The organism is Sphingomonas arenae, assembly GCF_016924655.1.
GTDB lineage: Bacteria > Pseudomonadota > Alphaproteobacteria > Sphingomonadales > Sphingomonadaceae > Sphingomicrobium > Sphingomicrobium arenae.
Genome location: NZ_JAFFJU010000002.1, coordinates 623260 through 841420 on the forward strand (window position 1 = coordinate 623260; position 218161 = coordinate 841420).

Below are 218161 nucleotides of genomic sequence, written 5' to 3' on the forward strand. Positions count from 1 at the left end.
AGCATCAGCGCGCCTATCAGGCCGAACCAGAGGACCGCCAGCGGATGCTGCACGCTCACGTGCACGCCGGGCCATAGAGCCATCGCGAGCCACACCGCGCCCCCGACCAAGAATGCCCGCGTCACCGCCGCCGCGACCAGCGCCGCAATCAGCTCGCCCGTCGACAGCGGCGGCATCAGGTAATCTACGATGGTACCCTGGATCTTGCCGACCAGCAGGCTGAAGCTGGAATTGGCGAATGCGTTCTGCATCATCGCCATGACGATCAGGCCCGGCGCGATGAAATCGGCGAAGGGCACGCCCAGTACCGTCCGCTTCACCCCGCCCAGCGCGACGGTGAAGATCACCAGGAACAGCAGGGTTGTGACCGCCGGTGCCCAGACGGTCTGCGTCTGCACCTTGAAGAACCGGCGCACCTCCTTGATATAGAGGGTCTTCAGCCCTCCCCAGTTCACGCCCTGGAGACGCGCTTCACCGGGCGCGGTCCGGACCCAGGGCGATGATGTGGAAGGCTGGTCGTTCACGGCAAGATCGCCTATCGGCTGCGGCCAACCGCCGCAACCACCGGCAACAGCAGATACGAAAGAAGTCACATGTCCTGGACCGACGAGCGGATCGAGCGCCTCAAGAAGATGTGGACCGAAGGCGCCACCGCCAGCCAGATCGCCGAGGAACTGGGCGGAGTGAGCCGCAATGCCGTGATCGGCAAGGCGCACCGTCTCGGGCTTGAATCGCGTCCCTCGCCGGTGAAGCCGGGCGATGACAAGCCGGTCAAGGCGGAGCCCGCTCCCAAGGCGGAGGCAGTTCGCTCCGATCCGCCTGCAGAGCCGGAGACGGCGCAGCAGACCCGCGTCAAGGACCGCCCGGCCATCGCCGCCGCCCTGGAAGCTGCGGCACCGATGCCAAGCGATCCGCTGACGCCGCCGCAGCAGCCTTCCCCGCCGCAGCGGGCCGAGGCCGGCGTTCAGTATCGTTCCATCGGCCCGGGCGGGTTCATCCGCCAGGGTCCGGGCGAGCAGCAGGCCCCCATCCCGCCAGCGCCGCCGCGCCGCCTGGTCCCGGCCAAGCCGAGCCCGGAGGTCGCCGACAAGACCAGCCTGCTCGACCTCAACGACCGCATCTGCAAGTGGCCGATGGGCCACCCGGGCGAGCCCGACTTCCATTTCTGCGGCCAGCCCTCCAACCCGGGCTTCCCTTATTGCGTCCAGCATTGCGGGGTCGCCTACCAGGCCCAGCTGCCCCGCCGCGACCGCCGCCCGCCCCCGCCGCTTCCGTTCGGCGGCCCGCGGGTGCGCTAAGGCGGTCGTCTCCGTCCGGCGTTCTGCAGGGCGGGTAGGCGGATGTCAGGTCCAGTAGAGAATTCGGGCTGCCGGCAGCATCCGGGAGATCTCGGTTTCGAAGAAGCTGCGTAGCTCGGCCATCGTCTCCCGGTCATAGACATGCTTGACCGAGCCGAACTTGGTGCGCTTCTCGATCCGTCGTTCCGGGCTCATGTCCAGCGCGGAGCCAGGATACCAGCTTTGCAGAACCGCTTTCGAGCCAGCGGTGAACCGGTGGGTGATCAGTTCGATGGTCAGGTCGGGCTCGGTCACGGGGGAGAGCGCCTGGGCTGCCGCGTGGATCAATTCGCCATAGGCTTGCTGCCAGCCCGGCGCGGCAATGATCGGGGCGACCGTGAGGCCGATTGGGTAGCCTGCCAATCCCATCTTCGCGAGAGCCGCGAGGCGGGCGGCAACGGAGCTGGCGCCTCCCTCGAAGCGAGCATAAGCGGCGGGATTGACGGAGGCGCGCATTCGCGTGCGGCCTCCGTGGGCAATCCCTAGCAACGGCTCGACGGCGTCGAACTTGCTGGTGAAGCGCAGTTGCACGAGAGCGTCCCAGGCCCCGAACCACTCCACGAGAGCGGAGAGAGAGCCGGTGAGGTGCTCCAAGGCCAGGGGATCCGTGTAGCAACTCGCCTCGAACGTGGTCCCCTCGTGCGCCCGGGCCGATGATCGTGACGTGATGGTCCCCTGCCCCAGCTTGGGCGGCAACTCGGCCAGGATTTCCGGCAGGTTCGCGTAGACCCGGGTGATCGGGGGTCCGCTGAGCGAGCCGGCGAGGTAGCAGTAGTTGCAGTGCGCCGGACAGCCTTCCGCCAGGTCCACCCGCCAGTCTGCCGAGGGCGCGATCGGCTGGAGCCGGCGCTTCGAAGGCGGCGCAACGGTGACCGCCAGGGTCTGCTTGGCCAAGGCATAAGCCTGGCGCGGGTCCTCGGGCAGTCCAAGGGACAGTCGATCCGAGGTGAGCCGTTGAACCTCGATGCCGAGCGACTCCACTTGCTTCACGATGGACCTGCCATGCTCCCAATCGAGAGCCGACCGGGTCACGAGCACCCGCTTCGGGTGCCAGAGCCGCGTCCTTGTGCCAGTAGCCGGTTGAACCGAGAGCATCGACGCCCAACGCACGAGCAACCGGGTCAGCCGCCGCGCGCCACATGTTTCGAGGCTCGGTCGGAAGATGCGGCCAGGATCACTCTTTCGAGTTACCCAGTCCGACCGTGCCCGTTTCGGGCGTGTCGCGCCTATCTTCTCCGCCGATCGGCCGTGGGAGCGATGATGACGAGAATGTGGGCCATGCTGGCCGATGACGCCGGCGCTTCCGCCTCGGACTATGCGCTGCTGCTCGGCGTGATCGGCGGGGCGGTGGCGCTGGGCTCGCTGAACCTTGGCCGGGCCGTGGGCATCGGCATCAATCGCGCGCGTGACTGCATCAACAAGACGAACGGCGCACAGGACTGGGGCTTGTGCAAGCCGGGCACGCGAGGGGGATAGAGGCCCCGGGAGCAATGCTCCCGAGGCCCTTCGGGCGAGGCGGCTGCCTCAGGCGTTCTCGGACTGACGCTCCTCCGCCTTCGCCTCGAGCGTGCGCTGCTCCGGCTCCGGCTGCGGAGTGACCGCGCCGCCGATCTCGATCTTCCGGGGCTTCATAGCCTCGGGGATCTCGCGGACGAGGTCGATCGCCAGCATGCCGTCCTTGAGGTCGGCGCCCGTCACCTGGATGTGATCGGCGAGCGCGAAGCGGCGCTCGAACGAGCGGGTGGCGATGCCCCGGTGGACGTAGTCGTTGCCATTCTCCTCGGACTTCTGCCCGCGGATGATCAGCACGTTCTGGTGGCTGGTGATGTCGATCTCACCGGACTTGAAGCCCGCGACCGCGATCTCGATCCGATACTTGTTGTCATCGACCTTGATGAGATCGAACGGAGGGTAGTTCTCCCCGTTCCCAGCGGCGCTGTTCTCCAGCATGTCGAACAGGCGGTCGAAGCCGACGGTGGAACGGCGGAACGGTGAAAAGTCGAAAGCAGTGCGCATGTCTGTCCTCCTTGTTTGAGCAACAGGCGGACTGCGGGTGCCTTGGCTGGGCTCCCCTCAGCCCGTCGCCGGACCTCGTCTGAGCGTCCGGCAGCGCTGATGTGGTAAATATGTCGCAGGGTTCAAGAGGCTGTGGCGTGCGCCCGTGAGCGCGCTATAGCTGGGAACAAATGACGGACCTGTTCGGCTCATCTTCCTCCGCTTCCTCCACTCCGGAAAGCTATGACGCTTCGGCGATCGAGGTACTGGAAGGGCTGGAGCCCGTTCGCCGCCGGCCGGGCATGTACATCGGCGGCACCGACGAGCGGGCGTTGCACCACCTCGCCGCCGAGGTCATCGACAACTCGATGGATGAAGCGGTCGCCGGTCATGCCAGCCGCATCGAGGTAACGCTGGAGCCGGGCAACCGGCTGACGGTCAGCGACAATGGCCGCGGCATCCCGGTCGATCCGCATCCCAAGTATCCGGGCAAGTCGGCGCTCGAGGTGATCCTTACAACGCTCCACTCCGGCGGCAAGTTCGAGGGCAAGGCCTATTCGACCTCCGGTGGCCTGCATGGCGTCGGCGTATCGGTGGTGAATGCGCTCTCCACGGAAACGATCGTGGAGGTGGCCCGCGAGAAGAAGCTGTTCCGCCAGCGGTTTGCCAAGGGCATGGCCGTGGGTCCGCTGGAGGAAGTCGGCGCGGCTCCGAACCGGCGGGGCACGACCGTCAGTTTCTCGCCCGATCCGGAGATCTTCGGCGCGCTGACGTTCGATCCGGCGCGCCTGTACCGGCTGGCACGGTCCAAGGCGTACCTGTTCGCGGGCGTCGAGATCCGCTGGCGCTGCGATCCCTCGCTCGCCTCGGCCGAGGTGCCGGAGCAGGCGACCTTCCAGTTCCCGGGCGGGCTTGCCGATCACCTGGCCGAGCAGATCGGCGAGCGGCCGGCGGTCACCAACCAGCCGTTCGCGGGACGGCAGGACTTTCCCGACGGGCAAGGCTCTGCGGAGTGGGCGGTGGCGTGGCCGCTCTACTCGGATGGCTCCGAGAGCTATTATTGCAACACGATCCCCACTCCGGACGGCGGCACGCATGAGGCGGGGCTGCGCGCCGCTTTGACCAAGGGGATCCGCGCGTTCGGCGAGCTGGTCGGCAACAAGAAGGCGAAGGAGATCACGGCCGACGACGTGTTCAACGGCGTCGAGCTGATGCTGTCCGTCTTCATCCGCAACCCGCATTTCCAGAGCCAGACCAAGGACCGGCTGACAAGCCTGGAGGCCGCGCGCTTCGTGGAGGCTGCGGTTCGCGATCATTTCGACCATTTCCTGGCCGACAACATGGATCGCGGGCGGGCGCTGCTCGGATCGATCATCGAGCGGGCGGAAGAGCGGCTGAAGCGCCGGGCCGAGCGCGAGGTCAAGCGCAAGACGGCGACTTCGGCCCGCAAGCTGCGGCTGCCCGGCAAGCTCACCGACTGCGCCAGCGATGCTCCGGAGGGAACGGAGCTGTTCATCGTCGAGGGCGACAGCGCCGGTGGCTCGGCCAAGCAGGCGCGCGACCGCAAGACGCAGGCGATCCTGCCGATCCGCGGCAAGATCCTGAACGTCGCCAGCGCCACGGCCGACAAGATCCGGGCAAACAGCGAGATCAGCGACCTCCAGCAGGCGCTGGGCTGCGGAATCCGCGACAAGTGGGATGAGAGCGCGCTCCGGTACGAGCGGATCATCATCATGACGGACGCCGACGTGGACGGCGCCCATATTGCGACGCTGCTGATGACCTTCTTCTTCCAGGAAATGCCGGAGCTGGTCCGGCGCGGTCACCTGTTCCTGGCCCAGCCGCCGCTCTACCGGCTGACCGCGGGAGCCAAGAGCCTCTATGCGCGCGATGACGCCCACCGCGCGGAACTCGAGGCCAAGGAGTTCAAGGGCAAGAAGGTCGAGGTGAGCCGCTTCAAGGGTCTCGGCGAGATGAACCCGCAGCAGCTCAAGGAGACTACCATGAACCCGAAGAGCCGTTCGCTGCTGCGGGTCACGCTGCCCAGCCAGTATGAGGATCGGCAGCCGATCAAGGATCTGGTGGAGCGGCTGATGGGCAAGAACCCGGAGCATCGCTTCGCCTTCATCCAGTCGCGAGCGTCCGCGATCGAAGACGACGTCATCGACGCTTGAGGACGGATGGCGCAGCCGACCGGACATTGCCGGTTCAGGGGCTCGGGGCCACAGGGTCAGCGATGGATGTGATGGCGCGTGTTCGATCGGGCCTGGTGGCCGTTGTGGTCCTCGGCTCCATGGGCTGGGCTCCGGCCGCAGGCGCAGGGGCGCGCCCGGACCCCGTGGCGAGCCCGCGCGGGCTGACCGGGATGGAGCCGATCGCCTCCGAGTTCGATGTCATGACCAGGCTCCAGAAGAGCTGGGGGCATGGCAAGGCCGCCAAGGACAACGGCAAGGATGTCGTCGGCGCCTTCCGGATGCTGTGCGGGGCGGGTGTCATCAAGGATGTGGACAACATCGTAGCCTTCGGCAGGCGCTCGCCGCACACGCACCAGATCGCGGGCAACGAAGGGACCACAGCGACGTCGACCTACCGCGACCTGCGCACTTCGGGCAGCAGCTCCTGCGGGAACGAGGCGAACCGGACCAACTACTGGATGCCGGTGCTGCTGAACGGCCGGGGAGAGTATGTGCAGCCGGACTATCTGCTGCTCTATTACAAGCGCCGTCCGGCGTCCGACCCCAAGTGCCAGGGCTTCAACGATGCGGTGCAGGCGCAGGGCAAGTGCGTTCCCCTGCCGAATGGCCTGCGGATGATCGCCGGCTACGACTTTGCGACCGGAAAGGCCGAAGGGCTGCACTTCAACTGCGCCGGTGGGCCGGACACGAAGAACAAGCGGAATCTGGAGGAGCTGCAGGCGACCTGCCCGGCCAACAAGCAGTTCATTGCCACCGTGACGTTTCCGTCGTGCTGGGACGGCGAGAACCTGGATAGTGCCGACCACCGGAGCCACATGGCCTATCCGGGCTATGGCTCACGCGGGTGGCTGAAGTGCCCGTCGAGCCACCCCTATGTGATCCCGACGCTGGAGCAGAAGTACGCGTTCAGCCAGGCTCCGGGCGAGGTGTACAGCTATGCCAGTGACGCGCAGGTGCCCGGCGCCAAGCGCGGCGAGACGGGCCATGGCGATTTCTTCGAGGCTTGGGACCCTGTCGCCAAGCAGATGTGGGAAGATAATTGCCTCAACAAGCGGCTGAACTGCTCAGGGGGGGACCTTGGCAACGGCTGGCAGATCAAGGGCGCCGACAAGCCCCGCTACGGGTGGAAGAACCCGCGCCGGCTGGTCAGGATGACGGAAGCGCAACCCGAGCAGGGCCACTCGGCGCACGGGCACTAGGCACGCGCGCGCCTCGCTCAGGGCGTGCGGTCAGGCTTTGACCTCGCCGCGCCCGACGCCGCGGTAGCTCAGACCCACGCGGGCAACCTCCTGCGGTTCGTAGATGTTGCGCAGGTCGATGAGCGCATTGCCCTTCATGGCGCCGGCGATCCGCTTGAGGTCGAGAGCGCGGAATTCGTCCCATTCGGTTACGAGCACGAGCGCGTCGGCCCCTTCCGCCGCGGCATAGCTGTCGTTGGCGAAGTCTACGTTCTTGAGCAGCGGGCGGGCGGCTTCGATGCCGACGGGATCGAATGCGACCACCGAAGCGCCGCCCTGCTGAAGGCGCTCAATCAGCGCCAGGCTAGGAGCGTCGCGCATATCGTCGGTGTTGGGCTTGAAGGTCAGGCCGAGGACTGCGACCCGCTTGCCCTCGAGGGAGCCGCCCAAGGCATCGCGGACGCGATCGGCCATGCTGACCTTCCGCTCCTCGTTGACGTCCACGACGCTGTTCACGATGCGCATGGGCACGCCGTACTTCTGGCCGGTCTGGAGCAGGGCGAGCGTGTCCTTGGGGAAGCAGCTGCCGCCGTAGCCCGGGCCGGCATGGAGGAACTTGGGGCCGATGCGATTGTCGAGGCCGATGCCGCGCGCCACGTCCTGCACGTCGCCGCCGACCGTCTCGCACAGGTCCGCCATCTCGTTGATGAAGCTGATCTTGGTCGCGAGGAAGGCGTTGGCGGCGTACTTGATGATCTCGGCCGTGCGCCGACCGGTGAACAGGATTGGCGCCTTGTTGAGGAACAGCGGTCGGTAGACCTCGCGCAGCACCTCGCGGGCGCGGTCGTCCTCGGCGCCGACCACGATGCGGTCGGGAATCTTGAAGTCGCGGATGGCGGCGCCTTCGCGCAGGAACTCCGGGTTGGAGGCGACGCTGGTGCCTTCCGGCGCATTGTTCTCGGCGAGGATGCGCGCGATTTCGTCGCCGGTGCCGACGGGGACGGTCGACTTGGTGACCACCACGGCCGGGCCGGTCAGGGTCTCCGCAATCTCCTTGGCGGCGGCGTAGACGTAGGTGAGGTCGGCGTGGCCGTCTTCCTTGCGCGACGGGGTGCCGACCGCGATGAACACGGCATCGACATCCTTCAGGCCCTCGGCAAGATCGGTCGTGAAGTTCAGCCGCCCGCGCTTGACGTTATGGGCGACCAGCGCCTCCAGCCCCGGTTCCCAGATCGGCATCCGCCCGGCATGGAGCCCGTCGATCTTGGCCTGGTCCTTGTCGACGCAGGTCACCTGATGCCCGAAATCGGCGAAGCAGGCTCCGGACACCAGGCCGACGTAGCCCGTCCCGATCATCGCAATGCGCATTCAACACTCCTCAAGGCCCCCGGCCGCGGACGGCGTCTGTAGCCAGCAACAAACATGGTGGCCAGTCGTTGCATGGCCGGTTCGTTCGACGCAGAAAGTGGGGAATGACAAGGGAGTTCGTGTCACGCCGTCCCAGCCCGGGACCATGGCGACAGATCAGGGACCCCAATCACCTGCTCCTGCGGCGGCAGCCGACGCTGAGCGGCTGGGCGCAGTTCTTCATCCGCATGGCCCTGGCATTCGGGCTGCTGGCGCTGGTGATCGCCTTCCACTGGGTGGAGCGGGACAGCCTCAAGGACAACTACGACAATCACATCAGCTTCGCCGACATCATCTACTTCACGATGATCAGCGCCACGACGACGGGCTATGGCGACATCGTCCCGATCACCGAGCGAGCCCGCCTGTTCGACGCGCTGATCGTCACTCCCATTCGGATCTTCTTCCTGCTGATCCTGGCAGGAACCGCCTACACCTTCGTCATCAAACGCCTCTGGAGCAAATGGCTCATGCAACGGCTGCAGCAGACCCTGACCGGCCATACGGTGGTCGTGGGCTATGGAACGTCCGGTTCCGAGACCATCAACGAACTGATCGCCCGCGGCACGCCGCCAAAGGACATCGTCGTGGTCGAGTGCGACCCGGCCGCGGCCGAAGAAGCCGAATCGATCGGCTGCACCGTGCTCGAGGGGGACGCCACCCGAGATGCGACGTTGAGCGCCGTGAGGATCGCCAATGCTCGCGCCCTGCTCGTCTCCGCAGGGCGGGACGACACTTCGATCCTCGTGTGCCTGACCGCCCGTCACCTGGCCCCAGACCTGCCCATCACCGTGCTGGTGAAGGCCGGCGACAACGAGGTGCCCGCCCGCGCGGCCGGCGCGACGACCGTGATCAATCCGGTCAGCTTCGCCGGCCTGCTGATGGCGGGATCGGCGCAGGGACTGGGTATCGCCGACTATATGGCAGACCTTGCTTCCGCCGCAGGCCGGGTGCAGCTGCGCGAACGGGTGGTGACCCCGGAAGAGATCGGACGCCCGCTATCGGAAATTCGCTCCGGCATGGGGTTGCGCATCCTGCGCAGGGGGCGCCCGATCGGCTTCTGGGAGGAAGGCACCACCATCCTCCAGCAAGGCGACCGGCTGATCGAGATCGTGCCCAACCACCCGCCGGTCGGAGCGCCGGCCTAAGCGCCTCGATTTTGCCTGAAATTTCGGCTAAGGGCGCCGCCTCCCATGGCAACTGTACTCCCCTCCCCGCCGCGTGTCGGCATGGTCTCGCTCGGCTGTCCCAAGAATCTGGTCGACTCCGAGCGCATCCTGTCGAAGCTTCGCGCCGACGGCTATGAGATGTCCGCCGACTATGCCGGCGCGGACGTTGTGCTGGTCAACACCTGCGGCTTCCTCGACTCCGCCAAGGAGGAGAGCCTGGAAGCGATCGGCGAGGCCATTGCCGAGAACGGCCGCGTGGTCGTCACCGGCTGCATGGGCCGGGAGGCCGAGGTCATCCGCGAGCGCTTCCCGCAAGTGCTGGCGATCACCGGCGCGCACCAGTATGAGCAGGTGGTCGAGGCCGTGCACGAGGCGGCTCCGCCGGTGCCGTCGCCCTATCTCGACCTGGTGCCGCAGGCGCGGCCCGAGACGGGGCTGAAGCTGACGCCGCGGCACTATGGCTATCTCAAAATCTCCGAAGGCTGCAATCACCGCTGCGCCTTCTGCATCATCCCGCAGATCCGCGGCGACCTGGTCAGCCGGCGGCCGGACGCGATCCTGCGCGAGGCGGAAAAGCTGGTGGCGGCGGGCACGAAGGAACTGCTGGTCATCAGCCAGGACACGAGCGCCTACGGCCTCGACCTGAAGCATGCCGCCTGGCCGTGGAAGGGCGGCGAGGTTCGCGCGCACATGACCGACCTGGCGCGGGCGCTCGGTGGGCTGGGCGCCTGGGTGCGCCTCCACTACGTCTACCCCTACCCGCACGTGGACCGGGTCATTCCGCTGATGGCCGAAGGGCTGGTGCTTCCCTACCTCGACATTCCTTTCCAGCACGCCAGCCCCAAGGTGCTGAAAGCGATGCGCCGGCCGGCGAACGAGGCCAAGGTGCTGGAGCGCTTGCGCGAATGGCGGGCCCTGGTGCCGGACCTCGCCGTGCGGTCGAGCTTCGTGGTCGGCTTCCCCGGCGAGACCGAGGAAGACTTCGACTATCTTCTCCAATGGCTCCAGGAAGCTCAGCTGGACCGCGTCGGGGCATTCCGCTTCGAACCGGTCGAAGGCGCGCCTGCCAACGACCTTCCGGGCCATGTCCCCGAAGAGGTCAAGGAAGAACGCTACGCCCGGGTCATGGAGCTGACCGCGCGCATCTCTGCCGCGAAGCTGGCGGCGAAGGTCGGCAAGACCATCGACGTGATCATCGATGCCGTCGACGCGGAGACGGGCGGCGCGACCGGTCGGTCCAAGGCCGATGCGCCGGAGATTGATGGCGAAGTCCACCTGCGCGACGCCGGACATCTGGCCGCGGGCGACATCGTTCGGGTGCTGGTGGAGGAATCCGACGAGCACGACCTGTTCGGCGTTCCGGAGCGCGTAGCGGCGGCGGCCTGAGCTTCACGAGGCTTGCCCCCCTGCTCCCCCGCCGCTAGGGGCGGACTCAAATCATTCTGGGAGGATACAGGGACATGAGCGAGACTGCCGAACGCGTGAAGAAGATCGTTGTCGAGCACCTCGGCGTCGAGGCGGAGAAGGTCACCGAGGAGGCGAGCTTCATCGACGATCTGGGCGCCGACAGCCTCGACATCGTCGAGCTGGTGATGGCTTTCGAGGAGGAATTCGGGGTCGAGATCCCGGACGATGCGGCCGAGAAGATCACCACCGTCAAGGACGCGATCGACTACATCGACCAGAACCAGGGCTAAGGATTTCCGGGCTCAGCCGGTCCTTCGATACGCCGCTCACGCGGCTACTCAGGATGAGCGGACTGACCTATACCGCTCATGCTGAAACAGGCATGAAGCGGAGCGGATTGCCGTATCGAAGCACAGGCTCAGCCCCTCGGGGTTGGGCCTGTTTCGCTTGAACGAGGAATACAAGATGCGCCGTGTCGTGGTTACCGGTCTGGGTCTCGTCACTCCGCTCGGGGCGGATGTGGAGACCACGTGGAAGAACATCCTGGCGGGCAAGAGCGGCGCTGGGCCGATCACCCGCTTCGACGCTTCCGACCAGAAGTGCCGGATCGCCTGCGAGGTGAAGCCGGCCGACCATGACTATGGCTTCGACGCGAGCAAGCGGGTCGACCACAAGATCCAGCGCCAGGTCGATCCCTTCATCGTCTACGGCCTCGACGCGGCCGGGCAGGCAATCGAGGATGCCGGCCTGCTGGACATGCCGGAAGAGATGAAATTCCGAGCCGGCTGCTCGATCGGCTCGGGCATCGGCGGGCTTCCGGGAATCGAGTCCGAGAGCCTGGTCCTCCACGAGAAGGGTCCTGGCCGGGTCAGCCCGCACTTCGTGCACGGGCGGTTGATCAACCTCATCTCGGGGCAAGTCTCCATCAAATACGGCCTGATGGGTCCGAACCATGCGGTGGTGACGGCCTGCTCGACCGGTGCGCATTCGATCGGGGACGCGGCGCGGATGATCCGTGACGACGATGCCGACATCATGGTGGCCGGCGGCGCGGAAGCGACCATCTGCCCGATCGGCATCGCCGGGTTCGCCCAGGCGCGGGCGCTTTCGACGGCGTTCAACGACCAGCCGGAAAAGGCCTCGCGTCCCTACGACAAGGATCGCGACGGCTTCGTCATGGGCGAAGGCGCGGGCGTGGTTGTTCTCGAGGAATATGAGCATGCCAAGCGGCGCGGCGCGAAGATCTACGCCGAGGTCGTGGGCTATGGGCTGTCGGGTGACGCCTACCATGTGACGGCGCCGCATCCGGAGGGCTCGGGCGCCTACCGGTCGATGGAGATGGCGATGAAGAAGTCGGGGCTGGACCTCGGCGACATCGATTACATCAACGCCCACGGCACCTCGACGCCGCTCGGCGACGAGCTGGAGCTGGGCGCTGTGCGCAAGCTGTTCGGCAACCACCTGGGTGACATGTCGATGAGCTCGACCAAGTCCGCGATCGGGCACCTGCTCGGCGGCGCGGGCGCGGTGGAGAGCATCTTCTGCATCCTCGCGATCCGGGACCAAATCGTCCCGCCCACGCTCAACCTCGACAATCCCTCGGACGGCTGCGTCGGCGTCGACCTGGTCCCGCATACCGCCAAGCCGCGGCGGGTGCGGGCGGCGCTGAACAACAGCTTCGGCTTTGGCGGGACGAATGCGTCGCTGGTGATGAAGGCGGTCGACTGACAGCGACGATGAAGCGGCTGCTCCTGATTGCCGTAGCGGCTGGCCTGCTTGTTGGCACTCTCGGCGCCTGGCTCCTGTGGTGGGGAGGCGGCGCGCCAAAGGACGAGACCATCGTCGTCGAGGAAGGCGCCACGCTGACCAGCCTGTGCCCGGGCCTCGAGCGCAAGGGACTGATCCCGGGCAATTGCACGACCTATCGGGCCATGGCGCGGCTGTTCGGCTCGGCCGACGGCATCCAGGCGGGCGAGTTCGAGGTGCCGGCGGGGACGAGCGGCGCGGCACTGCTCGACCTGCTGCAGCATGGGCAGCCCGTGTCGCGGCTGGTGACCATCCCCGAGGGCACGCCGTCGATCATCGTGCAGGAGAAGGTTGCCGCCCTGCCCTTCCTGACGGGTGCGGCGCCGCTGCCGGCGGAGGGGTCGGTGCTCCCGGACAGCTATGGCTACAAGCGCGGTGAAGCGCGGGCGGCGGTGATCGGGCGAATGCAGGCGGCGATGACGCGGACGGTGGACGAGCTTTGGCCGAAGCGGACGCCGACCTGCCCGGTGAGCACGAAGCAGGAGGCGGTGACCCTGGCCTCCATCGTCGAGAAAGAGACCGGCAAGGCCTCCGAACGGCGCGCGGTGGCGGGCGTCTACTGCAACCGACTGAAGATCGGCATGAAGCTGGATGCGGACCCGACCGTCATCTATCCGGTGACCAAAGGCAAGCCGCTCGGCCGCCGCATCCTGCGGTCGGAGCTGAACGCCGACACCGGCTACAATACGTACCGCCGGGCAGGCCTGCCGCTCGGCCCGATCGCCAACCCAGGGCGGGAGAGCATCGCGGCTGTGCTCGATCCCGAGCAGCACCAGTACATCTACTTCGTCGCCGACGGCACGGGCGGCCATGTCTTCGCCCGCACGCTCGCCGAGCACAATGCAAACGTCGCCAAGTGGTACGCGATCAGGCGACAGCGCGGCGAGATGTGACGCCGAGGCGGCGGCGCTGACCCGAGGCTCTCGGGTCGTGTGTTCGCTCGAGTCTACGCCGTTCCGAAGAACATTCGTCGAAGCCGCCGGCCGTTTGCCGAAGCAAGATTTGGTTCGATTCTGGAAGTGTCAGTGGTGGGACATGGGTCCCGACATTGAAACCATTGCCGATACGCCATCAGACCGCCGCGATCCCGGCGAACAGGAGCCGAAAGCCGACCGCAGCACGGACGAGCACGCCGGTTACGTGGGCGTCCCCAACGACCTGATTCCGTACCTGGACCTGATGTTTCCGCCCGAGGGCTGACGGCTTCAGGCGTCGGCGTTCAGCCGAGCGCCCCGCTGCGCACATAGCCGACGCGCCGGTCGTCGCCCGCATAGCCCCAAGCCCAGCCACGGCTGTTGTCGAGCATGTCGAGGGTTGCGCCGGCGGGCAGCTGGGCGAGCGTCTCGGACGCCTCGTCGGGAGCCCTCTTCAGGCTGGCGGCAGCGCTGAGGGTGCGGCGGAGCGGCTCGGCGAAGTGCGACGCGATAACCTCTCCCGCCAGCGCCACGTCCGCCAGGTCCTTGCGATAGGCGTGGGTCGCCGGATCGGGCAGGCGGGATGGTCCGCTCAGGGGAAAGCCGCCCTGAGGGCTATCGATGGGCGTGCGCGAGCTGGGTGAGCGCTGGGCGGCGGTTGCCTCCGTCGCCTTCTGGCCGATCGCCGGAGCCCCGGATGTTGCGCTTGAAGCCTTCAAGAAAATCTGCCCCGGAGCTGGTGCGGACGACAAACACGTTACGGCGGTCGTCCTGATCGCGTTCGCGGCGCAGATAGCCGAGTGCACCCAGCGTATTCAAGGCGCGCGTCACGACCGGCTTGGAAACCCCGAGAACCCGAGCCAGCCCGCGAACCGTGTGAGGCCCCGGGGTGAGGTAGACAATCATCAGGAGGGCCATCTGCCGGTTGGTGAGGTCAGGCTCGCCAGAGCGCACATACGCAACCAGCGCTCGCATCCACCCGCTTAGCGAAACATCGCTCATTGGACTGGGAAACTCCCTTCCTCGCGCACTGCCACGGTTAACCGAGGAGGAAGAGAAATGTTGCGTGAACGACGCAGCTTAGCCCGAAAAAAGAGACGTTCCCGTTACGGAACCGGAAAGCGGCCCGCCAGTGCTGCATAAACCGCCCGCAAGCCGAGCGCCTCACCGCCCTTGGGCCGACCAGGCTTGGCGACCGGTCGCCAGGCGAAAGTGTCGAGGTGGGCCCAGGCGGTGCCCTCGGGCACGAACCGGCGGAGGAACAGCGCGGCCGTGACGGACCCGGCGAACGATGAGTCGGCGCTGTTGACCATGTCGGCGATGTCGGACTTCAGCATGTCGTCATATCCGTCCCACAACGGCATTCGCCAGAGCGGGTCCGATGCCTCGCGCGAGGCGGCTAGCAACTGCTCGGCGAGCGAATCGTCGTTGACGAACAGCGCCGGCAGGTCCGGCCCGAGTGCCACTCGCGCCGCTCCGGTCAGCGTTGCAAAGTCGACGATCAGCTCCGGTTGCTCCTCGCCCGCGCGGGTCAGCGCGTCCCCCAGGATCAACCGGCCTTCCGCGTCGGTGTTGTCGATCTCGACGCGGGTTCCGGCCTTGCTGCGGAGAATGTCGCCAGGCCGGAAGGCTCCGCCGGCGACGGCATTCTCGACGGCGGGGATGAGCAGATGCAGCCGCACCGGCAGCCGCGCGCCCGCGATCAGCCGCGCAAGGGCCAGCGCGTGCGCCGCCCCGCCCATGTCCTTCTTCATCAGGCGCATCCCGCTGGCGGGCTTGAGGTCGAGGCCCCCGCTGTCGAAGCAGACGCCCTTGCCGATCACGGCAATCCGCGGATGTGCCGGGTTGCCCCAGCTGGCCTCGATCATTCGCGGCGCACGCCCTGGCACAGCCGCGGCGCCGACAGCGGCGACCATCGGATAGCCTCGCTCGAGATCCTCGCCGGACGTGACGGTCACCTCCGCACCGACCTCCCTGGCCCAGGCCCGGACCGCCCCTTCGAGCTCGGCGGGTCCGAGGTCGCCGGCAGGCGTGTCGACCAAGTCACGCACCATCGCTGTCGCTTCGGCGAGCCGCACTGCCTCATCGATGCGCGCTGCCTCGCCCGTGAGCAGGACGCGGGCGCCGCGATCCGGCGAAGGCTTGCTCTTGTACTGGTCGAACCGGTGCTGGGCGAGCAGCCAGCCGAGTGTCGCCGGACCGACGCTGCCCTCCGCGGGCCGATAGGAGCCAGCCGGCAAGCGGTCCGCTGCTCCCGCAAGGCACCAGGGTGACAGTGCCGACCGGTCCTTCACGGCCAGCGCGACCTCGAACTCGCCGCCGTCGCGCGGCAGGATCAGGAGCGCGCCCTCCGACTTGCCGTCGAAGCGCTGCGCCTCGGCAAGCGCGCGGTCGCTGGCGGGACGCGTCTTCAGCCATTCTTCGGTGCTTGCCGCATCGAGGAGGTGGATTCGGCGAGCCGTCTGGGCCCGGTCCGGCTGAAGCAAGGCAGCAAAGTCGGTCAGGGCTCGTCTCCGTCAAGGAAGGATGGTGGTCATGAGATAGGCGGCGAAGATCACCAGGTGGATTGCGCCGTGGAGGTAGGTGGTTCGCCCCCGTGCCAGCGACAGCGAAGCGACGAACAGCGTCAGGGCCAAGAGCGTCATGCCGGTGTTGTTCAGGCCCAAGGCCAACGGCAGGTCCAGCGAGAAGGACACCACCGTCACGACCGGGATGGTCAGCCCGATCGTCGCCAGTGCTGAGCCGAGCGCAAGGTTGAGGCTGGTCTGCATGCGGTTGGTGCGAGCAGCGCGGACAGCGGCCACGCTTTCCGGCAGAAGAACGATGGCCGCGATCGCGATGCCGACGACGGCCCGGGGCAGGCCCGCAGACGCGACGGCACCTTCGAGCGGGCCGGACAGCGACTTGGCCATCAGCACCACGACGACCAGGCTCACCAGCAGCGCGGCGAAGGACAGCCATGCAGCCTTGTCCGTCGGCGGTTCGGCATGGACCCCGGGGACCTCCTTGAGCGGTCCATGCGGCAGGAAATAGTCGCGGTTCCGGACCGTCTGCACGAACACGAAGGTGAGATAGAGAATGAGCGAGAAGCTCGCGACGAAGGCGAGCTGGGCGGGCGAATAGACCGGTCCCGGCACAGTCGTCGTATAGTTGGGCAGGACCAGGCTGAGAATCAGCAGGGTTGCAAGGGTGCTGAGCGCGGCCGTTGCGCCGGTTCGGGTAAACCGAGCCTCCTTCTGGTGACGCGCGCCCGCGAGCAGGCAGAGCCCGAGCAACAGGTTGAGGATGATCATGGCGGCCGCAACAACGGTGTCGCGGGCGAGCGTGGACGCGGCTTCCCGATTGGCGAGCATCAGCGAGACGATCAGTCCCGCTTCGATCACCGTTACCGCTACGGCGAGGATCAACGTGCCGAAGGGCTCGCCCACCCGGTGCGCTACAACCTCTGCATGATGGACCGCGGCCAGCACGACGCCGATGAGCACCAGTCCCGTCAGCCACGGAGCCACCAGGCCGAGGGCCTGTCCGGCGAGTTCCACCAGCCCAAGGACCGGCAGGACCCATACCCAGCTGCGTACGGAAAGCCTCATCGGCTCGCACATGGCGAGTCGGCCGGACGAGGGCAACCCGGGTGTAGAGGCTGGAACCCGGCGGGCGATCGGCTATTCCTGAGCCCATGCCCCGCCGTGCCTCACGCCCACTGACGTCCGGGGAGATCGCCATCTCCCGCAGCGTGTTCGGGGACGCGATCGACTATGAGCCGGTGCGGATGATCCGGGGCAAGTGGTGGCCGTTCCAGCCGCGCGGGATCGTGATGGCTCCAACCGGGCACATCCACTTCCACCCGGACGATCCGAACTGGCGGGAGGACTTCAGTGACGCGGTGCTGAGCCTGCAGGGGCTCTTCATCCACGAGATGACGCACGTCTGGCAGGCGCAGGTCCGTGGCCGTTTCTACCTGCCGCTGATGCGGCATCCGTTCTGCCGCTATGCCTACCGCTTCGAACCGGGCAAGCCGTTCCACGCTTATGGGCTGGAGCAGCAGGCGGAGATCGTGCGCCACGCCTTCCTGCTGAAGCGGGGCGCGCAGCTTGCGAACGTCGCTGATCCCGGAATTCTGCCGTTTGCGAGCGCCTGAGCCGCTGTCACCTCGCTGCAACAGGGCTGTCGCGAAAGCGCACCCCCTCTTCCCGCCGCCGCTTTGTTAAGGTTAGTCTCTCCCCGAGTACTCAACGGGGGTATTAACTCATGCGAACGATGACGCTCACCACGCGGGCCCTGATGGCTGGCACCGCGGCCTTTGCGCTTGCCATCCCGGCGGCGGCGCAGACCACTCAGGAAGACACGGCACAGGCGGTCAATCCGACCGTCGAGGAGCCGTCCAACCAGCAGGAAGAGATCATCGTCACCGCGACCAAGCGCGCGTCGACGGTCCAGGACGTGCCTTTCTCGATCAATGCGCAAACCTCCGCCGACATCCAGCGGACCAACGCCCAAACAATCGAGGACATCAGCCGTAACGTGGCGGGCCTTACGGTCCAGAACCTCGGGCCGGGCCAGAGCCAGGTGTCGGTTCGCGGCGTGTCGGCCGGGCAGATCGTGCGCGATCAGCCGGGCGTGAAGGAACAGGTCGGCGTTTACCTCGACGAGAGCGTGGTTTCGCTGTCCCTGTTCACGCCCGACTTCGACCTGTTCGACCTCAACCGGGTCGAGACCCTTCGTGGTCCGCAGGGAACGCTCTTCGGATCGGGTAGCGTCGGCGGCACGATCCGCTACATCACCAACCAGCCGCGGCTCGACCGCACCGAAGGCCTGATCGAGGGCAACCTCAACACGGTCAAGGACGGCGGCCGTGGCGGTCACCTGAAGGCCGCGCTCAACATCCCGGTGGGCGAGACGGTCGCGGTGCGGGCGGTGGGCTATTTCACCAAGTTCCCCGGCTTCATCGATGCCATCGGACCGGCGGCCGGCAAGGACGTGAACGACGGCACCCGCAAGGGCTTCCGCCTGTCCGCGCTGTTCCAGCCGAGCCCCAGCGTGAAGATCACCCCGCGCGTGGTGTGGCAGGAGATCGAGGCCGACGGCTTCAACCGAGAGGACCGGTACAATCTCTACTCCAACCCGTTCGTCACCTCGCAGCCCGATCTCGGCCGGCGCGAGCAGTATCTTCGCCTACGGGAGAAGTTCCGTGACGAGACCTGGGTTGCCGACCTCACCGGCAGCGTGGACCTTGGCGGAGTTGAACTGACCTCGGTCACAAGCTTCATCAACCGCGACATCCTGGTCAGCCGCGATGCCTCGGCCCTGACCGGGTCGGTTTATGTCTCCTTCGCCGGCGATCCTCCCGATCCGGCGATTTCTCCCGGAGCATTCCTGAACTCGAACCTGCGCGATACCACCGACCTCAAGCAGTGGACGCAGGAGTTGCGGGTCGCCTCTACCGGTGACGGGCCTTTCCAGTGGGTCGTCGGCGGCTTCTACTCCAACGTGAACCGCAAGTATAAGCAGCGGTTGCCAACGCCAGGCGCGGACGTCTTCAGCCAGGCGTTCCTGGACGTGATCGCCCCGGGAACTCCGGTTTCCGCCACCTACAACGGCTTCCCGGCCGACAGCCCCTACAATGCCGACATTCCCTACGACATCAACCAGTCGGCGGTATTCGGCGAGGCCAGCTACGACCTTGGCCAGATCAAGATCACCGGTGGCGCGCGCTACTACAACTTCAAGGAAGAGCGCGACTTCGTTTCCGGAGGCATCTTCTCCAACAGCGATACCTTCATCGGCGACAAGACCAAGTCGAACGGCATCAGCCCACGCGCGATCATCACGTGGGAACCGAGCCGCGACCTGAGCGTGAACATTCAGGCTGCGAAGGGCTTCCGTCTTGGCGGCGTGAACGATCCGCTGAATATCCCGCTCTGCGGACCGTCCGACGCTGCAACCTTCGGCGGTCGTCCGACCTACGACGACGAGACGCTGTGGAACTATGAGGCGGGCTTCAAATACAGCCGCGGCCCGATCACGTTCAACGCGGCTGCCTTCTACAACCGGATCCGTGACCTCCAGGTGACGGCCGATGCCGGCAGCTGCTCGTCGCGCGTGGTCTTCAACGTGCCCAAGGCCCATTCCAAGGGCGTGGAGGCGGAGTTCAGCGTGCGTCCGCTGCGCGGGCTCGAGCTCTCCTTCGCGGGTAGCCTGCTGAACGCCGAGTTCGACAGCAGCGTCGTGACCGAGGACGATCCGGCTACCCCGGCCAACGAAGGCGGCGCGATCATCGCCGGCATCCGCGAAGGGAACCGCCTGCCGACCGTGCCGAAGTACCAGTTCGCGGCGACGGCCGACTTCGCGGTCCCCGTCAGTGACCGGGCCGAGTGGTTCAGCAGCGCCAGCCTCCAGCGCGTCGGCAATCGTTTCACCCAGCCGTCCGATCAGGAACCCGGAGCGGGGCTCTTCCCGACGGCCGTGTTCGCTGACCCCGTGACGGGCGTGGTGGACGTGGGATCGTTCAACTTCGGAAGCCTTCGCCTGCCGGCCTACACGCTGGTCAACCTGTCGACTGGCATCAACCTCGACAGCGGCCTGACCGTGCAGCTCTACGCCAACAACATCTTCGACAAGTCGCCGAAGCTGTCGCTGGACCGAGAGCGCGGCGGGCGGGCTCGCCTGGGCTACAACATCGGCACGCCGCGCACGATCGGCATCACCGTGCGGCAGGCGTTCCGGTCGGATCGGGTGGAGGCTGCACCGCCGCCCCCACCGCCCCCGCCGCCGCCCCCTCCGGCGCCGCCGCCCGCCACGCAGACCTGCGCGGATGGATCGGTGATCCTGGCGACGGACAGCTGCCCGCTGCCGCCGCCTCCCCCGCCTCCGCCGCCGCCGGCGCCGGAACGGGGCTGATCTCGCCGCCATGGCCGAGGGAAGCACATCGCGACCCGAAGCCGTCGGCCTGAATGTCACGCGCCGCTCGCTCCTCATCGGGGCGGGCGGCGCTGCCGTTTCCGCGCCTGCGATCGTTCGGGCCCAAGGGCTCAGCAGGCCGCACACGGCGGTGATCGGAGCCGGCGTGTTCGGTGCGTGGACGGCCGAGCAGCTTCGACGCGCGGGGCACCGGGTCACGTTGGTCGATCCGTGGGGTCCCGCGCACAGCCGGGCGAGCTCGGGCGGCGAGAGCCGGATGACTCGCGGCGCCTACGGCAAGGACGAGATCTATACCCGAATGGCGCTGGCGAGCCTGGCGGAATGGAAGCAGCTTAGCGCTGCCGCGGGATTGCCGATCTTCGCGCCGCACGGGGTGCTGTTCTTCTTCCCGCGGGAGGAGGACTACCTTCGCGACAGCCTTGCCGTGCATCGCCGCCTGGGGCTGGCGACGGAGGCGCTGAGCGCGGCCGAGATGGCGCGGCGGTTTCCGATGATCGACTTCGCGGGGATCAGCACTGGCCTGTTCGAGCCGGAGTTCGGTGCGCTGATGGCGCGCCGGGCGGTGCAGACGCTGGTGGCGGGATTCATCGCAGCAGGGGGCGAATATCGTAGCGCGATGGTGACCCGCCCGGAGGCGGCAGGGAAGAAATTGCAGGCCGCAACACTTGCATCGGGAGAACGGTTGGAGGCAGACAAGTTCGTGTTTGCCTGTGGTCCCTGGATGGGCAAGCTGTTCCCGGAGCTGCTGGCGAAGCGGATCGTGGCGACGCGGCAGGAGGTCTTCTATTTCGCGGCGCCTCCGGGCGACCCGTTGTTCCAGCCGGGGCGGATGCCGGGCTGGGCGGACTTCAACGATGGCGACATCTTCTACGGCTTCCCGGACCTGGAGGCGCGAGGGATGAAGTTCGCGCACGATGCGCATGGCGCGGTTGTCGACCCCGATACGCAGAGCCGGCGCCCGACGGAGCAGGCCATTGCGGAGGTCATCGCCTTTCGCGATCGGCGCTTCCCGAGGTTACGCGGCGCCCCGCTCATCGGCGCAGAGGTCTGCCAGTATGAGAACAGTTCCAACGGCGACTTCCTGATCGACCGCCACCCAGAGTGGGAGGATGTGGTGCTCGTCGGCGGCGGTTCAGGCCACGGCTTCAAGCATGGGCCGGAGGTCGGGCGCTATGCGGCAGGGTTGGTGACCGGCGCGATGCCGGTGGAGCCGCGGTTCAGCCTGGCGACCAAGGGCGAGACGCAAAAGCGAGAGGTGCACTGATGCCCCGCAAGCGGATAGACATCGCAGCTATTCCCGACTTCCAGGCCGGCGACCTGATCACAGCCCCGGCGCTCAACCGGCTGTTGGACGCGATCAGGGATCTGAACGCGCGACTGGCGACGCTGGAGAAGAAGTGCGGCTCTAAATCAGCCTGACTTCGCGACACCGACCAGGGCCGGGCGGAGCAGGCGGTCCTTGAGCATGTAGCCGGCCTGCATCTCCTCGACGATCGTGCCTGGCTCAGCATCCGCCGAGGGGATCTCGATCATCGCCTGGTGCTTGTTGGGGTCGAGCGGCTGGCCCTTGGCCTCCACCCGGGCGATGCCGTTGCGGGCGAAGACCGCGTCGAGTTCCCGGGAAGTAGCCTCGATGCCCTCGATGAAGTTCTTCAGCCGCTCGTCCTCGCGCGCGCCTTCCGGCACGTGGGACAGGGCTCGGTCGAGGTTGTCCTTCACGCTCAGCATGTCGCGGGCGAATCCGGCGTTGGCATAGGCCGCGGCCTGCACCTTCTCCTGCTCCAGCCGACGGCGCACATTCTGCACCTCGGCGGCGGCATAGAGCGCCTTCTGGTTGGCCTCGGCCAGTGCGTTTTCCAGCTCGGCGATGCGATCGTGCTCCTGCAGTTCGGGCGCGTCGGCGGCCGTGCCTTCGCGAATCTCTTCGGCCTCGTCGTGAAGCTTGTCCGTCATGTTCCCATCAATCTCGTGAGTGCTTGCGCTGTGTAATCCACCATGGGCACCACTCGCGCATAGTTCAACCGTGTCGGTCCGATCACCCCCACAACGCCAAGCACGCGGCCTTCGCTCCCCCGGTAAGGCGCGGCGATGACGCTGGAGCCGCTCAGCGCAAACATCCGGTTTTCGGAGCCGATGAAGATGCGGCACCCCTCCCCTTCCCTTGCGCTCTCGAGCAGCCGGACGATTTCCTGCCGGTCCTCCAGCTCGTCGAGCAAGCGGCGGACGCGGTCGAGGTCGGCGGCGGCATGTTCGTCGAGGAGGTTGGCCTGACCGCGGACGATCAGCACCGGACGGCGCTGGGCGTCCTCGCGCCATTCGGCAAGGCCGGTAGCGACGAGTTCGGCGGCGGCCGAGTCGAGCGCTTCGCGACGATCACGGATCTCGGCGCGCAGGCGTGCTTCGGACTCCTGCAGCGTCAGGCCGCTGAGCCGCGCACTGACGTAATTGCCGACTTCGACCAGCGCAGAGGCCGTCATTCCGGGAGGGAGAGCCACGACCCGATTTTCCACGTTGCCGTCCTCGCCGACCAGGATGGCGAGGGCTTGTCCCTGCCCAAGGGGAACGAACGAGAGCTGGCGAAGCCGCGGCTCGAACTTGGGCGCGATCACGACGCCCGCGCAGGCCGACAGTCCGGACAGGGCCGCGGTCGCGTTCGAGAGCGCCTCTTCCAACGGGCGATCGCGGACCTGCCGCTCAATGGCGGCGCGCTCCTGCTTGCTTGGCAGGTGCGCCTGCATGATGCCGTCGACGAACAGGCGGAGGCCGGTTTCGGTGGGGATTCGGCCGGCGGAGGTATGTGGATGCGTGAGCAGGCCGCGCTCCTCCAGTTCCTGCATGACGGACCGGATGGACGCGGAGGACAGATTGATGGTTCCGGCCAGCGCCTTGGAGCCGACCGGCTGACCGCGGTCGAGATAGGCTTCGACCACCAGGCCGAAGATGGCCCGCATGCGGTCGGTCAGTTCTCCGATCGGTGGGGTCATGGGGCAGAATTAGGCACAGCAGGGCTCCTACTCAATCCGCTCGTCCTGAGCGGAGGCTCGGAGAGCCGTAGTCGAAGGGCGCTCCCGGCGAAACGCCCTTCGACTTCGCTGCGCTCCGCTCAGGACGAGCGATTACCTAGCTGGCTCGCAATGACGTCTCCACGGCGCTAAAGCGCCCGCGAACAACCTTGAGGAGTCCCCATGCGCCCCAGCGGCCGCGCGCCTGACCAGATGCGTACCCTTTCGTTCGAACCCGGCTTCACACGCCACGCGGAGGGGAGCTGTCTCGTGAGCTTTGGCGACACGCGGGTGCTGGTCACCGCGTCACTCGAGGAAAAGGTTCCGCCGTTCCTGCGCGGCAAGGGCCAGGGCTGGGTCACGGCCGAGTACGGGATGCTACCCCGGGCGACCCACACCCGCGGCGCGCGCGAGGCGGCCAAGGGTAAGCAGTCCGGCCGCACGCAGGAAATCCAGCGACTAATCGGGCGTTCGCTGCGGGCTGTGACGGACCTCCAGAAGCTCGGCGAGCGGCAGATCGTGCTCGACTGCGACGTCATCCAGGCCGATGGGGGCACGCGGACCGCGGCGATCAGTGGGGCCTGGGTAGCGCTGCGGCTGGCGGTGGATGGGATCATGGGACAGCTGTCAGGCGACCCGATCCGCACGCAAGTAGCGGCCGTTTCCTGCGGCATCCACCAGGGTACGCCGGTGCTGGACCTCGATTACCTGGAGGATTCGACTGCGGGCAGCGACGGCAATTTCGTGCTTACCGCCGATGGCGCGATCGTCGAGGCGCAGCTGACGGCGGAGGGCGAGACGTTCGACGAGGAAGGACTCCTGCGCCTGCTGAGGCTGGCACGGATCGGCTGCAACGACATCTTCGCGGCTCAGCGGCAGGCAGTCGGACGATGAGGACGATCGGCCCCAAGCTGGTCATCGCGACCCACAACAGCGGCAAGCTGCGGGAGATCCGCGAGCTGATGGAGCCGTTCGGGATCGAGTGCGTCGGTGCCGCGGAGCTGGACCTGCCCGAGCCGGAGGAGACGGGGACGACCTTTGTGGACAATGCCGACCTGAAGGCAAGGCAGGCGGCGGACCTCTCCGGTCTTCCGGCGCTGGCCGATGACAGCGGCCTGGCGGTGGATGCGTTGGGTGGACGGCCCGGCATCTTCTCGGCGCGCTGGGCGGAAGACGAGGCGGGCAACCGGGATTGGGCGCGCGCAATGGAGCGGGTCTGGCGCGAGGTCGAGGCGCAGGGGCCGGATGCGGGCCATGACGCGCACTTCGTTTGCGCGCTGGCGCTGGCGTGGCCGGAGGACGGACAGGCCGAGAGCTTCGAAGGGAAGGTGTATGGGACGCTCGTCTGGCCGCCCCGTGGGGACAGGGGCTTCGGCTATGATCCGATGTTCGTGCCGGTTGGCGGCGAGCAGACGTTTGGCGAGATGGAGCCCGCCGCAAAGCATGCGATCAGCCATCGGGCGGATGCGTTTGCCAAGCTGGTGAAGTGGCTTGGCGGCTGACCTTGCCCTGTACGTGCACTGGCCGTTCTGCGTGTCCAAGTGCCCCTATTGCGACTTCAACAGCCATGTGCGCGACAGCATCGACCAGGACGAATGGCGCCAGGCACTGCTGGCGGACCTGGCACATGAGGCTGCACTGCTGCCGGACCGCCGGCTGACGAGCATCTTCTGCGGCGGCGGAACTCCATCGCTGATGGAGCCGGACACGGTCGCCGCCATCATCGAGGCAGCCGGGCGCCACTGGAGCCCTGCCGGTGAACTCGAGATCACGCTGGAGGCCAACCCGTCTTCGGTCGAGGCCGCGCGATTCGCCGACCTCGCGGCGGCAGGTGTGAACCGCGTAAGCCTTGGCTTGCAGTCGCTGGACGATGCGGCGCTGCGCTTCCTCGGGCGGGCGCATTCCTCGGCCGAGGGTCTCGCCGCGCTGGAGGTGGCCCAGCGCCACTTCCGCCGGGTCAGCTTCGACCTGATCTATGCACTGCCGGGACAGACGGCGGATGAGTGGCGTGCGATGCTGGAGCGCGCGCTCGCGTTCGGGACAGGGCACCTGTCGCTCTACCAGCTCACGATCGAGCCGGGGACGCGCTTCGCGGCGCTGCACGCGGCAGGCAAGTTCGAGCCGCTCGATCCGGATGCGGCAGCGGACCTGTTCGAACTGACACAGGAGTCGACGAGCGCCGCCGGATTGCCGCTGTACGAGATCAGCAATCATGCCCGGCCCGGACAGGAGAGCCGCCACAACCTGACCTATTGGCGCTATGGCGACTATGTCGGCGTGGGGCCGGGGGCCCACGGCCGACGGCTGGGGATGCGCACCGTGCGGCATCGCAAGCCGGAGAATTTCCTGTCAGGACTGCGGCGCAACGGTCACGGGATGGTGGAAGAGGCTCAACTGACACCGCAGGAGCGTGCCGACGAAGCGCTGGTGATGGGTCTGAGGCTCGCCGAGGGCATCGATCCGGCGGGCCTTGCCGACCGGACCGGGGCCGAGCGACTCATTGATGAAGCGGCGGTGAGGCGCCTGTCGGATCTGGGCCTTGTCGTGCGAAGCGAGTCACGGCTCGCCGTAACTCCGCAGGGGCGACTATTGCTCGACCGGATCTTGGCGGAGATCGCGGCCTAGTTGGCGGTCATGCGCAGCTGGTAATTGTCCTTTGCGCCGGCGAGCCGGTCTTCGATCATCATCTGCGCATCGCTGGTGGCAGTCTTCCGCGCCACGCCGTTCGATACGTCGAAACCGATCAGCGCGTTCTTGAGGGCCGTGGCCTGCGCTTCGCAGCGTCCCATCACGAAGGCTTCGTAGCCGTCCACCGCGACCTTGCTCTGCTTGGCCGCTGCCGTAGCTTCCTGGATGCAGCTGTTGAACGCCTGCCGATTGCTGTTGATGGACGCCTGACTGGGGGCTGCCGAAACTGCGGCAGCCATCACGAGAAGAGACAACATAGCTCCTGCTCCCGAACAGTTGCGGGAGCAGAATGACTCTTTTTCAGTGCCGCGTGAAGAGCTTAGTTCGGGAAGCTGCCGGGCGCCGGAGACACCACGGTCGAACCTCCGGACGTGACCTGCCGTACCTCGAATGCCCGTTGTGCGACATTGTCCCGGCCGAAGCGGAAAATGCCGTCGACACCAGCGAAACCTTCCGGTTCGTTGAGGGCGCGCACCGGGAAGCGCCGGCCCGGTTGCCAGGTGCGCGCCGCGCGTACGGTCAGAAGCATTGAGTCATAGCCCAAACTCGCAAGCCGCATCGGCGCCTTGCCGTAGCGTGCGCGGTAGCGGGTCACGAGCTGCTGGAACCGGGCATCCGGCGCAGCGGCGTACCAGGCACCGCGAAGGCGAGCGGTGGAGCCGAGCGTCCGGTCCGAAGCCCAAAGCTCGGTCCCCAGCAGGCGTGGGCCGACGCGAACGGAAGGCGCGATGCTCGCTGCTGCCCGCCCGCCGTCGGCGATCAGGACCGCATCGACGGCGCCCCGGTTGCCCAGGCGCCGCGCGGCGGCACGGGCGTCTGCAACCGTGCCGTAGGTCTCGACCGCGACGGCCTGGCCACCCGCGCGCTGGACTGCGGAGAGGAAGGCACGGCTCGACCGCTCGCCATACATGCCGGCGGGGACCAGCGCGGCGAACCGTGTGGCACCCTGCTGCCGGGCGTGGAGGACCACCCGCTCGATCGCTTGTGCCGGGCTGAAGCCGAGAATGTAGACACCGGGCGCCGCCACCTGTGCGTCATTGGAGTAAGCGATCACCGGCACGCGCGCACGCTGCGCCAAGGGGGCGACCGCGCGAACTTCGTCGGAGAGCAAGGGTCCCAGGATGAGCTGGTTGCCTTGGGCAAGGGCCCGGCTGGCGGCAGCCGCCGCGCCGCCTTCCGCCGTGTTGAAGATGCTCAGCTGGATCTGCTGGTTGTTCGTATCGAACAGCGCGAGCTTGGCCGCGTTGGAGATGGCTTCACCGACAGCGGCATCCTCCCCCGTCAGCGGGACCAGCACGGCGACTTCCAGCTTCTGCGGCGGCGGGGGCGCAACTGGACCTCGCCGGGGCCCGGTCTGGCAGGCCGTCAGTGCGACAGAGGCGATCGCCGATAGGACGAACAGGCGACGTGCTTGCAGGCGAGGTGAGGAAGATGTCATGTCCCGCAACTCCAATGAACGCATCCCTACCCCCAGGCCTCTATATCGTCGCGACGCCGATCGGCAATCTCGGCGACCTTTCGCCCCGTGCCGCCCAGACGCTGCGCGGCGCGAGCCTGATCCTGGCGGAAGACAAGAGGGTCAGCGCCAAGCTCCTCGCCCACACCGGCGCGACGGCGCCGATGTGGACCTACCACGACCATAGCAGCGAGGCGGACCGCGACGCCGTGCTCGCTCGCCTGGCGAATGAGGCGGTGGCGCTGATCAGCGATGCGGGAACGCCGCTGATCTCCGACCCGGGCTACAAGCTCGTGCGCGCTGCCAGGGTGGCGGGGCACCAGGTACACACCATTCCCGGACCATGCGCGGCCGTGGCGGCCCTGACGCTTGCGGGGCTGCCAACCGACCGCTTCCTGTTCGTCGGCTTCCTGCCGGCCAAGGCCAAGGCCCGCGGGGAGGCGATTGCGGAAATCGCCTCCATTCGCGCCAGCCTGGTGCTCTACGAAAGCGGTCCGCGCCTTGGCGAGGCCCTCCTGGCGCTGAGAGACGGGCTGGGTAGCCGCGATGCCGCCGTGGTTCGCGAGATCAGCAAGCTGCACGAGGAATGCCGCACCGGCACGCTGGCCGAACTGGCGGACCGCTATGCCGGCGCCGCACCCAAGGGCGAGATCGTGATCGTCGTGGGTCCGCCTCCGGAGCGGGAAGCCGCGAGCGATGAGGAACTGGACGCCGCGCTTCAGGCAGCCTTAACCTCGATGACTGCATCGCGCGCTGCCGCCCACGTGGCCGAGCTGCTCAACCTGCCGCGCAAGCGGGTTTATGCCCGGGCCCTGACCCTTGGACCTGATCGATGATCGCCGTTGCCGCCCTTTTGCTCGCCGCCCAGCCGCAAGCCGCCAAGCCCAGCACGGAGTGGCTGACAGGCCTGTGGGTCGAGCAGGCCGACCCCAAGCGGCGCAGTCTCGACGGCTGCGCAAGCTGGTCCGCCCTTTTCTATCGGGCGGACAGCACCTTCTCCCATGGCGACCGTGAGGGATATTGGGTGCTGCGCGACAATCGCGTCTACGAACTCGATCGCTCCCCTGACCGCGTGCCCGTCGACGAGCTTCTGTCCGCGAGCGAGGACAGTGCGCAGGTCGTGCGCCTGGCGGCGGACCGCATGCGAAAGGTGCTGCCGGGCGGCAAGTCCGTGACATTCCTGCGCTGCCCCAAGCCCGAGACGCCGGTTGCGCTCTAGCCGCCGGCAAGCCGAAGAAAGGGGACGTCGGGCGGAGACGCTGGGCGCGTGGTGGCTGCGACTTCATGGCTGGCGCATCCTGGCACGCCGGGCCCGCGTTCCCGGCGGTGAGGTGGACCTTGTCGTCCGGCGCGGACGGACCCTGGCGTTCGTGGAGGTGAAGGCGCGCGCAGATTCGGCGAGCGCCGCCATTTCTCTCGATCGCAGCCGGCTGCGCCGGGTGGCGGTGGCGGCGGAGCGCCTTGCCCCGCGCTATGGCGAAGGCTGCGACACGGTGCGGATCGATGCCTTGTACATGGTGCCGGGCAAGCTCCCGCGGCACGTGCCGGACGTCTGGGCCGGGTGACAAAGCGGCTGCGCTCGCTTACGCGCCCGGCATGAGCCTGACCGTCGCTGTCCAGATGGACCCGCTGGAGTCGATCTCCATTCCCGGAGACTCGACCTTCGCCCTGATGCTCGAGGCGCAGGCTCGGGGCCACCGGTTGCACCATTATCTTGCCGACGACCTGTCCTACGAGGAAGGCCGGCTGCGAGCCACGGCGCGGGCGGTGCGCGTCCAGCGGGTGGAGGGAAATCACTTCAGCGCGGAGCCGGCCGCTAGCCTGGACCTCGAAGCGGACGTCGATGTGGTCCTGATGCGCCAGGACCCGCCCTTCGACGTCGCCTACATCACCGCCGCGCACCTGCTCGAGCGGCTCGAAGGCAAGACCCTGGTCATCAACAATCCGCGCAGCGTGCGCGACGCCCCGGAAAAGCTGTTCGTTCTCGACTTTGCGCACTTCATGCCGCCGACGCTGATTACCCGCTCGCAGGAGCAGCTGGAGGCCTTCCACGCCAAGCATGGGGAGATCGTCCTGAAGCCGCTTCACGGCAATGCGGGGGCGGCAGTCTTCCGCGTGGGTCCAGACGGGACCAACCTGCGGGCCCTGGCCGAACTGTTCAGTGAGGTCTGGAAGGAACCCTTCATTGCGCAGGCCTTTCTTCCTGCCGTGGCAGACGGAGACAAGCGCATCATCCTGGTGGACGGCGAGCCGATCGGAGCGATCAACCGCGTCCCGGGCAAGGGCGAGATCCGCTCGAACCTGGCGGCGGGTGGTACCGCGCATCCCACCGAGCTGACCGATCGCGAGCAGGAGATTTGCGCGGCGCTTGGACCGGAACTGAAGGCACGCGGACTGCTGTTCGTCGGCATCGACGTCATCGGGGGGCGTCTGACGGAGATCAACGTAACCTCCCCAACGGGCATCGTTGCGCTGGACCGATTCAACGGCATCAACAGCGCGGGCCTCATCTGGGACGCGATCGAGCGCCGCCACGCCCAGCAGATCGCCGCCTGACGTGGCAGACTGGGTCATCCGCCTGATCGAGCAGTCCGGCTATCTGGGCGTCGCCTTCCTGATGTTCCTGGAAACGGTGTTCCCGCCGATTCCTTCGGAAGTCATCATGCCGGTCGCCGGTGTCGCCGCCTCGCAGGGCCGGATGTCGCTGGGTTGGGTGATCGCCAGCGGCACCGCGGGAGCGATGCTAGGCAACATCGTCTGGTACCTGGCCGCGCGGGCGCTCGGGATTATTCGCCTCCGGCCCTTCATCGACAAGCACGGCCGCTGGCTGACGATGAGTTGGCGCGACGTGGAGCGGGCGGAGCATTGGTTCCGGCTTCACGGCACCTTCTTCGTCTTCCTCGGCCGGATGCTCCCGACGGTGCGGAGCCTGGTCTCCGTCCCGGCGGGCCTGCTGAAGATGCGGTTCAAGAGCTTCTTCATCGCGTCCACCATCGGTACGGCGGGCTGGACGGCAATGCTGGCCACCGCCGGCTATCAGCTTCGCGAGAACTTCGGCGATGTGGACCGGTTTGTCGGGCCCGTGTCGAACGCCGTCATCATCACTTTGGTGATCGGCTACCTGTGGCGCGTGTGGCGCTACAAGCCGCATAACGAAGGCTGATCCACTCCAGAACGGAGCGAGGGCTACCGTTCCGGTAAGCTCTGCCGGTCAGAAGGGCGACGTCCCGCGCGCTTCTGCTCAACCCCACACTGCAGGAGCGCGCGGGCGAACCTCAGGCCCGCGGATGGGCGTTCCGGTAGACGTCCAGCAGGTGGGCCGCGTCGACTCCCGTATAGATCTGCGTCGAGGACAGGCTGGCGTGGCCCAGCAGCTCCTGGAGCGAGCGGAGATCCGCGCCGCGCGCCAGCAGATGCGTGGCGAAGCTGTGGCGAAGCGCGTGCGGCGTGAGGGTGTCGGGCAAACCCAGCCGGCGCCGCGCAGCCTGCACTGCACGACGCACCAGGTCGGGATTGAGCGGACCGCCTCGTGCTCCGACGAACAGCGTGCCGTCGCCCCGAACTGGCCACGGGCATTGCTTCACATAGTCGTTGATCGCGTCGCGCACCGCGGGGATGAGTGGAACGACCCGCGGCTTGTTCCGCTTGCCCACGATCCGCAGCGTGGAGCCGAGCGGCAGCACCCGGGCAGTCAGTGACAGCGCTTCGGCGATCCGAAGGCCCGAGCCATAGAGCAGCAGCAGGATGGCGAGGTCCCGGGCTCCGATCCATGGTTGGGAGGCACCCTCCCCCGCATCTTCCGCGAGGGCAACCGCGTCGGTCGGAGACGCCGGGCGCGGCAGGGTACGAGGACGGCGCGGCGCGCGGGTGCGAGGCAACTGCGGCTGCTCGCCCGCATCTTCCGCGGCGAAGGTCAGGAAGGCACGCACGGCGGACAGCTCCCGTGCCGCCGAGGAGGGGCCCAGGCCGCTTGCCCGCCGATCCGCCAGGAAAGCGCGGAGGTCCGTCGGATCGACGTTGAGGAGAGCATAGCGGCCGATCGACTCGCCGCGATGTCGCCCAAGGAACTGGATGAACCGGTGTGCCGTCGCGACATAGGCGCGCACCGTGTGAGCACTGCGGCGGCGGTCGTGGGCGAGATGGCCGCCGAACTTGGCGGCCAGGGCCGAAACGGGTTGCGGGTCTAGGCTTCGCTCATCCACCGGCGGATCATAGCCGACAGACTCCGGCCGAGGAACATCAGCAATTCGCTGTTGTGGCGCGCATCCAGGCTCTGCTGCGCACGCTGTCCGAGCGCGATCAGGCCGCCCGGAGCATCGCCGTCGAGCCGGATCAGCGCTTCCGCCCGGATGAGGTCGCACGCCGGTCCGAACAGCGGATGTCCGCGCTCCACACCGCGCAGGACGACGCCGTCCACCTGGTCCAGCGATCGTTGCAACAGCGCTGCATCGACCATCTGGACGCCGCCCGCATCCACCCGAAAGCCGCGATCTCCGACCACAAGGGCCAGAGCAACCGCGTCGAGGCCCAGGATCAGCGGCCACTCCTGAGTTACGACATGGAGCAGCGCGTCCCAGCTCTCCGCCTCCATCACCGCGACCACGGCGTGGTGAATCGAACTGACCGCACCGGAATGGCCACGCGCAAAGGCTATGAGATCCTGGTTGGCTTCCTCGGCAGCAGCCACGCGGGCGCGCAGCCGGGCCAGGGCATGCTCTTCGAAGTGGATCACGCGCGCCATGCCAAGGAGTGTACGCGACGGAAGGTTAATTTCCAGTGGCGAGGTCATGACCTCTCTGTCAGCGCTGACGCGCTAACATCTCCCCCAAAGGGGAAGTAGCTGGACTCACCCGATCTTCTGTCCCGTGGCTTCCCAGTCCTTGAGGAAGCTGGCGATGCCGTTGTCGGTCAGCGGGTGCTTATAGAGCTGGTGGATGATCTTGGGCGGCGCCGTCATCACGTCCGCGCCGAGCTTCGCCGCTTCCACGACGTGCATCGGATGGCGGACGCTGGCGACCAGGATCTGCGTGGCGAAGTCGTAATTGTCGTAGATCATACGGATGTCGGCGATTAGGTCCATTCCGTTGAACCCGACATCGTCATGCCGGCCGACGAACGGAGAGATGAAGGTCGCGCCCGCCTTGGCCGCGATCAGGGCCTGAGCGGCCGAGAAGCACAGCGTGACGTTGACCATCGTGCCACCGTCGGTCAGCGCCCGGCAGGCCTTCAGGCCGGCGGACGTGAGCGGAACCTTGATCGTGATGTTCGGAGCGATAGCGCGCAGGATATCCGCCTCACGCATCATCCCGTCATGGTCCAGCGCGACCACTTCAGCGCTGACCGGGCCCGGGCAGATGGCAGCGATCTCGCGGATGGTCTCGATGAAGTCGCGTCCGGACTTGTGCACCAGCGTCGGGTTGGTGGTCACGCCATCGAGCAGCCCGGTCTCGGCAAGCTCGCGGATCTCGGCGATCTCGGCGGTGTCGGCGAAGAACTTCATCACATCGTCCTGGGCTATGGGGCAGTTGCGCGGGCCTTAGCGGCTGGGCACAAGGGCGTCCATGACCGAGCATGTCCTAGTGGAGCGGCGAGGGCCGCACCTTGCGCTGACGATGAACCGGCCGGAGCGGCGCAACGCGATCACGGTCGCCATGTATGCAGCGCTGGCAGACGCGATGGAGCAGGCCGCCGGGGACGAGTCGATCCGCGTCATCACGCTCGAGGGCGCGGGCGTGGACTTCACCGGCGGCAACGATCTTGCCGATTTCATGAACGCGCTTCCTCAGGACGGAGGCGACATCCCGGTGTGGCGCCTGCTGCGGGCGCTCGCCGTCAATCAGGTGCCGCTGATTGCGGCCGTGCACGGCAATGCGGTGGGGATCGGGACCACCATGCTGTTCCATTGCGACCTGGTGGTCGCGGAAGAAGGCAGCCGGTTCGTGATGCCGTTCACGGACCTCGGCCTGGTGCCGGAGGCGGCGAGTTCGCTGATCCTGCCTCAGCTGGCCGGACGTCGCGTCGCGGCCAAGCACCTCCTGCTGGGCGAACCGTTCGGGGTGGAGGAAGCCGAGCGCTACGGTCTGGTCAGCCATCGCGCGGGCGCGGGTGAACTGGCAGTCACCCTGGAGCGGGTCGTGCAATCGCTGCTCGCCAAGCCGGCGCAAGCGGTCCGGCTGACCCAGCGGCTGCTGCGCGGCCATTCGCAGGACCATGTGCTGGAGCGCATGAACTGGGAGAACGGACACTTCTCCGAACGCCTGACCTCCGACGAGGTCAGGCAGGCGATCATGGCCTTCTTCGCAAAGCGCGCCAGCGCCTAGGTCGTGAGGTAAGCGGTCTTCTGCCGAGTCAGCGTGACCGGCGGCAAGCTGAAGAACAGCAAGTTCGGGGTCATCGTGTAGGTGATCTGCAGATTGACCGTGCCGCCGGTGAGCGGGCGTACCGGATCGCTGATCGTGAAGGTGCCGTAACCCATCTTGAACAGCTTGTCCGTCATGCGCTGCTTGATTTGCGCGTCGGTCGGAGACGGCCAGATCGTGGCGAAGCGCGCGCCTTCACCCAGCGCGTGCTGCATGCCGGCGTCAGAGCCGAACAGCACGCCGAACTGGAAGATGCCCCACATCATCGTGACGAGGACCGGGAACGCCAGTGCGAACTCGGTCGCCGATGCACCCTCTTCGTTGCGGCGGAGTTTACGGATCATTGGATCCTCACCGTGGCTGCGCCGGTCAGCGTGTAGGTGTTCGCTGTCCGGTTGTGGAATTTGTAATTGAAGAACGGTGTGTAGGTCTTGGTGATGCTGACCGACATGTAACGCGCGTAGTTGGTGCAGGTCGTATAGTACGTCGAGTTCCGGGTACCGTTGCACTCCAGCCAGAAGTCAGTTGTGACGTTCGTATCCGGAACGCCAGCCGCCGATGCCGCTTCCGTCTTCAGGGCACCCATGGTGGTGGTGTTCCCCGTGGTGTTCATGCTGAGGATGGCGCGGCCGTTCATCACCTTCTCGACCGCCCTTTGCGCGGCCTGCTCCAGCCGCAGCTTTTCGGAGAAGCCATTGCTGAGATCGATGATGCCGATGGTCAGCACGGCCAGGATCGGGGCCGCGAGGGCCAACTCGATCACCGAGGTGCCGCGCTCGTCCGAGCGGAGGCTAGTGATGCGGTGCGCCATCAGCCCACGAGCCTCACATGGTGGCCGGTAATATCCGGCGTTCCGCTGTTCGCGGGGCAGTTGTTCAGCAGCTTGGAGTTGCCCATGAAGGTCACGCGGCGGACGACCAGCTGCACGCAGTTGAACACCAGGCCGGCCGTTCCCGTATATTCCACTTGGGAGTTGGGGAAGTAAAAGGCCCCTTGCAGAGTCGACTGGCTATTGCCGTTGATCTTGCTGGTGGTCTGGGGTGCACCGCGGTTCTGGTAGAACAGGATGCCCTGGTACGGCTGACCCTCCGTGGGCGCACTTAGGTCGAGCTCCGCGCCGCCGTTGATGTCGACGGTTCCGGTTCCCGACGCCGGATCATCGGTCAGAACGAACGTGCAGCCGGTGCACTTGATGTGCGCGCTTGAGTTCACGTTCATGTCGCCCTTGATCACGTAGACGCCAGGGCTGAACGTCACGTCTCCCTTGAGTGTGAGGTTATTGAAGCAGGTCGGCGTGGTGCCGTCGGACTGCTTCGCATTGATCGTCGTGACGCTGTTGGGACTATCGCTGAAGTTGTTGCAGCCGGAGTTGGGGATCGGCGGCGGATCGATGTCGGCGAAGGGATCCGGCTGCGGCAGCGTGAACGGCATCAGGGTCGTGCCGCTGGCCCAGTTGTCGGTGCTGTCCAAACCACCCACAGCGGCGATCGGGGTTGCCTTCACCTGCGAACTGCCGAAAGCGATTGCCGCGTCCATCGATACCGAATTGGTGATCATGCCGCAGCCGAAGTCGACGTTCGTGTTACCGCCCGCAGTGATGCCCGTGGAGCTGGTGTTCTCCAGGCTGACAACGCAGTATTCGCCCGTCTCGATACCGCCGGCGATGGCCGTCGCCTCGATCAGCGGCGCTGTCGACATGAAGAATTTGGAGAACGGCAAAGCCTGGCGAACGGCTAGCGTGACCTGCACCGGCCGATCCCAGTTGGCTGCGTCAGCCAATGGCGTGACGATCGGATAGCCGGTGGCGAATGCGATACCGGTGCGGCTGTTCTTGGCGAGGTCGTTGGTGACCGCCGTGTTGAGATTCTGGCTTGCGAACCGTGCGTAGACGCCGGCGAGCGCCGCGCTATCCGCTTGGCGCTGTAGCTGCCGCTTCCACAAGCTCCACTGAATGGTGTCGTTCGCAAGGCCGGCGAAGCCGATCAGCAACGGCATTCCCAGCGCCGCGATAATGAGGGCATTGCCCCGCTCGTTGCGAAAAAGCTTCTTCAGAAAGCTCTTCATCCGCGTCTCGCTCCCACTGCAGGCAGGCGTCCCCGCTTGCTTCAGGTGCCGGATTACGCGGGTTACGGTGAGCAAATGCTTCAGGAACAGGGTTAACGAAAGCTTCCCCACAAGTTCGAAGGCATCCGGAGCGCTTCTTGCAGGCTGCTGTTATATACCTATAATACAGCTGCGACGCTTGCGCGGAGGATGGCTGGTGGCCATCTTGCCGCTCTGAGCGAAAGGGAGTGAGAATGGCCACGACGACCACCGCGACGGAGACCAGGCTGAAGCTCGATCCGCCCGACGTCCTTCAGCCCGTTGCCCCGGCCGAGGCAGCCGGTCTCGTCCCCTTGAAGGACAAGGAGCGGGATCAGCTCGAGGAGCGGGTGGACTCCTTCGTGAACGACCTGGTTGCGCTCGATGCGAACAGCCCGGAGTTCGGCAAGAAGGTCGACCAGCTGACCGCCATGGGCCGCAAGGAGATTGCGGAGGCGGCGGGCGCCTCCAATCGCTTCCTCGACCGGCCGGTCAAGGCGATCGACAGCGACACGGGGATTGGCGCGGATCTGACGGAGCTGCGTCGGACGGTGGAGGCGCTCGACCCCAAGCGCAACGGCGCCATGAGCCCAGGCCGCAAGCTGTTCGGGCTGATTCCGTTCGGAAACAAGATCCAGAACTACTTCCGCCAATACCAGTCCTCGCAGACCCACATCGCGCAGATCCTGGCGCGGCTGCAGTCCGGCAAGGACGAACTGCTGATGGACAATGCGGCGATCGACACCGAGCGCGCCAACCTGTGGAAGACGATGCATCGCCTCGAGCAGATGATCCACATTTCCAAGGCGCTCGACGGCAAGCTGGAGGACAAGGCGAACGAGCTGGACGCGACCGAACCGGCCAAGGCCAAGGCGATCCGCGAAACGGCGCTGTTCTACACGCGGCAGCGCACCACCGACCTGCTGACGCAGATGGCGGTCACCGTGCAGGGCTACCTGGCGCTGGATCTGGTCAAGAAGAACAACGTCGAGCTGGTGAAGGGCGTCGATCGCGCGTCGACGACCACCGTTTCGGCGCTGAGGACTGCAGTGACGGTGGCACAGGCCCTCACCAACCAGCGGCTGGTGCTGGAGCAGATCGGGGCCCTCAACACCACCACCGCGGGCATGATCGATTCCACCGGCGAGATGCTTCGCACGCAGTCGGCCGCGATCCACGAGCAGGCGGCGAGCTCGACCATCCCGCTGGAGACGCTGCAGCGGGCATTCCAGAACATCTACGATACCATGGACTCGATCGACGCGTTCAAGCTGAAGGCGCTCGAGAACATGAAGCAGACGGTCAACACGCTGGGCAATGAAGTGGAGAAGTCGCGCGGCTATATCGCCCGGGCCGAGGGTGCCCAGCAGGGCCGGCTGGAAGGCCCATCTGTGCTCAGTCCGCTCGAGGTGAAGTGAGCACGGAGCTTACCCGCAAGGTCGAGCGCACGCTCGAGATGGTCGAGCGGGTGAACCGCTCGCTGGACGAGAAGGGCGGTGCGGTCGCGGCGCAGCGCCGCCGGGAGCGGGCAAGGGTAAATCGTGCCCTTGGCCGCCGGGTTGCCGCCATTGGGGTGGCCGTGGGAGTCATCTCCATCCTGACGATCATCGTCGGGCTGATCACCCCGATCGGCATCCTGGGCTTCCTGGCCGCCGTCGGCATCGCGATCGGGATCGCCGCGCTGCTCTTCTTCTGGCCGGGCGACGACGCCACCCCGACCGTGCCGCAGGACGTACCGAATGGCGAGATGGTGCAGCGGTTCGACAGCTATCTCTACAAGACCCGCCGAGCCCTCCCCGCCCCTGCGCAGACCGTTGTCGATGGGATCAGCGCGGAGCTGGGCACCTTGAAGGCGACGCTGGAGCGGGTCGATCCGCTCGACCCCGATGCGCAGGATGCGCGGCGGTTGATGAGCGTCCACCTGCCGGGGCTGATCGAGCGCTACGTCAACGTCCCGCCGGCGTACCGCGGCGAACCGGACGCCGAAGGGCTAACCGTCGATCAGCGGCTGGTCGAAGGGCTCGGGGCTGCCCGATCGGCCTTGGGCGAAGTCGGCGAACGGCTCGCCAAGCGCGACATGGACGCATTCCAGACGCAGGGCCGCTTCATCCAGTCGCGCTACGGTGAGGGTGGCGCCCCCACGCTCTAGCTGGCGGACGCAACCCGCAGCTGCGGACCGAACATCTGCGGCATGGCCTGCGCGTCGAAACCGTACGGATCGCCCCGGAACACGACGCCATTGGGGCTAGGCGCCACCGTCAGGTAGGTCATGTAGATGGGCACGGGCCGTGGCAGCGGGATGACCTGCTCGGGCTGCGAGCTCGGCTGGACACCGCGCGGGAAGACCCAGGTGGCGAACCGGCGGTAATCCTGCAGCCGGACGCAGCCGTTGCTGATCCAGCGGTCGGTCAGGTTGAACTTCTCCTTGAGTGGCGTGTCATGGAGGTAGATGCCGAAGTCGTTCGGCATCTCGAACTTCATCTCGCCCATCGAATTCCACGGACCCGGCTTCTGGCGGACCAGGATAGTCGGCTCCTTGCGGGCCGACGCGATCGCCCGCCAGTTGATCGTCTTCGGGTCGACCCGTCGCGCGTTGGGACCCCAGTCGGACAGCACCTCGTAATGGAACTGCTGGAAGTAGGACGGCCCCATCTCCTTGACCTTCTTGGCGGTCATGCTGCGGATCAGGTCCGGCGGAACGTGCCAGTAAGGGTTCGCCTTGGCGTTGCGCATCAGCACGGCCATCATCGGCGTCTTGCTCTCCGGCGCGCCGACGATCACCTTCATGCCGTCCACAAGCCGGTCGCGCTGGAACAGGTACGTCTGGGCCGAGCCGCTATCCACCACAACATAGCGATCGAAGGTACCGGTGGTCGGCAAGCGCCAGGCCCGCTCCATGTTGATCGCGATCCGGCGCGCGTAATAGGTCGAGCCACGGTTCAGGGACGCGATGGTCGCCCGACCGGCAACTCCGTCGGGGTTCCCGAGGCCATGGACCTGCTGATAGGCGGAGACCAGCTGGGCGACCCGATCGTCGTAGCCCCCAGCCGCGGGCAGCCCGAGCCGCTGGCGCAGCGCCGCCACGCGCTTGCCGGTCGATCCGCGCTTCAGCGCCGGGCCGGCCGAGACCTTGACCTGCGGAAGCCTGCCCCAGCTTGCCTGATATTGCTGCAGCCCCCGTGCAAGGTCGAGGAACATGGGGTTCGGCTGGTTGCGGCGGGAGGCCGCGGGGTTGAAGATCCGGGCCAGCCAGTTCTGCGGCCGCTGCTTCTTGCGCGCCACGGTGCTCATCTGCGGATCGACGTAGACGAAGTCGATGCCCTGCTTGATGGTGCGCGGGACGGCAATGGGTTCATCGCCGCGCGGCTCGGCCGCCTGCGCGGGCGAAAGGGCGACGAGGCTCACCGCAGCAAGGCCGAACATCAGTCTAACGTGCACGCTCTCTGCGCCAGCTTTCGCGGCACACTCCCAGGTTGATCGCTATCGTCAACTCCCTTGCAACTGCCCGGTTGCGCGAAGCTGAACGCAGCGGCACTGGGTCCGCGCGCGAATGTTCACAATGTTCACGGTCACGCCAAGCCCCACCATGCTGCGCGGCTGGGCTGAGAAGGAACATGCGGTGAGCCGCGGTACGAATTGGAGCAGGCGAAATCCTACTGTTCAAGGGTGATGCGAACGTCCGCCGGGGGGAAGCAGAGATGCGCCATGGGCTCATTCCGGCTCAGCTCGCCTCGGGTGCTCCGCCCTACCTGCTCACCCAACTGACCGCTTCACCAGATAGGCGAAACCTATCAGAAGACCCCCGGCGAGCGCGAAAAGGAACACCTCCAGAAAGGTCACTTCAAAGCGCAGTTGTTCCTTAAACGAGAACATCAGGATCATCGAGAGAACTGCTACCCCATAGGACAGCACAGTCATCCTCCACATCCTTCGGAGCGCTGATAGATTGATCTTCATTCTCATCGATCCAGTTGTTCGCCGTTCGCGCGAACTGCCCTAGCTGACTTAGGTCGGGAGTGGGTGGAAAGCGGACGTTCGATCTCCCTCATCCGACGTATGTGGGGAGTTACTCTCCGCAGGAGAGATCCAATGTCTTCTCGTCGCTTGGAGTGAGTAGAAGCGGTCGGAACTGACTATCCTCAGGCATACGGAAGTACAGTTCGCCGGACCCATCTCGGAGGAACTCCACGCTGAACTTCTGGTGTGCCTCGGGCCCGCTCCTGTTTCCCGTCCAGCCGTCAAAGCTCATGCGGCCATCAGAAACTGTGAAGCGGCCATAGGTGTCCCCCCATCCGCTCGCTTTTATGAATGTACCGTCTGCCTGGATAATCAGCGGCCCTACGTCGCAAGGGTAGGGTCGCTCATCAATAAAGTGACCGGGTATACGAGCCAGCAACTCCTTCGCTGGCACTGGAGTCATCTGCCTAGTTGCCGACGGGAGTTCTTCCTTACCCTTCTCTGCCGCAGAACAGCTCACAAGCAGAACTGCAGCGAGACCTGCACCCAAACTGGCGCGAGTAATTCGGGCGAGCATAGGACGACCCTATCGGAGTGGTTAACGTCCGCAATAGGTCGATTTCAGACGTTCGGCCGGAATGTCGCGAATGGGTGGAAAGCGGACGCTACTGCCAACCCAAAATCCAGAGTTCCGTGGCCCGTTCGAAATTGCGTTTCAAGCGCCGACCGAGTGGTAGGTCTTCTGCCGGTTGAGCGGTAGGCGCTCGCTTGCGAACATCCCGGATGAGCAACTGCACCAGAGTTATGACAAGGGCCAAGATTGCGCTTAGCAGAACGAAGAGCATGACACCGCCAGTCCCGCCCAAAAGACCTCCGAGGACGCGATTACTGTTCGTTAGAATTGCTCCTCCGAGGGCACCAGCCGCAAAGACCAGTATCAAGGTCGTTAGGACCGGATGCCGCTCTCCGAACCATGGGCTGGCTGGCTTTTGTTCGCTCATTGAGGATGAATGGCTCGGCCACCGAATGTCGGCAATGGGTCGTAAGCGGACACCCTGGTCCTCGCTTACTCCACCTCCGCCAGCACCTCTTCGGTGTGCGCGCCGAGCCTAGGGGGTGGGCGATCCGCACCGGCGGGCTCTCCATCCAGCCGCAGGGGTGAGCCGACGAGGCGGAAGCTGTTCAGGTGCTGGACCATTTCGCGGTAGGCTGCTTGCGGGTCGGCGAGGGCCTGGCTGATTGTGTTGATTGGACCGGCGGGGATGCCGGCGGCGTCTAGCTCGGCGAACCAGTCGGCGGCGGGGCGTTCCTTGAGGCGCTGCTCGATCAGCGGGATGAGGTCGGCCCGGTTTGCGACGCGGGCGGCGTTGGTGGCGAAGCGCTCGTCCTGCGCCCATTCGGAGGCTCCCAGGATGGCGGCAAGGCGGGCGAACTGGCGATCGTTGCCGACGGCGATGATGAGGGGCTGATCGGCGCAGGCGAACGGCTGGTAGGGCACGATGTTGGGGTGAGTGTTGCCCTGTCGCGGCGGGTCCTGGCCCGACACCAGCGCGTTGCTTGCCTGGTTGGCGAGCATGGCAAGGCTGACGTCGAACAACGCGCTGTCGATGGTGGCGCCCTCCCCCGTTACGCCGCGGCGGACCAGGGCGGCAAGAATGGCGCTGGCGGTGTACATGCCGGTGAACAGGTCGACGACCGCCACGCCGACCCGCATCGGCTCGCCGCCGGGGGCGCCGTCGGGCTGGCCGGTGATGCTCATCAGCCCGCTCATGCCCTGAATGATGTAATCGTAGCCGGCGCGATCCGCGTACGGGCCATCCTGGCCGAAGCCCGTAATGCTGGCGTAGATCAGGCGGGGGTTGGCTGCTCGAAGAGTGGCGGCGTCCAGGCCGAACTTGCTGAGACCCCCGACCTTGAAGTTCTCGACGAGGACGTCGGATTTGGCGGCGAGGCGGCGCACGAGGTCAGCGCCTTCCGGCGTGCCTAGGTCGATGGCCGCGGAGCGCTTGCCGCGGTTGGCGGCGAGGAAATAGGCGGCGACGCGATCCTCGCCCTCACCGTGCCAGGGCGGGCCCCAGTGGCGGGTGTCGTCGCCGGCGCCCGGGCGCTCGATCTTGATGACGTCCGCACCGAGGTCGGCAAGGAGCTGGGTGCACCAGGGTCCGGCGAGGACACGGGAGAGGTCGAGGACGCGAATGCCTTCGAGGGGTTTGGTGCTCATCAGAACCGCTCACCCTGAGTAGTCACGGAGTGGCGTATCGAAGGGGTGTCCGCGCTCGCGAAGAGAGAAGCGGTGCTTCGATACGCCGCTGCGCGGCTACTCAGCATGAGCGGGTTGGGAGTATGCGTCACGCCCGCCGCCGCCAAGGCTTGCGGTCGGCCAGGATGGCCTGGGCCGCATTGTGTCCCGGCGCGCCCGTCACCCCGCCGCCGGGGTGCGCACCGGAGCCGCAGAGATACAGGCCCGCCAGCGGCATGCGGTAGTCGGCGGCGCCGACCATGGGCCGCGCGCTGAAGAGCTGGTCGAGACCCATCTTGCCGTGGAAGATGTCGCCGCCGATCAGGCCGAAGCGGCGCTCCAGGTCGAGGGGCGAGTGGATCTGGCGGCCAATGACCGAGGCGGCGAAACCCGGGGCATGGCTGTCGACCGTGGCGATGACGTGATCGGCGACCTTCTCGCGGACCTTGTCCCAGCTCTTGTTGCCCGGCAGCTGGTAGCGGAAGTGCTGGCAGAACAGGCTGGCGACATGCTTGCCCTTAGGCGCCAGACTGTCGTCCAGGGTGGAGGGCAGCAGCATCTCGATGATCGGCTGCTTGGACCAGCCGTCCCGCTTCGCATCGATGAAGGCGCGGTCCATGTAATCGAGGCTCGGCGCCATGATGATGCCGGCGGTGAGATGGTCGCCCTTCTCCGGCAGAACGGTGAAGCGGGGTAGCTCGGATAGCGCAACGTTCATGCGGAAGGTGGCGCTCTCGCATGACCAGTGGGTCATGTGCTGCTCTACCGCGCTCGGTACGGCTCCTTTCGGGATGAGCTTGTCGAACAGCAGCCGCGGATTGACTCCAGCGACAACACTTGCTGCGCGCCAAGCTTTGCCGCCAGCAACAACGCCAACGGCGCGGTCCCGCTCGACGATGACCTCTTCCACGGGTGAGTTGAGGACGATGTCGACGCCTGCCTCGCGCGCGGCGCGGGCCATGGCCTGGGTGATTGCGCCCATGCCGCCGATGGCGTGGCCCCAGGCGCCGGGCACTCCGGCCGCCTCGCCGAACAGATGGTGCAGGAGGACGTAGGCCGTACCCGGAGTATAGGGCGAGGCGAAGTTCCCCACCACGCCATCGAAGCCGAAGAGCGCCTTGGTGAGGTCACCCTTGAAGTGACGGTCGAGGATGTCGCCGGCCGATTTGGTGGCATATTCGTGGACGATGCGGATCTGGTCCGTCGATAGCCCGCGCATGTCGTTGGCGAGGCTGAGCATGGACGGCAGCCCGCGAACACCGGCCCCGGCCTCGGGCGGGCTCTTAAGGAGCCACTTCTGGATCAGGGGGACCACGGTCTCCAGTTCCGCCATGTAGCGGTCGTAGGCGTCCCCATCGGCAGCGTGGTGGCGCACGATCTCGCTCCGGGTCAGGCCATTGCGGCCGCCGAGGAGATAGTCGCCGTCGCCGGGAAGGAAGTTGTCGATCTTCCTGAGGACGACCTTGAGCCCATGCCGCTCCAGCTGCATGTCTCGGATGACCTTGGGCTGAAGCAGGCTCACGGTGTAGCTTGCCGCCGAGTTGCGGAAGCCCGGCAGGAACTCGTCCGTCACCGCGGCACCGCCAACGGTGCCCTGGGCTTCAAGGATGGCGACCTTGAGGCCCTTCTTCGCGAGATAATAGGCGCAGGTCAGGCCGTTGTGGCCGCCACCGATGATGATTGCGTCGTGCACTAGCTCCGCTTCCCCCCAACCCGCTCATGCTGAGTAGCCGCACGGGCGGCGTACCGAAGCACTGCCCTTCGATATGCGCCTGCGGCGCTACTCAGGGTGAGCAGAAGATCAATCCGTTTACCGCATCAGGACCAGTTCTTCGGCCATGGTCGGATGCAGCGCCACCGTGGCGTCGAAATCGGTCTTCTTCAACCGAGCTTTGACGGCAATCGCCGCGGCTTGGAGGATTTCCGGGGCGTCTGGCCCGATCATGTGCAGTCCAACCACCTCGTCGGAGGCCGCGTCGACCACGAGCTTGTACAGCGAGCGCTCGTTTCGGCCCGCCAGCACATTCTTCATCGCGCGGAAGTCGGACGTGAAGGTTCGAATGACGCCAAGCCTGTTCTTGGCCTGCGCCTCCGTTAGTCCCACCGCGCCGATCGGTGGATGGCTGAAGACCGCGCTCGGGATGCAGCCATAGTCTACGCGCTGAGGTTTGTTGCCGAAGAAGGTGTCCGCGAAGGCATGCCCCTCACGGATCGCGACAGGGGTGAGCTGGATGCGATCGGTGACGTCACCGACCGCGAAGATGGAGGGGACGCTCGATCGGTTGTCGGCATCCACCTTGATCGCGCCCCGCTCGGTCACCTCGACCCCGACCTCCTCGAGCCCAAGCTCCTCGGTGTTGGGCTGACGACCGATGGCGAACAGGACCTCGTCGGCTTCGATGTCGTCGCAGCCCTTCATGACGCAGCGAAGGGAGCCGTCCGGCTGCTTTTCGATCCGGTCGAAGCCGGAATTGAAGCGGAAGTCGATCCCCTTAGCCAAGCTGATCTTGACCAGGCGATCGACGATCTGCTCGTCATAGCCGCGCAGGATCGTATCGGAGCGGTTCACGATCGTGACGTGCGCTCCGAACTGGTGGAAGATGCCGGCGAACTCGTTGGCGATGTAACCGCCGCCGGCGATCACGACGCGCTTCGGCAAACGTTCGAGGTGGAAGACCTCGTTCGAGGTGATGATGTGCTCCACGCCCTCCAGCTTTGGAAGGGAAGGACGCGCACCGACAGCAATGAGTATCTTGCCCGCGGAAACCGTGCGGCCCGAGGCCAGACGCACCTGGTTGGGACCGACCAGGGTCGCGCGCTCCTTGAAGACGGTGACCTTGTGGTTGGCGAGTGTTTCTCCGTAAAGGCCCTCGAGCCGCGCCACCTCCCCAAGGACGTTGTCGCGCAGGACCGGCCAGTCGAACCGGCATTCCGGAACGTCCCAGCCGAACATGGCGGCATCGGCGATGTCCTCGGCGAAATGCGCGCCATAAACGAGCAGCTTCTTGGGCACGCAGCCGCGGATCACGCAGGTGCCGCCCATCTTGTGCTCTTCGGCCACCGCTACGCGAGCGCCATGCCCCGCGGCGATCCGCGATGCCCGAACACCTCCGGACCCACCACCAATCACGAACAGATCGAAGTCGAAATCGCTCATAGTCCAGCCTTCTCGACCAGTGCCCGGGTGGACGGATCGAAGCCGGCAAGCTGGTCGGGATCGTCGATGGCGTGGGCGATGCTCTTGCCGAGCTCGACGCCGAACTGGTCGAAGGGATTGATCCCCAGCAGCACCGCTTCGGCGAACGTCCGGTGCTCGTAGAAGGCGAGCAATGCTCCCAGGGTTCGAGGATCGAGTTGCTCCAACAGGAGCGTCATGGACGGGCGATCCCCGGGATAGTGGCGCGCCGGATCCTCGCTTGCACGACCGCTCATCAGGGCCGCGCCTTGCGCAAAGGCGTTGAGCAAGAGCTCGCGATGGTGGGCCGGGTCCTGATCATCGTCGCCCTCCGCGACCGCGACGAACTCGACCGGCACCAGTCGAGTGCCCTGGTGGAGAAGCTGGAAGACAGCATGCTGGGCATCGGTCCCGACACCACCCCAGACGATGGCGGAGCTGGGCCTGCCGAGCGGCTGACCGTCCACGGTCACCGACTTTCCGTTGGATTCCATAATGAGTTGCTGAAGGTAGTCGGGCAGCAGTCGCAAGCGCTCATCGTAGGCGAATACGGCCCGCGTCTCGCAACCGAGACGCTGAGAGTAGAACAGGTCGGAGAGCGCCGCCAGGAATGGGACATTGGCCGCGGGCTCGGCATGACGGAAGTGACGGTCCATCTCGGCCGCCCCTTCCAGCAGTTCCTCGAAAGCGGCGAAACCCAGCGCCAGCGCCGCCGGGAACCCGATCGCCGACCAGAGCGAGTAGCGGCCTCCCACGCTTTCGCTGAACGGAAGGATGCGCGTTTCGTCGATGCCGAACTCGAGCGCGTTCCCGGGCGAGGCCGTGACCGCGATCAACTTGCCATAGGGATCCTCGACACCTCCCTCCTGGAGCCAAGCGAGAGCCGCTTGGGCATTGCGCAGCGTCTCGGCCGTCGTGAAGGTCTTGGACGCAAGGACGACCAGGGTCGTGCCGGGATCAAGGTCCTGCACTGCGGCATCAAAGGCCTGCCCGTCGATGTTGGACAGGACGCCCACATTGTAGCGCTGTTCGCGTCGACCGAGCGCATCGACCAGCAGGGCGGGTCCGAGCGCCGATCCTCCGATCCCGATATGAAGGATGCCGGTGACGTCGCCGAAGGCTCCCGCCTCGACCGCGTCGATCAGGGACCGCATCCGGTGACGACGCTCGGCCGCGAGATGCACCGCTTCGGGCGCGCCGCTGCCACGTTCCGCGGCATGCTCGGCGGCGCGACCTTCGGTTCGGTTGATGATCTGACCCGTGAACAGCTGGTCCTGCGCCTCGGCGAGCCCTCCTTCGGCGAAAAGTCGGGCTGCCGAGTCGAGCACCGACCTACCCAGGTGGGTCTTCGAGAAGTCGAAGCGGATGCCGGCAACCTCACTCGCCAATCGACTGACACGCTCCGGATCTTGCGCGAACAGTTCGGTGATCGGAGTGGTTTCCGCCTCCGTGAGGATGGACCAGAGCGCTTCGGACAGAGGCATGGCGGCTACATAGTAGAGCGCCGTGCAAAAGCCAGCCTTCTGCCCGTGCACAGCCCGGGAGCGCTTGACCGCGGGCTGCGCAGCCGGGAGAAGCGCGCCGATGGCCACCACTACCGTTTCCGCAGCGAAGAAGCCCGGCAGCAGCATCAAGACATTGCTGCTGTTCCTGCTGTTCGCTTGGGTCCTGCGCAGCTTCATCGTGGCGCCGTTCAGCATCCCCTCGGGGTCGATGCTGCCGCGCCTGTTCATCGGCGACTATCTGATGGTCGCGAAATGGCCTTACGGATACAGCCGGGCCAGCTTTCTGTTCGGCTTCCCACCCATCAGCGGGCGGGTCTTCGGGAGCCTTCCGGAGCGGGGTGACGTGGTCGTCTTTCGCGGGCCCGAGGGGAACGACGTCATCAAGCGGGTGATTGGTCTCCCCGGTGATACCATCGCGACCGTCGATGGAATGCTGGTGCTGAATGGGAAACCGCTGCCTCGTGAGGCTCTGGGATCGTTCCCGATGCCAATCTCGCCCAACAGCCCCTGCCGGGTGGTGCCACCCGCGCGCGCCCAGATCGTCCAGAGCGGCGAGCAGCAGGTCTGCCTCTACGCCACCTATCGCGAAACATTGCCGAACGGCCACAGCTACACGGTGATCGACCAGGTCGAGCGTGCCGATGCCGACGAATTCGGACCGGTGCGGGTGCCGGATGGAACCGTGTTCGTGATGGGCGACAATCGGGACGACAGTGCCGACAGCCGATTTCCGCCGCCCTACGGCATGGGCTACGTTCCGGTGGAAAATCTAATCGGGCGGGCGCTGGTGACTTTCTGGTCGACCGACGGGAGCGCCGAATGGCTGAAGCCATGGACCTGGTTCACCGCGCTTCGACCCGACCGGATCGGCCGAGGTTTCTGACCGTGGCAGGAGGTGTTCGGGACTGGGTCAAACTGGCACTCGGCCATGACCCGAAGGACGTGAAGCTGTTCGAGCGCGCCTTGAGCCATGCGAGCGCTGGACGGGACAGCTACGAACGGCTGGAGTTCCTTGGCGATCGCGTCCTGGGGCTGGCCGTGGCCCGCTGGCTGTTCGAACGTTTCCCCGATGAGCCCGAAGGCAAGATGTCGCGGCGTTACAACGTGCTGGTCGCTCGTGAGACCTGCGCGGAGGTGGGTCGGGAACTGGGGGTTCCGGCGCAGATCATCCTGGGCAAGCAGGCCCGTGAAGATGGTGCGTCGTTCAGCGACAACGTCATTGGCGACGTCGTCGAGGCCTTGCTGGGAGCCCTGCTGATCGATGGCGGCATGGACCAGGCAGAAACGCTCGTTCGACGCGTCTGGGCGCCGTATCTAGACAGTCAGAAACGCGCTCCGCAACATCCCAAGTCCCAGCTGCAGGAAGTGGCCGCCGCCAAGGGCCTCAGGGCTCCCGAATATGAATTGTTGGGGCAATTTGGGGCGCACCATTCCCCCACGTTCCGGGTGAAGGTCGGCATTCGCGGCGCAGGGGCTGCAGAGGCGGAGGGGTCGAGCAAGCAGGAAGCGGAGACCGCCGCGGCCGCGGCATTGCTGGAGCAGATGCGATGACGCAGCGGTGCGGACTGGTAGCGGTGCTTGGCGCCCCGAACGCGGGAAAGTCCACGTTGGTGAATGCGCTGGTCGGCCAGAAGGTCGCGATCGTCAGCCCCAAGGCGCAGACCACGCGCGCGCGGCTGATGGGGATTGCAATTGAGGACCAGGCGCAGATCCTTCTGGTCGACACACCCGGCATCTTCGCCCCGCGGCGGCGCCTCGACCGCGCCATGGTTCAAGCGGCGTGGGAAGGTGCCGAAGACGCGGACCGCGTATTGCTCGTGATCGACGCCGCAGCGAAGGTCGGGGCCAGGGTCGAAGGTGTCCTCGAAGGCGTGGAGAGCCGCCCTGAACCCCGGATCCTGGTCCTGAACAAGGTCGACCTCGCCGAAAAGGAGCAACTGCTGGTCCTGGCCGCCGGGCTTGCGGAACGGCTTCAGCCCGAAGCGGTGTTCATGGTATCCGCGACGGACGGAGATGGCGTCGCGGATCTGAAGCGGCACCTGGCCAGTGTCATGCCGGAGGGACCTTGGCACTTCCCCGAGGACCAGCTCTCCGACGCCACCGATCGCATGGTGGCTGCCGAGCTGACCCGGGAGCAACTGTACCTGCAGCTTCATGCCGAGCTGCCGTATGCATCAGCCGTCGAGACGGAGAAATGGGAGGACCGGAAGGATGGCTCGACGGTCATCCACCAGCAGATCCTGATCGAACGCGACAGTCAGAAGGCGATCGTGCTGGGCAAGGGTGGCGCCAAGCTGAAGGCCATCGGCGCGGCGGCACGACAGGCGATCTCGGAGCACCTCGGCCGCAAGGTGCACTTGTTCCTGCACGTGAAGGTCAATCCGCGCTGGGACGAGGATCGCGGGCTGTACCGCGATATCGGTCTTGAGTGGACGGATTAGGTCAGCAGTTCCGCAACCCAGGCCGGCACCAGCTCCGAGGCACGCCCGAGCCGAGTCTCGTGGAAGAAGATGCTGCCTTGGCTCGGCTCCAGGTTGATCTCGAGGCAGCGGGCACCGCGGTAGCGCGCGGTCTGAACGAACCCGGCGGCGGGGTAGACCGCTCCTGACGTTCCGATCGATACGAACAGGTCGGCGGTCATGAGCGCCTCATCAATCCGTTCCATTTCGTAAGGCATCTCACCGAACCAGACGATGTCTGGGCGGACCTGTCCTGTTTGGCCGCATCCTGGGCAAACCGCAGGTTCGCCCATGGGTCCGCTCCAGGGGAAGCGCCTGTCGCAAGCAGTGCACCAGCCGCGCTTCAACTCGCCATGCATGTGGAGCAGCCGCCTTGCTCCGGCTCGTTCGTGGAGATCATCCACATTCTGGGTCACGATCAAGAGGTCGCCCGGCCACTGAGCGTCTAGCCTGGCGAGAGCATGATGTCCCGCGTTCGGCTCGACATTATCGAGCTTGGCCCGGCGCGCATCGTAGAATGCATGAACGAGAGCCGGGTCACGGCGGAACGCTTCCGGTGTCGCGACATCCTCGACACGGTGCCCTTCCCACAAACCATCAGGACCACGGAAGGTGGCTACGCCACTGTCCGCGGACATTCCGGCTCCAGTCAGGACGACAATGGAGCGATATCGTTCAAGCGACGCAACCATCCGCTAACCCGTTTGTTGACACTATTGTCAGCAGCCTGCACCCTGCCGACATGGGGCCTAACATGTACCGCCACGCCATCGGGATCATTCCAGCCGACATCGACCACATGGGTCATGTCAACAACAGCGTCTACCTGAAGTGGGTTCAGGAGGCGGTGGTCCGCTATTGGGAAAAGGTGGCGCCCGCCGATGCGGTTACCTCCCACCTCTGGGTCGCCCTGAAGCACGAGATCAGCTACCGACGACCCGCCTTTCTCGATGACACGGTGGTTGCCGACGTCATCGCCGAGCAGGTCCAGGGAGCGCGTGCATTCTTCACGACAGTGATCAAGCGGGGTGAGGATGTCATCGCCGAGGTGAAGAGCACCTGGTGCTGCCTCGATGCGGCTTCGCGTCGGCCAGCTCGTCTCGCGAGAGACGTCATCGCACGCTTCTTGCCACCTCTACCCGAGGCGTGAGCAGCGGTCGGATCCGCGTCGGCATCGGCGGGTGGACCTACCCTCCCTGGCGCGGTTCCTTCTACCCGCAGGGCCTGCCTCAGTCGCGAGAGTTGGAATATGCGTCGCGGCAGCTCGGCGCGATCGAGATCAACGCGACATTCTACGGCCGTCAGAGCCCATCCAGCTGGAAGGCGTGGGCCGCTGCTGTCCCCGACGATTTCCAGTTCGCGATCAAGGGAAGCCGCTTCTGCGTTACCCGTCCCAAGCTGGCGGACGCCGGCGAGGGGGTCGAGACGTTTCTCGCACAGGGCCTCGGTACCCTGCGGGAGAAGCTCGGACCCATTCTGTGGATGCTGGCAGCTCGACGGCAGTTTGATCGCGAGGATATCGCCGCTTTCCTGAGCGTGCTTCCAGAACGACTGGATGGCGTCCGCCTGCGGCACGTTATCGAGCCGCGGCACGAGAGCTTCCGTGACGAAGCTTTCTTCAAGCTCTGTCGCGATCATGACATCGCAGTGGTCTTCGGAGACGATGACGAGTTTCCATGCATCGACGCAGACACCGCGAGCTTCACCTATGCCCGGCTCCAGCGCATGCGTGAGGAGGTCGAAACCGGCTACGAGGAAGAGGCGCTGACCTCATTTGCGGCACGCGCCCGGCGCTCGGCAGATGCAGGGCGCGACGGGTACATCTTCATGATTAATGGCTCAAAGGTTCGAGCTCCGTCCGCGGCTCTCCGTTTGCAGGAGAAGCTCGGCATTGCACCAGCCTGAGGGCTGGGTCATCACGCGCGGATGCGCACCGACGAACAGCCAATCCGCCTGTCCCTGATCGCTCCGCACGGCAAGATGGGCCATGCGATCAGGGCGGCCGTCGATGAAGACCCCCGCTTCGCCATCGATCAGGATCATGCCGATATGCTGGTGGATTTCTCTTCCCCGGCAGCCCTGCCGTCCAGCCTCGATCGGGCTATTCGCGCAGCTGTCCCGATCCTGGTTGGGACGACGGGACTGGATGATCTTGCGTCCAGGAGGATTGAGGAGGCCGCTGAGAGTGTCGCTGTTCTGAGGGCCGCAAATACATCGGTCGGTGTCGCGCTCCTATCGGACCTGGTCGAGCGTGCCGCACGCGTGCTTGGAGCCGGATGGGACATCGAGGTGGTCGACATCCACCACCGACGCAAGGCGGACGCGCCGTCCGGAACGGCGTTGGTCCTCGGCGAAGCCGCGGCGCGCGGGCGGGATGCAATGCTCGAGGCGGAAGTGGGCCGAAGTGGAACCGGTCTGGCGAGAAAGGAAGGAGCAATCGGCTTCGCGGCCCTGCGCGGCGGAACAGCGGCGGGAGACCACGATGTGCTCTTCCTCGGGCCGGAAGAGCGGCTCGTTCTCTCCCATCGCGCGGAAAGCCGGATGATCTTCGCTCGCGGGGCGCTCGCCGCTGCCAGGTTCCTCCACGGCAAGCCTGCTGGACTCTACACCATGCGCGACGTCATCGCCGCAGCATGAAGAAGGCCGAAGTCTTCGAGTTCTACCGGCGCCTGGCCGAAGTCAATCCCGAGCCGCAGGGAGAGTTGGAGTGGACCAACCCGTACACCCTCCTCGTGGCGGTGGCACTCTCGGCCCAGGCGACGGACGTGAGCGTCAACCTCGCGACCCGCAAGCTGTTCAAGCTTGCCGAAACGCCCGACAAGATGATTGCGCTGGGTGAGGAGCGGCTGAAGGAGCAGATCAAGACCATCGGCCTGTTCAACACCAAGGCCAAGCACGTCATTGCCCTCTCGCGAAAGCTCCTGGACGAGTTTGGTGGAAACGTGCCCACGACACGCGACGAATTGCAGCAGCTGCCAGGCGTTGGTCGCAAGACAGCCAATGTCGTGCTTAATACCGCGTTCGGGCAGCCGACGATTGCTGTCGACACTCACCTGTTCCGCGTCTCGAACAGAACCGGGCTAGCGAGCGGCAAGACGCCCTTGGATGTCGAATTGAAGCTCGATCGGATCACGCCAGGGCTGTTCAAGCGACACGCGCACCACTGGCTGATCTTGCACGGCCGCTACGTCTGCAAAGCCAGACGACCCGATTGCTGGCGTTGTCCGGTCGTGGACCTGTGCCGCTACAAGCAGAAGAACCTGGTACCGCCCAAAGGATCAGTGCCAGTGGCGCTCGAACCGGTGACCGAGACCGGTCAGTAGCTCGTATTGGCTCTTGCCCGACTGCTCGGCCGCTCGCTCCAGCTCGAAGTCGAGGGAAATCCAGTCACCTTCCTTCAACCCCGGACGGGCGCCACAATCGAGCGCGACCAGGTCCATCGACACGCGGCCGAGCACGGGGAGAGCCGCGTCGTCGAACCTTGCGCTTCCGACCGACGAGAAGCCGCGCCAGTAGCCATCGGCGTAACCGATGTTCGCGATAGCTACTTGGGTCTCTTGTGCTGCAACGAAGGTGGCGCCGTATCCGCAGCTTTCCCCGGCAGGGATGGTACGTCGTTGAACAACCTGCGCCTCCAGTTGAACAACTGCCTCGATATGACCGCGTGCTTCCAGCCGGGGTATGCCGCCATAAAGCGAAAGACCGGGACGCACGAGATCGAACGCATAATCCGGCCCCAGCAGGATACCGGCGCTGTTTGCCAGGCTGTAGCGCTCAGCAGGGATGGCTGCAGCGGCGGCCCGGAATTGCCGAAGTTGTTTCCCGTTCAGCAGGTGATCCTCGTCGGCGCATGCGAGATGGCTATGAAGGGTGTGGATCCTAAGCCCGGCCAGAACACCGCCTTCCTCCGGCCGCAAGCCAAGACGGTTCATGCCAGTATCGATCATCACGTCACAGGGACGTTCCGGCGCTATCTGCTTCCAGCGAGCCACTTGGTCAGGCGTGTTCAAAACAGGCCTGCAACCGGGAACATCCCCGGAGCGCAGGTCATCCGGTCCGATACCATGCAGAACGGCCAGCGAGGCCTCAACCGGCAAGAGGCCAAGCTGCTCAGCCTCCCACCAAGTCGAGACGAAGAAGTCCCGACACCCCGCGGCCACGAGAACGGACACGACCTCTCGCGCTCCAAGCCCGTACCCGTCAGCTTTTACTGCGGCAGCGCACCTGACGCCCGCTCGAGCAGCCAGCCATTTCCAGTTCGTGGCAAGTGCGTCCTTGTTGCAAATCATTCTGAGCGGTTGATGCATCGGCGAGGCCCTAGCCCCGCTCTTGCCAACCGTCGAGAGAGTGCCTGATGCAGGGCTTCAGCACCGCGGCCTGCGTTTCCTACAGTTACGTGGCACTGATCAGTCCGTGCAGGCGCAAAGCATTGAGAATTTGCACGATCGAGCCCCTCGCCTGCTGATCAACGGTAGTGCCCGCAGTAGGGTCCGGGATCGCTGGGGCTCGCGAGCCGACAACCTTTTGTCCCCCGATAAGAACCGCGCTGGCCAAGACCTGGCCGGTGTCCCACTGCCCGCTGGCGTACCGCATCTTCAGCCCGCTTGACGTGGAAACCTCCATCCCCTCGAATGGCTCGACAAAGCGCCACCCACCATCGCTCCAAGCAGCTACAGCCCCGGGGTGATCGGCCCACGCTCCCGTGGGCGACGGACCCACGATGTAAGTCGCCCCGAGAGCCGGATCGGATGGCGGATCGTTCGCCGGACCACCCTTCACCACAGGCTGCACGATGGTATCTAGAATCTGGAGCGCTTCGTTGTGGAATAGCTCCTTCTGCGCCTGCCCCGGGAGGATGAAGGGAAGCGCTAATCGATTGGTCTCGTCCATGTTCGTATCTCCGATTAAAGCATAAAGGTCGCTGACACGGCTTCCGAGATGGCGCTGTCGCCGATCTGCTCGACGGAGCATGTCACCGATCCGGGTTCGAAGAGATCGAGGTCTGGTGGTCGCAGCGAGAGGATCGGCTCGCTGACCTCGAACAACCGTTCGCTTTGCGAACCCTGCAGTCGCACGCGATAACGTTCTGCCGATTCACCGAGCGGAGTCTCTGCATGATCCAGCCAAGACCAGCCTCGGCGACTCCGACGAACCCATCGGATTTGAACCGCCCCGTCTGGCAGTTGCTCGACCCGCAGATGCACTGGACTTGGTGGTCGAAGCGCCAGTCCAGTCGCCACATGGGCCTGCCAGGCTCCGGTATCGTCTCCTAATCCGCGCGACCCAACACGGACTTGGGTCGGGCTGCTGGCCGCCGGGACATGGATTGGCGCCAAGGCATTGGGGTCCAGCAGAACGAACCGCTCCCCAGCGACGTGTCGAGCAGAAGCATGCTCCGTGCCCTGCCTCCCCCGCAGCAAGCGACTGAGACGAAACCCGCCCTGCCCCAAGGGAAGGGCATGCCCGAACTGGATGAGCTCATCTCCGACCAGGGCCAGGTTGCGGCCAGAACCCAAGGAAGCATCATCACAGCTCTGGAGCCAGTCGGCATCCTCGACTTGAACGGTGAGTTCGTTCTTCAAGTCGAGAAGCGCGGACCCGGCTGGGGCGAGAGTGCCAAGCGCTACCCCGATCACCGCCTTCTTCGGCGCGCACGACTGTGTGCTGATTTCGCCGCCCTCGTCCACCTCAAGGGGGATCGGCCGCCATGGTGAGCTTCCTCCCGCGACAGCTGCATATACCGTGACCTGACCGTCTGCTGCACTGAAGTCATTCGGCAGTTCGAAGAGTTCAACGAGGCTGGGCTGGGCGGGGAGGTCCGCCTGGATGATTGAACGACCTCCATCGGCCGGAGCGACATCCCCGTTTTGCCGTTCGGCTCGCACCAACTCGACCGTGACCACGAAGCCTTCGAACACGGAGCGAACGACCCGCCACACCTCACTCGCACCCGAGACCTGCAGCCTGTCACCCAGAAGCAGGCTCGAGTAGGCCGGTGGAAGCCTCAAGATCATGCGCTGACGCTCACGCCAGTGCCGATCAAGCATCTGCTGGGTCAGCAGCTTGGCCGTGCCAGCCTCCATGACCGCGGGCAACTCGATGCGACGCTCGCGCCGGCCAACCCCTTCCGCCCTCAAGCGGCTCTGGCCGACCTGATAGTCTCTCGATGCATCATAGTAGGTGATTGCCAAGGCGCGGGGAGCATCCGCTTCGGCTCCGATGCTCATCTCGCTAGCGGGAGCCGGTGCAGTGTCAAAGGAGCAGCCCAGCTCCTCGGGCCGCACGACGATGGGACCGCCTTCGCCGATGCGCTGAATCTTGCCGCCAGTGACCACCAGATCGAGCCCACAGGTATCGACCAATGGCGTCACCGCTGAAGCAAGGTCATCACCATGCGACGCAAAGCCACAAACCGGCAAAGCGACATCAGCAACTGAGCTCCCCAGACCCGCTTCGTCGAGAAGGTCACCAACCGTGATCTCCTCGTCGGCGCCCTCGATCTCGAATGTCAGGGAGGGTATCCGATTGCCGTAGGTCGCAAGTTCGAGGCCCTCGAATACCGCAACGGCCAGGCCCCGGAACGCCGGCGCTCGGTCAACTCCCTCGATCGCCGCGATAAGCGGATCCACGGGTTGATCCTCCGTACCGGGATACAGGCGAAAGTCCGTCCGGACCTTGAAGTCTCCCTCGACACCCCGGAGCAGGGATCCTTCGGCCCAAATGCGTCGAACGCCCTTGATTCGCCGTGATGACAGAGCCACCGCAAAGTTCGCGGAGTAAGAGTAGCCGCCTGCATCTGCGGCTCGCTCCTGGATGTCCGTAGACCAGACGATCGTCCCCGCGGCTCTCATGGTGCCGTAGATCTTCGGGATGGCAGCACCGTAGCTCGAAGCCTGAACCGAGAGGTCTCCGAGCCGCGGCCCTCGTCTTCCGGAACCGAAGAAGCCTTGGTCAAGGGATTGACCGAGCATCGCTCCCAAGGCTCCGCCAAGGGGTCCACCGACAGCACTGCCGACAGCACCAAGCACAAGGGTGGCCATGGTTCATACTCCTGATCGACGATAGACGCCCAGCAGCGGCCAAGGAGGTTCCCCCGGAACCTCCACGATCCGTCGCAGCCCGGCGTCAGCGTGAATGAATGAGGCACCGCAGTGCACGGCCAAGTGGACTTGCTCAGCCGCCACTTGCAGCAACAGGATATCTCCCGCCTTCGCCGAGGGGGAAGTAACCTCACGAAAATGTGTCCGGAGGATGCGCTGCGCCAACTCGGAATGGCTCCCCCGCAGCCGGTAGTTGCGTGGGATCTCGTCCGCGGGCACGCCATGGACGTTCGCCACCACGCCGACGCAGTCCAGTCCCGTGCACGGATCCCGACCTTGAGGTCGGAATGGCACCCCGATCAGGCTGCGGGCTGCCGACACGGCCAGCGCCATCGTCAGCTTCCCGGGTAACGCGCTAGCAAGTCGTTGCCGGGAAGATGCGGCTCGCCCCGGAAGTTCGCCGCATTGCCGAACCGCTCTGCGCAGGTGGAAAAGCGTCGATCGCAGCCTTCTACGAGTTCGACCTGCGCCCCTGGGCGAATGTCCCCTGCCGCCACCTCACGCAACCGGACTACACTTCCATCGACGGAGATGATTGCACTCGAGAGACCGCAGTTCGTTCCGCTGAGGTAGCGCAAGCGTCCCCACCGGTAGGCGTCAGGGATCGGCTGATCCAACATGAGGCCTTCAGGATCGAGCCGCACAACCGCTGCACGCATGGATTGACCACGAAGATCGACCCGGCACGCCCGATCTCCCAGTGACGCCCTGCATTCCGGAGAGGTCACGGGGCATGCGGGAATGGAGAGCTTCGCAAGTGGCCCGGCGAGCTCCGCCCTGAACTCGCCATCCGCGAGCGAGACCTCTCCCAGTTCACCTTGGAAGAGATCGGTAAACTCGGTCTCGTCCGACCACGATACCGCAGTCAGTCGGGTCCGCGCACCGCGCCACCGACCCACGCGTAGGTCTTCCGTGCCAAGGCCGTCGTCTCCAACCGATCCATGCACTTCAGCCGGCTCATTCACGAGACCCGCGGACCGAGTAACGGCCGCCGGCGAAACCCCTTGGGAGGGTTGATGGAGGTCGCCGTTCACCACCAATGGGCGATCATGACTCGTGAGCGCAACGCCCGCACCATCGCGCCGCTCGAGCGTCCAGCAGAATGCCAGGGCGGACAATGTCTTTTCCGTGTCCATGGCTCAGCCCTCCCGCACTTCCACGAGGGGCACGCTCGCAGCTTCCCCTGCGCGAAAACTTGCTCGATTGATCTCCAGGCGGTCTTCCGCGAAGCGCACCGGCACGTCGAACAGAAACCCTGCCCGGACCTCCGCGCCCGCAGGCGGCGGCGAGTCGAACTGGATGATCCCTGCTTGATCCAGACTCCAGTCGGTGACCAACTCCTGGCGATCCACGGAGACGCGAACGCTTCCGGGCGATGGACGAGTGATCCTCCGGCTCTCTCCTCCGCCGTAGCTTTTCACCAGAGGGAACCTGACCTTCGCGCCGTCTCCTAGACCCAACAGCTGGTCCTCGGGGCCAGCCTCGTCCGTCATCCCGCTGGAACTGAAATCGTAAGGGTCTCGAAAGCGGAAGCCGATCGCGCTCCCCCGCCTTGCCCTGAAGAATGCCAGCAAGGTCTGCATCTCCGCATCCCCCCGCACACCGGGGCCCGCGTCGAACCGCAACTTGGCTTGGCTCCAGTTCACGTTTCGATACTCATGGCCGCTGGCGCTGGTCACGACCGCGGTCGAAAATTGGGGCGCAACGCTGGCCTCCGCCCCGATCTCGATCGGGAACAGCACATCGTCGAATGCTTGCACGTCATCGTCCTTGCCAAAGATGGTGAGGCCGTCGCGAACGACTTGAGGAAAGGCCCAGAGAAATACTTCCGCGACCCCGCGCCTCCGCGCATCCTCGGCCGCGATCAGCACCTCGCTCCATTGCTCCCGATCCTCCGGTCGGGCGACGAAGCCGCTGAGATAATGCTGCTCACCGGGCGAATAGCCGAGCCGAGCGGCGGCGCGTTCGACCTCGGACCGCCGCTTCGTCCGGCGCCCTGCAGTTACCCACTCGTAGTCTTCCAGCTGCAGCACATCGAAAGCGGGCCTGCCCCAGCCCAGTGGCAGGTTAGCTCGTCGAAGCTCGGGAGCATCGCGGGAGAGAGATCCTGGCAGATAGGTCAGCAGCAGCGTCGAAGCCTCGGCATCCACCTGCTTCACGCCGGCGGCAATCGTCGCGGTGGACTGCGCCAGCAGCGCGCCCGCTCGATCGAGGAACGCACACTCTGTCTCGCTCTTCGGCCCACGGACGTCAGGGATATGGACGGCGTTCGCGCCCCATGCGGCCCGTGCAGCAGGGTCGTAGCAGCAGATTTCGTGATCGGGGGTGACCCACCACCATGGCTCCCCCACCTGAACGCGGACCGGCATCCCCGCCCGCTGAGCAACACGCGCCAGCGACTGAGCTACCGTCTTGAGGTAACCGATGGCCTCCACGCTCGCAGGCGAGACCAGTGTCGACGGTGGCTGGTAGCCAGTGGCGGCCGCGCGACCCGCCCAGTCCCGCTGCTTCCAGTCGTCGGGGCAAAACATGTCCAGGATTTCGTACGAAAGTGACCAGATCACTCCGTACCCACGTCGCTGCGCTTCCCTTGCGAAGGCCTCGTGCCAAGCCAGAGCGGGTCCGTTCATCGCGCGCGCAACCGAGACGAGCCCATCACCGCCCAGCGCGAAATAGTGGCTCATGCCCACGTAATGGGTGATCAGCTTCCGGAACCCCAGCCGCTCGATGCTGTCGACGACCCGCTCGGGCGGGAGGTGGTACATGTCGTCGTACGCCGTGCAGATCCGAAGTTCGTGCTCGGGCACCATGGCATCATTGATCGCCAGAACGCTTCCCGATCCCTCGCAGCGGATGTTCCGCAGGGCGAGCCGCGCCTCGATCGGCTGCTGGAAGCGGACCTCGCTTCCGCCCTCATACCCGGGCGGCACAAGGCTGATGAACATGCGATCGATGTCGCCAGGGAACACTCGGTCGGCATCGTTGGGGAGAGAGAACCCGCCGTCCAGCTGGTCGAAGTCCAGCCGGATCGTCGCGGCGGTCCCGCCTCCCTGGGCATAGTTCCACAGACGCACATACCAGCTGCGCGCCTGGCCTTCGGCGTCGCGGCCCTCAATCGTCAGCGTCGGGCCGTTCACCGCGTCGAGCGGCGCCACGCCCGTCGACTCCCACTCGAAACTGAGAGTGCAGTGCGAGTAGTCGCGCTTCAGTTCCCTTCGGTGCGCGGGATGCGCATGCCGATCCTCACTTTCGAAGATGAGCCCGACGAGGTCCCCGCGGCGCAGGAAGCTGGCATGCGCGACGATGGAGTGCGCATCCTCGCCCGCCACGACACTGGCCATGGCTCCGCGCGGGAAGTCGACGACCCAATGTCGTGGATCGAAGCGCTTCACCCAGGTGCGGTCCAGCGGCGCATCCGCGCGGGTGAACCAGTGCTTCATCGGTCACTCGCCAGGATCGCCGAACGGACGGCCCGGGCAATCTGCCGTGACGACTGCCGCATGACCTGGGGCTCAGACGCGCCGGTGGAATGCAGCGCGATCGACACCCGCACGTCCTTGCCCCCGCCGCGCAAGGTCTCGACCCGACCGGATGAAGACGGGACGAACAGTTCCGGTCCGCGCTCGCCGACCAGATAGGGTCGGCCTTGGTTCACCGGCCCGCCCGTGGCTCTGCCCGGAAGCCCCAGCAGGCTTCCCCCGAGGCTTGCAAGCACGCCCCCGAGACCCGCGCCGCCACCTCCACCAGCGCCTGCGAAGAGCCCACGCAGCGAGGCCGCCGCAATGTCACTCATCGCCGACAGGGCTGCCTTCTTCAGGTCATCGAACCCGAACTTGCCGCTGGTGACCGCGCGCGCCAGCGAACCTTCGATCAGGCGCCCGGCCCGTCCCGCACCAGCTGCGAGCGGACCCTCCAATTCTCCCCGCATGGCGGAAACATCCCGTGCGAAAGCAGAAGTGTCCGCCCGTACGCTGATGACCAGTCTTTCAATCTCATCGTCCATTCTGGCTTGTCCCGTCGTCAGGAAATTGTTGCAGGAGCTCTGACAGCATCTCGCGCGATGCGAGCGGAACATCGGCTTCGTTCGCGGTGAGGCACGCCGCCAGCTCGGCCGGGGTGCTCATCCAGAACTCGCCGGGCCGCCATCCCAGCAGTTGAGCCGCCGCCCCGCACAGGCGGGCAGCGCCCTTGCCGAAGGTCATGTCATCGTCCCTGCAGGATCTGGCCTAGGAGCAACCGCAAGGCGGGAGTCGTCCGGCTCAGCCCCTGCTCGACGACTGCCTGACCGATGCGCTCACGGGTGATCGCAGGGGGGCGTTCAGCCGAGAGATGATCGAACAAGGCCGCAATCTCCTGCAGCGTCAGTTTCCCCTCGGCTGCGCGTTCGACCAACCCGAACAGGGAACCGAGTTCCTGCTCCGCCGCGACCAGCGCCTGGAACGACGGCCGGAGAACCAGCATCTCACCCCCGACTTGCAGGGTCGCTTCGCCCCGATGCGGGTTGCCGCCGCTCACAACGGCACCACTGGGCCGCTGCTTTCCAGGGCAAGCGTGTAGTTGCGTTCTCCGTTGAAATCCCCGGCATACTCCAGGCGGGTCACGAGGAACTTGCCCCGCATCCGCTCGCCGCTCTCGAAGCTCAGTTCATAGTCCTGGATGGTCCCCTCGAGCGCCAGCGACCGGACCTGCAGTTCCGCCGAGCTTCCGGTGAAAATCCCACTCGCCGCTACCGAGACCGATCGGACACCCGCTCCCGACAGCAGCTCGCGCCATCCTCCGCTGCCCTTGTTGGTGATTGCCACCGCGTCCCCCGAAATGGACATCTGGGTGGTCTTGAGCCCCGCCACCGTCGTGAAGCCGGGGCTCGCCCCACCACTCCCGATCTTCAGCAGGAAAGCGCTTCCGCGTTCCGCAGCCATGGTCATTCTCCTTGTTCGTTCGAAAGAAGTCGTGCGCGGTAATCGAGCGCCGCAGCCCACGGGCCGGACACGTCGCGCACCAGGCGTCGCTTGACGAAGCGGAAGCTCACCAACTGCCAGTCGGTCACGGGTCCGAGGCTGCCCAGCGCCGCATCCGCCGCGTCGGCGAGCCGTTGCAGCCGGGTGGGCTGGTCATCCCACAGCGTCAGCGCGACGAGAACTTCCCGGCCCACTCCGCTCTTGTGGCTCCAGTCCTGCTCGGTCCCGGCATCGACAACTGCGTAGGGGAACGGTGCCCGGGCCGGCGGCCCATCGTAGGTGCCGGTGAGCTCAGGCAGAGCGGACAACGCCCGGACCGCTGCACCCTGCAGCTCAGAACCCGCGCTCATCGTCTGTTCCGCCCCACAAATCGCAGAGAGGAATCTTCCAGCCAGCGCCGGAGCAGGCCCTCGCCGGTGACCTCGACTGCGTCACCTGTCACGCGGACGTCGGCCTGCGAGAGCTGCAACGCCAGCGTGTCCCGCAGCTCAACGATCCTCGCATCCCGGGCCGCAATCACGACCTCGGCCGCGCGTTTCTCCAATGCTTTCAACTGCGCACCTCCTCGCACTTGAGCGTCAGCCGGTCAGGCAGCCTCGGGTCAAACAGGAGCTGGCGAACCATCAGGAGCCGCCCCTTCCAGCGCACCCGCTGGTCGACCGCGATCTCATCCCGCATCCTGATCGACACACGAAAGCGCGGCATGGCGCTCAGGCTCATGCCCTCGGCCTCCGCTCCCACCGCGTCGAACACCACGGCGGCGAGGCAATCCGCGAACCGCTCCCAGCCGCCGTCCCGCAGTCCGGCGGCAGATCGCACCGCAACTTGCCGCTCGAACGTGATCCGTTCCCGCAGCGTGCCGGCGAACTCGCCCATCAGCGGAGCCTCAGCCGGCGATACGGTCGCCACAGCGCCGTTACCGCCGCGGGGGGCTCCCCACCGGAGCCGTCGCGGCTGGCGAACAGATGAGCGACGAGGCGCAGCACGCCCTGGCGCAGAGGCTCGGGCACCTCGTTTCCGTCCGACGCTAATCCCGCAGTACCGCGAACCACCCCGCGTTCCCCGGCAGCGATCCTGACCCACCCCTCGCCACTGCGGTCGATGTTCGTGCTGTATTCGCCCGGCACCAACGCCTGGTGGACACCGGCCGCATCTACTCGCTCGACGCCTTCGATGGACCGGACCGGCGCAACCCGAAGCTGCTGCCACCCGCCGTTCCCCACCAGCTCCTCTTCGAAGGAGCGCGCGACCACTACCTGGTTGAGAAACGCCTCACACAGTTCCGTTGCGGTGCGGATGAGCCCCGCGAGGATCGCCTCCTCCTCCCCGGTCTCCACCCGCACGTACGCCTGCGCCTCGCTCACCGAGACCGCAGGCAATGCCCGTCCAAGCCACCCCATCAGCGCTTCTCCACCCGAAGCACGACCGAGCGGCTGTCGCGCCGGCCACTTGCGGTGGTCACCAGGTTCGACACCCGATAGGTCTTGCCAGGCTCGCCGCCGGCGACTTGGACGCTGGTCGTCAGCAGGTCGAACGCGCTGCTGGCGATCGACACTCCTCCGGGTTCATCCGGGCTGACGGCCCAGCTGCTCGAGGCGAGGGCATCCCCCGCCAGATAGTCTGCGCCCCAATCGACGGCATAGTCGAGCAGGGCGTCGGGATCCTTCAACAGGAACGACATTCACGATCTCTCTTCAGGAGGGAGGAGGCCTCAGCGCGGTTCCGGAGTCAGTATCCGGTCTGCTGTTGGCGTGGTCCGGCGCTTGGGCGGTGTTTTCGACGGATTGCCCTGTCGGGGTGGTTGCGCGATCGCGGCCTCGCCCAGCGCGTAAGGAACCCCGCTCATCAGGCGGCCACCGCTTTCAACACCGCGAAGTTGAGCACGAGCGACTCGGCAAGTGCCCCCGCCGACCTGTTCCGCAGCTGCATTCGACAGGTTCCCGCGCCCACCGCAGTCACGGTCAGATCATAGGCATCGGCTGAAGCTCCGGAACCGATCGACACGACCAACACGTCGCCGACAGCGATGCGGTCGTTCGTCAGGACGAAGCTGACCGACCCACCGCTCTCCACTGGAGCGTTGTGCAGAGTGATCTGCCCGCACGTCTTGTTCAGCGTCACCGGCGCCGACTTGGCCCCCGCCTGGGCGACGACCCCGCCAGCACCCGCGGCATAGCCGATCGCCTCTCCGCCGGAGAGCGCTCCATAGAACGGTCGCCAGATGCCCGGGCTACCCCCGGTCACACATTGCCACCCCACGGGGGAGCCAGCGGCCGGCGCACCGTTGAATACGATCGCGCCCTGCATCCACGGCCCGCTCGCCGGGGCGGCATTGGCGATCGTCACTGTCCGGTCGATGATCCCCAGGCCCTCGACGAAGTTCACGCGGTGCGGACCGATCTGCCGCGTCGTGTTCGGCCCGGTGATCTCGAAAGGGCACAGACGGCTGTTCCCCGAGTTCGCGTAACGGAACCACAGATTGGAGCCGTTCCACGCCAGGTCGTATCCAAGCGGCGCCTGCGCGTTGTGGGTGAAGCTCAGGTGGCGATCGCCGCTGCTGACGACCAGCGTCTTGACGCTGCTGTCGCGGGTGGCGGAGCCGACCCCGCCCGGCACCATCAACGAACCGCTGAGGTTCCGCAGGTGCACTCCCGTCCCGGTCACGTCGGCGGCATGGGTACCGCCCTCGATCAGGGTCGGCGCGACCGTCTGTGAAGGGTTCTGGTCGCCTTCCGTGTAGCACCCGCTGAACAGGTTTCCGGCGTTGGGATCGTCCGTCAGGATCGCTCCGCCACACCGAAACACCGCGCCCGCCGACCACGCCGCGATCCCGTTGTAGCTTCCCCCCGGCTGCACATAGCCCCAGCCCTGGTTGTCGGCCGCCGATCCGCTCGGAGGATTGGCCGAGCACCAGGCTTCCTGGCCCACCCGGACGTAGTAGCGATTGCCCTGATAGGTGCAGGCCGTCGGAATGCTCCCGGCCGCGCCATCCCAGCCGTTGGCCGACAGGTGCACGCCAAAGTAGCTGTTCCCGAGAAAGCTGCTGTCCCACACGCCCCACTGCCGGTTGGAGCTGAAGTCGCAGCTCACGACCGTGCACGCGTTGGCGTCCGCGCTATCCAGGAACACACCGTTCCGGCAACCCGTCACTCGCACCTTTTCGATGCGAGTGCAGTTCACATTGCCCTCTGCACCGGCGCCGGCCCCCGCGGCTGCTAGCGCATGGATGCCGTTCCCCTGGAAGCCGCTGATCGCCACCTCTTCAATGGTTGCACTCGCCCGCAAGTGGATCCCGTGCCACTCGCCTTCGGCGCCGGCATAGCCTCCGCTGAGCGACAAGCGGCGGATCACCGAGCCATTGGCGCTCTTGCCGGCAGGCCGGATGGCGGACGCTCCGGACGTATTCTCCCGGTGCACGCGGATACCAGTGACGCCGGCGGGAAATTTCAGGATGGTCCCGAACCCGCCGGGCTGGCCGACGCCCTCACCCTCGACCACGAACGTACCATCGGTCAGTTCGATCGTTCCCGCGAACTCGAAGCGGCCCACTGAAAAGCGGATGCGCTCCAGCGCCTGATAATAGGTGCTGACATCAGTGGCGCGCGAACGCAGCGCACCACACATGGCATTCCACGCCGTGATGTTCGCCGCGCCCTTGCCCGTACCTGCCGACACCCCGAACCAGCTCGGGTTGACCGCCCCCTCGAACTGCCGGACCCATGCGCCCTGCGCGCCGCTCGGATCGCTCACCGACGCGACATACAGCCCCTGGTGCGGGTCGGCCGACACCCGCACGGAATGGTTTCCGCTGCGGTAGATGAACACGCCTTCCCGGCCCGCCTCGGTCAGCAGCCGCACGTCTCCGACCTGCCCCTGGAGCGCTGCGAGTTGGCTCCGGTCCTCCACGGACGAAGACTCGCCTTTGCTGGAGTTCTCCACCCGGCTGAACCACTCGGCCGCGGCAACCACCGCGACCGTCTTCATGCCACCGCCAAACTCCGTCAGCGTGCCGTCGATCGGGTCGCGGACGATACTGCCGTCCGGCTGCAGCGTGCCGCGTCCAATCTCCCGGTCCGCAGGCCGGTCGACGCTCTGAATGCAGTAATAGAACTGGTCGCCGGGGCTTAGCACCTCGGCAAAGCTGGAAAAGCCCTGCACCGCCGCCCCGGGCACGATCGGGCCGATGCCGGCCGTGGTCGTGAACGTCCGGACCAGGTCGCAGAAACGGGGCGTGAACGGGACAGTCATCCCTTCTCCCTTCTTGTGATCTCAATGAAAGAGCGGGGCTCCGGCACCATGCCGGAGCCCCGCCGGGCGTCAGGCGAACTTCAGCAGCTTGATGGCTTCCGAGTTCACGACCTGGCCGCCAACCCGCTTCGTCGCGTAGAAGTAGACGTACGGCTTGCGGGTATAAGGATCGCGCAGGATGCTGGTCTCGCCGCGCTCCGCGATGATGTAGCCGGCCTTGAAGTTGCCGAAGGCGATCGACAGGCTGTTCGCACCGATGTCCGGCATGTCCTCGGCCTCGACCACCGGATAGCCGAGCAAAGTCGATGGCTGTCCCGCCGCCAGCCCCGGCTGCCAGATGAAGGCCCCATCGGCCGTCTTCATCTTGCGCACCGCGGCCGCAGTCGCCGAGTTCATCACGAACACGGCGCCCTGGCGGTACGGCTGCCGCAGCGACTGTACCAGGTCCACCAGCTTGTCCTGCGGGTTGGTCGCCGGGAACGCGCCCGCCACGCCCGTGCCGATCGCCTGCAGCGTGCCCATCGGCCGAGCGCCGTCCGCCGTCGCGGCGTTCGGCGACGACAGGAAGCCTAGCGGCTGGTTGGTGCCCGTCCCCTTCACGAACGCCGCGCCTTCGGCCCGGGCGAACTCGGTCGCGATCTCGTTCGCCAGCCAGTCCTCGACGTCGAACATCCCGTCGTCCAGCATGTGCTGCGAAGCCGCGGGATTGGCGTAGAGCTCGCCGCTGGCAGGCACGATCTCCGTGAAGCTCGGCGTGCCCGTCTCCGGCCGCGTCGCCTCCAGCCCGACCCAGCCCGACGGCGCACCGCCGGTCGTGATCAGCTTGCGATAGTTGCTGCTGCCGACCCGCACCACGTTGGCGATGGCGCGAATGGGCGAGATCGCCACCAGCGCCCGGTCGATCCGCTCATCGATTTCGCGCGGAATGGCGAAGCCACCCGCTCCCACCGTCGCATTGTCGAGCGACTTGGCTTCCAGCCCGCTCTCGATCCCCCGGCGCAGGAAGCGCTCCACGAACGCGCTCGTCTCCGCCGACTTCACGCCGTCCAGCACCGGCCGCGCACCGGCGATCATGCCCTCCGCGACCCGCGATTTGAGCAGTTCCAGTTCCTCGCGCAGGGACATGCCCGGCGCCTCATTCTCCAGCGCGTCGAACGACTGCTCGAGCGCATCCGCCTTCACTTCCACCATTCACCACTCCCTTGATTGACGGCACAGCGCCGCCTCGACCCCGGCCTCAGACCGGAGCCCCAAGCTCCAACTTGTCTCCTGTTCAGCCCTCGACCGCGTGGACCCGCGCCAGCGGCTGCATTGGATTGGCCACGACACTGACCTCGATCAGGTCCAGGTCCATGAGCTCGCGCACGCCGTCCCGCCGTGCAGACCGCCGCACGCGGTATCCGAAGCTCAATCCATCCACCGCACGGCCGCGCACCATGGAAGCGATCCACTTCCCTCGCTCGCCGCCGCCCACGCGCCCGATGACCCGCAGCCCACGTCCGTCCTCGACGATCTTCTCGATCGATCCGATCACGGCGCCGGTCTTGTGCTGCCACAGCAGCGGCACCGGCCCGCTCCGCGCCAGCGATCGGGCAAACGCTCCGCGCCGCACCACGTCACCGCCATTGTCCACCCGGTCGAACACCGCCGCATAGCCGGCGAAGCGGACCGTCCGCTCACGAGCCATGGATCAGGCCCGTCAGGTCCAGCTTTACCGCCATCCCGATCAGCACCGATGCCAGCGCCACGCGCAGGATCCAGCTCAGCACCGCCTGCCACGCACTTCGCTTGGCATCTCGCCACGCGCCGAGCAGCTCGCGCAGCTCGTCCATGTCCCGCCGCGCCCGGTCGTCGTCGAGCCCCAGGCTCGCAAGCGCCCGCTGGGCGCCCGTTTCGCTGGCCTCTTCCACCAGCGCCCGCAGCGTCACAATGTCGACCACGCGTCCGTCCGCCTGCGCCATCAGCTGCGTCAGCAGCTTGTCACCCGGAACCGACGTCATCGCTCCTGCTCCTTTCGATAGCCGAGCAACTCGCGTTTCTCCGCGTCGCTCAGGAAGTTCGCCGCCCCGACCTGCTGCCAGAGCCGCTCGCGGTCCTCCGCCAGCTCGCTCAGCTGGTCGACGTCCGCGCCAAGCTTCACCTTCCCGAACCAGGTCGACAGCCCCGCTCCGATCCCGTCCAGAATGCGCTGCGTCAGCGGCAGCACCGTCTGCCGGTACAGCGCCCGCCCCGCTTCCCGCATGTTCGCATAAGCCGTATCCCCGGGCAGCCCGAGCAGCGCGGGGGGCACGCCGAAGGCCAGCGCGATGTCCCGCGCCGCAGCCTCCTTCAACGCCACGAAGTCCATGTCCGCCGGCGTCAGGCTCATCGCCTGCCACTTCAGCCCGCCTTCCAGCAGCAGCGGCCGCCCTGCATTGTCCGACCCGGAGAACTGCCGCTCCAGTTCGTCCCGCAAGCGCCCGAACTGGTCGCTGCTCAGCATGGACCCGTCCACCGGCTCGTAGACCAGCGCTCCCGACGGCCGTGCGGCATTGTCCAGCAGCGCCTTGTTCCACCGCGTCGCCCGATTGTGCACCGCCGCCGACGCGATCGCTGCATCCATGCAGCCGAGCCCCAGATGGTCGTCGGTCGGATTGAGGGACTTGAGGTGAATGACCTGCGCCCGCCCCAGCGCGTCGCGTGCCGCGATCTGCATCGCGCGGCTTTTCACCTTGTAGCTGTACGCCGCCGGCCAGCCCCGCTGGTCCAGTTCCAGGCTGACCCGCTCCGGCCGCAGCGGGAAGAGCTCGTGCACCCCGCCGTCCCGCCCCACGACGCACTGCAGGAACGCGTTGCCATGCAGCAGCAACTGCGCGGCCACCGTCTCCATCAGCCCGGCACGGCCGACGAGGTCCGCAACCTGGTCCTTGCCTTCCAGCGCATAGACCGGCAGCGCTCCCACTGCGCCCGCCACCATCCGCACCGCCCGTTGGCCAACGGGATTGTTGACGTAAACTTCGCTCAGCCGCGCGCCATAGCTCCGGGGCACCGCCTCCACCTCACCCGACAGCCACAGCGGCACCGCAGGCCGCGGAGCCTCCGCCGCCTTTCGCCCGAACCAACCCATGCTTGGATCCCCTCCGCTCCGGGCAACAAAAAAGCGGGCCGCACCGCAGTGCTCCCGCTTGCCGCCGAGGCCCTCAGCCCCGATTCGCCCAATATCCACTTATGTGCCCGAACAGCGTGACGATGTCAACGCTTTTCTCTCCTATCTGGTTATATCTCTCTTTCGGTCACCCTGAGCAGCTGCCGCAGGCAGCGTATCGAAGGGCACGGCAGCAGCTTCCAAAGCATGTCGAAGGGCTGGCCCGAACACCTTGCATTCCCCACCCACTTCCGTCATAGGCGCCCGCATCCGGGGTCAGGCGGCTCGCCTAGCCCCGGCTTTGCATTGGAAGACAGCCGGAGGGGCGTCCGCATGGGGCGGCGTCAGCGATCGGCCAACAGATGAGAAAACGCATGCCGCTGTACGAGCATGTTTTCCTCGCGCGTCAGGACTTGGCCCAGGCCCAGGTCGATGCGCTGGCGGAAAACGCGGCGACGATCATCACCGAGAACGGTGGGACGATCGCCAAGACCGAGACTTGGGGCCTTCGCAGCCTCGCTTACCGCATCGCCAAGAACCGCAAGGCGCATTACGTGCTGATGGACATCGACGCCCCCGCGGCGGCCATGGCCGAGCTCGAGCGTCAGAGCGGCATCAACGAAGACATCATCCGCTTCATGACCATCCGCGTGGAAGATCACGAAAAGGGTCCGTCGGCGATGATGCGCCGTTCCGAGCGTGACCGCGAGCGCGGCCCGCGTGGCGACCGCCCGGATCGTGGTGACCGCCCCGACCGCGCCGAGCGCGCGCCCCGCGAAGACGTGGAGGCTTAACCCATGGCCCGTGCATTCTTCCGCCGTCGCAAGTCCTGCCCCTTCTCGGGCAAGGACGCCCCCGCGATCGATTACAAGGACGTCCGTCTGCTTCAGGGCTTCGTGTCCGAGCGTGGCAAGATCGTCCCCAGCCGCATCACCGCGGTATCCACCAAGAAGCAGCGCGAGCTGGCCAAGGCGATCAAGCGCGCCCGCCACATCGGCCTGCTTCCTTATGTCGTGAAGTAAGGAGCACTTCGAAATGGAAGTTATCCTGCTGGAGCGCGTCGAGAAGCTGGGCGGCATCGGTGATGTCGTGACCGTCAAGAACGGTTTCGCCCGCAACTACCTTCTCCCGCGCAAGAAGGCGCTCCGCGCCAACGAAGCCAACCGCAAGGTCTTCGAAGCCAACCGCGCTCGCATCGAGTCCGAGAACGCTGAGCTTCGCTCGGCCGCCGAGGCCTCGTCCAAGGGCGTCGACGGCAAGACCGTGCAGCTCATCCGCCAAGCATCCAACACCGGCCAGCTCTACGGCTCGGTTTCGGCCCGCGACATCGTCGATGCGCTGGACGCCGAGGGCGCCAAAGTGACCAAGAGCCAGGTGGTTCTCGACCGCCCGATCAAGTCGATCGGCATGCACGAGATCCGCATTGCGCTTCACCCGGAAGTGGCCGTGACCGTCAAGGTCAACGTCGCCCGCTCGCCGGAAGAGGCCGACCTGCAGGCTCAGGGCATCGACGTCATGGCCCAGATGTTCGAGCGTGATAACGCCGGCTTCACCGAGGACTATGATCCGAACGCCGAGCCGGGCGCCACCGCGACGACCGGCGACGAAGCCGCTCCGGCCGAAGGCGACACCGCCGAGGCTTGAACTGCTACGGCATTTGGACCGTAAGAGGGCCGCCGGTTCACTCCGGCGGCCCTTTTCGTTTGGGCGCACGGCCTTCCGCTCATCGCATGTGCCCGGAACGGAGCGGCCCCACCCCTTGTTCTTCCCGAAGGAGCTTGAACGACCTGAGGAGGAGACACCATGAACCAGGACAACAACCAGACCGGTCAGCAGGGCTACGGCCGCGACCAGGAAACCGACCAGCAGAACCAGCAGCCGCAAGGGCAGCAGCAGCAACAGGCGCAGGGTTCGCAGCAGAATGCTCAGCCGATTGGCGGCAACGACAGCAGCACCGGCTCGGGCACGGCCATGACCTCCGGCAGCAGCACTGGCGAATTCTCGACCGGTCAGGCCAGCTACGGCAACAGCGGCGAGGGCGAGACCATGACACAGAGCCAGAACAGCTCGGACATGGGTCAGCAAGCCGACATGGGCCAGTCAAACAGTCAGCATGCGACCGGCGAAGGCATGCCGCTGGGAAGCGCTGGCGGCGGCTATGGCGGGTCGGGCAAGACACAGTCCGGGCGCCAGAGTGGCAGCGGCTTCGTCGGTTCGTCCTCGACCGACAGCGGCGAATATCTTCAGTCCAGCAGCGGCGACCAGAGCTTTGCCGAACAGGGCCAGGGCGCCATGGACGATGACGCCGATGACGGCGGCACGACCGACATCGAAACGGAGCGCAGTCAGGGCCGCGAGAACGATATCGAAGGGAGCTCGCTCTAACTTGAACCAGGCGGTCGGCGCTGCGCCTCACCGCGCTGCGCCGATCACGCCGCCTTGGCGCGCTCCAGGAAGGCGCGCTCCCGGGCGATCAATGGGGCGAAGGATGGTCGCGAGTGAATCCGCTCCGCAAACGCGGCGACCCGAGGATAACGCTCCGGATCGATCGCCACTTGCATATGTCCGAAGTTCACGAGCGGACTCGCCACGGCGATGTCCGCAAGCGTCAGGCGATCTGCGACCAGGAAGCCCGCGGCGGGAACGACCCGTTCAAGATAGTCCAGGATTGGCGGAAGCTCATGCTGCTCCGCCTTGTCCGCCAGCTGCAGGTCGCCGTCCCGCTTCAGGAACAGCGGCGCGACAACACGATTGAAGAACATCTTCGCGCCGCAACCCATGAGGATTGTATCGGCGAACTCCTCGAACCAGATCACCCTGCCGCGCGCCCGCGGGTCAGCAGGGATCATGGCCGGATCCGGGTGAAGCGCTTCCAGATAGTGGATGATCGCACTGGAGTCCGCCAGGCCGAAGTCCCCGTCGACGAGGGCCGGCATCTTCCCGAACGGGCTTGCGGCGCGGAACTCCGGATTGGTGTCGCCCACTCCGACCGGCCGCGACTCCAGCTCGATCCCCTTCTCGCTCGCAAACGCCAGGACCTTGCGCACGAACGGCGACATGGAAGAACCGTAGAGGATCATTGCTTACTGCCCCCATCTGAGCGGATTGGGATCTTCTAGCGCAAGCGGTAGTAATCGGCGACCCGATCCAGCGCGATGGTCAGGACCAGCTTTCCCGCCCGCGCCGGCCACCCGAGCGCAGTCTCCGCGTCACGCATTCCCTCGCCCGAGCAGACTACTCGCCACAGGATATCAGACAGGCCAGGGCCCGCTGCTCCGATTGCTGCATCAAAGCGCTGGCGTGCATGCAGCTGACTCTCGGCGGGTGCCACCGCAGGCGCCGCTCCGCCTCTGCCCCTCGACAGCGGAGCCGCATCCCACCGCATGGTCACGCGTGGCGCCAGCTGCGCACGCTCCCAGTCCGAGCGAAGCTGCTCACCCGCCTCATATTGCCGCGCGCTGATGTGCCCGCGCGACCGAAGCCAACCAAGCGGGGACTCGGTCGCATTAACCGTCACGGAGCGGATCGGCCTTCCAGCCTTGCCCGAGCCCGCCGACGGCTCCAACGACTGATCCGTAAGCAATCGCCCACCTTCCTGCCGCATCATCACCCTCCATTTTTGAGTCGAAGGGGGACTTGCCACAACGGCAAAGCTGTAGGACAGTAGAAAACCGATTTGGTTAGGGGGATGAATTGATCACGCGAATTCGCGAAGTGCGCAAGGCCAAGCGCATGACTTTGGACGACGTTGCCCGCGCCTGCGAGCCGCCGACCACGGCGCAGACGATCGGCCGGCTGGAGACCGGCACACGCACCGTATCCGTGGGCTGGCTCAACCGGATCGCGAAGGCGCTCGGCGTCGACGCCGCCGATCTCGTCGACCATCCGGAGCGGGACGATCTGGAAGTCGTCGCCATTCTCGGCGCTAGCGGACCCACCGCGCCCAAGCGCACGGTCCGCGTCCTCCCCCCGCGGAACCGCCCCGGGCAGATCGCCATCATGGTCTCCGCAAGCCTCGGCGACTACCGCTCCGGGGACGAGATCTGGTGCGAGCGACTTGCCCCGGAGGATTTCGCGCGGGCCCTGAACCGTGACGTCCTGGTTCCCCGCCCCGCCGGCCGGTTCCTCTTCGGCCGGCTGATCGGACGTGAAGGCGACAAGCTCCACCTCCTTCCGCCAGGGGCAGGCATGCGCCAGAGCGTCGTTACGGACCCGCCGTGGCTAGCGATGGCGGTGAAGCTCGTACGTGACCTCTAGTCTCAGCAGGGACCCGAAGAAGCACGAGGTCGTTCTCCCTGCGAACCGCAGGAAGCACCCATGTTCTTCTTCTTCTCCAACCGGACCGGCTGCCTCGGGTCGCTTGCGATCACCCTCCTCGGCTCACTGGTTTTGTTAGTGCTGTTCGGCTTCATCCGCCTCTAGCCGGCTGACAGGGAGCGAAACGGACGCCCTGCCGTTTCCACTTGGAACAGATTTCGGAGGAAGCCTTGACCCGCACGCCCATCAACGACCCAACCCCACGCGCCGCGACCAACGGCGGCGTGCGGCTGGCTGGCACCCTGGTGATCGCCGCGCTCGTGCTCGCCATCATCCTGCTCGCGCTGGACGTCATCACGTTCGAGCAGCTGGGCTTCTTCTAGAACCGGCCCGCGGCCTGGTGGGCGCTGACGGGCTCGAACCGCCGACCCTCTCGGTGTAAACGAGATGCTCTACCAACTGAGCTAAGCGCCCCAACCCAACTGTTCCAGGCCCGGGGCCGCCGCCACTGCCACGGCCGGCGGGCCAGGGCAAGCCGCTCAGACCAGGGCCAGCCCCGCTTCCGCAAAGAACTGACGGAGCGATCGGCTGGTCGCCGGTGCCATCTCGATGAAGATCCGCCGGCCGTCGTGCGGATCGGCACGTCGGTTGACCAGTCCGCGATCCGTCATGGTCTTGAGCCAGCGGAGCGCCGTCGTCGCCGGCACGGCAGCCGCGATACACAGGCTGGACACCGGCACACGGTGCTGCACGATCTCCGCCTGCAACAGGTCCAGCAGCATGTCCCATGCCGGGTCCGCGAACAGGTCCTCGGGCAGGAACTTGCTCCGCAGCCGCCGCGCCCGGATGATGGCCCGCACGGCATCGGGCGAAATCTCAGGCAGGTCGCCCGTCGGCGGAGCTGGCGTTCCGATCACGGGTGAGGGCCCGCTGCTTGCCGACAGGCGCGCTAGTGTGGCTGCGATCCGGCTCACCTCCTCGCTCAGCTGGCGGAGCCGCGCCGTGGTCGCGTCCGACGCGCTGTCCCGCACGCCCATGGAGCCGCCGCGCTCCGCCAGCGCGAGCGCCGCTGCCCGGTCCACGTCCGTCCCATTGATCACCAGTTCCACGTCGGGGCAGGTGATCGCCGCGATCACCGGATCGATCAGCTCCGGCACCGTCGAGACCACCGCGCCATAGCGCCCAGCCAAGACATCGGCATCGATCCGCTGAAGCAAGGCCTCGACCGCCTCGCTCACCGGACCGTCCAACTCGACCCACACCGTTTCCGCGCGGGCCGAATCCAGCCGCTCCACCGCCTCGGCGCTCAGCACGGTGCCGGCCGTTCGATCCGTTACGTCGAACGCCCGCTGGCCCCGCCAGATCGCGGCCTCGCTGTCCCCGATGATCAGGGCCGCAGGATACCTCGGGACAGACGAGAATGGGTGAAGGAACGGGGATGCTGCGGCCATGACTGAACCCATCGTCAAATGAAACCGAGCCCCCGGTCCTTAGCCGTGCGGGACTCACCGAGTTAGTGCTAATTTCGTCCGCTGCGGAGTGAGTTGCTAGACTGTTGCAACCCCGCATCGCCTCCTAAGCGACCAAATGCCCAAGGAGTTGTCATGCAGGATCCGTTTCCACCCTTGACCGGGCCCGCCGAGCGCGCGCGGCTGGTCCGCCGCCTCCGCTCGGCAGTCGGCGCAGCGATCCGCGACGGCCACACCGCAAGTGCGCAGAGCCCTGCCGCAGCCATCAAGGCCAAGCCGCTGCTCCATCGACTCGAACAGATCGGTCGCGAACTGGAGCAGATGGAAGCGGCTCCGGCGGGGGAAAGTTCCGGTGAACCTCATCCGTTCTGGATCGACCTCTTGACCCAGCTCGAGGCTCAAACTCCCTGCGGCAAGTCTCCGCCGCCCGAGAAGATTTCCAGGTAGGGATTGCAGGCCGGTGCCTCCCAGCCTGCCGTCGCGACGAAGGCGCGGTTGAGGAATGCCGACTTGCCGTAGCGCAGCGGACTTCCGTCCGGCCCATCGACCCGCCCGCCTGCGGCGAGCAGCACCGCATGGCCGGCCGCCGTGTCCCACTCGCTGGTCGGCGACAGGCGCGGGTAGATGTCGGCGCGCCCTTCCGCGACGATGCAGAATTTGAGCGACGAGCCGATCGACACGTGCCCGCAGCCCGGGCAGAGCGCGTCGAGATAGTCCGACGTGTTCTGCGTGAAGTGCGACTTGGACGCGACCGCGACCAGCTCGCTCCCGCGTTCCCGAGTGCGGATCGGCTGGCGTCCGCTCCCGTCCTCAAGCCAGGCACCCACGCCCACGATGCCGGCGTGCAGCCGCCCCGTCTCCGGCGCCAGCACCACGCCTAGCCGCGGCGATCCACCAGCGATCAGTCCAATGTTGACGGTATAATCGTCGCCCCCACGCACGAACTCCTTGGTGCCGTCCAACGGGTCGACCAGGAAGTAGGTGTCGTCGTGAGCCGGAATCCGACCCGCGGCGACCTCCTCCTCCGCGATCACCGGCACGCCCGGGGCGGCGCGGGCAAGCGCGTCGAGGATGATCCGCTCCGCGGCCCGGTCCGCCTCGGTCACCGGCGAGGCGTCGCCCTTGTGCTGCACGTCGAAGCCGCGGCGGCGGACCAGAAGGATCGCCTCGCCCGCCTCACGGACGGCAAGGGAAAGGGCCTCGAGCAGGTCCGCGTCAGCGCTCATCCTGAGTAGCCGCGCTGCGACGTATCGAAGGACCTGCCTGCCGCTTCGATACGGAGGCTGCCCCTCCTACTCAGCGTGAGCGGACCGGGGATACCCCTCACTTCGGCGCCATCCGGATCCCGCCGTCCAGCCGCACATGCTCCGCATTCATGTAGCCGCTCTCGATCATGAAAACCGCCAGCTGCGCATATTCCTCCGGCCGGCCGAGCCGCTTCGGGAACGGCACCTGCGCCGCCAGCGCCTCCTGCACCTGCGGCGGCATCATGGCTACCATTGGCGTCTTGAACACGCCCGGCAGGATGGTGTTCACCCGCACGCCCTCGTTCATCAGGTCGCGGGCGATCGGCAAAGTCATCGCAAGCACGCCGCCCTTGGATGCCGAATAGGCCGCCTGCCCGATCTGCCCGTCCTCGGCCGCAACGGAGGCGGTGTTGATGATCACGCCCTTCTCGCCATCCTCCAGCGGTTCGGCATCAACCATGCCCGCCGCGGAGTGCGCGATGCATCGGAAGGTGCCGATCAGGTTGATGCCGATCACCAACTCGAACTGGTGCAGCGGATACTTCTTGACCTCTTTCGTCTCGCGGTCCCGCCCGACGGTCTTCACTGCGTTGGCAACACCGGCGCAGTTGACCAGCACCCGCTCCTGGCCATGCGCGGCACGAGCCTGCTCGAACGCTGCGGCGACCTTCTCGTCGCTGGTCACGTCGCACTCGCAAAAGATGCCCCCGATCTCGCCTGCGACCTTCTCTCCGCGCTCCTGGTCCCGATCGAAGATGGCCACCTTCGCCCCCTTCGCCGCCAGCGCCCGCCCCGTCGCCTCGCCGAGACCCGAAGCGCCGCCGGTAACCACTGCCGCAATGCCGTTGATGTTCATCTGCGAGTATCTCCCAAATCCGCTCGCCCTGAGCTTGTCGAAGGGCCATCCCTATCCTGCGAGTCATTGCGAGAAGCGAAGCGACGAAGCAATCCAGAGTGCGCGCAGCTGGATTGCTTCGCTACGCTCGCAATGACGACCTACTTCTCCGCCGCCTCCACCCGAGCTAGCACCGCCTCCACCTGCACCTGCGCGCCAGCCTCCACGTTCAGCTCCGCCACCACGCCGTCGAACGGAGCCACTAGTCCATGCTCCATCTTCATCGCCTCGAGCGTGAGCAGGCGCTGGCCCTTGGTCACTTGCTCGCCGGCAGAAACGTCCACGCTGGTCACCTTGCCGGGCATGGGGGCAATGAGGGCGCCGTCGGACAGGGCGGCGCCAACCTTTCCCCGCGATGCGAGGGCGAAGTCGAAGTATGCTCCATCCTCGAAGACCGTGATCTCATCTGTGTCCTTGATCGACCCGGTGCTTGGCTCCCACTCTGTGCCGCGGTCATACAGGCCCATGTCGAACTCGATGGGAACAGCCTGCCCGTTCCATTGCACCGTAACCTTGAACGACGGCGCTCGGTTGAGCCTGAATCCGGACAGCCCCCGATCAAAACGCAAGGTTCGATGGTGGTAGCCGGATTCATCGGACCAGAGTGCGGAGATAAAGTGTTCCGCTACCTCTTGGAGGAGATCGTCGCTTGGCTTCGGATGCGCAGTCAAGTCGTCGGCGTGCTTGCCAATAAAGCCGGTCGTAACCCTGCCGTCCCGAAACTCTTCGGCATCACAGAGGCGAGCGAGAAACCACGCGTTTGTTCGCACAGGATGGCATGCCACGCCTGCGCAGGCGTCCGCGAGATCATCGAGCGCCGTCATGCGATCTCTTGAGTGCACGACCAACTTAGCGATCATCGGATCGTAGAATGGTGAAATCTCGTCACCCTCTTCCACGCCGGTTTCAATCCGGACGTCGGCGTGGTGCGGACGCTGCGGCAAATAAAGATAATCCAGCTTGCCCACACTTGGCAGAAACCCCTTCGCCGGGTCCTCCGCATAGAGCCGCGCTTCGATCGCCCAGCCGTTGATCGACAGCTCGTCCTGTCGCTTCGGCAGCGGCTCGCCACTGGCGACGCGCAGTTGCCACTCGACCAGGTCCTGCCCGGTGATCTCCTCCGTCACCGGATGTTCGACCTGGAGGCGGGTGTTCATCTCCATGAACCAGATGCGGTCGGCGCGCAGGCCCTCGCTGGCGTCGGCGATGAACTCGATCGTGCCCGCGCCTTCGTAGTTGACCGCCTGTGCCGCCCGCACCGCCGCGCCGCACACCGCCTCCCGCGTCGCCTCGTCCATGCCCGGCGCGGGCGCCTCTTCGATGACCTTCTGGTGCCGCCGCTGCAGGGAGCAGTCGCGCTCGAACAGGTGGACGACGTTGCCGTGGGCATCGCCGAACACCTGCACCTCGATGTGACGCGGCGAGAGGATGTATTTCTCCAGCAGCACAATGTCGTTGCCGAACGAGGACGCCGCCTCGCGCTTGCAGCTCTCCAGCGCGTCCATGAACGCGGCCGCCTCATCGACGCGCCGCATCCCCTTGCCCCCGCCGCCCGCGACCGCCTTGATCAGCACCGGATAGCCGATCGCATCGGCCTCGGCCTTCAGCCGCTCCGGCGACTGGTCCTCGCCGAGATAGCCTGGGGTCACCGGCACGCCCGCGTCCGCCATCAGCGTCTTGGCCGCGTCCTTCAGGCCCATCGCGCGGATCGAATCCGGCTTCGGCCCGACCCACACCAGCCCGGCATCCAGCACCGCCTGCGCGAAGTCCGCATTCTCCGACAGGAACCCATAACCCGGATGAATTGCCTCTGCGCCAGTCTCCTTCGCTGCGGCAATAATCCGCTCACCGACCAGATAGCTCTCCCGCGCCGGGCTCGGTCCGATATGCACCGCCTCATCGGCCATCCGCACATGCAGCGCCTTGGCGTCCGCATCCGAGTGGACCGCGACCGTCCGCACCCCAAGCTTCCGCGCGGTACGGATGATCCGGCACGCGATCTCGCCCCGGTTGGCGATGAGGAGGGAGGTGATCACTCGGCAGCCTCCAGTGTGCGCATCGGCTCCTCCGCGTCCATCGGCTTCAGCCCGAGCTTGGCGAACAGCGCCGCATCCCTGCTATCCCCCGCATTCGCCGTGGTCAGCAGCTTGTCGCCGGTGAAGATGCTGTTCGCCCCCGCTAGGAAGCAGAGCGCCTGAGTCGCCTCGCTCATGCTCTCCCGCCCGGCGGACAGCCGCACCATCGATCGCGGCATGGTGATCCGCGCCACCGCCACCGTCCGCACGAACTCGATATCGTCGATCAGCCGCTCGCCCGCGAACATGTCACCCAATACCGTGCCCTTGACCGGCACCAGGGCGTTCACCGGCACGCTCTCCGGGTGGCGCGGCAGGGTGGCGAGCGCGTGAATGAAGCCGACGCGGTCGTCCCGGCTCTCGCCCATCCCTACGATCCCGCCACAACAGACGCTGATCCCGGCGGAGCGCACCTCCTCCAGCGTGTCCAGGCGATCCTGGAAGGTCCGCGTGGAGATGATCTCGCCATACTTCTCCGGCGAAGTGTCGATGTTGTGGTTGTAGTAATCGAGCCCGGCGTCCTTCAACTGCCGCGCCTGCTCGCCGGTCAGCATGCCCAGCGTCATGCAGGTCTCCAGCCCCATCGCCTTCACCCCCGCGACCATTGCGCAGACCTTGCCCATGTCGCGGTCCTTGGGACTGCGCCACGCTGCCCCCATGCAGAACCGCTGCGAGCCCGCGGCCTTCGCCTCGGCCGCCGACGCGAGCACCGCTTCCACGTCCATCAGCTTGCTCGCGCTGACGCTGGTTTCCGCATGCGCCGACTGCGAGCAATAGCCGCAATCCTCCGGGCACCCGCCCGTCTTGATGGAGAGCAGGGTGCAAAGCTGCACCTCCCCCGCCGCATGGTTGGCGCGATGCACTTCCGCCGCGCGGAAGAGGAGCTCGGTGAAAGGCAGGTCGAAGAGCGCGGCGATCTCCGCCCGGGTCCAATCGGTACGCATCACTCAGCTATCCATCTATGGGGGAAGACAGGTCGTTCGCCTTGGCTGTAACGTGTTGCGAACTCCACCGCCTGCTCTTCAGACCAAGAAAGTTCGGATGGCCAGAAGACGTACCTTCTCCAACCTCGCGGCACCGGTCCGGCGAAGTCTGGCGTCACGGCATAGTGCGCTGTTCGCACGATCTTGTCTCTATCATCGAAGCAAACATCAATTACCCGGAACCGGCTCTTCAAAGGACTCTTGAAAAGCAAGGCTCGCCCTTTCTGCCGTTCTACTACAATGTCGTCTCCGGTCTGCTTGGCCGTGTGCAGCGCATGTCGGAAAGTCGCTTCGCAGAATGGCAGCGGAGCCGGCCAACTGTTGCAAAAACGACTGCATCTTCGGACATCATCACATCCTGAACACGCCGAACTGCGGCCGCTCGGGGATCGGCGCGTTCAGGCAGGCCGCGAACGCAAGCCCCAGCACGTCCCGTGTCTGCACCGGGTCGATGATGCCGTCGTCCCACAACCGCGCCGTTGCGTGCCACGGGTTGCCCTCGTCCTCGTAGCGCTGCCGCACCGGCGCCTTGAACGCCTCCGCTTCCTCCGCCGTCCACTTGTCGGCGTCACGGTGCACCGTCGCCAGAACCGAAGCCGCCTGCTCCCCGCCCATGACGCTGATGCGGCTGTTGGGCCAGGTGAACAGGAAACGAGGCGAGTAGGCGCGGCCAGCCATGCCGTAATTGCCGGCGCCGAAGCTGCCGCCGATCAGCACGGTGATCTTGGGCACCTGCGCGGTCGCCACCGCCGTCACCAGCTTGGCGCCATGCTTGGCAATACCCTCTGCCTCATATTTCCCGCCGACCATGAAGCCGGAGATGTTCTGCAGGAAGAGCAGCGGAATGCGCCGCTGGCACGCCAGTTCGATGAAGTGCGCGCCCTTGACCGCGCTCTCGCTGAACAGGACGCCGTTGTTGGCGAGGATGGCGACCGGCATGCCCCAGATATGCGCAAAGCCGCACACCAGCGTGGTGCCGTAGAGCGGCTTGAACTCGTGCAGCTCCGACCCATCCACGATCCGGGCGATCACCTCCCGCACGTCATAGGGCGCGCGAACGTCCTCGGGGATGATGCCGTACAGTTCTTCAGGGTCGTACACAGGCGGCCGCGGCTCCCGCGTGCCGATCCCCGCGCCCGCCTCATCTCCGAGGTGCCAGACAATATCCCGCACGATCGTCAGCGCATGCTCGTCATTCTCGGCGAGGTGATCGACCACACCCGACTTGCGCGCATGAAGGTCGCCGCCGCCGAGGTCCTCGGCGCTGATCTCCTCCCCCGTCGCCGCCTTCACCAGCGGCGGCCCGGCAAGAAAGATCGTGCCCTGATTGCGGACGATCACGCTCTCGTCGCTCATCGCCGGCACATAGGCGCCACCCGCCGTGCACGACCCCATCACGCAGGCGATCTGCGCGATGCCCTTGGAGCTCATCTGCGCCTGGTTGAAGAAGATGCGCCCGAAGTGGTCCCGGTCGGGGAACACCTCCGCCTGGTGCGGCAGGTTCGCGCCGCCGGAGTCCACCAGATAGATGCACGGCAATCGGTTCTGCTCGGCGATCTCCTGCGCCCGGAGATGCTTCTTCACCGTCATCGGGTAATAGGTGCCGCCCTTCACCGTGGCGTCGTTGGCGACGATCATCACCTGCCGCCCGGACACCCGCCCGATCCCCGCGATCATGCCCGCACCCGGCACCTCGCCCTCGTACAGGTCGCACGCCGCCAGCTGCCCGATTTCCAGGAATGGTGAGCCCGGATCGAGCAGCCGCTCCACCCGCTCCCGCGGCAGCAGCTTGCCCCGCGACACATGCCGCTCGCGCGACTTCTCGTTTCCCCCGAGCGCCGCTTGCGCAACATCCGCCCGCAGCTTCTGCGCCAGCTCAAGATTGTGCGCAAAGCGCGCACGATATTCGGGGCTGTCGGTCTGAACCTTGCTGTCGATCCGCGGTGCGCTCATGGAGACGCGACTAGCGGTTCGGCCTCCGATTGCAAACTAGTGCGGGCGCTCCGCTCTTGCCTTCACATAGTCAATGATCGCCTTCCGTTCCCGCGCGGTCAGCTTCGCAAACCGGCCGGCGCTGAGCGTCATCAGTCCGAGGTCCGGTTTGGCCTTGCCCTTGCCCGTGGTGAGCAGCGCCTCCAGCTCGGCATGCGAATAGGCGCCGGCGATATCGAGGTCGGGCGTGAAATCCTCGAAGCCCTGCAGGGCGCTGTTGTGGCACTCCGCGCAGACCACCCGGGACAAGTGCCGGCCCATCCGGTGCTGTTCCCCAAGGTCCGGCGGAGGATCGTCACGGTAGCGCCGCAACATGCCCTCGGCGTTCGCGAACGATCCCTCGGCGACCTGCTTGCGCAGGCCCTCACCGACTCGAAGCGGCGGCATTTGCTTGCCCTCGGCCCGATAGGTGCGAAGGTAAGCAATCAGCGCAGACATGTCGGAATCGCTCAGGAACTGGTAGGCTTCGGACGGCATGAACCAGAACTCGCGTCCGTCCCTGGGCACCCCGGCGCGGATCGCGCGGTCAAGCTCCGCGTCGCTGTAAAGCGGAACCAGCAGCGTCAGGTTGGGCGCATTCATGTCCCCGAAGCCCGGGTCGTCCTTGGTGACGTTGGTGCCCTGGAGATTATCCCCGTGACAACCCAGGCACCCGAGGACCCGCGCAAGCCTTGCTCCATGAGCAAGCTTCTCCGGATTCGTCTTGTAATCGGCACCATCGAAGGAGACCGTTGTCAGACTTGCAGCGGCAGCCTGGCCGCCGGCCCCAGTCTCTTCCTGGGTACATGCACACAGGCTGGCAGCCGCCAGCAGGATCATGGCTGCACGCATGGAGATATTCTCCCCGGTCGCGCCGCAGCACTTAACCCAAGGCAATCACCTGCGCCAGCTTCGGCGACCTGGCCTGCTATGGATTCACTGCGGCCGGAGGCTCGTAGTAGACGGTTGCCCCCGGCCCTAGGGGCAGGTCGAAGGCGACCCACGCAATCGTCATCGCAATCCCCGTCGCCATGAAGGTCAACGCAAACGGCAGCATCAGCGCCAGCAGCGAACCCACGCCAAACCCGCCTTCCCATCGCCGCGCAAACCCGAGGATCAGCGGGAAGTAGCTCATCAGCGGCGTCATGATGTTGGTATAGCTGTCGCCCATCCGATAGGCTGCGGTGGTCATTTCCGGGCTGATGCCCAGCAGCATGAACATCGGCACCACCACCGGCGCCAGCGCGCTCCACTTGGCGCTCGCCGAGCCGATGAACAGGTCGAGGAAAGACGACAGCAGCAGCACGCTGACCAGCAGCAGCGGCGCGGGCAGGCCGACCGTCTGCAGCACCTTCGCTCCATCGATCGCCAGGATCGGGCCCAGCCGCGACCAGTTGAACATGGCGACGAAGTGCGCCGCGAAGAACACGAACACGATGTAGGGCGCCAGCGCACGGATGCCCTCCTGCATCATCGCCGTGACATTCTTGTAGCTCGCGATGGAGCCGGTGGCGGAGCCGAACGCGATCCCCGACAGCACGAACAGCAGGAAGAAGCCGGCGATCAGCGAAGCGTAGAGCGGCTGCAGGCTCGCCGTGCCCTCCGCATCTTCATCGATGAGCGGGGTGTAGCCGGGCAGCAGCGCCAGCGCGGCGAACAGCCCCACGACCAGCAGCGCCGCCCCGCCCGCGCGGCGAAGCCCCCGACGCTCTTCGGCCGTGAGTTCGGACCGTTCGAGCTCGGCCTTGAGCTCAGCGTCCGCCTCTCCGCCCCACTTGCCGAGACGCGGTTCCACGACCCTGTCCGTGATGAACCAGATGGCCGGCGTGAACAGCACCACGATGCCCAGGATGAACCACCAGTTGCCCAGCGGGTTCATCTGCCAGCCCGGCTCCACGATGTGCGCCGCCTCCTGCGTGAAGCCGAACAGCAGCACGTCGATCTGCCCCGGCGTGATGTTGCCTGCATATCCGCCGGACACCGCCGCGAACGCTGCCGCCAGCCCGGCCAGCGGATGGCGTCCCGCGGCGGCGTAGACGATCGCCGCCAACGGGATGAACACCACATAGGCCGCGTCCGACGCATGGTGGGAGACCATGCCGATGATTGCGACGATCGGAGTGAGCAGCGCACTCGGCGCCCGGGCGAGCGACCCCCGGATCAGCGCCGCGAACAGCCCTGATCGTTCGGCGACCGCGGCTCCCAGCATGATCACCAGGATCAGCCCCAGCGGCGCGAACCCCGCCATGGTGCGCGGCATCTCCGTCAGCAGCCGTGCGATATTCTCCTCGGAGAACAGGCTGGTCGCCGTGTAGGTCAGGACGCCATTCTCCAGCGTCGCCCAGTTCGGCGCTTCTTCCCCGCTATACTGCAGCGACGCGGACCAGCCGAGCCACTGGCCGACGGTCGACAGCGCCATCAGAGCCAGGATCAGCCAGACGAAGATCATCGTCGGCTCGGGCAACAGGTTGCCGGCGCGCTCGACGAAGCCGAGGAACCCGCGCTGGCGAGCGCTGACCGCGTCCGCCGCTACGGCCGAGCTCAACCGGCGGCTCCGATCAACTCCCGCCCGATCAGCATCCGGCGGATCTCATTGGTCCCTGCGCCGATGTCGAGCAGCTTGGCGTCGCGCATGTAGCGTTCGACCGGCCAGTCCCGGGTGTAGCCCGCGCCGCCGAGTGCCTGCACCGCTTCGCCCGCGACCTTGAACGCGCTTTCGCTCGCCAGCAGGATCGCACCGGCCGCATCGAACCGGGTCGTCTTGCCCGCATCACAGGCCTTGGCCACCTGGTAGACGTAGGCCCGCGCCGAATTGAGCGCGACGTACATGTCCGCGATCTTGGCCTGCATTAGCTGGAAGCTGCCGATCGGCGATCCGAACTGCTTGCGCTCGCGGATATAGGGCAGCACCACGTCCAGGCATGCCTGCATGATGCCGAGCTGGATGCCCGCCAGCACCGTTCGCTCATAGTCGAGGCCGCTCATCAGCACGCCGACGCCGCCATTCTCCGGCCCCATGATGTTCTCGGCCGGCACGAAGCAATCGTCGAACACCAGCTCCGCCGTTGGCGATCCGCGCATGCCGACCTTGTCGATCTTCTGGCCGATGGAGAAACCCTCCATGTCCTTCTCGATCAGGAAGGTCGTGATCCCGCGGCTGCCCTCGCCGGTCTTGGCGTAGACCACCAGCACGTCGGCATACGCGCCGTTGGTGATCCAGAACTTGGTGCCATTCAGCCGATAGCCGTTGCCCGACTTCTCGGCCCGCAGCTTCATCGAGACGACGTCGGAGCCCGCGCCCGCCTCGCTCATCGCCAGCGCGCCGACATGCTCGCCGCTGATCAGCTTGGGCAGGTATTTCGCCTTCTGCTCGTCGTTCGCCCAGCGCCGGATCTGGTTCACGCACAGGTTGGAGTGCGCGCCGTAGCTCAGGCCCACGGACGCCGACGCCCGCGCCACTTCCTCCTGCGCGACCACATGCTCGAGGTAGCCGAGACCCAACCCGCCCCACTCCTCCTCGACCGTGATCCCGTGCAGGCCAAGTTCGCCCATCTGCGGCCACAGCTCGATCGGGAAACGATCATGCAAGTCGATCTCCGCCGCGATCGGGGCGATCCGGTCGGTGGCGAAGCGCTGGGTCGTATCGCGGATGGTCTCCGCCATCTCGCCCAGGTCGAAGTCGAGGGTCGGTGTAGACATGGGGTGGCGCTAGCAGAGCGCTCCCATCTTCCACAAGGCGGCCATGAGGCTTATGTGCGGTGCAACAAACACCGCTCGTCCCGAGCGGAGGCCGCAAGGCCGTAGTCGAGGGGCGCCAGACAGGCACTCAGGCGAACGCCCCTCGACTTCGCTCGGGACAAGCGGAGACCTGTGGAGCAACCGATGAACCAGTCCGATCCCATCGTCATCCTCTCCTACGCCCGCACCCCGATGGGAGCGATGCAGGGCGCCTTGGCCGACGTCTCCGCCACCGACCTCGGCGCCACCGCGGTCAAGGCCGCCGTCGAGCGCGCCGGCGTGAAGGGCGGGGACATTGACCGCATCTACATGGGCTGCGTTCTCCCCGCCGGCCTGGGCCAGGCCCCCGCGCGCCAGGCCGCGATCAAGGCCGGCCTCCCCACCTCCGTGCAGGCGACCACCGTCAATAAGGTCTGCGGCTCGGGCATGCAGACCGTGATCATGGGCGCGGAGGCACTCGCCGTTGGCAACGCGGACCTGATCGTCGCGGGCGGCATGGAGTCCATGACCAACGCGCCCTACCTGCTTAAGAAGCACCGCTCCGGCGCGCGCATCGGCCATGACACGGCCTACGACCACATGTTCCTCGACGGGCTGGAAGACGCTTACGAGGAGGGCCGCGCCATGGGCAGCTTCGCCCAGTGCACCGCCGACGAATATCAGCTCACCCGCGAGGCGATGGACAACTACGCCATCGAATCCCTCACCCGCGCCAAGTCGGCCATCGAAAATGGCGGCTTCGCAGACGAGATCGTTCCCGTCGCCATCAAGAGCCGCGCGGGCGAGACCGTCGTCGACACCGACGAAGCTCCGGGCCGAGGCCGCCCCGACAAGATCCCGCAGCTGAAGCCCGCCTTCGCGAAGGAAGGCACCATCACCGCGGCCACCAGCTCCTCCATCTCCGACGGCGCCGCCGCCGTGGTTCTCGCCCGCGAGTCCGTCGCCCGCGAAAAGGGCGCGGAGCCGGTCGCCCGCATCGTCGCCACTGCCGCCCACGCGCAGGCCCCGGCCGAATTCACTGTCGCCCCGATCGGCGCCATCCACAAGGTGCTCGACAAGGCTGGTTGGAAGATCGGCGACGTCGACCTGTTCGAAGTCAACGAGGCCTTCGCCTGCGTCGCCATGTTCGCGATGAAGGACCTCGGCATCGGCCACGAGAAGATCAACATTCACGGCGGCGCCACCGCCCTCGGTCACCCGATCGGCGCCAGCGGCACGCGCATCATCGTCACGCTGCTGAACGCGCTGAAGCAGAAGGGCCTGAAGCGCGGCGTCGCCAGCCTCTGCATCGGCGGCGGCGAGGCGACGGCCGTGGCGGTGGAGCTGGTCTGACCCGTCCTTGCGAGGAGCAAGCGGGCGAAGCGATCCGGTAACCCGCAAGTGACTGGATCGCTTCGCTAATTCAGACCGCTACGCGGCTTGCAGCAGTCCCTCGGCCTCCAACGCTTTGCGCACCGACTCGCGCCGGCCGATCCGCTCGACGTAGCGCGCGATATTCGGTCGGTCCGCGTAACTGATGCCGAAATGGCCTGCCCAGCTCAGGATCACAAACGCCAGCGCATCGGCCACGGTGAAGTCGTCGCCAAGCCAATACTCCCGACCATCACCGAAGTGCTGCTCGACGTAATCGAGCCTGGTATCCAGCCGCTTCAGCAAAGCCTCCCGAGCCGCTCCTTCCGGCTTGCCGAAGAACGGACCAAAGGCCTTGTGCAGCTCGCTGCTGAGGAACGCGAGCGCCTGGTGCAGCTTGGCTTCCGCCAGCGCATCACCGCTCGGTGCCACGGCGCCCGGCTTCAGGCTCGCGATGTAGGGAAGAATGGCGCCGTTCTCGATCAGCACCTCGCCACCGTCCAGCTCCAGTGCCGGCACATAACCCAAGGGGTTGATCTCGCGAAAGTCGCGTCCGTCCTCCGTCCGCTTCGCGTAAATATCCGTCCGCACGAACTCCGGTTGCTGGCCGAGCTCGTTGAACACGATCCGCGACGCCATCGAACACGCACCAGGTGAGTAGTAAAGCTTCATCTTTGCCCTCCATGGCTGGGTGGAGAGCGCCAAGTGGATACGCAGCCGTATCGTTCAAGGCACAGGAAAGTGACTGCTCGCCAAGCTATCGTGAGGGCGGGTCAGTCCACCACCTCGCCCTCGTCGACGCCCCAGATGTCCCCGGCGCGGACATATCCTTCGCGCTTGCCGATCTGGATGTGGCACCAGCTGCCCGTGCATTCGTCGATCCGCCCGACCACGCCCGGCTCCGCCTGGTAGGCGATGCGGCTGTTGCCATCCGGCCGGACGTGAATGGCGCGAGGCTTCCCGGGCTTGACCATCGCCGTCCGCCGCTCGCTCAGGAGTGCGACCAGCATCCATCCGCGCGCACCATCGGGATCCTCGATGAGCCGCCAGCTTTCATGGCGGCGCAGAACTCGGATCGGCAAGTCACGCCGCTTATACAGCCACACCCCGGGATAGTTCTTGCCCGGCCCCGTCCGCATCATCGCCTCGCCGCTGGCGATGGAAGCCCAATAGGGCACCGGCTTGTCCTGGGCGGCGGCAGATACAGCAAAGACTAGTGCCGTCACTCCCGCGAAAGCGGGAGTCCATCTCCGGAACTTACGGCCCGTACACCGCTCACCCGATGGATTCCCGCCGGAGCGGGAATGACGAAATAGCTCCACCTAAGCCCCCGTCCGGATCCGATCCAACAGCTGCTTCACCGTAGGCACGAAGCCGTTCGAGTAGAACGGGTCCGTCTTGAACCGGAACGCCGCGTGCCCCGCGAACATCAGGTTGTTGTCCACTGGCCCGCCATGCGCAATGTCCTGCAACGTCTTCTGGATACAGAAGCTGCGCGGATCGGCCAGCCGCCCGGTCGAGTTCTTCTCATTGTCCGCCCAGCTCGAGAAGCTGCACTGGCTGAGGCAGCCCATGCAGTCGGCCTGGTCCTTGCGGATGATCTTTTCTTCCTCGGGCGTCACGAACACCAGGGTGTCGTCCGGAGTCTTCATCGCCTGGGTATAGCCCGCCGCATACCACTCGCGCGCGTGCTGCAGGTCGCCCTTGGTCACCCAGTAGTTCTTCTTGGTGCCGATACCGACATCCAGCTCGAACGCATGGTCGCCGATGCTTTCCTTGGTGAAGGCGATCTGCCGCTCGCTGCGCGCTTCCAGGTTGCGCAGGAACGGCGTCCGCACCGCCGAGGAATAGAAGCCCGTTGGCGAGAACTTGTGGAGGAGCACGTCGCCCTCCTCCAGCGTCATCAACCGCGCCTTCCACTCCGGCGGGATGGGGCTTTCCTGGGTCAGCAGCGGCCGGGTGCCGAACTGGAACATGATGGAGCCGAGCTCGGGATTGTCGATCCAGTCCTCCCATTCGTCCAGCCGCCACACGCCGCCGGCCATGACGATCGGCACGGTATCGGGAATGCCGCCTTCGCGCATGACCGCGCGCAGCTCGGCCACGCGCGGATAGGGGTCCTGCGGCGAGCGTGGGTCCTCGGCATTGGACAGGCCGTTGTGCCCGCCCGCCAGCCACGGATCCTCATAGACCACCGCACCGAGCAGCTCGGCGACCTTGGAATAAGCGCGCTTCCACAGCGCCCGAAACGCGCGGCCGGATGACACGATCGGTAGATATTGCACGCCATACTGCGCGGCGATCTCGCTCAGCTTGTACGGCATGCCCGCGCCGCAGGTCACGCCCGCGACCAAGCCTTTGGTCCGCTCCAGCACGCCATGCAGCACGCGCTGCGCACCGCCCATCTCCCACAGCACGTTGATGTTGATCGCGCCGCGCCCTGACGCGATGTCGTACGCCTTCTTCACCTGCGCCACGGCGCCCTCGATGGCATAGTGGACCAGCTCGTCATGCCGCTCGCGCCGGGTCATCCCCTGATAGACCTGCGGGACGATCCGCCCTTCGGGATCGTAGCTGTCGGCGTTCACCGCGCTCACCGTACCGATGCCGCCGGCGGCAGCCCAGGCACCGGAACTTGCATGGTTGGTGGCGCTGACGCCCTTGCCGCCTTCGACCAGCGGGTAAACCTCGCGGCCGCCGTAGAGAATGGGCTGAAGGCCCTTGAACAACGTCTGTCTCCCAGAAAACTGCCGGCGCTATACAGGTGACCGTACGGTTTGCGCCACAAAAACGAAAAAGGCCGCGGGTGGTGCCCGCGGCCTCCATTTCGTCGAGCAGCTCAACCGTTAGCGGCGGCAGGTGCTCTTACCGACCTCGTTGCCGACCAGCGCGCCGACAGCACCGCCGACGATGGCACCGGTCGTGCCGCTACCCCGGCGATTGCCGTAGTAATCACGACCGCCACGGGTAACCTCACGACCGAGCAAGGCACCGGCGACACCGCCGATGATCGCGCCAGTCGTGCCGCTGCAACGCTGGCCATAATAGCCGTCGTAGCGGTTGTTGTAGGCGCGCCGCTGCTGACGCTCGTATCGGCGCTGCTCGCGCTCGTAGCGACGCTGGTCACGCGCATCGTAGTTCCCGTAACCATTGTTGTAATAGCCGTTGTTGTACCCGCCATAATAAGGCGCCGGCGCGGGATAATATTGCGCGCTGGCGACGCCGGGCACTGCAACCATGGCCGCTGCGCTGAAGGCGAAAAGTGCTTTCTTGATCAACATGAGCTTAGGCTCCTTTAGACTGTGGAGCCAACTTGGGCGCAGGCTGCTGACACACCCCTGAACGTTTCGTTTCGGAAACTGTCAGTTATGCCAAGGCGAAGTCCAGGCCGATGTCCACCGCCGGGGCCGATTGCGTGATCCGTCCCACGGAGATGTAGGTGACGCCCGTTTCGGCGATCCCGCGGATCGTGTCGAGGTTGACCCCGCCCGATGCTTCCAGCGGCACTCGGCCGTTCACCAGCCGCACCGCCGTACGCAACTGCTCGTTACTCATATTGTCCAGCAGCAGCCGCTCCGCCCCAGCGGCCAATGCCGGCTCGATCTGCTCGATCCGATCCACCTCGACCTGCACCTGCAATCCGGTGTTCGCCGCATTGGCCCGCCGCACGGCCTGCTCGACGCCGCCGTTCACCGCGACATGATTGTCCTTGATCAGCACCCCGTCATCCAGCCGCATCCGGTGGTTCTGCGCGCCACCCATGCGCGCCGCATACTTGTCGAGCGCCCGCAGACCAGGGATCGTCTTGCGGGTGTCGAGCAGGATGGCACCCGTCTCATCGATTGCGTCGACATAGCGCCGCGTCAAAGTCGCGATCCCCGACAGGTGCTGCAACGTGTTCAGCGCCGACCGCTCTGCCGTCAGCATCGCCCGCGCCCGCCCTTCCAGCCGCATCAGCACCGTGCCCGCGTCCGCCCGCTCGCCGTCGCGCACCAGCGAGGTCAGCCGCACATCCGCGTCCAGTCGGCGGAAGAACGCCGCCGCAATCTCAAGTCCCGCGACCACGATCGGCTCACGGCAGTTCATCTCGGCCCGGAAGCGCGCCCCCTCGTCGATGGTCGCGGCCGACGTCACGTCCCCGCCCGAGCCAAGGTCCTCCGCCAGCACGCGGGCAACGAAATCCTGCAGGTCGAAGTTGGCGATGTCGGTCATCCCGCCGCTCTGCCGAGGGACTGTGCGGACGGCAAGCCTCAGGCCGGTGCCGCAGCGTCCGCCTGTGCCTGGCTCGACTGCCGCCAGCCCTCTTCCGTCTTCCGGAACTGCGTCGGCACGGCCGCCTCGAACGCCTCTCCCGCCCACTTCATCAGCGACACGGAAACGACCTCCTTCTCCACGTCGAGGATGTTGAAGCTCTGCTCCTCCTCGCGCAGCCGGACGGACGTTGCGGTCCCCGCCTGCACCACCAGCGCCCCGCCCGCCCGGGTCACCAGGTCGCGTGCATGGTGGGTGGATGCGCGATGATTGTGCCCCGCCAGCAGCAGGTCGACGCCCAGCTCGTTCACTGCATCCAGCGCCAGCTCCTGCCGGCCGATCGCTTCCCCCAGCTCGCCCCCGTCGCTGACCGGCAGTGCGAACAGCGGATGATGGGTCACCAGCACTCGCACGGTGCCTTCCGGCACCCGGCTGAAGGTCTCTCGGATAAAGTCGATCTGCTCGCGGTTGATGCGGCCATCCTTCACCGTCAGCGACCGCGCCGTGTTGATCCCCAGCACCGCCGCGCCTTCCAGCTGGTGATAGGGACAGAGCGTCTCGTCGATATATCGCCGGTAGCGGGTCAGCGGCGACATGAACCGCCGCAGCACGTCATACAGCGGCACGTCGTGATTGCCCGGAACGCCGATCACCTCGTGCCCCGCCTCGCGCACCCGCTCCAGAAACCGGCACGCTTCCTGAAACTGCTCGGTCTTCGCCCGCTGGGTGAAGTCGCCGCTGACGATCACCAGGTCGGGAGCGGCCTTGGTGATCTCCTGCTCGACCGCGGATACGATGCGGTCGTCGTGCGCACCGAAGTGCAGGTCGGACAGATGGACAAAACGCGGCATGGGTGTGAGAACGGCCGAGAAGAGACAGGGTTCACCCACCGCGCTCACGCTGAGTAGGAGCGCAGCTCCGTATCGAAGCGTTTTCCCGGTCCGCAACGCCCTTCGATACGCCGCTGACGCGGCTACTCAGAGTGAGCGCTTTGCCATATGCACGGCACCATGGACCGCACCACCGCCAACTCCGGCACTCGCGAGGTCAGCGAACGCCTCCGCTTCGACGAAGCTGCGCTCGCCGGCTGGATGGAAGATCACGTTTCCGGCTTTTCCGGCCCGCTGACCGTCAACCAGTTCAAGGGTGGCCAGTCGAACCCGACCTACAAGCTCGACACGCCCGGCCACTCCTACGTCCTCCGCCGCAAGCCGCCCGGCAAGACGCTCCCCGGCGCCCACGCGGTCGACCGCGAATACCGCGTCCTCAAGGCCCTCGGCGGCCAAGGCTTCCCCGTCGCCCGAGTCCACGCCCTGTGCGAGGACGACGGCGTCATCGGCACCGCCTTCTACGTCATGGACATGGTGCCCGGCCGCATCGTCTGGGAAGCCGACTTCCCCAGCCTCACTCCCGCCTCCCGCGCCGCCCATTTCGATGCAATGAACGCCACCCTGGCGCAGCTACACAGCTACGATCCCGAAGCGATCGGGCTCGGAGATTATGGCAAGGCGACCGGCTTCGTCGAACGGCAGGTCGGGCGCTGGTCCAAGCAATATCTCACCGATACCGACGGCGGCCGGGTCGAGGACATGGACCGGCTGGTCGACTGGCTCGCCAGGCACATGCCGCCGGACAGCGGCGAAAGCCGCATCGTCCACGGCGACTTTCGCTGCGACAACATGATCTTCGACGCGGAGCAGCCGCAGGTCCGCGCCGTCCTGGACTGGGAGCTGTCAACGCTCGGCGACCCGGTCAGCGACTTCACCTACCACCTGCTGATGTACCGCATGCCCGCCGGCCTGTTCACCGGCCTATCGGGCCTCGACCTCGCCGCACTCGGCATCCCCAGCGAGGCCGATTACGTCGCCGCCTACTGCCGCCGCACGGGGCGGGAGGGCATCGCCCACCTCGATTACCTAATCGTCTTCAACCTGTTCCGGCTCGCGGCCATCATCCACGGCATCAAGGGCCGCCTCGCCCGCGGCAGCGCCAGCAGCGCCCACGCCGAAGCCACCGTCGCGGCCCTTGAACCGCTCGCTGCACTGGCCTGGAGCGAAGCCCAGAAGGCGCGGCTGTAGGATCCTCCCCAGCCTTTCCTGGGGAGGGGGACCGCCGAAGGCGGTGGAGGGGTCGCGAGCGAAGCGAGCGCTGACGCGCTCGGCCCCTCCACCATGCTTCGCATGGTCCCCTTCCCCGAGAAAGCTCGGGGGGGGACAGGTCAGGCTACTTCGTCGGAAAACCCCGCCGCTTCAGCAGCGCGTTCACGTCCGGGTCGCGGCCACGGAACTGCCGGTAAGCCTCCGCGCGATCCGTCTCGTTGCCCGTCGACAGCAGGTAGGTCCGGAACGCATCCGCCGTCTTCTTGTCGAACGGATTGCCCGCCTCCTCGAACGCGGCCCAGGTGTCGGCGTCCATCACTTCCGACCACAGGTAGGAATAATAGCCCGCCGAGTAGGCGTCGCTCGAGAACAGGTGCCCGAACTGCGGCAGCCGGTGACGCATCACCATCTCGCGGGGCATTCCGAGCTCCGCCAGCGTCGCCTTCTCGAACGCGTCCGGATCGACCACGCCGTTCGGGTCGGTATGCAGCTTCATGTCGACCAGCGCCGACGACAGATATTCCACCGTCGCGAAGCCCTGGTTGAAGCTTTCCGCCTTCTTGATCTTGTCGACCAGGCTCTGCGGCATCGGCTGGCCCGTCTGGTAGTGCTTGGCGAAGCGCTCCAGCACCGGCCGGGTGAGCAGCCAGTTCTCGTTGACCTGGCTCGGATACTCCACAAAGTCGCGCTGCGATCCGCCGAGGCTCGGATATTTGACGTCCACCAGCAGATAGTGGATGGCGTGTCCGAACTCGTGGAACAGCGTGGATGCGTCATCCAGGCTGATCAGCACCGGCTGACCGTCGGCCGCCTTGGTGAAGTTGTTGTTGTTCGACGCGAGCACGATGTCGTCGCCGAGCAGGCCCGCCCGGCTGCGATAGGTCGTCATCCACGCGCCCGAGCGCTTTCCGTCGCGCGCGAAATTGTCGAGGTAGAACAGCCCGACCACCTTGCCTTCGCGGGTGACCTCGAACGTGCGCACGTCCGGATGGAAGACCGGCACCGTGCCCGTATTCTCCTTGAACTCCAGCCCGTACAGCTGGCCTGCCGACCAGAACATGCCGTTCACGAGATTGTTGAGCTCGAAGTACGGCTTGATCTCGGCTTCCGACAGGTCGAACTTGGCCTTGCGCACCTTCTCCTGGAAGTAGCGATAGTCCCACGGCTCGATCGTCTGCACGCCCTCGCGCCGCGCGAAGGTGCGCATGTCGGCGACTTCCTCCTTCACGCGCCCGACGGCAGCCGGCCACACCCGCATCATCAGGTCCATGGCGTTGGCCGGCGTCTTGGCCATCGTGTCCTGCATCCGCCACTCGGCGTGGCTACCGAAGCCCAGCAGCTTCGCCCGGTCGGCGCGCAGCTTCACGATCTGGCTGATCAGCTGGTTGGTGTCGTTGGCCCCACCATTGTCGCCGCGGTTGGCGAACGCCTGGAACACCCGCTTGCGCAGGTCCCGGTTGGTGCCGAACGTCAGCACCGGCTCGACGGCGGAGCGGGTCGTCTTGATGGCGAAGGTGCCCGGCGGAAGTCCGCGCTCCTTAGCCGCCGCGGCCGCCGCGTCCTTCACGTCCTGCGGCACACCACGCATCTCGGCTTCGTTCGCGGCGGTGTAGGTGCCCTCGTCCGCCAGCAGGCGCGAGTTGAACTCGGAGAACAGGCTGGCGAGCTGCTGGTTATACTGGCTCAGCTGCTGCTTCTGCGCCTGATCCAGCTTGGCGCCGTTGCGCACGAAATAGTCGTAGCTCCGCTCCAGCAACCGCGTCTGCTTCGCGTCCAGCCCCAGGCTCGCGCGCTGGTTGTAGAGCGTCTCCACTCGAGCAAACAGCTTGGGGTCGAGCGTGATCTCGTCGCTCGCCGCGGACAGCTTGGGCGACCATTCCTTGTCCAGCGCCTGATAGGCCGGCGTCGACACGTTGTCGGTCATCACGCCGAACACGGCCTGCACCCGGCCGAGCCGCTGGCCCGCCTTCTCCATCGCCTCGATGGTATTGGCGAAGGTCGGCGCTTCCGGGCTGTTGGCGATCGCCTGGTACTCGCGGCGCTGCTCGTCGACGGCGAACTGAAAGGCTTCGTTGAACAGCTCGGGCTTGACCTGGTCCCACGGCGGCACGCCGTCGTAGGGGCCGGTCCACTCGGTCAGAAGGATGTTGTTGGGCACGGGAACGGAAGCGGGCGTCGCCGCCGCGGGTTCCGCCGCAGCCGTCGCGGGCGCAACCTGCTGCTCCGCCGCCGTCGCCGCGCATCCACCGAGCGCCACCAGCGCCGTACCCGCCAACAAGGCCTGCTTGATCATGCGTATCACCTCGTGATTGTTTCGGAGCCGCCCTGGGGCCTCGTCCGTTTGGCGGCAAGCCGCACTTCGACGAACGGACGAACGGGCGTTGATCGTGAGGCTGGTCATAGCCCAAAGCGGCTGAACAGGGGGTGACGCGAATGACAGGGCAGACGGTCTTCTTCCAGGCGCTGTTCGTTGTGCTCCTGATCGCATTGCTGGTGCGCTCCGAACGCACGAACCACGCGCTGATCGGCGGTGCCGGCCTGCTCGGCCTGCTCTACGGCTACGGCGAACATGGCGCCTTCGCACTGCTCGCGCCGTTCCTGGTGGCCGTGGTCGCGCTCGTTCAGGCATTCTCCCGCCTCCTCGCGGAGCGCTCTGCCCGGTTCACGCCCGACGAGGAATCCATGCTGTCCGGCCCGCTCAAGGGCATTCCGCGCACGCAGGCCCGCCTGTTCTTCGACCAGGGCGAATGGATCGAGGGAGAGCCCGGCGACACCTTGATCCGCGAAGGCGAGCGCGACCGCCGCCTCTTCTACCTCGCGAGCGGCGGGGCGGAGGTCACCATCCAGGAGGAACTGGTCGGTGTCTGCGTTCCCGGTCAGCTGATCGGCGAGGGTGCGATCCTGTCCGACGATCCGGGCACGGCCACCGTGCGCCTGACCCAGCCATCGCGCATCTGGTCCGCCTCGGCCCGCGCCCTCAACAGCTACCTCGAAGCCCACGACGAGGTCCGCCACGCCCTCGAACACAGCCTGACGCTGTCACTGCGGGAAAAGCTCAAGGCCGCCAATCGCGACGAGGTCGCCGACTAGTCGATCCCCAGGAACGCCGGGGCAAGCAGCAACAGCAGCTTCACGTCCATCGCTACCCCCGCCGCCCGCTTGCCTTCCACGAAGCGGACGATCTCGTCCTTGGGGACCAGGTGCACGAGGATATCCTCCTCGCCGGCGATCCCGCCGCCCTCGCCCACGCGCCGCACGTCGTGCGCTTTCACCAGGGTAAAGCTCTCGGACAGCATTCCGGGGGACGCATGGAAATCGCCCAGCCGCTGGATCCGCCCTGCCGTGAAGCCGGTCTCCTCTTCCAGCTCCGCGACCGCGGTGCTCTCGATGGTCGCACGCTCGTCCTTGTCGCCGACCAACCCCGCCGGGAGCTCCAGGCACGGCCCGCCCACGGCGACGCGATGCTGCTCGACCAGGATGTAGCGGCCCTCGAACTCGGCCATGATCACGACCGCGCGAATGCCGCCCGTGCGACCCGCATATTCCCACTTGCCGCGCCGCAGGGCACTCACGAACCGCCCCTGCCACATCGTCTCGACGGGCGCGTTGAAGTCGGGATCCCAGCTCACAATTCGATCAGCTTGTCGGGAATCTCGTTGGTGTCGGTCGCCGAACGTGGGAAGTGCTGGGTCAGAACGGTGCCGACCTCCGCGATGGCCGCGACCATGCCGTCCGCCACTCGTCCCTGCTTCACCTCGGCCAGCAGCGCGGCCATGGCCTCGCCCCAGGTATCGGGCTCGGTCACCTTAACGATCGCCTCATCCGCGATGATCTCCGCCCGGTGCTCGCCCATCGACAGGTAGATGAGGATACCCGTGCGCCCGATCGTCCGCCGCTCGGCCGCCGCCTTGAACAGCGCGACCGCTCGCCGCCGCACCCGCCGCGTCTTGGTCGCGCCCGGCGTCAGCGCCAGTCGCAGGGGCATGTGCTTCAGCGCCAGCAGCACCACCGTGAAGGTCAGCACCGCCAGCACCATCACGAAGAACAGCAGCTGCCCAAATGTATGCTGCGCGCCCCACCCGCCAAACAGCCGGTCGAACCAGGCCTCCACGCAGCGGTAGAATGCTGCCGATAGCGCCAGCACGGCGATCAGCGCCGCTGCCGCCCAGTGCAGCGCGACATCATGATACGGATCGCTAAGGTCGGTCACCACCGTGACGATCTCGCCGTCGCTGGTGGACTCCGCCGCCGCGATCGCCTGGCTGACGCGCGCGTGGTCCTCGGCGCTATGCCGCCCGGGGCTCACCATGATCCCGACGCTCCCCCACCGCCGAACGAGCCGCCCCCACCGGAGAAGCCGCCGAAGCCACCCCCGCCGCCGCCGCCGAAGCCGCCAAAGCCCCCGCCTCCACCCCAGCCGCCGCCGTGCCGCGATCCCCGGGACAGCGCATCCAGGCCCCACAGGACGATCAGCGGATCAACGCCGCCGCTCCGCCGCCGCCCGCGATAGCGCCTCCCACCGCCGCGCCGGCCGAAGCTCAGCAGCACGAACAGGATGATGAGGCCAGGAACTATCAGCGGCTCGATGCTGAAACTTCGAGATTCTCGTTGCTGCTGCCGCTGCGCCCGCGCCTGCGCCGCTTCCAGCGCTGCTCGTTCAGCGACTTCCGGTGGCGCCTGCAACTGGGCAATCAGCGCATCCACCCCTGCCTTGATCCCGCCCGGCATGTCCCCAGCCTTGAACCGCGGCAGGATCGCCTCGTCGATCACCCGATTGGAGAAGGCATCGGTCAGGATCGGCTCCAGCCCGTAACCCACCTCCACCCGCACCTTCCGCTCGTTCGGCGCAACCAGCAGGATCGCGCCATTATTCGCCTTCTTCTGCCCGATGCCCCACTCCCGGCCGAGACGGTAGCCATAATCCTCGATCTCATACCCGCCGAGCGACGGAACCGTAGCCACCACCAGCTGCCGGCTGCTCCTTTGCTCCAGGTTCTGAAGCTCCGCCGTCAGCTCCGCCTCGTCGGCAGGCGACAGCAGGTTGGCGTTGTCCACCACCCGGCCGGTGAGCGGGGGAAACTGCTGGGCGTGGGCAGCAGGGGCGAGCCACAGGAGCAGAAAGGCAAGAAGCAGAGCGCGGTACCCGATCATCGGTTTGCCTCAGCCAGTGGCGATCGATCCAGCTCAGCGATGATCGCGTCGGCGCCCGCCACAATTCCGCTTTCGAGTGCTCCTGCGTGGAAGGAAGGAAGCATAATAGTTTCGATCATGCGCGCCGCCTCGTGATCCTCGATCGCGGACTCCAGTCCAGTGCCAACCTCGATCCGAACTTTCCTCTCGTTGGGTGCAATAATCAGGAGGACGCCATTGTTCTTGTCTACCTGACCGATGCCCCAGCCGCGGCCAAGGCGGAGCCCCACCCGCTCGATGGTGTTTCCGTGCAAAGACGGGAGGGTCACCACCACCAGTTGATCGGTGCGGCGTCCTTCAAGAGCAGCCAGCTTGGTCGTAAGCGCCGCCTCGGTTCTGACGCTCAGCAAGTTCGCATTGTCGACTACGCGCCCAGTGAGAGGCGGCAGATCCGCCGACTCTTCCGTGCGCGCGAGCGATTCCCCCGAGGCGTGGGCATCGCAACCGAGCAGCCCCGCCAGCAGGCCCGCACAAAGGACGGCTCGAAGCGGAAACACGCTTTACTGCATGTTGAAGTTGATCTGCGGCGCTACTTCCGCGTTCGGGGTCACCGCCTCGAACGGCACCTTCGGCTTGGCGCCGTGGATGATCTTCGCGCCGATCGCGTCGGGGAAGGTGCGGATGGTCGTGTTATACTGCTGCACCGCCTCGTTATAGTCCTGCCGGGCGATGGCGATCCGGTTCTCCGTCCCCTCGATCTGCGACTGGAGGTCGCGGAAGTTGGCGTTGGTCTGGAGCTGCGGATAGGCCTCCTGCAGCTGGCGGAACACCAGCGGCGCCGACAGCCTGGCCTGCGCGTCGGCGTAGGACCGGACCGCGGCCGGGTCGGACAATTGCTCGGGGCTCAGCCGGATCTGGTTCGCTTGCGCCCGCGCTTCCGTCACCTCGCGCAGCACGGTCCGCTCCTGGTTGGCGGCCGCGCGGACGGTCTCCACGAGATTGCCGTAGAGGTCGGCCCGGCGCTGATACTGGTTCTGCACGTTCGCCCACTTGGCGTTCACGTTCTCCTCCGCGGTCGGCACCGAGTTGATGCCGCAGCCGGCAAGGCTGAGCGCCAGCATCGGCGCGAGGAGGATGGAGCGGCGAGCGGTCATGCGTCGTTTCCCCTGAATAACGATCTCGAGTGCCTCACGTAGATGGCACACCGGATGCTTTCAATGCACGCCGCTCGCTTGGGGTCCCTACAATCGGATCAGCGCCTCCGGGATCTTCTTCGTCTCGGGCGTCACATCCCACACCAGGCTGCGCCCGCCGGGCGAGGCCGACGGCCCGTCCTCGCTGTTGTTGGTCAGGATCTCGCCGTCCGTCACGATCGTGAACTTGCCTTGGGCCTTGGTCGGCATGCCCCGGTCGCTGCCCTTGCTCATGCCCAGCATCGCCGCGCGTCCGAACATTCCGGGTTGCCCCGCGAACATCGGCGCGCTGACTTGCACCGATCCGTCCGCCCGCCGCCGCAACGCCACGAACGGCATCACCATGTCGTTGTCCGGCATCGCCGGGAACAGGAAGTCCTGCCGCGACGTCCCGCTCATGAGGTAGTCGACGTCGAACACGCCGCGGCCCTTGTAGGTGACGCTCCGCCAGCCCGCATACTTCGTCAGCTTGGCCGCGAACGCGCGATTGGACTCGTCGTCCAGCCCCGGCAGGCCGAGCACCTTCGCCATCTCCTCGGCTTCCTGCTTCTTGCGGGCGACCCGGTCCGCCTCGCTCTTTTCCCACCGGGCCTTCTGCTCGGCGATCTCCGCCTTGGTGCAAGGGCGGGTGTCACCGTCGACCCGCTCGACCGCGATCGGGGGCGGCGGCACCATCACCGTCGCGACCGGCGGTGTCGGCTGGTCCAGGTGCGCGCCCTTGGTGCAGCGCGCAAACTCATCGCTCCATGGCTGCGGCTCCGTCCGGCGCGGGCCGTCGAGTTCGTCCGGCCGCTGCAGCATGATCTCGCCCTTATAGGCCAGCATGAAGCTGCCATCCCGCTTCAGTGTCAGCGTGGAGTCGAACTTGCCCGGTCCCCACAGGCACCCCGTCAGCAGCAGCGGTGCCGCCGCCGCCACGATCCATTTCCCCCACCTACGCATATCGCCCCCCTCGTCAGAACGGGAAGGCTACGGTGAAGACCGGATCGAAGGCAAGGAAAGTGGGGAGCTTCTGTTGCCCGGTGCTCCCCGTACCGCTGGAATCCCCTTCTGTTGCCCGGTGGGGTCCGACCGCGCTTTTGTCTTTGTAACGTCTGACCGTTAGGCCGTCAGTTACGCAGCAATTGCGAGCGCCTCGTTATCGTTGGCACTTGTGTGAAAGGCGGTTTTACGGCTCACCTCAGCCGACTGGCAGCAGGAACTTTATTGCACTCGTCGATCCTGTTTCGCCCCCATCAGCAACGGTGCGGCTTGAGCCCCCGCTCACGCCCTTGCGCACCGCTGCTGGTGGAGGCGCCGGGGTACTGCCCCCCGGGTCCGAAATGCCTATTCCAACCCACACTCTACCAGCATAGCCGGTTGCCCGGCCTCCCTTATGTAGGCCTTGCGCGCCCCGACCTCAAGGTGAAGTCGGCCATATCGGATACGGAACGTTCCGGCCCCACTGGCGTTCAAGCGGGCCGTGCTGTTATGGATGCAGCCGTCGAGATAACGATAAGAGGAATGGATTTCATGAAGAAGCTGACTTTCGCGCTGGTTGGTGCGGCTTCGCTGGCTCTCGCGGCTTGCGGCGGCCAGGGTGACGATTCGCTGGGCGACAACGTCAACGACAACTTCGAAGCCGCTTCCGACAACCTGGAAGCGATGGCCGACAACACCACCGGCACCGAAGCTGCGACCCTCGAGAACCAGGCGGATGCGCTTGAGGCCGAAGGCGACCGCAAGGAAGAGGCGATCGACGAGGCGGACGTGAACGCTTCGAACGCCGCCGGCGCCGAGGCTGCCGTCAACGCGATGTAATCGCCTCCACCCGCCATCCCCGGGTGGAATGACGAGAGGACCGGTCCCGCCGAACAGCGGGGCCGGTCTTTTCTTATGGAGCGGCAGCACTTAGCTCGCGACCATGACCGACGATGCCATTCCCGCCGCGACGCTGATCGTGATGCGCGAGCGCGGGGTCGGCACGCCGGAGCTCCTGATGGTGACCCGCACCCGCGGCATGGCCTTCGCGGGCGGGGCGATGGTGTTTCCCGGGGGGCGCATCGACGCCCAGGACCAGCTTCTCGGGGCAGCCCTCCCCGACGGCGCCGCGCGAGTGGCCGCCATCCGCGAGACGCTGGAGGAAAGCGGCCTCCCCGTCGCCCTCGATCCCATGCCGGATCCCTGCCAGGCCCTCGCCCTGCAGTCGGCCCTTCATGCGGGAAGCCCGCTGTCCGGGCTGCTGAACCGCCACGGCCTTGGGCTGGCGCTGGACCAGCTCACCCCGTTCGCCCGGTGGAAGCCGGCCTTCAAGCAGCCGCGCAAGTTCGACACCCTCTTCTACCTCGCCGAAGCCCCCGGCGGGGACTGGCCGCTGGTCGCGCAAGCGGGCGAATGCGAGGCAGTCGAGTGGCTGACCGCTGCAGCCGTGCTGGACCGGATCGCGGCCGGCACTGCGTCCGCCATCTTTCCGACGGTGCGCAACCTCGAACGGCTCGCGCTCTTCTCGTCCATCGCCGAGGCGCGGGCCCACGCGGCCGCACACCCGATCGAGACCGTCACTCCGTGGATCGAGGAGGAGGACGGCGTCAAATGGCTGCGCATCCCCGACCACCTCGGCTACCCGGTCACTCGCGAGCGATTGAACGACGGGATCAGGGCCTGAACTTCGGCTGGTGCGTTCAGCGCCAATGCGTCACCCGTTCCGTGCCGTCTTCTACTTTCTGCTGTTCTGCGCGGCTGCCGTGGCCGTGATCGAGCTTCGCCAGTGGTTCCATCGCCACCCGCAGGACCTTCCCTGGACCGAACTGCGCCTCGATCAGCCGACCGGCCGGTTCACCGCGGCCAGGATCGCCGCGCTTGGCGATGACGCACCCCGCTGCCGGGCGATGCTGCAAGGCGCGGGCGTCCGCGATCGCCCGGCGCCCGCCCGGATCGTCGATGATAATTGCGGCTACCGCGACGGCGTCCGGCTCGAAGGCCGAAATGCCCGAACCGCCGATTTCCAGCCCGGCGGGCTCGTGACCAGCTGCCCCGCCGCGACCGCCTTGCTGCTGTGGGACCAGCGGGTGCTGCAGCCTGCCGCCCAACGCCACTTCAACGCCTCGGTAACCGACCTGCTGCACGCGGGCAGCTACTCGTGCCGCCGGCTCTACAATCGCGCTGACGGTGGGTGGAGCGAGCATGCCACGGCGGATGCCGTCGACATCCTGGGCTTCCGCCTGTCGGACGGGCGCACCGTCTCCGTGCTTCGGGACTGGTCGGGCGATCCGCGGGAAGCCGCGTTCCTGCGCGAGGTCCGCGACGGCGCGTGCCGGCTTTTTACGACCGTGTTGTCACCAGATTACAACGCCGCGCACCGGGACCATCTGCACCTCGACGTGGCCGACCGCGGCCCTGCCGGCTGGCGCGCCTGCCGCTGAACGCGACTCAGCCGATGGGGCCCCATGAAGAAAGGGGACCCGCCCCCCGGCGAGTCCCCTTCCTTGATACCGTGTCTGTCCGGTCGTCTTACGACAGGTGCTTGGACAGGTGCTTGTTCATCTCGAACATGGTGCAGCGGTCCTTGCCGAAGACCTTCTTCAGCTTGTCGTCAGCAACGATTTCCCGCTTGTTCTGAGGGTTCTGGAGGTTGTTCTTGCGAATATGATCCCACACCTTCGACACGACCTCACTGCGCGGCAGCGGCTCCTTGCCGACGATCGCAGCCAGGTCCGGAGATGGGGTCACCGGACGCGCGAGACCGCCCCCTGCCTTACGACCAGTCCCGCTAGATTCTTTTGCCATCAGGCCCTCCTGTTGAATTCGGCGTTTTGTAGAGCGCAAAGCGAAGCGTCGTGCAAGGGCCTGCCGAGAGGGAAAAGGTTAAGCCGGTAGAGAGAAAGGCACGACCTTGTTGGCCGCATCATGGCCGATGTCCGCGCGGCCCCCGAACGGGATGCCCGATCGGGCGCACCAGTCCCTCGCAATCGTCTCCTCGTCGGAGCCGAACGGACGATCGTTCTCCTTCACCGCGCAACGGCCGAGCCGCAGCCGACGAATCTTCCGGACGGAAGCCTGAGAGGTGACGTGGAACAGGAACCGGTCCAGCCGATAATGCTCCTCGTCCACTTCCTCGATCAGCAATTCGCGGTCAGTGAAGTCCGGCTCCAGCGCCGTTCCGAGCAGGCTTGAGAGCACCACCAGATTGAACGCGAACGTGGGTCGCTCCAGTCCGCCTTCCAGCGCACCCGCGTCTCGCCGCACGATCCAGTCGAGCGCACGCCCCACCGCCGCCTCGCCGCCGTCGCGCAGCACATCGCTCGGCATGGGCCCGTGCGCCACTTCCAAGCCGGCCTTGTGCAGGGCCGCCAGCAGGAAGCCGCCGTCGCTGTAGCCCATCACCAGCTTGCCCTTCGCCGCCGCCGGAAGGTCCCGCGCCGCCGCTTCCGCAATCCGGTTGGATCCATAGCCTCCGCGCGCCAGCCACACGGCGTCAATCGCGGGATCGGCCAGCACCTCCCGCACCGCCGCCAGCCGTTCCGCGTCCGGCCCGGCGAAATGGCCGGCGCTGGAAAAGCATTGCGGGTGAAAGACCAGTTCGCAGTCGCCTCGCGCCGCGGCGATCGCTTGCACGCCTTCCGCCGCCTCTCGCTTCAGCGGGCAACTCGGCGCAACCACCGCAATCCGCATGCGTCCCCCGTTTGCTTGGCTCACCAAGGTTCAATAGGGCGGCGCCGATGACTCAATCCAGCACCTTCTTCTGCGGGATCGGCGGCAGCGGCATGCTCCCCCTCGCCTGCATCGTCCGGGCGAACGGCGGGCGGGTCGCCGGCTCCGACCGCGCGCTCGACGCCGGCCGGCTCGGCGGCAAGTTCGACTATCTGCGCTCGCTCGGCATCCAGCTGTTCCCGCAGGACGGCAGCGGCCTCACCGAGGGCACCACCCTCATCACCTCCGCCGCGGTCGAGGAGACGATCCCCGACGTCCGCCGCGCCCGCGAACTTGGCTTGAAGCACCTGACCCGCCCCCAACTGCTCGCCGAGCTGCTCAACAGCGCTCAGCGCAGCGTCGCGGTCGGTGGCACCAGCGGCAAGTCCACCGTCACCGGCATGATCGGCTGGATCCTCCACGCCTGCCACCGCCAACCCACGGTGATGAACGGCGCCGTGATGAAGAACTTCGTCTCCCCCTCGTCCCCCTTCGCCTCGGCCCTAGTCGGCGACCCGGAACTGTTCGTCAGCGAAGTCGACGAGAGCGACGGCTCCATCGCGCTCTACCGCCCCGAGGTCGCGGTCCTCACCAACATCAGCCTCGACCACAAGGAGATGGAGGAGCTTCGCGACCTGTTCGGCGGATTCCTGAGTCGGGCCCGGAAAGCGGTCCTCAACCTCGACGATCCCGAGACCCGCGCGATTGCAGGCCTGGTCGAGGCCGAACGCTGCATCGGATATGGTTTTGATGCTCCCGGAGCGACACTTTCGGGCCGAAACCTGCAACTTCTGGACGGCGGATTGGCATTCAACGTGACTCTCGAAGGCGAGCGCCACGACGTTCGCCTGCAGGTGCCGGGCCGCCACAACGCGTCCAACGCCCTCGCCGCCCTCGCCGCCACCTGGGCCCTCGGCATCCCGCTCCCCGAGGCCGCCGCCGCCCTCGGCCGCTTCGCTGGCCTCAAGCGCCGCCTCGAAACCGTGGGGGAGGCGAACGGCGTCACGGTCATCGACGACTTCGCCCACAACCCCGACAAGATCGCCGCCACGCTGGCGACCCTGACGGCTCAGCCTGGCCGAATTCTCTTGTTCTTTCAGCCACATGGTTACGGCCCCCTGCTCAAGATGGGCGACGAACTCGCCTCCACCTTTGCCAAGGGACTCGGCGCGAACGACCTGCTTCTCCTGTCCGACCCCGTCTATCAGGGCGGCACGGTGGACCGCAGCCGCGGCTCCGACTGGCTCGCCTCCGCGGTCCGCGACGCCGGCGGACAGGCAGAGCATATCCCCGACCGCGCCAGCATCGGGCAGCGCCTCCTCGCCGAAGCCCGGCCAGGGGACCGCATCGCCATCCTCGGCGCCCGGGACGACACTCTCAGCGAGTTCGCGGCGGAGCTCCTCCGGAACCTCACGGAGCGGCCTGCTTTGTGAGGTCATGGCCAAACCCGGAACCGTGACTGGCTGGAAGCTCGACCGCAGCGAACGCGAACAGCTGCTGAAAGATCACCCACCCCGCTACGAACAGGCGGTTGCTGACCACGTGACACTGGAAGTCGGCGGCAAGGACATCCCTCCCGAGGTGCGGGCCGCGATCATCGGCCGCGCGGATGACGGCCAGGGTGTCGAGTGCATGGTCGTCACCATCGACGGCAACGTCGACCGGCCAGACGGCTCCACCTACCACATCACCTGGTCGCTCGGACCCGGCCGCAAGGCGCGGGAGAGCAACGACGTATTGAAGCAGCAAGGCTGGAAGGAACTGGACCACCCCATCCCGGTCACCCTTACTCCCGCCCGGTTCTAGTATGCCCGACTTGTTCCTCGACGCCGACGGCGTGCTCGCCGATTTCGACGCGGGGGCGAAGAAGCTACTAGGTATGCTCCCGCGCCCGTTCGAGGAGCGGCACGGCAAGAGGGAGTTCTGGCGGCGGCTCGCCAAGGCCAAGGACTTCTACGCCAATCTTCCGCTCATGCCGGATGCCATGGAATTGTTCGAGGGGACGAAGCATCTCCGCCCCACTATCCTCACCGGGCTTCCGCTCGGCAACTGGGCCGCGCCGCAGAAGGTGAAATGGGCCGCCGAGCATTTCCCCGGCACGCCCATCATCACCTGCATGGCCCGCGACAAGTACAAATACATGCAGCCGGGAGACGTACTGGTGGACGACAGCCCCACCCACCGTGCCGCGTGGGAGAATGCCGGGGGCAGGTTCATCCTGCACAAGACAGCACGGGCGAGCCTCCAGGAGCTCGCGTGTGTCTTTCCGTCGGTAAAGATCGCAGACACGGATCGCTCGTCCTGAGCGGAGCACAGCGAAGTCGAAGGGCGTCGTCCATCGAAAGCGCCCTTCGACTTCGGCTCGAAGAGCCTCCGCTCAGGACGAGCGAAACGTTCCCAAGGTCGATCTCACGCCGCGGCGGTCAGGTCCACCTTTTCGACCCACTCCGGCCAGAACACCGGCTCGCGGTTCGACCAACCCGGCGCAGTCGCCGCGCTCTCGCTGATCGACTGGAGCAGGCTGCGCCGGCGGTCCGGATGCAGGTGCGGAAGTGCCGCGGCCGCGCAGAAGGCCGCTGGAAGCCATGGCCGCACCGCCGCGCCGAGCAGGCGCTCGTAAAGGAAGCGATAGGCTGCGAACGTGCCGATCCGGTCCTGCCCGAGGTCGTAGGCAGACAGCGTGATCAGCGTTCCAATGAACGGCTCAATGGTGTCGAGCCCGCTATCATCCGGGATCTGCAGGCGAAGCGATTCGATCTGCTTGTAGAGGCGGGTCTGCGCGCGGATGGAAGCGACCTCCGCCTCGTCGCGCGCCCAGCAACCGACCGCATCGCGGCGACCGAAGGCCACGTCCAGCGAACGGCGCAGATAGCGCTGCGTAGCTTTCGGAAAGCCCGCGAACTCCTTGATCTCACTCAGCAGCAGCGCGCCCCCGGCAGGCTGGCTGGTCCGCGTGTTCATGACCCCGACTCCTTTACCCTCGCTGGATCATGTCGCTGAGTTGGTTGCATAAAGCTTAACCACGATCCCGCTCCCCATTCACATTGAATCAGAGGGGTGCCCCGGGAACAACATCAAATATTCACGGCCCGCCGCAAGGCGGCGCGGTGGTGCAATTCGGCAACGGGGTCAGTCTTGGCTCGGGAACCCCGATGACGGTGCCGGCTCATCGGAACAGCCGGGCTGCGCGGCGGAGGGAGGATCCGATGCGTCCATGGATTCATCGCTTCCCACATCCGCCTTCGCGTCCTCGTCGCGCGGGTTCTTGCGCAGTCGTTCTTCCAGTTCCCGCTCCGGATCGGCGGAGAAGACGGCAGGCGGAATCGTGGTCTTAGTGTCATCCATGGCAAATGCTCCTTGCCCCCGAAACGAACCGCTTCCCCCGAAGTTGCCACCGCTTCGCTTTCGACAGGCGGTTCGCTTCCTTCTGCCAATTGGAGAAGCGGAGATTGCGTCCGGACCGCGTTAAGCTTCATAAACCGCGGATGAACATGCTTTCCGACACCGAAGCGCAACTGGACGCGCGCACGGTGGCCCGTGCCGGACGGTTCGCGGACTGGCCGCTGGCGCTGAAGTCGATCCTGGGTTTCTGGGCGGTCTACGCCCTGACCGTGCTCGCCCGCGCTCTGCTTGGCAGCGACCCCCTGACGATCCTGCAGAACAAAGTGCTGACACTGGTGGTCGGCATCCTCCTGACGGGGCTGACCTACATCCTGATCAAACTGGTCCCGGCCTCTGCCCCACTGCGGCGCAAGTCGCTGGTCGCCGGCGGGGCATCGGTACTCGCGGCCTGCCTCATGGCCAGCATGCTTGTTCTCGCCGAAAATCACATGCGCGAGTCCAAGGAAGAGTTCCGCTATCAGGCCCGCGAAGGCTTTGTCGTCATCCAGAAGGGCGAGCAGATCCGGATCGAGCGCAGCGCCGCCGAGCCGCTGGTCCTGACCATGCCGAAGGTGCGCGAGCTGCGGCAGTGGGAGCAGTTCCGCATCGCGGCCGACGCTGCCGTCGTATGGCTCTTCTTCTTCGGCGCCTGGTCGGCCTTCTACCTGGCTGCGGTCAGTCAGGCGCAGACCTTGGCATTGCAACGCCGCGCCGCTGCGGCGGAGAGCGCAGCGCAGGAGGCCCAGGTCCGTGCGCTGCGCTACCAGGTCAATCCGCACTTCCTGTTCAACACTTTGAACAGTCTCTCCTCCCTTGTCATGTCGGGCCGGCCGGAGGAAGCGGAATCAATGATCCTCAAGCTTTCGACCTTCTTCCGCACCAGCCTCAGCCTCGACCCTCAGGCGGACGTGACCCTGGCGGAGGAGATCGAGCTTCAACGCCTGTATCTCGATATCGAGAAGACCCGGTTCCCACGCAGGCTGAAGGTCGAGATCGACGTTCCCAAGGGGGTTGCAAACGCGCGCCTTCCGGCGCTCATCCTCCAGCCAATCGTGGAGAATGCGATCAAGTACGGCGTCTCGGCGACGCGGGAGAAAATCACGCTGCGGATCGCCGCGCGGGAGCAAGCGGGGCGGCTCGAAATCGAAGTCACCAACACTGGTCATCCCGACTCCAAGCCACCGCGCCAGCGTTCCCAGCCGGACGGGACGAAGGTTGGCCTGGTGAACGTCTGCCAGCGTCTTGACGCCCGCTTCGGCCGCGCTGCAAGCTGCAGCTTCGGAGCAATAGCGGATGGAGGATTTCGAGTGGTCATCACCCTGCCGGTGACCCGCGCTGATGGGTGACGCGCCCTTGAAAGTGCTGGTGGTAGACGACGAGCCGCTCGCAACCGAGCGGCTCCAGTTGCTGCTGGCCCGCGTTGACGGCGTGGACCTCGTCGGCACGGCCGCGGACGGCGAAGCCGCAGTCCGCATGGCGGAGGCGCTTCAGCCCGACCTTCTGCTCCTTGACGTGGCGATGCCAGGCCTTGACGGAATCGATGTGGCCCGCGCCTTGACGGGGCGCCGCCCTGCGCCCGCAGTGGTGTTCGTCACGGCCTTCGACCAATTCGCAGTCGCGGCCTTTGAGGTTGAAGCCGTCGATTACCTGATGAAGCCGGTAGACAGCAGTCGGCTGGAGCGCGCGCTGTCTCGGGCCCGACAGCATATCCAGACGCGCAGTGCCACGGAGGCGGGGCCGGTCCAGCCAGTCTCGCGCTACCTCGACGAGTTCTGGGCCACGGACTTGAGCGGGCTAGTGAGGATCGCGGCCCGCGACATCGATCGAATCTCAGCGGAGCGCGATTACATGCGTCTGCACGTCGGCACGCGCAGCTGGCTGATCCATCACAGCATGAGCGCTCTGGAAGACGGTCTTGATCCCGCGCTGTTCGTTCGACTGCACCGATCGGCCATCGTCCGGCGGGACTTCATCACGGGTTTCCAGCGCAACCCTTCCGGACGCTGGATCGCCCGGCTCGCTGACGGCGGGGAGCAGCCGGTGGGCCGACTCTATGCCGAAAACGTCCGGGCGATCGCAGGGCGTTAGAGCTCGCCAGAGAGCGAACCCTGGACTGCCGGAGCTGGGGAGCCCGCCGGCAGTCCCTGACCTTACTGCCGGGCAGCGAGCTTGACCTGCCGATCGGCCATGGCCTGCCGGACCTGCCCGTCGGCTGCCGCGTTCGCGGCTGCGACGCATTCCCGGACCTCGGATTGCCGGGCTGCCCCACGGACCGCGTTGTCGGCACACATCTCGCGAACAGCCGAAGCGACGCGCTTCTGAAGCCGCTGCTGCCCCTTGGCGATGCTCAGGTTGAGGTCGCGATGCGACACGCTCGCGCTAAGCTGATCGGTGTCCTGCGCGCTGGCGACCGTCGGAGCCAGCAGCGTCGTTGACGCCGCGATGGCGGCGATGACCAGAACGTATTTCATCTTTCCCTGTCCTTCTTCGAAAGGTTGCGGCGCGAGCCCTTCCTCGGGAGAAGAAGGTCCTGCCCTCGCGCCGCAGTCATCGGGGTAGGGCAACCGCCCGTCGCCGTCGCGGCCCCCTCGACCGGGATGTTGATTGCGTCGGCAGCCGTGCAGACTCGCCGACGAACGCTCTTTGTCTGCCGCCGAATCGACGAACGGCGGCTTTCTTGATCCAGCTTGCTGTTCGCTGTCAGCCTTCGGCGGTTCTGACGTCGGGGCTCTCCCGCGTCACCGCGCCCGTCACGGCGACGTCGAGCACCACGTTGCCCAAGGTGCGGAAGATGTCGGGGATGGTCTCGACGGCGATCAAGAGGGCGAGCGGCTCGATCGGGACGCCCATTGCAAGCGAGATCGGCGCGATCGAAGTCACAAAGCTGATCTGTCCCGGCAAGCTGACCGCACCGATCGAGGCCATGGCCGCGACCGCAACCCCCGCGGCAAAGCCGACCGGCGTGACCGTCACCCCCATCCAGTGCGCCACGTAGAAGGCCACCCCGATGTTCATGGCCGGCCCCGTCGCACGGAACAGCGCCACGGCCATCGGCAACACCACGTCCGCCTTGCGCTCGTCGATGCCGAGGCGGGCGGCGGCGGCCAGCATCGCAGGTAGGGACGCCAGCGACGAGCGGGTCGAAATGGCGACCGCGCAGGGCTCGGCCATGGCCCTTGTGAACTCTCCCGCCTTGTAGCGAGCCACCACCACGGCGATGACCCAGCCCAGCGCAGTTAGGACGAGTCCGAGGCTGGAAATGAGCACCACATAGTGGGCGACTGCCCCGAGCGCCGAGCCACCCGCTCCCGCGCCGACGGTGAACGCCAGGGCGAACACGCCGATGGGCGCCAGCCACAGCACCCATCCAATGACCAGCAGCATCGCTTCCGACACGGCTTCGAAGAAGCCGAGCGCATTGGCCCGCTTGGCCAGGTCCACCCGCGCCAGCGCGAAGGCGAAGATCACCGTGAAGAACACCAGCGGAAGGATCTGGTCGTTCGCCGCGGCTCCGATCACGTTGGTGGGCACGATCGACTTGAAGAAGTCCGCGACGCCCGGAACTGCTGCCTGGGTGACGGACTGGTCGACGCCCGCGAGCCCGGCTCGCAAGGCCTCGGCAGCGGAGTCCGGCAAGGGGAACAGGGACAGGAGCGCCGGCATCATGGTTGCGCCGAACAGCGCGGAGAAAATGTAGAAGCCGACGAACCACAGCACGGCCTTAGTGGCGAGGCCGCCCGCGCGCGCGGCGTCCGCTCCCCCGACGATCCCGACCACCAGCAGCGCGACGATCAACGGAATGACCGTCATCTTGAGCGCATCGAGCCACAGCCCGCCGACCAGGGACGCCGCCGTGACCAGCGGCTCCCGCCAGCCGGGACTGCTTGCCCCCACCAACGCGCCGAGTAGGAGGCCGGCCACCAGCGCGCCGAGCACCAGCAGCGCCGAATTGCGTCCGCCCTTCCGTGATTCCCGACCTTCCAAGCGACGCTCCTGTGTCAATGTGACTGCAGGAGCGTGTCTACAGGCCGCTCCGTGGGCGGCAACCGGGTTTTCTGGTTACTTGCGCGGTCCGCCCTGGGGAGCCCGCCTCACGCCTTCGGCTTGCGGAACTTCATCACGAAGCGATCCGTCTTGCCCCGCACCGCTTTGTCGAACACGGTCTTGCTATGATCGTCCGCAGGATTGGCGAGCAGGTCGCTCGTCCCTTCCAGGACGAAGCCCGCGCGCTCGAAATCCGCCCGAACGATCGCCGGATCGATCCGGTGCAGCTTCTCCACGCTCTCTCGCGGCTCGCTGCCGGTCGTGGCGACGTGGTCGACCACCCCGATCACTCCACCCGGTTTGATTGCCGAGTGGAGCCGGGCGAGCCAGGCCTGCGGGTCCATGCGCGGAATGCCACGCTCGGCATTCTCCCAATAGACGTCATGGTAGTCGAGATTGATCAGCATGAAGTCGAACGCGGCTGGAGGCAGATCCGGCGCTTCGAACGGGCTGGAGATCAGCACCACATTGCCGTTCCTCCCCGCCCCCGACGCAAAGCGGGCGCGCCGCTCGTTGTCGAGGAACTGCGTCGGCTGCCACACTGTCACGCGTCCGCGTGATCCGATCGCCGGCGCGATGATCTCGGCCCAATAGCCGTTCGCCCCGAACATGTCGGCCACCTTGGAGCCGCGCCGCAGCCCGAAGAACTGCAGCAGTTCCGCCGGCTTGCGTGATGCGTCCAGTGCAACGTTGTCCGCCGACCGCTGCCCGGTTGCGGCGACCGCCTGCTCCACCCGAGCCGGGGCAGCCGCCGCTCCGACCGGGGTTCCAGTTACGATTGCCGCCGCGACCAGTAGCTGCCACGTCATCCGCATGATCATTCTCCGTAAATCAAGCTTCTTGAAGCCACGATAGCGTGTGCCGGTGCACTACGTGAAGTTGCGGAGAGCAGCCATCTGGCCCCCGCTTCGCGAAATCCTGAAAAGCCGCTATGCAGGCGGAACCAGCCTTTTTGGGGGAAGGTCATGGCCACACTTGCATTGTCTCCGCTCGAGCGCGTCACGCGTGAACGTCGATTCTACACGCGCATGGCGCTGTTCCTGGCGGCGGTCGTCTTCATCGGCTTTGCACCGAGCTTCTACCTGCGCGGCTATGTCAGCTTTCCGCGACCGAACCCAACCCTGCCGCCAGCGGTCATGCTCCACGGACTGGTTTTCACCGCCTGGATGCTGCTGGTGGTCGCGCAAACGCAGCTGATCGCTGCCAACCGCCGGGACCTGCACATGAAGCTCGGCTTGGCGGGCATGGCGTTCGCCGCCGCCCTAATCCCGATCATGTATCTGACCGCCGTCTGGCAGGTCGCTCGCGCCAACCAGCCGCCGTTCACCGACCCGCTGAGCTGGAGCATCGTGCCGATCGCCGGCATTGTGCCGTTCGCCCTGCTTCTCTGGCTCGGCTGGAGCCGACGCCGGGACGCACAGTGGCACAAGCGCGCGATGCTCTCGGCCGCCATCCTGACCGTCGCGGGACCGGCAATCGGTCGTCTGCCTCTCGCACCGCCATCCCTTGCCGGCTTCACCGTCCAGATGATCCTGGGGCTGCTGCTGTTCGTGCCGCTGTTCCTATGGGATCGCCGGAGTCTGGGGCGGATCCACCCCGCGACCTGGACCGGATTCAGCCTTGCGGCGGTCACGCAGATCCTTCCATCCGTGCTGATGGCGCTCGATGTCTGGGCACCGATCGCGGCAAGGCTTCCCGGGATCTGAGCGCTACCCCAGTACGAATCTGATGGTCGGGGACATGTAGGTCGAACGCAGCGCCTTGCCGCGGATATCCTTGGCCGGCGTGAACCTGGCGCGCTCGATCAGCACCTGACACGCCATGGCCTCGAATACGGGGGCACCCTCGCGCTTGATCACCTCGCAGGAGCGCGTCTTCCCCGTTTCGTCGATCAGCAGCATGACCTGCACGGTTCCTTCCAGCCGGAGTTGCTGGGCGTCGGCCGGGTAATCGGCGGCGGTATAGAGCGTGCGCACATCCTTCACCGGCTGGGGCGGCACTGCCACCACCGAGCTCGACTCGCCCATGTTCCAGTAGGTCCGCAGATCGCGCGTGCACTCGTCCAGCAGCTTGGCGATGCCGTCCATCTGGCGAAGACCGAAGGCGACCTCCAGACCGCCTGACTTCACCTCCACCCGCGTTGCCGTCGCAAGCCTGCTCATCTGCTCGGGGCTGAGGCTGAGGCGATGGACGATCCTCGGTCCGCTCTTCGCCGGCGCACCGTACCGCAGAAGGTAGGTCTCTTCCCGCGCTCCGGCGCCGATCCTGAGATCGGCCGGCAGTTGATCGGCGATCTGGTCCGACTTGCCCGCCCGGAAGAGGAACAGGTGCGTGACATCGTTGAAGGGTGACTGGCGCAAGGCCAGGGTCGTTGCCCCCTTGCCCTCTCCGAAATCGCGAGCCGCCGCGCACTGGGTCTCGGCGAAATCCACGTTCCACTGACCGGAGGGCTGGAGAATGGCGCCCGACGCCACTGTGCCGAAGAGGAGTACGCTGAACATCGCCATAGTCTGCCAGCCGATCCTCGGCGCCACAAGGAGCACACCTGCCGCCGGCGGCGGTCACTTGGGCGCAAATGCCCCGATCTGGCGAACCGCTTGGGCTGTCGCGCGTTGACGCCTGCGAGATTCCCTCATCACAGGAGAAAACGAATGGCAGATTCCAACGTAGCCACGCTCGAGACGCTGACCAGCACCCTCATCGACAGCGTGAACGGCTATCGCGACGCCGCCGCCGACGCCGAGGGTCACCAGTTCCAGCAGCTGTTCCGCGAGATGGCGGACGAGCGCAGCCAGATCGCCGAAGACCTCCGCTCCGAGATCCGGCGGCTGGGCGGCAACCCGCCTGACGACGGCAGCTTCCTCGGCAAGACCCACCAGCGCTTCATGGACCTGAAAGCCGCCATCACCGGCCGGGACGACAAGGCTATCATCAACGAGGTCGAGCGCGGCGAGGACTATCTAAAGGACAAGTTCGAGACTGCCCTCAACAGCGACTCCGATCCGCAGGTCCGCTCCGTGATCGAGCACGCCTACCAGTCCGTCCGCCGCGGCCATGACCGCGTGCGCGACATCAAGCACGGCCTGGAGGTCTGAGCCGACCAATGGGTATCTTCGACAAGATCAAGGGCGCCATCTTCGGCCACAAGGATCCAGGCCCGGGCAACCGACCCACGATCCCGGCCGGGATGGCGGGCGGTCCGCCGCTGCCGCCAGGCCAGCCGCAGCAGCACCCGCAAGGGCAGCAACAAGGCGGAGTCGCCGCCGCTCAGCCTCAGCAGCAGCAGCAAGTCGACGTCGAGCAGGCCTTGAGCCAGATCGCCCAGCAGAAAGGCAATCCGAACCTCAACTACAAGACCTCGATCGTCGACCTGATGAAGCTGCTCGGCATCGATTCCAGCCTCGACAACCGCAAGGAGCTCGCTCGCGAGCTTGGCTACGACGGTGAGCTCAACGGCAGCGCCGAGATGAACATCTGGCTCCACAAGGCCACGATGAAGCAGCTGGCGGCGAACGGCGGCAAGGTGCCGGCAAGCATGCTTGACTGATCAACGCCATCGGCGTGTCGAGGGAGGGCGGCGGCAGCGATGCCGTCGCCCTTTTCTTATCGCCGAGAGATCAGTCGTTCGATCGCCTGGTGCCGCTTGGATGCGTCGCCCGCTACGGCTTCGATCACCTCGAGCAGTCGGATCAGCTCGGCCTCGCTGAGGTGCTCCACCCCGATGAATTCGTTGCGCGCCTCCCGGGTCGCGCGGATCAGCTCGTCGAGCTTGGCCTGGATGGCGGATGCGTCCCGGTTCTGCGCATTCTGGATCAGGAAGACCATCAGGAAGGTAACAATGGTCGTGCCGGTGTTGATCACCAGCTGCCACGTGTCGGACCAGCCGAAGAGCGGGCCGGAAATCGCCCACACTAGGATGATCCCGAACGCGAGCACGAAGGCCCATGGCCGGCCTGCCGCGGCCGCGACGCGGGTCGATACCTCTTCAAAGAAACGGCTCACCTGACCCTCCCGCGCCTCTGCTGCCCGCTGCACGTCTGCCCTCCGGTCGTGCTCCCGGCAAGGGAACCAACGCGCCTCGCCTCGCGCTTGCTAGTGACGGAAGTACCACCATGCCGAAAAGCAGCGCCAGCGCCACTCGCGGCTTCATCAATCGTATCGCCCTCTGCTTCGACTTCGATCGCACCCTCTCGGAAGGATCGTTTGAGAAATTGCTGGCCCGCCTCGGCGTTGAAGACAGCCAGCGCTGGCGCAAGGAGCAGCTTCAGCCGATGATGGACCATGGCTGGGACGAGATCCTGGCCAAAGGGGCGCTCATCGCCGATCACGCGCGAGACAAGGGCCTGGAGATCACTCGCGACCTCGTCGAGGAGGTCGGCCGTTCACTCGAGCCCTTCCCCGGCGTTCCCGACGCGCTGCCCGCGCTCCGCTGCCTGGGCGAGGAAGCGAGCGGCGGCGCGGAGGTCATGATCTACGTCGTCTCCTCCGGCTTCGTCGACATCATCTGCGCCAGCCCGATCGCCGGCCTGTTCGACAACATCCTGGGCTCGTCCATGCATTTCGGGGAAAATGGAAAGCTGCAAACCATCAAGCGCACCATCATCCACTCGGAAAAGGCGCGCTATCTCCTGGCGCTGGCGAAGGGCCTCGACATAGCGGGCGCGAACGAGCCGCAGGACGTCCACAAGGATAAGCCGCTGGAGGAATGGCACGTGCCGCTCGACCAGATGATCTACGTCGGCGACGGCGGCAGCGACATCGATGCCTTCAATCTCCTTCACGACGCGGGTGGCATCGCGATCGCCGTCAATGCGTCGGAACACGGCCAGCCGTGGCAAGCGCGCGAACACATGTTCGACGCCGCGCGCGTGGAGAACCTTGCGCCGCCCGACTTCCGAGAGGGAGAGGAAATGCACCGCACCCTGACACTAGCCGTGGAGATCGTGGCGAAGAAAGTCGCGCTTCGGCGGATGAGCGAGGGGGAGTAGGGCGGGCGGCCCAAACCGGCGTTGCACACCGCCACCGAGCCCAAACGCGAAATGGGGGCCGGCATCGCTGCCAGCCCCCACTGCGCCGAGACTTGGGTCCGCCGGTGTTCCTTTCGTCCGGGCTCTTGCGAACCCTTATCGTCCAGATCCTGGCTCACCAGCTCAGGCTTCCGCGTCCCAGTCGATGGCTGCTCTCCTTTTGGGAGAGCCCTTCCCCGGTTCGCAGCTTTCGGTCCGAAGACCTTCCGCCTCTCCCCGGCTCTGCCTTTGCCGTCCGGCCTGGCCCGAAAGCCCTGCCTTCCTGCTCCGGCTGCCTGTCCGATGCTTGCTTGCTCTCGGCTCCGAAGAACCTCAAGCCCGCTCCCATCTTCCCGGCCGTGGCATCCGCGATCTTGCGATCACTTCAAGTCCACCTTCGCCTGTTCATGCGGCCCTTCTTGGGATGACCACTCTTGGCTGCCGTCCAAAGCCGCTCCGAAAAGCGATCCTCCGTTCGGCTGCCTCGAGGATGATCACCTCTTCCGGCGCCTCTTGCCTGCCGTGCTCTGGAAATCCTCCAACTGCACTCGAGAACCTGGGGATCCCGCTGCGTGTTCGATTCCATTCCAGCGCCTGCCGGCTGAGATCGGGTTCTTTGGTCCCTGCCAGAGCTTCCTTTCGGTCCTTCCGGCGGAGGCCGCTGCCCCCGATCACCCTTGGAACATGACTCCGAAAGTGAGTCGCGCAAAGCGGATTCGACAGCGTCATCCCTGTGGATAACGGGGATATGGCGCATAAGTGTTACGGGTGCGGAACTTACCCACGCGTCCGCTCACGCTGCCTGTCCTGAGCTTGTCGAAGGGTGCCTGTCGAAGGGTGCCTCATAACGCTTCGACAAGCTCAGCATGAGCGCAGAAGAGGGTTACCGCTGTTGCCGTTCCGTTCCGCTCCGCCTACCTCTCCCCAGTGTCCGAATCCGCGCCCCTGCCCACACCCGAGCCCGCCTACCTCCGTGGCCTTAACGAGCCCCAGCGCCAAGCCGTTCTCACTACCGAGGGACCCGTGCTGGTCCTCGCCGGCGCCGGCACCGGCAAGACCGCCGCGCTGACTGCCCGCCTTGCCCACCTGCTCGCCACCCGCCGCGCCTGGCCGAGCCAGATCCTGTCCGTCACCTTCACCAACAAGGCCGCGCGCGAGATGAAGGAGCGGGTCGCCCACATCACGGGCGGCGCCGTCGAGGGCATGCCCTGGCTCGGCACCTTCCACTCCGTCGCCGCCAAGATGCTGCGCATCCACGCCGAACTCGCCGGGCTGCAGTCGAACTTCACGATCCTCGACACCGACGACCAGCTGCGCCTGCTCAAGCAGCTGATCGTCGCCGCCAATCTCGACGAGAAGCGCTGGCCCGCCCGCCAGCTCATGAACTGCATCGACGGCTGGAAGAACAAGGGACTCACGCCCGAGATGATCGACGCCGGCCAGGCGGAAGCCTTCGCCAATGGCCGCGGCGGCGAGCTCTACGCCCAATATCAGGAGCGCCTGCGCACGCTCAACGCCTGCGACTTCGGCGACCTTCTACTCCACGTGCTCAGCATCTTCCGCAAGCACCCCGACGTGCTCGAGGGCTACCGCGAGCGCTTCCGCTACATCCTCGTCGACGAGTATCAGGACACCAACGCGGTCCAGTACGAGTGGCTGAAGCTGCTTGCCGAACCGCGCCGCAACCTGTGCTGCGTGGGCGACGACGACCAGTCGATCTATAGCTGGCGCGGCGCGGAAGTGGCGAACATCTTGCGTTTCGAAAAAGATTTCCCCGGCGCAACAATCGTTCGTCTGGAACAGAACTACCGCTCTACCCCGCACATCCTCGGAGCCGCGTCGGGCCTCATCGCCAACAACTCCGGCCGTCTCGGCAAGACGCTTTGGACGGAGATCGACGCCGGCGACAAGGTCCGCGTGGTCGGCGTCTGGGACGGCCCGGAGGAAGCGCGCCGCATCGGCGAGGAATCCGAGGCACATCTCCGATCCGGTGGCAGTCTCGACGACATCGCCATCCTGGTCCGCGCCCAGTTCCAGACCCGTGAGCTGGAAGAGCGCTTCATCGCCATTGGCCTGCCCTACCAGATCGTCGGCGGCTTCCGCTTCTACGAGCGCGCCGAGATCCGCGACGCCCTCGCCTATCTCCGCCTCGTCCAGAGCCCGGCGGACGACCTCGCGTTCGAGCGCATCGTCAACACCCCTAAGCGCGGCCTCGGCGACAAGGCCGTCCAGCGCATCCACGCCGCCGCGCGAGCCACCCGCCAGCCGCTCCTGCTCGCCGTCGCGCAGATGCTCGACAGCGACGAACTCACTCCGCAGGCGCGCCGGAGTCTCGGCCGCTTCGTCGGCGACTTTGCCCGCTGGCGCGAGATGCACCTCAGCAGCAGCAACTCCCCCTTGGGGGAGATGCCGGTGCCGCTGACAAACGGGGCGGCCGACACCCCTCCGCCGCTGCGCGGCTCTCCCCTAAGGGAAAGTAGCTCCGGCCTGTCCATCACTGCCGCCGATCTCACTCAAGGCAACCGCTCCGCCCCCCACGCCGAACTCGCCAAGCTCATCCTCGAGGAATCCGGCTACACCGCCATGCTCCAGGCCGAGCGCTCCGCCGAAGCTGCCGGCCGCCTGGAGAACCTCGCCGAGCTCACCCGCGCCATGGAGGAATATGAAAACCTCGGCGCCTTCCTCGAGCACGTCAGCCTCGTCATGGACAATGACGCGGCCCGCGGCGAGCCCAAGGTCACCATCATGACCATCCACGCCGCCAAGGGCCTCGAATTCCCAATCGTCTATCTCGCCGGTTGGGAGGAAGGCGTGTTCCCGTCACAGCGCGCGCTGGACGAAGGCGGCCTCGCCAGCCTGGAGGAGGAACGCCGCCTCGCTTACGTCGCCATCACCCGCGCCCGAAAGCGCGCCACCATCCTCCACGCCGCCAACCGCCGCATCTACGGCCAGTGGACCAGCAGCATCCCGTCGCGCTTCGTTGGCGAACTGCCCGACGAGCATATCGAGTCCGAGACCACCATGACCGGCGGCGAGTCCCTCTGGCGCGCCCAGTGGAGCGAGCGCGAAGACCCTTTCGCCCATCTCGCCACCGGGGCAAGCCATCGCGCCAGCACCCGCGGCCCCGGCTACCAGCGTGCCGCTTCCGATTTCAGGAACAGCCTGGACTCCCGCGCGTCCCGGGCGCCGACAAGCACCGGCAGCGGTTCGCTATCCCGCTACACCTCAGCCCCGATCGAGGCCAAGGCCTCCGCCGTCTCCCTCGGCAACAAGGGCCGCGGCGACCTCAGTCTTGGCCAGCGCGTCTTCCACGGCAAGTTCGGCTACGGCACCATCGCCCTCATCGAAGGCAACAAGCTGGAAATCGACTTCGAGCACGCCGGGCGGAAGCGGGTGCTCGATAGCTTCGTGAGTGTGGGGTGAGTTGAGAGCGAGGTTGCCAATCCCGCTCATCCTCGCTTGATTGAGGGATGCGGACCTTCAACCATCTGCTCGCGAACAACTTGCTCGCGAACATCACCAACTTCACGGTCTGGTTTGCAATAACTTTCTGGATTTTCCTTGAGACCCGGTCTGTGTTCGCCACCGGCATGATCGCCGGCATCTACCTTGTGCTTACCGCCGCCTTCGCGATCTGGTTCGGCAGCCTGGTCGACCACCATTCCAAGAAGGCAGCCATGATCGGCTCCAGCCTTGCGTCCCTCGCGCTGTTCGCGACAGCGTTGGCAGCACTGCTGGTCATCCCACAAAGCCGACTCTCGGACCCGCTCTATCCAGCCTTGTGGGGCTTTGTCCTGCTGGTCATGTTCGGGGTAATCGCAGGGAACATCCGCACCATCGCGCTCCCGACACTCGTCACGGCGCTGGTCCCTGAGGAGCGACGCGACCGTGCCAATGGCCTGGTCGGGATGGTGACCGGGATTGGCTTCCTAACGACCTCGGCGATCAGCGGCTTCCTAGTTGCAGCGGGCGGGATGATCGCCACGCTCGCCGCCGCGATCGCAGCAACCTTGCTCACCCTTGCGCACCTGCTGGTGATCCGAATTCACGAGCCCAGTTCAGACGTCCATGATGACCAGCCCCGCAACATAGACCTCATCGGGACCTTTCGCCTTGTCCGCGGTGTGCCTGGCCTTCTCGCGCTGATCCTCTTCTCCGCCTTCAACAACTTCTTGGGCGGAGTCTTCATGGCGCTTATGGATGCCTATGGCCTGTCGCTCATGCCCGTCCAGCAATGGGGGCTGCTGTGGGCCTTCGTCTCGTGCGCCTTCATTCTCAGCGGGATCGTCATCTCAAGGACGGGGCTCGGCACAAATCCAGTCAGAACGCTGCTGCTGGTCAATTTGGTCATGTGGCTGGTTGCGACCGTCTTTACGGTGCAATCATCGATCGTCCTGCTCACCGCCGGCTGTGCATTGTGGATGTTCCTGGGACCGTATGCAGAAGCCGCAGAACACACCACCCTGCAGAAGGTCGTGCCTTACGAACGCCAGGGGCGCGTCTTTGGCTTTGCTCAGTCGGTCGAGCAGGCCGCCTCTCCCCTCACCGCCTTCCTGATCGCGCCGTTAGCCCAATTCGTCTTCATCCCCTTCATGACGGACGGTGCCGGCGCCGATGCGATCGGCACCTGGTACGGAACTGGTGCTGCCAGGGGAATGGCCCTTGTTTTCAGTATCGCCGGTGCGCTTGGCCTGATAGCGACCATCTTCGCCTTGAACTCGCGCTACTATCGTCAGCTTTCGGCAGTCTACCGCACTCCGGGTAATCCGGCCCCACAAGCTGTCCCCAGTCCCTGAACTTGCCGTTCGCTTGCTCCGCCCCGATATCTGCCGTGCTATCGCAACAGGGAGCGCCCGATGAGCAAGAGCAAGAAAGCCAAGAAGGCCAGCCAGGACGAGCCCAAGCTCGAGCTGATCGCCGGCGGCAAGCAGGATTCAGGCAAGAAAGGGAAGAAGGGCAAGAAGGCCGACGGCGAGGGCAAGTCGGAGAAGCATCATGGTGGGCTCGACGGCCTGCTGAAGATCGCCGAGCACCCGCTGGTGGCGGACTTGATCGCGGTCGGTGCGCTCGCGGCCGTCGCGGCAATAGCCGAGGCCGGGAAGGACGATCCCGCCGCCGTGAAGTCCTCCAGGGCGGTCAAGTCCGCCGGCAAGGCGGCCGCTGCCGCCATCGGTGCCCGGCTGCTCAAGGAAGTGACGACCGGCAGCGCGAAGAAGAAGGGGGAGGCCTAGGCTCCGCGCCGCAACAGGGTCAGCCGCGCGCGGCCCGTGTCGCGCTCGGCCTCGAATTCGAAGGGGCCTGCCTCGACCGCCTCCCCACGCGCCGTCTCGATCGCCAGCCAGCCGCCGGGCGCCAGCCAGTCCGCCGCCGCGACGGCTCCGGCAACCGCGGTGCCCGATCCGGTTGCATAAGGCGGATCGGCAAGCACCAGGTCGAACTGCATGCCCCTGGGTAGTGCAGCCGCCGAGTGGGCTGCCAGCGTCACCCGTCCGCTCGCCCCCAGGCTGGCGGCATTCGCCTGGATCCCCCGCCGCGCGCCCTGTTCCGTCTCGACGAACGTCACGCTCGCCGCCCCGCGCGACAAGGCCTCGAAGCCGAGCGCCCCACTGCCGGCATACAGGTCCGCCACCCTCAGACCCTCGAAGCTGCCGATCCGGCTCACCAGCATGGAGAACAAGGTCTCACGCGTGCGGTCCGCCGTCGGCCGCGTCCCAAGCCCCGGCGGAGCAATCAGCTTGCGCCCACGCCAATCGCCGGCGATGATCCTCATTTCAGGGTGCGGCGGAACTGGAACAACTCTTCCCGGCCCACCTCGACCACGCGCCCGGGCTCCAGCCCCTCCACGGTCAGCGGGCCGTAGTGCGTTCGGATCAACCGCGACACCTGCAGCCCCAAATAGGCCAGCACGCGCCGGACCTCCCGGTTCTTACCTTCGGTCAGCGCCAGTTCGATCCAGCAGTTGCGCCCGGTCCGCCGCTCCAGGTTGGCATCGATCGAACCATAGCGAACACCTTCAATCGCCACGCCTTCGGCGAGGTCCTCCAGCTGCGCCTGGCTGATGTCCCCGAACGCCCGCGCACGATAGCGCCGCACCACGCCGGTCTTCGGCAGTTCCAGCTGCCGCTTCAGCTCGCCGTCGTTGGTCAGGAGCAGCAGCCCTTCCGTCATGAAGTCCAGCCGCCCGACGGGCATGACCCGCGGCAGCCCGGGCGGCAGCTTGTCATAGATGGTCGGTCGCCCCTTGGGATCGTTGGCGGCCGTAAGGCAGCTCGGCGGCTTGTAGAACCGCCACAACCGCGCGGGCTCCGGCTTGGCCACGGGCTGGCCGTCGACCGTCACGCCCTTGAGCGTCTCCAGCAGGGTCGCCGGAGTGGTCACCGTCTCGCCGTCCAGCGCGATCCGCCCGTCCGCAATCATTCGCTCGATGTCACGACGAGAGGCCACCCCGGCCCGGGCGAGCAGCTTGGCGATCCGCTGCGGTCCGCTCTCTCTGGCGACGGGCGGACCGCGCCGGGTCGGACCTCCCGCTTTTCGCGTCGGGCCCTTGGGCACGGACGGTCGGTTCGTTCGTTCCGGAGGCACAATCGATTTCCTTGAGGGTTCGGGATGCTGTTCGGCAAGCGGAAGGCGAAGGTCAAGCGTATCCTCATCGTCGAGGACGAGCCGCTTGTTGCGTTCGACAATGAGACGATGATCGGGGAGGCCGGCTACACGGTCGTGGCAACGGTCGATAGGGCGAGTGAGGCGCTCGCCATCCTCGACCGCGAGCTTCAGGTCCGCGACGACGATGAGGAACATGGCGTCGATCTTGTTCTGACCGACATCGCGCTGACCGGGGATCGCAACGGGGTGGACCTGGCCCGCGAGGCCTCGGCTCGAGGCGTCCCGGTCCTCTTCGCCACCGGCAATCCTCCCGACGGCGCCGACCGCGCGGCGCTCGGCCACTTGCTCAAGCCCTACAACGACCGGACGCTCAAGGCCGCGCTGAAGGCGGTCGACCGCCATCTCTCGGGCGAGAAGGTCAAGGCGCCCGACGGCCTGGTCCTCTACTAGGCGAGTGCCGCGTCCACCTTCGCATGGAACTCCGCAATGCCATGCTCCAGCGATCCGATCGTGATTTCCGGGACCAGTCCGGATGCCAGCCCCTGGTGGCAGAGAGCCGCGGCGCGGAAGTCCTCACCGCCGAAAGTCCCAGCGTCCAGTAGGTCCCAGCTCTTCTGCCAGTGCCGCTCGGCATCGGCCGAGGTCGGCGCCTCCGGGATCAGCATGATGTCCTCGACCAGCGTCCGGCCCGCTGATTGGGGATAACAGATCAGCAGGTTGATATAGTCCGGGCTGACCACGACCACCGTGTTGGGAAAGAGGTGATAGGTATAGGTCACCGCGCGGCGCAGCTCTCCCCAGTCGCTTCGGTCGATGTTGGCGAGGTAGTCCGCTCGTCCCACCACGGCGCGCTGGTGAAGTCCGATGGTGTCGGCGGCGGTGATGCCGTCGGCGAAGAAGGGCCCAATCGTCGCCGCGTGCAGCCGGGCGACGTGGTAGCTCTCCAGGAAGGCATCGATGACGAGCTTCCAGTTCGCTGCGACATCGTGCGTGTTGCGGCGGTAAAGGTGCAGCGCGGCCAGCCCGAACGCATCCATGTCGTCGACCAGCTGCTCGACCGCTACGAAATTGCCTTCCAACGACCGGCGGAACCAGATGAGGCCGCCGCTCTCGAACGCCGCAAACTCGCGCAGCCCGAAATCGCTCTTCTCCAGCCCCGGGAAGCACTCCGCCCGCGGCACTCCGGCCAGCGCGCCGTCGGACCGGTAGGCCCAGGCGTGATAGGGGCAGACGATGCGGTTGGCCGGCACCACGTCGCCACTCTCGATCAGGCGAGTCCCTCGATGACGGCAGACGTTGGCAAGCACGTGCGCCCGGCCTTCACCGTCACGGCTGACGATCAGCGGCACGCCATAGTCGTCATGCGCGATCGCCTGGTTGGGCTGCGGCAGCATGGCCGAGGGACCCAGCAGCAACGGAAGCCGCCCGAACAACCGTTCCTGTTCCTGCGCGAACCTGTCCTCGTCGAGGTACAGCCGCGCCGGTAGCGTCTTGATCCCAGCTCCCAGCGCCGCGTCACCCCGCGCCAGCCGCTCCGCGAGTGCCAGCTGACCAGGAGTGGGCCGGGACGATCGAACCGGTACGTCCATAGCCGCATCGTGCGCCTGCCGCGTCACGATGACAAGCCAGCCCCTGTTCAGGCGAAAAGAGGCTGCTAAGCAGGCACGTACGAGCGGGAGAGGGGAACGCATGGCGACGGCAAGCGAGGGCATCGGCGACCTGGGCTGGAGGCGAGCGCTGCCGGAGGGGGTACGTCCCTACACCGAAGCTGCGCCTCTCGGGGCGTTCTTCCTCGGCGTGTCGTCCGGCTTCCCTTACGCGATGATCGGCGCCACCCTGACGACCCGACTGGCGCAGGACGGTATCACCAAGTCTACCGTGACCACCTTCGCTCTCGCGTTCCTGGTGTACAACCTCAAGTTCCTTTGGGCCTGGATCGTCGATGGCGTCCGGCTGCCGGTCCTCGGGCGGCTTGGCCAACGCGTGTCGTGGCTGATCTTCTCGGGGTTGCTTGTGATGGCGGCCGTTGCCAACCTCGCCTTCCAGGACCCGAGCGCCAACATCTTTCAGACTGCTGTTGCGGCCATCCTGGTCGGAGTGGCCGGCGCAACCTACGACATCGTCATCGACGGCTACCGGATCGAAAGCCTTGAACCGCGGCAGCTCGGGGTCGGCAGCGGCATGAGCCAATACGGTTGGCGCATCGGCTCCGTGGCGGCTGGCGCCCTGGCGCTGGTGCTCGCGGCGCGAGTCGGCTGGCCGATCGCTTATTTCACCTGCGCGGCCTTCGCCCTTCCCGCCATGTTGACCGGTCTCCTCCTCGGTGAACCCAAGCGCCACCGCGAGCCGATCGAGCGCAAGGGCCTGGGACAGGCTCTATCCACCGTGATCGGCCCCTTCGTCGAGTTCTTCCAGCGGCAGGGGGCCTGGCTGGTCCTGCTGTTCATCCTGCTCCACAAGATCGGCGACACGCTCGGCCAGTTGGTCCTGCGCCTGCTGCTCGATGATATGGGCTACACCAACGACGAGATCGCCATCTACGACGTTGGTGCGGGCTTCTGGGCCTACCTCATCGGCATCTTCATCGGGGGCGTGCTCTACACCAAGATGGGCATGAAGCGCTCCGTTCTGCTGAGCCTCATCCTGATGGGCGTCTCGAACGCGAGCTTCGCGCTACTGGCTGCCACGGGCAAGTCGAACCTCGGGCTTGCCGCGGTCATCAGCTTCGAGAACATCGCAAGCGGGATCGGCGGCGTGGTCGTGATCGCTTACTTCTCTGCCCTCTGCAATTTGCGCTTCACCGCGTCTCAATATGCGCTGATCAGTGCGGCGGCGAGCGTGGTCGGCAGGGTGCTCACCGGCACCACCGCGGGCGCGATGGTGGAAGCGATTGGCTGGGTGAACTTCTACCTGATCACGACGGTGGTCGCACTCCCCGGGATCGTCCTGTTCTGGCTGATGATGCGCAGCGGCCTGGTCGATAGTTCGATCGGCTCGGCAGGCGTGGAAGGGGAAGGCGACGCCCGGGCGAGACATGCTGACGACGAACTCCCGGAACGGCCCCGTCAGACTGGCGCCTGATCGTTAAGGCGTAGGACCTCGCCCGCCAGATATAGCGAGCCTGCGATCAGCACGGGCACGTCCGCCGGCGCAGCGGCAACCGCTTCCTCCACCGAAGCGAACGCCCGCGCGTTCATCCCGGCTCCGTTGGCGATCCCGGCAAGTTCCTCCGGCGTGAAGCAATCATGGTCCGGCACCGGCACCGTCGAAACGCTCGTGGCAATCTCCAGGAACGGCTCCAGCAGACCCTTTGGGTCCTTGGTCGTCAGGCACCCGACCACAAGGTGCAGAGGCGTGCCGATCCGCTGTCGTGCGGTCTCCGCGAGGGCACGCGCGGCTGCGGCATTGTGCCCCCCGTCCAGCCAGACCTGCCGCTCCCCAATGAGCGGCCCTGGATGCAACCGCTGGAAACGCGCGGGCCATTCCGCCCAGCCCATCGCGGCTGACAGCGCGCTCTCCGATACGGGCAGCTGGTGCTGGTGGCGGAGCATGGCGACCGCGAGCGCGGCATTTTGCGCCTGGTGCCGGCCCGGCAGCAATGGCTGGGGTAGGGCCAAGCTCCCATGCACATCACGATAGCGCAGTCGCCCGCCAGCGGATTGCGCATCCCAGTCGCGACCGCGCGCGAGCCAGCGGGCACCCCGCTCCGCGGCCACCTGCGCGATGCGTTCGGACACGGGGCGCTGATAAGCCTGGGTGACAAGCGGCACGCCATCCTTGGCAATGCCCGCCTTCTCCGCACCGATCTGCGCCAGCGTCTTGCCCAGCCATTGCTGGTGATCGATGCCCAGGGCCGCGATCCCGCATACCAGCGGCCGGTCGATCACGTTGGTTGCGTCCAGCCGCCCACCCATGCCGACTTCCAGCACCACGGCATCGGCCGGCGTGCGCGCGAAGGCCAGGAACGCGGCTGCCGTGGTCACCTCGAAGAAGCTTGGCTCCAGCGCGCCGCTGGCATCCAGCACCTCCTCCAGCAGCGTCGCGAGCCGCTCGTCGCCGATCAGCGCGCCCGTCAGCCGGATCCGCTCGTTGAAGCGGACGAGATGTGGGCTGGTGAAAACATGAACGCGATACCCCGCCGCCTCCAGCGCCGCCCGCAGGAACGCGCAGGTCGAACCCTTTCCGTTGGTGCCTGCGACATGGAAGACCGGCGGCAACTCATCGTGCGGGCGCCCGAGCCGATCGAGCAAGGCGGTGATCCGCTCGAGGCCCAGTCGATCCCCGCCCGGCGACAATGCCGCCAGCCGGTCCAGCTGCTCCTGGACCCCGGGATGAAGAGACCGGGCCTTGTCCGCCATCAGGCGGCCTCTTTCTCCGGCGCCAGGTAGCCGATCAGCTTGGCGAGCGTGGCACGCAGGTCCGCGCGGTGGACGACCATGTCGATCATTCCGTGCTCCAGCAGATATTCCGCCCGCTGAAAGCCCTCCGGCAGCTTCTCCCGGATCGTCTGCTCGATCACCCGCTGCCCTGCGAAGCCGATCAGGGCACCGGGCTCCGCGATCTGAATGTCGCCCAGCATGGCATAGGACGCGGTCACCCCGCCGGTGGTCGGGTCGGTCAGCACCACGATATAGGGCAGCCCGGCCTCGCGGAGCTGCGCCAGGACCACGGTGCTGCGCGGCATCTGCATCAGGCTGAGGATGCCCTCCTGCATCCGCGCGCCGCCGGCCGCGGTGAAGATGATATAGGGCGCCTCAGCCTCGATCGCAGCGCGAACCCCGGCGACGAATGCGGTGCCGACTGCCACTCCCATCGACCCGCCCATGAAGGCGAAGTCCTGCACGCCCACCACCGCGGTGCGCCCCTCGATTGTGCCCCGCGCATTGATCAGCGCGTCCCGTTCCTCCGTGCTCGCACGTGCGGCCCTCAGGCGATCGACATACTTCTTGGTGTCGCGGAACTTGAGCGGGTCCTCCCGCGCATCCGGTTGAGCGAGCTTCACATAGTCGCCGCCGTCGAACAGCATGCCGAAGCGCTGGTGCGAGCGGATGCGGTCGTGGTGATCGCACCTCGGGCACACGCACAGATTGTCTTCCCATTCCTTGGTGAAGATCATCGTGTTGCACTTGCCGCACTTGTGCCAGAGGTTGTCGGCGACCTGCCTCTTCGGCAGGAACGGAATGCCATTGCGGACGCGGCTCAGCCAGCTCATCGGTCAGTCTCTATTGCGTTTCGCGGACGCGCCTAGCGCCGCCGGGCCTCAGAGGGAAGCCGCGATGTCCCGCGCCGCGGCTGAAGGGTCGGCTGCCCCGGTGATGGGACGCCCGATCACGAGGATGGACGCGCCCTGCGACAGCGCATCGCGCGGGGTCATTACCCTCTTCTGATCGCCCACTTCGCCGCCCGCCGGCCGGACACCCGGAACGACGAAGGTGCCTTCTGGCCATGCCGCACGCGCTGCCGCCACCTCTTGCCCGGAGCAGACGATCCCATCGCAACCTGCGGAGCGCGTGAGCGCCGCCAGCCGCGCGACCTGCTCTTCCGGTGTTCCGCCCACCCCTACCGCCTGCAGATCGGAAGCGTCGAGGCTGGTCAGCACCGTAACCGCTACCACCTTGGTCTCCGCTGGCGCTGCAGCCTTGGCCGCAGCCAGCATCGCGTGCCCGCCCGCTGCATGGACCGTCAGCACTGCCGGGCGCAGCGGACGCAGCGCCTCGATCGCCTTGGCGACCGTATTGGGAATGTCGTGCAGCTTCAGGTCCAGGAAGATCGGCAGTCCAGCAGACCCCAGTGCCTCCACCCCCGCCGGCCCGTTGGCGGCGAAGAACTCCAGCCCCAGCTTCAGTCCGCCGACGTGAGGCGCCACTGCCTCCGCCAACTGCCGCGCACGAGCGAGGTCCGGCGTATCGATTGCCACATAGGTCGGGTTCATCGGGCGAGTTCGTTCGGCTCGGACCCGACCGTCGCCGGTGTGTTGGCGGTCATGGGCGCCGGCTGCTCCAGAAGCATCAGCTTGCGCCGCAGCCGCCAGACCTTCGCCCGCAGGATCAGGAACACCGGCAGAAAGCCCAGGAGGAACGCCACCGCGATGAGCAGCGGCAGCTTGATGTCCGCCTGCAGGCTGCCCCACAGGTTCAGCGTGACGTCCGTCCAGTTGTTTCGGGCCATGATCGCGACGAACACGGCGATGACGACCCAGAACAGGGTTCGCAGGAACTGCATGGACCGGTTTCTTACGGCAGGCCGACCCACTTGGCCAGCCGAACGGGAGTCCACCGCTGCAACCAATCCGTTCGTCGCACGCTAACACCGGAGGTGTTGAGCCTCGTGACTCGCCACGGCACACCCGTGGGCGGGGAGGAGCAGACCACTGAAGAAGCTGAACTTATTGGGCGTGGGCGCGTGCCTGGCGATGGCGGGAGCCATTGCGAGCATCCGCGTGGTCGATCAGCCCGCCGCCGCCGCGACTCCCAATCCTGCGGCCGCACACCTGCATCTCGCCAAGGTCGCTCCTGCCGAGCGGCGTGCCATCGACTATGCCCGCCTCGACGTCCGCCTCAAGCGGATGGTCGCCAAGCCGAACATGGTCGGAATGGCCGTCGGGGTGATCGAGAATGGCCGCATCACTTTCCTGTCGGGCTATGGCGAGACCGTCGCCGGCTCAGGCGACCCGGTCACGCCCGAGACGGTTTTCCGATGGGCTTCCGTGTCCAAGGGCGTTGCTTCGACCATGGTCGCCAAGCTCGCTGAGCAGGGCAAGGTCGACCTCAATGCCCCCATTGCCAACTATGCCCCGGGCCTGAAGCTCCCCGCAGGCGCGGAATATCGCGCAACGGTCACCGACGTGCTCAGCCACCGGCTCGGCCTCTACCGCAACGCGCTCGATAACAAGCTCGAGGAAGGACTTCAGCCCGCGGCGCTCAGACAGGAGCTCTCGACCCTCAACCTCATCTGCCCGCCGGGCACCTGCTGGTCGTACCAGAATGTCGCTTACGACGCCTCGAGCGACATCGTCCGGCGCGCCACCCGCCAGTCCTACCAGGACGCCGTGAAGCACCAGTTGTTCGATCCGATCGGCATGACCTCCGCTTCCGTGACCCGAGAAGGCCTGGTCAGCGCACGCAGCTGGGCCCGGCCGCACAGCGTCGGCCGCCGTCCGCTCGAGGTACTCGAGCCCTACTATCTCGTGCCGGCCGCCGGCGGCGTGAACAGCAACATCAAGGACATGGCGCTGTGGATGATCGCCCAGGCCGGCGGAATGCCGGACGTGCTGAGCCCGCGCCTGCTCCAGACCATCCATGCTCCGCTGGTGAAGACGCCCGGCGAACGTGGACGGATGCGCAAGTTCCTGGAGCGGCTGGGCGACGCCTATTACGGTCTGGGCTGGCGGCAATATGACTATGCCGGGCACACGATCGTGGGCCATCGCGGCGGCGTGAACGGCTACCGTTCGCTCATCCTGTTCGACCCTGCGAAGAAGAGCGGCGTGGTCGCGCTTTGGAATAGCAACACCAGCCAGCCGGGCGGGCTGGAGTTCGAGGTCATGGACATGATCTACGGCCTCCCCTTCCGCGATTGGATGGAGCTGGACAGCAAGCCCGGCGCCCCGCGGGCAGTGCCGGTGGAGCCGGACGAGGCCGCCGAACCCGAAACACAGACCATTGCGTCGGCCAACGGCGGCGGGTCGGCGGGTCGCGGCGCTCGCTAGGCGCCGATCAGGACGGGCGTTCCCACCCGGGTCACGCCATAGAGCTTCTGCGCGAACTGCTTGGGCAGACGCACGCAGCCATGGCTCGCCGGTTCACCCGGATTGTGGCCTGCGTGAAGCGCGATCCCATATTGGTCCAGCCGCTGCATGAACGGCATCGGCGCATCGTCATACTTTCGGCTGCGGTGAAACACCTTCTTCTCCTGGATTGGGAAGATGCCGGTGGGGGTATCCTTGCCCGGCTTGCCGCTGGAGATGGTGGACACAGCCACCAGCTCGTCACCCCGATAAAGGTAGGCCAACTGATCGAACAGGCTGATGACCACGCGCGGCTCGCCGGAGGTCGGCGCGTCCTTGCGCCATAGATACTGGTTGGGCTTGAGCGCCTTCTCACCGAAGATGGCGATCATGTCGGCCCGGGCGATGTCGGCTGCCGACGCGGCCTCCATCTTCGCTTCGGGGGTCTCGATCGTACTGGCGGCAACGGCGGCCGGAAGGCCGAGGGCGAGCGTCGCCGATGCCGCCAGCGCGAAGGCTAGCTTCTTCATTTTCGCGACTCATTTTCTATTGACTAGTTGGACAAATTAACGGCCGGCCCCACGGCCCGGTTCCAACATGAGTCGCGAGCGGAACGGTTCAGGCGTGCGCAACCAGGAACTTGGCAAGGTCGTCCGATCCGCCGATCAGCGTCCCGTCGACCCAGATCAGCGGCGTGGTCGAGACCCCATGCTCGGCCTTGAACGCCTCCACTTCCTCGCGGCTGGACAGAATATGCTCCTCCACCTCGAAGTTCGCCTCTTCGAGCATTTGCTTCGCCCGGCGACCGTACGGGCATTCGTGGTCCGGCAGGATCATGCGGTAGAGGACGGCGCTGGGCATGGTAAGGCTCCTTCTGACAGTCACGCTTTGAGCGCTTGCGTGAAGCTAGGGTTCCGGGAGGGCGAATGAAGAGGTTTCATCGAACGGGTGCCCTGCTGGCCACGTTGCTGGCGTGTGGCGGAGCAGCGCAGACGCCAGCATCTCCGCCCTGCCCAGGCCCGACCGCAGCCGGCACTCCGCTTGCCCAGCTCGGCGCCAGGGGGCCGCAACTGCTGCTCGATGCCAACTTCCCCGATCCGTTCGTCGCGCAGTTCGGCAAGACCTTTCACGCTTATGCCACGGGCAACCAGGTCGGCGGCGCCCAGCGCAACGTCCAGCATATCGCCTCCACCGACCTCACTCGCTGGAGCGAGGCTGGCGAGGCCTTCCCCGCAGCCAACTTGCCGGCATGGGTCGACAGGCAGCATCCACAGGTCTGGGCGCCTGAAGTGATGAAGGTCGGACCCCGCTACGTGCTCTACTACAATGCCCGCCATGCCACGCTGACCCGGACAGAAGCCCCACCCGGCGGCCCGCAAGTCATGAAGCGCCACTGCGTCGGCGCCGCGGTCGCGGACCGCGCGGAGGGACCCTTCGTCGGCATCGACACGCCGCTTGTCTGCAGCGAGTTTCCGAACGGGGTCATCGACGCGTCCGTGTTCCGCGAGGGCGACCAGTTCACACTCACCTTCAAGGATGACAGCAACTGCTGCGCGGAAGGCTCCGCCATTTATGCGCAGGGCCTCAGCGCCGATGGCCTTGCCGCTGTGGGACCCGCCACCCGGCTGATCGCCAACAACGACTCGCCCGGCAAGGAAGACGATTGGGAGTGGCGGGTGGTGGAAGCGCCCACGGTGGCGCAGCGCCACGGAGCGACTTGGCTGTTCTACTCGGCCAACTTCTTCGGCAACAAGAATTACGCGGTCGCCTATCTCAAGTGCGCGAGCCCGCGTGGCCCTTGCGTTGATCGCACCGACAACCCGATCCTGTGGTCACACCGCGAAACCAAGCTGATCGGCCCTGGCCATCAGTCGATCCTCCCTGTCGCTGGCCGCGACCTCCTCTTCTTCCATGGCTGGAACGCCGACCCGGACGGGCGCGAGCAGCCGGGCGTTCACAAGCGCTGCCTCTACGTCGGCCGGCTCGAATGGCGGCCGATCGCCGGCATGCTCCGCGCGCGGGTCGCCGGCGGCAAGCCCTCGCGCGGGGACGGCGCCGACGTGCCCTGACGCTTTCGGCGGCGGAACAATCGGGCGGCACTTTGCGCTTTGTGCCGCAAAGGAGAGCGCCAATGTCCGACAAGACTGCACCCGATGCCGTGACCCTGCTCAAGGAAGATCACCGCCGCGTCGAGGAGCTGTTCAAGGAGTTCCAGAAGGCCAAGGGCGACGGCGCGAAGAAGCGCATCGCCGAGAAGATCTGCGCCGAGCTGATCGTCCACACCGAACTGGAAGAGAAGATCTTCTACCCCGCCTGCGAGGGCAAGGTGAAGGAGGACGACCTTCAGGAGGCCTACGTCGAGCATGACAGCGCCAAGGTGCTGGTCGCCGAGATCGCGAATGGCGGCCCGGACGACGACTTCTACGAGGCCAAGGTCAAGGTCCTGCAGGAGGAGATCGAGCATCACGTCAAGGAAGAGGAAGGTTGGCTGAACGGCATCTTCTCCCAGGCCAGGCGCCACGGCGTGGACATGGATGCGCTCGGCCTGGAGCTCGCCGAGCGGCAGAAGCAGCTGTTCGCCCAGATCAAGGAGAAGGGCCTGCCCAAGGTGAAGCTTTCCACCATGGAAACCGCCAGGGTCTAAACGGCCTGTTCCCCGCGCCCGGTTGCGAGTAGGGGCCGAGCATGCCCCATGATCATCTCCCCTCTGCGCTGTCGCAGGCCCTTGCCGCGCGCGGTTACGACACGCTCACCGAAGTCCAGACCAGGGCTTCCGCGCCGGAGGCTACCGGCCGCGACCTGATCGTCTCCGCTCGGACCGGCTCGGGCAAGACCGTCGCCTTCGGCCTCGCCATGGCCGGCGAGCTGCTCGAGGACGACAAACTGCCCTTCGCCCGCACTCCGTTCGGCCTCGTCATCGCGCCGACCCGGGAACTTGCCCTCCAGGTCTCTACCGAGCTGGAATGGCTCTATGCCGAGGCGGGCGGCCGGATCGTCACCTGCGTCGGCGGAATGGACCCGATCAAGGAACGGCGCGCCCTGCACGGCGGCGCGCACATCGTCGTCGGCACGCCCGGTCGCCTGCGCGACCATCTCGAACGCGGCGCCCTTGACCTCTCGACCCTCCGCGTGGCCGTTTTGGACGAGGCGGACGAGATGCTCGACATGGGCTTCCGCGAGGAACTCGAGGAAATCCTCGACGCCACCCCGGACGAACGCCGCACCCTGCTGTTCTCGGCGACCATGCCGCGACCCATCGTGGCGCTCGCAAAACGTTACCAGAAGGATGCGCTGCGGATCGAAACGCTCGGCAGCGAGCCCGGGCACGGCGACATCGCTTACCAGGCCGTCGCGGTCAGCCCGACCGATATCGAGCATGCCGTTGTCAATCTCCTCCGCTTCCACGAGGCAGAGACGGCAATCCTGTTCTGCGCCACCCGGGAAGCCGTGCGCCGGCTCCACGGCAGCCTGTCGGAACGCGGTTTCGAAGCCGTAGCGCTGTCGGGCGAGCACAGCCAGTCCGACCGTAACCGCGCCCTCCAGGCCCTGCGCGACGGTCGTGCCCGGGTGCTGGTCGCCACCGACGTCGCCGCCCGCGGCATCGACCTGCCTTCCGTCACGCTCGTCATCCACGTCGAGCTTCCCCGCGATGCCGAAGCCCTGCAGCACCGCTCCGGCCGCACCGGCCGCGCGGGCCGGAAGGGCACCGCCATCCTCATCGTCCCCAACATGCGGCGGCGGCGCGTGGACTCCATGCTGCGCGGCGCCCGCATTCCCGTCGAGTGGATCGACGCGCCGACCCCCGAGGACATCCGCAGCCGAGATCGGGAGCGCCTGCTGGAGCGGCTGCGCGCACCCGTTGAGGCGGACGAGGACGATCAGGCTCTTGCCGCCCAGCTTCTTGCCGAGCTCGGGCCGGGCGGCGTCGCCGCGGCCCTGGTCAAGACGCTGAGCTCGGACCTCCCCGCGCCCGAGGACATCATCGGCGCTGGCGACAGGCCGGACGAGTCGGGCCCTCGTGCCGGCTTCGAAGGCTCTAGCTGGTTCAAGATCAACGCCGGCCGCAAGCACGGCGCCGACCCGCGCTGGCTGCTTCCGCTGATCTGCCGCATCGGCCACGTCAGCCGGAACGACATCGGCGCGATCCGCATGGCCGCGATGGAAAGCTATTTCGAAGTGTCGCAGCGGGCGGTCCAGAACTTCGTCCGCGCCCTCCGCAAGAGCTCCGCGACGATGGCGCAGGACGGCATCCTGGTGGAACCCTCCACCTCGCCCGCCGAGCACATCGCCGCCGGCGGGGGCCCGCCGAAGCCGCGCCGCAAGTTCGGGCCGCGCGCTCGCCGGTAAGCTTTGGCTTAACCCTCTGCACGCTTCGTCACCTGCCTCAGCTCGACTCACCGATAACCAGCGGCCCAGCTGTTTACCTAAACGAACCGTTGCGACGGGTTCAGCTTTGCCCCGCCACAAGGCCGATCAACCCGCGAGTAACAGGAGAAGAACAATGCGGAAGATGATGCTGGCGCTGGCCGCCACCTCCATGACCGTCCCGGCGGCAACCATCGCGTTCCCGCAGACGGCCGAGGCCCACCAGGCGCGCTACTACAGCGGCAAGACGTGGCGCGACAACCGCGGCCGCCTGCGCTGCAAGCGTCCGAATGGCACCACCGGCCTGATCGTCGGCGCGGCCGGCGGTGCGCTGGTCGGCCGGGCGATCGACACCCGCGGTGAGCGTGCCACCGGCACGATCCTCGGCGCGGCCGCCGGCGCCCTGCTCGGCCGCCACGTCGACCGCAACCGCCGAGTCCGCTGCCGCTAACGTCATGAGCCTCCCCTGCCTTTGCAGGGGAGGGGAACCACCCGCTAGGGTGGTGGAGGGGCCGCCGGCCGAGAGGCCGGCGGTTTCCTTTTGCTCTCGCCCGCCGCTGCGTCACTGTATTGACATGGCAACACACTAGGCATAGCATCCCTCCAACAGGGAGGAATGTGCCATGTACAGCCAGAACGACCTAGACGAGGCGGTCGCCGCGGGTGCGATCAGCGCCGATGCCGCCGCCGCGCTCCGCGCTCATGTCGACCGTCTCCGGACCAGTCCCGCGATCGATGAAGAACAGTTCCGGCTGATCACCGGCTTCAACGACATCTTCGTCTCCATTGCCGCCGCCATCCTGCTGTTCGCCGTCGGCTTCATCGGCCAGCAGATCGGTCCGCAGATCGAGCCGGGCGGCCCCTCGCCTACCATCGGCCTGTTCATCGCCGTGACCGCCTGGGGCCTTTCCGAATTCTTCACCCGCAAGCGCCGCATGGCGTTGCCCTCGATCCTGCTCCTGCTCGCGTTCGCGGGCGGAGTGCTCGCGGCGGTCGGCTTCACCCTCGCGCTGTTCATCAATCCGGAGTCCTTCTCCGACCAGCAAGAAGTCGTCGTCGCCGGGTTGATGGGGGCCACCGCCGCGGCGGTCACCGCCGTTGCGACCTGGTTCCACTGGAGGCGCTTCCGCGTTCCGATCACCGTCGCTGCCGGCACTGCCGCGGCTGTCGGGATCTGCGCGGGCATCCTGCTGGCGGTGATCGGCGACCGGCCGAACACCGAACAGATCATGCTCGGCTTCCTGCTCCTGCTTGGCGTGGGCGTGTTCCTGTTCGCCATGCGGTGGGACGCCTCCGATCCCAAGCGCATCACCCGCCGCTCGGATGTCGCCTTCTGGCTCCACCTGCTTGCCGCGCCGATGATCGTGCATCCGGTCTTCACCCTGCTCGGCCTCAACGACGGCCAGGCCACCGTCGGCGAAGCAGTGGTCGTGCTGCTGCTCTACGTCGCGCTGGCGATCACCGCCCTCGCCATCGACCGGCGCGCGCTGCTGGTCTCCGCGCTGGCCTACGTGCTCTTCGCGCTCAACCGCCTGTTCGAGCAGGTCGGCGCAGTGGAGCTCAACGTAGCCCTGACCGCACTGGTGATCGGCTCGGCGCTGCTGCTGCTCTCCGCCTTCTGGCACCAGGCGCGCGCGGCGATCGTCACTCGGCTTCCCGCCGCGCTGCAAGGCCGGCTGCCGCACCTCACCGGTCAGTTCGCGACCGCGTAAATCCTTGCAAGGCGGCGCCTCTTCGGGTAGGGGCGCCGCCTTCCGACACATCGTTGGAAATGCCTGCGGGAGGCTGCCGCGCGTAGCCGTTCGTACCGCTCAACTTGAAACGAGAGTGACATGGCCAAGAAGATTACAGGCTATATCAAGCTGCAGGTGCCGGCCGGCGCCGCCAATCCATCTCCGCCGATCGGCCCAGCCCTGGGTCAGCGCGGCGTCAACATCATGGAATTCTGCAAGGCGTTCAACGCGTCCACGCAGGACATGGAAAAGGGCATGCCAATCCCGACGGTGATCACCGTTTATGCGGATCGCTCCTTCTCCTTTGCCACCAAGACCCCGCCCGCCAGCTTTCTGATCAAGAAGGCCGCCGGCCTCAAGTCCGGTTCCAAGGAGCCGGGCAAGGTCAGCGCCGGCACCATTAAGCGTTCGCAGCTCTCGGAGATTGCGGAAGCGAAGATGAAGGACCTCAATGCCAACGACATTGAGGCCGCAACGAAGATCATCGAGGGCTCGGCGCGCGCCATGGGCCTCCAGGTTGTGGAGGGCTAAGCAATGGCCAAGCTGACCAAGAAGCAGAAGGCCCAGGCGGGCCAGGTCGACCGTGAGAAGCTCTACGGCGTCGATGAGGCGATCAGCCTCGTGAAGAGCCTCGCCTCCTCCAAGTTCGACGAGACCCTCGAGGTCGCGCTGAACCTGGGCGTTGATCCGCGTCACGCCGACCAGATGGTCCGCGGCGTCGTCAACCTGCCCAAGGGCACCGGCAAGACTGTTCGCGTCGCCGTGTTCGCCAAGGGCGCGAAGGCCGAGGAAGCCACCGCGGCCGGCGCAGACGTCGTTGGCGCCGAGGACCTGATGGAGACCATCCAGGGCGGCCAGATCGACTTCGACCGCGTCATCGCCACCCCCGACATGATGGGCGTGGTCGGCCGTCTCGGTAAGGTGCTGGGTCCCAAGGGCCTGATGCCGAACCCGAAGCTCGGCACGGTCACCATGGACGTGACCAAGGCCGTCACTGACGCCAAGGCCGGCCAGATCGAGTTCCGCGTCGAGAAGGCGGGAATCATCCACGCCGGCATCGGCAAGCTCTCGTTCGACGCCGCCGACCTCCGCGCCAACTACGATGCGTTCGTCGACGCGATCGTCAAGGCGAAGCCGGCCGGTGCCAAGGGCAAGTATCTCAAGAAGGCGGCCATCAGCTCGACCATGGGTCCGGGCGTGAAGGTCGCCGTCGAGGAAGGCGCGGCTTAACAACACCCCTCTCCCGCTCGCGGGAGAGGGAGGGGCCCGCCGCGCAGCGGTGGGAGGGTGAGGGGCCGGGGCAGCAATGCTCCGGCCCTTTTTCGTTGCGCGTATCGGACGTCCGCTTTCGACCCATTGCGGACGTTTGCGGATCTGACACGATAGGCGACAGGGAGCACCTGATGCACTTGTTCTCAGACCTTCGATTATTTGAAAAGCCTCCGAAGAAAGCTGGTTTCGCTAGTTTGCGGTGGATAGCGTGGCGCTTTCTCATGTATGGCGCCGCGTTCCTTGCATTTACCGCAGTATTCGCCGCCATTCACTATGTGGGAGGAGAGCCGATCTACTACAAAAATGAGGACCGCTATCTCACTTCAGCGGAGGCAAAGGACGGGTTCCTGATGTTCTTCTCCGCCGGTGGCTTATTCTTCATCCTTGGTCTTGCGGGCGTGCGGTTCATACCTAGACCGTAGCTGCGCAAACGTCGCCTCCCAACCACGTCCGCTTTCCACCCGTAGCGGACGTTCACTCAACCCTTGAACAATAGGAATTCGCCTGCTTCGCTTAAGGAGGCGGCGCTGCCGTTCGGCTCATTCTCATCGCGACCCTCCTCTTGCCGCGAGCGAGCAGTCGAACTGGTGACCGAGCCACTGCAGCCGCGCCGAACAGCGCCACGACCGTGAACATTGTGAACATTCGATCCCGGTGCCTTTGCCCGTCCCGCGCGTTTGGTGCGTGAAGGAGAGCGAACATGCAGCAGAACGATGGCACCCAGGGCGGCGGGCTTGGCGAGAAGCAACTCGCCGCTGCGAACGCCGAGAACGAAGACGCCTTCGCCGGCTCGGCCGACCCGTCCGGCGGTGAGCTCGACGACGTCGAGTTCAGCAACGAACATCCGCTGAGCAGCCCTGGCGAGCTCGCCGGCACCGCCGACCAGGCGATCGCCCGCGAGATCGCGGCCCTTGGCCCCGCCGACGGCAGCCTCGCCGATGCTGCCGGAACGCAGGGCGGCGCGAGCACGGATACTATCGGTGACGCGATCGGGGCGGCCGCCGGCATGGACGTCGGCTCGGGCACGCCGGGCGACACCAGCGAGCTGCGCAGCGACAACATGAACGCTCAGCGCAACACGCTCCCGGTCGACGGGCAATAGCCAGCACTGGCGGGGCGGCGCCGTTGCGCTAAGGCAGCGCGATGCCGCCCCGCCTCGAGACCTACGACGCCATCATCCTCGGCGCAGGCGGCGCCGGACTCATGTGCGCGGGCGTTGCGGGGCAACTCGGCAAGCGCGTGCTGCTGCTCGACCATGCCGATGCGCCCGGCAAGAAGATCCTCATCTCCGGCGGCGGCCGCTGCAACTTCACCAACATCCATGCCGCGCCCGACCGCTACTGGTCGGCCAACCCGCACTTCGCGGTCTCGGCGCTGGCCCGCTACACCGCCCGCGACTTCCTCGACCTGGTCGAAAGCCACCGCATCGCGTGGCACGAGAAGACGCTTGGCCAGCTCTTCTGCGACGGCTCTGCCCGGCAGATCGTCGACCTGCTGCTCGCCGAATGCGCCAAGGGGGACGTCACCCTCCGTCTCTCTTCACCCTTCCGCGACATCGACCATGCCGACGGCCGGTTTCGCATCACCGCTGGCGACACGCTAGGCGAAGCGCCCGCCCTCGTTATCGCCACGGGTGGCCCGTCCATCCCCAAGCTCGGCGCGACCGGCTTCGCCTACGACCTCGCCCGCCGCTTCGGCCTCAGGGTAGTGGAGCCCCGACCCGCCCTCGTTCCCCTGACCCTCGGCGGGGAAGAGGCCCTGTTCCGCACGCTCTCTGGTGTCGCCGCCCCCGTCGAGGCACGCTGCGGCCCCGCCACCTTCCGGGAAGCCGCGCTCTTCACCCATCGCGGCCTGTCCGGTCCCGCCATTCTCCAGGTCAGCAGCGCCTGGCGCCACGGCCAGCCGGTCGCCATCGACTTTCTGCCGGACGAGCCTGCCGGCTGGCTGGCCGCGGCCAAGCGTGAGCGCCCCCGCGCCCAGTTCGCGACCCAGCTCAACACCCGCCTGCCCGCTCGCCTCGCCGAGGCACTCACCGAACGCCTCGCCCTCACCGGCGAGCTCGGCAACCTCCCTGACCGCAAGCTGGCTGAAGCCGAGGAGCGCCTACGCGACTGGCGCTTCCACCCCAATGGGACGGAGGGCTTCACCAAGGCCGAGGTCACCCTTGGAGGCATCTCGACGGACGCGCTCTCCTCCCGCACCATGGAAGCGCGCAAGGTCCCTGGCCTCTACGCCATCGGCGAGGCGGTGGACGTCACCGGGTGGCTCGGCGGCTACAATTTCCAGTGGGCCTGGGCCAGCGGCTGGGCAGCCGCGCAGGCGCTCTGATTCCAAGGTCCGTTCGTCGCTACACGCCGGAAACAGGGGCGGTTCATGGGCGTTACCTCTCCAACGGCCACCCCCTCATGGCCGTCATCAGGAGGAGTGTACAATGGACCAGGGCCAAAGCAGCCAGGCAACCGGCACGCGCGACGAAACCTACGACATCATCGCCGTCGTCTATCACGCGCTCCAAGGCGCTGAAAATTGCCAGACCTACATGCAGGACGCCTCGAGCCGCCAGGAGCTGCGCCAGTTCTTCGAGCGCGCCTGTGACATGCAGCGTCAGCTCGCCGACGAGGGCAAGCGCCTGCTGCATGATCAGCTGATGCAGGGCGGAAGCTCCGGCGGCGGAAGTGCGTTCAGCCAGTTCGGATCGGGCGGCAGCGCCGGGATGGGCAGCAGCCAGGGCATGAGCAGCGGCGGCGACCAGTTCGGCTCCAGCGGCGGCAGCATGGGCGGCTCGCAGGACATGAGCAGCCAGGGCATGGGCAGCACCGCCGGTCTCGGCCGCGACGTGGGCAACGACCCGCAGTCGGAGCAGTTCGGCCAGAGCCCGTCAGGGCAGGGCCAGCGCCACACGGAGATGAACACCGGCGGCGGCGGAACCTCGAGCTTCTGACGTCGGAATCGACCTCCCCCGCGCGGCGGGGAGGCCAGCCTTACAGGGAAGAGCGTCGGGCGACCGGCGCTCTTTCTTTCAGTGCCGGGACTGGCTTTCTCGCGCGGCTTCCTGCTCTGCTTCGACCGCCTTCTGGTGGCTTTCGATCGCCGTGTCGATCAGCATGGCGAGCGAGCGGGTCTGCCGGGTCTTCATCGCCAGTTCGATGCTGTCGCGCTCATGTGTGCGAAAACGCCGCGCGCGATATTGAGGACTGAGTTCCATGGCCCGGTCAACGCCCGTGCGGCCCACCCGTTTCCGCGAAATCGATGTTTCATCAACCCCAAGCGCTTGACCTGCCGCAGATTCTTTCGCTTAGTGGAGCCGTGACGCAGACCGCACTCACCTCCGCCGCATGCGCGACCCCGATCGCAGCCGTGGCCGTGCGCTGGTGGCGTTGGCAGCCCGAGCCCTTCGGCGTGCCTGCCTAGACTCGCGTCTTTCGACCCGTGTTTCAGCCAAGCCCGCCGGTTCCGGTGGGCTTTTTTCTTGCCCTCTCCTTTCACGAAAGCAGCCGTCCGATGATCATCGTTCTCAGTCCCAACGCCCCCGCGGACAGTGCCGAGCGCCTGCTTGGCCGAATCAAGGACGCCGGCCTGCAACCCTTGCACATGCCTGGGACGGAGCGTGTTGTCCTCGGCGCGCTCGGTGACGAGCGGATCCTGGCCGAACTCGCGCTCGACAGCGACCCGGACGTGGAGTCCGTCAAGCCGATCCTCGCTCCCTACAAGCTCGTCAGCCGGGAGCTTCATCCCCACGATACGGTGGTGGACGTCGGCGGTGTGCCCGTAGGCGGCTCGGCTCTGGCCGTTATCGCCGGCCCGTGCGCCGTGGAGACGCAGGACCAGCTCTTCGCCAGCGCCAAGGCGGCACAAGATTCCGGCGCCACCATCCTGCGTGCGGGCGCGTACAAGCCGCGCACCAGCCCCTACGGCTTCTCCGGGCACGGTCCCGCTGGCCTCACGATCCTTCGCGAAGTTGCCGACGACCTCGGCATGCCAGTGGTGACGGAAGTGATGGACACGGCCGACATCGATGCCGTCGCGGACCACGCCGATGCGCTCCAGATCGGCGCCCGCAACATGCAGAATTTCGCCCTGCTCCGCGCGGTAGGCGCTGCGGGCCGCCCCGTCCTGCTGAAGCGCGGTCCGGCCGCGAAGATCGAGGAATGGCTGCTCGCCGCCGAATATCTCATGGCCGCCGGTAACGATCAGGTCATCCTCTGCGAACGCGGCATCCGCACCTTCGAGACTGCGACCCGCAACACGCTCGACCTCAATGCCGTGCCCTATGTGAAGAGCAAGACCCACCTGCCCATCGTCGTCGACCCGTCCCATGGCACCGGCATCCGCGACCTGGTCCCGCCGATGGCGCTGGCGGGCGTCGCGTGCGGCGCGGATGGCCTGATGGTCGAGGTTCACTGCAATCCGCCCAAGGCGCTCTCGGACGGCGCCCAGTCGCTCTTCCCCGCCCAGTTCGCCGAGCTGATGCGCACCCTGAGACCGGTGGCCGCGGCGGTCGGCCGGACGCTCTGATGCCACTCGCCACCGCCACCCGGCCGGCCGAGGCCCGCGTGCTCCAGCGGCGCCTCGGTGCGCCGATTGATCCGCTCGCGCTCTATGCCGCCCTTTCCGACCATGGGCGGCGAGCAGACACGGCGTTGTTCGAAGGCAGCGATGGCCTCACCCTGCTAATGGCTCGCGCGGCCGTGCGGGCGGAATGCCGGGGCGGCACGATCGAGTACACTGCACTGACGGCTAATGGCCACGCCCTGCTGGCAGCGCTGGGTGGGGGCGAGCGGCTGCAACTCCAGTTCGACCCGCCCGGCACGCTGGACGCCGAAGAGCGACTGCTCGCCCCGGCTCCGCTCCATGCCGTCCGCTCACTGCTTCAGGCGGCGCTTCCACCTGCAGCCGACCCATTCGGCGTCCTCGCGCTCGGCGTCATCGGCTTCGACCACGCGGGCTTCGGCGAGGACATGCCGCCGCAGCAGCCGAACGCCGCCGGCTTCCCCGACTATCTGTTCTGGATCCCGGACGAACTCGTGCTGTTCCAGCCCGGTGCCGCGCCCCGCCTGATCTGCACCGCGTTTGGCGGAGAGGAGCGGCACTACCATGACGCCGCCGGCCGACTGGACCGCCTGCTGACGGCTTCGGCGGACGTGAAGCCGCTTGCGCCACCGTCGCCGCCCGGCCCAGCTCCCGTCATCTCGACCGATCTCGATGATCCGGCCTATCGCGCCGTTGTTGAGCGTTGTCAGCAGGCGATCGCCGCCGGCGAAGTCTACCAGATCGTGCCCAGCCGCACCTTCTCCGCGCCCTGCCCGGACCCGCTCGCCGCCTACCAGCGTCTCCGCATGGTCGAGACGAACGGCTACCGCTTCTTCGTCGCCGCGCCGGAGACGACCCTGCTCGGTGCCAGTCCCGAGACCTCCGTCCGCCTGTTCCGCGAAGAGGGCGCGCTCACCGTCGAGGTCAAGCCGATCGCCGGCACTCGCCCGCGCGGCGCAACACCGGACGAAGACGACCGGCTGGAGGCCGAGATGCGCCTCGATGCCAAGGAACTGGCCGAACACATGATGCTGGTGGATCTCGCCCGCAACGACGTCGCGCGGATCAGCCTACCGGGCACCCGGCGAGTGTCCCGGCTCCTCACCGTCGAGCGCTACGCCCGCGTGATGCATCTGGTCTCTTCGGTGACCGGTCGGCTCGCCATCGGGTTCGACGCCTTCGACGCGCTGGCGGCCTGCCTTAATGTCGGCACGCTGACCGGCGCTCCCAAGGTCCGCGCCATGCAGCTGCTGCGTGAACTCGAGGCCACGGGCCGTGGCCCTTATGGCGGAGCGATCGGCTGGGTGAACGGCGCGGGCCTGATGGACACGGCCGTTGTGATCCGGTCCGCGCTGGTCCACGAGGGGATTGCGACCGTCCGTGCGGGAGCGGGCGTGGTTCAGGACAGCCTGCCCCAGGCGGAAGCCGACGAAACCCGCCGCAAGGCCAGTGCCCTCCTGGGAGTCCTGACCCAATGAACCGACCCGTCCTGCTGATCGACAATCTCGACAGCTTCACCTTCAACCTGGTCGAGAGCCTCAAGCGGCTCGGTCATCCCACCCGCGTCGTCCGCAACCGGATCGGCGCGGGCGAGGCGCTTGCGCAGGCCGAGTCCAACGACGCCGCGATTCTCCTCTCGCCTGGCCCTGGCGGCCCGGAGGAAGCGGGCTGCTGCCTGGAGCTTATCGCTCGCGCCAAGGGTCGTGTCCCGGTGATCGGTATCTGCCTTGGCCACCAGGCGATCGTGAAGGAAGCCGGCGGCAAGGTCAGCCGTGCCGACGAGCCGGTGCACGGCAAGACCACCGTCCTGCGCCACGACGGTCATGGACCCTTCGTGGGACTGCCGAACCCCATCGCAGTCGGTCGCTATCACAGCCTCGCCACCCGCGACCTGCCCGATCGCTTCACGGTCCATGCGCGCGTCGGCGACATGGTCATGGCCTTCAGCGATCCGGTCGCCCGGCAGGCTGGGCTCCAGTTCCATCCGGAGTCCATTTTGACGACGCACGGCGACGCCATGCTCTGCAACCTGCTGAACTGAGCCGGTTGCGAGCGTCCTTCGCCTCGGCCAAGCGATTCACATGACTACCGCGGAAACTCTGTTCGGCTGCGGTTACGGCGCCGCCGCCCTGCTGGCGCTTGCGGCTGCCCGGCGCCGCCGCTCGGACGGCTCACGGGAGGCCTGGGCGTGGCTGCTAGTCGCGCTTGCGCTCGCGACCTTTGCGCTCCTGCGCTTCACCGCCATTCACGAGGACGCCGTCGCCGCTATCCGCGCGGTCGCCCGGCAGGACGGCTGGTACGAGCAGCGCAAGCTGCTCCAAGGGGCGCTGCTCGAATTTCTGGTGATCGCGGCCGGCGTGGTGATCGTCCTGTTCGCGCTCGGCGTCCACTTCCTGCGCCCGGCTATCCTGACGGCGAGCACCGGCGTCGCGCTGCTGGCGATGCTCTCGCTGGCGCGGGCCATGTCGTTCCACCGCCTGGACTACGTCCTTCAGCGACAGATCGGCCCGCTCAACCTCGCGCAATATGAAGAGCTGGTGCTTCTGCTCTTCACCGGCGGCGCCGCCCTGTTTGCCGCCACGAAAAAGGGCGCGGCCGATGACGACCGCGCCCCTGAAATCTCGCAAGCCGAAGAGGCTTAGGCCGCCTCCAGCTCCTCGTCGCTCAGCACCGGACCCGAGTCCTGGCCCTTGGCGCTGACGTCGCGGTCGACGAACTCGATGATCGCCATCGGCGCGGCGTCCGACTGGCGAATGCCGGCCTTGACCACGCGGGTGTAGCCGCCGTTGCGCTCCGCGTAGCGCGGGCCGATCACGTCGAACAGCTTCACCAGCTGCGCGTCGTCGAGCAGGCGGGCATGGGCCAAGCGGCGATTCGACAGGCCTCCCTTCTTGGCCAGCGTCACCAGCTTCTCGGTATAGGGCCGAAGCTCCTTCGCCTTGGCGAGGGTCGTGGTGATCTGCTCATGCTTGATGAGGGCGGCAGCCATGTTGCGGAACAGGGCCGCACGGTGGCTGGAGGTACGCTGCAGCTTACGGCCGCCGACGCGATGGCGCATGTCTTCTTCTCCGTTCGTCAGGGCCCCGTATGAGGTAAGCCCAGCCAGGCGGTGGTTCGGGGCACCGCCATTACCCCTAAGCACAACGGCGAGCCCCCGGCCGGCCGCACACGAGCGCCCCTCAACCCGAAAGCCACACCCGAGTCAAGAGGAAGCGAACCACTGCAACCACTTGCGCCGGCAGCCATTGAGCCGCGATGGCCTTTCGCAGCATCTTTCTCGCCGGCTTCGAATGCTCCTCCCATCGCCGGGCCGACGGGCGCAGGCTCGACCTCATCCGCGCGACCGGGCACGAGCAGCAGGCCTTGAGCGACTATCATGCCTGCAGCGCACTCGGCATCCGCACCGCCCGCGATGGCCTCCGCTGGCACCGCATCGGCGCCGACCCGGTCCGCTACGACTGGTCCAGCTGGCACCCCATGCTGGAGGCGGCGGAGGAGGCGGGCATGGAGGTCATCTGGGACCTTCTTCACTACGGCGTGCCGGACTGGCTTCCGCTCGACAGCCCCGACCTCCCCGCCCGCTTTGCCGACTTTGCCGCCGCCGCCGTCCGCCTCCACCGCCACGTCACCGGCCGTCCGGCGTTCGTCTGCCCGATCAACGAAATCTCCTTCTTCACCTACGCCGTCCGCAAGGGAATCTTCCCCGGCGTCCCCGGAGCGCGTCCCGGCGAGTTCAAGCGTCACCTCGTGCGCGCCGCGCTCGCCTCCGTCGAAGCCATGAGGGCCGAGGACCCCGCCACGCGCTTCACCTGGGCCGAGCCGCTGATCCACGTCCTTCCCGCCAGCGGAGAACCCGAGGACCTGGAGCGCGCGCGCATCCACCGCCTCGGCCAATACGAAGCGATGGACCTGCTCCTCGGCCTCGCCGAACCGGAACTCGGCGGCGGGCCCCGTGCCGCTGACGTGATCGGCCTCAACTTCTACCCGGATAACCAGTGGGTGAAGGACGGCTCCACCGTCCCGCTCGGCCACCATGACTATCGGCCGCTCGCCGACATGCTGGAGGAGACCTGGCGGCGCTTCGGCAAGCCGATCTTCCTGTCGGAGACCGGCTGCGAGGGCAGCGCCCGACCCGCCTGGCTGTCCTACGTCTGCGGGGAAGTCCGCGAGGCGATGCGCCGCGGCGTGCCCGTTCAGGGCATCTGCATCTACCCGGTGACCGCCTTCCCCGGCTGGGACGACGAGCGCCACGCGGAGGTCGGCCTGTTCTCCATGCCGCACAGCGACGGCCACCGTCGGGTCTACGAGCCACTCGCCACGGAACTCGCCCGCCAGCAGCGCCTGTTCGAAGAGGAGTTCGGCCGCCTTCGCGAAGCCGCCGAATGAGCCTCAGCCCTCGATGATGACCTCGGTCCCGAGTTTGGTCAGACCGTAGAGCTTCTTGGCGAACTCCACCGGCAGCCGAACGCAGCCGTGGCTCGCCGGATAGCCGGGCAGAGCCCCGCCGTGAAAGGCGATGCCCTTCTCGTCATACATCTGCATGTATGGCATGGGCGCGTTGTCGTACTTGCGGGAAAAGCCCTTCACCTGCTTGCGAAAGACTTTCCAGTATCCGAGCGGCGTTTCGCGCCCCTTCTTCCCGCTGGAGATGGTGGAGACCCCCACCAACTGGTCGCCGCGATAGACATAGAACAGCTGCTGGAAGAGGTCGATCACCACCTTCGGCTCGCCCTCGGGGATCACTGCTGCCCAGCGATACTGGCCCGGCTTCAGCGCCAGCGGCCCGAACAGCGCGACCGCCTGGCCGTGCGCCTTCGGCGCGTGGCCATGGGTCCACTTGTAAGGCAGCTGCGCGGGCGCAGGCCTGGGCGCCACCGGAGCCGCAACCTTCTGCGGCGCCGTCGCGCAGCCCGCCAGCAGCGCGGCACCTGCAGCGGAGAGCGTGAAAGCCTTGATCCTTTTGATCGTCATAGCGCACGTTCACAGCGGAAGGACGTCTTGACGTCAATCCACCGGTAAACCGCGGATTACCGGTTAACTGCCGTCATTCCCACTCGATCGTGCCCGGCGGCTTGCTCGTGTAATCGTAGACGACCCGGTTGATGCCCTGCACTTCGTTGACGATGCGCGTGGCGACGCGGCTGAGGAACTCGGCGGAGAAGGGATAGACGTCCGCCGTCATTCCATCGACGCTGGTCACCGCGCGAAGCCCGCAGACGCTGTCATAGGTCCGGGCGTCGCCCATCACCCCGACCGTGCGCACCGGCAGCAGGACCGCAAACGCCTGCCAGATCGCGTCATACAGCCCGGCGTTGCGGATTTCTTCGAGGTAGATCGCATCCGCCTTGCGCAGGATGTCGCAGCGCTCCTTGGTGACCTCGCCCGGGATGCGGATGGCGAGGCCGGGCCCCGGGAAGGGATGCCGCTTCACGAACGCATCCGGCAGCCCCAGCTCGCGGCCGAGTTCGCGCACCTCGTCCTTGAACAGTTCGCGCAAGGGCTCGACCAGCTTCATGTTCATGCGCTCAGGGAGCCCACCGACATTGTGGTGGCTCTTGATCGTCACCGACGGTCCGCCGGTGAAGCTGACGCTCTCGATCACGTCTGGGTAGAGCGTGCCCTGCGCCAGGAAGTCCGCACCGCCGACCTTCTTCGCCTCGGCCTCGAAGACGTTGATGAACTCGGCGCCGATGAATTTGCGCTTCTTCTCGGGGTCGGTGACCCCCTCCAGCCCGCCGAGGAAGTCGGCGCTCGCATCCACGTGCACTAGCGGAATGTTGTAGCTGTTCCGGAACAGGCTGACGACCTGCTCCGCCTCACCCGCGCGCATCAGGCCGTGGTCGACGAACACGCAGGTCAGCTGGTCGCCGATCGCCTCATGGATCAGCACCGCCGCCACCGCGCTGTCCACACCCCCGGACAGGCCGCAGATCACGCGGCCGCCACCCACCTGCTGGCGGATCTCCGCGATCTTGGCGTCGCGGAACGCTTCCATGCTCCACGTGCCCTCGCACCCGCAGATGTGCCGGGCGAAGTTGGCGAGCAGCTTGCCGCCGTCGGGCGTGTGCACCACCTCCGGGTGGAACATCAGGCTGTAGCGTCTGGCTGCCTCGTTGGTCGCGATGGCATAGGGTGCCCCCTCCGACCGGGCGACGATCTCGAACCCCGGCGCCAGGCTCTCGACCCGGTCGCCGTGGCTCATCCATACCTGGTGTGTCTCGCCGACCTGCCACAGCCCGTCGAACAGCGCCGAATGGGCGACCACCTCTACGAATGCCCGCCCGAACTCCTTCTGGTCCGAGGTCACCACCTTGCCGCCAAGCTGCTGGTGGAGCGTCTGCTGCCCGTAGCAGATACCAAGCAGCGGCAACCCGCTGTCGAACAGCACTTGCGGCGCACGGGGTGAGTCCTCCCACGTCACCGATGACGGACCGCCCGAGAAGATGATGCCCTTGGGCGCGAGGCGGTGAAACGCCTCCTCAGCGGTCGTGAACGGCGCAATCTCGCAATAAACGCCCGCCTCGCGCACTCGCCTGGCGATCAACTGGGTCACCTGGCTTCCGAAATCGACGATGAGGATGGTGTCGCCAAAAGTCTCTGACGTCTGGACGGTCACGTCGGGGCTCCGCGCAAAAAGAAAGTGCGCGAGCCACTAGGGCCCGCGCACTTCCCTGTCCACTTGGGGTTGGGCTCAGTAGCCGTAGCGCCCCGCGTAGCGATTGCGGTTCAGGTCGAGGTCGCTGATCCGGCCGCGGCTGTCGATCGTGCACTCGAAGCGATACTCCGGTGCCGCATTGTAGCCGTAGCCACCGCCGTAAGGTGCCCCGTAACCACCGTTATAGCCGCCGTAGCCACCGTAGTTGCCGGCATAGCCGCCACGGCCCGCCAGACCCCAGACCTTGAACGCACCGCTGCGGCGGCGCTCCACCCGGTCGATCTGGACGACGCGGAAGCCCGCGTTGTTGTAGCCGTAGCCATAGGGGTTGCCATAACCACGATTGTACCCGTTCAGGCGGCTTTCGGTCGCGCGCGCGCACTGATCGATGGCGTAGCGCTCGTTCTGGTAACCGTAGCCATACTGGTTTCCGTAGCGGCCATAGTTCCCGTAACCGCCACGCAGGATCGAATCCAGGATCGCGCCGACGATCACGTTGCCCGAGCCATAGCCACCACCATAAGGCGGATAATATTGTGCTGCTGCCGGAGCAGAGAGACCACCGGCCGCCACAGCGACAACCGCGGCACCGGCAAAGAACTTCGAGACAGCCTTCATGGCCTTTTCTCCCATCCTGAGCGGGCCCACCCGCCGATGAAACGCCTTTTGCCGGATTATGGCTGCATCACCCCTGAATGGTCGTGACGGCTACGGTTCATCTTCCCGGCGGCTCGGGAAGGCAATTCGATGGAACCCACGTCCGCCGCGACATTTACCGTCCGTATGCCCAAGGTAACTTATTCTAAGCCCAGCGACGTCACGGCCGAGGAAGGACGCGTGCTGGTGGATGGGCCGGATTCAGTCGACGTCGCGTTGACCCCCGAAGCCGCCGAAGAGACAGGCGCCCGCCTAATCAACGGGGCGGCTAAGGCTGCGGGTCAGAACCGCGAGAAGCGGATCGATCATCGTCCGAAGTGAGACCCAAAGCGTCGTTATCCGCCCGCGCTTTAACGGTGCTGATGTTGCTCTTGACCTGATATTCATGCGCGAGCTTCAGGTGGACTTCGCGAGCGCGTGGATCGGACGCGGCGTCGGCACTGCGCATCTCCTCGTCGGCACGAGCCTTCAGGTAATCACGGTCGTCGCTGTCCATCGCCTTTCTCCGAAGGTGCAATCTAGTCGTTACGGCTAGCGATCTGCCTTGGTGCACAATGCTCGATCGCGGCATTGGCTTCAGAACTTGGCTACGGACCATGGGCCGTATCCCTGAACCTGGAGCATGGTCGGGCGCGCGGCAAAAAAAGGGCCCCGGCGAAATGATCACCGGGGCCAAGTTGGTCTTCTATCAGGGGAGTTCAAATACGCGTGACCGAATGTCCGGGATTAGAAGTTTCTTCTCTCGTCCACCCTCGCCTTGCGTCCCGTTTATCTAGTCCGCACAGGGATTGATCCGCAACACCGATGCACAAATAACATTGATCCTGCGCGCAGCTCGCGCCAGAGAGCAACATTCTTCTATTTTGGACCGGCGCCACGAAATGGATCAAACCGACCGCAGGATCCTTGCGCTGCTGCAGCAGGATGCATCACGCTCCGTCGCCGACATCGCCGCCGAGGTTGGGCTCAGTCAGACCCCGTGCTGGCGCCGCATCCAGAAGCTTCATGCCACCGGCGTGATCGACCGCACCGTCGCCATCCTCAACCCCGAAAGCATCGGCCTTGGCCTCACCGTCTTCATCGAAGTGGAGGCCGCCGACCACAGCCCGGAGTGGCTGCAGTCCTTCACCGCCAAGGTTTCCGCCATGCCCGAGGTGCTGGAGATCCACCGCATGGCCGGCGACATTGACTATCTCCTGCGCGTCGCCGTGCGCGACATGGCGCATTTCGACGATTTCTACCGCACCCTGATCGACACGGTGGCGCTCAAGAACGTGACCTCCCGTTTCGCCATGGAGCGGGTGAAGGCAACCACCGCCTACCCGCTGGAACGCTGAAGCTGGTCTTTTGCACGCGTTGAGCATCGGGGCTCGGCATCTATTCTGACACGATGTTCAGCCTTCTCCTCGCCGCCCTTTCGGTATCCGTCAGTTCGCCGCCCGGTGCGCCGCCGCTGCGAGCTCCCGAAACCTTGATCCTCGGAGACCCGACCGGGATCGAATGGAGCGGGTTGGAACCAGGCGAAACGGTCCGGCTTCATGCGCTTCGTCGCACCACCGCGACCCGCTTCGAGAACGGGCAGCGGGCGGACACGCCAGTCCTGCTTCATGCCTGGGCCGACTATCGCGTTGGCAATGACGGTCAGGTGGATCCCGATCGGAGCCCCGCCATCGATGGGACCTACAAAGGCCTCGACGCGAATGGCCTGCTTTGGTCCGGCTGGCCGGCTGGGGACAGCCGCATCGGACCAGGATCACGTGCCGACCTCCCGACGGACCTGCTGACGGACCAGCGCACCTTGCTCGTCGTCCCTGAGCGGGCCGGCCTGCTGCTCGCACCGCGCGCTATTCCGCTTAGGTCCTTCAGCGACCGGGTTCGCTTTACGGAGCTGACCGTTCACCGGGACGGGGTCAGCGGCGTCTTCGCGAGCCTCGACGGTGCCCGCGCGAAACCTGCTCTGATCCAGCTGCACGGAAGCGAGGGCGGCAGCATAACCGACGCGCGCGCACGTGCGGGGCGCCTCGCTGAACGCGGCTTCTCCGTGCTGGCGCTGAACTATGTCGCTTACGGCTGGACCGGGGGGATCGCCGGCGTGGAACCAACGCTCGCCAACGTTCCTGTCGAGACGATCGACCGCGCTCGTTCTTGGCTGGCTTCACGGCCAGAGGTGGCCAGCTCGCGCATCGGGCTCATCGGCGGATCGAAAGGCGCCGAGTTCGCACTGGTCGCAGCCACCCGCTACCCGTGGATAAAGGCTGTTGTCGGTTGTGTCCCGTCCGACGCCGTCTGGGCGGGCTATGGACGGGAGCCAAAACCGGGCGAACTGCTCTCCAGCTGGACGATCGCTGGAAAGCCTCTGCCCTTCATTCCCTACGACCGTTACGACGACGTCTTCTCGGGAAAGGCGACGGCAGCCGAGGTCCATGTCCGCTCACGGCAGAAGGCAGGAGAGGCCGCGGTGAAAGCCTCGCTCATCCCGATCGAGCGGATCACGGCGCCACTTCTTTTGCTCTCGGGCGGCAAGGACGAGGTCTGGCCGTCGGCGATAATGTCCGCCAGCATCGCGGCAGCGGCGCAACGCCGCAGGGCTCCGCGCGTGACGCACCTTTCCTGGCCCGACGCTGGACACAACATCTGCGGCACGGGCACTGCCCCGGTTCGAGAGACCGGCTCCGACGGTGCTGCCGACGCGAAAGCGAGTGGCGAGGCCTTCCGCGCGACGCTGCAGTTTCTGCGCGCCACGCTCTGAGGACCTCGCCCCGTCGGACTATTGCTGCCCGATCTTCAGCCCCGTGAAGTGCGCCAGGAACGCGGCCACGTCCGACGCTTCCTCGATGATCTTGTCCGTCGGCTTGCCGGCACCATGCCCAGCCCGGGTCTCGATCCGGATGAGGTGCGGCTTACCGGCAGGATCGGCTTGCTGCAGCGCCGCGATATACTTGAAGCTATGCCCCGGCACGACGCGGTCGTCGGTGTCCGCCGTTGTCACCAGCACCGCCGGATAGGACACTCCCGTCTTGATGTTGTGATAGGGCGAATAGGCCAGCAGGGTCCGGAAGTCGGCTTCCTTGTTGGGATAGCCAAAATCGTCGACCCAGTAGCGCCCGGCGGTGAATCGGTCGAAGCGCAGCATGTCCATGACGCCGACTGCCGCATTGGCAGCCGAGAACAGGTCCGGCCGCTGGTTCACCACCGCGCCCACCAGCAGGCCGCCGTTCGACCCGCCCTGGATCGCCAGCCCGCCCTTTGGCGTGATCCCGTTGGCGATCAGATACTCGCCCGCGCCAATGAAGTCGTCGAACACGTTCTGCTTGTTGGCGAGCCGCCCCGCGTCGTGCCACGCCTTGCCATACTCGCCGCCGCCGCGGATGTTGGCCAGCGCCCACACGCCGCCATTCTCAAGCCACGCCAGCCGCGTCGCGGAGAAGCTGGGGGTCAGCGACACGTTGAACCCGCCATAGCCGTACAGCAAAGTCGGCGCGGGTCCGCTCGTGCCCGCCTTGCGCACCACGAACATCGGCACGCGCGTCCCGTCCTTGGACTGGTAGAAGCGCTGCTCGACCGAGAAATCCTCCGGGTTGAACGCCACCTTCGGCGCCGCCCATGTGGAGCTCTCGCCCGCCTTCACGTCATAGCGATAGATGGTCGTCGGCCGATTGAAGCTGGTGAAGGCGAAGAACGTCTCCGCATCATCATACTCGCCGCCGAAGCCGCTCGCCGTCCCGATACCGGGCAGCTCGATAACCTTCTCGCGGGCACCGGCTAGACTGTGCACCCGCACCTCCGTCTTGGCATCCACCAGGTAGGAGGCGATCAGCTTGCCCCCGACCAGGCTCGCCCCGTCCAGCGTCGCCTGGTCCTCGGCGATCACGACCCGCGGCTGCGGCTTCGCCTGGCGGATATCCAGCGCCACCACCTTCAGCTTGGGCGCGCCCTCGTTCGTGATGAAGTAGAAGGTCGACCCGCGATTGCCGATGTAGCTGTAGTTGTTCTCGAAGCCGGGGATCAGCACGCGGGCGTTCGGCCCCCGCTTGCGCGGATCGACCAGCGTCACCTCATAGCGATCGTCCGTCCCGCTCGACGAGGTGATGACCACATAGCGTCCGTCGTCGCTCACGGTGGCGATATGGCTCAGCTCCGGCTTGGTCGGCGTCGCAAAGATCGATCGGTCCTGCGCCTGCGTGGTGCCCAGCTTGTGGAAGAACACCTCGTGGTTCTTGTTCAAGGACTGGAAGGTCTGCCCCGCAGCCGGCTCCGGGAAGCGCGAGTAATAGAATCCGCTGCCGTCCTTTGCCCAGCTCAGCGCCGAGAACTTCACCCACTTCACCTCGTCGCCGACCGGCTGTCCCGTCGCCACGTCCAGCACCCGCACCGTGCGCCAGTCGGTCCCGCCGTCCTGCACCGAGTAGAGGACGTACTTGCCATCCTCGCTCGGCACCCATTCGGCCAGCGCCGTCGCGCCGTCCTTGGACCACTGGTTCGGGTCGATCAGCAGCCGCGGCTCGCCGTCCAGGCTGTCGCGCACGTACAGCGGCGACTGGTTCTGAAGCCCCGTGTTCCGCTGGTAGAAGTAGCGCCCGCCCTTCTTCACCGGCACGCCGAACCGCTCGTAATTGTAGAGCTCGGTCATCCGCGCCTTCAGCGCATCGCGCCCCGGCAAGGAGTCGAGGAACCCATCCGTCACCCGGTTCTGCGCCGCGACCCACGCGGCAACCTCCGGATCGGTGCGGACGTCATTCTCCAGCCACCGGTAAGGGTCGGCCACCTGCACGCCGAACTGCGTCTCGGTGAGGTCCTGCCGCCGCGTCTCGGGGAAGGCGAGCGCCGGCTCGGCTGCAGCCGCTGCCTCCACCGGGGCAGCCGGAGGGGCCTCGCTGGACGAAACGGGGGGCGTGCTGGTGCAGGCGGCGATGGTCGGAAGGGTCATCAGCAGAAGGCTCTTGCGCATGAGGATCGACAGCTCCGGTCAGAACAGGTGGCGCTCGTATGCAGCTCTTTGCCTCACCCGCCAAGCCGTCCCGGAGGGCTCTGCCAATGCTCGCGCGGGAACGACGTTCAACGAACATGGTTACTCCCCCGTAACCATATGTGAGGCGAACATGAGTCACTTTCGTCGTTATGCCTATGCGTGGATCACCGTCGCCTTCTTCCTGGGCTCGCTTATCCTGCACTGGCTGTTCGGCTGGTATGCGTTCCAGGACGAGGCCTTGCAGCACGGCCAGAGCCCGGACGCAGCCGGATATCTCCACGAGATGCTGCGCGACACCTTCGAGAACTGGCAGTCCGAGTTCTTGCAGCTGCTCTGGCAGGTCGTGGGCCTTGCCTATTTCCTCTACGTCGGCTCGCCCTCGTCGAAGGAGAACGACGACCGCATGGAAGCGAAGATCGACGCTCTTCTGCGGATCACGGGCGGTCCTGATGCCGACCGGCTCGTGGGCGAGCTCGACCGGCACTATCTGCGGGAGCACGGCGCTTCACCCTACGGCCACGACGACCGGCTCGCGCGCGAAGCGGGCCAGCACGTCCGCCATGTCGCGGCGCCGTGAGGCATCCCAACAACAGTCTCGAATTGAAACAAACCTGCAATTTCAGCGGGTATACTGACGCGGTTAAATCATTTAACAAAACATTAATGCCGATTCGTCGGCGTTGCTAGAGTTCCGGGTGGGGGGCACCAAAACGCTCCGCCCACAATGTTTTGGGAAGGGGTTTGTCATGCAGATCGCACGTTGGCTCGCGCCCGTGGCTTTAGCCGCGGCTTCGGTTTCTTTCAGCACCACCGCAAGTGCATCCGACCTCATCGAGTCGGCTTGCGATCCGGTCACGGACGGCGACGCCGCCGGGTGCCTCTTCAGCGGCAACATCAACGGCAACAACAACCCGGGGAACGTCAACAGCTACGGCTATGCCGAAGCGCAGTACAACACCTGGGCGGCCGCCAACGGCACCGCGCTGATCGACCTCGTATTCCTGACCGCGACCGACGCCGGCAACTTCGGCGATTTCGGCTCGATCGTGAATAACGGCACGTCGGGCTCGTTCGATCTGTCCGGCTTCGACATCGATTATTACGCGGTGAAGTACGGCAACGAGTTCACGCTGTACGAATATCTGGGCACCGATGGCACCGGCAACTGGGTCACGAACGGCAAGAACGACATGTCGCACATCGTGTTCTTCGGCAAGGCGGGTTCCGCCGTTCCGGAGCCGGGCACCTGGGCGATGATGCTGCTGGGCTTCGGCGCGATCGGCTTCAGCATGCGCAGCAGCCGTCGTCGTGGCGCTCTGCTGGCGCAGGCTGCCTAACTCTTCTATCGAAGAGCACGAAACTCCCCACCGCCGTCGGGCTCCTGCTCGGCGGCGGCCCTTTTTCATCTCGGCCAGTTCCACGCATCCGAGCTCTCGTCGTAACGGACCTGGACGATCCCATCGCAATGCGGGCAGCATAGCCCCACAGTCGCCGCGGACAGGCGTTCCGGCTCCTCCTCCGTCACCACCACCAGCTCGTGGATCTTCCCCTGCTCTCCCGGGGGCGGCGCATATCGCTTCAGCCCCTTCTCCAGCCTGGCGATGATCACATCGTCGTCCACCTTGGGCCAGGCCGGTGCGGCGGGGGGAGCGGCCTTGGCCCCGGGATCAGCCCGCGGCCGAGTCAGCGACAGCAAACGGATGGCCTCCGCCGTGGAAACCGGCGGCAGCTCTCCTGCAAGATCGGCAACGGCGGGGTCGAACTGCCGCTCGGCTGCCTCCAGCAGCAGCGCCTCCAGCCGTGCCCGGCCGACCTGGATCGCTCCGTCCGACGCCTGGGCAAATCCTGGCTGCTTCAGCCTGCGCTGATAGATTGCCGCCGTGGAGATCCCGGCTGCCGCGGCCGCGCTGCGCACGTTGGCGGACGCGGCGAGTTCGGCCAGGAACGCCGCCTCCCGCCGCGCCGACCATCGCCCATGCGCTGCCTTGACGAGCTGCGGACCCTCGCCACTCAAGGTCCGGAGCTGCTCCTCCCTTGAACCCCGGTTGGTGATGTCGTCCAACAGTCCTTGGCTGCGCGATTCCTCCTCCTTTGACCGGGCGGTCTCCCCTTCCGCCGCGGCTTCGCGCCACGCCGCCGAGAAATCCGCATCGCGCTTCCGGCGCGCATAAGCCGTCGTGAAGTCTATCCCTGCCTCAAAGGCGGCCTGCCGCGCAACGCCGTGCCGCGCCAGCGCGCGCAGAAACGCCACGACCCACCGTGGCTCCTTTCCAGTCAATCCCATAGCAAACCCCCCGCAGCTTCGACCCGTAACCTATATGGTTAGGTGTAGGACAGCAGTATCTTGCGTCGTCACGGGACAGACCGGATTCGCAGCCTTCCGTCGATGAACCGGCGCAAGCCACAGGAGTTCTAGCTCAGGGTGTATGCCCGGCCGCGTGGCTGGGCCTGTTGCGGAGTATGCGTGGGATGGTTGGATCGGCGTGTCAGCATCTCACGGAAGCCGATCTCTCCATCGCCCCAGTCACGACGCGAGCGCTCACCTCGCTTTTCACCGGTCAGCCCGTGCCAGCTGTCGGGCAATCCAGTCACCGCCCATTTACCGCCGGGAAGGACGCGTGCATCGCCGCGATCCTGGAGGCCTTCCGGGCCGAGCAGACGGCAGATGACGGCCTCCTCATCCATCTCGGGACCCGCGAGATGGAGGCGCTCGGCAACATCATCATGCAGGTCGACACGCTGATCAGCGGACTGATGGGCGTGGGCATCGACGGCCAGCCGCTCGGCTGATCTTGCCTCCCTGCCTTGCTCGCTTGCGCGGCCAAGCTCGCCCCGGCGAGTGTCCTTGAAGCGCTTGCCGCGACCGTCTTCGGCCTGACTCCTTGAGCGCCTGCCATGCCGCTTATCGGAGCACGGCCTGCAGTCATGCCGCAGACCGTTACTTGCCCCGCAACGAAAAAGGCCGCCCCTCTCGGGACGGCCTCTTCATTCTTCGCCAGTTGATGCCCGGGCTTAGCCCAGCATCTCCTGCTCGAGCTTCTTGGCCATTTCCTCGATGTTCTCCGGCGGCCACCCAGGGATGTCCATGCCGAGGCGGAGGCCCATCGATGCCAGCACTTCCTTGATCTCGTTCAAGGACTTGCGTCCGAAGTTCGGGGTGCGGAGCATTTCCGCTTCCGTCTTCTGCACCAGGTCGCCGATGTAGATGATGTTGTCGTTCTTCAGGCAGTTGGCCGAACGGACCGACAACTCCAGCTCGTCCACCTTCTTCAGCAGGTAGCGGTTGAGCTGGTTGGTGTCCGTCTGCGTCTCGATCGGCGCGGCGGCCGTCGCGGCGTGGCCGATCATCGGCGACGCGGCCCGGACCTGGCCATCGTCGAAGCCCACGAACAGCGCCAGCTGGTCCTGCAGGATGCGCGCGGCGTAGCCGATCGCTTCCTCCGGGCTCACCGTGCCATCCGTTTCGACCGTCAGCGTCAGCTTGTCATAGTCCAGCTCTTGGCCGACGCGGGTGTTCTCGACCTTGTAGGCCACCTGGCGGACCGGGCTGTACAGCGCGTCAACCGGGATGAGGCCGATCGGCGCATCGGCCGGACGGTTCGCCGAGGCCGGGACATAGCCCTTCCCGATGTCGGCGGTCAGTTCCATGTTGAGCGTCGCGCCCTGGTCGAGGTGGCAGATGACGAGATCGGGATTGGTGATCTCGATATCGCCGGTGGTCTGGATCTGGCCAGCCGTGACCTCACCCGGACCGGTGGCGGTCAGGTGCAGGCGCTTGGGGCCTTCGCCTTCCATCTTGAGCGCGATCTGCTTCACGTTCAGCACGATGTCCGTGATGTCCTCGCGAACGCCCGCGAGCGACGAGAACTCGTGGAGCACGCCTTCGATCTTGATCGAGGTGACGGCTGCGCCCTGCAGCGACGACAGCAGAACGCGGCGCAGCGAGTTGCCGAGCGTCATGCCGAAGCCGCGCTCCAGCGGCTCGGCCACGAACACGGCCTTGCGGCGCGCGTCGCCTGCCGGCTTGCGCTCCAGCGCGTTCGGCTTCTTCAATTCCTGCCAGTTCTTTGCGTTGACGGCCATTTTCTATCCTTGGCAGAGCGAGGTGCGGCGTCCCGCAAACCTCTGTTTTTCTGATCTTCTCTTCCACTCGGCCGAAGTACCACTTCGGCCGAAAGGTCAGACGCGGCGACGCTTGGACGGGCGAACGCCGTTGTGCGGGATCGGCGTCACGTCGCGGATGGACGTGATCTGGAACCCGACCGCCTGCAGCGCCCGAAGCGCGCTCTCGCGGCCCGATCCGGGACCCTTGACCTCGACCTCAAGCGTGCGGACGCCATGGTCGGCGGCCTTGCGGCCAGCGTCCTCGGCCGCGACCTGCGCAGCGTACGGCGTCGACTTGCGGCTGCCCTTGAAGCCCATCATCCCGGCGGAGCTCCACGCGATGGCGTTGCCCTGCGCGTCGGTGATGGTGATCATGGTGTTGTTGAAGCTGGCGTTGACGTGCGCAACGCCGGCCGTGATGTTCTTGCGCTCGCGGCGGCGAAGGCGCTGGGGTGCTTGAGCCATTGGCTGTTCCTACATCGTTGGGGCGGCGCGACGGACGAACCGGCGCTCACCCTGAGCTTGTCGAAGGGTGAGAAGGTTACTTCTTCTTGCCCGCGATCGGCTTCGCCTTGCCCTTGCGGGTGCGCGCATTGGTGTGCGTGCGCTGGCCGCGGACCGGCAGGCCCTTGCGGTGACGCAGGCCGCGGTAGCAGGCAAGGTCCATCAGCCGCTTGATGTTCATCGCGGTCTCACGGCGGAGGTCGCCCTCGACCGTGTGGTCGGCGTCGATCGTTTCACGGATCTGCAGCACTTCCTGGTCCGACAGATCCTGGACCCGGCGCTCCGGCGCAATGTTCAGCTTGGCGGTGATTTCCTTGGCCTTGGTCTGCCCAATGCCGTGGATGTAGGTCAGCGCGATTTCCACGCGCTTGTTGGTCGGGATGTTGACACCCGCAATACGTGCCATGTTCTCTTCAGTCTCCGTCTGCTCCACAGGACACCCGCAGGCGTCCTATCTCGTCGCTGGGACCCGCTTCCAACGGAAAAACGGCGGACGCAGGACATGCGCCGCCGGCCACCGGAGGAACGGGATGGCGCGCAGATAGGTTTGGAGGACCGCGGAGTCAACCGCTTTGCGGAAGGATATCACCTCCGCTACAGCCCTCGCGAATGGAGCGGCTTTCCCTTGGCGATGGCGTGCCGGAGCGGTTTCGGGGCGGCATCGTCGCCCTCGGCAACTTCGACGGCTTTCACCTCGGCCACCAGGCGGTGGTCGGGCGAGCCGTCGCCCGCGCCGCGCATGAACGCCGCCCGGCGATCGTCGCCACCTTCGACCCGCACCCGGTGCGTTTCTTCAGGCCGGACGTTCCACCCTTCCGCCTGACCAGCCTGGAACAGCGCGAGCGCCTGTTCGCGCAGGTCGGCGCCGACGCCATGCTGGTGTTCGACTTCAATGCCGAGCTCGCCGCCACCTCCGCCGAGGAGTTCGTCGCTCTCCTCTGCGAGCGGGTCGGAGCGGCGGGCGTAGTCACCGGTGAGGACTTCACCTTCGGCGCCCGCCGGGGCGGGAATGTCGCCGTGCTCCGCGACGTCGGCGCTCGCCACGGCATGGCGGCGGAGACCGTTCCCGCCGTGATCCTCGATGGAGGGCCCGTGTCGTCCAGCCGGGTCCGACAGGCGCTCGCGGCTGGCGACATGGGCACCGCGACGCGCCTGCTCACCCGCCCCTTCGCCATCGAGGGCGAGGTCCTTCACGGCGACAAGCGCGGGCGCGAGCTCGGCTATCCCACCGCGAACATGGAGCTCGGCCGCTATCAGCGCCCCGCCTATGGCATCTACGCCGTCCGTGCCCGGCTGGACGACGGCAGCGAGTATGCGGGGGTCGCGAGCCTCGGCGTCCGCCCGACCTTCGAGCCACCGAAGGAACTGCTCGAGACCTACCTGTTCGATTTCGCGGGCGACCTCTACGGGCGAACCGTGGAAGTGGCGCTGCATCACTACCTTCGCGGAGAGGAGAGGTTCGACAGCCTCGATGCCCTCATCGAGCAGATGCGGGCGGACGAAGCCGAGGCCCGGCGCCTCCTTCTACCCTCGTCATTGCGAGCGTAGCCAAGCAATCCAGTTCACGCGTACCCCTGGATTGCTTCGCCGTCGGCTCGGAATGACGGCTCTCTTTGACTCCCGCCACTCACCCGCTAGAGCCGCGCCCGATGTCCGACGCTCCTGACAAACCCGATTACCGTTCAACCGTCTTCCTGCCGAAGACCGATTTCCCGATGAAGGCCGGCCTGCCGCAGAAGGAGCCGCAGATCCTCGCCCGCTGGAAAGCGGAGGACCTCTACGGCCAGGTGCGCAAGGCGCGTGCCGGCCGGAGCAAGTTCATCTTCCACGACGGCCCGCCTTATGCCAACGGCGACATCCACATCGGCCACACGCTCAACAAGACCTTGAAGGACATGGTCGTCCGCACCCAGACGCTGCTGGGCAGGGACGCGCCCTACGTGCCCGGCTGGGACTGCCACGGCCTGCCGATCGAGTGGAAGGTCGAGGAGCAGTATCGCAAGAAGAAGCTCAACAAGGACGAGGTTCCCCCGGCCGAGTTCCGCGCCGAGTGCCGCGCCTATGCCCAGCATTGGGTGAACGTCCAGCGCGAGCAGTTCCAGCGCCTCGGCATCACCGGCGACTGGGACAAGCCCTACCTCACCATGGACTTCAAGGCGGAGGCGACCATTGTCTCCGAGCTGATGAAGTTCGCGGAAAGCGGCCAGGTCTATCGCGGCGCCAAGCCGGTGATGTGGAGTCCGGTCGAAAAGACCGCGCTGGCCGAAGCCGAGATTGAATATGAGGACGTCACCTCGACCCAGATCGACGTCGCGTTCGAGATTGTCGAGAGCCCCATTCCCGAGCTGGTCGGCGCGCATGCGGTGGTGTGGACGACCACGCCGTGGACGATCCCGGTCAACCAGGCGATCGCTTATGGGGAGGAGATTGAATACGTCCTCTTCACCATGGAGGGGCGGCGTTACCTCCTAGCAGGGCAGCTGCTGACCGAAACATACCTCCGCGTCGGTTTCAAGCATTTTGATGGCGTCATTCAGGATCAGCTTGGACAGAAGCCGTGGGAGCGCGAAGGGAAGCGCTTCAAAGGCTCCGACCTCGCCGGCACCATCACCCGCCACCCGATGCACCACCTCGGCGGCTTCTTCGCCCGTCCGCGCCCGCTGATCCCCGGGCACCACGTCACCACCGACGCGGGCACCGGGCTCGTCCACATGGCGCCGGATCATGGCGAGGAGGACTTCGAGGTCTGCAAGGCGCACGGCATCGATCCGGTCTTCGCGGTCGAGGGCGACGGCAGGTACCGCGCCGACTGGCTGTGGCTGGGCGGCCAGGGCTCGGTCATCAACACCAAGTTCAACGCGCCGGACGGGCCGATCTGCTCCGACCTGCGCGAGGCCGGGGCGCTGCTGTCTGCCGGCGACTTTCGCCACAGCTACCCGCACTCGTGGCGGTCGAAGGCGCGCGTTATCTACCGCTGCACCCCCCAATGGTTCATCGCCATGGACCGGCCCATCAACAGCGCTCACGCTGAGCCTGTCGAAGCGTCGTCCAACACCCTTCGACAGGCTCAGGGCGAGAGCGAGGGGAAAACCCTGCGCCAACTCGCCATGCAGGCCATCGCCGACACCCGCTTCGTCCCCGAGAAAGGCCGCAACCGCATCGGCTCCATGGTCGAGGGCCGCCCCGACTGGGTGCTCTCCCGCCAGCGCGCCTGGGGCGTGCCGATCACCCTGTTTGTCGACCGCAAGACCGGCCGTTACCTCGTCGACGCGGACGTCAACGCCCGGATCGTCGCCGCGATCCGCGAGAAGGGCGTGGACGCCTGGACCGAAGAAGGCGCGGCCGCGCGCTTCCTCGGCCCCGACCGCAACCCGGACGACTACGAGCAGGTCACCGACATCCTCGACGTCTGGTTCGACAGCGGCTGCACCCACGTCTTCACGCTCGAGTCCGGCGAGTGGCCAGATCAGCGCTGGCCCGCGGACCTCTACCTCGAAGGCTCCGACCAGCATCGCGGCTGGTTCCAGTCGTCGCTGCTGGAAAGCTGCGGCACCCGCGGCCGCGCGCCGTTCAAGGCGGTGCTGACCCACGGCTTCACCATGGATGCCAAGGGCATGAAGATGTCCAAGTCGCTGGGCAACACCATCAACCCGCTCGACCTGATGCGCGACACGGGCGCGGACATCCTGCGGCTGTGGGCCCTGAGCGTCGACTCGACCGAGGACCACCGCATCGGCAAGGAGATCCTGGCCGGCGTCTCCGACCAGTATCGCAAGCTCCGCAACACCTTCCGCTACCTGCTCGGCGCGCTCGACGGCTTCACGGAGCAGGAGCGGATCACTGACGTCGCGGCCATGCCAGAGCTGGAGCGCTACATGCTGGCACTGCTGGCGAAGCTTGACGGCGAGCTCAGGCAGGCAGTCGAGGACTTCGACTTCAACGGCTACACCCGCGCAGTCGGCGACTTCTGCAACAACGACCTCAGCGCATTCTACTTCGATATCCGCAAGGACTGCCTCTACTGCGACGCGCCGGCGGATCCGAAGCGGCGAGCGTATCGCTCGGTGCTAGACATCCTGTTCCATGCGCTGGTCCGCTGGATGGCGCCAGTGTTGGTGTTCACCACAGAGGAGGTCTGGGGCACGCGTTACCCTGAGGGCGGTAGCGTCCACCTGCTGGAGTGGCCCGAGGTACCACACGTCGCCGAAGTCACTGGAGAATGGGAGCAACTCCGCGCCTTACGGGCTCAGGTCACCGAAGCTATTGAGCCGCTGCGCCGTGAAAAGGTCGTCGGCTCCAGCCTCGAAGCGGAAGTGACCATGCCCGCGTCCGCCGATGCCGACTTCCTCGCCGAGCTGTTCATCGTCTCGTCAGTGAAGCCCGGCGATGCCGTCTCCGTGACCAAGACCGACAAGCACAAGTGCGGCCGCTGCTGGCGGCACCTGCCGGAGGTCACCGAGGACGGCGATCTCTGCAACCGCTGCGACGAGGTGGTGAATGGCTGACCTCGGCCCCAATCACGCAGGTCGCAAGGCCGGGCTGTTCGTCGCCGCGCTGATCTTCGTCGCGGATCAGCTGACCAAATGGATCGTCATCAATCCGCTGCAGCTCCAGTCGGTCCGCAACATTCAGGTCCTCCCCTTCTTCGACCTGACCTGGGTCGAGAACCGAGGCATCTCGCTCGGCCTGTTCACCGCCGGCAGCGAGACTGCACGGTGGGTGCTGGTCGCAGTGACCGCCACCATTGCGGTGGCAGTGGCCTGGTGGATGTGGCGGGAACAGCGGCGCGGAGACCAGGTGGCGCTCGGCATGGTCCTCGGCGGGGCGCTCGGCAACATCGTCGACCGTAGCCGCTTTGGCTATGTCGTTGACTTCGCGGACCTTCATATTGGTGAGTTCCGACCCTTTTTAGTCTTCAACGTAGCCGATGCTGCCATTAGCATTGGCGTCGTGATCCTGATATTGCGTGCATTCCTGGTGAAGGACGCGCCCAAGGAGATTCCTCAAGATGCGTAAGATTTCCGTCCTTCTGATCGCCGGAACGGCCCTGTCCCTGGCCGGCTGCGCGTCCGTGTTCGGTGGCGGCAACAAGGGCAGCCGCCTCGACGAGTTCGCAGTCGCCCGCAACGCGCCGCTGGTGATCCCGCCCGACTACACGCTGGTTCCGCCGGCCCCGGGTACGGTTTCCACCACCGCACAGGACGCACAGAGCCAGGCGATTCAGGCGCTGTTCGGCGGCCCGGCTCCGCGCAGTGCCGGCGAGATGTCGGTGCTGGATCGCGCCGGCACAGATCGTGTCGCGCTCGGCGCACGCTCCGTCGCCGGCGACCCGAACACCACCGTGGTCGACAAGGGTGCCGTCACCCAGACGATCATCGCCGCGCCTGAATCCGATAGCCAGGTGGCAACAGCGCAGCCTCAGTAACTCCAACCGTCCGGGGGGACGCATGGTCGACGACAACATTTCCGCCCGCCTGGTCGAGATCGAAGCGATGCTCGACCGCTCGCGCCGCCGCTTCGATGAAGGCGCCAAGCTGGTCGACGAGGCGCACAAGGCCATCGCCGAACTCCAGCAGCAGCTGATCGGCGCACCGATGTCGGTCGGACAGGACGAAAGCGACGAGGTCGCCAGCCGACTGCTGAACTCGCTTCGGGCCAGCGGGGGCGAGATGCCGCCTACCTTGTGCGGCGGCCGCCTGGCGGTAGACCAGGTGCAGCGGCTCATCCGCATCGACGGCCACCCGATCGCGATCACGGAGATGGAGTATCGCGTGCTCGAGCTGCTGGCGTTTGCCCGCAATAACGTGGTCACGCGCACCATGCTGCTCAAGCATCTCTACCGTCGCGCCGACGACCAGCCGCAGCCCAAGATCATCGATGTGTTCATCTCCAAGCTGCGCAAGAAACTGCGGCTCGCGTCCAACGGCGCCGAATTCATCGAGACGATCCCCCAGCGTGGCTGGATCCTGCGAGATATCGAGACCGCCCACGCGGCTTGAGGCGCATCGGAACCGCTGACGTTGGGTGTTGAATCGGAGGAGCACCTCCTGTTCCGCTCACGCTGAGTAGGAGCAAAGCTCCGTATCGAGGCGCGCCATCATCCTTCGATACGCTGCTGCGCAACTACTCAGGTTGAGCGGGGGGAATGTTCGGTCGCAAATCGGTCCGTCGCCCGCACCAGCCCATCGAGCACCCCGGGTTCGTTGTAGAGGTGCCCGCCATCCGGCACGATCACTAGCTCGGCCTCGGGCCAGGCCTTGTGCAGCGCCCACGCAGCCTTCGGCGGAGTGCACATGTCGTAGCGGCCCTGAACGATCACGCCGGGAATATCGCGCAGCTTCTCGGCTCCGCGAAGGAGCTGCCCCTCCTCGAGCCACCCGCCCGCCGCCATGTAGTGGTTCTCTATCCGAGCGATCGCAACCGCCACATCGTCGCTGGTGAAATGATCGATCGTTTCAGGACTGGGAAGCAGGGTGACGGTCTCCGCCTCCCACTTGCTCCAGGCCTTCGCGGCCGCGAGCTGCACTGCCACGTCATCTGACGTCAGCCGCCGCCTGTACGCCTCGACGAGGTTGCCGTGCTCCTCCGGCGGGACCAGACCGATGAATTCCTCCCACTTGTCCGGAAACACCGCCGAGGCGCCGCCCTCCTTGTACAGCCAGTCCACCTCATACTGGTCGAACAGGAAAATGCCGCGCAGCACCAATTCCGTGACCCGATCCGGGTAGGTCTGGGCGTAAGCGAGACTCAGCGTCGAGCCCCAGCTGCCTCCGAACACCATCCATTTGTCCACCTGAGCGACCTCGGTGCGGAGCCGTTCAATATCTTCGACCAGGTGCCAGGTCGTGTTCGCCTCGAGGCTGGCGTAAGGGGTCGAGCGCCCGCAGCCGCGCTGGTCGAAGACAAGGATGTTGTACCGGTCCGGATCGAACTGGCGGCGATGGTCGGGGCTGGCACCTCCGCCAGGCCCTCCGTGAAGGAAGACGACCGGCTTGCCGTCGGGATTGCCGCACTGCTCCCAGTAGAGCTGATGACCATCCCCGACGTCGAGCATCCCGGTGCGGGTGGGCTCGATCGATGGATAGAGGATGCGGCGCTTGGTCATGGGCAAACCCATAGCCACTTGCACCGACCTAGAACAGAAAGTCGCCCGTCCCCAGCGTGTGCAGCCCATCGACGCGGATCATGAAGTCGGCGACGCCGTCTCCGTTGGTGTCGCCCTGGACGTAGGTGTTGCCGCCGATCTGCTCGTAGCGCAGCTGGCCGGCGACGCCGGTGAAGGCGCTGTCGCCTAGCCAGGCGAACTGCTGGTTGCCTGCGATGGTGGTGTTGGCATCGATGAGGTCCAGGCGGATGCGGTCGCCTTCGGCATCGCCGAAGTCGACGATCCGGTCGGCGGTGTCGGTGGTCGCGCCGCCAAAGTCGCCCTCGCGGAAGACGTACCGGTCCGAGCCCGTGCCGCCGATGAAGGTGTCCTGCCCGGTGCCGCCCTCAAGCCAGTCGCCGCCGGCGCCGCCATCAACCGTGTCGTTGCCCTCCTTGCCGAAGATCCGGTCGTTGCCGTCGAGCCCCGCGAGCACGTTGGCGCCGGCATTGCCCGTCAGGATGTTGGCGAGCCCATTGCCGGTGCCATCAAGGTCGCCGCTGCCCAGAAGCTCGATTCGGTCGAGCCCCGCACCCAGCGTCCAGTCGAGCGTGGTGCGGACCGTGTCATAGCCCTCGTTCGCAGCCTCCACGATCGTGTCGCTGAGCGTATCGACATAATAGACGTCGTTGCCGATGCCGCCGATCAGCGTGTCACTGCCCTCGCTGCCGTCGAGGAAGTCGTTGCCGGCATTGCCGATGAGGGTATCGTTACCGCCCATGCCCCACATCCGGTTGGAGCCGGAGTTGCCGGTGATGGTGTTCTCCAGATCATTGCCGCGGCCGGTGATGGAATAAGGTCCCGTCAGCACCAGGCTCTCGATGTTGGCGCGCAGGTTGACCGACACCGCCGCCTGCACCGTGTCGGTGCCCTCGCCGGCAAGCTCGTAGGCATAGTCGGTGGCGTCGGTCACGACATAAGTGTCGTCGCCCGCGCCGCCATACAGCCGGTCCACGCCGCGGCCGCCGTCGAGCGTATCGTTGCCGATCCCACCGTAAAGCCGATCGTCCCCAGCCAAGCCACTGAGCGCGTTGTCGCCATCGTTGCCGGTGATCACGTTGGCGAGGGCATTGCCGATTCCGGAGAAGTCGTCCGGTGGAGGGTTGGGATTGACGCTAGCGCCTCCGTATGGATCGTAGACCGGCTGGAGCAGCGTCAGATTCTCAAGATTGGCTCCAAGGGTGTAGCTCACCAGCGCTCGGACGAGATCCACGCCTTGTCCCGCTACTTCGGTCAGCCGGTTACCCGCATTTCGGACCACGTAGATGTCGTCGCCCAGGCCACCAATCAGGTCGGACAGACCGAAGCTGCTGCCGACGAGGGTGTCGTTTCCGAGCCCGCCTTCCGCGATCTCACCAGCCAGGTATAGGGTCAGCGTATCGGCGAACTGCGATCCCACCACCCGCTCGACACCCAGAGAATCGGTGCCCGACCCACCGGTGTTGTTCAGGCTGCCGCCCATCATCACCGTCACCCCGGCGGTGGCGTTGCGGTAGTCCACCGTATCGAAGCCATTTTCACCGTTGAAGGACTCGTTCCCCGCCCCGGCCAGGAACAGGTCATCCCCCTCGCCGCCCTCCATGACAACGTTGCCGCCCCCGCCGCTGATCTGGTCGTTTCCGGCGCCACCACCAATCCAGGTCGTTGTGGTCGTGCCGGTCAGGACGTCGGAATAGCTCGATCCAACTAGACGTTCGAAACCGACCAGCATGTCGTTACCCGCGCCGGTCTGCTGGCGGGCGGTCAGGCCGAGGTTCACGCTCACTGCGCCGGTGGAGGTCTCATAGGAAACGGTATCGACCCCCGCTCCGCCATCCAGCATGTTGTCTGCCGCTGACCCGACGATCAGGTCGTTCCCGCTGCCGGTTACTGCATTCTCGATGACCACTCCGCGCGCGATCGAAAAACTGCCGCCATTGCCGACAATCGAGAAAGTTTCCGGGTTCAGGTTGATCGTCTGGTTCCGGCTGAACGTCGAATAGTTTACCGTGTCTGTGCCGCCGGTGTCGTAGATGGTGAAAGCGACGCTCGAGTGGAGCGCCGCATTGTAGATCTGCCCGGCGTTGCTGTTGATGCCATAGGTCGTGTTCCCGGCGCGCACTCCGCTCGGGGGCCCGCCATAGATCTGCTGGATGGCCAGGATATCCGCCACCATGGGGGTGAGGACGTAAGCCTCTTCGGCCCCACTGGGCTGCATGGCCTCGGTCTGGCTGAAGTAGGACATGACGCTGAACGACCAGCTGTCGTTCAGGAACAAGGCATCGTACCGGTGGTTCGCGGTCTCGTTGTAATTTCCGGCATGGCCTAGCCCCAGGGCATGTCCGATTTCGTGCACATACGTCTGAAGCGAGTAACTGTTGAAGCCGGTGCCGTAGTCCTGCAACCACAGGGTAGAGACATTCACAAAGGCCGACGTCGTGACGCCGCCGCTGTAGGTTGCTTCCGTGAAAGCTCCGGATTCGTTGTCGTCAAAGACGATCTGGCCACCCGTATTAACCTGATTGAACGTGATCCCCGTCACGTCCGACCAGACTGCCAGAGCCTGCAGGGCGAGCGTTCGCCCGGCTTGCGTAAGCCCTGTGATGTTCACCGAGATGGACCGGGACGCACCCAGCGCAAAGCTGTGCTCGTCCCCTTGCCAGTAGCCGCTGACCAGTTGCCCGGCGATCTGATCATTGGTCCAGAACGTCGGCGGAGTGTAGGGCGTCACGCTCAGCTGATAGGTTCCGCTTCCCGTGTCATCGAAGGCACCCACATCGATGTAGTAGGTCCCCGACCCGATAAAGGTCAGCCGGGAGTCGAGGATTACCCCCGTGTTGATGTCGTCATTCTCGTAAACGACATTGCCCGAGGCGTCCCGAATGCGGAGGTACGGATCGTCGAGCGTCACGCCGCTCAGCAGGACCGTAACCTCGCTGCCATAAGCCAGGTCGATGCGAAACCAGTCGTGGTCGCCGTTGACCTCCAGCGTTCCGCCGACCGTCTGACCCACACCAACGCTGGCCGTTGTCGAGCTACTCGCAGGAATGTCGGGCAACGCACACCTCCCCAAATGGCCGGCCCAAGATCATCCGGGGTGTCGGCGAAATCGCTATTGGAGCCATGACTTTAACAAGCCGGAGGGTTGTGGGGAAGTCGGCGGGGCGGCCGCGAACCAGCTTCTTCCCAGCCAACTGCAGGTCTGCTCAGAAGCTCAATTCTTCGTATACCCGGGCAACGTGCCCGCCCCATTCGCCATGATACCGGGCCAGCAGGCGGTCGGCTGGCGTAATCCCCGTCGCCACCACTTCGCGAAGAGGATCCAGGAAGCCGCTTTCATTGTCGCCGGCCATGTTCAGTTCGGCGCGGGCATTCAGGCCGGCCGCGGCAATCTCGAGAACCCGGGCGGACAGCTCCCGAACTGTTCCCCCACCGGGAACCGGGGCCTCCAGCGCCAGCCGAGGTACCTCGTGCCGCAGCTGCTCGCGCTGTTCGATGGTCCAGTGCTTGCACAGGTCCCACGCCCCCTCCAGCGCCGCATCGTCATAGAGCAGCCCGACCCATAGCGCCGGCAGCGCGCAGATCCGGCCCCAGCGCCCACCGTCGGCGCCGCGCATCTCGAGGAAGCTCTTCAGGCGAACTTCGGGAAAGGCGGTGGACAGATGATCCGTCCAGTCGCTGATAGTCGGACGCTGACCCGGCAACTGCGGGAGCTTGCCGTCGATGAATGCCCGGAAGCTCTCGCCCGCGCAGTCGATGTACTGACCGTCGCGAAAGACGAAGTACATGGGGACGTCGAGCGCATAGTCGCAGTAGCGCTCATAGCCGAACCCATCTTCGAACACGAACGGCAGCATCCCTGTCCGATGCGGGTCCGTGTCCTCCCAGATGTGGCTGCGGAAGCTCTTGTAGCCGTTGGGCTTGCCCTCGGTCAGCGGCGAGTTTGCGAAGAGCGCCGTCGCCACCGGCTGCAGGGCGAGGCCGACCCGGAACTTCTTCACCATGTCGGCTTCGGACGCATAGTCCAGGTTGACCTGGATGGTGCAGGTCCGCAGCATCATATCGAGGCCCAGCGTGCCGACCCGCGGCATGTGGTTGAGCATGATCTTGTACCGACCCTTGGGCATGATGGGCAGGTCGGCGCGGGCCTTGTCGGGCCACATGCCGAGACCCAGGAACCCCAGGCCCAGGCGATCGCCGACTGCCTTCACCTGCTCCAGGTGTCGCCCAGCTTCAGCACAGGTCTGGTGCAGGTCCTTCAGCGGCGCTCCCGACAATTCCAGCTGTCCGGCGGGTTCGAGGCTGATCGTGCCGTCCGCGCCCGTCAGGGCGATGATCTTGCCACCCTCTTCAACGGGCTGCCAGCCAAACTCGGTCAGGCCGGTCAGCAGATCACGGATGCCGCCCGTCTCATCCCACGAGGGCGCCCGGTGGTCCTCGACCCGATAGACGAATTTCTCGTGCTCCGTCCCGATCCGCCAGCGCTCACGCGTCTTCTCGCCGCCCGAGAAGACGGACAGGAGATCATCGCGGCTCTCGATGAGCGGGCTGTCGGAAAGGTCGGTTCGCGTGGTCATGCGAGGCGGCGCTTAGCGCCAGTCTCCGGCAAGCGCCATATAGGCGGCAACGGCGGCAAGCGCGGCCGTCTCCGCGCGCAGTATTCTGGGACCGAGCGAGACTGCACGGGCGCTCGGGTGAGCCCGGATCGCGGCACGCTCCTCGTCCGTAAAGCCGCCCTCCGGGCCCGTCAGGATCGCGCCGGGTCCTGGCTGAAAGGCAGACCGCGGCGGCTCGCCGCCGGTCTCGTCCGCGAAGTAAAGCGGCGCATCGATGCCTCCCAGGAATGCGGGCAGGCTTACAGGCTCGACCAAGGCGGGAAGAAGAGTCCGCCTGCACTGCTCCGCGGCTTCGATGGCGATCGATTGGAGCCGCTCCAGCTTGACCCGCTCGACGATCGTCCGTTGCGTCACCACTGGCTGCAGCCGCGATACCCCGAGCTCGGTCGCTTTCTCTACCAGCCAGTCCACCTGGGCGCGCTTTACGGGGGCGAAGGCGAGGGTCAGGTCCGGAACCCGCTCCACCTCGCGGGTTCGCTCCTCCACCACCAGGGTCATCCGCCTGCGGCCCGCTTCCGAGATTCGGGCGAGCCATTCCCCACTGGCTCCGTCGAACAGGAGTGCCCCCGCGCCGGTTCCCAATCGCAGGACATTGCCCAGGTAGTTCGCCTGGCCAGGGTCGAGATCCACTAGGTTTCCCTGGGCAAGCGGCACCCGGACGAACAGTCGCGGAAGGCTCTTCGGGGGCCAGGCGGGGACGGCGGGCATCGCCCTTGCTTATCCACCTTTGCTGGCTCCGGCCAGAATCGGAACCAACCCGCATCTGAATGGTAAGTGGCGGAGCGGTGCCAGACCTGACGATCGAGAGCGGGCGGCACCTCGCTCGAAGGAGGAGTTCACGATGAAGAAGCTTGCCATAATGCTGGCGGCGACCACTGCGCTGTCAGCCTGTGCGACGAACGAGGACATGGCGGCGACCGAGCCGATGGCTCCGGCCGCAGCTGCCGCAGTCGATCCGAACTCGCCGCTTGCCGCTCCAAACTACATGGCGATGGCCGCCAGCGGCGACCAGTTCGAGATCCAGTCGAGCCAGATGGCGCTGCAGATGTCGCAGAATCCCGCTGTGCAGAGCTTCGCACGGCTGATGATCGCGCATCACCAGGCGATGAGCGCCAACCTGATGAGCGCCGCCCAGTCCGCCGGCCTGACCCCGCCGCCCCCGACACTGATGCCGCAGCACCAGCAGATGCTGCAGCAACTGCAGGCCGCCGGTCCGAATTTCGACCAGGCCTACAAGGATGCGCAGATCATGTCGCACCAGGAGTCGCTCAACCTGCACCAGGGCTATGCGAACGGTGGCGACGTGCCGGCGCTGCGCAACGTCGCATCGGCCGCCGTGCCGATCGTGCAGCAGCACCTCACCACTGCACAGAACCTCAACGTGTCCATGGCTCCGATGCAGGGCACGACTCCGGCTCCGACCGACGGCACCAGCAGGGCCGGCGAGCGCGGCTAACCTGATGGCCTTCCGCAAGGAGGGCTCTCGCGGCTAGGAGGTCGGTGTGGACACCCATACCGACCTCGTCCCCGACAGTGAACGGCGCGGCCTCATCGGAGCGCTGCCAGCGCGGTTGCGCCCGTTCGCGTCATTGATGCGGCTAGACCGGCCGATCGGGACGTGGCTGCTGTTCTGGCCATGTGCGTGGAGCATGGCGCTGGCCGGTGTGAGCGGTCGCTGGAGCCTGCTCGCCTGGTTCCTGCTCGGCGCTTTCGCGATGCGGTCGGCAGGCTGCGTCTACAACGATATCGTCGACCGCGACCTCGATGCACAGGTCGAACGAACGCGCCTCCGCCCTCTCGCCAGCGGACGGGTAAGCGGGCGCGCCGCCTGGGTGCTGACTTTGGTCCTCTGCGCCTTGGGGCTGGTCGTCCTCCTGCAGCTCGAACCCACGGCGCAATGGGTGGCGCTCGGCAGCCTCGCGCTCGTCGTCGCCTACCCTTTCATGAAGCGCATCACCTGGTGGCCCCAGGCGTGGCTCGGCTTGGTCTTCTCCTGGGGAGCGCTGGTCGGTTGGCCCGCCGTCACCGGAGAGATCGGCGTTCCAGCGCTTTGGCTCTATGCTGGCAGCGTTGCCTGGGTGATCGGCTACGACACGCTCTACGCCATTCAGGACAAGGAAGACGACGCCCTCGTGGGGGTCCGGTCGAGCGCGAGACGGCTCGGCTCGGCCGCGCCGCTTGGCATTAGCCTGTTCTACGCTCTCGCGCTGCTGCTCTGGGGTGCAGCTCTGTGGAGCGTTCGGCCCGAATGGCTGGCACTTGTTGCTCTCGTGCCTGCAGCGGTGCACCTGTTGAGCCAGGCGCTCCGGGCCGATCCCAACGATGGCGAGCTTGCCCTCCGGCTGTTTCGTTCCAACAGGGCCACCGGGCTGCTGGTCTTCCTCGCGATGCTTGTGGTGGGGTTGAGCGCAGCCGAGTGACGGCCTAACCGCGCAGCCATGCTGACCCCCGACCAAGCCCGCACCATCGCCGAACAGCTCGTCGAGCAGGCCACCAGCGCGGGTGCGACCGCAGCGGACGCGATGCTGGCCGCCGATGCGTCGAGCAGCGTGTCCGTCCGCCTCGGCGAACTGGAAGATGTCTCCCGTTCGGAGGGGCAAGAGATTGGCCTTAGGGTTTTCGATGGTCAGCGCTCCGCCTCGGTGTCCTCTTCGGACCTTTCGCCCGAGGCGCTCGCGGAGCTGGTGCAGCGCGCGGTGGCGATGGCCCGCGAGGCACCAGAGGACCCATTCGCCGGACTCGCACCTGCGGAACTGCTGTTGCAAGGCGAGAGGCCCGATGTCGACTCCTTCGACCCGGCCGAACCTGCTCCGTCGGCGCTGCGGGCTCGGGCTTCCGCTGCAGAGAGCGCCGCGCGGGGCGTCGCCGGAGTAACGAACAGCAATGGCGGCTCCGCCTCCGCGTCCGCCTCGATCATCGCCTTGGCGACGTCAGGCGGCTTCTCCGGCGCTTATCGCGCCTCAGGGCACAGCACATCCGCAAGCGTGGTCGCTGGGGAAGGCAGCGCGATGCAGCGCGATTACGCCTACCACAGCGCCCGCCATCTCTCCGACCTTGAAGATGCGGAAGCGATTGGCCGACGGGCGGGTGAACGCGCAGCGGCGCGCGTTGGCTCATCCAAGGTCGCGCCCGGACGAATGCCGGTCCTCTTCGACCCGCGCGTCGCGACATCGCTGCTCGGTCATCTGGTGTCCGCCATCAACGGAGCCGTCATTGCCCGGCAAACCAGCTTCCTGCTCGGCAAGCTGGGCGAGCGCATCTTTGCGCCTGGCATCACCGTTCACGACGATCCGCTGCGCGTTCGCGGCCTGCGCTCACGCCCGTTCGACGGCGAGGGGCTGCCTTCGCGCGCAACGAACCTGGTCGATGACGGAGTCCTGACCACCTGGCTGGCCGACAGTGCCGCCGCGCGGCAGCTCGGCATCGCGCCGACGGGACACGCCGCACGCGGCATCGGCGGAGCGCCGGGTGCCAGCCCCAGCAACCTCACCCTGCTCGCCGGCCGACGCAGCCGCGAGGAGCTGCTCGCCGCCTGTCCCCGCGCGATCCTGGTAACGGAGCTGATCGGTCAGGGCGTGAACGGCGTGACCGGGGACTATAGCAGGGGCGCTGCCGGTTTCCTTGTCACGGACGGCGAGATTGGCGCTCCGGTCAGCGAGATCACCATCGCCTCCAACCTCCTGGAGATGTTCGCCACCCTCGAACCGGCCAGCGATCTCGAGATTCGCCGCGGCATCGATGCGCCGACCATCCTCGTGCCGGAAATGACGGTCGCCTCGGCCTAGGCCTGGGCACGCGAGCGGGGCTCAAGCTGGATTTCCACGGAAACGGCGCTCACCCTGCCTGTCCTGAGCTCCGCCGAAGGGAACCTGTCGAAGGGTGTTTGGCCTAGTACGCTTCGACAAGCTCAGAGTGGGCGCCAATCACGGAGCGCCTACCCGCAGCCGCGCGGCATCGATCTTGATGCAGCGGTCCATGACGACCTTCAGCCCCGCCGCCTCCGCTCTGGCCGCCGCTTTGTCGTCGACAACCCCGAGTTGCAGCCACACCGCCTTGGCTCCGACGGCAATCGCTTCATCCACCACCCCGCCAGCGTCTTCCGACCGGCGGAAAACGTCGACGATGTCGATCGGCTCGTCGATGCTGGCAAGGGACGCCCGAACCCTCTGTCCAAGGATCTCCCCGCCTTCGAGCCGCGGATTGACGGGCATCACCCGCCAACCTCGCTCGAGTAGGAACCGCATCACGCCATAGGATGCGCGCTCGGGCCGATTGGATGCGCCGACGACGGCAACCGCGCGACTTTCCGACAGCAATCGGGCGAGAGACCGGTCATCCTCGATCGGCATGGCTGCCATCCTTCCTCACAACGCGGCTAGCATCTTCTCGGCCAGTTCCCGGAACACGGCCGCTGCCGGTCCGGTCCCTCCGGCCGGCGGCTGCCCTGCGTCGGACGCCTCTCGCAAGCTCGCGGACAACGGAAGTCTCCCCAGGAATGGAATCCCGAGCTCGGCCGCAGCCGCCTCCGCGCCGCCATGGCCGAACGGGTCGGACGGTTGGCCGCAGTGCGGGCAGTCATAACCTGCCATATTCTCTATGATGCCGAGCACCGGCACGCTGGTCTTGCGGAACAGATCGATGGCCCGGGTCGCGTCGATCAGCGACAGGTCCTGTGGGGTCGAAATCACCACCGCCCCCGCCGGCCGCGCCTTCTGGATCAGCGACAATTGCACGTCGCCGGTGCCCGGCGGCAGGTCGACGATGATGATCTCCGCATTGCCCCAATCGCCTTCGATCAGCTGGGTCAGCGCCCCCGACGCCATCGGCCCACGCCAGGCCAGCGCATGCCCCTCCGAAACGAGCTGGCCCACGGACAGCAGCTTGACTCCCTGAACCTCGACCGGGATCAGCTTCCGCCCTTCCGCTTCCGGCTTCTCGCGGGTCCCGAGAAGACGCGGCTGCGACGGACCGTAGATGTCCGCGTCGATCAGCCCCACCTTCTTGCCCATGCGCGCCAGCGCCACGGCGAGATTCGCCGACAGCGTGGACTTCCCCACCCCGCCCTTGCCACTGCCGATGGCGATCAGCCTACGCTCGGGCCGGCTCGCCGTCAGGGCGACCCGCGCCTGGGTGACCTCCGGCGCCGCCAGAGCCGCCTGCTGCAGCCGTTGTTCCAGCGACTGCCGTTCGCCAGCGGTGAGCCCCGTCGCGTCGGCCACGACCGTGGCGACTCCTCCCGACACCCGAGCCGAACGAACCCGCGGCAAATCCTCTGCACTTGGGTGAAAGATGAGATCCGAAGGCTGGGACATGGGCGGCGCATCTAGGCCTCGCCCGCCCAAGCGGCAATGCCGCACCGATTGTTCCGCTTCCCCACTGTTTTTCCGTGGGCGCGCATCTATATCTGCCGGCATGAACATTTTCCCGGGGTGGGCCTCGCGAGCACGCGGGCTATTTGCGGACAGCAAGGGACCGTGGGGTCCGAGCAGTGGCGGCAGCGGCTCCGGTGGCGGTGTCGAACCCCCGAGCAGTCCCGGCGGACCCTGGACGGACGCGCCGCGCCGGCGTCCTGGCCCGGCCGCGAGCTTCGGCAACGTCAGCAATCTCGACGATTTCATCCGCAAGAGCCGGGCACGGTTTGGCGGCGGGCCCGGCACTCCGGGCAGCGGACCGAACCGGCGCTTCTTGGTGTGGGGAGCGCTGGCTTTCCTCGCCTTGTGGCTCGTCTTCACGACCTTCCACAGCATCGCTCCGGGCGAACGCGGCGTCGTGACGACCCTCGGCCGCTACAGCCGCACCCTGAACCCGGGCATCGGGTTCACGCTGCCGTCCCCCATCGAACGGGTCCAGAAGGTCGACGTCGAGAACATCCGGGAAGAGAACCTTGGCTCGGCCTCGGAAGAAACGCTGATGCTCACGGGTGACCAGAACATCATCGACATCGCCTATCAGGTCCGCTGGAACATCCGCGATCCCGAAGCCTATCTCTTCAACCTTGCGGAGCCGCAGGACACCGTCCGGCAAGTCGCCGAAAGCTCGATGCGCGCCGTCATCGGCTCCGTGTCGCTCAACGATGCCATCGGCGAGGGCCGCGGCGACATCGAAGCGCGGGTCACCGAACAGATGCAGCGGGTTCTCGACGCCTACCGCTCCGGCGTGACGGTGCAGGGCATCTCCATCCGCCAAGCCGACCCGCCGGCCGCCGTCAACGAGGCGTTCAAGCAAGTGACGGCTGCGCAGCAGCAGGCCCAGAGCTATCTCAACGAGGCGCGCGCCTACGCGCTGCAGGTGACGGCCCGCGCGCAGGGTGAAGCAGCTGCCTTCGACAAGGTATACGAGCAGTACAGCCTTGCGCCGGAGGTTACCCGCCGCCGCATGTATTATGAAACCATGGAGCGTGTTCTGCGCAACGTCGACAAGACCATCGTGGAGGCGCCGGGCGTGAACTCCTACCTGCCTCTGCCTCAGGTGCAACAGCAGCAGCGGAGCAGCGGCACGACCCAGCCCTCCGCCAGCAGCGGAGGCAGCCGATGATCGACGCCATCATCCGCCGTCCCATCCTGTGGAGCTTCGTCGCCGTCTTCACTCTGGTGATGCTGCTTTCCAGCGTCATCATCGTACCGGAAACGAAGCAGGCGCTGATCGTTCAGTTCGGTAAGCCGGACCGGATCCTCGGCGCGACCCAGGCGGGGATCAACTGGCGCATTCCCTTCTTCGACCAGACCGTCTGGGTCGACAAGCGGGTCCGCCCTGTCGACATGGAGCGCCAGCAGGTCCTTTCCACCGATCAGCGCCGGCTCGAGGTCGATGCTTTCGCACGCTACCGGATCATCAACCCGCTGCGCATGTACATCGCGGCCCGCTCCGAGGACCGCTTGAGCGAGGTGCTCCGGCCGATCCTGGGCTCCGAGCTGCGCAACGAGCTCGGCAAGCGGGAATTCGCATCGCTCCTCTCCGCCGAGCGCGAAGGTGTCACGGAGGCTGTCCGCCGGAACCTCGACCGCGTCGCCCGCCAGTATGGCGCGCAGATTGTCGACGTCCGGATCAAGAAGGCCGACCTGCCCGATGGTGCACCGCTCGAGTCCGCTTACGGACGGATGCGGAGCGCGCGCGAGCAAGAGGCCCGCTCGATCTTGGCCCAGGGCGCGAAGGAAGCGCAGATCATCCGCGCCGAGGCCGACGCCCAAGCGGCCCGGACCTATGCCGCCGCGTTCGGCAAGGACCCTCAGTTCTATGATTTCTATCGCGCCATGCAGTCTTACCAGACGACGTTCCTCGACGATGGCAACGGCAAGCCGGCCGGGACCACCGTCGTCCTGTCCCCCGACAATGACTTCCTTCGGGAGTTTACGGGACGGGGGGCGCGCTGAAATCATTCAATCCGTGTTCAGGCGCTTGACCTAGCAACGGGGATGGATGCCAATTCCATGAAGGACCAGAGATGACCTCGTCGAAGGAGTTCTCCAAAGTGCGCTATGCCTATGGTGTTGCGGCAGCCCTGCTGATCGGCGGAACCGCTTTCTCCGTCGCAACAGGGCCCGTCGGGGCGCAGGTCGCGCAGAATGCGCCGGCGGCCATTGCGCCTCGGCCGGGTGCACCCGGTTCGTTCGCGGACCTGACCGCGCGCCTGCAGCCGGCCGTAGTCAACATTTCCACTCGTCAACGCGTACCGGTCCGCGCCCAGGCCGACCCGCTGGAGGAGTTCTTCCGGCGCTTCGGCGGCCCTGGTGGCCAGTCGCCGGGCGGTAGCGGCGGTGACGCCCCCCGCACGCGGGAGACCGGTTCCCTCGGCTCCGGCTTCATCATCTCTCCGGACGGCTACATCGTTACCAACAACCACCTTGTGCAGGGTGCGACCGGCACCGGCACCGTGGATGAAGTGATGGTCAAGCTGGCCGACCGCCGCGAGTTCCCTGCCCGGATCATCGGTCGCGACCAGGCCTCCGACCTCGCGCTCCTGAAGATCGAGGGCAGCAACCTTCCTTTCGTGAACTGGGGCGACAGCACCCGCTCGCGGGTCGGCGACTGGGTGATCGCGATCGGTAACCCCTATGGCCTGGGCGGCACGGTCACGGCCGGCATCATCTCCGCACTGCATCGCGGTATCACGGGCGCCGGCGCCTACGACCGCTACATCCAGACCGATGCCAGCATCAACATGGGCAACAGCGGCGGCCCGATGTTCGACATGAACGGCAACGTCATCGGCATCAACTCGGCCCTGATCTCGCCGACCGGAAGCAACGTCGGCATCGGTCTCGCCATCCCTGCCGAGCTTGCCCGCCCTGTAATCGACAGCCTTCGTCGTGGACAGCGCCCGCAGCGCGGCTACCTCGGCGTCGGCCTTCAGCCGCTGGACGAGAACATCGCCGAATCGCTGGGCCTCCCCAAGGAGCGTGGCGAGATCGTCCGCTCGGTGGTTCCGGGGGGCGCTGCGGCCCGAGCCGGCATCCAGCAGGGCGACGTGATCCTGAGCGTGAACGGCCGAGCGGTCACGCCGGAGGAAACCGTGTCGTTCCTCATTGCCAACACCACGGTCGGTGCTCGCGTGCCTGTCGAGGTAATCCGTGACGGACGCCGTCAAACCCTCCAGGTCACGGTCGCTCAGCGCCCCACCGAGGAAGAACTGGCCCGCCAGTCCGGCGGTGGCTTCGAGGAGCCGGAGAGCACCGGACCCGCAGTCCCTGCCAACCAGGCGCTCGGCCTTGGACTGCAGGCACTTACGCCGGACATCGCGCGTGCGGTGAACCTGCCGGCCGACGCTCGCGGGGTGATCATTTCCGCGGTCGATCCCAACAGCGACGCTGCTGAGAAGGGCCTCCGCCGCGGCGACCTGATCATCTCGGTCAACCGTCAGCCCGTAACCTCCCCGCAGCAGGTCACTGCGGCGGTGGATGCAGCACGTCGGGGCGGACGCACCAGTGTCCTCCTGCTGATCAAGCGCGGCAGCGCGCCCGAGGCGTTCTTCGGCGTCGAAATCGGCTCCGCTCGCTAAGCCCTCTGCGGCCCCGGACCATGTTCCGGGGTCGCAATGAGCCCTGGCCGGCGCTAGTCTGCTTGCCATGAGCAGCATCGTCATCGGCGCCCAGGTGGGCGGTAGCCATCCCCAACAGCTCGAACTCAGCCGCGCGAACCGGCACGGCCTGATCGCGGGTGCGACCGGCACCGGCAAGACGGTCACGCTCCAGGGCATCGTCGAGGGCTTCTCCGCAGCGGGCGTCCCGACCTTCGTCGCCGACGTGAAGGGAGACCTCGCCGGCTTGGCCATGGCGGGTTCACCCACCTCCAAGCTCCACGACATCTTCGCCGCCCGAGCTTCGGAGATTGGGCAAGGCGACTGGCAATACCACGACAATCCGGTGCAGTTCTGGGACTTGTTTGGTGAGCAGGGTCACCCGATCCGCACGACTGTCAGCGAAATGGGCCCACTGCTTCTCGCCCGGCTGATGAACCTCAATGAAGTGCAGGAAGGGGTGCTGACCATCGCCTTCCACGTGGCGGACAAGGACGGGCTGCTGCTGCTCGACCTCGACGACCTCCAGGCGATGCTGGTCAGCTGCGGCGAACGGGCCGAGGAGCTGACGCTGGAGTATGGCAACATCTCCAAGCCGTCCGTCGGTGCCATCCAGCGCTCGCTTCTGCAGCTGCGCAGCCAAGGTGGCGATCGTTTCTTCGGCGAACCCGCGCTCGATCTCGCCGACTTTCTCGGCAAAGACGATCAGGGCCGTGGAGTCGTGAACATCCTCGCCGCCGACAAGCTGATGGCCAGCCCGCGGCTCTATTCCACCTTCCTCCTCTGGCTGCTCTCCGAACTGTTCGAGCAACTGCCCGAGGTTGGGGACCTGCCCGTACCGAAGCTCTGCTTCTTCTTCGACGAAGCACACCTCCTGTTCGATGATGCGCCCCCAGCCTTGCTCGAGAAGGTCGAGCAGGTCGTTCGGCTGGTCCGTTCCAAGGGCGTGGGTGTCTACTTCATCACCCAGAATCCGATCGACATCCCGGACACCATCGCGGGCCAGCTCGGCAACCGGGTGCAGCATGCGCTGCGCGCCTTCACCCCGCGGGACCAGGCAGCGGTGAAGAGCGCGGCCGAAACCTTCCGCCCCAATCCGGACGTCGACGTCGCCAGCGCCATCACCGAGTTGAAGGTTGGGGAGGCGCTCGTCTCCCTCCTGCAGCCGGACGGTGCGCCAAGCCCGGTCGAGCGGATCCTGATCAAGGCCCCTTCTTCTCGCGTTGGTCCGCTGAGCCCGCAGGAGCGCGCGATCATCATCTCCACTGACGCGGTCGGCGCCAAGTACGACACCCTCGTGGACCGCACGAGTGCCGAGGAGATCCTGGCTGCGAAAGGAGCCGAAGCCGCCGCTGCCGCCGCGGCGGAGAAGGCGGCCACCGAAGCGGAAAAGGCCGCCGCGCTCCGCGCCAAGGAGGAAGCCCGGGCCGCCAAGGAACAGGCACGCCTCGATGCTGCGGCCCTGCGCGAGGAGGAGCGCCGACGCCGCGAGGCGGAACGGGAGGAAGCCCGCCGAGCGAGGGAAGCCGCAAAGCCCAGCGCGTTCGACAAGGCCGTGCAGAGTGCAACGCGTTCGGCCGCAAGCTCCATCGGCCGGCAGCTCGGCAACCAGCTTCTCCGCGGTATCCTCGGAGGATTGCTGAAAGGGCGCTGATGATTTTTCTGACACCCCTGATAGTCCTTGCCGCGCCGGCTGCTCCTGCCACGGTCCAGGCTCTCGCCGGCCAGTACCGCCTCTCGCAGATGGAGATGGGAGGTGCGCTGGAGCTTCGGGCTGATGGCGGTTTCCGCTACATCCTCGACTATGGTGCCGTCAGCGAGGCTGCGGAGGGCCGCTGGTCCATCGCCAACGGCAAGGTCAAACTCACCAGCGAGCCGATGAACCCGGAAGTGCTCTACGACATGGAGCGGAACGACGCGAAGTTCCGGGACCAGGCCCTCGCAATCGACGGCGACACGCTGGTGATGGAGCGCTACGACACGCGCATGTTTTTCCGCCGAGTCCGCCGATGACCCTTCTCAACACCGACTTCACCGCCGCCGCTGCTGCCGAGTTCGAACAGACGGTCGCGCTCCGCCGCGCCATCCACGCCGATCCCGAGGTCGGCCTCCACTGCAACCGGACCACTGCCAAGCTGAAGGCCGCGCTCGACGGTCTTCCGCTGGAAATCCGTGACAGCACCTCCACCAGCGGCTTCGTTGCCATTTTGCGTGGCGCGCAGCCGGGTCGCACGGTTCTCCTGCGCGGAGACATGGACGCCCTTCCCATCCAGGAGGAAACCGGCCTGCCTTTCGCGAGCCAGGTCGCGGGCCAGATGCACGCCTGCGGACACGACACCCACTCCGCCATGCTGGCCTCGGCCGCCCGGATCCTCTGCGCCCAGCAGGCGAGCCTCCAGGGCACGATCGTCTTCATGTTCCAGCCCGGCGAGGAAGGTTATCACGGCGCGCGCTTCATGATTGAGGACGGGCTGCTCGACGATCCGGCGCCGGAAGCCGCTTTCGCCCTCCACATCTGGCCCACCCTGCCCGGCGGCGTGGTCACCAGCCGTCCGGGCCCGCTGCTCGCCTCCACGGATTCGCTCAACGCCATCATTCGCGGCGAGGGCGGCCACGCAGCGATGCCCTACGACACGGTCGACCCTCTCCCGGTCGCGTGTGAAGCGGTCCTCGCCGCACAGACCTTCATTGCCCGCCGCACGCCCTTTTTTGATCCCGCCGTCCTGTCAGTCACCAGCCTGCACGCGGGCTCGGCCTACAACATCGTCCCGGACACGGTGGAGCTGAAAGGCACGCTGCGGACCCTGACCGACGAGCGCCGGATGCAGGGACGCGCCGCCTTCGACCGCATCATGACCCAGGTCGCCGCGGCCCACGACTGCTCCGCGGAGGTCCGCATCGACGAGGGCTATCCCGCCACCCGCAACGACCCCCGTGCCGTGACGCTGGTGGAGGAGATCGCCACCGACCTGTTCGGCGCCGGAACCTACAGCGAAATGCCCAATCCCATCATGGGCGGTGAAGACTTTGCTTACGTCCTGCAGAAGGTGCCAGGAGCCATGGCCTTCCTCGGCGTCGCCGCGCCGGGCGAGAATGCGGCACACCGGCCGACCCTGCACAACAGCCGCATGATCGTGCACGAAGACTGGCTGCAGCGCGGCGTGGCTCTGCACTGCGCCTTCGCCACTCGCTTTCTCGCGCGCGGCTGGGAGTAGACGGACGCTCTCCCTCTCCTTAGCAGTGCACCCGACCAGGAGAGAAGATGATGGCAACTACCGCAGCCCCGGCCCTCGCACCGGCGTCCGACCTTCGCGAGCTCACCCTGCGGGGCATCTTGCTGGGTGCGGTTCTCACGGTCCTGTTCACCGCCGCCAACGTCTACCTGGGCCTCAGGATCGGCATTACCTTCGCCACTTCCATCCCGGCCGCCGTCATCTCCATGGCAGTGCTCCGCTTCGTGCGCGGCGCGACGATTCAGGAAAACAACATCGTCCAGACGATTGCCTCCTCAGCGGGCACGCTGAGCGCGATCATCTTCGTCCTGCCCGGCCTGGTCATGGTGGGCTGGTGGACCGGCTTTCCTTACTGGCTCTCCGTCGCCGTGATCGCCATCGGCGGCGTGCTCGGCGTCATGTACTCCGTTCCCCTCCGCCGCGCGCTCGTGACCGGCTCCGACCTCCCCTACCCCGAAGGCGTCGCCGCCGCCGAGGTGCTGAAGGTCGGCAACGGGGTCGGCGGCGTGGAGGAGAACAAGCGCGGCCTTGCCGCCATCCTCGTCAGTTCGCTGGTCAGCGCCGGCTACGCGCTGCTGACGCAGTTCAAGCTGGTGGCGGCCGAAGCGGCGACGACCTTCCGTCTCGGCGCCGGCGGAACCACGCTCTCCGGCAGCCTCAGCATGGCGCTGATCGGGGTCGGCCACCTGGTTGGCCTGGCCGTCGGCATCGCCATGTTCGTCGGACTGCTGATCAGCTGGGGCGTCCTCGTCCCCTGGCTCACCGCCGCGACCCCGATTGCCGCCGGCACGGGCCTCGAAGACCACGTCGGCGGCATCTTCCGAAGCGAAGTGCGGTTCATCGGCGCGGGCACCATCGGCGTTGCCGCTATCTGGACCCTCCTCAAGATCATCGGCCCCATCAGCCGCGGAGTCACCTCGGCCATCGCCGCCAGCCGCGCCCGCAGGCTCGGCGGGCAGGACAGCCTGGCCCTGACGGAGCGGGACCTGCCCATCGGGATCATCTTCGGGACCATCCTCCTGTCCATGATCCCGATCGGCCTGCTGCTCTACGGCTTCGCCCAGACCGGCCCGATCGCGACCAACCCCGGCCCGACGCTCGGCCTTTCGATCGGCTACATCCTGATCGTCGGCGTGATCATCGCCAGCGTGTGCGGCTACATGGCCGGGCTGATCGGCGCGTCCAACAGTCCGATCAGTGGCGTCGGCATCCTGTCGGTCCTCGGCATTTCGCTGATCCTTGCCGCCCTGTTCGCGGGCACGGTGGACGAAGCCGGCACGCAGAGCCTCGTTGCCTTTGCCCTGTTCGTCACCGCCATCGTCTTTGGCGTTGCGACCATCTCGAACGACAATCTGCAGGACCTCAAGACCGGACAACTGGTCGGCGCCACGCCGTGGCGGCAGCAGGTCGCGCTGATCCTGGGCGTGCTGTTCGGGTCCGTGGTCATCCCGCCGATCCTCGACCTGCTCAACAGCGCCTTCGGCTTCCAGGGGGCACCCGGCGCAGGCGAAAACGCCCTTGCCGCTCCCCAGGCCGCGCTCATCTCCGCCATCGCGCAGGGAGTGCTCGGCGGATCGCTGCGGTGGGACCTGATCGGCATCGGCGCGGCGATCGGAGTCGCCGTCATCATCGTCGATGAGATCCTCCGCACAGGCAAGCGCAAGCGCAGCATGCCGCCCCTCGCCGTCGGCATGGGTATCTACCTGCCGATGGGCCTCACCCTCCTGATCCCGGTCGGCGCCGCCCTCGGCTACTTCTACAACCGCTGGGCGCAGCGCAGCGGGAACTATGAATTCAAGGAGCGCCTCGGCGTGCTGATGGCCACGGGCCTGATCGTCGGGGAGAGCTTGTTCGGGGTCGCCTACGCTGCCATCGTGGCTGGGGCGGAGCGCGCCGGCCTGGAGGAGAGCGCCAACGTCCTTGCACTCGTCGACGAGTTCCCGCTCGCCGTTCCGCTCGGCATCCTGGTCTTCGCCGCGGCAATCGCACTGCTCTACCTTCGCACCAAGGCGCAGGCATCCGCTCCGCTGCCCGGCGGCGATACGGACCTCCCCACCCAGGCGGCAGTGCGTTAAGGCGCGCCAATGGACCCCCTGCATCTCGGCAAGACCAGCGCCCTTCCTGCGTCGCCAGAGGAAGCGCGCCTCGACTATGTGCCAAACCCGCGCGCCGGAGCGCTCTACCTCGTCCGCTTCGCCGCTCCGGAGTTCACGTCGCTTTGCCCGGTCACCGGCCAGCCCGACTTCGCGCACCTCGTCCTTGATTATGCGCCTGGCGAGACCATCGTGGAGTCGAAAAGCCTCAAGCTCTTCCTCGGCGCCTTTCGCAATCATTGCGGCTTCCACGAGGATGTGACCGTCGGCATCGGCCAGCGGCTCTTCGACGAGATGAAGCCGCGCTGGCTGCGCATCGGCGGCTATTGGTATCCGCGCGGAGGCATCCCGATCGACGTTTTCTGGCAGAGCAGCGCCCCTCCTGAAGGCCTGTGGGTTCCGGACCAGGGCGTCGCGTCGTACCGCGGGAGAGGATGATGGACGATCTCGTTTCCACCGACTGGCTGGTGGAAAATCTCAGCTCCGCCGACCTCGTCGTCCTTGATGCAAGTCTGCACATGGCCGGTGTCGGGCGAGATGCACGCGCGGAGTATGAGCAGCGGCACATCCCGGGTGCGCGCTTCTTCGATATCGAGTTCCTCTCGGACCACGACGCGGCGAGCCCGCACATGCTCCCCTCCGCCGAGAACTTCGCTCAGGGCATGGAAGCGCTCGGGGTTTCAGCCACGGACCGGATCGTCGTCTACGACCAGAGTGCCCTGCGCACGTCCGCCCGCGCCTGGTTCATGCTCCACCATTTCGGGGCGACGCAGGTTGCGATCCTCGACGGTGGCCTTGCCAAGTGGATTGCAGAAGGTCGTCCAACGGAAAGCGGGCAGCCTTTGGATCGCAAGGCACGCTTCGATGCGGTCGGCCGACCGGGGGAGGTGGTAGACAAGCAGCAGATCCAGCGGGGACTCGGCATTCCGCTTGTGGACGCCCGCGGCCGGCCCCGCTTCGAAGGCACCGAGCCAGATCCGCGGACCGGCGTCGCGCCGGGACACGTTCCGGGCTCGCGCAACATCCCTTATGCATCGGTCTACAACGAGGACGGCACCTTCAAGCGTGGCGAAGCACTGCGCCAGGTGTTTGCGGAGGCGGGGGTCGATCCGGAACGCCCCTTTGTGGCCTCCTGCGGGTCGGGAGTGACGGCCAATAGCCTGATCTTCGCCGCGCGCCTCCTCGGCAACCGCGATGCGCGGCTGTATGACGGCAGCTGGAGCGAATGGGGTGCCGACCCCCACACCGCCAAGGCCGTCGGCCCCGCGTAAGGGCGCCAATTCAGGGTTTACGCCGGTTTAACCAACCCTCGTTAGTGCTGCTGTCCCATGAGCACGCTTGGGAGGAGAGGAGCCGGACACATGACCTTGCTGCGCCTTGTCCTGACCGCAGCAGCTCTGCTCCTGGTCGCCACGCCCGCTGCGGCGCAGACACGAACGTCCGCCAACGTTCCCGCCAAGCTCAGCGTCCTGCGCCCGCTCACCTTGCTCGGCGAGCAGGAGTTGAACTTCGGCACCGTGATCCTCGGCCCGGGGACGTGGAGCAACGCGGCGATCAGCGTTTCGGCCGCGGGAGTTCGGACCTGCGCTGCCGCCGTGGCCTGCACGGGCACCACGTCCGCTGCCCGCTTCCGACTGAGCGGCACCAACAACCAGACGGTGGTGATCTCCGCTCCCGCAGTGACACTCGTCAACGCCGCGAACAGCACTCAGCGGTTGACCATGACGCCGATTGCGCCGGCAACCGTGCTCCTGACCAATTCCGGCAACCCGGGCACCCTCTTCTCGGTGGGCGGCACGATCTCTGTTTCCTCCACGACTCCGGACGGGGTCTACAGCGGCACTCTCGAGGTCACCGTCGAATATCAGTGAGGGCTGATTCGCTTTTCGGCTCTCCGGGCCCTCATCGAACAACCCTAACCACCTGATCCACCGCGAAAAACGTGGCACGGCCGCAACACCTCCGCGGCAAGGCGGAGGTCGCAGGCAAGTTCCACGCCTTTTCCACGCTGCTTCCACGCTCTGGGAACGACCGCCTGCCACGGCGCGCCGCAGCCATCGCCTGAGTTGCCAAAGCTCTCGAGCGGTCTCCCGAAGCACAAGGATCATCGATGAAGACCTCTTCCGTGCGTGCCATCCGCAGCAAGTCCTCCCTCCTGATACAAGGCAGCGCTCTCGCCGCCGTTGTTCTTCTGACCCCCTCGATCGCCTCCGCTCAAGACCAGGCGACCGCCGTTCCGGACACCCAGGATCAGGCCACCGCCACGGCAGCCGCTCCGGACGCCGCTCCGACCGCTCCCGCTGAGCAGGCTCCTGCCAATGCGGATGGTTCCTCGCCTGCCGAGCAGCCGGCCGAGATCGTCGTCACTGGCTCGCGCATTGCGCGGCCGGATCTGGACTCGCCCGTGCCGGTTGCGGTCGTGGGAAGCGCCGACATCCAGCGCGACGCTGCCGTTAACATCCAGGACACGCTGAACGAGCTTCCGCAGGTCGGCGTCGGCTCCAGCCGCACCAACACCAACTTCCTGACCTCCGGTAACGGCGTTGCGACGGTCAACCTGCGCAACCTGGGCTCCAGCCGCACGCTGGTGCTGGTCAACGGCCGCCGCTTCGTTGCAGGCCTCGCGGGTACGTCGGCGGTCGACCTCAACAACATTCCGACCGACTTCATCGAGCGCGTCGATGTCGTGACCGGCGGCGCTTCCGCCGTTTACGGCTCGGAAGCCATCGCGGGCGTCGTCAACTTCATCCTCAAGGACAAGTTTGACGGCATTCAGATCCGGGCCCAGTCGGGCATCACGGAGGAAGGCGACAACCCCCGCTACCTAGCGGCCCTCACCGCCGGCACCACCTTCGGCGCGGACGATCGCGGCTCCTTCATCGGCCACGTGTCGTGGGACAAGGATGAAGGCCTGCTCTCGCGCAAGCGGTCGATCTCCGCCGAGGATTGCTTCTACGACCTTTGCGGACCGGGTGCATACTCCAGTTACTCGCCGCAGGGCCGCTTCGAGCTGCTCGATGCGGGCGGCGCCGCTCAGGCGGGCTTCGAAGGCGGTTCGCTGTTCTCGTTCGACCCCGCCAACGACCTGATCGCCGGCGGAGGCGCGGGCTTCAACCGCAACGCGGTTCGCCGGATCTCGACGCCGATCACCCGCTACCTCGCTGCCGGCCTCTTCAACTACGAGATCGCTGACAATCTGAAGGCGTTCGCGGAAGTGACCTACTCAAAGGTCCGCTCGAACTCCGACATCGAAGCGCTAGCGCTCGACGCGGACGACATCTACGACGGCGACACTCAGGGCTTCGGCATTCCGCTGACCAACGCCTTCATCCCGGCCGCGGTGCTGGCCCAGGTGCAGGCCTACAATGCGACGGCGCTCGCCGACGCCGATCCGGATACCAACCCGATCACCCAGATCGGCTTCCGCCGCCGTCAGAACGAGGTGTTCAACCGCTCCAACGACAACCGCCGCGACACCTGGCGGGTCGCGACCGGCTTCCGCGGTACCATCGCGAATGACTGGGACTGGGATGCGAGCTACGTGTACGGTCGCCTCCATGACGTGACCACGTCGCAGGACATCGACAACAACCGCTACCGCAATGCGCTGGATTCCATCCGGCTGGCCGACGGTTCGATCGTCTGCCGTAGCGAAGCGGCGCGCGCGGAAGGCTGCGTGCCGATCAACCTGTTCGGGTTCGGAACGGCATCCCCGGAAGCATCCGCTTACGTGCAGGCGGTGGTCCCGAAGTCCGAAGATATCGTCAATCAGCAGCATGTTGTGTCGTTCAACGTGTCGAACAGCGACCTCTTCACCCTGCCCGCGGGCGGCGTCGGCGTCGCTGTTGGCGCGGAGTATCGCAAGGAAAAGAGCGTCGACGACCTCGACATCCTCACCAACACCGGCGGCAATTCCGGCAACGTGATCCCGGACACGGTCGGCAAGTTCGACGTCTGGGAGACCTTCGCCGAGGTCAACGTCCCGCTGCTCAAGGACAGCTTCGTCGATTACTTCGGCCTGACCGGAGCGGCGCGCTATTCCAAGTACAGCCAGGAAGCCGTCGGCGGCGTGTTCAGCTGGAACGCCGGGTTTGAGCTCCAGCCGATCAGCGGGCTCCGCTTCCGCGGTGTCTATGCGAAGGCCAACCGTGCCCCGAACATCTCGGAGTTCGCTTCGGCTCCCTCCGAAACCTTTGCCGGGGTCAACGATCCCTGCAACGGTGTCACCGCGACCAGCACGGGTGCGACGGACGCAGCTTGCCGGGCGATCCCTGGCGTGGCTGCCGCAATCGCGGCGAACGGCGTGTTCAGCTACACGCCAGCGGACCTCCAGGGCATCAACGGCTTCATCGGCGGCAACCCCAACCTGAAGGAGGAAACCGCCAAGACCCTGACGCTCGGCGCCATTTTCCAGCCGACGTTCGTTCGGGGCCTGAGCCTGACGGTCGATTATTTCAACATCAAGGTCGATGACGCGATCGATACGATTGGCCAGGATCTGTCGATTGAGCAGTGCCTGCTGACCGGCGATGCAACTTTCTGCAACAACGTGTTCCGCAATGCCAACACCGGCTTCGTGACGCGGGTCGACGACCAGCTGGTCAACGTCGCCTCCTTGCGGACCAAGGGCGTTGACGTTGGTCTGCGCTACGGACGTAGGTTGGGTCTGCTGGGCAACGACCGGATCGATGTCACGGGCAACTACACCTACCTGCTCGACTACAAGACCCAGGCGAATCCTTCGGCTCCGGTCCGCGATCTGGCGGGCGAGGTCGGTTATTCCAAGCACCGGGCGTCTGTCCGGACCGCCTACCAGAACGGCCCGGTGACCTTCAGCTGGCAGGTGAACTACATCGGCAAGGCTGTTGGCGACATCGACTTCGTGGGTGACGACACCGAGCTGTTCAACGGGGGAACACTCGACGAGCTGAACCGCATCCCGGCGGCCTTCTACCACGATGCGCAGCTGCGCTTCGATGTGCAGAAGCGGTTCGGCTTCTACCTCGGTGTCGATAACGTCTTCGACAAGAAGCCGCCGTTCCTCCCCGGCACGCCGTTCACGGCCTCGCCCACGGGAACGGAAACTGCCGCTGACGTCTACGACCCGTTCGGACGCCGCTTCTACGCGGGCGTGCAGGTCAAGTTCTAACGAGACATCGGCACAACCCCCTAGTGTCCGATGACGGAGCGGCGGCCCCACCGCCGCTCCATTCCCTGGAGGGGCGGCGTCCTGCAGCGCCGCCCCTCATCATCATCTGCGGGCCTCGTCAGTCCCCTTCGAAGTCGATGCCGTAGAGCTCGACCTTTAGATCCTGCCGGTTGAGCAGCACCGTTCCCTTCGGACCGATGGTGAACGGGGAACGCGCGTGAAGCCCGGATGCGCTGGCCAATGGCTGCATTCGACCGGTGGCGACTTCGACGCGCTGCAGCTGTCCTCCTGCCAGCAGATATACTGCGCCGTTACCGATTTCCCAGCTGAACGGGGGTCGCAGCTCCGTTGTGACCACGCGTTGGATCGAGCCAAACATGGTCCCATCCGGGGCGATAGACTGCCGGAAGATCGCGGCGCGACCGGGCAGCAGGAAGTAGATCCAACGTCCGCCCGGATCGATACGGATATCCGTGGGACCCGGTAGTGAAACTGGCCGAGGCTCTGCGCCCGCACGCGCAGCGACTCGCCAGACCCGCTGCTGCCCCGCTTGTCGACGCACGAAGTAGACGCTGCGACCGTCTGGCGACCAGACCGGTGAACGCTTCTCCGATCCGTCCATAGTCAACCGCGTCAGTGCTCCACCGTCCCGCTCGACCACGAACAGTTCCGTGCGGTGCGGACCGCTGCCAACGAAGGCGATGGCGGTCCCATTCGGCGACCAACGCGGATCATGGATTTGCCAGCGAGAGAGCTTCGTCAGCGGAGCAGGCTCGCCTTCCGCTCGCTTCAGCCACAATTGCTGCCCGCCGGTGCGGGTCGAAACGAAGGCGATCGCGCCATCGCCGGCCAAGGCGGGAAACCACTCGCGAAAATCATTCTCCGTCACGTCCTCGCGGCGGGCACCCGGAGCAAGCATGCTGAGGCTCGATCGGTCACGTATCCCCTCGAACAGCAGGCGCTTGCCGCTGCTGCTCGATGAAATCTCATGATATCGCAGCAGCCCTTCGGACACCCGCGACGGTGGCCCGCCATCGCCGCGGATGGACCAGAGTCCGGCGTCTCCTCCTCGGTCAGACGAAAACAGCAATTCGCCTTGGCCCGGGCCGACCGCAACATCCGCAATGGAAGCATGGTCGCTCGTCAGCTGCCGCACCGCCTTGCTGTCGAGGTCAAGCTCCATGATCTCCGATGCCGCCCGGGACCAGGCCCTCAGGAACACCAGTTTGTTGCCGGCGACCGCCAGCGGCTGACGGTCGCCGGCAACGTCCTGCGGTGGATTCGTGAGAACGGTCCGGCCGCCATCCTGAAGCCGGATTCGGACGATGGCAGTGGTCCTACCGGGCACCTCGGCATCTGCCGCAAACAGCGCAGAACGGTCTTCCGACCACGCCAGGACCGATCCCGCCACACCTTGTAGGGGCGCGACAACCCGCTCCTCGTCTTTCCCGACGGTCTTCACCATGATCGTTGTGCGGCCACCAGTCGCCCGGGTGAATGCGATGGAAGAACCATCGGGCGACCATGCGGGATGATCGTCGTCCCCTGCGCCACTCGTTAGGGCAAGCGGCTCACTGCCGCCCAGCGTCATCAGGTACAGCTTCTGTGGAGCGCCGGGCTTCCGCGCCACGAACACGAGGCGACTGCCGTCCGGGGACACCGTCGGCTCGCCCACGGCATGGAGTCCCGTGACGACAGGGAAGATGCGCTTGATCTTGGGAGCCGTGTCATTCTGCGCGGCCCTGAGGTGAAGCGCCGTGCCGCTCATGGCGATCACCAACGCCATGGCACCAACCGCAGCAAGGATTGGCGATCGACGAGCCGGGGCTTCGACCCGCTCGTACTGCCCTTCGGAAGGCTGCGGATCCGGCTGCACCGCCTTACCCCCGCCAAGCGTCCGCTCCCGAAGCAACCGGTGGTGGAGTTCCTCCGTTGCGGGTTCGGGTGCTACGTCGAGCTCCCGCTCCAGCAAGGCTCGCACCTCCCGATATTGCTGGGCGGCCGCCGACGTTCGTCCCTGCCGGCTCAGGATCTCCATCAGCAGCCGATGGCCATGTTCCTGCAGCGGATCGAGTGCCAGCGCCTTTCGCACCGCGTCTTCCGCAGCGGGCAGTCGATCGGGGGTCCGGCTCAACACTTCCCCGAGCTTGAGCGATGCAGCCGCAGCCACCCCTGACAGTCTCTCTCGCTGCCCGGCGCCCCATTCCGCCACGGCCGGAGCCTGCCGCAGATGCATGTCGCCCAGGAACTCGCCCCCGTACAGCGCCGTCGCCGCCTGAAGTGCATCTGCTTCCCCCCCGGCCGCATCCACGGCAGCCAGGAATTGCGCGGCGTCCACCTCCACGGATGAAGAGAGGCGCACCTGATCCCCCTCGGCTTCAACGGGCGATGGAGCGCCAGGCTGCACCTTCTCCGCCGCTGTCCGGATGAGCCAGAGCGCCTTGCGCACATGCAGACGCCCTTGGGTGGGATCCATGTCCTCCCACAGCAGATCGGACAGGATCTGCCGACTGGCGGACCGGCGCGGGTGCGCTCCCAGATAGGCCAGCAGGACGGCAGCTTTCCGTGTGGGCAGGCGGACAACCGTGCCGTCACGCGCGAAAAGCTGGCAATCGCCGAGGAGTTTGAGGGTCCAGTAAATCATGGATTGGGGCTGCGATGCTCCGCTTGCAACGGAGCGGTCCGGTAAGAGATAACCCCTGAAGCCTCGACATAGGTCGGCGCGGCCGCGGATCAACCGGTGCAACGTCGGGCGGATCTGCGATTCAGTTGCACGCTGGAGCGGGTGAAGGGAATCGAACCCTCGTCGTAAGCTTGGAAGGCTTCTGCTCTACCATTGAGCTACACCCGCCCGCGCGGCACGCCAGATGGCATCCCTCCGCGCCGAGTGCAACCCGCTGCTGCGGAACGAGTCTGCCCGCCGACGATTGAATCGCTCCAGCAACGAACTGGAGGCAAGTTCATGGCCGCACGGCCGTCGTGGCGCGGGCAGATCAGGTTGGCGCTGGTCTCGATCCCGGTCGAGATCTTTCCCGCGTCCAAGTCGGGCGCGAGCATCGCCTTTCACCAGATCCACGAGCCGTCCGGCAAGCGCATCAAGTATGAAAAGGTCGTCCCCGGAATCGGCCCGGTCGATCGGGACGAGATCATCAAGGGCTACGAGGTGAGCAAGGGCGAATATGTCCTGCTCGAGCCCGAGGAGATCGAGAGCGTCAAGCTGGAGAGCCGCAAGACCTTGGAGCTCAGCCAGTTCGTCGACGTGAACGAGATCGACCCGCTCTACTACGACAAGCCGTATTTCGTCGTCCCTGCCGACGACCTCGCCGAGGAAGCCTTCATCGTGCTCCGCGAGGCGCTCCGCCGGGCGCACAAGGTCGGGATCGGCCAGCTCGCCATGCGAGGGCAGGAATATGTGGTCGCGATCAAGCCCTGCGGCCGGGGCATGCTGATGGAAACGCTTCGCTATGCCGACGAGCTCAACAAGGCTTCGTCCTACTTCCGAGAAATCGAGGATGCCGAGCCGGACACCGACCTGCTGGATCTCGCCACCACGCTGATCGACAAGAAGACCGCCAAGTTCGACGCGAGCGAGTTCCACAATCGCTACATCGATGCGCTCAAGGGCCTGATTGAGGAAAAGCGAAAGAAGAAGGGCGAGCTGGTGATCCAGGACCCGGAGGACGACACGCCCAAGCGCAGCTCCAACGTCATCGACCTCATGGCGGCGCTCAAGAAGAGCCTGGGTGACGCCGGCAACGACAACAACACCGGGGAGGACAAGCCGAAGAAGGCGCCCGCTAGGAAGCCCGCCGCCAAGGCCAAGGCTCCGACCGCGAAGAAGGACGCACCCCCGCCAGCAAAGAAGGCGGCAGCCGGCGGGCGGAAGCGGGCTTGAGAACAGGGCCGGTCAATGCGCTCACCCTCAGCCTGTCGAAGGGTGATTCCTCCAGCACGCTTCGACAAGCTCAGCGTAAGCGCGAGCGGGCGGCTGACGTGAATGGCTAGAGCTCCCCGTCCCAAGGGCCTCGACATCGAGACCTACAACGCCAAGCGCGACTTCACGAGGACCGCCGAACCCCGCGGCCGCAAGCTGCAAGGCAAAGGCGACAGCTTCGTCGTCCAGAAGCACGACGCGTCCCGCCTTCACTGGGACTTCCGCCTCGAACTCGACGGCGTGCTCAAGAGCTGGGCGGTGCCCAAGGGCCCCAGCCTCGACCCCGGCCAGAACCGGCTCGCCATGCGCACGGAGGACCACCCCCTCGATTATGGCGACTTCGAGGGAGTGATCCCTAAAGGCGAGTATGGAGGCGGGACGGTGATGCTGTGGGACCATGGCACCTGGACGCCTGAACCCGGCAAGGACCCGCGCAAGACCATTGAGGAAGGGCACCTCCACTTCCGCCTCGACGGTGAGCGGATGCAGGGCGACTGGGTCATGTTCCGGATGAAAGGTCGCCCCGGCGACAAGGGCGAGCCGTGGATGCTCAAGAAAGTCACCGACGAACATGCCAAGCCCGAGCAGGGCGACGCGCTCGTCGACGACTGCCTGACCAGCGTGACCACTGGCCGCACGATGGCCGAGATCGCCGCGGGCGAAGACGTGTGGGAGTCGAACCGCGGCGGCAAGAAGGGCGGACGGACCAAGCGCAAGGGCGGCATCGGCCCCCCGCCCTTCCGCGATCCGCAACTCGCCACGCTCGTAGACGAGGTACCCAGCGGCAACGACTGGATCCACGAGTATAAGTATGACGGCTACCGCCTGCTGCTCGCGGTAGGCGAGCACTCCGTTCTCACCTGGACCCGCAACGGCAAGGACTGGAGTGACTTCTTCGCGCCCCTGACCAAGGCCGCTGCCAAGCTGCCGCCCGGCTGCCTCATTGACGGCGAGGCAGTCGCGCTCGGGCCGGACGGCAAGCCGAACTTCCAGCTGATGCAGGCAACGCTGAAGGGCGGTCCATCCTCCGCCGGCAAGGACAAGCCGGAGCTCGCCTTCTACGCCTTCGATCTGCTGGTGGACCAAGGGGAGGACATCACTGCCCTCCCGAACATCGAGCGCAAGCAGCGCCTCGCCGCCCTGCTCAAGACCGCACCGCCCGCGATCATTTACGGCGACCATGTCGTCGGCAAGGGCGAGGCGCTGTTCGAGGCCATCTGCAAGGAGGGCGGCGAGGGCATCATCGCCAAGAAGGCCAGCGCGCCCTATCGCGGCACCCGCTCACGCTGCTGGCTCAAGGTCAAGTGCATCCAGCGGCAGGAGTTCGTGATCGTCGGCTGGCAGGCGAGCGACAAGCGCCGGGGCTTCCGCTCGCTTCACTTGGCGGTGCGCGAGGGCGAGCAACTCCGCTATGTCGGCAAGGTCGGCACCGGCTTCGACACGAAGATGATCGAGGAGCTGTCGGCCACCATGGCCCCGCTCGCCCTCGACGCGCCCGCGCTGGAGGTGCCACGGGCCATGCGGCGCGGTTCGACCTGGATCGAACCCAAGCTCGTGTGCGAGGTCGCCTTTACCGAGTTCACCACCGAAGGCGTCCTCCGCCACCCAAGCTTCATCGCTCTTCGCCAGGACAAGAGCGCGAGGCAGGTCGTCCGCGAAACCCCGCAGAAGCTGAAGAAATCCGATAAGAAGCCGGACCGCGCCACCTACGAGAGCCTCGGCGCGCGCCTCACCAACCCCGACCGAGTCATCTTCCCCGGCGACGAACTGACCAAGGCCGACCTCGCCAACTACTATGCCGCCGTGGCGCCCTTGCTGATGGTCGACCTCGCGCGCCGTCCGATGACCCTCATCCGCTGCCCCCAGGGCCGCTCCAAGAAGTGCTTCTTCCAGAAGCATGACAGCGGCACCTTCGGCGACCACGTCCTCCACGTGCCGGTGAAGGAAAGCGACGGCGAGGTTCAGGACTATCTCTACGTCGAGGACATCCTTGGCGCACTACAGTGCGTGCAGATGGGCGCGATCGAGTTCCACGGCTGGGGCAGCCGCATCGACCCGCTGGAAATGCCCGACCGGCTGGTGTTCGACCTCGATCCCGACGTCGGGCTCGACTTCGACCGGGTGAAGGAAGCCGCGGTCCGCCTCCGCGCCCTGCTCGGCGACCTTGGCCTCACCACCTTTCCCCTGTTGTCCGGCGGCAAGGGCATCCATGTCGTCGCCCCACTCGACCAGACTCGCGACTGGCCGACGGTGAAGAGCTTCGCCGACCGCTTCAGCAAGGCCATCGCGCAGGCCGAGCCGGACATGTTCACCGCCAACATGCGCAAGGACCAGCGCACCGGCCGTATCTTCCTTGATTGGCTCCGCAACCAGCGCGGCGCAACCGCCGTGATGCCCTACTCGGCTCGCGCCCGCGAAGGCGCGCCCGTGTCGGCGCCGATCGCCTGGGAGGAGCTGGACGCGGTGACCGGCGGCAACATCTACTCGATCCGTGATGCCGACACGCTGATCGAGCGCGCGACCAGCGACCTGCTCAAGGGCTGGGGCGAGGCCAAACAGGCGCTGCCGGACCTCTAGATTCACGAGTCCTTAGGCATGGCGGTTTACCCCGAGTCGCATGATCCACTTTCTCCCCGACTCGTCCGCTGCGACCGAGACCGGCGCCCCCTATGCCGAAGCCGTGGCCCGGCTCGCGAGCATCCGTCAGGCGCTACGCCTGGTGGAGATGATGGAGGGCAAGCCCGCCCGGCCCGCGCATGAGATCGGCATAGAGCAGGTCTTGCCGGCGCTCAGCGAACCCGCTCGGCGCTGCCTCGACGAACGCTCCGCCCGCACGGCCGGCGCCGCTGCCGCGGGGATCGAGCTGATCCTCGGCGGCGAAGCCAACCGCGCCGCCGTGGACGTCCTTGCCGACGACATCCGCTCCGGTCTCGAGGATATCGAACGCCTGTTTGCGGGCCGCGCCTGAGTCTCGACGTCCCGCACCCGCTCACCAGCGGTTGACACACTCCCCCTCCCCGGCCATTTGGCGCGCCGCACCTCTGTGGAGAGGTGGCCGAGTGGTTAAAGGCAGCAGACTGTAAATCTGCCCGCGCAAGCGTACGCTGGTTCGAATCCAGCCCTCTCCACCATCCCCGACGCCGGCTCAGGACATTCACCTAAGGCGTTGACCCTGCACAAAGTCTCGGATTAGCGGCGGGCCTGTGCTAACGCGCAGGCATGCCTCAAGCCGCTGCACCAGTACGAAGTTCTGGAGATATTCACGTGTCAGACCCCGCGGGCCTGAACGACAATGCCATGCATGCCATTGCGCGGGAGCGGATCGGCCGCCTCAGCGAAGCGCAGCTTGCCGTTCTGCGCCTGGTTGCCCAGCACATGAACAGCAAGGAAATCGCTGCCACGCTCGGCATTTCGCCGCACACTGTCGACCAGCGCATCCGCACCGCCATCCGTTTGCTTGCTGTCACCCGCCGGCAGGAGGCCGCGCGCCTCGTTGCGCTGGTGGAAGGCCCATATCAGCCATTGATACATCAACCGCCGCTCATCGACGCCGAGCCGATTTCCGCCGAACCGGACGAGGCGGTCGGTTTTCAGATTCGGCACGCCGATCGCACAGGGGGGACCGGGACAGCCGGCCTCAAAACCGAGCAGGGGACGGTTGAGCCCCGGTCCTCCCTGACTTTGCCGTGGTCAACGGGGAGCAATCCCCGCAACACGATGAGCGTCGGCCAGCGGCTCTTGTGGATCGTCCTGATCTCCATGGGCGCGACCTTCTCGGCGGGCATGTATCTGGCAGGTCTCGAAAGCCTCGCCCGCCTGGTCAAGAGTTAGGACCCGCACGCTCTTTCATCGTTGGCGAACATGTCGCCGGACGTGCGCTCACGCGCCGCCCGGAAGGGAGAACCTATGCGCAAACAACTGATCGAGCAGTCCGCTCTCCAGGTCGCCACCCAAGTGCGCACCGTTGAGGAGAGCATCGAAACCGCTCTCGCGGAGATCGCCGAGTTGCAGGGGCGCATGATCCGCGCCCGGGCCGCGGCCGGAGTGGGCATTTCCACCGGCCACGACGCCCTGGAGCACCTGTCCAACGCCCTTGTGGGCCTCGTCGCCGCTCGCGGCGGCATGGCCAACTGCCACGCCGCGCTTGTCGATGCGCAGGGCAAGGTTCCTGGCCTCAGGACCGTCGGCTTCGGCGACGGCTCCGAATGCCCCGAGGAGCCCAAGAAGACGGCCCAGCTGCGAGCCGTCGCTTGAGGTGATGGGCCGGGCGCGGCAAGGCGACCCGGCCCACCTTCCCTTACGGAGACCGGATGCTCAGGGTCGCCTTCTTCTACCTCCTGCTTCTTGCGGTCGTCTGGCTGGCGTTCCGGCGAGGCGACCGGGAAACCCGGGCTGCGGGCCTGGTGGCCCTGACCGCGACCCTCTTGTCGGCCGCATCCGTTCGTCTGCTGGGCGGTGGCCAGCCGGTCGAGGCAGCCGTCGCGATGGTTGACCTCGCGGTACTCGCGCTGTTTGTCGCAATCGCGCTGCGCTCCAATCGCTTCTGGCCGCTGTGGGTCGCGGGTCTGCAGCTCACCACGGTCCTTGCGCATCTCCTGCGGATGCTGAGCCCGGATCTCGTCTATTTCGCCTACCAGGCCGCCATGCGCTTCTGGAGCTATCCGATCCTGTTCATCATCGCCGCGGCTGCGCTCCGGACCCGCCGCTACGAGGTCGAGGCCCGACCCGCCTAGTTGCAAGCGCCCGGGCGGCGGCTACATGAACGCGATGCCGAGCCCTTCATCCCTCGTTCTCGCCCTGCTCGAGGCGATGGAAGAACCGGGGCTGATTATCGAGGGCCAGCGGACGACCGCCGCCAATGCCGCTGCCCGCCAGCTTCTCGGTGACCAGATCGTCGGCAACGATGTCCGCCTCGCGATCCGGCATCCGGTGGCGCTCGAAGCCATCCTCGCCAGGCGGTCCGCGACCATCGGTGTCACTGGCATCGGGGGTGTCGACCGAGAGTGGGAGCTCTCCGTGCGCAGCCTCGATCGCCAGCTTCTGCTCGTCAGGCTGACCGACAAGTCGGCCCTGCGCGCCGCCGAGAAGATGCGCGTCGACTTTGTCGCCAATGCGAGCCACGAGCTGCGCACCCCGCTCGCAACCATTGTCGGTTATGCCGAAACGCTCGCAGAGGACGGTGATCTCGACCCGGAGATGCGCCGGAGGTTCGGCAACGCCATTCACGGCGAGGCACGCCGCATGCTGCGGATCGTGGAAGACCTGATGAGTCTTTCCCGGATCGAGGCGGACCGGTTCACCCATCCGTCCGAGCGGGTGAGCCTTCAGGAAATCGTCCGCATCGCTTGCGAGAACGGCCGGCACCTTGCCGAGACGCGCGGCTGCATCATCCGGCTCGACGTCCAGGACAATCTGCCGGAGGTGGCTGGCGACTTCGCCCAGCTGCTGCAACTGACGGATAATCTGGTGGCCAATGCCGTGCGCTATGGCTGTGGCCCCAAGGCGAGCGAGGTCGTCCTCTCGACGAGGGCGGATGGCAGCATGGCGCTGCTCAGCGTTCGCGACTTCGGAGAGGGCATACCCGCGACGCACATTCCCCGTCTGACGGAGCGCTTCTACCGCGTGGATGCCGCGCGCAGCCGCGACTCCGGGGGAACGGGGCTGGGCCTCGCGATCGTCAAGCATATCGTGGAGCGGCATCGCGGCAGGCTAGAGATCCGCAGCCGCCCCGGGGAGGGCACGGAGGTCCGAGTATGGCTGCCATTCGCCTGAATCGGGGCATTGTCACGAAAGCGTAACCGAACCGTCACAGAGGACTCTTCGAGTCGGCGCTAGTGGGGCCGCGGGGCATAGGGCCCATTCGGTGCCCGCTAGGGAGTTGAACCCATGAAGAAGATCACCTGGGCGCTGCCGTTTGCGGCGCTGCTTGCGGCATGCGGCGGAAATGGCGGTAGCTCATCGGGCGGCGGCCAGTCGGAGCTGAAGATCGTCGGCTCCTCAACGGTCTATCCGTTCACCACCGCAGTGGCCGAGACCTTCATGCGCGCCAATCCGGGCACGCGCGTCATCGTCGAATCGACCGGCACGGGTTCCGGCATCAAGCTGTTCTGCGGCGGCGTCGGAGAGCAGTTTCCCGACATGGTCAACGCGTCGCGGCAGATGAAGGCCAGCGAACTGCAGGACTGCCAGAACGCCGGCGCGAAGAACATTATCGAGTTGCCGATCGGCATCGACGGGCTGACCCTCATCGAATCCAACAAGGCCGCGCCGCTCAAGGTCACCGTAGCCGATATCTACAAGGCGATTGCGGCCAACCCGTTCGGCAAGGGTCCGAACACCGCGCAGACCTGGCGTGACGTCAATCCATCGCTGCCGGCGATCAAGATCCGGGTTCTCGGGCCTCCGCCGACCTCCGGCACCCGCGACAGCTTGGCCGAGCTTATCCTGACCAAGGGTTGCGAGAGCGACCCGGCGATGAAGGAGCTCAAGAAGACCGACGAGGCCAAGCACAAGGACGTCTGTACCAAGGTCCGGGAGGATGGTGCCTTCGTCGAAGCGGGCGAGAACGACAACCTGCTCGTCCAGAAGGTCGAAGCCGATCCGGGCACCATCGGCGTGCTGGGCTACAGCTTCCTCGCGGAGAACGCGGACCGCGTCCGCCCGGTCGAGATCGGCGGGGTGCTGCCAACCGAGCAGACCATCCAGGACCTCTCCTACCCGGGCGCGCGCAAGCTCTACATCTACGTCAAGGGCGAGCACATGCAGGCGAAGCCGGCGATCAAGAACTTCGTCCAGGCCTATGCCGAGGCGTGGGGCCAGGGCGGAGCTCTGGAGAAGCGCGGCCTCGTGCCGTTCGGTGGCGCGGAGGCGGCGGCTGCAACCGAGCAGGCTCAGAAGCTGACCCCGCTTGCCGCAGGCTCGCTGAAGTAAGCCGGAGAAGGGCGGGTGACGCTCACCTTTGCGTTGATCGCGGTCCTGCTGATCGCCGCCGTCGCCGGATTCCTCGGGCGCTCTCGCGCTCGGGCGGTTCGGGACGGTGCGCGGCTCAACAGCCTGCCGATCTACCACGGGGCCTACGGCTTTCTGTGGGCACTCGTCCCCGCCCTCCTGTTCCTCGCAATCTGGTCGCCGCTTCAGGGCCGGCTGATCGAGGATGCAGTCCTGTCCACGCCTCAGGGTCAGGCGCTGCCGGCCTTCGACATGGCCCGGGACGCGATCACGTCCGAAGCCTACGAAATCGCCACCGGCCAGCGTGAAGCGGGATTCAACCCGGAATCGACTGCCCTCGCGCCGGTCTACCAGCAATTCATCAATCGCTACGGCGGCATCGGGGGCGGCTTCGCCATCTTGCTGGCGCTCGCCGGTGCTGCCTGGGGGCTCACCCGTGTCCGCGCCAACTTCCGTGCGCGGGCCGGGGTCGAGCGCTGGCTGATGGGCCTGCTCATCGCCGCGTCGATGATCGCCATCCTGACGACGCTAGGCATCGTCCTTTCGCTATTGTTCGAGACGCTGCGCTTCTTCTCCATGGTACCCGCCAGCGAGTTCCTGTTCGGCACGCAATGGTCGCCGCAGATGGCCCTTCGCGCCGACCAAGCCGGATCGTCGGGAGCATTCGGCTCGATCCCGCTGTTCTGGGGCACCATCTTCATCGGCGCGATCATCGCGATGATCGTGGCTATCCCCCTCGGCCTGATGAGCGCGATCTTCCTGACGCAATATGCGCCTGCCAAGGTGCGATCGGTGATGAAGCCGCTCCTGGAGATACTCGCCGGCGTGCCGACCGTGGTCTACGGCTATTTCGCCGCCCTGACCGTCGCGCCTGCCGTTCGAGACTTTGGCCTTTCCCTGGGCATCCCCGCATCGTCGGAGAGCGCGCTGGCAGCCGGGCTCGTCATGGGCATCATGATCATCCCGTTCGTCAGTTCCATGGCCGACGACAGCATCGCGGCCGTTCCGCAGGCGATGCGCGACGGCAGCCTGGCCATGGGCGCGACCCGGTCCGAGACGATCCGCAAGGTGGTGCTCCCGGCCGCCCTCCCCGGCGTGGTCGGCGGCGTCCTCCTGGCTGTCAGCCGGGCGATTGGCGAGACCATGATCGTGGTCATGGCCGCGGGGCTCGCAGCCAACCTCACCGCCAATCCATTCGACAGCGTGACCACCGTTACCGTTCAGATCGTCCAACTGCTGACCGGCGACCAGGAATTCGACAGCCCCAAGACGCTCGCCGCCTTTGCTCTGGGCTTGGCGCTGTTCGTTATCACGCTGATCCTCAACCTCATCGCGCTCACCGTAGTGCGCCGCTACCGGGAAGCATATGAATAGCGCCACCGCCGCCAGCGTTTCGGTCAGTCGCTGGAGCGACGATGCCATGCGCAAGCGCGTGGTCCGCCGCTACGCCGCCGAGCGCCGCTTCAAGCTCCTCGGCCTCTTCTCGGTCGGACTCTCCGCGCTGTTCCTGGCCTTCCTGCTCTTCACCATGGCCTGGAAGGGGATCGGCGGCTTCTCGCGGACAGAGGTGCGGCTCACGATCGACTTCCCGCGATCGGATGTCATCCTTGACCCGGCAGCCCTCACGGGCCCGCAGGCACTGGAGGCCATCGAGGGCGCCGGCATCGACACTACGCTCGCCACCGCGGCGACCGCCACCTACGGCCAGGCTGCGTCCGAGATGTTCGGTCAGGCCGCCGTGCAAAGTCTGGGCAAGCAGCTCATTGCCGATCCGACGCTGCTGGAACGCCGGGCCGAGGTGTGGCTGCCGGTCGCTTCCAAGCTGGATGTCGCCGCCAAGGGCGAGGGCGAGGCCTCAGCCGAAGCACTGGTGCAGCAGCTAGAGGCCAAGGATGCCCTGAAGCGCACCTTCAATCCCGAATTCCTCTCGTCGTCAGACGCCACTGACCCAGGCTCCGTCGGCGTATGGGGCGCGCTCAAAGGCAGCTTCCTGACGATCCTGGTGACAATGGCGCTGGCATTCCCGATCGGCGTACTCGCAGCCGTCTACCTCGAAGAGTTCGCCCGCCGGAACCGCTGGACCGACCTCATCGAGGTCAGCATCAACAACCTTGCGGCGGTCCCCTCGATCATCTTCGGGCTGCTCGGGCTGGCCGTGTTCCTCAACGTCATGCACCTGCCCCGGTCCGCGCCGCTCGTTGGCGGTCTGACTCTCGCGCTGATGACCATGCCAGTGATCGTCATTGCCGGGCGCAACGCGATCAAGTCGGTTCCGCCCTCCATCCGGGACGCGGCCCTCGGCGTCGGCGCATCGCGGATGCAGGTCGTCTTCCATCATGTCCTTCCGCTCGCGCTCCCTGGCATCCTCACCGGCACCATCATCGGCATGGCCCGGGCCCTCGGCGAAACCGCCCCGCTGCTGATGATCGGCATGCGCGCATTCATCGCGGCGCCGCCCGGCGGCATCGTCGATCCCGCAACCGTGCTCCCCGTCCAGATCTTCCTCTGGTCGGACGAGGTCGACCGCGGCTTCGTCGAAAAGACCAGCGCCGCGATCATCGTGCTGCTCATCTTCATGCTGTTGATGAACGGCCTCGCCATCTATCTCCGCAACCGCTTCGAGCGCCGCTGGTAGGCCCATGACCATGACCAAAGAAAAGCAGCCGATCACCACCAACTCTTCGGTGCCCTTCCCCTCGACCGCGGTCGCAGCGGAAGCAGCACAGGATGACGCGGGGATCGCCAAGGAGGACACCGCCTGGACTCAGGCGCCCGAGCCCACGCCCCACGCTGCCGACGTGGTCACCGAGCGCGCCGATGCGCCCGAACTCGACACCGACCGCACGCCCAAGATGATCGCGGACAAGGTCAGCGTCTTCTACGGCGAAAAGCAGGCGCTCCGGGACGTCTCGATCCAGGTTCATGACGACAAGGTCACCGCGTTCATCGGGCCCTCGGGCTGCGGCAAGTCGACGTTCCTGCGCTGCCTCAACCGCATGAACGACACGATTGCGGGTGCGCGCGTCACCGGTCACATCGAGCTCGACGGCGAGGACATCAACTCGCCCGACATGGACGTGGTCCAGCTCCGCGCCCGTGTCGGAATGGTCTTCCAGAAGCCCAACCCCTTTCCGAAGTCGATCTACGAGAATGTCGCCTACGGCCCGCGTATCCATGGTCTCGCCGAGGGCAAGGCCGACATGGACGCGATCGTCGAGAAGTCGCTGCGCCGCGCGGGCCTGTGGGACGAGGTCAAGGACCGCCTGCAGGAAAGCGGCACGGCCCTGTCCGGCGGCCAGCAGCAGCGCCTGTGCATCGCTCGCGCCATTGCAGTGGATCCAGAGGTCATCCTGATGGACGAGCCCTGCTCGGCACTCGACCCGATCGCCACCGCCAAGATCGAGGAGCTGATCCACGAATTGCGCGGCCGCTACGCCATCGCGATCGTCACCCACAACATGCAGCAGGCCGCGCGCGTGTCGCAGCGGACCGCTTTCTTCCACCTCGGCGAGCTGATCGAATACGGCAAGACCAAGGACATCTTCACCAATCCGCGTGAGCAGCGCACGCAGGATTACATCACCGGCCGCTACGGCTGAGTTGGAGCATTCGCATGGCAACCCAGGGACATACCCTCAAGGCATTCGACGAGGATCTGGATCGGCTGCGGGCGCTCATCAGCCAGATGGGCGGCCTCGCCGAACACGCGATCGGTGAGGCGATGCGTTGCCTGGTGCAGCGCGACGTCGACGGCGCGCATGCGGTGATCGAGGCCGACAAGAAGCTCGACGCACTGGAGGTAGAGACCGAGCAGCGGGTCGTGCAGCTCATCGCCCTCCGCGCGCCCATGGCAGGCGACCTTCGCGACGTCGTCGCAGCGCTCAAGATCTCCGGCGTCGTCGAACGTATCGGCGACTATGCCAAGAACATCGCCAAGCGCGTGGCGCTGCTCGAGGACGCGGGCAAGATCGAGCCCGTCTCCCTCCTCCCCGCCATGGCCAAGATCGCGACCGGCATGGTCCACGACGTGCTGAACGCCTTCGTGAACCGCGATGCCCAAGTCGCGATCGAAGTTTGCGAGCGCGACGCGCAGGTCGACGATTTCTACGACAGCATCTTCCGGACGCTCCTCACCCACATGATGGAGAACCCGCACAACATCGGCCAGTCGGCCCACCTGCTGTTCGTCGCCAAGAACCTGGAACGCGTCGGCGACCACGCCACCAACATCGCGGAGATGGTCTATTATGCAGCAACCGGCCAGCACATGGGCGAGCGCGTCAAGGGCGCCGACCCAGCCGCTCCACGCTGACCCGATGACGGGCAAGCGGCTCCTCCTGGTCGAGGACGACCGGTCGCTGGCCGACCTCATCACCTTTCATTTCGAGCGGGCCGGCTATCACGTGACCCGCACCGGCGACGGGGAGGAAGCGCTGATCCTGGTGGAGGAGGTCAAGCCCGACCTCGTTGTGCTCGACTGGATGATCGAGGGGATCAGCGGGATCGAGGTCTGCCGCCGCCTGCGCCGCCGCAACACCACCGCCAACCTGCCGATCCTGATGCTCACGGCGCGCGGCGAGGAGGACGACCGGGTGCGCGGTCTGGAGACTGGGGCCGACGACTACATCACCAAGCCGTTCAGCCCGAAAGAGCTGGTTGCGCGCGCCGGTGCCGTGCTCCGCCGCGTCCGCCCCGCGCTGGCCGCCGAGACGCTCGACTATGGCGGGTTGGAGATGGACCTCGCCGCCCACCGCGTGCGTCGCAACGGCCAGCCCGTCCAGCTCGGTCCGACAGAATACCGCCTGCTGCGCCACTTTCTCGAGAACCCAGGCCGGGTCTTCTCCCGTCAGCAGCTGCTCGAGACCGTCTGGCCGCACAGCGAGGAGATCGAGCTGCGCACGGTGGACGTCCACATCCGTCGCCTGCGCCTGGCGCTCGGCGAACCGGACCTCGTCCGCACCGTGCGGAGCGCCGGCTATGCCCTGGACGCGGACGGCCTCGCCTGACGCCGCAATAACGGGAAGGCGGCGAAGGCGATCTGCGCCGCCAGTCCCCACTGGCGCGGCGTGTCGCCATAGGTCGCGAGGTGCTCGGCCACGCTCCGCCTCATCAGCAGGGTCGATACCCCCAGCTCCGCCACCATCAGCAGCACGAACGCCACCGTGCCCATGACCACCCGCTGCCCGCGTGTCTCCACCGCGCTCCGGCGAAGCACCCACCCGCACGCGGCCCAGGAGGCGAGCAGCATGACCGGTAGCTCGACAAGGGTCGCCCGCCCCAGCCCCAATGCCGGCTCCAGCAGCAGCACGCGCACCGTTCCCAGCACGAACCCAAGTCCGAAGATCAGCGCGAAATAGACCGCCCCCGCTCCGATAGATCCTGGTGCTCGTCCGAACATGGGGCTGCTCCTGCCAGCGCAGCCGCCGCTCCACAATGCTTCCCTTCCGCGGTGCCTCGGCGCAAATTGGCGCGAAGGAGGGCACATGATCGTCATCGGCAGCTACATCAGCCCCTACGTCCGCAAGGTCCTCGCCTGCATGGAACTGAAGGGCCTAGACTACGCGGTTGACCCCATCACCCCGTTCTTCGGCAACGACGAGTTCAGTCGCCTCAGTCCGCTGCGACGCATCCCCGTGCTCATCGACGGCGACCTCGTCCTGAACGACTCCAGCGTCATCTGCGCCTACCTCGACGAGGCCTATCCGGACCGCCCTCTGCTGCCTTCGACCCCGGCCGATCGGGCGCGGGCACGGTGGCTGGAGGAATATGCCGACAGCCGTCTCGGCGACCTCTTCATCTGGGGCCTGTTCTACCAGCGCTTCGTCCATCCGCTGGTCTGGGGCGAGCCGGGCGATGAGGAGCGCGTCCAGCGCACCCTCGCCAATGACGTGCCGGTCACGCTCGACTATCTGGAGGAGCAACTGCCCGCCGACGGCTTCCTGTTCGGCGAGCTCGGCCTTGCCGATATCGCGCTCGCCAGCTTTTTCCGGAACGCCGGCTATGTCGGCTTCACCGTGGACGCGGCCCGCTGGCCCTCCACGGCGCGCTTCGTCGACGCAGTGCTCTCGCAACCGGTCCTTGAGAAGCTTGCCCGTCTCGAAGACGTCCAGCGCAATTCCACGATCAGCGGCCGGCGCCAGGCGCTGAAGGACGCCGGGGCCACCCTGACCGAGCAAACCTGGGGCGTCCGCGAGCCGCGGCGCGGGATGAAGCGTCTCTAAGGCCTCAGGCCGCGCCGAGGATCCATTGTTCCAGTCGGCGTTTGAACGACCAGCGCGGAGGTGCCGGGAGCGGTTCGGGCCCGGAGGCCTCTTCCGGGGCGTCATAGATGCACAGGTTCTTGGGCGCCCGGGGCCGGAGGGTCTCCCGTCCCCGCATCATGTCCTCGGCCATGGCGAGCGCGCGGTAGACATCGTCTCCGGTGAACGGCTTCATGAGGCAGCCGAGCGCAAGGTCCGGCATGGGAAAGCCGGGCGCGCGGCCGCTCACGAACAGGCACGGAATATCGAAGTCGTTCAGGCGGACGGCGGCCGAGAAACCAGTGCTCCCGCGGGCCAGCCGCAGGTCCACCAGGGCGAGGTCCGGCTGGTGCAGCTGGGCCGCCTCGATCGCCCCGGCCTCATCCTCCGCCACCGCAACCACCCGGTATCGCGGATGGTCCTCGATCAGATATTTGAGGGTGCTCGCCAGCTGCTCGTCATCTTCCACGATCAGGATCTTCAGCATCGCCCCCTCCAGGCTGGCTCACCCTGTGGATAAGGTTTGCAGCCAATTGCGGATGTGCGAATCCCCGGTGATCATGGTTAACGCCGGACCGCTTGGTAACGGCGCTGAAACGACAGGGGACCTTGCCTGAAGTTAGGAACTTCGCTCGGACGACCTACGACCGATAGAAGATATGCGCGCCGATCTTCTCGACCCGGCTCAGGCGACGGCCCCAGCTCGGTGCCACATAATCCGCATGGTACCAGAGGACGTCTTCGGGAAGCGCGTCCGCCAGGCGGTTGGCCGCAATGCGGGCAATTGCCTGGGCATAGCTCCACGACGCACTGGACGCGTTCACCGCCGGGAAGCGGCCGCCGCGCACGAAACTGAACTGCCAGGGCTGCTTGACCACGCCACACAGGGTGGTCGGATAGCGGCCGCTGCGGGCGCGGTTCATGATGACCTCGGCCACCGCGAGCTGCCCCGGGAACGGTTCTCCGCGCGCTTCATGGTAGATGGCCACCGCCACGCAGTTCAGCTCCTCGTCGAGCGCCGGCCCCTGCATGTTCGCCCAGATCAAGGGCCACAGCCCCTCCTGGGTAACGGCAGGCTGGATCGGGGTGGCACCCGCCGGAGGAGTGACGCCGGACTGCGGCCGGACCGCCGAAGAAAGAACGGCGGAACGCGGCTGCGCATAGCTCACCGCCGTTCCAGGAGAAGAGACGCCGGGCGTGACCGAGGCGGTCTTCGCACCCGGCTGGGCGACTGCGCCCTGCAGCTGGTAATCGACCTTCAGCACACCGGCGGAAGCAGCCGCAACCTGCGCCTGCGCCTCACCGGAAGTGGTCATGATCGTGAGGCACACGGCCGCAATCGCCGGCACTCGGCCGGCGCTCAGGAAATTGCGCAATTCGTTCTCTGTCCTTCGGCGGCCGAGGCCCCGCTCACCCATCGGCGCTGAACTCAGCGCGGTGGCAGGCTCCCTCGTCCGTCTTGCCCTGGAGCCGCGATAACGCTCGGCTCACTCGCTCTCGATTTGCTGAGGATGCAGGTAGCGTCGAACCGCGGCAGCTCAACCCATCCAGCGGTGAGCCGTTGATCCGGCGGGATGAGTGCTCGGAACTTTCCCTAATTGGGACATAGGCTTAGGTCTTGCGAGCACCGCTTGCCTCGCGCCTCGCTAACCCGAAATCCCAGATGAAGTCGGCGGGTCAAGGGACTAGGATATCGCGCGCCCGGCTTCTGCCGAGGACGTTGGTGGCGTTCACTCCAATAGGGCAAGTTGACCCATGATCCACTTCGACACGGATACCAAAGGTGCTTTCGCAATCGCGTGCGCGACCGCATGCCTGTGGACCCTGCCCGCAAGCGCGACGCCGGGCTCCGGCTTTGCGCCCGGGGGTATTGTCAACGGCCACTTTGGCGAGGTCCAGCTCAATACCGCCGAGGACAAGACCGGCAAGTGGGGCCTGATCCTGAAGACGCTCGACGACACCGACATGGGTGTCGACCGCCTATCGATCGCACCGGGCGGTTATAGCGGATGGCACGCCCATCCCGGACCGGTGTTCGTTACCGTCACGCAAGGTAGCGTCACCTGGTACGACGGCGCCGATCCGCTATGCCCGGCGCGCACCTACACCGTCGGCCAGTCCTTCATCGAACCGCCCTACAAGGTGCACAACGCCAAGAACGCCTCGAACTCCGCACCGGCGGAGTATGTGGCGATGACGATCAAGCCCGCCGGCTTCGTGGGTCCGGCATTCCGGTTGGACCGGCCCGAACCCAACAACTGCAGCTTCTGACAGGGAAGCGCCGGGGCGGCGTCAGGCCGCCTCGGACTTCCGCGACTGCCGCTTGCGTTCGTGCGGGTCCAGGAAGCGCTTGCGCAGCCGGATGACCTTGGGCGTCACCTCCACCAGCTCGTCGTCCTGGATGTAGGCGATTGCCTGCTCCAGGCTCATCCGGCGCGGCGGCGTCAGGCGAATGCCTTCGTCCTTGCCGCTGGCGCGGAAGTTGGTCAGCTGCTTCGACTTCAGCGGATTGACCTCAAGATCCTGCGGCTTGGCATTCTCACCGATGATCATTCCCTCATAGAGGTCTTCGCCTGGCGAGATGAACATGATCCCCCGGTCTTCCAGGGCATTCAGCGCATAGGCCACGGCCTTGCCCTTCTCCATGGAGATGAGCACGCCATTCTGCCGGCCGCTGATCGGGCCCTTGTAGGGGCCGTACTTCTCGAACAGCCGGTTCATGATCCCCGTACCGCGCGTGTCGGACAGGAACTCGCCATGGTAGCCGATCAGCCCGCGCGAGGGGGCCGAGAAGGTCAGGCGCGTCTTGCCGCCGCCCGAGGGACGCATGTCGGTCATCTCCGCCTTGCGCAGCGCCATCTTCTCGACGACCGTCCCGCTGAACTCGTCGTCCACGTCCACGACCACCGTCTCGTACGGCTCCTCACGGCCGTTCGGGCCATCGCGGAACAGGACGCGCGGCCGGCTGATGCTGAGCTCGAAGCCCTCGCGGCGCAGGGTCTCGATCAGCACGCCCAGCTGGAGTTCGCCGCGCCCCGCAACCTCGAAGCTGTCATTGTCGTGCGCGACACTGACGCGGATGGCGACGTTGGTCTCGGCCTCGCGCTCCAGCCGTTCGCGGATGACGCGGCTCTGCACCTTGTCGCCGTCCCGCCCCGCGTAGGGGCTGTCGTTGACCGCGAAGCTCATCGCCAGCGTCGGCGGGTCGATCGGGCGGGCGGTGATCGGCTCGGCCACGCTCGGCTCGGCAATGGTGTTGGACACGGTCGCCTTCATCAGCCCGGCGATCGCGATGATGTCGCCCGCTTCGGCCGTCTCCACCGGAACGCGCTCGAGCCCGCGGAACGCGAACACCTTGGTGGCCCGGCCGTCCTCGACCGGGTTGCCGTCGACGTCCAGGGCCTTGATCGGCGAGTTGACGTTCAGCCGGCCGCTCTCGACCCGCCCCGTCAGGATCCGCCCGAGGAACGGGTCGCGGTCGAGCAGCGTCGCAAGCATCTTGAACGGACCCTCTGGGTCCAGCGCCGGCGCCGGCACGTGATCCACGATCTTCTGGAACAGCGGCGTCAGGTCGCCCTCGCGCACCGTATCCTCCAGCCCCGCATAGCCCGCGCGACCCGAGGCATAGAGCACCGGGAAGTCCAACTGCTCGTCATTGGCCTCGAGGTTCAGGAACAGCTCGAACACCTCGTCCAGCACCTCGGCGGGGCGCGCGTCGGGGCGGTCGATCTTGTTGACGACCACCACCGGGCGGAGGCCCAGGCTCAGCGCCTTGCCGGTCACGAACTTGGTCTGCGGCATCGGCCCTTCGGCCGCGTCGACCAGCAGGATCACGCCGTCGACCATCGATAGGATGCGCTCGACCTCGGCCCCGAAGTCGGCGTGGCCCGGGGTGTCGACGATGTTGATGCGCGTACCTTCCCACTCGACCGAGGTGCACTTCGCCAGGATGGTGATCCCGCGCTCCTTTTCCAGGTCGTTGGAGTCCATCGCGCGCTCCTCCACCCGCTGGTTGTCGCGGAAGGTGCCCGACTGGCGGAAGAGCTGGTCGACGAGGGTCGTCTTGCCATGATCGACGTGCGCGATGATCGCGACGTTACGCAGGTTCATCAGATTGTCCTTGGAAAAGTCGCGCGGCCCCTAGCCGAAACCGCGCGTTCCGGCAACCGCGACTCGGCTGCGGCGTTTCTCGGCCGAAAGGAGTCGATCGATGCCGCAGGGAGACAAGGCAGCCTACACCGCCCGTCAGAAGCGCGAGGCCGCGCATATCGCTGAAGGTTACGAGAAGCGCGGCGTCAGCGAAAAGGAAGCGGAACGCCGCGCCTGGGCGACAGTGAACGCCCACGAAGGCGGCGGCCGCAACAGCGGCTCGGGCCGGAAGAGCAGCCGCTCGGAAGCTGCAAGGAAAGGCTGGGAGACCCGGCGCAAGCACGCCGCCACAAGCCAATAGATCAGCGGGGCAGCCGCTCCAGGATCTCGATCGCGCGCTCCAGCGCCCTCAGCTCGCTTTGCGGGATGCGCGCGAACTTGTCTTCCAGCGCCGGATTTTCCCCGTGCGCCGACGAAAGCCGCGCCTTGCCCTCCCCGGTGAGCCGCAACGCAAGTCGCCGCCGGCTGTCCGGATCTGCGGTCCGCTCGACCAGCCCGGCCCGCACCAGCGCGTCGACCGACCGACTGACCGCCGGCGCGCCCCGCCCCACAGCCTTGGCGACGTCACCAAGGGTCGCCGGGGCACGCGCGTCGATGGCGGAGAGCAAGCGCCGCTCGGCTGCGTCCGTCCGGGCGCTCGGCGTCACCGGAGCAAGCGCCTCGGCGAGCACAGTGAAGCGCGCGGCAAGTTTCGTCGGGGAAGCTTGCGGGAACATGGTTGCACACTAGCAATGATTGCGAAGATCGCAAGCTTGCCGATAGCAATGGCGATCAGCCATCGAGGATAGGCCTCAGCGTCACGGCCAGCTGGGGTTCGAAGCTGAACGGGTGGGGCACGCCGGGCAGGCGCACGACATAGACCCGCCAGCGTCCGCCGGGCCGCGCGGCCGAGCGGCCCACGCGGCACTGGTGGAGCACTGGGCCATGCACGCCATCGCTGGCCAGAAGTCGCTGCAGGGCGCCGGCGAATTCCCCGTCTTCCCGCGCGTTCGCCAGCCGCAGCACATGACCCTCGAGGCGCAGTCCGTCCGCAAGCTCGAACAGGGCTTCCGCCGCCTCTGTCATCGCTGAGACCGATCCGTACCGGTCCAGCAGCACGGTCGCTTCCGCCCGACCCTGGAGTCCGCTCAACATCATGTCGGCAGCTTCGTGCCCCAGCGCAAGCTGCACTCGCAGGGCCCGCTGCGCGTGCCGCGCGAGGTAAGCGAAGGACCCGAGCACGTCTGTATCGCACGGTCCTTCCCGGCTCGACCGAAGGAGCGAGATCCCGACGATGCTGCTTGCATCCATCATCAGCGCGGACTGGCAGCCGTGCGGCAGGTCGAGATCACTCACCGCATCGTCGTAGAAGCTGCTGCCCCGTTGTTCCCGATACGCCCGGTAGTGCGGCTCATGCTGCAGCGTCATCGGCCGCTTGGTCGTGTTGATACGCCAGTTCGCCGGCCCGTAGAGCAGGGGATTGTTGAGGTGGCCGTGCGGGTCGTGCAGCTGGTCCGTGAGCAGGTTCAGCGGCAGCGCAAGCGGCCCGCCCACCCCGATCAGTTGCGCAACCCGCGTGCCGGTCGCCGCCGCCAGCCCGCGCATGGCCACGGCCCATCCATCCGGGCTGAAGGGCGCGTTCAAGAAGGCAAGCTCCGCCTGACGCAAGCGGGGATCCAGATACACGGAAGCTCACCTCCACGCGTTTACCGCGCGGTAAATTTCTCCGCTTTTTCCGCCTTGTCCAGCAGCAACTTGGAAAAACTGAAGTCGCTGCCCATGCGCTCTTCCTGGCGGCGAAGGCCCTCGACGATCTTCGCCGCGCCCTCGGTGTCCGCCCAGAACATTGGGCCGCCGCGATAGACCGGCCAGCCGTAGCCATAGACCCACACCACATCGATGTCGGACGCGCGCTGGGCCATGCCCTCCTCCAGGATCTTCGCGCCCTCGTTGACCATCGTGTAGAGCGTGCGCTCCATGATCTCCTGGTCCGTGATCTCGCGCGGGGTCACGCCGGCCTTGGCCCGGAAGTCGTCGATGATCTCTTGCACCTTGGGGCTCGGGCTTGGGCGGCGCTTCTCGTCATAATCGTAGAAGCCGGCGCCCTTCTTCTGCCCCCAGCGATCCACCGCGCACAGGGCGTCGCGGATGTTCTCGATGCGGGTCGGGTCGCGGTGCCAGCCGATGTCGACCCCGGCGAGGTCCGCCATCTGGAACGGCCCCATCGGCATTCCGAAGTCCACATGCACCTTGTCAATCTGCGCGGGGGTCGCCCCTTCCAGCAGCAGCTTGGTCGCCTCAGTCTGGCGCGGGATCAGCATGCGGTTGCCGATGAAACCGTAGCAGACCCCCGCCACCACCGCGACCTTGCGGATCTTCTTGGCCAGTGCCATCGCCGTCACCAGCACGTCCGGCGCCGTCTTCGCCCCGCGCACCACTTCCAGCAGCTTCATGATGTTAGCCGGCGAGAAGAAGTGCAGGCCGAGCACGTCCTGCGGCCGGCTGGTCGCCGACGCGATCTCGTCGATGTTGAGGTAGCTGGTGTTGCTGGCGAGGATTGCGCCCGGCTTCGCCACCTTGTCGAGCCGCCCGAAAATGTCCTTCTTGATGTCCATCTGCTCGAACACCGCCTCGATGATGAGGTCGCACTCGGCCAGATCGTCGAAGTTCAGTGTCGGCTTCAGCAGCCCCATCGCCTGCCCGACCTGCTCGGCCGTCAGCTTCCCCTTGGCCGCGCTCGCCTGATAGTTCTTCAGCATCACGCCCGTGCCCCGGTCGAGCGCGTCCTGGTTCATCTCGACGATCGTGACCGGGATGCCAGCCGACAGGAAGTTCATCGAGATGCCGCCACCCATCGTCCCGGCGCCGATCACGCCGACCCGCTTGATCTCACGCGGCTTCGTGTCCTCGGGGATGCCGTCGATCTTGGACGCCTTGCGCTCGGCGAAGAAGAAATATTGCTGCGCCTTGGCCTGCGTGCCGCTCATCAATTCCATGAACAGCTTGCGCTCTTCCAGCACGCCTTCGGCATAGGGCTTCTGCGTCGCGACCCGCACCGCCTCCAGGTTCTTCATCGGCGCCTCGAAGCCCTTGAAGGTACGCGGGTTCGACTTGATGAACTCGTCGAACACGGCCGGGTCCGCCTCCGCGATCTTGTCCTGCCGCTCGCTCGACCTGGGCAGCGGCCGCACCTCGGCGACTTCGGTCGCATACGCCACAGCATGCTGCAGCAGGTGCTCCGGATAGAGCCGGTCCACGAGGCCGATATCGCACGCCTCCTTGGCGCCGATCGGTGTCCCGCTGGTTGTCATCTCCAGAGCCTTCTGGACACCGGCGACGCGCGGCAGCCGCTGCGTCCCGCCTGCGCCCGGCAACAGGCCGAGCTTGACCTCGGGCACCCCCAACTTCGCCGACGGCACTGCCACCCGATAGTGGCAAGCCAGCGCTACCTCGAGCCCCCCGCCCAGTGCCGTTCCGTGGATCGCGGCGACCACCGGCTTGGAGCAATTCTCGATGATGTCGACCACCTGCGGCAGCATCGGCGGCGCGAACGCCTTGGGTGTGCCGAACTCGCTGATGTCGGCGCCCGCGAAGAAGGTCTGGCCTTCCCCGATGATCACGACTGCGGCCACGCCCTCATCGGCTTCGGCCTCCTCGATCCCCTTCACCAACCCTTCGCGAACGGCATGGCCGAGCGAATTCACCGGGGGATTGTTGGACGAGATGATAAGGACGTGGCCGTGCTTTTCCGTGCTGATCGGGCTGGTCATGGTCGCTCCATCAAATGGCCGTGCGGCCGTAGCTCTGGTTGTTGAAAGGGTGGGACGACGACAGCCCGCCATCGACGACCAGGGCGTGGCCGTTGACGTAGCTGCTTTCGTCGGACGCCAGGAACATGGCGGCGTGCGCGATTTCCGACGGATGGCCGCCGCGCTTCAGCGGATTGAGATGACCGAGCCGGTCCTCGACTCCCTTGGCCCGCGCCCGCTCATAGACGTACTCGGTCATGCCGGTCTCGATCAGCCCGGGGCAGATGGCATTCACGCGCACGTTCGAACCCGAGAGTTGCTGCGCGGCGGTCTTCACCAGGCTGATCACGCCAGCTTTCGACGCAGAATAGGCCGGTCCGCCCGCGCCCGAGCGCAGCCCCGCCACGCTCGCCGTGCAGATGATGGACCCGCCGCCCACCTCCTTGATGACGGGCGCGGCATGCTTGATCGCCAGAAACGGCCCGATCAGGTTCACCCGCAGGATCTCTTGCCAGTCCTCGACGGATTGCTCGAAGATCGACGCGAGCCCCCCCGAGATCCCTGCATTGGCAAAGAAGCCGTGCAGTCCCCCATGCTCCTCCCGCGCGATGGAGACGAGGCGCACGATGTCGTCCTCGTTGCCTGCATCGGCAACATGGTCGGCGCCCTTGAGGTCGGCCCCGATCACCGTCGCGCCCTGCTCCCGGAACAGCTCCGTCGTGGCCTTGCCGATGCCCGAGCCAGCACCCGTGACGATGATGATCTTGCCGGCAAGGCGTCCCTGACGAGTCTCTTCGGGAATGATGCTCATGCCTAGAACCCCGCTCCGAACGTGGATCCGCCGTCCACCACCAGCGTCTGGCCGGTGACGAACGTGGATGCCTCGCTCGCGAGGAAGATCGCAGCCCCGGCCAGCTCCCGCGGCTCACCGATCCGCTTCAGTGCGGCGACCGAGGTGACGCGCTTCAGGATGTCCGGGTTCTCCCACAGCGCCCGTGCAAAGTCGGTCCGCACCAGCCCGGGCGCGATCGCATTCACCCGCACACCGCTCGGCCCGAACTCGGCCGCCAGGTTGCGCACCAGCTGCAGGTCCGCCGCCTTGGAGATGTTGTAGGCCCCGATCACCGTCGAGCTGGTCAGACCTCCAACCGAGCTCACGATGATGATCGAGCCATTGCCTCGCTCCACCATTTCCGGCGCGACCATGCTGGTCAGCCAGTGGTTGGCCAGGACGTTATTGTCCATGATCTTGCGGAACTGGTCGTCCGTGATCCCGGCCATCGGGCCGAAATAAGGATTGGACGCCGCGTTGCAGACCAGCACGTCGATTTTCCCGAACTGCCGCCGCGTCTCGTCGACCAGTGCCTGCAGCGCCGCCTTGTCGGAGATGCTGGCCGCGACCGCGATCGCCCGCCCTTCGCCATGCGCCGCGTTGATGGCGCCTGCCACCTCCTCGCACGCATCCTGCTTCCGGCTGGAGATAACCACCCGCGCCCCTTGCGCCGCCATCTCCTCCGCAATCGCCCGCCCGATCCCCCGCGAGGATCCGGTGATGATGGCGACCTTCCCGGTCAGGTCGAAGAGTGAGGTCAAAGCTAATCTCCCTTGGTCGCTCGTCCTGAGCGGAGGCTCGCTAGAGCCGTAGTCGAAGGGCGTTGCCCTGGACCAGCGCCCTTCGACTTCGCTACGCTCCGCTCAGGACGAGCGTGGTTCTGGCGTCCTACGGCACCTGCGGATCACTCACCGCATGCTTTCCGAACTCGATCCGCGCGATGCTGCGGTTGTGCACCTCGTCCGGCCCATCCGCCAGCCGCAGCGTTCGAATTCCAGCCCACGAATGCGCCAGCGGCGTATCCTGGCTCACCCCGGCGCCGCCGAATGCCTGCACCGCATCGTCGATGACCTTCAGCGCCATGGTCGGCGCTTTCACCTTGATCATCGCGATCTCGGCCTGCGCGGCCTTGTTGCCCGCCTTGTCCATCATGTCCGCGGCCTTGAGGCACAGCAGCCGCGTGCAGTCGATCTCGATCCGCGCCTCGGCGACCCGCTGCTCCCAGATCGAATGCTCCATCAGCCGCTTGCCGAACGCCACCCGGCTCTGCAGCCGCCGCACCATCAACCCCAGCGCCTCTTCGGCCGCGCCGATGGTGCGCATGCAATGGTGGATGCGCCCCGGCCCGAGCCGCCCCTGCGCAATCTCGAACCCGCGGCCCTCGCCGAGCAACAGGTTCTCCGCCGGCACCCTCACGTCCTTGAGCTCGATCTCCATGTGCCCGTGCGGCGCATCGTCATAGCCGTAGACGTTCAGTGCGCGCTCGACGGTCACGCCGGCAGAGTCCATCGGCATCAGGATCATCGATTGCTGGGCATGCTTGCGCGCCTC

231 protein-coding genes, 3 tRNA genes and 1 other RNA gene (2 of these 235 running past the window's edge) are annotated in these 218161 nt (G+C 66.3%); 118 read left to right on the forward strand and 117 right to left on the reverse strand.

All coding sequences use genetic code 11. The features are described from left to right. On the reverse strand, window positions 1-524 hold the 5' portion of the coding sequence (locus JT720_RS09140; RefSeq protein WP_336511980.1) for an ABC transporter permease. Its footprint begins 313 nt before the window's first position; only the first 524 of its 837 coding nucleotides appear in the window; its start codon is at window positions 522-524; its stop codon lies off the left edge, out of view. A 69-nt stretch (window positions 525-593) separates the two neighbouring features. Between JT720_RS09140 and JT720_RS09145 the strand changes: the two genes are divergently transcribed. Further along, window positions 594-1298 carry a GcrA family cell cycle regulator gene (locus tag JT720_RS09145; protein WP_205480946.1) on the forward strand — a complete coding sequence of 235 codons (705 nt, stop codon included), beginning with the start codon at window positions 594-596 and terminating at the stop codon, window positions 1296-1298. 45 nt (window positions 1299-1343) lie between these two features. Here JT720_RS09145 and JT720_RS09150 read toward each other — a convergent pair whose 3' ends face one another. Then, window positions 1344-2432 (reverse strand): SPL family radical SAM protein, encoded by a 1089-nt coding sequence (locus tag JT720_RS09150; protein ID WP_205480948.1) that lies wholly within the window; start codon window positions 2430-2432, stop codon window positions 1344-1346. Between the two features lie 165 nt (window positions 2433-2597). Here JT720_RS09150 and JT720_RS09155 point away from each other — a divergent pair, with 165 nt between their 5' ends. Further along, window positions 2598-2813: a Flp family type IVb pilin gene (locus tag JT720_RS09155; RefSeq protein ID WP_205480950.1), complete on the forward strand. Its 216-nt coding sequence runs from the start codon at window positions 2598-2600 to the stop codon at window positions 2811-2813. A 48-nt stretch (window positions 2814-2861) separates the two neighbouring features. Here the strand turns inward: JT720_RS09155 and JT720_RS09160 are convergent, their stop codons facing one another. Continuing rightward, window positions 2862-3353 carry an Hsp20 family protein gene (locus JT720_RS09160; RefSeq protein ID WP_205480951.1) on the reverse strand — a complete coding sequence of 164 codons (492 nt, stop codon included), beginning with the start codon at window positions 3351-3353 and terminating at the stop codon, window positions 2862-2864. A 170-nt stretch (window positions 3354-3523) separates the two neighbouring features. Between JT720_RS09160 and parE the strand changes: the two genes are divergently transcribed. Both parE and JT720_RS09170 read left to right on the forward strand, forming a co-directional pair. Continuing rightward, window positions 3524-5506, forward strand: a complete 1983-nt coding sequence (parE, locus tag JT720_RS09165) for a DNA topoisomerase IV subunit B (RefSeq protein WP_205480953.1) — start codon at window positions 3524-3526, stop codon at window positions 5504-5506. 62 nt (window positions 5507-5568) lie between these two features. Then, window positions 5569-6726: a DUF1996 domain-containing protein gene (locus tag JT720_RS09170; protein ID WP_205480955.1), complete on the forward strand. Its 1158-nt coding sequence runs from the start codon at window positions 5569-5571 to the stop codon at window positions 6724-6726. A gap of 30 nt (window positions 6727-6756) precedes the next feature. Here the strand turns inward: JT720_RS09170 and JT720_RS09175 are convergent, their stop codons facing one another. Continuing rightward, a complete protein-coding gene (locus JT720_RS09175; protein WP_205480957.1) occupies window positions 6757-8073 on the reverse strand; it encodes a UDP-glucose dehydrogenase family protein in 1317 nt (438 codons plus the stop codon). A gap of 104 nt (window positions 8074-8177) precedes the next feature. Here JT720_RS09175 and JT720_RS09180 point away from each other — a divergent pair, with 104 nt between their 5' ends. From JT720_RS09180 to JT720_RS09205, 6 genes are all read left to right on the forward strand, one after another. Next, the gene (locus JT720_RS09180) at window positions 8178-9260 is read left to right on the forward strand and encodes a potassium channel family protein (RefSeq protein ID WP_205480959.1); all 1083 of its coding nucleotides are present in this window, start codon (window positions 8178-8180) and stop codon (window positions 9258-9260) included. Between the two features lie 45 nt (window positions 9261-9305). Next, window positions 9306-10667: a 30S ribosomal protein S12 methylthiotransferase RimO gene (rimO, locus tag JT720_RS09185; protein ID WP_205480961.1), complete on the forward strand. Its 1362-nt coding sequence runs from the start codon at window positions 9306-9308 to the stop codon at window positions 10665-10667. A gap of 74 nt (window positions 10668-10741) precedes the next feature. Beyond that, window positions 10742-10978 (forward strand): acyl carrier protein, encoded by a 237-nt coding sequence (locus JT720_RS09190; RefSeq protein WP_192586890.1) that lies wholly within the window; start codon window positions 10742-10744, stop codon window positions 10976-10978. 175 nt (window positions 10979-11153) lie between these two features. Beyond that, window positions 11154-12416, forward strand: coding sequence for a beta-ketoacyl-ACP synthase II (gene fabF / locus JT720_RS09195; RefSeq protein ID WP_205481388.1), 1263 nt, complete (start codon window positions 11154-11156; stop codon window positions 12414-12416). A gap of 8 nt (window positions 12417-12424) precedes the next feature. Continuing rightward, window positions 12425-13387, forward strand: coding sequence for an endolytic transglycosylase MltG (gene mltG, locus JT720_RS09200; RefSeq protein WP_205480963.1), 963 nt, complete (start codon window positions 12425-12427; stop codon window positions 13385-13387). A 142-nt stretch (window positions 13388-13529) separates the two neighbouring features. Continuing rightward, complete coding sequence (locus tag JT720_RS09205) at window positions 13530-13694, forward strand: hypothetical protein (protein ID WP_205480965.1); 165 nt, start codon at window positions 13530-13532, stop codon at window positions 13692-13694. Between the two features lie 19 nt (window positions 13695-13713). On the opposite strand, the gene JT720_RS09210 is transcribed toward JT720_RS09205, so the two are convergent. From JT720_RS09210 to JT720_RS09225, 4 genes are all read right to left on the reverse strand, one after another. Next, the gene (locus JT720_RS09210; RefSeq protein WP_336511981.1) at window positions 13714-13941 is read right to left on the reverse strand and encodes an SH3 domain-containing protein; all 228 of its coding nucleotides are present in this window, start codon (window positions 13939-13941) and stop codon (window positions 13714-13716) included. Window positions 13942-14023: 82 nt separating this feature from the next. Beyond that, window positions 14024-14383 carry a MarR family transcriptional regulator gene (locus tag JT720_RS09215; RefSeq protein ID WP_205481390.1) on the reverse strand — a complete coding sequence of 120 codons (360 nt, stop codon included), beginning with the start codon at window positions 14381-14383 and terminating at the stop codon, window positions 14024-14026. A gap of 131 nt (window positions 14384-14514) precedes the next feature. Further along, window positions 14515-15912 (reverse strand): leucyl aminopeptidase family protein, encoded by a 1398-nt coding sequence (locus tag JT720_RS09220; RefSeq protein WP_205481391.1) that lies wholly within the window; start codon window positions 15910-15912, stop codon window positions 14515-14517. 12 nt (window positions 15913-15924) lie between these two features. Then, entirely contained in the window at window positions 15925-16998 is a 1074-nt protein-coding gene (locus JT720_RS09225; protein WP_237219823.1) for a calcium:cation antiporter, read from the reverse strand. 86 nt (window positions 16999-17084) lie between these two features. On the opposite strand from JT720_RS09225, the gene JT720_RS09230 reads away from it, so the two are divergent. The 4 genes from JT720_RS09230 to JT720_RS09250 all read left to right on the forward strand — a co-directional run bounded on the left by JT720_RS09230 (window position 17085) and on the right by JT720_RS09250 (window position 21745). Further along, on the forward strand, window positions 17085-17546 hold the full coding sequence (locus JT720_RS09230) for a vgr related protein (RefSeq protein WP_205480969.1): 462 nt from the start codon (window positions 17085-17087) through the stop codon (window positions 17544-17546). A 110-nt stretch (window positions 17547-17656) separates the two neighbouring features. Beyond that, window positions 17657-20305, forward strand: a complete 2649-nt coding sequence (locus tag JT720_RS09235; RefSeq protein ID WP_237219822.1) for a TonB-dependent receptor — start codon at window positions 17657-17659, stop codon at window positions 20303-20305. 10 nt (window positions 20306-20315) lie between these two features. Then, window positions 20316-21590 (forward strand): FAD-dependent oxidoreductase, encoded by a 1275-nt coding sequence (locus JT720_RS09245; RefSeq protein ID WP_205480970.1) that lies wholly within the window; start codon window positions 20316-20318, stop codon window positions 21588-21590. Beyond that, window positions 21590-21745 (forward strand): hypothetical protein, encoded by a 156-nt coding sequence (locus JT720_RS09250; RefSeq protein WP_205480972.1) that lies wholly within the window; start codon window positions 21590-21592, stop codon window positions 21743-21745. The genes JT720_RS09245 and JT720_RS09250 overlap by 1 nt, the downstream gene beginning before the upstream one ends. Here the strand turns inward: JT720_RS09250 and grpE are convergent. Both grpE and hrcA read right to left on the reverse strand, forming a co-directional pair. Further along, entirely contained in the window at window positions 21737-22279 is a 543-nt protein-coding gene (gene grpE / locus JT720_RS09255) for a nucleotide exchange factor GrpE (protein ID WP_205480974.1), read from the reverse strand. The two genes, JT720_RS09250 and grpE, sit on opposite strands and share 9 nt — an antisense overlap. Next, window positions 22276-23310: a heat-inducible transcriptional repressor HrcA gene (gene hrcA / locus JT720_RS09260; RefSeq protein WP_205480975.1), complete on the reverse strand. Its 1035-nt coding sequence runs from the start codon at window positions 23308-23310 to the stop codon at window positions 22276-22278. Before hrcA ends, grpE begins: the two co-directional genes overlap by 4 nt. 201 nt (window positions 23311-23511) lie before the next feature. On the opposite strand from hrcA, the gene rph reads away from it, so the two are divergent. The 3 genes from rph to hemW are packed head-to-tail and all read left to right on the forward strand — an operon-like array spanning window position 23512 to window position 25953. After that, window positions 23512-24222: a ribonuclease PH gene (gene rph, locus JT720_RS09265; protein ID WP_205480977.1), complete on the forward strand. Its 711-nt coding sequence runs from the start codon at window positions 23512-23514 to the stop codon at window positions 24220-24222. Continuing rightward, on the forward strand, window positions 24219-24830 hold the full coding sequence (rdgB, locus tag JT720_RS09270) for an RdgB/HAM1 family non-canonical purine NTP pyrophosphatase (protein ID WP_205480978.1): 612 nt from the start codon (window positions 24219-24221) through the stop codon (window positions 24828-24830). The genes rph and rdgB overlap by 4 nt, the downstream gene beginning before the upstream one ends. Next, window positions 24820-25953 carry a radical SAM family heme chaperone HemW gene (gene hemW, locus JT720_RS09275; protein WP_205480980.1) on the forward strand — a complete coding sequence of 378 codons (1134 nt, stop codon included), beginning with the start codon at window positions 24820-24822 and terminating at the stop codon, window positions 25951-25953. Before rdgB ends, hemW begins: the two co-directional genes overlap by 11 nt. Here the strand turns inward: hemW and JT720_RS09280 are convergent. Next, a complete protein-coding gene (locus JT720_RS09280; protein ID WP_205480981.1) occupies window positions 25950-26273 on the reverse strand; it encodes a hypothetical protein in 324 nt (107 codons plus the stop codon). The two genes, hemW and JT720_RS09280, sit on opposite strands and share 4 nt — an antisense overlap. Window positions 26274-26335: 62 nt before the next feature. Further along, complete coding sequence (locus JT720_RS09285) at window positions 26336-27454, reverse strand: penicillin-binding protein activator (protein ID WP_205480983.1); 1119 nt, start codon at window positions 27452-27454, stop codon at window positions 26336-26338. 14 nt (window positions 27455-27468) lie between these two features. On the opposite strand from JT720_RS09285, the gene rsmI reads away from it, so the two are divergent. The 5 genes from rsmI to JT720_RS09310 are packed head-to-tail and all read left to right on the forward strand — an operon-like array spanning window position 27469 to window position 30635. Continuing rightward, the gene (rsmI, locus tag JT720_RS09290; protein WP_205480985.1) at window positions 27469-28308 is read left to right on the forward strand and encodes a 16S rRNA (cytidine(1402)-2'-O)-methyltransferase; all 840 of its coding nucleotides are present in this window, start codon (window positions 27469-27471) and stop codon (window positions 28306-28308) included. Next, window positions 28305-28691 carry a hypothetical protein gene (locus JT720_RS09295; RefSeq protein WP_205480987.1) on the forward strand — a complete coding sequence of 129 codons (387 nt, stop codon included), beginning with the start codon at window positions 28305-28307 and terminating at the stop codon, window positions 28689-28691. The genes rsmI and JT720_RS09295 overlap by 4 nt, the downstream gene beginning before the upstream one ends. Continuing rightward, window positions 28681-29037, forward strand: coding sequence for a YraN family protein (locus JT720_RS09300; protein ID WP_205480989.1), 357 nt, complete (start codon window positions 28681-28683; stop codon window positions 29035-29037). Before JT720_RS09295 ends, JT720_RS09300 begins: the two co-directional genes overlap by 11 nt. A 31-nt stretch (window positions 29038-29068) precedes the next feature. Next, complete coding sequence (gene gshB / locus JT720_RS09305; RefSeq protein ID WP_205480991.1) at window positions 29069-30028, forward strand: glutathione synthase; 960 nt, start codon at window positions 29069-29071, stop codon at window positions 30026-30028. A 1-nt stretch (window position 30029) separates the two neighbouring features. Then, complete coding sequence (locus tag JT720_RS09310) at window positions 30030-30635, forward strand: VTT domain-containing protein (protein ID WP_205480993.1); 606 nt, start codon at window positions 30030-30032, stop codon at window positions 30633-30635. A 112-nt stretch (window positions 30636-30747) separates the two neighbouring features. Here the strand turns inward: JT720_RS09310 and JT720_RS09315 are convergent, their stop codons facing one another. From JT720_RS09315 to fsa, 3 genes are all read right to left on the reverse strand, one after another. Then, window positions 30748-31674, reverse strand: a complete 927-nt coding sequence (locus tag JT720_RS09315) for a tyrosine recombinase XerC (protein WP_336511982.1) — start codon at window positions 31672-31674, stop codon at window positions 30748-30750. Beyond that, the gene (locus JT720_RS09320; RefSeq protein WP_205480995.1) at window positions 31656-32213 is read right to left on the reverse strand and encodes a DUF484 family protein; all 558 of its coding nucleotides are present in this window, start codon (window positions 32211-32213) and stop codon (window positions 31656-31658) included. Before JT720_RS09320 ends, JT720_RS09315 begins: the two co-directional genes overlap by 19 nt. Before the next feature lie 105 nt (window positions 32214-32318). Beyond that, window positions 32319-32972, reverse strand: coding sequence for a fructose-6-phosphate aldolase (gene fsa / locus JT720_RS09325; protein WP_205480997.1), 654 nt, complete (start codon window positions 32970-32972; stop codon window positions 32319-32321). Window positions 32973-33033: 61 nt separating this feature from the next. Here fsa and JT720_RS09330 point away from each other — a divergent pair, with 61 nt between their 5' ends. After that, window positions 33034-33792 (forward strand): enoyl-CoA hydratase-related protein, encoded by a 759-nt coding sequence (locus JT720_RS09330; RefSeq protein ID WP_205480999.1) that lies wholly within the window; start codon window positions 33034-33036, stop codon window positions 33790-33792. On the opposite strand, the gene JT720_RS09335 is transcribed toward JT720_RS09330, so the two are convergent. From JT720_RS09335 to JT720_RS09345, 3 genes are read right to left on the reverse strand one after another with little or no spacing between them, the layout of a single operon-like run. Further along, window positions 33789-34175 (reverse strand): TadE/TadG family type IV pilus assembly protein, encoded by a 387-nt coding sequence (locus tag JT720_RS09335; protein ID WP_205481001.1) that lies wholly within the window; start codon window positions 34173-34175, stop codon window positions 33789-33791. The two genes, JT720_RS09330 and JT720_RS09335, sit on opposite strands and share 4 nt — an antisense overlap. Then, window positions 34172-34642 carry a TadE/TadG family type IV pilus assembly protein gene (locus tag JT720_RS09340; protein WP_205481002.1) on the reverse strand — a complete coding sequence of 157 codons (471 nt, stop codon included), beginning with the start codon at window positions 34640-34642 and terminating at the stop codon, window positions 34172-34174. Before JT720_RS09340 ends, JT720_RS09335 begins: the two co-directional genes overlap by 4 nt. Continuing rightward, the gene (locus tag JT720_RS09345) at window positions 34642-35895 is read right to left on the reverse strand and encodes a pilus assembly protein TadG-related protein (protein WP_205481003.1); all 1254 of its coding nucleotides are present in this window, start codon (window positions 35893-35895) and stop codon (window positions 34642-34644) included. Before JT720_RS09345 ends, JT720_RS09340 begins: the two co-directional genes overlap by 1 nt. Before the next feature lie 233 nt (window positions 35896-36128). Here JT720_RS09345 and JT720_RS09350 point away from each other — a divergent pair, with 233 nt between their 5' ends. Then, window positions 36129-37331 (forward strand): toxic anion resistance protein, encoded by a 1203-nt coding sequence (locus JT720_RS09350; RefSeq protein WP_205481004.1) that lies wholly within the window; start codon window positions 36129-36131, stop codon window positions 37329-37331. After that, window positions 37328-38062: a hypothetical protein gene (locus tag JT720_RS09355; RefSeq protein WP_205481005.1), complete on the forward strand. Its 735-nt coding sequence runs from the start codon at window positions 37328-37330 to the stop codon at window positions 38060-38062. Before JT720_RS09350 ends, JT720_RS09355 begins: the two co-directional genes overlap by 4 nt. Here the strand turns inward: JT720_RS09355 and JT720_RS14165 are convergent. The 6 genes from JT720_RS14165 to pgi form a co-directional block, all read right to left on the reverse strand. After that, complete coding sequence (locus JT720_RS14165; protein ID WP_205481006.1) at window positions 38059-39351, reverse strand: L,D-transpeptidase family protein; 1293 nt, start codon at window positions 39349-39351, stop codon at window positions 38059-38061. The genes JT720_RS09355 and JT720_RS14165 overlap by 4 nt on opposite strands. A gap of 315 nt (window positions 39352-39666) precedes the next feature. Then, on the reverse strand, window positions 39667-39831 hold the full coding sequence (locus tag JT720_RS09365; protein WP_205481007.1) for a hypothetical protein: 165 nt from the start codon (window positions 39829-39831) through the stop codon (window positions 39667-39669). A gap of 1105 nt (window positions 39832-40936) precedes the next feature. Beyond that, the gene (locus JT720_RS09370) at window positions 40937-42091 is read right to left on the reverse strand and encodes a CaiB/BaiF CoA transferase family protein (protein WP_205481008.1); all 1155 of its coding nucleotides are present in this window, start codon (window positions 42089-42091) and stop codon (window positions 40937-40939) included. A gap of 127 nt (window positions 42092-42218) precedes the next feature. Continuing rightward, on the reverse strand, window positions 42219-43802 hold the full coding sequence (locus JT720_RS09375; protein WP_205481009.1) for an FAD-dependent oxidoreductase: 1584 nt from the start codon (window positions 43800-43802) through the stop codon (window positions 42219-42221). A 117-nt stretch (window positions 43803-43919) separates the two neighbouring features. Further along, window positions 43920-45266 (reverse strand): glutathione-disulfide reductase, encoded by a 1347-nt coding sequence (gorA, locus tag JT720_RS09380; protein ID WP_205481010.1) that lies wholly within the window; start codon window positions 45264-45266, stop codon window positions 43920-43922. Further along, the gene (gene pgi, locus JT720_RS09385) at window positions 45263-46768 is read right to left on the reverse strand and encodes a glucose-6-phosphate isomerase (protein WP_205481393.1); all 1506 of its coding nucleotides are present in this window, start codon (window positions 46766-46768) and stop codon (window positions 45263-45265) included. Before pgi ends, gorA begins: the two co-directional genes overlap by 4 nt. A gap of 100 nt (window positions 46769-46868) precedes the next feature. Here pgi and lepB point away from each other — a divergent pair, with 100 nt between their 5' ends. From lepB to era, 3 genes are read left to right on the forward strand one after another with little or no spacing between them, the layout of a single operon-like run. Beyond that, entirely contained in the window at window positions 46869-47672 is an 804-nt protein-coding gene (lepB, locus tag JT720_RS09390; protein ID WP_205481011.1) for a signal peptidase I, read from the forward strand. Between the two features lie 2 nt (window positions 47673-47674). Then, window positions 47675-48340 carry a ribonuclease III gene (gene rnc, locus JT720_RS09395; protein ID WP_336511983.1) on the forward strand — a complete coding sequence of 222 codons (666 nt, stop codon included), beginning with the start codon at window positions 47675-47677 and terminating at the stop codon, window positions 48338-48340. After that, window positions 48337-49230: a GTPase Era gene (era, locus tag JT720_RS09400; protein ID WP_205481012.1), complete on the forward strand. Its 894-nt coding sequence runs from the start codon at window positions 48337-48339 to the stop codon at window positions 49228-49230. The genes rnc and era overlap by 4 nt, the downstream gene beginning before the upstream one ends. Here the strand turns inward: era and JT720_RS09405 are convergent. Then, complete coding sequence (locus JT720_RS09405) at window positions 49227-49940, reverse strand: NAD-dependent deacylase (RefSeq protein ID WP_205481013.1); 714 nt, start codon at window positions 49938-49940, stop codon at window positions 49227-49229. The genes era and JT720_RS09405 overlap by 4 nt on opposite strands. A 50-nt stretch (window positions 49941-49990) precedes the next feature. Between JT720_RS09405 and JT720_RS09410 the strand changes: the two genes are divergently transcribed. From JT720_RS09410 to nth, 4 genes are read left to right on the forward strand one after another with little or no spacing between them, the layout of a single operon-like run. Further along, complete coding sequence (locus JT720_RS09410; protein WP_205481014.1) at window positions 49991-50398, forward strand: acyl-CoA thioesterase; 408 nt, start codon at window positions 49991-49993, stop codon at window positions 50396-50398. Beyond that, on the forward strand, window positions 50395-51153 hold the full coding sequence (locus JT720_RS09415; protein WP_205481015.1) for a DUF72 domain-containing protein: 759 nt from the start codon (window positions 50395-50397) through the stop codon (window positions 51151-51153). Before JT720_RS09410 ends, JT720_RS09415 begins: the two co-directional genes overlap by 4 nt. Before the next feature lie 21 nt (window positions 51154-51174). Continuing rightward, entirely contained in the window at window positions 51175-51885 is a 711-nt protein-coding gene (gene dapB, locus JT720_RS09420) for a 4-hydroxy-tetrahydrodipicolinate reductase (RefSeq protein WP_205481016.1), read from the forward strand. Then, window positions 51882-52571, forward strand: coding sequence for an endonuclease III (gene nth, locus JT720_RS09425; RefSeq protein ID WP_205481017.1), 690 nt, complete (start codon window positions 51882-51884; stop codon window positions 52569-52571). Before dapB ends, nth begins: the two co-directional genes overlap by 4 nt. Here the strand turns inward: nth and alr are convergent. From alr to JT720_RS09520, 19 genes are all read right to left on the reverse strand, one after another. Further along, on the reverse strand, window positions 52527-53555 hold the full coding sequence (gene alr, locus JT720_RS09430; protein ID WP_205481018.1) for an alanine racemase: 1029 nt from the start codon (window positions 53553-53555) through the stop codon (window positions 52527-52529). The genes nth and alr overlap by 45 nt on opposite strands. 85 nt (window positions 53556-53640) lie before the next feature. Next, window positions 53641-54138: a DUF2793 domain-containing protein gene (locus JT720_RS09435; RefSeq protein ID WP_205481019.1), complete on the reverse strand. Its 498-nt coding sequence runs from the start codon at window positions 54136-54138 to the stop codon at window positions 53641-53643. 14 nt (window positions 54139-54152) lie between these two features. After that, a complete protein-coding gene (locus JT720_RS09440) occupies window positions 54153-56288 on the reverse strand; it encodes a phage tail protein (protein WP_205481020.1) in 2136 nt (711 codons plus the stop codon). Between the two features lie 395 nt (window positions 56289-56683). After that, window positions 56684-57484 (reverse strand): DUF2163 domain-containing protein, encoded by an 801-nt coding sequence (locus JT720_RS09445; protein WP_205481021.1) that lies wholly within the window; start codon window positions 57482-57484, stop codon window positions 56684-56686. A 3-nt stretch (window positions 57485-57487) separates the two neighbouring features. Next, window positions 57488-59788: a DUF2460 domain-containing protein gene (locus tag JT720_RS09450; RefSeq protein WP_205481022.1), complete on the reverse strand. Its 2301-nt coding sequence runs from the start codon at window positions 59786-59788 to the stop codon at window positions 57488-57490. After that, window positions 59785-60351, reverse strand: coding sequence for a tail tape measure protein (locus tag JT720_RS09455; protein ID WP_205481023.1), 567 nt, complete (start codon window positions 60349-60351; stop codon window positions 59785-59787). Before JT720_RS09455 ends, JT720_RS09450 begins: the two co-directional genes overlap by 4 nt. Continuing rightward, window positions 60341-60550 (reverse strand): phage tail assembly chaperone, encoded by a 210-nt coding sequence (locus JT720_RS09460; RefSeq protein WP_205481024.1) that lies wholly within the window; start codon window positions 60548-60550, stop codon window positions 60341-60343. Before JT720_RS09460 ends, JT720_RS09455 begins: the two co-directional genes overlap by 11 nt. A gap of 1 nt (window position 60551) precedes the next feature. Continuing rightward, on the reverse strand, window positions 60552-60863 hold the full coding sequence (locus JT720_RS09465) for a GTA-gp10 family protein (protein ID WP_205481025.1): 312 nt from the start codon (window positions 60861-60863) through the stop codon (window positions 60552-60554). Then, the gene (locus JT720_RS09470; protein ID WP_205481026.1) at window positions 60860-61267 is read right to left on the reverse strand and encodes a phage major tail protein, TP901-1 family; all 408 of its coding nucleotides are present in this window, start codon (window positions 61265-61267) and stop codon (window positions 60860-60862) included. Before JT720_RS09470 ends, JT720_RS09465 begins: the two co-directional genes overlap by 4 nt. A gap of 2 nt (window positions 61268-61269) precedes the next feature. Beyond that, on the reverse strand, window positions 61270-61656 hold the full coding sequence (gene gp17 / locus JT720_RS09475) for a tail completion protein gp17 (protein WP_205481027.1): 387 nt from the start codon (window positions 61654-61656) through the stop codon (window positions 61270-61272). Continuing rightward, window positions 61653-61859, reverse strand: a complete 207-nt coding sequence (locus JT720_RS09480) for a hypothetical protein (protein WP_237219819.1) — start codon at window positions 61857-61859, stop codon at window positions 61653-61655. The genes gp17 and JT720_RS09480 overlap by 4 nt, the downstream gene beginning before the upstream one ends. Then, the gene (locus tag JT720_RS09485; protein ID WP_205481029.1) at window positions 61856-62182 is read right to left on the reverse strand and encodes a phage head completion protein; all 327 of its coding nucleotides are present in this window, start codon (window positions 62180-62182) and stop codon (window positions 61856-61858) included. The genes JT720_RS09480 and JT720_RS09485 overlap by 4 nt, the downstream gene beginning before the upstream one ends. Beyond that, the gene (locus tag JT720_RS09490) at window positions 62182-62706 is read right to left on the reverse strand and encodes a head-tail connector protein (RefSeq protein ID WP_205481030.1); all 525 of its coding nucleotides are present in this window, start codon (window positions 62704-62706) and stop codon (window positions 62182-62184) included. The genes JT720_RS09485 and JT720_RS09490 overlap by 1 nt, the downstream gene beginning before the upstream one ends. Then, window positions 62706-62987 (reverse strand): phage fiber-tail adaptor protein, encoded by a 282-nt coding sequence (locus tag JT720_RS09495; protein WP_205481031.1) that lies wholly within the window; start codon window positions 62985-62987, stop codon window positions 62706-62708. The genes JT720_RS09490 and JT720_RS09495 overlap by 1 nt, the downstream gene beginning before the upstream one ends. A gap of 164 nt (window positions 62988-63151) precedes the next feature. After that, a complete protein-coding gene (locus JT720_RS09500) occupies window positions 63152-65554 on the reverse strand; it encodes a right-handed parallel beta-helix repeat-containing protein (protein WP_205481032.1) in 2403 nt (800 codons plus the stop codon). A gap of 69 nt (window positions 65555-65623) precedes the next feature. Continuing rightward, window positions 65624-66745, reverse strand: a complete 1122-nt coding sequence (locus tag JT720_RS09505; RefSeq protein WP_205481033.1) for a phage major capsid protein — start codon at window positions 66743-66745, stop codon at window positions 65624-65626. 82 nt (window positions 66746-66827) lie between these two features. After that, on the reverse strand, window positions 66828-67241 hold the full coding sequence (locus JT720_RS09510) for an HK97 family phage prohead protease (RefSeq protein ID WP_205481034.1): 414 nt from the start codon (window positions 67239-67241) through the stop codon (window positions 66828-66830). Beyond that, a complete protein-coding gene (locus JT720_RS09515) occupies window positions 67231-67554 on the reverse strand; it encodes a DUF6127 family protein (protein ID WP_205481035.1) in 324 nt (107 codons plus the stop codon). Before JT720_RS09515 ends, JT720_RS09510 begins: the two co-directional genes overlap by 11 nt. Next, window positions 67551-68660, reverse strand: coding sequence for a phage portal protein (locus JT720_RS09520; RefSeq protein WP_205481036.1), 1110 nt, complete (start codon window positions 68658-68660; stop codon window positions 67551-67553). The genes JT720_RS09515 and JT720_RS09520 overlap by 4 nt, the downstream gene beginning before the upstream one ends. A gap of 392 nt (window positions 68661-69052) precedes the next feature. Between JT720_RS09520 and rpsF the strand changes: the two genes are divergently transcribed. The 4 genes from rpsF (at window position 69053) to JT720_RS09540 (ending at window position 71063) form a co-directional block, all read left to right on the forward strand. Then, a complete protein-coding gene (gene rpsF / locus JT720_RS09525) occupies window positions 69053-69472 on the forward strand; it encodes a 30S ribosomal protein S6 (RefSeq protein ID WP_205481037.1) in 420 nt (139 codons plus the stop codon). 3 nt (window positions 69473-69475) lie between these two features. Further along, the gene (gene rpsR / locus JT720_RS09530; protein WP_192586849.1) at window positions 69476-69700 is read left to right on the forward strand and encodes a 30S ribosomal protein S18; all 225 of its coding nucleotides are present in this window, start codon (window positions 69476-69478) and stop codon (window positions 69698-69700) included. A 13-nt stretch (window positions 69701-69713) separates the two neighbouring features. Next, window positions 69714-70322: a 50S ribosomal protein L9 gene (gene rplI, locus JT720_RS09535; RefSeq protein ID WP_205481038.1), complete on the forward strand. Its 609-nt coding sequence runs from the start codon at window positions 69714-69716 to the stop codon at window positions 70320-70322. Window positions 70323-70481: 159 nt separating this feature from the next. Then, the gene (locus tag JT720_RS09540; protein WP_205481039.1) at window positions 70482-71063 is read left to right on the forward strand and encodes a hypothetical protein; all 582 of its coding nucleotides are present in this window, start codon (window positions 70482-70484) and stop codon (window positions 71061-71063) included. A 44-nt stretch (window positions 71064-71107) separates the two neighbouring features. Here JT720_RS09540 and JT720_RS09545 read toward each other — a convergent pair whose 3' ends face one another. After that, the gene (locus JT720_RS09545) at window positions 71108-71758 is read right to left on the reverse strand and encodes a glutathione S-transferase family protein (protein WP_205481040.1); all 651 of its coding nucleotides are present in this window, start codon (window positions 71756-71758) and stop codon (window positions 71108-71110) included. Window positions 71759-71793: 35 nt separating this feature from the next. After that, entirely contained in the window at window positions 71794-72285 is a 492-nt protein-coding gene (locus JT720_RS09550) for a DUF6456 domain-containing protein (protein WP_237219818.1), read from the reverse strand. 86 nt (window positions 72286-72371) lie between these two features. Between JT720_RS09550 and JT720_RS09555 the strand changes: the two genes are divergently transcribed. Continuing rightward, window positions 72372-72935, forward strand: coding sequence for a helix-turn-helix domain-containing protein (locus tag JT720_RS09555; protein ID WP_205481041.1), 564 nt, complete (start codon window positions 72372-72374; stop codon window positions 72933-72935). Between the two features lie 230 nt (window positions 72936-73165). After that, window positions 73166-73318 (forward strand): hypothetical protein, encoded by a 153-nt coding sequence (locus JT720_RS09560; protein ID WP_205481042.1) that lies wholly within the window; start codon window positions 73166-73168, stop codon window positions 73316-73318. Window positions 73319-73333: 15 nt separating this feature from the next. Here the strand turns inward: JT720_RS09560 and JT720_RS09565 are convergent. Together JT720_RS09565 and JT720_RS09570 are read right to left on the reverse strand one after the other, a co-directional pair. Next, a tRNA-Val gene (locus tag JT720_RS09565) sits at window positions 73334-73409 on the reverse strand. A gap of 65 nt (window positions 73410-73474) precedes the next feature. After that, complete coding sequence (locus JT720_RS09570) at window positions 73475-74386, reverse strand: helix-turn-helix domain-containing protein (protein ID WP_205481043.1); 912 nt, start codon at window positions 74384-74386, stop codon at window positions 73475-73477. Between the two features lie 153 nt (window positions 74387-74539). Here JT720_RS09570 and JT720_RS09575 point away from each other — a divergent pair, with 153 nt between their 5' ends. After that, window positions 74540-74851: a hypothetical protein gene (locus JT720_RS09575; protein WP_205481044.1), complete on the forward strand. Its 312-nt coding sequence runs from the start codon at window positions 74540-74542 to the stop codon at window positions 74849-74851. On the opposite strand, the gene cysQ is transcribed toward JT720_RS09575, so the two are convergent. The 8 genes from cysQ to JT720_RS09615 form a co-directional block, all read right to left on the reverse strand. Continuing rightward, entirely contained in the window at window positions 74803-75630 is an 828-nt protein-coding gene (cysQ, locus tag JT720_RS09580; RefSeq protein ID WP_205481045.1) for a 3'(2'),5'-bisphosphate nucleotidase CysQ, read from the reverse strand. The two genes, JT720_RS09575 and cysQ, sit on opposite strands and share 49 nt — an antisense overlap. A 97-nt stretch (window positions 75631-75727) precedes the next feature. Continuing rightward, the gene (locus JT720_RS09585) at window positions 75728-76507 is read right to left on the reverse strand and encodes an SDR family oxidoreductase (protein WP_205481046.1); all 780 of its coding nucleotides are present in this window, start codon (window positions 76505-76507) and stop codon (window positions 75728-75730) included. A gap of 140 nt (window positions 76508-76647) precedes the next feature. Continuing rightward, window positions 76648-78582 (reverse strand): ATP-binding protein, encoded by a 1935-nt coding sequence (locus JT720_RS09590; protein WP_205481047.1) that lies wholly within the window; start codon window positions 78580-78582, stop codon window positions 76648-76650. After that, entirely contained in the window at window positions 78579-79565 is a 987-nt protein-coding gene (gene bioB, locus JT720_RS09595) for a biotin synthase BioB (protein WP_205481048.1), read from the reverse strand. Before bioB ends, JT720_RS09590 begins: the two co-directional genes overlap by 4 nt. Before the next feature lie 390 nt (window positions 79566-79955). Beyond that, entirely contained in the window at window positions 79956-81557 is a 1602-nt protein-coding gene (locus JT720_RS09600) for a carboxyl transferase domain-containing protein (protein WP_205481049.1), read from the reverse strand. A gap of 36 nt (window positions 81558-81593) precedes the next feature. Beyond that, complete coding sequence (locus tag JT720_RS09605) at window positions 81594-82427, reverse strand: c-type cytochrome (protein WP_205481050.1); 834 nt, start codon at window positions 82425-82427, stop codon at window positions 81594-81596. A 76-nt stretch (window positions 82428-82503) separates the two neighbouring features. After that, on the reverse strand, window positions 82504-84120 hold the full coding sequence (locus tag JT720_RS09610) for an AbgT family transporter (RefSeq protein ID WP_205481051.1): 1617 nt from the start codon (window positions 84118-84120) through the stop codon (window positions 82504-82506). Continuing rightward, window positions 84117-85274 carry an acyl-CoA dehydrogenase family protein gene (locus JT720_RS09615; RefSeq protein WP_205481052.1) on the reverse strand — a complete coding sequence of 386 codons (1158 nt, stop codon included), beginning with the start codon at window positions 85272-85274 and terminating at the stop codon, window positions 84117-84119. Before JT720_RS09615 ends, JT720_RS09610 begins: the two co-directional genes overlap by 4 nt. A 183-nt stretch (window positions 85275-85457) precedes the next feature. Between JT720_RS09615 and JT720_RS09620 the strand changes: the two genes are divergently transcribed. Beyond that, window positions 85458-86645: an acetyl-CoA C-acyltransferase gene (locus JT720_RS09620; protein ID WP_205481053.1), complete on the forward strand. Its 1188-nt coding sequence runs from the start codon at window positions 85458-85460 to the stop codon at window positions 86643-86645. A gap of 78 nt (window positions 86646-86723) precedes the next feature. Here JT720_RS09620 and JT720_RS09625 read toward each other — a convergent pair whose 3' ends face one another. The 6 genes from JT720_RS09625 to JT720_RS09650 form a co-directional block, all read right to left on the reverse strand. After that, the gene (locus JT720_RS09625) at window positions 86724-87335 is read right to left on the reverse strand and encodes a glutathione S-transferase C-terminal domain-containing protein (protein WP_205481054.1); all 612 of its coding nucleotides are present in this window, start codon (window positions 87333-87335) and stop codon (window positions 86724-86726) included. 101 nt (window positions 87336-87436) lie between these two features. Then, window positions 87437-87889: an SH3 domain-containing protein gene (locus JT720_RS09630; protein ID WP_336511984.1), complete on the reverse strand. Its 453-nt coding sequence runs from the start codon at window positions 87887-87889 to the stop codon at window positions 87437-87439. A 96-nt stretch (window positions 87890-87985) separates the two neighbouring features. After that, on the reverse strand, window positions 87986-89392 hold the full coding sequence (locus JT720_RS09635; RefSeq protein WP_205481056.1) for an NAD(P)H-dependent flavin oxidoreductase: 1407 nt from the start codon (window positions 89390-89392) through the stop codon (window positions 87986-87988). Window positions 89393-89509: 117 nt separating this feature from the next. Continuing rightward, a complete protein-coding gene (locus tag JT720_RS09640) occupies window positions 89510-89944 on the reverse strand; it encodes a glycine zipper 2TM domain-containing protein (RefSeq protein ID WP_237219817.1) in 435 nt (144 codons plus the stop codon). 85 nt (window positions 89945-90029) lie between these two features. Then, window positions 90030-90875, reverse strand: a complete 846-nt coding sequence (gene nadC, locus JT720_RS09645) for a carboxylating nicotinate-nucleotide diphosphorylase (protein WP_205481057.1) — start codon at window positions 90873-90875, stop codon at window positions 90030-90032. Between the two features lie 38 nt (window positions 90876-90913). Beyond that, window positions 90914-91765, reverse strand: a complete 852-nt coding sequence (locus tag JT720_RS09650) for a metallophosphoesterase family protein (protein WP_205481058.1) — start codon at window positions 91763-91765, stop codon at window positions 90914-90916. A gap of 159 nt (window positions 91766-91924) precedes the next feature. Here JT720_RS09650 and JT720_RS09655 point away from each other — a divergent pair, with 159 nt between their 5' ends. Next, window positions 91925-92992 (forward strand): phosphotransferase family protein, encoded by a 1068-nt coding sequence (locus JT720_RS09655; RefSeq protein ID WP_237219816.1) that lies wholly within the window; start codon window positions 91925-91927, stop codon window positions 92990-92992. 145 nt (window positions 92993-93137) lie between these two features. Here JT720_RS09655 and JT720_RS09660 read toward each other — a convergent pair whose 3' ends face one another. Further along, complete coding sequence (locus JT720_RS09660) at window positions 93138-95306, reverse strand: M3 family metallopeptidase (protein ID WP_205481060.1); 2169 nt, start codon at window positions 95304-95306, stop codon at window positions 93138-93140. A 140-nt stretch (window positions 95307-95446) separates the two neighbouring features. On the opposite strand from JT720_RS09660, the gene JT720_RS09665 reads away from it, so the two are divergent. Then, window positions 95447-96103, forward strand: coding sequence for a cyclic nucleotide-binding domain-containing protein (locus tag JT720_RS09665; protein WP_205481061.1), 657 nt, complete (start codon window positions 95447-95449; stop codon window positions 96101-96103). On the opposite strand, the gene JT720_RS09670 is transcribed toward JT720_RS09665, so the two are convergent. The 7 genes from JT720_RS09670 to ssrA all read right to left on the reverse strand — a co-directional run bounded on the left by JT720_RS09670 (window position 96100) and on the right by ssrA (window position 100743). Beyond that, window positions 96100-96642 (reverse strand): NUDIX hydrolase, encoded by a 543-nt coding sequence (locus JT720_RS09670; RefSeq protein ID WP_419555397.1) that lies wholly within the window; start codon window positions 96640-96642, stop codon window positions 96100-96102. The genes JT720_RS09665 and JT720_RS09670 overlap by 4 nt on opposite strands. After that, window positions 96639-97322: a TPM domain-containing protein gene (locus JT720_RS09675; protein WP_205481062.1), complete on the reverse strand. Its 684-nt coding sequence runs from the start codon at window positions 97320-97322 to the stop codon at window positions 96639-96641. The genes JT720_RS09670 and JT720_RS09675 overlap by 4 nt, the downstream gene beginning before the upstream one ends. Then, window positions 97316-98164 (reverse strand): TPM domain-containing protein, encoded by an 849-nt coding sequence (locus JT720_RS09680; protein ID WP_205481063.1) that lies wholly within the window; start codon window positions 98162-98164, stop codon window positions 97316-97318. Before JT720_RS09680 ends, JT720_RS09675 begins: the two co-directional genes overlap by 7 nt. Next, window positions 98161-98700 (reverse strand): TPM domain-containing protein, encoded by a 540-nt coding sequence (locus tag JT720_RS09685; protein ID WP_205504676.1) that lies wholly within the window; start codon window positions 98698-98700, stop codon window positions 98161-98163. Before JT720_RS09685 ends, JT720_RS09680 begins: the two co-directional genes overlap by 4 nt. Before the next feature lie 3 nt (window positions 98701-98703). Then, window positions 98704-99297 carry a LemA family protein gene (locus JT720_RS09690; protein WP_205481065.1) on the reverse strand — a complete coding sequence of 198 codons (594 nt, stop codon included), beginning with the start codon at window positions 99295-99297 and terminating at the stop codon, window positions 98704-98706. Between the two features lie 87 nt (window positions 99298-99384). After that, complete coding sequence (locus tag JT720_RS09695) at window positions 99385-100278, reverse strand: hypothetical protein (protein ID WP_205481066.1); 894 nt, start codon at window positions 100276-100278, stop codon at window positions 99385-99387. 96 nt (window positions 100279-100374) lie between these two features. Beyond that, window positions 100375-100743: a transfer-messenger RNA gene (gene ssrA / locus JT720_RS09700) on the reverse strand. Window positions 100744-100848: 105 nt separating this feature from the next. Here ssrA and JT720_RS09705 point away from each other — a divergent pair. From JT720_RS09705 to JT720_RS09715, 3 genes are all read left to right on the forward strand, one after another. After that, window positions 100849-101136 (forward strand): hypothetical protein, encoded by a 288-nt coding sequence (locus tag JT720_RS09705; protein WP_237219815.1) that lies wholly within the window; start codon window positions 100849-100851, stop codon window positions 101134-101136. Between the two features lie 103 nt (window positions 101137-101239). Further along, window positions 101240-101980: an NUDIX hydrolase gene (locus tag JT720_RS09710; protein WP_205481068.1), complete on the forward strand. Its 741-nt coding sequence runs from the start codon at window positions 101240-101242 to the stop codon at window positions 101978-101980. A gap of 25 nt (window positions 101981-102005) precedes the next feature. Beyond that, window positions 102006-102737, forward strand: coding sequence for an extensin-like domain-containing protein (locus JT720_RS09715; RefSeq protein WP_205481069.1), 732 nt, complete (start codon window positions 102006-102008; stop codon window positions 102735-102737). Window positions 102738-102825: 88 nt separating this feature from the next. On the opposite strand, the gene JT720_RS09720 is transcribed toward JT720_RS09715, so the two are convergent. Continuing rightward, on the reverse strand, window positions 102826-103101 hold the full coding sequence (locus JT720_RS09720) for an SWIB/MDM2 domain-containing protein (protein ID WP_205481070.1): 276 nt from the start codon (window positions 103099-103101) through the stop codon (window positions 102826-102828). A gap of 78 nt (window positions 103102-103179) precedes the next feature. Beyond that, the gene (locus JT720_RS09725) at window positions 103180-104010 is read right to left on the reverse strand and encodes an LD-carboxypeptidase (protein ID WP_336511985.1); all 831 of its coding nucleotides are present in this window, start codon (window positions 104008-104010) and stop codon (window positions 103180-103182) included. Between the two features lie 23 nt (window positions 104011-104033). On the opposite strand from JT720_RS09725, the gene JT720_RS09730 reads away from it, so the two are divergent. Genes JT720_RS09730 through JT720_RS09740 form a run of 3 tightly spaced genes read left to right on the forward strand, consistent with a single transcriptional unit; the run spans window position 104034 to window position 106309 of the window. Continuing rightward, window positions 104034-105437, forward strand: a complete 1404-nt coding sequence (locus tag JT720_RS09730; protein WP_205481071.1) for a UDP-N-acetylmuramate--L-alanine ligase — start codon at window positions 104034-104036, stop codon at window positions 105435-105437. Window positions 105438-105441: 4 nt separating this feature from the next. Then, a complete protein-coding gene (locus JT720_RS09735; RefSeq protein ID WP_205481072.1) occupies window positions 105442-105810 on the forward strand; it encodes a hypothetical protein in 369 nt (122 codons plus the stop codon). A 1-nt stretch (window position 105811) separates the two neighbouring features. Continuing rightward, window positions 105812-106309, forward strand: coding sequence for a 5' nucleotidase, NT5C type (locus tag JT720_RS09740; RefSeq protein WP_205481073.1), 498 nt, complete (start codon window positions 105812-105814; stop codon window positions 106307-106309). A 104-nt stretch (window positions 106310-106413) separates the two neighbouring features. Here the strand turns inward: JT720_RS09740 and JT720_RS09745 are convergent, their stop codons facing one another. Both JT720_RS09745 and JT720_RS09750 read right to left on the reverse strand, forming a co-directional pair. Beyond that, window positions 106414-106965, reverse strand: coding sequence for a P-loop NTPase family protein (locus JT720_RS09745; RefSeq protein WP_205481074.1), 552 nt, complete (start codon window positions 106963-106965; stop codon window positions 106414-106416). A 168-nt stretch (window positions 106966-107133) separates the two neighbouring features. Beyond that, a complete protein-coding gene (locus JT720_RS09750; RefSeq protein ID WP_205481075.1) occupies window positions 107134-107349 on the reverse strand; it encodes a hypothetical protein in 216 nt (71 codons plus the stop codon). A 140-nt stretch (window positions 107350-107489) separates the two neighbouring features. Between JT720_RS09750 and JT720_RS09755 the strand changes: the two genes are divergently transcribed. Both JT720_RS09755 and JT720_RS09760 read left to right on the forward strand, forming a co-directional pair. After that, entirely contained in the window at window positions 107490-108731 is a 1242-nt protein-coding gene (locus JT720_RS09755; RefSeq protein WP_237219814.1) for a sensor histidine kinase, read from the forward strand. Further along, complete coding sequence (locus tag JT720_RS09760; protein ID WP_205481076.1) at window positions 108724-109473, forward strand: LytR/AlgR family response regulator transcription factor; 750 nt, start codon at window positions 108724-108726, stop codon at window positions 109471-109473. The genes JT720_RS09755 and JT720_RS09760 overlap by 8 nt, the downstream gene beginning before the upstream one ends. 62 nt (window positions 109474-109535) lie before the next feature. Here the strand turns inward: JT720_RS09760 and JT720_RS09765 are convergent, their stop codons facing one another. The 3 genes from JT720_RS09765 to JT720_RS09775 form a co-directional block, all read right to left on the reverse strand. Continuing rightward, entirely contained in the window at window positions 109536-109856 is a 321-nt protein-coding gene (locus tag JT720_RS09765; RefSeq protein ID WP_205481077.1) for a UrcA family protein, read from the reverse strand. Window positions 109857-110085: 229 nt separating this feature from the next. Continuing rightward, window positions 110086-111369 (reverse strand): dicarboxylate/amino acid:cation symporter, encoded by a 1284-nt coding sequence (locus JT720_RS09770; RefSeq protein WP_205481078.1) that lies wholly within the window; start codon window positions 111367-111369, stop codon window positions 110086-110088. Between the two features lie 107 nt (window positions 111370-111476). Further along, entirely contained in the window at window positions 111477-112250 is a 774-nt protein-coding gene (locus tag JT720_RS09775) for a class I SAM-dependent methyltransferase (protein WP_237219813.1), read from the reverse strand. A gap of 144 nt (window positions 112251-112394) precedes the next feature. On the opposite strand from JT720_RS09775, the gene JT720_RS09780 reads away from it, so the two are divergent. Next, complete coding sequence (locus tag JT720_RS09780; RefSeq protein ID WP_205481079.1) at window positions 112395-113135, forward strand: hypothetical protein; 741 nt, start codon at window positions 112395-112397, stop codon at window positions 113133-113135. Window positions 113136-113138: 3 nt separating this feature from the next. Here the strand turns inward: JT720_RS09780 and JT720_RS09785 are convergent, their stop codons facing one another. Then, the gene (locus tag JT720_RS09785) at window positions 113139-113930 is read right to left on the reverse strand and encodes an energy transducer TonB (protein ID WP_205481080.1); all 792 of its coding nucleotides are present in this window, start codon (window positions 113928-113930) and stop codon (window positions 113139-113141) included. A gap of 150 nt (window positions 113931-114080) precedes the next feature. On the opposite strand from JT720_RS09785, the gene JT720_RS09790 reads away from it, so the two are divergent. Further along, complete coding sequence (locus JT720_RS09790) at window positions 114081-114524, forward strand: ferritin-like domain-containing protein (protein ID WP_205481081.1); 444 nt, start codon at window positions 114081-114083, stop codon at window positions 114522-114524. 8 nt (window positions 114525-114532) lie between these two features. Continuing rightward, window positions 114533-114976, forward strand: a complete 444-nt coding sequence (locus JT720_RS09795; protein WP_205481082.1) for a DUF3597 domain-containing protein — start codon at window positions 114533-114535, stop codon at window positions 114974-114976. Between the two features lie 56 nt (window positions 114977-115032). Here the strand turns inward: JT720_RS09795 and JT720_RS09800 are convergent, their stop codons facing one another. Next, the gene (locus JT720_RS09800) at window positions 115033-115431 is read right to left on the reverse strand and encodes a low affinity iron permease family protein (protein ID WP_205481083.1); all 399 of its coding nucleotides are present in this window, start codon (window positions 115429-115431) and stop codon (window positions 115033-115035) included. Window positions 115432-115541: 110 nt separating this feature from the next. Here JT720_RS09800 and JT720_RS09805 point away from each other — a divergent pair, with 110 nt between their 5' ends. From JT720_RS09805 to JT720_RS09820, 4 genes are all read left to right on the forward strand, one after another. Continuing rightward, on the forward strand, window positions 115542-116417 hold the full coding sequence (locus tag JT720_RS09805; RefSeq protein ID WP_205481084.1) for an HAD family hydrolase: 876 nt from the start codon (window positions 115542-115544) through the stop codon (window positions 116415-116417). A 945-nt stretch (window positions 116418-117362) separates the two neighbouring features. Continuing rightward, window positions 117363-119858, forward strand: coding sequence for a UvrD-helicase domain-containing protein (locus tag JT720_RS09810; RefSeq protein WP_205481085.1), 2496 nt, complete (start codon window positions 117363-117365; stop codon window positions 119856-119858). 47 nt (window positions 119859-119905) lie between these two features. After that, window positions 119906-121231 (forward strand): MFS transporter, encoded by a 1326-nt coding sequence (locus JT720_RS09815; RefSeq protein WP_205481086.1) that lies wholly within the window; start codon window positions 119906-119908, stop codon window positions 121229-121231. A gap of 60 nt (window positions 121232-121291) precedes the next feature. Next, entirely contained in the window at window positions 121292-121666 is a 375-nt protein-coding gene (locus JT720_RS09820) for a hypothetical protein (protein ID WP_205481087.1), read from the forward strand. Here the strand turns inward: JT720_RS09820 and rsmD are convergent. Then, window positions 121663-122205 carry a 16S rRNA (guanine(966)-N(2))-methyltransferase RsmD gene (gene rsmD / locus JT720_RS09825; protein WP_205481088.1) on the reverse strand — a complete coding sequence of 181 codons (543 nt, stop codon included), beginning with the start codon at window positions 122203-122205 and terminating at the stop codon, window positions 121663-121665. The two genes, JT720_RS09820 and rsmD, sit on opposite strands and share 4 nt — an antisense overlap. Further along, a complete protein-coding gene (locus JT720_RS09830) occupies window positions 122202-122987 on the reverse strand; it encodes a pseudouridine synthase (protein ID WP_336511986.1) in 786 nt (261 codons plus the stop codon). The genes rsmD and JT720_RS09830 overlap by 4 nt, the downstream gene beginning before the upstream one ends. A 54-nt stretch (window positions 122988-123041) precedes the next feature. Between JT720_RS09830 and JT720_RS09835 the strand changes: the two genes are divergently transcribed. Further along, window positions 123042-123488 carry a response regulator gene (locus JT720_RS09835; protein WP_205481089.1) on the forward strand — a complete coding sequence of 149 codons (447 nt, stop codon included), beginning with the start codon at window positions 123042-123044 and terminating at the stop codon, window positions 123486-123488. Here JT720_RS09835 and JT720_RS09840 read toward each other — a convergent pair. Continuing rightward, window positions 123485-124627 (reverse strand): aromatic ring-hydroxylating oxygenase subunit alpha, encoded by a 1143-nt coding sequence (locus JT720_RS09840; RefSeq protein WP_205481090.1) that lies wholly within the window; start codon window positions 124625-124627, stop codon window positions 123485-123487. The genes JT720_RS09835 and JT720_RS09840 overlap by 4 nt on opposite strands. 100 nt (window positions 124628-124727) lie before the next feature. On the opposite strand from JT720_RS09840, the gene JT720_RS09845 reads away from it, so the two are divergent. Beyond that, window positions 124728-126119: an AmpG family muropeptide MFS transporter gene (locus tag JT720_RS09845; protein WP_205481091.1), complete on the forward strand. Its 1392-nt coding sequence runs from the start codon at window positions 124728-124730 to the stop codon at window positions 126117-126119. Here JT720_RS09845 and JT720_RS09850 read toward each other — a convergent pair. Genes JT720_RS09850 through JT720_RS09865 form a run of 4 tightly spaced genes read right to left on the reverse strand, consistent with a single transcriptional unit; the run spans window position 126104 to window position 129260 of the window. Further along, window positions 126104-127396, reverse strand: coding sequence for a bifunctional folylpolyglutamate synthase/dihydrofolate synthase (locus JT720_RS09850; protein ID WP_205481092.1), 1293 nt, complete (start codon window positions 127394-127396; stop codon window positions 126104-126106). The genes JT720_RS09845 and JT720_RS09850 overlap by 16 nt on opposite strands. After that, complete coding sequence (accD, locus tag JT720_RS09855; protein ID WP_205481093.1) at window positions 127396-128250, reverse strand: acetyl-CoA carboxylase, carboxyltransferase subunit beta; 855 nt, start codon at window positions 128248-128250, stop codon at window positions 127396-127398. Before accD ends, JT720_RS09850 begins: the two co-directional genes overlap by 1 nt. Window positions 128251-128298: 48 nt before the next feature. Further along, on the reverse strand, window positions 128299-128970 hold the full coding sequence (gene pyrF / locus JT720_RS09860; RefSeq protein ID WP_205481094.1) for an orotidine-5'-phosphate decarboxylase: 672 nt from the start codon (window positions 128968-128970) through the stop codon (window positions 128299-128301). Then, window positions 128967-129260: a LapA family protein gene (locus tag JT720_RS09865; RefSeq protein ID WP_205481095.1), complete on the reverse strand. Its 294-nt coding sequence runs from the start codon at window positions 129258-129260 to the stop codon at window positions 128967-128969. Before JT720_RS09865 ends, pyrF begins: the two co-directional genes overlap by 4 nt. Window positions 129261-129450: 190 nt before the next feature. Here JT720_RS09865 and JT720_RS09870 point away from each other — a divergent pair, with 190 nt between their 5' ends. Beyond that, a complete protein-coding gene (locus JT720_RS09870; RefSeq protein WP_205481096.1) occupies window positions 129451-130746 on the forward strand; it encodes a serine hydrolase domain-containing protein in 1296 nt (431 codons plus the stop codon). On the opposite strand, the gene JT720_RS09875 is transcribed toward JT720_RS09870, so the two are convergent. Both JT720_RS09875 and JT720_RS09880 read right to left on the reverse strand, forming a co-directional pair. After that, window positions 130743-131294 (reverse strand): L,D-transpeptidase family protein, encoded by a 552-nt coding sequence (locus tag JT720_RS09875; RefSeq protein ID WP_205481097.1) that lies wholly within the window; start codon window positions 131292-131294, stop codon window positions 130743-130745. The two genes, JT720_RS09870 and JT720_RS09875, sit on opposite strands and share 4 nt — an antisense overlap. A gap of 88 nt (window positions 131295-131382) precedes the next feature. Continuing rightward, complete coding sequence (locus JT720_RS09880; protein WP_237219812.1) at window positions 131383-131625, reverse strand: glutaredoxin domain-containing protein; 243 nt, start codon at window positions 131623-131625, stop codon at window positions 131383-131385. Between the two features lie 65 nt (window positions 131626-131690). Here JT720_RS09880 and JT720_RS09885 point away from each other — a divergent pair, with 65 nt between their 5' ends. The 11 genes from JT720_RS09885 to JT720_RS09935 all read left to right on the forward strand — a co-directional run bounded on the left by JT720_RS09885 (window position 131691) and on the right by JT720_RS09935 (window position 141075). After that, on the forward strand, window positions 131691-132833 hold the full coding sequence (locus tag JT720_RS09885) for a glycoside hydrolase family 43 protein (RefSeq protein ID WP_205481098.1): 1143 nt from the start codon (window positions 131691-131693) through the stop codon (window positions 132831-132833). Window positions 132834-132895: 62 nt separating this feature from the next. Further along, entirely contained in the window at window positions 132896-133408 is a 513-nt protein-coding gene (locus JT720_RS09890) for a hemerythrin domain-containing protein (RefSeq protein ID WP_205481099.1), read from the forward strand. Window positions 133409-133449: 41 nt separating this feature from the next. Further along, on the forward strand, window positions 133450-135111 hold the full coding sequence (locus JT720_RS09895; RefSeq protein ID WP_205481100.1) for a DEAD/DEAH box helicase: 1662 nt from the start codon (window positions 133450-133452) through the stop codon (window positions 135109-135111). Between the two features lie 154 nt (window positions 135112-135265). Beyond that, window positions 135266-135580, forward strand: a complete 315-nt coding sequence (locus JT720_RS09900) for a glycine zipper 2TM domain-containing protein (protein ID WP_205481101.1) — start codon at window positions 135266-135268, stop codon at window positions 135578-135580. Between the two features lie 172 nt (window positions 135581-135752). After that, complete coding sequence (locus tag JT720_RS09905; RefSeq protein ID WP_205481102.1) at window positions 135753-136841, forward strand: hypothetical protein; 1089 nt, start codon at window positions 135753-135755, stop codon at window positions 136839-136841. Window positions 136842-136961: 120 nt separating this feature from the next. Beyond that, the gene (gene rplK / locus JT720_RS09910) at window positions 136962-137393 is read left to right on the forward strand and encodes a 50S ribosomal protein L11 (RefSeq protein ID WP_205481103.1); all 432 of its coding nucleotides are present in this window, start codon (window positions 136962-136964) and stop codon (window positions 137391-137393) included. Window positions 137394-137396: 3 nt separating this feature from the next. Then, on the forward strand, window positions 137397-138092 hold the full coding sequence (rplA, locus tag JT720_RS09915; protein WP_205481104.1) for a 50S ribosomal protein L1: 696 nt from the start codon (window positions 137397-137399) through the stop codon (window positions 138090-138092). A 173-nt stretch (window positions 138093-138265) separates the two neighbouring features. Then, a complete protein-coding gene (locus tag JT720_RS09920; protein ID WP_205481105.1) occupies window positions 138266-138556 on the forward strand; it encodes a hypothetical protein in 291 nt (96 codons plus the stop codon). A 278-nt stretch (window positions 138557-138834) separates the two neighbouring features. Continuing rightward, window positions 138835-139236 (forward strand): hypothetical protein, encoded by a 402-nt coding sequence (locus tag JT720_RS09925; RefSeq protein ID WP_205481106.1) that lies wholly within the window; start codon window positions 138835-138837, stop codon window positions 139234-139236. A gap of 41 nt (window positions 139237-139277) precedes the next feature. Further along, window positions 139278-140462 (forward strand): BaiN/RdsA family NAD(P)/FAD-dependent oxidoreductase, encoded by a 1185-nt coding sequence (locus tag JT720_RS09930; RefSeq protein ID WP_205481107.1) that lies wholly within the window; start codon window positions 139278-139280, stop codon window positions 140460-140462. Window positions 140463-140565: 103 nt separating this feature from the next. Beyond that, window positions 140566-141075 carry a hypothetical protein gene (locus JT720_RS09935; RefSeq protein WP_205481108.1) on the forward strand — a complete coding sequence of 170 codons (510 nt, stop codon included), beginning with the start codon at window positions 140566-140568 and terminating at the stop codon, window positions 141073-141075. A 78-nt stretch (window positions 141076-141153) separates the two neighbouring features. On the opposite strand, the gene JT720_RS09940 is transcribed toward JT720_RS09935, so the two are convergent. Further along, entirely contained in the window at window positions 141154-141339 is a 186-nt protein-coding gene (locus JT720_RS09940; protein WP_205481109.1) for a hypothetical protein, read from the reverse strand. Between the two features lie 296 nt (window positions 141340-141635). Between JT720_RS09940 and aroF the strand changes: the two genes are divergently transcribed. The 4 genes from aroF to JT720_RS09960 are packed head-to-tail and all read left to right on the forward strand — an operon-like array spanning window position 141636 to window position 145306. Then, complete coding sequence (gene aroF, locus JT720_RS09945; RefSeq protein WP_205481110.1) at window positions 141636-142649, forward strand: 3-deoxy-7-phosphoheptulonate synthase; 1014 nt, start codon at window positions 141636-141638, stop codon at window positions 142647-142649. After that, window positions 142649-144142 (forward strand): chorismate-binding protein, encoded by a 1494-nt coding sequence (locus JT720_RS09950; protein WP_205481111.1) that lies wholly within the window; start codon window positions 142649-142651, stop codon window positions 144140-144142. The genes aroF and JT720_RS09950 overlap by 1 nt, the downstream gene beginning before the upstream one ends. Further along, window positions 144139-144705, forward strand: a complete 567-nt coding sequence (locus JT720_RS09955; RefSeq protein WP_205481112.1) for an anthranilate synthase component II — start codon at window positions 144139-144141, stop codon at window positions 144703-144705. The genes JT720_RS09950 and JT720_RS09955 overlap by 4 nt, the downstream gene beginning before the upstream one ends. A 40-nt stretch (window positions 144706-144745) precedes the next feature. Next, window positions 144746-145306, forward strand: coding sequence for a hypothetical protein (locus tag JT720_RS09960; protein WP_205481113.1), 561 nt, complete (start codon window positions 144746-144748; stop codon window positions 145304-145306). On the opposite strand, the gene rplQ is transcribed toward JT720_RS09960, so the two are convergent. After that, window positions 145303-145722, reverse strand: coding sequence for a 50S ribosomal protein L17 (rplQ, locus tag JT720_RS09965; RefSeq protein ID WP_205481114.1), 420 nt, complete (start codon window positions 145720-145722; stop codon window positions 145303-145305). The genes JT720_RS09960 and rplQ overlap by 4 nt on opposite strands. Window positions 145723-145919: 197 nt before the next feature. On the opposite strand from rplQ, the gene JT720_RS09970 reads away from it, so the two are divergent. After that, window positions 145920-147050 (forward strand): glycoside hydrolase family 1 protein, encoded by a 1131-nt coding sequence (locus JT720_RS09970; RefSeq protein ID WP_205481115.1) that lies wholly within the window; start codon window positions 145920-145922, stop codon window positions 147048-147050. A 3-nt stretch (window positions 147051-147053) separates the two neighbouring features. Here JT720_RS09970 and JT720_RS09975 read toward each other — a convergent pair whose 3' ends face one another. The 4 genes from JT720_RS09975 to JT720_RS09990 form a co-directional block, all read right to left on the reverse strand. Further along, entirely contained in the window at window positions 147054-147635 is a 582-nt protein-coding gene (locus tag JT720_RS09975) for a L,D-transpeptidase family protein (RefSeq protein WP_205481116.1), read from the reverse strand. Between the two features lie 73 nt (window positions 147636-147708). Next, a complete protein-coding gene (gene guaA / locus JT720_RS09980; protein ID WP_205481117.1) occupies window positions 147709-149280 on the reverse strand; it encodes a glutamine-hydrolyzing GMP synthase in 1572 nt (523 codons plus the stop codon). A gap of 75 nt (window positions 149281-149355) precedes the next feature. After that, on the reverse strand, window positions 149356-149937 hold the full coding sequence (locus JT720_RS09985; protein WP_205481118.1) for a hypothetical protein: 582 nt from the start codon (window positions 149935-149937) through the stop codon (window positions 149356-149358). Between the two features lie 307 nt (window positions 149938-150244). Continuing rightward, entirely contained in the window at window positions 150245-150472 is a 228-nt protein-coding gene (locus JT720_RS09990; protein ID WP_205481119.1) for a hypothetical protein, read from the reverse strand. 292 nt (window positions 150473-150764) lie between these two features. On the opposite strand from JT720_RS09990, the gene JT720_RS09995 reads away from it, so the two are divergent. Then, complete coding sequence (locus JT720_RS09995) at window positions 150765-151313, forward strand: Lrp/AsnC family transcriptional regulator (protein ID WP_237219811.1); 549 nt, start codon at window positions 150765-150767, stop codon at window positions 151311-151313. A gap of 53 nt (window positions 151314-151366) precedes the next feature. Beyond that, complete coding sequence (locus tag JT720_RS10000; RefSeq protein ID WP_205481120.1) at window positions 151367-152725, forward strand: acyl-CoA thioester hydrolase/BAAT C-terminal domain-containing protein; 1359 nt, start codon at window positions 151367-151369, stop codon at window positions 152723-152725. An 18-nt stretch (window positions 152726-152743) separates the two neighbouring features. Here JT720_RS10000 and JT720_RS10005 read toward each other — a convergent pair whose 3' ends face one another. Further along, a complete protein-coding gene (locus JT720_RS10005) occupies window positions 152744-154924 on the reverse strand; it encodes a prolyl oligopeptidase family serine peptidase (RefSeq protein WP_205481121.1) in 2181 nt (726 codons plus the stop codon). Window positions 154925-155075: 151 nt separating this feature from the next. Between JT720_RS10005 and JT720_RS10010 the strand changes: the two genes are divergently transcribed. After that, a complete protein-coding gene (locus tag JT720_RS10010) occupies window positions 155076-155522 on the forward strand; it encodes a DUF6766 family protein (RefSeq protein ID WP_205481122.1) in 447 nt (148 codons plus the stop codon). A 169-nt stretch (window positions 155523-155691) separates the two neighbouring features. Then, on the forward strand, window positions 155692-156282 hold the full coding sequence (locus JT720_RS10015) for a PEPxxWA-CTERM sorting domain-containing protein (RefSeq protein ID WP_205481123.1): 591 nt from the start codon (window positions 155692-155694) through the stop codon (window positions 156280-156282). Between the two features lie 65 nt (window positions 156283-156347). Here the strand turns inward: JT720_RS10015 and JT720_RS10020 are convergent, their stop codons facing one another. Beyond that, the gene (locus tag JT720_RS10020) at window positions 156348-157196 is read right to left on the reverse strand and encodes a hypothetical protein (RefSeq protein ID WP_205481124.1); all 849 of its coding nucleotides are present in this window, start codon (window positions 157194-157196) and stop codon (window positions 156348-156350) included. A gap of 209 nt (window positions 157197-157405) precedes the next feature. Here JT720_RS10020 and JT720_RS10025 point away from each other — a divergent pair, with 209 nt between their 5' ends. Then, entirely contained in the window at window positions 157406-157735 is a 330-nt protein-coding gene (locus JT720_RS10025) for a hypothetical protein (protein WP_205481125.1), read from the forward strand. A gap of 222 nt (window positions 157736-157957) precedes the next feature. Here the strand turns inward: JT720_RS10025 and JT720_RS10030 are convergent, their stop codons facing one another. The 3 genes from JT720_RS10030 to rpsM all read right to left on the reverse strand — a co-directional run bounded on the left by JT720_RS10030 (window position 157958) and on the right by rpsM (window position 159959). Then, window positions 157958-159028 carry a DNA-directed RNA polymerase subunit alpha gene (locus tag JT720_RS10030; RefSeq protein ID WP_205481126.1) on the reverse strand — a complete coding sequence of 357 codons (1071 nt, stop codon included), beginning with the start codon at window positions 159026-159028 and terminating at the stop codon, window positions 157958-157960. A gap of 96 nt (window positions 159029-159124) precedes the next feature. Then, entirely contained in the window at window positions 159125-159514 is a 390-nt protein-coding gene (rpsK, locus tag JT720_RS10035; protein WP_205481127.1) for a 30S ribosomal protein S11, read from the reverse strand. A 76-nt stretch (window positions 159515-159590) separates the two neighbouring features. Beyond that, window positions 159591-159959 carry a 30S ribosomal protein S13 gene (gene rpsM / locus JT720_RS10040; RefSeq protein WP_192586731.1) on the reverse strand — a complete coding sequence of 123 codons (369 nt, stop codon included), beginning with the start codon at window positions 159957-159959 and terminating at the stop codon, window positions 159591-159593. Between the two features lie 203 nt (window positions 159960-160162). On the opposite strand from rpsM, the gene JT720_RS10045 reads away from it, so the two are divergent. The 5 genes from JT720_RS10045 to JT720_RS10065 all read left to right on the forward strand — a co-directional run bounded on the left by JT720_RS10045 (window position 160163) and on the right by JT720_RS10065 (window position 165552). Beyond that, on the forward strand, window positions 160163-161101 hold the full coding sequence (locus JT720_RS10045; RefSeq protein ID WP_205481128.1) for a bifunctional riboflavin kinase/FAD synthetase: 939 nt from the start codon (window positions 160163-160165) through the stop codon (window positions 161099-161101). Between the two features lie 101 nt (window positions 161102-161202). Further along, a complete protein-coding gene (ileS, locus tag JT720_RS10050; RefSeq protein WP_205481129.1) occupies window positions 161203-164058 on the forward strand; it encodes an isoleucine--tRNA ligase in 2856 nt (951 codons plus the stop codon). Beyond that, complete coding sequence (gene lspA, locus JT720_RS10055; RefSeq protein WP_205481130.1) at window positions 164051-164569, forward strand: signal peptidase II; 519 nt, start codon at window positions 164051-164053, stop codon at window positions 164567-164569. The genes ileS and lspA overlap by 8 nt, the downstream gene beginning before the upstream one ends. Continuing rightward, window positions 164562-164978 carry a DUF3035 domain-containing protein gene (locus JT720_RS10060; RefSeq protein WP_205481131.1) on the forward strand — a complete coding sequence of 139 codons (417 nt, stop codon included), beginning with the start codon at window positions 164562-164564 and terminating at the stop codon, window positions 164976-164978. Before lspA ends, JT720_RS10060 begins: the two co-directional genes overlap by 8 nt. Before the next feature lie 22 nt (window positions 164979-165000). After that, on the forward strand, window positions 165001-165552 hold the full coding sequence (locus JT720_RS10065) for a winged helix-turn-helix domain-containing protein (protein WP_205481132.1): 552 nt from the start codon (window positions 165001-165003) through the stop codon (window positions 165550-165552). Window positions 165553-165680: 128 nt separating this feature from the next. Here the strand turns inward: JT720_RS10065 and pip are convergent, their stop codons facing one another. The 4 genes from pip to JT720_RS10085 all read right to left on the reverse strand — a co-directional run bounded on the left by pip (window position 165681) and on the right by JT720_RS10085 (window position 172000). After that, a complete protein-coding gene (gene pip, locus JT720_RS10070) occupies window positions 165681-166658 on the reverse strand; it encodes a prolyl aminopeptidase (RefSeq protein ID WP_205481133.1) in 978 nt (325 codons plus the stop codon). 28 nt (window positions 166659-166686) lie between these two features. Then, window positions 166687-169734 carry a M10 family metallopeptidase gene (locus JT720_RS10075; RefSeq protein ID WP_205481134.1) on the reverse strand — a complete coding sequence of 1016 codons (3048 nt, stop codon included), beginning with the start codon at window positions 169732-169734 and terminating at the stop codon, window positions 166687-166689. Window positions 169735-169882: 148 nt separating this feature from the next. Beyond that, entirely contained in the window at window positions 169883-171253 is a 1371-nt protein-coding gene (locus JT720_RS10080; protein WP_205481135.1) for a glutamate--cysteine ligase, read from the reverse strand. 12 nt (window positions 171254-171265) lie between these two features. Continuing rightward, on the reverse strand, window positions 171266-172000 hold the full coding sequence (locus tag JT720_RS10085) for a 16S rRNA (uracil(1498)-N(3))-methyltransferase (protein WP_205481136.1): 735 nt from the start codon (window positions 171998-172000) through the stop codon (window positions 171266-171268). Window positions 172001-172133: 133 nt separating this feature from the next. Here JT720_RS10085 and JT720_RS10090 point away from each other — a divergent pair, with 133 nt between their 5' ends. The 3 genes from JT720_RS10090 to JT720_RS10100 are packed head-to-tail and all read left to right on the forward strand — an operon-like array spanning window position 172134 to window position 175077. Next, entirely contained in the window at window positions 172134-172748 is a 615-nt protein-coding gene (locus tag JT720_RS10090) for a DUF4142 domain-containing protein (RefSeq protein WP_205481137.1), read from the forward strand. 46 nt (window positions 172749-172794) lie between these two features. Continuing rightward, the gene (gene ubiA / locus JT720_RS10095; RefSeq protein WP_205481138.1) at window positions 172795-173712 is read left to right on the forward strand and encodes a 4-hydroxybenzoate octaprenyltransferase; all 918 of its coding nucleotides are present in this window, start codon (window positions 172795-172797) and stop codon (window positions 173710-173712) included. 18 nt (window positions 173713-173730) lie between these two features. Then, window positions 173731-175077 carry a TldD/PmbA family protein gene (locus JT720_RS10100; protein WP_205481139.1) on the forward strand — a complete coding sequence of 449 codons (1347 nt, stop codon included), beginning with the start codon at window positions 173731-173733 and terminating at the stop codon, window positions 175075-175077. Between the two features lie 138 nt (window positions 175078-175215). Here the strand turns inward: JT720_RS10100 and JT720_RS10105 are convergent, their stop codons facing one another. Both JT720_RS10105 and JT720_RS10110 read right to left on the reverse strand, forming a co-directional pair. After that, window positions 175216-175641: a CoA-binding protein gene (locus tag JT720_RS10105; protein ID WP_205481140.1), complete on the reverse strand. Its 426-nt coding sequence runs from the start codon at window positions 175639-175641 to the stop codon at window positions 175216-175218. Between the two features lie 15 nt (window positions 175642-175656). Continuing rightward, window positions 175657-176604: an Mrp/NBP35 family ATP-binding protein gene (locus JT720_RS10110; protein ID WP_205481141.1), complete on the reverse strand. Its 948-nt coding sequence runs from the start codon at window positions 176602-176604 to the stop codon at window positions 175657-175659. A gap of 100 nt (window positions 176605-176704) precedes the next feature. On the opposite strand from JT720_RS10110, the gene hflK reads away from it, so the two are divergent. From hflK to JT720_RS10165, 12 genes are all read left to right on the forward strand, one after another. Then, window positions 176705-177826, forward strand: coding sequence for an FtsH protease activity modulator HflK (hflK, locus tag JT720_RS10115; protein WP_205481142.1), 1122 nt, complete (start codon window positions 176705-176707; stop codon window positions 177824-177826). After that, window positions 177823-178662 (forward strand): protease modulator HflC, encoded by an 840-nt coding sequence (gene hflC / locus JT720_RS10120; RefSeq protein WP_237219810.1) that lies wholly within the window; start codon window positions 177823-177825, stop codon window positions 178660-178662. The genes hflK and hflC overlap by 4 nt, the downstream gene beginning before the upstream one ends. A 71-nt stretch (window positions 178663-178733) precedes the next feature. After that, window positions 178734-180287 carry a Do family serine endopeptidase gene (locus JT720_RS10125; RefSeq protein ID WP_237219809.1) on the forward strand — a complete coding sequence of 518 codons (1554 nt, stop codon included), beginning with the start codon at window positions 178734-178736 and terminating at the stop codon, window positions 180285-180287. Between the two features lie 67 nt (window positions 180288-180354). After that, window positions 180355-181959 carry a helicase HerA-like domain-containing protein gene (locus tag JT720_RS10130; RefSeq protein WP_205481143.1) on the forward strand — a complete coding sequence of 535 codons (1605 nt, stop codon included), beginning with the start codon at window positions 180355-180357 and terminating at the stop codon, window positions 181957-181959. Next, window positions 181959-182318, forward strand: coding sequence for a hypothetical protein (locus JT720_RS10135; protein ID WP_205481144.1), 360 nt, complete (start codon window positions 181959-181961; stop codon window positions 182316-182318). Before JT720_RS10130 ends, JT720_RS10135 begins: the two co-directional genes overlap by 1 nt. Then, window positions 182315-183520, forward strand: coding sequence for a M20 metallopeptidase family protein (locus tag JT720_RS10140; protein WP_205481145.1), 1206 nt, complete (start codon window positions 182315-182317; stop codon window positions 183518-183520). Before JT720_RS10135 ends, JT720_RS10140 begins: the two co-directional genes overlap by 4 nt. A gap of 47 nt (window positions 183521-183567) precedes the next feature. Then, window positions 183568-185613: an OPT family oligopeptide transporter gene (locus tag JT720_RS10145; protein WP_237219808.1), complete on the forward strand. Its 2046-nt coding sequence runs from the start codon at window positions 183568-183570 to the stop codon at window positions 185611-185613. Window positions 185614-185622: 9 nt separating this feature from the next. Further along, the gene (gene queF / locus JT720_RS10150) at window positions 185623-186069 is read left to right on the forward strand and encodes a preQ(1) synthase (protein ID WP_205481146.1); all 447 of its coding nucleotides are present in this window, start codon (window positions 185623-185625) and stop codon (window positions 186067-186069) included. Beyond that, window positions 186069-186902, forward strand: coding sequence for a 3-mercaptopyruvate sulfurtransferase (sseA, locus tag JT720_RS10155; RefSeq protein ID WP_205481147.1), 834 nt, complete (start codon window positions 186069-186071; stop codon window positions 186900-186902). Before queF ends, sseA begins: the two co-directional genes overlap by 1 nt. 90 nt (window positions 186903-186992) lie before the next feature. Next, window positions 186993-187502 (forward strand): DUF4402 domain-containing protein, encoded by a 510-nt coding sequence (locus JT720_RS10160; RefSeq protein ID WP_205481148.1) that lies wholly within the window; start codon window positions 186993-186995, stop codon window positions 187500-187502. Between the two features lie 71 nt (window positions 187503-187573). After that, a complete protein-coding gene (locus tag JT720_RS14050; RefSeq protein WP_272873186.1) occupies window positions 187574-187696 on the forward strand; it encodes a hypothetical protein in 123 nt (40 codons plus the stop codon). A 45-nt stretch (window positions 187697-187741) separates the two neighbouring features. Next, the gene (locus tag JT720_RS10165; protein WP_205481149.1) at window positions 187742-190780 is read left to right on the forward strand and encodes a TonB-dependent receptor plug domain-containing protein; all 3039 of its coding nucleotides are present in this window, start codon (window positions 187742-187744) and stop codon (window positions 190778-190780) included. Between the two features lie 118 nt (window positions 190781-190898). On the opposite strand, the gene JT720_RS10170 is transcribed toward JT720_RS10165, so the two are convergent. Then, a complete protein-coding gene (locus JT720_RS10170) occupies window positions 190899-193424 on the reverse strand; it encodes a BTAD domain-containing putative transcriptional regulator (RefSeq protein WP_205481150.1) in 2526 nt (841 codons plus the stop codon). A 133-nt stretch (window positions 193425-193557) separates the two neighbouring features. Continuing rightward, window positions 193558-193631: transfer RNA gene (locus tag JT720_RS10175), tRNA-Gly, on the reverse strand. Between the two features lie 111 nt (window positions 193632-193742). Here JT720_RS10175 and ku point away from each other — a divergent pair. The 14 genes from ku to phoB all read left to right on the forward strand — a co-directional run bounded on the left by ku (window position 193743) and on the right by phoB (window position 206668). Next, a complete protein-coding gene (gene ku / locus JT720_RS10180; protein ID WP_205481151.1) occupies window positions 193743-194675 on the forward strand; it encodes a non-homologous end joining protein Ku in 933 nt (310 codons plus the stop codon). Between the two features lie 102 nt (window positions 194676-194777). Beyond that, the gene (gene ligD / locus JT720_RS10185) at window positions 194778-197291 is read left to right on the forward strand and encodes a DNA ligase D (RefSeq protein ID WP_205481152.1); all 2514 of its coding nucleotides are present in this window, start codon (window positions 194778-194780) and stop codon (window positions 197289-197291) included. A 40-nt stretch (window positions 197292-197331) separates the two neighbouring features. Further along, window positions 197332-197682, forward strand: a complete 351-nt coding sequence (locus tag JT720_RS10190) for a hypothetical protein (protein ID WP_205481153.1) — start codon at window positions 197332-197334, stop codon at window positions 197680-197682. 77 nt (window positions 197683-197759) lie between these two features. Then, window positions 197760-197845: transfer RNA gene (locus JT720_RS10195), tRNA-Tyr, on the forward strand. Window positions 197846-197978: 133 nt separating this feature from the next. Then, window positions 197979-198545: a LuxR C-terminal-related transcriptional regulator gene (locus tag JT720_RS10200; RefSeq protein ID WP_205481154.1), complete on the forward strand. Its 567-nt coding sequence runs from the start codon at window positions 197979-197981 to the stop codon at window positions 198543-198545. 75 nt (window positions 198546-198620) lie between these two features. Then, on the forward strand, window positions 198621-198968 hold the full coding sequence (locus JT720_RS10205; RefSeq protein ID WP_205481155.1) for a hypothetical protein: 348 nt from the start codon (window positions 198621-198623) through the stop codon (window positions 198966-198968). A 56-nt stretch (window positions 198969-199024) separates the two neighbouring features. After that, window positions 199025-199447 carry a hypothetical protein gene (locus JT720_RS10210; protein WP_205481156.1) on the forward strand — a complete coding sequence of 141 codons (423 nt, stop codon included), beginning with the start codon at window positions 199025-199027 and terminating at the stop codon, window positions 199445-199447. A gap of 25 nt (window positions 199448-199472) precedes the next feature. Beyond that, window positions 199473-200486, forward strand: a complete 1014-nt coding sequence (locus JT720_RS10215; RefSeq protein ID WP_205481157.1) for a sensor histidine kinase — start codon at window positions 199473-199475, stop codon at window positions 200484-200486. A 114-nt stretch (window positions 200487-200600) separates the two neighbouring features. Continuing rightward, window positions 200601-201644 carry a substrate-binding domain-containing protein gene (locus tag JT720_RS10220; RefSeq protein ID WP_205481158.1) on the forward strand — a complete coding sequence of 348 codons (1044 nt, stop codon included), beginning with the start codon at window positions 200601-200603 and terminating at the stop codon, window positions 201642-201644. A gap of 15 nt (window positions 201645-201659) precedes the next feature. After that, complete coding sequence (pstC, locus tag JT720_RS10225) at window positions 201660-203036, forward strand: phosphate ABC transporter permease subunit PstC (protein ID WP_205481159.1); 1377 nt, start codon at window positions 201660-201662, stop codon at window positions 203034-203036. Further along, window positions 203029-204297 carry a phosphate ABC transporter permease PstA gene (gene pstA / locus JT720_RS10230; RefSeq protein WP_205481160.1) on the forward strand — a complete coding sequence of 423 codons (1269 nt, stop codon included), beginning with the start codon at window positions 203029-203031 and terminating at the stop codon, window positions 204295-204297. Before pstC ends, pstA begins: the two co-directional genes overlap by 8 nt. 217 nt (window positions 204298-204514) lie before the next feature. Beyond that, window positions 204515-205261 (forward strand): phosphate ABC transporter ATP-binding protein PstB, encoded by a 747-nt coding sequence (pstB, locus tag JT720_RS10235; protein ID WP_205481406.1) that lies wholly within the window; start codon window positions 204515-204517, stop codon window positions 205259-205261. Window positions 205262-205275: 14 nt separating this feature from the next. After that, window positions 205276-205974 (forward strand): phosphate signaling complex protein PhoU, encoded by a 699-nt coding sequence (phoU, locus tag JT720_RS10240; protein ID WP_205481161.1) that lies wholly within the window; start codon window positions 205276-205278, stop codon window positions 205972-205974. 4 nt (window positions 205975-205978) lie between these two features. Then, window positions 205979-206668 carry a phosphate regulon transcriptional regulator PhoB gene (phoB, locus tag JT720_RS10245; RefSeq protein ID WP_205481162.1) on the forward strand — a complete coding sequence of 230 codons (690 nt, stop codon included), beginning with the start codon at window positions 205979-205981 and terminating at the stop codon, window positions 206666-206668. Here phoB and JT720_RS10250 read toward each other — a convergent pair. Beyond that, window positions 206638-207060 carry a hypothetical protein gene (locus tag JT720_RS10250; protein ID WP_205481163.1) on the reverse strand — a complete coding sequence of 141 codons (423 nt, stop codon included), beginning with the start codon at window positions 207058-207060 and terminating at the stop codon, window positions 206638-206640. The two genes, phoB and JT720_RS10250, sit on opposite strands and share 31 nt — an antisense overlap. An 85-nt stretch (window positions 207061-207145) precedes the next feature. Between JT720_RS10250 and JT720_RS10255 the strand changes: the two genes are divergently transcribed. After that, on the forward strand, window positions 207146-207883 hold the full coding sequence (locus tag JT720_RS10255) for a glutathione S-transferase family protein (protein ID WP_205481164.1): 738 nt from the start codon (window positions 207146-207148) through the stop codon (window positions 207881-207883). A 4-nt stretch (window positions 207884-207887) separates the two neighbouring features. Here JT720_RS10255 and JT720_RS10260 read toward each other — a convergent pair whose 3' ends face one another. Both JT720_RS10260 and JT720_RS10265 read right to left on the reverse strand, forming a co-directional pair. After that, window positions 207888-208388: a response regulator gene (locus JT720_RS10260; protein ID WP_205481165.1), complete on the reverse strand. Its 501-nt coding sequence runs from the start codon at window positions 208386-208388 to the stop codon at window positions 207888-207890. 154 nt (window positions 208389-208542) lie between these two features. Then, window positions 208543-209277 carry a cell wall hydrolase gene (locus JT720_RS10265; RefSeq protein ID WP_205481166.1) on the reverse strand — a complete coding sequence of 245 codons (735 nt, stop codon included), beginning with the start codon at window positions 209275-209277 and terminating at the stop codon, window positions 208543-208545. Window positions 209278-209656: 379 nt separating this feature from the next. Between JT720_RS10265 and JT720_RS10270 the strand changes: the two genes are divergently transcribed. Next, on the forward strand, window positions 209657-210172 hold the full coding sequence (locus JT720_RS10270; protein WP_205481167.1) for a cupin domain-containing protein: 516 nt from the start codon (window positions 209657-209659) through the stop codon (window positions 210170-210172). A gap of 21 nt (window positions 210173-210193) precedes the next feature. Here JT720_RS10270 and typA read toward each other — a convergent pair whose 3' ends face one another. Beyond that, on the reverse strand, window positions 210194-212011 hold the full coding sequence (gene typA, locus JT720_RS10275) for a translational GTPase TypA (protein WP_205481168.1): 1818 nt from the start codon (window positions 212009-212011) through the stop codon (window positions 210194-210196). A 100-nt stretch (window positions 212012-212111) separates the two neighbouring features. Between typA and JT720_RS10280 the strand changes: the two genes are divergently transcribed. Then, the gene (locus tag JT720_RS10280; RefSeq protein WP_205481169.1) at window positions 212112-212351 is read left to right on the forward strand and encodes a plasmid stabilization protein; all 240 of its coding nucleotides are present in this window, start codon (window positions 212112-212114) and stop codon (window positions 212349-212351) included. 1 nt (window position 212352) lies between these two features. On the opposite strand, the gene JT720_RS10285 is transcribed toward JT720_RS10280, so the two are convergent. The 6 genes from JT720_RS10285 to JT720_RS10310 all read right to left on the reverse strand — a co-directional run. After that, window positions 212353-212766: a MarR family winged helix-turn-helix transcriptional regulator gene (locus JT720_RS10285; protein ID WP_205481170.1), complete on the reverse strand. Its 414-nt coding sequence runs from the start codon at window positions 212764-212766 to the stop codon at window positions 212353-212355. Between the two features lie 55 nt (window positions 212767-212821). After that, window positions 212822-213673: a hypothetical protein gene (locus JT720_RS10290; RefSeq protein WP_205481171.1), complete on the reverse strand. Its 852-nt coding sequence runs from the start codon at window positions 213671-213673 to the stop codon at window positions 212822-212824. A gap of 62 nt (window positions 213674-213735) precedes the next feature. After that, window positions 213736-215799, reverse strand: coding sequence for a 3-hydroxyacyl-CoA dehydrogenase NAD-binding domain-containing protein (locus tag JT720_RS10295; protein ID WP_205481172.1), 2064 nt, complete (start codon window positions 215797-215799; stop codon window positions 213736-213738). A gap of 10 nt (window positions 215800-215809) precedes the next feature. Beyond that, a complete protein-coding gene (locus JT720_RS10300; protein WP_205481173.1) occupies window positions 215810-216589 on the reverse strand; it encodes an SDR family NAD(P)-dependent oxidoreductase in 780 nt (259 codons plus the stop codon). A 2-nt stretch (window positions 216590-216591) separates the two neighbouring features. Continuing rightward, the gene (locus JT720_RS10305; RefSeq protein ID WP_205481174.1) at window positions 216592-217371 is read right to left on the reverse strand and encodes an SDR family oxidoreductase; all 780 of its coding nucleotides are present in this window, start codon (window positions 217369-217371) and stop codon (window positions 216592-216594) included. A gap of 127 nt (window positions 217372-217498) precedes the next feature. After that, on the reverse strand, window positions 217499-218161 hold the 3' portion of the coding sequence (locus tag JT720_RS10310; protein ID WP_205481175.1) for an acyl-CoA dehydrogenase family protein. It continues 594 nt past the right edge of the window; only the last 663 of its 1257 coding nucleotides appear in the window; the start codon falls outside the window, past its right edge; it ends in the stop codon at window positions 217499-217501.

What these genes read in the sequence shown, in the direction of transcription:
- nadC (WP_205481057.1), bottom strand. Translation starts at nt 90,875, where the DNA reads ATGACCGACATCGCCAACTTCGACCTGCAGGATTTCGTTGCCCGCGTG.
- JT720_RS09760 (WP_205481076.1), top strand. Translation starts at nt 108,724, where the DNA reads ATGGGTGACGCGCCCTTGAAAGTGCTGGTGGTAGACGACGAGCCGCTC.
- JT720_RS09925 (WP_205481106.1), top strand. Translation starts at nt 138,835, where the DNA reads ATGCAGCAGAACGATGGCACCCAGGGCGGCGGGCTTGGCGAGAAGCAA.
- JT720_RS09235 (WP_237219822.1), top strand. Translation starts at nt 17,657, where the DNA reads ATGCGAACGATGACGCTCACCACGCGGGCCCTGATGGCTGGCACCGCG.
- rsmI (WP_205480985.1), top strand. Translation starts at nt 27,469, where the DNA reads ATGAACGCATCCCTACCCCCAGGCCTCTATATCGTCGCGACGCCGATC.
- JT720_RS09605 (WP_205481050.1), bottom strand. Translation starts at nt 82,427, where the DNA reads ATGCGTGCAGCCATGATCCTGCTGGCGGCTGCCAGCCTGTGTGCATGT.
- JT720_RS10210 (WP_205481156.1), top strand. Translation starts at nt 199,025, where the DNA reads ATGCTCAGGGTCGCCTTCTTCTACCTCCTGCTTCTTGCGGTCGTCTGG.
- JT720_RS10190 (WP_205481153.1), top strand. Translation starts at nt 197,332, where the DNA reads ATGATCCACTTTCTCCCCGACTCGTCCGCTGCGACCGAGACCGGCGCC.
- hflK (WP_205481142.1), top strand. Translation starts at nt 176,705, where the DNA reads ATGAACATTTTCCCGGGGTGGGCCTCGCGAGCACGCGGGCTATTTGCG.
- JT720_RS09330 (WP_205480999.1), top strand. Translation starts at nt 33,034, where the DNA reads ATGACCGAGCATGTCCTAGTGGAGCGGCGAGGGCCGCACCTTGCGCTG.
- JT720_RS09885 (WP_205481098.1), top strand. Translation starts at nt 131,691, where the DNA reads ATGAAGAGGTTTCATCGAACGGGTGCCCTGCTGGCCACGTTGCTGGCG.
- JT720_RS09180 (WP_205480959.1), top strand. Translation starts at nt 8,178, where the DNA reads ATGACAAGGGAGTTCGTGTCACGCCGTCCCAGCCCGGGACCATGGCGA.
- JT720_RS09225 (WP_237219823.1), bottom strand. Translation starts at nt 16,998, where the DNA reads ATGAGGCTTTCCGTACGCAGCTGGGTATGGGTCCTGCCGGTCCTTGGG.
- JT720_RS10045 (WP_205481128.1), top strand. Translation starts at nt 160,163, where the DNA reads ATGGAGCGGCTTTCCCTTGGCGATGGCGTGCCGGAGCGGTTTCGGGGC.
- typA (WP_205481168.1), bottom strand. Translation starts at nt 212,011, where the DNA reads ATGAACCTGCGTAACGTCGCGATCATCGCGCACGTCGATCATGGCAAG.
- JT720_RS09470 (WP_205481026.1), bottom strand. Translation starts at nt 61,267, where the DNA reads ATGGCTGCGGAACGCGGAAGCGCTTTCCTGCTGAAGATCGGGAGTGGT.
- JT720_RS09570 (WP_205481043.1), bottom strand. Translation starts at nt 74,386, where the DNA reads ATGGCCGCAGCATCCCCGTTCCTTCACCCATTCTCGTCTGTCCCGAGG.
- JT720_RS09920 (WP_205481105.1), top strand. Translation starts at nt 138,266, where the DNA reads ATGCACTTGTTCTCAGACCTTCGATTATTTGAAAAGCCTCCGAAGAAA.
- JT720_RS09615 (WP_205481052.1), bottom strand. Translation starts at nt 85,274, where the DNA reads ATGTCTACACCGACCCTCGACTTCGACCTGGGCGAGATGGCGGAGACC.
- JT720_RS09160 (WP_205480951.1), bottom strand. Translation starts at nt 3,353, where the DNA reads ATGCGCACTGCTTTCGACTTTTCACCGTTCCGCCGTTCCACCGTCGGC.
- JT720_RS09955 (WP_205481112.1), top strand. Translation starts at nt 144,139, where the DNA reads ATGAACCGACCCGTCCTGCTGATCGACAATCTCGACAGCTTCACCTTC.
- JT720_RS09295 (WP_205480987.1), top strand. Translation starts at nt 28,305, where the DNA reads ATGATCGCCGTTGCCGCCCTTTTGCTCGCCGCCCAGCCGCAAGCCGCC.
- JT720_RS09695 (WP_205481066.1), bottom strand. Translation starts at nt 100,278, where the DNA reads ATGCGTAGGTGGGGGAAATGGATCGTGGCGGCGGCGGCACCGCTGCTG.
- rpsK (WP_205481127.1), bottom strand. Translation starts at nt 159,514, where the DNA reads ATGGCTCAAGCACCCCAGCGCCTTCGCCGCCGCGAGCGCAAGAACATC.
- JT720_RS09675 (WP_205481062.1), bottom strand. Translation starts at nt 97,322, where the DNA reads ATGGTGAGCCCCGGGCGGCATAGCGCCGAGGACCACGCGCGCGTCAGC.
- JT720_RS10160 (WP_205481148.1), top strand. Translation starts at nt 186,993, where the DNA reads ATGACCTTGCTGCGCCTTGTCCTGACCGCAGCAGCTCTGCTCCTGGTC.
- pstA (WP_205481160.1), top strand. Translation starts at nt 203,029, where the DNA reads ATGAATAGCGCCACCGCCGCCAGCGTTTCGGTCAGTCGCTGGAGCGAC.
- rph (WP_205480977.1), top strand. Translation starts at nt 23,512, where the DNA reads ATGCGCCCCAGCGGCCGCGCGCCTGACCAGATGCGTACCCTTTCGTTC.
- phoU (WP_205481161.1), top strand. Translation starts at nt 205,276, where the DNA reads ATGGCAACCCAGGGACATACCCTCAAGGCATTCGACGAGGATCTGGAT.
- JT720_RS09735 (WP_205481072.1), top strand. Translation starts at nt 105,442, where the DNA reads ATGGCCAAACCCGGAACCGTGACTGGCTGGAAGCTCGACCGCAGCGAA.
- JT720_RS10270 (WP_205481167.1), top strand. Translation starts at nt 209,657, where the DNA reads ATGATCCACTTCGACACGGATACCAAAGGTGCTTTCGCAATCGCGTGC.
- JT720_RS09640 (WP_237219817.1), bottom strand. Translation starts at nt 89,944, where the DNA reads ATGTTGATCAAGAAAGCACTTTTCGCCTTCAGCGCAGCGGCCATGGTT.
- accD (WP_205481093.1), bottom strand. Translation starts at nt 128,250, where the DNA reads ATGAGCTGGCTGAGCCGCGTCCGCAATGGCATTCCGTTCCTGCCGAAG.
- phoB (WP_205481162.1), top strand. Translation starts at nt 205,979, where the DNA reads ATGACGGGCAAGCGGCTCCTCCTGGTCGAGGACGACCGGTCGCTGGCC.
- JT720_RS09585 (WP_205481046.1), bottom strand. Translation starts at nt 76,507, where the DNA reads ATGAACATCAACGGCATTGCGGCAGTGGTTACCGGCGGCGCTTCGGGT.
- JT720_RS09975 (WP_205481116.1), bottom strand. Translation starts at nt 147,635, where the DNA reads ATGACGATCAAAAGGATCAAGGCTTTCACGCTCTCCGCTGCAGGTGCC.
- rplA (WP_205481104.1), top strand. Translation starts at nt 137,397, where the DNA reads ATGGCCAAGCTGACCAAGAAGCAGAAGGCCCAGGCGGGCCAGGTCGAC.
- JT720_RS09840 (WP_205481090.1), bottom strand. Translation starts at nt 124,627, where the DNA reads ATGGACGTACCGGTTCGATCGTCCCGGCCCACTCCTGGTCAGCTGGCA.
- JT720_RS10165 (WP_205481149.1), top strand. Translation starts at nt 187,742, where the DNA reads ATGAAGACCTCTTCCGTGCGTGCCATCCGCAGCAAGTCCTCCCTCCTG.
- JT720_RS10025 (WP_205481125.1), top strand. Translation starts at nt 157,406, where the DNA reads ATGCGTGGGATGGTTGGATCGGCGTGTCAGCATCTCACGGAAGCCGAT.
- JT720_RS09950 (WP_205481111.1), top strand. Translation starts at nt 142,649, where the DNA reads ATGCCACTCGCCACCGCCACCCGGCCGGCCGAGGCCCGCGTGCTCCAG.
- JT720_RS10170 (WP_205481150.1), bottom strand. Translation starts at nt 193,424, where the DNA reads ATGATTTACTGGACCCTCAAACTCCTCGGCGATTGCCAGCTTTTCGCG.
- JT720_RS09880 (WP_237219812.1), bottom strand. Translation starts at nt 131,625, where the DNA reads ATGCCCAGCGCCGTCCTCTACCGCATGATCCTGCCGGACCACGAATGC.
- JT720_RS09715 (WP_205481069.1), top strand. Translation starts at nt 102,006, where the DNA reads ATGCGTCACCCGTTCCGTGCCGTCTTCTACTTTCTGCTGTTCTGCGCG.
- lspA (WP_205481130.1), top strand. Translation starts at nt 164,051, where the DNA reads ATGGCTGACCTCGGCCCCAATCACGCAGGTCGCAAGGCCGGGCTGTTC.
- gp17 (WP_205481027.1), bottom strand. Translation starts at nt 61,656, where the DNA reads ATGAGCGCGGGTTCTGAGCTGCAGGGTGCAGCGGTCCGGGCGTTGTCC.
- JT720_RS09750 (WP_205481075.1), bottom strand. Translation starts at nt 107,349, where the DNA reads ATGGATGACACTAAGACCACGATTCCGCCTGCCGTCTTCTCCGCCGAT.
- JT720_RS09815 (WP_205481086.1), top strand. Translation starts at nt 119,906, where the DNA reads ATGCGGACCTTCAACCATCTGCTCGCGAACAACTTGCTCGCGAACATC.
- JT720_RS09190 (WP_192586890.1), top strand. Translation starts at nt 10,742, where the DNA reads ATGAGCGAGACTGCCGAACGCGTGAAGAAGATCGTTGTCGAGCACCTC.
- JT720_RS10215 (WP_205481157.1), top strand. Translation starts at nt 199,473, where the DNA reads ATGAACGCGATGCCGAGCCCTTCATCCCTCGTTCTCGCCCTGCTCGAG.
- JT720_RS09575 (WP_205481044.1), top strand. Translation starts at nt 74,540, where the DNA reads ATGCAGGATCCGTTTCCACCCTTGACCGGGCCCGCCGAGCGCGCGCGG.
- JT720_RS09835 (WP_205481089.1), top strand. Translation starts at nt 123,042, where the DNA reads ATGCTGTTCGGCAAGCGGAAGGCGAAGGTCAAGCGTATCCTCATCGTC.
- bioB (WP_205481048.1), bottom strand. Translation starts at nt 79,565, where the DNA reads ATGCGTACCGATTGGACCCGGGCGGAGATCGCCGCGCTCTTCGACCTG.
- JT720_RS10015 (WP_205481123.1), top strand. Translation starts at nt 155,692, where the DNA reads ATGCAGATCGCACGTTGGCTCGCGCCCGTGGCTTTAGCCGCGGCTTCG.
- JT720_RS09540 (WP_205481039.1), top strand. Translation starts at nt 70,482, where the DNA reads ATGAACCAGGACAACAACCAGACCGGTCAGCAGGGCTACGGCCGCGAC.
- ileS (WP_205481129.1), top strand. Translation starts at nt 161,203, where the DNA reads ATGTCCGACGCTCCTGACAAACCCGATTACCGTTCAACCGTCTTCCTG.
- JT720_RS09145 (WP_205480946.1), top strand. Translation starts at nt 594, where the DNA reads ATGTCCTGGACCGACGAGCGGATCGAGCGCCTCAAGAAGATGTGGACC.
- ku (WP_205481151.1), top strand. Translation starts at nt 193,743, where the DNA reads ATGGCCGCACGGCCGTCGTGGCGCGGGCAGATCAGGTTGGCGCTGGTC.
- JT720_RS09500 (WP_205481032.1), bottom strand. Translation starts at nt 65,554, where the DNA reads ATGACTGTCCCGTTCACGCCCCGTTTCTGCGACCTGGTCCGGACGTTC.
- JT720_RS09720 (WP_205481070.1), bottom strand. Translation starts at nt 103,101, where the DNA reads ATGGCAAAAGAATCTAGCGGGACTGGTCGTAAGGCAGGGGGCGGTCTC.
- JT720_RS09510 (WP_205481034.1), bottom strand. Translation starts at nt 67,241, where the DNA reads ATGGCTCGTGAGCGGACGGTCCGCTTCGCCGGCTATGCGGCGGTGTTC.
- JT720_RS09805 (WP_205481084.1), top strand. Translation starts at nt 115,542, where the DNA reads ATGCCGAAAAGCAGCGCCAGCGCCACTCGCGGCTTCATCAATCGTATC.
- JT720_RS09935 (WP_205481108.1), top strand. Translation starts at nt 140,566, where the DNA reads ATGGACCAGGGCCAAAGCAGCCAGGCAACCGGCACGCGCGACGAAACC.
- JT720_RS09895 (WP_205481100.1), top strand. Translation starts at nt 133,450, where the DNA reads ATGCCCCATGATCATCTCCCCTCTGCGCTGTCGCAGGCCCTTGCCGCG.
- JT720_RS09765 (WP_205481077.1), bottom strand. Translation starts at nt 109,856, where the DNA reads ATGAAATACGTTCTGGTCATCGCCGCCATCGCGGCGTCAACGACGCTG.
- ligD (WP_205481152.1), top strand. Translation starts at nt 194,778, where the DNA reads ATGGCTAGAGCTCCCCGTCCCAAGGGCCTCGACATCGAGACCTACAAC.
- era (WP_205481012.1), top strand. Translation starts at nt 48,337, where the DNA reads ATGACGCAGCGGTGCGGACTGGTAGCGGTGCTTGGCGCCCCGAACGCG.
- JT720_RS09280 (WP_205480981.1), bottom strand. Translation starts at nt 26,273, where the DNA reads ATGTTGTCTCTTCTCGTGATGGCTGCCGCAGTTTCGGCAGCCCCCAGT.
- JT720_RS09230 (WP_205480969.1), top strand. Translation starts at nt 17,085, where the DNA reads ATGCCCCGCCGTGCCTCACGCCCACTGACGTCCGGGGAGATCGCCATC.
- JT720_RS09785 (WP_205481080.1), bottom strand. Translation starts at nt 113,930, where the DNA reads ATGTTCAGCGTACTCCTCTTCGGCACAGTGGCGTCGGGCGCCATTCTC.
- JT720_RS09515 (WP_205481035.1), bottom strand. Translation starts at nt 67,554, where the DNA reads ATGACGTCGGTTCCGGGTGACAAGCTGCTGACGCAGCTGATGGCGCAG.
- JT720_RS09445 (WP_205481021.1), bottom strand. Translation starts at nt 57,484, where the DNA reads ATGGACACGGAAAAGACATTGTCCGCCCTGGCATTCTGCTGGACGCTC.
- JT720_RS10130 (WP_205481143.1), top strand. Translation starts at nt 180,355, where the DNA reads ATGAGCAGCATCGTCATCGGCGCCCAGGTGGGCGGTAGCCATCCCCAA.
- JT720_RS10080 (WP_205481135.1), bottom strand. Translation starts at nt 171,253, where the DNA reads ATGACCACGCGAACCGACCTTTCCGACAGCCCGCTCATCGAGAGCCGC.
- JT720_RS09755 (WP_237219814.1), top strand. Translation starts at nt 107,490, where the DNA reads ATGAACATGCTTTCCGACACCGAAGCGCAACTGGACGCGCGCACGGTG.
- alr (WP_205481018.1), bottom strand. Translation starts at nt 53,555, where the DNA reads ATGCATCAACCGCTCAGAATGATTTGCAACAAGGACGCACTTGCCACG.
- fabF (WP_205481388.1), top strand. Translation starts at nt 11,154, where the DNA reads ATGCGCCGTGTCGTGGTTACCGGTCTGGGTCTCGTCACTCCGCTCGGG.
- JT720_RS10105 (WP_205481140.1), bottom strand. Translation starts at nt 175,641, where the DNA reads ATGCCGATCGAGGATGACCGGTCTCTCGCCCGATTGCTGTCGGAAAGT.
- JT720_RS09890 (WP_205481099.1), top strand. Translation starts at nt 132,896, where the DNA reads ATGTCCGACAAGACTGCACCCGATGCCGTGACCCTGCTCAAGGAAGAT.
- JT720_RS09485 (WP_205481029.1), bottom strand. Translation starts at nt 62,182, where the DNA reads ATGGGCGAGTTCGCCGGCACGCTGCGGGAACGGATCACGTTCGAGCGG.
- JT720_RS09320 (WP_205480995.1), bottom strand. Translation starts at nt 32,213, where the DNA reads ATGGCGCGCGTGATCCACTTCGAAGAGCATGCCCTGGCCCGGCTGCGC.
- JT720_RS09625 (WP_205481054.1), bottom strand. Translation starts at nt 87,335, where the DNA reads ATGAAGCTTTACTACTCACCTGGTGCGTGTTCGATGGCGTCGCGGATC.
- JT720_RS10250 (WP_205481163.1), bottom strand. Translation starts at nt 207,060, where the DNA reads ATGTTCGGACGAGCACCAGGATCTATCGGAGCGGGGGCGGTCTATTTC.
- JT720_RS10205 (WP_205481155.1), top strand. Translation starts at nt 198,621, where the DNA reads ATGCGCAAACAACTGATCGAGCAGTCCGCTCTCCAGGTCGCCACCCAA.
- JT720_RS09875 (WP_205481097.1), bottom strand. Translation starts at nt 131,294, where the DNA reads ATGAAGAAGCTAGCCTTCGCGCTGGCGGCATCGGCGACGCTCGCCCTC.
- JT720_RS09680 (WP_205481063.1), bottom strand. Translation starts at nt 98,164, where the DNA reads ATGATCGGGTACCGCGCTCTGCTTCTTGCCTTTCTGCTCCTGTGGCTC.
- JT720_RS10300 (WP_205481173.1), bottom strand. Translation starts at nt 216,589, where the DNA reads ATGAGCATCATTCCCGAAGAGACTCGTCAGGGACGCCTTGCCGGCAAG.
- pgi (WP_205481393.1), bottom strand. Translation starts at nt 46,768, where the DNA reads ATGCCTCTGTCCGAAGCGCTCTGGTCCATCCTCACGGAGGCGGAAACC.
- JT720_RS10085 (WP_205481136.1), bottom strand. Translation starts at nt 172,000, where the DNA reads ATGCCCGCCGTCCCCGCCTGGCCCCCGAAGAGCCTTCCGCGACTGTTC.
- JT720_RS09215 (WP_205481390.1), bottom strand. Translation starts at nt 14,383, where the DNA reads ATGCGAGCGCTGGTTGCGTATGTGCGCTCTGGCGAGCCTGACCTCACC.
- JT720_RS09150 (WP_205480948.1), bottom strand. Translation starts at nt 2,432, where the DNA reads ATGCTCTCGGTTCAACCGGCTACTGGCACAAGGACGCGGCTCTGGCAC.
- JT720_RS09405 (WP_205481013.1), bottom strand. Translation starts at nt 49,940, where the DNA reads ATGGTTGCGTCGCTTGAACGATATCGCTCCATTGTCGTCCTGACTGGA.
- JT720_RS10145 (WP_237219808.1), top strand. Translation starts at nt 183,568, where the DNA reads ATGATGGCAACTACCGCAGCCCCGGCCCTCGCACCGGCGTCCGACCTT.
- JT720_RS10220 (WP_205481158.1), top strand. Translation starts at nt 200,601, where the DNA reads ATGAAGAAGATCACCTGGGCGCTGCCGTTTGCGGCGCTGCTTGCGGCA.
- JT720_RS09930 (WP_205481107.1), top strand. Translation starts at nt 139,278, where the DNA reads ATGCCGCCCCGCCTCGAGACCTACGACGCCATCATCCTCGGCGCAGGC.
- pyrF (WP_205481094.1), bottom strand. Translation starts at nt 128,970, where the DNA reads ATGAACCCGACCTATGTGGCAATCGATACGCCGGACCTCGCTCGTGCG.
- parE (WP_205480953.1), top strand. Translation starts at nt 3,524, where the DNA reads ATGACGGACCTGTTCGGCTCATCTTCCTCCGCTTCCTCCACTCCGGAA.
- JT720_RS09450 (WP_205481022.1), bottom strand. Translation starts at nt 59,788, where the DNA reads ATGAAGCACTGGTTCACCCGCGCGGATGCGCCGCTGGACCGCACCTGG.
- JT720_RS10065 (WP_205481132.1), top strand. Translation starts at nt 165,001, where the DNA reads ATGGTCGACGACAACATTTCCGCCCGCCTGGTCGAGATCGAAGCGATG.
- JT720_RS09940 (WP_205481109.1), bottom strand. Translation starts at nt 141,339, where the DNA reads ATGGAACTCAGTCCTCAATATCGCGCGCGGCGTTTTCGCACACATGAG.
- aroF (WP_205481110.1), top strand. Translation starts at nt 141,636, where the DNA reads ATGATCATCGTTCTCAGTCCCAACGCCCCCGCGGACAGTGCCGAGCGC.
- JT720_RS09435 (WP_205481019.1), bottom strand. Translation starts at nt 54,138, where the DNA reads ATGGACGAGACCAATCGATTAGCGCTTCCCTTCATCCTCCCGGGGCAG.
- JT720_RS09780 (WP_205481079.1), top strand. Translation starts at nt 112,395, where the DNA reads ATGGCCACACTTGCATTGTCTCCGCTCGAGCGCGTCACGCGTGAACGT.
- JT720_RS09205 (WP_205480965.1), top strand. Translation starts at nt 13,530, where the DNA reads ATGGGTCCCGACATTGAAACCATTGCCGATACGCCATCAGACCGCCGC.
- JT720_RS09250 (WP_205480972.1), top strand. Translation starts at nt 21,590, where the DNA reads ATGCCCCGCAAGCGGATAGACATCGCAGCTATTCCCGACTTCCAGGCC.
- JT720_RS09370 (WP_205481008.1), bottom strand. Translation starts at nt 42,091, where the DNA reads ATGAGCACCAAACCCCTCGAAGGCATTCGCGTCCTCGACCTCTCCCGT.
- JT720_RS10060 (WP_205481131.1), top strand. Translation starts at nt 164,562, where the DNA reads ATGCGTAAGATTTCCGTCCTTCTGATCGCCGGAACGGCCCTGTCCCTG.
- JT720_RS09440 (WP_205481020.1), bottom strand. Translation starts at nt 56,288, where the DNA reads ATGGCCACCCTTGTGCTTGGTGCTGTCGGCAGTGCTGTCGGTGGACCC.
- JT720_RS09845 (WP_205481091.1), top strand. Translation starts at nt 124,728, where the DNA reads ATGGCGACGGCAAGCGAGGGCATCGGCGACCTGGGCTGGAGGCGAGCG.
- JT720_RS09505 (WP_205481033.1), bottom strand. Translation starts at nt 66,745, where the DNA reads ATGGTGGAAGTGAAGGCGGATGCGCTCGAGCAGTCGTTCGACGCGCTG.
- JT720_RS09970 (WP_205481115.1), top strand. Translation starts at nt 145,920, where the DNA reads ATGGCCTTTCGCAGCATCTTTCTCGCCGGCTTCGAATGCTCCTCCCAT.
- rsmD (WP_205481088.1), bottom strand. Translation starts at nt 122,205, where the DNA reads ATGAGGATCATCGCCGGCGATTGGCGTGGGCGCAAGCTGATTGCTCCG.
- JT720_RS09710 (WP_205481068.1), top strand. Translation starts at nt 101,240, where the DNA reads ATGACCGACGATGCCATTCCCGCCGCGACGCTGATCGTGATGCGCGAG.
- JT720_RS09520 (WP_205481036.1), bottom strand. Translation starts at nt 68,660, where the DNA reads ATGGGTTGGTTCGGGCGAAAGGCGGCGGAGGCTCCGCGGCCTGCGGTG.
- JT720_RS09705 (WP_237219815.1), top strand. Translation starts at nt 100,849, where the DNA reads ATGAAGAAGCTGACTTTCGCGCTGGTTGGTGCGGCTTCGCTGGCTCTC.
- JT720_RS09410 (WP_205481014.1), top strand. Translation starts at nt 49,991, where the DNA reads ATGGGGCCTAACATGTACCGCCACGCCATCGGGATCATTCCAGCCGAC.
- JT720_RS09665 (WP_205481061.1), top strand. Translation starts at nt 95,447, where the DNA reads ATGACAGGGCAGACGGTCTTCTTCCAGGCGCTGTTCGTTGTGCTCCTG.
- JT720_RS09775 (WP_237219813.1), bottom strand. Translation starts at nt 112,250, where the DNA reads ATGATCATGCGGATGACGTGGCAGCTACTGGTCGCGGCGGCAATCGTA.
- JT720_RS09820 (WP_205481087.1), top strand. Translation starts at nt 121,292, where the DNA reads ATGAGCAAGAGCAAGAAAGCCAAGAAGGCCAGCCAGGACGAGCCCAAG.
- pip (WP_205481133.1), bottom strand. Translation starts at nt 166,658, where the DNA reads ATGACCAAGCGCCGCATCCTCTATCCATCGATCGAGCCCACCCGCACC.
- rpsF (WP_205481037.1), top strand. Translation starts at nt 69,053, where the DNA reads ATGCCGCTGTACGAGCATGTTTTCCTCGCGCGTCAGGACTTGGCCCAG.
- hflC (WP_237219810.1), top strand. Translation starts at nt 177,823, where the DNA reads ATGATCGACGCCATCATCCGCCGTCCCATCCTGTGGAGCTTCGTCGCC.
- pstB (WP_205481406.1), top strand. Translation starts at nt 204,515, where the DNA reads ATGATCGCGGACAAGGTCAGCGTCTTCTACGGCGAAAAGCAGGCGCTC.
- JT720_RS09870 (WP_205481096.1), top strand. Translation starts at nt 129,451, where the DNA reads ATGGCGGGAGCCATTGCGAGCATCCGCGTGGTCGATCAGCCCGCCGCC.
- JT720_RS09745 (WP_205481074.1), bottom strand. Translation starts at nt 106,965, where the DNA reads ATGAACACGCGGACCAGCCAGCCTGCCGGGGGCGCGCTGCTGCTGAGT.
- grpE (WP_205480974.1), bottom strand. Translation starts at nt 22,279, where the DNA reads ATGACGGACAAGCTTCACGACGAGGCCGAAGAGATTCGCGAAGGCACG.
- JT720_RS10260 (WP_205481165.1), bottom strand. Translation starts at nt 208,388, where the DNA reads ATGCTGAAGATCCTGATCGTGGAAGATGACGAGCAGCTGGCGAGCACC.
- JT720_RS09345 (WP_205481003.1), bottom strand. Translation starts at nt 35,895, where the DNA reads ATGAAGAGCTTTCTGAAGAAGCTTTTTCGCAACGAGCGGGGCAATGCC.
- JT720_RS09850 (WP_205481092.1), bottom strand. Translation starts at nt 127,396, where the DNA reads ATGGCGGACAAGGCCCGGTCTCTTCATCCCGGGGTCCAGGAGCAGCTG.
- JT720_RS09460 (WP_205481024.1), bottom strand. Translation starts at nt 60,550, where the DNA reads ATGACCTTCGGCAAGGGCGCTGCCCGCCTGTGCGGGGCGGCGGCTCAA.
- JT720_RS10110 (WP_205481141.1), bottom strand. Translation starts at nt 176,604, where the DNA reads ATGTCCCAGCCTTCGGATCTCATCTTTCACCCAAGTGCAGAGGATTTG.
- JT720_RS09620 (WP_205481053.1), top strand. Translation starts at nt 85,458, where the DNA reads ATGAACCAGTCCGATCCCATCGTCATCCTCTCCTACGCCCGCACCCCG.
- JT720_RS09365 (WP_205481007.1), bottom strand. Translation starts at nt 39,831, where the DNA reads ATGACTGTGCTGTCCTATGGGGTAGCAGTTCTCTCGATGATCCTGATG.
- JT720_RS09245 (WP_205480970.1), top strand. Translation starts at nt 20,316, where the DNA reads ATGGCCGAGGGAAGCACATCGCGACCCGAAGCCGTCGGCCTGAATGTC.
- JT720_RS10135 (WP_205481144.1), top strand. Translation starts at nt 181,959, where the DNA reads ATGATTTTTCTGACACCCCTGATAGTCCTTGCCGCGCCGGCTGCTCCT.
- JT720_RS09865 (WP_205481095.1), bottom strand. Translation starts at nt 129,260, where the DNA reads ATGCAGTTCCTGCGAACCCTGTTCTGGGTCGTCATCGCCGTGTTCGTC.
- JT720_RS09455 (WP_205481023.1), bottom strand. Translation starts at nt 60,351, where the DNA reads ATGGACGATGAGATTGAAAGACTGGTCATCAGCGTACGGGCGGACACT.
- JT720_RS09155 (WP_205480950.1), top strand. Translation starts at nt 2,598, where the DNA reads ATGACGAGAATGTGGGCCATGCTGGCCGATGACGCCGGCGCTTCCGCC.
- rpsM (WP_192586731.1), bottom strand. Translation starts at nt 159,959, where the DNA reads ATGGCACGTATTGCGGGTGTCAACATCCCGACCAACAAGCGCGTGGAA.
- JT720_RS10255 (WP_205481164.1), top strand. Translation starts at nt 207,146, where the DNA reads ATGATCGTCATCGGCAGCTACATCAGCCCCTACGTCCGCAAGGTCCTC.
- rplI (WP_205481038.1), top strand. Translation starts at nt 69,714, where the DNA reads ATGGAAGTTATCCTGCTGGAGCGCGTCGAGAAGCTGGGCGGCATCGGT.
- gshB (WP_205480991.1), top strand. Translation starts at nt 29,069, where the DNA reads ATGAGCCTGACCGTCGCTGTCCAGATGGACCCGCTGGAGTCGATCTCC.
- dapB (WP_205481016.1), top strand. Translation starts at nt 51,175, where the DNA reads ATGCGCACCGACGAACAGCCAATCCGCCTGTCCCTGATCGCTCCGCAC.
- JT720_RS10090 (WP_205481137.1), top strand. Translation starts at nt 172,134, where the DNA reads ATGAAGAAGCTTGCCATAATGCTGGCGGCGACCACTGCGCTGTCAGCC.
- JT720_RS09655 (WP_237219816.1), top strand. Translation starts at nt 91,925, where the DNA reads ATGGACCGCACCACCGCCAACTCCGGCACTCGCGAGGTCAGCGAACGC.
- JT720_RS09650 (WP_205481058.1), bottom strand. Translation starts at nt 91,765, where the DNA reads ATGCCGCGTTTTGTCCATCTGTCCGACCTGCACTTCGGTGCGCACGAC.
- nth (WP_205481017.1), top strand. Translation starts at nt 51,882, where the DNA reads ATGAAGAAGGCCGAAGTCTTCGAGTTCTACCGGCGCCTGGCCGAAGTC.
- JT720_RS09350 (WP_205481004.1), top strand. Translation starts at nt 36,129, where the DNA reads ATGGCCACGACGACCACCGCGACGGAGACCAGGCTGAAGCTCGATCCG.
- JT720_RS09340 (WP_205481002.1), bottom strand. Translation starts at nt 34,642, where the DNA reads ATGGCGCACCGCATCACTAGCCTCCGCTCGGACGAGCGCGGCACCTCG.
- JT720_RS09550 (WP_237219818.1), bottom strand. Translation starts at nt 72,285, where the DNA reads ATGATGCGGCAGGAAGGTGGGCGATTGCTTACGGATCAGTCGTTGGAG.
- JT720_RS10280 (WP_205481169.1), top strand. Translation starts at nt 212,112, where the DNA reads ATGCCGCAGGGAGACAAGGCAGCCTACACCGCCCGTCAGAAGCGCGAG.
- JT720_RS09960 (WP_205481113.1), top strand. Translation starts at nt 144,746, where the DNA reads ATGACTACCGCGGAAACTCTGTTCGGCTGCGGTTACGGCGCCGCCGCC.
- JT720_RS09985 (WP_205481118.1), bottom strand. Translation starts at nt 149,937, where the DNA reads ATGAAGGCTGTCTCGAAGTTCTTTGCCGGTGCCGCGGTTGTCGCTGTG.
- JT720_RS09905 (WP_205481102.1), top strand. Translation starts at nt 135,753, where the DNA reads ATGTACAGCCAGAACGACCTAGACGAGGCGGTCGCCGCGGGTGCGATC.
- JT720_RS10000 (WP_205481120.1), top strand. Translation starts at nt 151,367, where the DNA reads ATGTTCAGCCTTCTCCTCGCCGCCCTTTCGGTATCCGTCAGTTCGCCG.
- sseA (WP_205481147.1), top strand. Translation starts at nt 186,069, where the DNA reads ATGGACGATCTCGTTTCCACCGACTGGCTGGTGGAAAATCTCAGCTCC.
- mltG (WP_205480963.1), top strand. Translation starts at nt 12,425, where the DNA reads ATGAAGCGGCTGCTCCTGATTGCCGTAGCGGCTGGCCTGCTTGTTGGC.
- JT720_RS09175 (WP_205480957.1), bottom strand. Translation starts at nt 8,073, where the DNA reads ATGCGCATTGCGATGATCGGGACGGGCTACGTCGGCCTGGTGTCCGGA.
- JT720_RS10295 (WP_205481172.1), bottom strand. Translation starts at nt 215,799, where the DNA reads ATGACCAGCCCGATCAGCACGGAAAAGCACGGCCACGTCCTTATCATC.
- fsa (WP_205480997.1), bottom strand. Translation starts at nt 32,972, where the DNA reads ATGAAGTTCTTCGCCGACACCGCCGAGATCGCCGAGATCCGCGAGCTT.
- cysQ (WP_205481045.1), bottom strand. Translation starts at nt 75,630, where the DNA reads ATGAGCGCTGACGCGGACCTGCTCGAGGCCCTTTCCCTTGCCGTCCGT.
- JT720_RS09495 (WP_205481031.1), bottom strand. Translation starts at nt 62,987, where the DNA reads ATGTCGTTCCTGTTGAAGGATCCCGACGCCCTGCTCGACTATGCCGTC.
- JT720_RS09740 (WP_205481073.1), top strand. Translation starts at nt 105,812, where the DNA reads ATGCCCGACTTGTTCCTCGACGCCGACGGCGTGCTCGCCGATTTCGAC.
- JT720_RS09600 (WP_205481049.1), bottom strand. Translation starts at nt 81,557, where the DNA reads ATGAGCGCACCGCGGATCGACAGCAAGGTTCAGACCGACAGCCCCGAA.
- JT720_RS09660 (WP_205481060.1), bottom strand. Translation starts at nt 95,306, where the DNA reads ATGATCAAGCAGGCCTTGTTGGCGGGTACGGCGCTGGTGGCGCTCGGT.
- JT720_RS10100 (WP_205481139.1), top strand. Translation starts at nt 173,731, where the DNA reads ATGCTGACCCCCGACCAAGCCCGCACCATCGCCGAACAGCTCGTCGAG.
- queF (WP_205481146.1), top strand. Translation starts at nt 185,623, where the DNA reads ATGGACCCCCTGCATCTCGGCAAGACCAGCGCCCTTCCTGCGTCGCCA.
- hrcA (WP_205480975.1), bottom strand. Translation starts at nt 23,310, where the DNA reads ATGACCCCACCGATCGGAGAACTGACCGACCGCATGCGGGCCATCTTC.
- rplQ (WP_205481114.1), bottom strand. Translation starts at nt 145,722, where the DNA reads ATGCGCCATCGCGTCGGCGGCCGTAAGCTGCAGCGTACCTCCAGCCAC.
- gorA (WP_205481010.1), bottom strand. Translation starts at nt 45,266, where the DNA reads ATGAGCGATTTCGACTTCGATCTGTTCGTGATTGGTGGTGGGTCCGGA.
- rpsR (WP_192586849.1), top strand. Translation starts at nt 69,476, where the DNA reads ATGGCCCGTGCATTCTTCCGCCGTCGCAAGTCCTGCCCCTTCTCGGGC.
- rdgB (WP_205480978.1), top strand. Translation starts at nt 24,219, where the DNA reads ATGAGGACGATCGGCCCCAAGCTGGTCATCGCGACCCACAACAGCGGC.
- JT720_RS10010 (WP_205481122.1), top strand. Translation starts at nt 155,076, where the DNA reads ATGAGTCACTTTCGTCGTTATGCCTATGCGTGGATCACCGTCGCCTTC.
- JT720_RS09335 (WP_205481001.1), bottom strand. Translation starts at nt 34,175, where the DNA reads ATGATCCGTAAACTCCGCCGCAACGAAGAGGGTGCATCGGCGACCGAG.
- JT720_RS09900 (WP_205481101.1), top strand. Translation starts at nt 135,266, where the DNA reads ATGCGGAAGATGATGCTGGCGCTGGCCGCCACCTCCATGACCGTCCCG.
- JT720_RS09545 (WP_205481040.1), bottom strand. Translation starts at nt 71,758, where the DNA reads ATGATCCTCTACGGTTCTTCCATGTCGCCGTTCGTGCGCAAGGTCCTG.
- JT720_RS09285 (WP_205480983.1), bottom strand. Translation starts at nt 27,454, where the DNA reads ATGACATCTTCCTCACCTCGCCTGCAAGCACGTCGCCTGTTCGTCCTA.
- JT720_RS09790 (WP_205481081.1), top strand. Translation starts at nt 114,081, where the DNA reads ATGGCAGATTCCAACGTAGCCACGCTCGAGACGCTGACCAGCACCCTC.
- JT720_RS09990 (WP_205481119.1), bottom strand. Translation starts at nt 150,472, where the DNA reads ATGGACAGCGACGACCGTGATTACCTGAAGGCTCGTGCCGACGAGGAG.
- JT720_RS10140 (WP_205481145.1), top strand. Translation starts at nt 182,315, where the DNA reads ATGACCCTTCTCAACACCGACTTCACCGCCGCCGCTGCTGCCGAGTTC.
- JT720_RS09170 (WP_205480955.1), top strand. Translation starts at nt 5,569, where the DNA reads ATGGATGTGATGGCGCGTGTTCGATCGGGCCTGGTGGCCGTTGTGGTC.
- JT720_RS09730 (WP_205481071.1), top strand. Translation starts at nt 104,034, where the DNA reads ATGACTCAATCCAGCACCTTCTTCTGCGGGATCGGCGGCAGCGGCATG.
- JT720_RS10005 (WP_205481121.1), bottom strand. Translation starts at nt 154,924, where the DNA reads ATGCGCAAGAGCCTTCTGCTGATGACCCTTCCGACCATCGCCGCCTGC.
- rplK (WP_205481103.1), top strand. Translation starts at nt 136,962, where the DNA reads ATGGCCAAGAAGATTACAGGCTATATCAAGCTGCAGGTGCCGGCCGGC.
- JT720_RS09690 (WP_205481065.1), bottom strand. Translation starts at nt 99,297, where the DNA reads ATGACCGCTCGCCGCTCCATCCTCCTCGCGCCGATGCTGGCGCTCAGC.
- lepB (WP_205481011.1), top strand. Translation starts at nt 46,869, where the DNA reads ATGGCCACCACTACCGTTTCCGCAGCGAAGAAGCCCGGCAGCAGCATC.
- JT720_RS10125 (WP_237219809.1), top strand. Translation starts at nt 178,734, where the DNA reads ATGACCTCGTCGAAGGAGTTCTCCAAAGTGCGCTATGCCTATGGTGTT.
- JT720_RS10285 (WP_205481170.1), bottom strand. Translation starts at nt 212,766, where the DNA reads ATGTTCCCGCAAGCTTCCCCGACGAAACTTGCCGCGCGCTTCACTGTG.
- JT720_RS09490 (WP_205481030.1), bottom strand. Translation starts at nt 62,706, where the DNA reads ATGGGGTGGCTTGGACGGGCATTGCCTGCGGTCTCGGTGAGCGAGGCG.
- JT720_RS09795 (WP_205481082.1), top strand. Translation starts at nt 114,533, where the DNA reads ATGGGTATCTTCGACAAGATCAAGGGCGCCATCTTCGGCCACAAGGAT.
- rimO (WP_205480961.1), top strand. Translation starts at nt 9,306, where the DNA reads ATGGCAACTGTACTCCCCTCCCCGCCGCGTGTCGGCATGGTCTCGCTC.
- JT720_RS10030 (WP_205481126.1), bottom strand. Translation starts at nt 159,028, where the DNA reads ATGGCCGTCAACGCAAAGAACTGGCAGGAATTGAAGAAGCCGAACGCG.